We start from the raw sequence: 225,449 nt of genomic DNA on the forward strand, positions 1-225,449 counted from the left end.
CTTCGAAGACGAACTCGGCGACCTGTCCGCCGCGGCGCTGCTCAATATGGACATGACTACCGACTTCACTCGCTTCGAGCAGAAGCTCCGCATTTACCTGAACGCCCACGACGACCATATCGCCGTGCAGAAGATCCGCCGGAACCGTCAGATCACCGCCACCGATCTCGACGAACTCGAACGGATCTTTGTCGAGAGCGGAATCGGCACCAAGGCGGAGATCAGCCGGGCCAAGGAGGACGCCGGCGGCCTCGGACTATTCCTTCGCGCACTCGTCGGCCTCGATCGACATGCCGCAGCCTCGGCGTTCGAAAAGTTCCAGGCGGGCAAGACTTTCACCTCTGCGCAGCTACGCTTCATCAAGGAACTGATCGACTACCTCGCCTACAACGGCACGTTCGACGTAGCCATGCTCTACGACAAAGCGCCGTTCATCACCCTCTCCCCCGGCGGTCCGGAAACTCTCTTCCCCGGCGTCGACGCCGATGCGATCGTCACCACACTGCGGTCCGTCAACGCCACAGCCGTTCCCGCATAGTCCGGCGAAGCGGGAAGGCGCTGAGCCATGAGGACTGTCCTGGGAACGGTGTTTTCGGCCCGACACGCCGGGCTGAAATCCGGCGGGATGGGGACTGTGAGTGATGACATTGGACGCTGTGAGTCCACGCAAGAGCGAGACCAAGATGGGGCGGCAGCTGTCGCCGGAGCAGGCCGCCGCGGCGGCCATGGTGGCCCAGGCGAAGGAGCGTGGGCTGGCGCTGACTGGCCCGGACGGGCTGCTGAAGCTGTTCACAAAGAATGTGCTGGAAACGGCGCTGAACGAAGAAATGACCGAGCATCTCGGACACGAGAAGAACCGGGCTGACTCCGATCGCGGTTCTGCGAATGTGCGCAACGGAACGCGCCCGAAGACGGTGTTGTCCGACGCCGCGGGCGAAGTCCGGATCGATGTTCCCCGAGACCGCGACAGTTCGTTCGAGCCGCAGATCGTCAAGAAACGGCAGCGGCGTTTAAACGATGTCGACGAAATTGTGCTGTCGTTGTATTCGAAGGGCATGACAACAGGCGATATTTCGGCGCATTTCGCTGACATCTATGGCGCATCGGTATCAAAAGAAACAGTATCGAGGATCACCGACAAAGTCATGGCCGAGATGACGGAGTGGTCGAACCGTCCACTGGACCCGATCTATGTCGCGGTCTTCATCGACGCGATCCACGTGAAGGTCCGTGACGGGCAGGTCACCAACCGGCCGGTCTATGCCGCCATCGGCGTCACCGTGGACGGCCACAAGGACGTGCTGGGCCTGTGGATGGGCACAGGCGGTGAGGGCGCGAAGTTCTGGATGAGCGTCCTGGTCGACTTGAAGAACCGAGGAATCGGCGACGTGTTCTTCGTCGTCTGCGACGGCCTGAAAGGGTTGCCGGAGGTTGTGGCAAACGTGTGGCCGCTCGCGATTGTCCAAACCTGCATCATCCACCTGATTCGCAATACGTTCCGGCTCGCGTCCCGGGCTGACTGGGATGCGATGAAGCGGGACATCAAACCCATCTATAAGGCGCCGAATCCCGAGGCTGCAAGCGGAGCTTTGGACGAATTGGAAGTCAAATGGGGTAAGAAGTATTCTGCAGTGATCCGACTGTGGCGTAATGCGTGGACTGAGTTTGTTCCGTTCCTCGACTATGACGTGGAGATCCGGACGGTACTTTGTTCGACGAACGCGATTGAATCACTGAATGCCAGGTATCGGCGGGCAGTGCGGGCGCGAGGGCACTTCCCGACTGAGCAGGCTGCTCTCAAGTGCCTGTATCTTGTGACTCGCAGCCTGGACCCGACAGAGACCGGCCGCACTCGATGGGCGATGCGCTGGAAGCCAGTAATCAACACCTTCTCCATCACATTCAGTGACCGCTGGCCGGCTGCTGAAACCTACTAACCGAACACGCCGAAACACCGTTCGCGAGAAAGACCCGAGCCATGGTCGATAGATGCGCAAGTCAGCGCTCGGTTAGCCATTTCGCCGCCGCGATTCGAAGTGACATTACTCGCCTCGCTGGTCATATTCCATAGAATGCGAGAGGGACGGCGCCGTGATGTCGGTGTGGAGTTCGCGCAGCCGGACGGCGAGGTCGATGGTGGCCGGCGTGGGGGTGGCATCGATCTCGCTGAGGCGTGTTTCGAGCAGGGCGAGGGTGCGGGAAATGGCGTCGTGCCGACCGAGGGTGTGTTCGAGGCGCATGATGTCGCGGTAGAGCAGTTCGTTGTACGGGTCGAACGCCCGCGCGGTCTCCAGCAGATCGAGGGTGGAACTGGGGTCGTCGTGGACGCGGGCGCGGGCAAGCACGGTGATGGCGTCGAGGGCGTCGCGGCGGGTGGCTTCACGGACTGCGAGAAGCCAGTCGGCGTCGAGCCCGTCGGCCAGGGAACCGCCGTAGGCGGCCGCGATCGCCTCGTACGCCGCGATGCGGGCACGGTCGGTGATGGCAGTCCGGCGGCGGGTCATCGCAGCGGAAAACGTCCAGTAGTCGACGTCGACTAACCCCGGGGCGAGCTGGTACCGACCGCGCTCGGCCAGCACGATCTCACTGACAGCCCCGCCGGTGCCACTCTCGACCGCCCGGCGGATCCGCGACACCACCGTGCGCAGCACACTGGCCGGGTCACGAGGGGGATGTTCAGCCCAGAGGGCGTCGACAACTGCGTCGCGCGACACTCCGTCCGGGTGGACGGCCAGGAACACCAGCAACTCGGTCAAGCGGCGGGAAAACCCGCCGGAGATCTCGGTCAGCTGGTCCGGACAAGTGGAATCGGACCGCCAAGTGAGCTTTAGTGCGCCGAACACCGACAGCACGATAGGCGGCGCCACCTACCCATCCTCTGGAGCTGGGGCAAAGCCCCCGAGCTTGGCGGCATCAAACAGCGCGAACTGACCTGAATCATCGACGGCGTCTGCGCTCGGACCGAAGATGATCTCCAGTCCCAGGCCTCCTGGCCTACGCCGAAACCGACGCTCCATCCCTTCCCCTCTTGTGGTGCCCCCGACGGGGTTCGAACCCGCACTGGGTCGATTTTAAGTCGACTGCCTCTGCCAATTGGGCTACGGGGGCACCGCTCAGCCTAGGCGAGCGGCGCCCTTCACCCGTGAGCAGGTCAGGGCTTCGAGAGCCGGTCGAACTCTTCCTTCGGGTTGTTGATCTGCCCGAGCGAGATGACCTCGCGGCGGAAGAGGCCACCGAGCATCCAGTCGAAGAGGATGCGGATCTTGCGGTTCCAGGTCGGCATCGCCTTGAGGTGGTAGGCGCGGTGGAACAGCCAGGCCGGGAAGCCCTTGATCTTGAGGTTCAGCGCGTCGGCGACGCCCTTGTGCAGGCCGAGGCTGGCGACGGCGCCGAGGTTCTTGTGGTAGTAGTCCTTGGCCTTGCCGCCACGGATCACCTTGATGATGTTCTTCGCGAGGACGCGGGCCTGGCGGACGGCGTGCTGCGCGTTCGGCGGGCAGGTGGCCGTGGGGTCCTGCTCGGTGCGCGACAGATCGGGGACGGCGGCGTTGTCGCCGGCGGTCCACACGTCCGGGTGGCCGACCACCTGCAGGCCGGCGGTGGCCTCGATGCGGCCGCGGCGGTCGATCGGGAGGTCCGAGTTGGCGAGCACCGGGTTGGCCTTGACGCCGGCCGTCCAGATGATCGTGTCGCTGTCGAACTCGGTGCCGTCCGAGAGGACGACGTGGCCGTCTTCGAACGACTTCGCCGCTGTTGAGAGGTAGACCTCGATGCCACGCTTCTCGAGCTGCTCGACGGTGTACACCCCGAGCGTCTCGCGAACCTCCGGGAGGATCCGGCCCGCGGCCTCGACGAGCACCCAGCGGATGTCCTCGGGGTTGATGTTCTCGTAGTAGCGCGTGGCGAACCGCGTCATGTCCTCGAGCTCGGCGAGCGCCTCGATACCGGCGAACCCGCCACCGACGACGGTGAAGGTGAGCAAACGCTTGCGCAGCTCGGGATCGAGCGTGCTGGCGGCCTGGTCCAGTTTCGTCATGATGTGGTTGCGCAGGTAGATGGCCTCGCCGATGGTCTTGAAGGCGATGCCCTGCTCGGCCAGGCCCGGGATCGGCAGCAGGCGGGCGACGGCGCCGAGCGCGACCACGAGGATGTCGTAGTTCAGCTGCTCGATGTGGCCGTCGGCGGCCTCGACCGTCACGGTCTTGCGCTCGTTCTCGATCTTGGTGACACGTGCGGTGAGCACGTGGCACCGCCGGAGGACGCGGCGCAGCGGCACGACCACGTGGCGCGGCTCGATGGCGCCGGCCGCGGCCTCGGGCAGGAACGGCGCATAGGTCATATGCGGCTGGGGGTCAACGACGGTCACAGAGGCCTCGTTGGCGCGGAGCATTTTTTGCAGTCCGAACGCCGTGTAGAGACCGACGTACCCACCGCCGAGAACGAGGATCCGTGTCGGTTCCGTCTTCGTAGCCATGCCCATATCTTCCCACCTCTCCCGCCGGATCGCTCGCATACCCCGTGCCGCTGTGACCAGCGTCGCGGCCTCTTCCTGACCGATTCAGTTGAGACCCGCCGAGCGAGCGGCCGCGGTGAGCACTTCACGCAGCATTAACGGCGTCAAGACGCCGGTGCTGACGTTGCGCGGCGAAACGTGGTAGCAGCCGAAGACCCGCAGTTCGGACGTCCCTTCGAGGACCAGTTCGACGCCGTGCCCGAACTTCGGGCGCGGCGACGGCACGGCCCAGCCCGCCGTGGCGAGCACCGGCATCAGCGCCTGCCAGCCGAACCCGCCGAGAACCACGATCGTGCGCAAAGTGGGGCGCAGGAGTTCCAGCTCCCGCGCCAGCCACGGGCGGCAGGTGTCGCGCTCGGCCGGGGTCGGCTTGTTCTCCGGCGGCGCGCAGCGGACGGGTGCGGCCATGCGCGTGCCGCGGAGCTCCAAGCCGTCGCCGATCCGCGTCGACGTCGGCTGTGACGCGAGTCCGACGTCGAAGAGCGCCCGGAAGAGGACGTCACCGGACGGGTCACCGGTGAACATCCGGCCGGTCCGGTTTCCGCCGTGCGCCGAGGGCGCGAGCCCGACGATCGCCATCGCCGCGTCCGCCGGGCCGAAGCCGGGGACTGGACGTCCCCAGTATTTCTGCCCGGCGAACGCGGCGCGCTTGACCTCGGCTACTTCCTCGCGCCAGGCGACGAGCCTCGGGCAGGCACGGCACTCGCTGACCGCGGCGTCGAGTTCGGCGAGCGTCGTGGGGCGTCTTGTGGTCACGGGTCCATTGTGAACTCGGATAGGTTGGGATCATGCCGGACACCAACGCCGACGAGACGGCCGAAGCCGAGTCGAAGCCCGCCCCACCCGCCGATGACCTGGTCACCACGCACCACACCCTGACCGTCAAACGGCGCAAGCTCGCCTACACCGCGCAAACCGGTCGCGTCGTGCTGCGCAAGGAAGTCGTCACCGACGGCAAGTTCGAGGGGCACGTTCCCAAGGCCGAAGTCTTCCTGACGTCGTACACGCTCGACGACGCCGAACCCGGCTCGCGGCCGGTGACGTTCGCGTTCAACGGCGGGCCGGGCTCGTCGAGCATTTGGCTGCACCTCGGCCTGCTCGGGCCGAGGCGCGTGATTTCGGGCGACGTGACCGATCCGGCGCCGCCGCCGTACGAACTCGCGGACAACCCCGAGACGCTGCTGACCCACAGCGACCTCGTCTTCATCGACCCGGTGTCGACCGGCTTCTCGCGGGCGTCGAACGGCGAAAAGGCCAAGGACTTCCACGGTTTCACGCCGGACATCGAGTCCGTCGGCGAGATCATCCGCCTGTGGACCTCACGCAACCAGCGCTGGCTCTCGCCGAAGTTCGTCGCCGGTGAGTCCTACGGCACCACCCGCGCGGCGGCGCTCGCGGCGCATCTGCAGGACAGGCATGGCCTTTACCTGAACGGGATCCTGCTGATCTCGTCGGTACTGGACCTGGGATCGATCGACTTCAACGAAGGCAACGACGAGCCGTACTCCCTGTTCGTCCCGACCTACGCCGCTATCGCGCACTACCACGGCTTCCACGGCGACCGCCCGCTCGACGACGTCCTGGCCGACGCCGAAGACTTCGCCGCACGCGACCTCCCGTGGGCCCTCGCCCGCGGCGCCCGCCTCTCCGCCGCCGACAAGGCCGAAGCCGTCGCCACCCTGGCGTCGCTGACGGGATTGTCGGAGTCCTATGTGGACAAGGTCAACCTGCGCATCGAACACGTCAGGTTCTACACCGAACTGTTGCGCGACAAGGGTTTGACCACCGGACGGATGGACGGCCGCTTCATCACCTGGGAGCCCGACGGCGGCCGCGAGCACATGAGCGACGACGCGTCGATCTCGCGCATCATCGGCGCCTACGCGGCGGGCTTCAACCACTACGTCCGCGCGGAGCTCGAGTACGCCAACGACCTTCCGTACGAAATCCTGTCGATGGAAGTCAACAAAGCCTGGTCGTACTCCGATTTCGAGGGCCGCACAGTGTCCGTTGTGGACTCACTGAGCAGCGCCATGCGGGCGAACCCGCACCTGAAGGTGCACGTCGCCTACGGCCACTACGACGGCGCCACCCCGTACTTCGCCGCCGAACACGTGCTGGCACACCTCAACATCCCGGACGAACTGCGGGAAAACATCGACTCGGCCTACTACCCCGCCGGGCACATGATGTACGTCCACGAGGGCTCACGGGTCCAGCAGAGCAAGGATCTCGCGGCCTTCATCCGCAACTCGTCGAATCGTTAGCCCCTTCGGGCAGCGATTGACTGCCCGAAGGGTCTCGCGTTCGGGAACGACGCGCTCCTCCCCGACCGGTCATCCTGCACGGGGAGGGGCCTGTCTGCCGGTCCCGTCGGGAGGGGAATCACCATGTCAGATCCGTTAACTTCGTGGGTTCGCACCATCGTGCCCGGCCTCTGGTCGGCGCTGATCGCCTGGTTGATCTCACTCGGACTGCCGGATGCGATCACGAGCGCTTTGTCAGGGTTGGGTACCACGGTGATCGTGCCTATCGCGCTGGGCGGGATTTATGCGGCGCTGCGGGGACTGGAGCCGAAGATGCCGCCTTGGCTGACCGTGGTGCTGCTGGGCTCGAACCGGCCGCCAAGCTATGCGGCTTCTGGGGGCGGGGCTCCGGGTGGCTCGGCTCCGGCTGGCGCTCCCACTCCAGCCGCGGCCGCCGAGTCGGCTCCCGTCCGCTAGCTCCAAACGCTATGAACGGACCGTTCCTACGAGAAAACGCTAGGAACGGTCCGTTCATAGCGTCGCTGGGCGGATCTCGTCGGGGGTCGGTCACATGATGACGGAGTGGCACTAAGCAACGTAACCAGAATCGAGCCGTACCTGCGGAAGCACAGCAGGTACGGCGTCATCCGCGCCGAGACGCTCGAGAAACTCGGCGTTCCGCAATCCACGACCTACCGACGATGTCAGCCTGGTGGTCGATGGACACATCTCCTGCCGGGCATCGTTTTGCTGGCCAGGGCGAGCCCGACGGCTCGACAACGCGTGGAAGCCGCGCTCATGCATGCCGACGGTGTGGGCGTGGTGACCGGCTTCGAAGCCGCGCGCCGATATGGAATGAAGGACGTGCCCGCGGGCCAGACCGTGCACATCCTGATACCGGAGGCGCACCGGATCAACTCCGCTGGCTTCGCCGTGATCGAACGCACGATCTTCATGCCCGAAACTCGAGTGATCGACGGTGTCCCGTTGGCGGCACCCGCGAGAGCGATCCTTGACGGAGTTCGCCGCATACGCGAAGCCAGCCCCGTTCGAGGTGTGCTGATCGAGTGCCTGGAAAGCGACTTATGCACTCACGAACAGCTATCTACTGAACTGAATACCGGAAGCCGACGTGGGACGGCTCTGCCAAGAACCATCCTTTACGAGTTGGCCGAGGACATTCGGTCAGTTCCGGAAGCCGAGACGATCTCAATCTGGAAAAGGGCGAGGTTGCCGCTGCCGGAGCGCAACGTCAAGATCTTTGATCGAGAGGGCCATTACATCGCCACGCCTGACACCTGGTGCGACGATGTCGCCATGGCGTGGGAGATCGACTCTTGGGCATACCACTCACGTAAGCACTACTACGCGAAAACTCTTGAACGGAACAACCGGTACGCGTCGGCGGGGATTGTCGTCGTGCAGACCCTGCCCAGCCAGTTGCGCAACGCCCCGGCGTCGGTCATCGCCGAGCTACGCGCCGCTTACGCTGCGGCCAAGAAGCGCGCGCGACCTTCCATAACCGTCTCTAGGCAGGCCACCGCATAGGCGCGCCTCACAGACGCTATGAACGGACCTTTCCTCTCAAAAACTGAAAGGAAAGGTCCGTTCATAGCGCTCTGACGAGCCCGGCCCACCAGAGCCGGGGGCCTGCTTAGCCTCGTACGTAAGGTGCACCGTGGGTAACGGCGGCATAGGCGTCAACGGCGCCGTGGCCGTAGAAGCCGTTGAAGGCCGGGGTGCCCTCGCAGGTGGCGGTGAAGGTCGCGTCGCGGCCTTCGTCGAGGTAGTCCACGGTGCGCGGGGTGGGGCAGGCGATTTCGGAGGCGGTGCCTTCGAGGACTCGCTGGACGGCGTCCGGGTTGAGGCCGAATTCGCCACGTGAGGCCTTGCCGTACTGGGAGACGATCAGTGCGGCGACGCCGGTGGCGTGCGGGCTGGCCATCGAGGTGCCCTGCAGCCACTGGTAGTAGCCGACCCGGCCGTCGGGGGCGGTGGCCTTCTGGACACCGAGGGTGACACCGGCGGGCGTGAGGTTGCCGGCGGCGTCGATGTTGCCTTCGGCGATGCCGACGTTCTTCGGGTAGGTCGAGAGGATTTCGTTCTCCAGGGTGCGGAACCACGGCGTGCCGAAGCCGTCGCGGAAGTAGCCGCCGGGGGCGGAGACGGAGATCTGCTCGGTGCCGTAGTTCGAGTAGTCGGCCTTCGCCTGCGACGGGCCGAAGGAGCCGACGCCGAGGACGTGCGCGCCTTCGACGGGCAGCGAGACGCACGACGAGTTGTCGATCGGGCGCGGGTGCGTCGCGTTGGCCGGGTAGTCCGGGCTGGTGACGTCCTGCTGCGGCGCGCCGAGGTTGTCGTGCTGGTTGCCCAGCGCGGCGACCGAGGTGACGCCCTTGCGGTACGCGTAGTTCAGGGCGCGGTTGACGGCCTCGATGATGGTGCGCTGCTCGGCCTGTTCCGCCGGGGAGTCCGAGGCGTTGGCCTTGCAGTTGTAGAGCCACGGGTCGACGTAGAAGCTCATGTTGACAACGTCGAGGCCCGCGTCACCGGCGTAGGTGAGCGCGTCGACGGTGGGCTGCAGGAAGAAGAAACCCGAGTCCTGGCCGGCGCGGACGTTCACGATGGTCACGTTCGGCGCGACACCGGAGACGCCGAAACCGTTGGCGGCGGCGGCGATGGTCCCGGCGACGTGGGTGCCGTGGCCGTTGTCGTCGTGGTCCGCCGGGTCGACGCAGCCGCGGTACTCACACGGCCCGTCGACGACGGCGCCGGTCTCGTCGGTGACGATGTCGCGGGTGAAGTTGCGGGAGTCGGCGGCGTCGAAGTTCGGCGCGATGTCCGGGTGCGAACCGTCGACGCCGGTGTCGATGATGCCGACCTTGACGCGCTTGTCACCGGGCTGAACGGTCCGGGAAAGGTCCGAGCGCACCGACTTGAGGCCCCAGAGCTGGTCGTCCAGCGGGTCGGTGCCGACAGGCTTCTTCGCGTCGTTCTTCTTGTTCGACGCGGCCGAGCGCTGCGACTCCTTCTCGACGACGTTCGGCTTCGGCGCGGCCTTGTCCTTCGGCGCGGATCCGATCGACTTGGCTTTGGCCGCACCGAAAATCGCGCGGTTGGTGGAGAGCCGCTCGGCGAAGCCGGTGGCGGGGGCCGTGGCGGTGATCAGCCCGACAGCTGCGTTCGACTTGAGGACAGTGCCGCCCGCGGCACGAACCGCCTGCTCAGCGGCGCCGACGCTTTGTCCTTCGGCGGCGAGCACGGTGAATTCGGCCGCGGGGCCTGCCAGTTGCGGTTGTGCCATGGCGGTCGGGGCACCGACGATTCCGCCGATCAGCGGTACCGCCAATGCCACGACGAGCAGTCTTGACTTCTTCACGCGTTTCCTCCTCGGAAGTGTGCATGGAAACGTACATAAGAATCAGCCGAAGCGGAACGGCAATACCGGCAAAGACCCGACTAAAGTCAGGGGACCACAGATCGTTCCTCGGCGAAGTGACAAGCACTGAGGTGCCCGCCCGCCCGGATGGACAGCGACGGCTCCTCCTCGGCGCACACGTCCTGCGCCTTCCAGCACCGCGTCCGGAACCGGCAGCCCGAAGGCGGGTCCACCGGGCTCGGCACGTCCCCTTCCAGGCGGATGACCTGGCGATGTCCGCGCAACGCGGGATCGGCGACGGGTACGGCGGAAAGCAACGCCTGGGTGTACGGGTGCGACGGGTGAGTGTAGATGTCGTCCTCTGTCCCGATTTCGACGATCTTGCCGAGGTACATCACCGCCACCCTGGTGGAAAGATGACGTACCACGGACAGATCGTGTGCGATGAACACATAGGACAGTCCGAACTCGGACTGCAGATCCCCCAGCAGGTTCATCACCTGCGCCTGGATCGAAACGTCCAAAGCGGACACCGGCTCGTCGCAGATGATCACCTTCGGCCGCAGGGCGAGCGCGCGGGCGATCCCGATCCGCTGCCGCTGGCCGCCGGAGAACTGGTGCGGATAGCGGTTGATGTGTTCCGGATTGAGTCCGACGACGTCGAGCAGTTCGCGGACTTTACCCGCCCGCGATCCTTTCGGTGCCACTTCGGAATGTATTTCGAAAGGCTCACCGATAATGTCGCCGACCGTCATCCGCGGATTCAAGGACGTATACGGATCCTGCAAGACGATTTGGATATTGCGCCGCAGCCGTCGCAGTTCCGCGCCGCGCATCTTGAACATGTCGCGGCCTTCGAAGAACGCGGTGCCCGCGGTGGGTTCCTCCAGCCGCATCAGCACCTGCGCCAGCGTCGACTTGCCGCAGCCGGACTCGCCGACCACGCCGAGGGTCTCCCCCGGCATCAGCTCGAACGACACCCCGTCGACGGCCTTGACCTGCCCGACGGTGCGCCGGAACAGGATCCCGCTCAGTACCGGGAAGTACTTGACCAGGCCGTCGACCTGCAAAATGGGCTCAGGCACGGGAAACCACCTCTTCGGCGAAATGGCACGCGCTGGCGCGGCCGAAGCCGATGTTGTGCTGGATGGGCCGCTCGGTCCGGCAGCGGTCCTCGGCGCGTTCGCACCGCGGATGGAACGGGCAGCCCGGCGGGATGTTCAACAGGCTCGGCGGGAGCCCGGTGATGGTCTTCAGCGTCTGGCCCTTCAGGTCGAGGCGCGGGATCGAGTTCATCAGCGCCTCGGTGTACGGATGCCCCGGCGCGCGGAACAGCTCGTTGACGTCGGCCTGCTCGACGATCCGGCCCGCGTACATCACCGCGATCCGGTCGGCCACCTCGGCGACCACGGCGAGGTCGTGCGTAATAAGAATCAAGCCCATGTGCCGCTCCGCCTGGATCTCGGCGAGCAGCTCCATGATCTGCACCTGCACGGTGACGTCGAGCGCGGTGGTCGGCTCGTCCGCGATCAGCAGTTCCGGGTCGAGCGCGAGCGACATCGCGATCATCGCCCGTTGCCGCATCCCGCCGGAGAACTGGTGCGGGTAGTCCTTGATCCGGCTCTTCGCGGCGGGAATGCGCACGAGGTCGAGCAGTTCGATCGCCCGAACCCGCGCCTCCTTCCGGGACATCCCGCGCCGGACGCGCAGCTGTTCCTCGATCTGGAAGCCGACGGTGAACACCGGGTTCAGCGCGGAGAGCGCGTCCTGGAAGATCATCGCGACACCGTCGCCGCGGATCTCCATCCGGCGGTTGGCCGACGCCGTGAGCAGTTCCTCGCCGCGGAAACGGATCGAACCTTCGGTGATCACCGCGGGCGGCATGTCGAGGATGCCCATGATCGTCTGCGCGGTGACACTCTTGCCGGAGCCGGATTCTCCCAGCACGGCAAGGGTTTCCCCGGTGTGCACGCGGTAGCTGACGCCGTTGAGGACGTTCGCCACCCCGTCCGAGGTCCGGAACTCGACGTGCAGGTTTTCGATCTCCAGCAACGCTTCTTTTTCAGGCAGGGTCTGGTCGAGCATCGAGTCACCTTGCCTTGGGGTCGAGGGCTTGCCGCACGGCGTCGCCCAGCATCACGAACGCGAGCACGGTGATCGTCACGAAACCGGCCGGGAACAGCAGCATGTGCGGCACGTTCTGGAAGTAGTCCCTGGCGTCGCTGATCTCCACGCCCCACGAGACGACCGGAGACCGGATGCCGATCCCGAGGTACGCGAGCGTCGCCTCGGCACCGATGGCCGCGCCGAGCGCGATCGTGGCGTAGACCAGCACGGGCGCGATCGTGTTCGGCAGCAGATGCCGGAACACGATCCGGAAAGTACTGGCGCCCAAGCCTCTTGCCGCTTTCACATAGTCCAGCTGCTTCGCCACGAGCGTCGCCGAACGCATGATCCGCATGGCCACCGGCCAGGTCAGCACCGCGATCGAGCCGACGACCTGCGCGATGATCCGGAACTCGCTGGGATTGCTGTCGGGGGCGTTGAACGTGGTCAGGATGACGATCGCGCCCAGCACGAACGGCAGTCCGGCGAAGATGTCGCCGAAGCGCGACAGCAGGCTGTCCACCCAGCGGCCGTAATACCCGGCGATGATGCCGACGAGCGAGCCGATCAGGACGGTCAGCAAGGTCGCGAACAGCCCGACCAGCAGTGACGCCCGGGTGCCGTGGATCGTCCTGGCGTAGACGTCGTAACCCTGGTTGTCGTAGCCGAACCAGGCGTCCGCCGACGGGCCTTCGTTGGCGTGGTTGAGATCGCTGAACCCGGCGGCCCTCGACGAGAACAGGTCCGGCGCGATCGCGATCACCACCACGAGCACGATGATCACGCCAGAGAGAATGAACAGGGGCTTGCGGCGGAGTTCCCGCCACGCGTCGCCCCACAGGCTGCGCGGTTTGTGCGGCCCGTCCGCGGGGTTCTTGGCCTCGCCGGGCTCGCCGACGTGGCTGAGCCCGCCGGCCGCGTTGGGATCAGTCATAGCGAATCCTCGGGTCGAGTACGGCGTACATCAGGTCGACGACGAGGCTCATCAGGAGATAGACGATCACCAGCAGGACGACGATGCCGGTCACGGTGGCACCGTCCTTCTCCTGGATCCCGCGGAAGACGAGCCCGCCGAGGCCGTTGATGTTGAACACGCCCTCGGTGACGATCGCGCCGCCCATCAGGGCGCCGAGGTCCGTGCCGAGAAAGGTGATCACCGGGATGACCGACGCGCGCAGCAGGTGCACGCCGACGACCCGCCGGTTGGGCTGGCCCTTGGCGATGGCCGTGCGCACGAAGTCGGCGCGGCGGTTCTCCGAGATACTCGCGCGGGTGAGCCGGGCGATGTAGGCCATCGACAGGCTGCCGAGCACGAATCCCGGGACGATCAGTTCCCCGACCGTCGCGTCCGCCGAAACACTGGGATTGATGATTCCCCATTGGCCGGCGAGCACGAGCTGCAGCACGATACCGGTGACGAAAACCGGCAGGGAGATCAGGAAAAGGGTGGACACCAGCACGAGGTTGTCCAGAAAGCCCTTACCGCGCAAACCGGTCAGAATACCGGCGCCGATCCCGATGACGGCTTCGATGATGACGGCGATGACCGCGAGCCGGATGGTGATCGGCGCGGCGTCGGCCACCATCTGGCCGATCGAATTCCCGGAAAAGGTCTCGCCGAAATCACCGCTGAAAAGATTGCCGAGATACTTGAAATACTGGACTACCAGCGAATCGTTCAAGTTGTACTTCGCCGTCATCATGTCCACGTACGGCTGTGGGCAGGCACGCTGCCCGCACTTGCCGGCGAACGGATCGCCCGGCAACGCCCAGACCAGGGCGTAGATGAGGAACGTGGACCCGACGAAGACGGGAATCAACTGAAGTAGCCGCCGCAGGATATAGCGACCCATGCGCCTTGACTCCTAGTGGTGGGCAGAATCGGGGCCACCCGCGTGGCGGGCGGCCCCGATCGGCGTCAGTAAGCGGTCCTCACTACTTGAGGACTTCGATCGACGAGTAGTCGGCGTACCGGCCGAAGTCGAGCTTCACGCTCTTCAACTTGTTCGACTTCGCGCCGACACCCTTCTCGTCCCACACCGGGATCTGCGGGAGATCCTTGGCGATGAGATCTTCGACCTGCTGGTACAGCTTGATCGCTTCGTTCTTGTCGGCCAGCGAGTCGGCCTGCTTGAGCAGGCTGTCGACGGCGGGGTTGGAGTAACCGGAGTCGTTCGAGCCCGCGTCGGTTTTGTAGATCGGGTTGAGGAAATTCTCGATCGACGGGTAGTCCGCCGCCCAGTCCGAACGGCCCATGCCGGTCAGCGACTTCGCCGTGACGATGCTGCGATACTGGCCGAAGTTCGTCGACGGCAGGAAGTCACACTCGACGCCGAGCGTGTTCTTGATGCTGTTGCACGCCGCGACCAGCGGCTCCTTGCGGCCACCGTCGGCGTTCGACGAGATGGTGAGCTTGCCGGTGAACCCGGACTTCGCGAAGTAGTCCTTGGCCTTGGCCGCGTCGTACTTGCAGAACTCACCGCAGACGTCCGGGCGGTAGCCCTCGATGCCCGCCGATACCCAGCTGCTGGCGGGTACGTAGGTGTCGTTCATGACCGTCTTGGTGATCTGGTCGCGGTTGATCGACAGCGAGATCGCCTTGCGCAGGTCGAGGTTGTTGTACGCGGGCAGGTAGTACGGCACGGAGATCGTGCTGATGCCGAGCAGATGCCCCTCGACGACCCGGTCCTTGAGGTCGTTCTTGTACTTGCCGCCCGCGGTGGCCGACGGCGGCAGCGCCTCCATGAAGTCGAGCCGGTTGCTCAGCAGGTCCTGGTACGCGGTCTCCTGGCTGGAGTAGATCCGGATGTCCAGGTTCTTGAACTTGACCTTGTCCTCGCCCTGGTAGTCGTCGAAGCGGGTCAGCTTGATGTCGACGTTGGGGGTGCGCGAGACGAACTTCATCGGCCCGTTGCCGATCGGGTTGTCCGCGAAGGCCTTGGGGTCCTTGAAGAAGACGTCGGGCAGCGGCGCGAAGGCCAGGTAGCCGATCTTCGAGAGGAAGACCGAGAACGGCGCCGCCAGCGTCACCTTGAACTCGTAGTCGCCCAGCACCTCCAGCCCGGACATCTTTTCGGCCGTCGGCTGCTTGTCCTTGCCGGGGTTGACCGCGTCGAAGCCTTCGATCTGCGCGAAGAAGTCCGTGTTCAGCTGGCCGTTGGGCGCGTAGGCGGCGTAGTTCCAGGCGTCGACGAAGTTCTTGGCCTTCACTTCGGTGCCGTCGTGGAACTTCCAGCCCTGCTTGAGCTTGACGTCGTAGACCTTGGCGTCGGTCGTCGTGATCGAGTCCGCCACGAGGTTGTACGGCGCACCGGTGTCGGACCGGTACTCGATCAGGCTCGAGAACATCGGCTGCATCGCCTTGCTGCCGCCGAGTTCGTTGGTGTTGGCGGGCAGGAACGTGTTCTGCGGCTCGGTTCCGTACACCGAAACGGTGCCGTCCGGGTCCGTCGCCCCCGTGGCCGCCGTGTTGCCGGAACTCCCTCCGCCGCCGCACGCGGTCAGTAGGAGTGCCGCCGACGTGACCAGTATGGCCGCCGATGCCCAGCGCGATGTCCGCATTTGTCCCCTCCAGCTCAGTTTCAACCGGTGCGCATCGAGGTGACGACGCGCGTCCAGAAGCTGAGATGCACCGTATCCGGGCGGGTGACCCGCGCCCCGAGTCAGAACAATTGCGAATGGATCACAATGCGGGTATTCACGTCGTTGGGGAAGGACTGCCGGACAAAGTCAACCCGCCGAAAGTCGTAACCGATTCAACGAAACCGGCGCAGCGTAGTTTTCACGACGCTGCGAGTGACAGGGCGATTCCGTCGAGGATGTCGTGTTCGCTGACCACCAGTTCGGTCGGACCCCCGCGCGCGGCCAGTTGTTCGGCGAGCGCGCGCACGATCACCGAGCCGCCGCCGATGACGTCGACGCGGCCCGGGTGGATCACCGGGTTCGCCGCGCGGGTGGCGTGGTCGACGCTGAGCAGGTCCACGGTCAGCCGGTCGATGTCCGCCCGCGACAGCTTCGAAAGGTGCGTCCGCTCGGAGTCGTACTCGGTCAGGCCCTGCGCGACGGCCGTCAGCGTGGTGATCGTGCCCGCGACACCGATCCACGTCTTCGCCTTCGAGACGTCGACCTGCTCGAACGCCTCGGTGAGGACCTGGGTGGCCAGCGCGTCGGCGGCGGCGATCTCCTCGGGCGTGGGCGGGTCGGACTTTAGCGCGCGCTCGGTGATCCGGACACAGCCGATGTCGACGGACTTCGCGGCGATGACGTCGGCGCGCTGCCCGTCCCAGTTGCCGAGGACGAGCTCGGTCGAGCCGCCGCCGACGTCGACCACCACGAACGGGCCGTCCTCGGGATCCTGCTCGCCGACGGCGCCGGTGAACGAAAGCCGGGCTTCCTCGTCGCCGGTGATCACCTCGGCCTCGATGCCGAGGACTTCGCGGGTCATCGCGAAAAATTCGTCACGGTTGCTCGCGTCGCGGGTCGCGGAGGTGGCGACCATCCGGATCTTCTCGACGCCCTTGCGCCGTGCGGCGACCGCGTAGTCCACGAGCGCGACACGCGTGCGCTCGATCGCTTCGGGGGCGAGCTTGCCGGTCGAGTCGACGCCCTGGCCGAGCCGCACCACGCGCATTTCGCGGTGCAGGTCACGCAGGTCGAACGTCCCGTCGTGGCGTTCGGTCAGCTCGGCGACGAGCAGGCGGATGGAGTTGGTCCCACAGTCGATCGCTGCTACACGGGGCATGAACCGATCCTAATTCACAACGGCCGACCACCACGCTTTGTGCCGTTATGGCGAAGTCGCCCCAGTAGTCGGTGATAGGTCCGTACTGCTGTTCCCCGAGCTGGGGGTCGGCGGAATACACGTCGGCGACACGCTTGTGGTTGTAGTGGTCGTCGTCGTAGTTGTCGATGTCGGCGTCGGGCACGTGGGCGTCGTCGTCGGCGTCGGAGGAGTCGTCGGTGTCGTAGTAGCAATCGAACTGCCAGTCGAAGTCGAAGGCTTCGAAGTCGGCGACGTGGTCGGCGTCGTCCCGATGGTGGACACCGGCGGGGACGGCGGCACGGGCACCTCGCCCTGGCCCGGCGACACCGTCGCGTTCGGGGCGCCGACCGGGACCTTGCTGTCCGGCGTCGGCAGCACGCCGGAGCGGTACGCCTCCGCCCACAGGATCACCGTGTTCACGTAGGTGTCCGAGTGGTTGTAGCGGAAGATCGCGGTGCGCAACTGGTCCGGGCTCGTGACGTCGAGGCCGCCGGAGCACAGGTAGCGGCCGGTGCCGAGTGCGGCGTCGAAGATGTTGTTGGGGTTGGACTCGCCATCGCCGTTGCCGTCGGAGGCGTAGCCGTTCCAGGTGCCGGGGATGAACTGGGTGGGGCCGACGGCCCTGTCCCACACCGTGTCGCCGTCGTAGCGGCCGTGGTCGGTGTCGGGGATCGCCGCGAACGGGCCGGCGCCGTTGAGCACCGGGCCGAGGATCGGCTCGAGGGTGTTGCCCGCCGCGTCGACGTAACCGCCGCGGGCGTGGTTGGACTCGATGCGCCCGATGCTGGCGATGAGCGCCCAGTCGATATGGCAGCCCGGCTGTTCGCCGGCCAGGATGTCGGCGGCGTTCTTGTACGCGGCCAGCGCTGTCACGGGGATGCCGAGCGGGCCGCTGGGCAGTTCGTAGGCGGGAAGCGGCAACGGCACGGGGGCCTCCGGAAGGCTGCCGTCGACGGAGATCTGTTCGACGACCGGTGCCATCGGGTTGTAGCCGCCTTCGAGCACCACATCACCGGAGTGCACGGTGCTCGCGAGGTTCACCCAGCTCGCCGCGCTGCTGCTGGCGACCACGGCCGGGACCACCGCGAGCACCCCGCCGACGATCGCGAACAGGGAGCGATGGCGCAGTCCTACCCGTCTGGCCGCGCTGATTGCGCCCGGCAGTCGCAAAACGCGCACGCCTCAAGCCTCCCCGTCGGATCAACCCTGCAGGACCCGATGCTCGTCCAACCGGTGTGAAAACTCCGTATTTGTTACCGCCTGTGTAGCGATCGGCGCTTCCCCCACCGATCGGGTGCCACTCGGACAGTCAAGCCCACCACGTCTGTCTTCACTATCCGCTTTTGTATCTTGATCGTTACCGACACGTACTGTAAGCGGCGTCACGGCCGTCTATTGCGCGCAAGTGCCAGTGCAGGTACCGAAGGGCCAGCCCTCGGCTGTCACCAGCTGCAGGGTCTCGTCGCCGAAGGGGTTGGCACCGGGGCCGCAGGCGAGGGTGTGCGCGAGGTGCACATGCAGGCATTTGACCCGGCCGGGCATGCCACCTGCGGTGACCTGGTGGCCGAGCGGCTCGATGGCGTCGCGGGCGGCGAGGTATTCCTCGTGCGTGCGCAGGTACGCCGCCGCCAGTTCCTCGTCGACGGCCAGGCGCTCGGTCATCTCGCGCATGATGCCGGAGGCTTCGAGCTTGCCGACGATCGACGAAAGCCGGGGGCAGGTCAAGTAGTACAGCGTCGGGAACGGCGTCCCGTTCTCCAGCCGCGGGCTCGTCTGCACGACCGACGGGTGACCGCTGGGGCAGCGCGCGGCGACGGCCCGCAACGCGCGGGGCGGCCGGCCGAGCTGCTCCGCGATGACCTCACGATCGGCGTCCGTGACGGGCTCGAGCCGGGGCAACTCAGTGGTACTCACGTCCCCCATCTTCGCAAACCGGGGCGCTTCAGCAGGCGAGTGCCCCCTAGCCGGACACCTGGGCCCAAAGACGTTCGTACCAAGAACCCTCGGGCACGGCCTGCTGGTCGGGCGCGGCGGGCTGGTCCTGCGCCTTGTCCTCGGGCAGCTGCACCATGTACGGCGTCTCGCCGGGCATGACGTACCGCAGACGTTTGCGCGCCTCGGCCTCGACCTGCGCCGGGTCGGCGAGCTCCGCCTTGCGGTGCTCCAACTGGGCGACTTCGTTCGCCAGCTCGGCACGCCGCTTCTCCTGGGTGGAGACCTCGGACCGCTGGCTGAGATAGGTCCGTGCCGGAACGGCGACGGTGAAAGCCAGTGCGCAGACGACGATGGCGACGACCGCGGCCCGCCGGGTGGTGGACATGCCCAGCACCTTGGCGGCACCGGACGCGCGGGTGGCGCTGAAGCCACGGCGAAGCCGGTTCTTCGAGCTCCCCGGCGCGCCGCGGCGGGCACGCTCCGGACGCCGGGCCCGGGTGGAACCGGCTCCGGGCGTGGCGGCCTTCGTCCGGCCACCGCGCCGGTTGCGCGCCCTTCCGCGGTCAGCAGCCATCGTCTTTACATGCCCCTCAGGATTCCGGGGTGAACCTGGGGAAGGCCAGCTCGCCGGCGTAGCGAGCCGCGTCCGCGAGGGTCTCCTCGATCCGCAGCAGCTGGTTGTACTTCGCGACGCGCTCGCCGCGGGCGGGGGCACCGGTCTTGATCTGGCCGACGCCGGTCGCCACCGCGAGGTCCGCGATGAAGGTGTCCTCGGTCTCGCCGGAACGGTGGCTCATCATCGACTTGTAGCCGAACGAAGTCGCCAGCGAGATCGCGTCGAGGGTCTCGGACAGCGTGCCGATCTGGTTGACCTTCACCAGCAGCGCGTTCGCGGCGCGGCGGGTGATGCCCTCTTCGAGCCTGTCCGGGTTGGTGACGAACAGGTCGTCGCCGACGATCTGGACCTTCTCGCCGAGCTCGGCGGTCATCTGGACCCAGCCGTCCCAGTCGTCCTCGTTCAGCGGGTCCTCGATGGAGACCATCGGGTAGTCGCGCACGAGTTCGGTGTAGTAGCCGATGAGCTGCTCGGCGCTCTTCTTGTTCTTTTCGAAGGTGTACGCGCCGTCGGTGTAGAACTCCGACGCGGCGACGTCGAGGGCCAGCGCGACATCGCGGCCCGGCACGTAACCGGCCTTCTCGATGGCGACCAGGATGAGGTCGAGGGCTTCCCGGTTGCTGCCGAGGCTCGGCGCGAAGCCGCCCTCGTCGCCGAGGCCGGTCGACAGGCCGCGGCCCTTCAGGACCGACTTGAGCGAGTGGTAGACCTCGGTGCCCCAGCGCAGGGCCTCGCGGAAGGTCTCGGCGCCGATCGGCGCGATCATGAACTCCTGGATGTCCACGTCGGTGTCCGCGTGCGAACCACCGTTGAGGATGTTCAGCATCGGCACCGGCAGCACGTGGGCGTTCGGGCCGCCCAGGTAGCGGAAGAGCTCCAGCTCGGACGACTCCGCGGCGGCCTTGGCCACGGCGAGGGAGACACCCAGGATCGCGTTCGCGCCCAGGCGGCCCTTGTCCGGCGTGCCGTCGAGGTCGACCAGCTTCTGGTCCACGATCCTCTGGTCCACGGCTTCGACACCGACCAGCTCGGGGCCGATCTCGTCGAGCACCGCGGCGACCGCGCGCTCGACACCCTTGCCGTTGTAGCGGCCGGTGTCACCGTCGCGAAGCTCGACGGCTTCGTGCTCGCCGGTCGACGCGCCCGACGGAACGGCGGCCCGCGCCAATGTTCCGTCGTCCAGGGCCACCTCCACTTCCACCGTCGGGTTGCCACGCGAGTCGAGAATCTCGCGTGCGCCTACCTGCTCGATGACCGCCACGTCCATGCTCCTCAGTGTCTTCGGATAAATAACACGGGCTCGGCTCCGTCGCCCGGCTCAGCCTAGCCGTGCCCGGGGTTCACCCGTTGGAGGCACGCGTAGTGGTCGTGGGTTGATCCGGGTCTTCGAGCCCGGGCCGGATCTCCCGCCAGCCCGACGGCAGCTCGACGGCCTTGGAAACCTGCTGCCAGAACGTCCAGGTGTTGCCGCCGATGTCGGCGACGGTGAACACCCGCGCGCCGTAAGGCTGATCCTGTGGGGTGGAGACGTCCGATCCCTTGCCCAGTGCGGTGCACACGCGCTCGTACTGGGCGTCGACGTCGTCGACGTAGACGATGTTCAACTGGCCGACCGGACCCTCGACGCCCTTGGCCTCCCAGTAGTCCTCACCTGCGCAAGCGAGCTGGATTTCGCCGTCGCCGACCCCCAGGCGCGCCTGGAAGACCAACCCGGCGGAATCGACGAAACGAACCTTCTCGGTGAAGCCGAAAACCCGCACGAGCCAGTCCACCGCTTCGGTGGCGTCGAGGTAGTAAAGGTACGGCGCGAGACCGAGATAGCGGACGCTCATGGCCGAACAGTCTCCCATCTGGTCATTTCTGCAGTCGAGAAGAGACCGCTGAAACGGTAACGTGGAGCGGACCATGATGGACGAGGATCCCGCACCGGGGAGCACCGGCGAAGATCGGTTTCGTGCCTTCCGTCAGGCAGAGGCGCTGGTTCAGCAGCGTCGGCCGCTCGACGCCTTGAAAGCACTGAAACCGCTACTGGAAGAGGAAGCCGACAAACCGAGCGTGCAGCTGCTGGCCGGGCGCGCGTACTTCCACTCGGCCCAGCTGAGACGCGCGGAGAGCGCGTTGACCCGGGTGCTCGAGATGGATCCCACGGACCATTACGCCCGGTTCGTGCTCGGCCGGACGCTGCAACGGCTCGGGCGGCTCGTCGAGGCGCTGACACAGATGCGGATCGCGGCCGCGATGAACCCGATCCCGGAGTACCTGGAAGCGATCGGCGAGGTCCGGGCGCGGATCACCTTGCGGGACTAGGTCGTTTCCTCCGGCTTGCGGTGTTCGTCGGCCACGCCCTCGGCCGCCGCCCGGCGCTCGGAGTCGCGCAGCACTTCGCGGGCCTGCGCCTTGGGATCGGCGCTGGACACGGCCTCCTCCTCGGGAAGCAGCTCGGCCCTGGTCTCGGCGCGCTCGTCGATCCCGGTGCGCCGGTCGAAGCTTTCGGTTCCGCTCATACCCTGCGACGTACCCGGCCGGGCCGGGCGTGAATCACTTCGTCTTCGCCCGCAGATGCGCGCGCTCACCCTGTTTGCCGAAGAGCACCAGCACTTCGACGGGGCTCTCGCCGGTGGAACCGAACCAGTGCGGCACCCGGGTGTCGAACTCGGCCGCTTCGCCGGGCCCCATCGTGAAATCCTGGTCGCCGAGCACCAGCCGCAGCCGCCCGCTCAGCACGTACATCCACTCGTAACCCTCGTGCGTCTTCGGGTTGGGCTCGTTGCGGCGGACGGGCACGATCATCTTGAACGCCTGCGGCTGCCCCGGCTGGTTCGTGAGGGACAACACCGTCATCTCGTTGATCTTGCGTGATTCGACTCGCACCCGCGGATCGCCGACGGCCGGCGCGCCGACGAGGTCGTCCAGCGGTACCTGATACGCCCCGGCCAGGGTGAGCAGCAGTTCGAGGGTGGCGCGGCGCTGACCGGATTCGAGCCGCGAGAGCGTGCTGACGGAAATCCCCGTGGTCTCGGACAACGCGGCCAGCGTCGTCTCACGCTCGCGCCGGAGCTTCTTCAACCTGGGCCCGACGCCGGTCAGCACCTTCTCGATATCCGCCATGACTCCATCTTGCCAAATCGGCAACCCCTATTGCTAGGGAGTCAAGCTGGCGGCGGCGTAGGCGTCGGAGCCACTGAAGACGTCTTGCCCGTACGCGACGGACTGGTTGTAAGTGAGGACCGCCTTCCACCAGCCCTCGGGGGTCGACAGGTCGCCGCCCGCCGAGCAGAGGTAGCGCGCGGCGGTGAACGCGGCGTCGTCGACGTTCTGCGGGTCCGGCTTGCCGCCGTCGCCGCTCGCACGCTCCGCCCAGCGGTTCCACGTCTGCGGCAGGAATTGCATCGGGCCGACAGCGCGGTCCCACGTCGTGTTGCCGTCGAGCTTGCCGCCATCGGTGTCCTTCACAGCCGCGAAGCCGGGCGACCCGTCGAGCACCGGGCCGAGGATCGGCTTGGTCAGAACGCCGTCGGCACCGACGGCCGTGCCGTCGAACTGCCCGTGCGTCGTCTCGACGCGGCCGATCCCGGCGAGGGTGGACCAGGACAGCTGGCAGGCCGGTTTCTGTGCCCGCATCCACATCTCGGCCCTGCCGTACGCGGCGAGCACGCGGGCCGAGACCTTGGTGGTGTTCGACACCTTCGCCGCCCACGCGTCGAGTTCCGCTTGGTCGGACACCTTCGGCCGGTCCGGTGGCGCGACCAGCCCGGTCCGCGGCACGGACGCCCCCGGCTGCGGCTTCTGCTGCACAACGACGAAAGTCTGGTCAGCCTTCGCCGGGATCTTGTCCTCACGCTGAGTGCCGATGGTGAGTGTGAGGATGAGCCCGGTGATGATCAGCCCAGCGGCCATCAGCAGCCTGCCCACATAACGGCGGGGCGGGGGCTCGGGTAGTGGGGACGCTGGCGCGGCGGGCGGCATGGTGACCGGCTGGGTGGGTTCGACCACCCGTTCAGGTTACGTGGCCGGACGAGGGCGGCGGGACGGCAAACCGAAGGCGATGCCGCGCAACTCACAAAATTCGTTATCGACCCGTGCATAAGCCACTGACCTGCGGTTACCCTAACCTAACTTGACTCTTTTGTCGCTTATGCCCGGATCTTCGCTGGTCGGCGCCCTATCGCTGACTGGACATACAGGTGAGCCTTACCTAAAAACATCAGGACGATAGTCCCACGGCGAGGAGTGAGCCAGTGTTTTCCAGTGTGCTCATCGGCCTTCGTGAAGGCCTCGAAGCGGCGCTCGTCGTGAGCATCCTGGTCGCCTTCCTGGTCAAGACCGACCGGCGGCACGCGCTGCGCTGGGTGTGGCCCGGGGTCGGCGCGGCGGTGCTCCTGTCGGTCGCGGTCGGCGCGATCCTCACCTACACCACCGCCCAGCTGAGCTTCCAGCAACAGGAACTGCTCGGTGGCGGCTTGTCGATCCTCGCGGTCGCCTTCGTCACCGCGATGATCTTCTGGATGCGCAAGGCATCCCGCAGCATCGCCGCGGAGCTGCGCGGGAAGATGGACCAAGCGCTGAACGTCGGCCCGCTCGCCGTGCTCCTGCTGTCCTTTCTCGCGGTCGGCCGCGAGGGCCTGGAGACGGCGGTGTTCTTCTACTCCGCCGTGCAGACCGCGCAGGACGGCACCACCGATCCACTGATCGGCTTCGGGATCGGCCTTTCCGTCGCCGTCGTGCTGGCATACCTGCTCTACCGGGGCGCGGTGCGCTTCGACCTCGGCAAGTTCTTCAAGGTCACCGGCGTTCTCCTGGTGTTCGTCGCCGCCGGTGTGCTCGGCTACGGCCTGCACGACCTGCAGGAAGCCGCCTTCCTGCCCGGTGTCACCACCCTCGCGTTCGACGCGTCGGCCGCGCTGCCCGAAACATCCTGGCACGGCGCCCTGCTCAAGGGGATCTTCAACTACTCCCAGCAGACAACCGTGCTGCAGGCGATCGCCTGGGTCGCCTACGTCGTGATCGTGCTCCCGTTGTTCTTACGCCCCACCGTTTCCCGCACAGAAGGCAGCTCGTCGGCGACCGCCGCGGCGAGCGCGAAGGAGTGATCGTGTACCGATTCCGCCGAACCCCGCTGGCCGTCGCAGCCGGTGCGAGCGCTCTCCTGGCGCTCACCGCCTGCGGAAGCGGTACCGGCACGGCCGCCTCCCCCGCCGCCGGTGGTCCGATCAAAGTCGAGGCCACCGACACCGCGTGCACCATCTCGGCGGCCACGGCGAACGCGGGCAACTTGACGTTCGAGATCACCAACAAGGGCGCCAAGGTCACCGAGTTCTACCTCTACGCCGAGGGCGACCGGATCATGGGCGAGGTCGAGAACATCGCGCCCGGCCTGAACCGGCGGCTGATCGTCGAGGTCGCCGACGCCGGCAAGTACCAGGCGACCTGCAAGCCGGGCATGGCCGGGAACGGTATCCGCAGCGACTTCACCATCACCGGTGGCGCGGCGAAGCAGAACAACACGAACGCGCTCAAGGCGGACGCCACCCAGAGCTACGCGAGCTATGTCGCGAACAACTCGGCGGCTTTGGAGGAGCAGACCGGGAAGTTCGTCGACCTGGTCAAGGCCGGGAAGGTCGCCGAAGCCAAGGCCGCGTACGCCTCGACCCGCATCTACTACGAGCGCATCGAGCCGGTGGCCGAGAAGTTCGGCGACCTCGACCCGGCGATCGACTTCCGCGAGGCGGACATCGAAGCGGGCCAGCAATTCACCGGTTTCCACCGGCTGGAGAAGGACCTGTGGGTTTCGGGCCTGCAGGCCGACAGCTCGCAGATCGCCGACAAGCTGCTCACCGACGTCAAGGATCTGGTCGCGAAGTCCAAGACGCTCGACCTGACCGCGCTCGACCTGGCCAACGGCGCCAAGGGCCTCATGGACGAGGTCGCGACCGGCAAGATCACCGGCGAGGAGGAAGCCTTCTCCCACACCGATCTCTGGGACTTCCAGGGCAACCTGGACGGCTCGAAGTCCGCGATCGCTTCCCTGCGCCCGATTCTGCAGGAGGGCGACCCGGCGCTGGTGGCCACCTTGGACAAGGAGTTCGCGAACGTGCAGGCACTGCTGACCAAGCAGGCCGTCGGCGACGGGTTCAAGCTGTACACCGAGCTTTCGCCGGACCAGGTCAAGGAATTCGCGTCCGCGGTGGACGCGCTCAGCGAGCCGCTGAGCAAGGTCGCGGAGGTCGTCGCCAAGTGACTTCGCCCGATCCCGGCCAGGCCGGACAGCCCGCAGTTTCGCGCCGCCGGCTGTTCGGCCTGGCCGGTGCCGGTGTGGCACTGGTCGGCGTCGGCGCGGCCGCCGGCTACGGCGTCGACGAGATCACCGGCAACAGCCCCGCGCAGGCGGCGTCCGGCACGGTCGACTTCCACGGCGAGCACCAGGCCGGGATCGTCACGCCGACCCAGCAGAACCTGCACTTCGCCGCGCTCGACGTCACCACGAAGGACCGCGACAAGCTGGTGAAGCTGTTGCGCACCTGGACCGACGCCGCGCGGCGCATGACTTCGGGTGAGGAAGTCGTGCCCGGCGGCGCCATCGGCGGCGCGCCCGAGGCACCGCCCGGCGACACCGGCGAGGCGCTCGACCTCCCCGCGTCGTCACTGACGCTGACGATCGGCTTCGGCCCTTCGCTGTTCGACGACCGCTTCGGCCTCGCCGCGAAACGCCCGGCCGCGCTCATCGACCTGCCGCTGTTCCCCAAGGACAAACTGGACCCCGCGCGGAGCGGCGGTGACCTCTGCATCCAGGCCTGCGCCGACGACCCGCAGGTCGCCGTGCACGCCGTGCGCAACCTGGTACGACTGGGTTTCGGCGTCACCGAGGTCAGGTGGTCGCAACTCGGCTTCGGCCGCAGCGCGTCGACGACCCGCACGCAACCGACCCCGCGCAACCTCTTCGGCTTCAAGGACGGCACCAACAACATCAAGGCCGAGGACGCCGACTTCCTGCGCGACCAGGTCTGGGTCACCGAGGCCGACGGCCAGCCGTGGCTGGCGGGCGGCTCGTTCCTCGTCGCCAGGCGGATCCGGATGCACATCGAAACCTGGGACCGGGAACCGTTGGAAGGCCAGGAAAACATCGTCGGCCGCACCAAAGGCACCGGCGCCGCCCTGGGCCAAGCCGCCGAATTCGACCCGGTCGACCTGCAGGTCAACGGCGCCGGCGGCGAACCCGTCATCGCCGCCGACAGCCATATCCGCCTGGCCTCACACGAAACCCTGAACGGCGCCCGGATCCTGCGCCGCGGCTACAACTTCGTCGACGGCTCCGACGGCGTCGGCCACCTCGAAGCGGGCCTGTTCTTCCTGGCCTTCAACCGCGACACGCGGAAACAGTACGTGCCCATGCAAAACGCACTGTCCTCAAAGGACTCCATGATGGAGTACGTGCAACACACGGGCTCCGCCCACTTCGCCGTCCCACCCGGCCCCAAACCCGGAACCTCCTGGGGCGACGGCCTTTTCGCCTAAGTCCCCCAAAGCGGCGTTGGGGGCGTTGAGTGCCCCCAACGCCGCTTTGGGGTAACGATCTGGACATCTGGCGGCAGGCCGGGACTTGGCGTGCTCACGTCGTGCGCTGAAAGCGGACCGGGCTTGTGGCCGGCAACGCAAGTCTTGGCTAGTGGTGGTCACGGTCGTGAGTGGCTACGAGTGTTCTAGCACTCGTAGCCACTCACGAGCCACCCCCACAGCCGCACTAAGCCTCGGCCATACCGGCCACGATCGAAGCGCGCGCTGCGCGCCTGGCCGGGAGCGCCGCGGCGAGAACAGCGGCCAAAGCCGCAGCGACCAGCAGCACCAAAACCTGCCCGACCGGCACCGAGAAGACCAGTTCGAACGAGTCCTGCGACATCGCCTTGATCATCAGCCACGCGAACACGCTGCCCATGACCACACCGATGATCGCGCCCATCAGCGCCATCAGGATCGACTCGATCACCAGCATGAACCGCAACTGCCCCTTGGTCAGTCCCAACGCTCGCAGCAGCGCCGACTCCCTCGTGCGTTCCAGGACCGACAGGGTCAGCGTGTTGGCGATGCCGAACAGCGCGATCACCACGGCCAGCCCGATCAGCGCCCAGATCAGCGCCAGGATGCTGTTGACCTGCGAGTTCAGTTCGTCCTTCGCTTCGGCCGCGCCGGTGACCTTGGCGACGGGGACGTCCGCGACCGACTGTTCGACGGCGGTTCGGCCGTCGCCGGCGCTGACGCCGTTGTTCAGCTTCACGAGCACGTTGTCGTAGCCCGCGGTCTCCGGCCACAGCTTCGGGATCACGCTCATATCGGTGTACGCGCTGGTCGAGCCGACCGACTTGAACAGCGCGACAACGGTCAGCTTCTCCGCCGGACCCGCTTTGCCATCCTTCACGTTCGACGCCTTCACGGTGACGTCGCTGCCCAGCCGGAGGTCGCCGCGCTGGGCGACTTCGTCGGAGATCGCGACCGTCCCGGGGCCGACTTCGGCGAGGTCACCGGACACGATGTCCGGCCGGATCAGATCGCCGAGGATGCTCGGCGAAATGCCGCTCAGCATGAAGTTGCTCGCGGGACCGTCACCGGTCAAGACGTACAGCGAGCTTTCCGGCGCGGCTTTGGCCACTTCGGGGCGTGCGCTGATCTTGTCGACGACCGAAACCGGCAACCTGCTGGTGTAGACCGAGGATTCGACGGTGAAGTCGGCCGGGTACTGCTTGTCGATCTCCCGGTTCTGGGTCTCCTTGGCGCTTGTCGCCACGACGGTCACCATCGTCACCACGGCGACGCCGATCATCAGCGCGGCGGTGGTGGCCGCGGTGCGCTTCGGGTTGCGGCGGGCGTTGCCGGAAGCCAGTTTCGCGGGCACGCCGAACATCAGTTCCGGCAACGCGCCGAGCAGCCGGTGGATCGGCCCGACGATGATCGGTCCCAGCGCGACGACGGCGATCAGCAGCACCATCGTCCCGGCGCCGATGGCGAACACCGCGATCTCCGGGCTGTCCCCGGCACTGAAGCCCAGCGCGACGAGCGCGACCCCGATCAGGGTCAGCACGACCACCGCGACGATCCGCTTCTTGCTGGTCCTGGCGACTTCTTCCTGGCTGTCCGGCTGGCTGCGCAGTGCCTCGATCGGCGCGACACGGGTCGCCTTGCGGGCGGGCAGCACGGCCGAGAGCACGGTGACGAGCACGCCGACGGCGAACGAGACGAGCACCGTCGTCAGTGTGACCGGGACGTGGACAGCCGCGCCCTCGCTGCCGAACGTGCTCGATCCGACCGTCGCCTGCAGTGCCGCCGACAGCCCGATCCCGAGCACCAGCCCGATGACCGACGCGACGAACCCGATCACCACGGCTTCGATGAGCACGCCCTGGAAGACCTGTTTCCGTTCCGCGCCGACACAGCGCAGCAACGCGAGCTCACGCGTCCGCTGCGCGATCAGGATGGTGAACGTGTTGTAGATGACCATCGACGCCACCACGAGCGCGATCAGCGCGAACACCAGCATGAACTGCGTGATGGAACTGGCCTGCCGGTTGATGCGCGAGAGCAGGTCCGCGGTGAACGCGGTACCGGTGAGGACCTCGAAGTTCGGTAGCGCGACAGCGGTTTTCACCCGGTCTGCCAGCGCCTGCTGGTCCACGCCGGCCTGCGCGCTGACAACCAGCGCGTCGGCGCCGTAGCCCTCGTCGAACGGCGCGAACCCGGCGGTGTTCACGGCCACCTGCTTACCGCCGAACCCGACGTTGACGCCTTGGTCGTAGATGCCGCTGATGGTCAGCGGAATGGCCTTGTCGTCCTTGTCCAGCACACTGATCTGCTGTCCGACGGCGAGCCTGCCCGACTCCGCGGTCACCTTCTCGACGGCGACTTCGCCGGCACTGGCCGGAAAAACGCCCTGGGTGAGATCGAACGGCACCAGTTTGGGGTCGTCCGGCATGGCGGCGATGGAGCCGTCCTCGGCCTTGCCATTGCTGCCGATGATCGCCGCGGACACCCGATCACGAATACCCGCGGACGCGACACCCGGCACCTGACGGACGGTGGCGAGCGTGTCCTGCGTGATCTTCGCCGCGGAACTCGCGGAAGCACCCGAATAGTCGGGCTGGACGACGACGTCGACGTTGCGGGCTTCCTTGGCGAACCCGTCGTTCAGGCTCGCCGAAAGCGCGTCGCCCATGATCAGCGTGCCGGACACGAAGGCCACACCGAGCACGATGGCGATCGACGACAGCACGAGCCGGGCCAGGCGGGACTTCAACCCCGCCAGGGTGGTGCGCAGCATCAGACCCCCAGGTGGGTGAGGGCGGCGAGCACGGACTCGGCGGTCGGGTCGGCGAGGTCGCCGGCTAGACGGCCGTCGGCGAGCAGGACCACGCGGTCGGCGTATGCGGCGGCGAGCGGGTCGTGCGTCACCATGATGACGGTCTGGCCGAGCTCCTTCACCGACATCCGCAGGAAGTCGAGAACCTCGGCGCCGGACCGGGAATCCAGGTTCCCGGTGGGCTCGTCGGCGAACACGACGTCCGGGCTCGCGACCAGTGCGCGGGCACAGGCGACCCGCTGCTGCTGACCGCCGGAGAGCTCGGACGGCTTGTGCTTGAGCCGATCCTTCAAGCCCAGCACCGAAACGATGCGGTCGAACCACTCCTTGTCCGGCTTGCGACCGGCGAGTTCGAGGCCCAGCAGGATGTTCCCCTCGGCGGACAGCGTCGGCAGCAGGTTGAACGACTGGAAGATGAACCCGACACGGTCGCGGCGCAACCTGGTGAGTTCCTTGTCGCCGAGCTGGGTTATCTCCGTCTGTCCTATTTGGACAATCCCTGAATCGACCGTGTCGAGCCCGGCCAGGCAGTGCATGAGCGTCGACTTCCCCGACCCCGACGGCCCCATGATCGCGGTGAACTCACCGGCGTTGAAGCCGACGCTGACCCCGTCCAAGGCCCGTACGGCGGTGTCCCCCTTGCCGTAGACCTTGACCAGTTCCCGCGCCACGACGGCGGTTCGTGTGTCTACATCGGACACTGTTGCGGACATGCGTTTCTCCCCTTGCGTTTTTCTTTGTCGACGAAAAGAGTTCAGCGGCGATTGCCGCACGCGGCATATACGAGCGTGCCACCGATACCGAGAACCAGCGCGGCGGCGGTGGCGGCCGGAGTGCCCGGCGGCTGCCACAGCCAGCCGGCGACCTGGGACAGCACCTCGGTGTCCATCGGGACACCGAGGGAAAAAGCGAACCAGCCGATGGGAAACGTCCACGCGTACTGGCCGCCGCAGAGGGCGGCGCCCAGCGCGGTGAGCCCGGTCAGCCCGAACGTGTCCCGAAGAACCACCCCGGCGGGTGACAGCGGATCGCCCCAGTTCTGGAGGAAGAGCAGCGCCGAGCCCACGACCACCGCGATCGCCAGCACATGCGCCGCCCGGCGAGGCGGCCACCGGATCGCGGCGATCCGGTCGAGTGCGACGTCCTGCCCGGCCAGTCCGGCGGCGGCGAACGCCGTCCCCGCGACCAGGACCAGCACGGACAGCGCCTGATCGGGCGCACCGTCGAGCGTGGCCAATGCCCAGAATGCCGTGGTGGACAACAGGATCGCGGCCAGCGCGAGCGGAACTCCCCGCGAACGCGCGTAGAGGACGAACCATCTCATCGCGCGACCCCGTTCGTGAGAATCTCCAGCGTGCCGCCACGGCAGGTTTCCGCCGCGACCCGCATGGCCGACAACCGCGCGATCTGCTCCGCCGCGGGCAAAACACGGAACGACTCCCAGGCCGGCCTCGCCAGCGTCTCGAGTTCATTCCGGAAATACGCGCTGCTGCTGCCGGACAACGGCTTCAGCTCACCCGTCAACGCCGCCGCCGACACTGCACTGGCCGCCCGCAAGCTCATATAGTTCTCGTCCATTTCCATGCGGCCGTAACAAGTCGGCGTGCCCACCCCGGCGACGAGGTAGCGGCGAAGCCGGTCCGGATCGGTCGTGGTCCTCTCACCGGACGCCAGGTCGAAGTCGTCGAAGTCGATCTGGACCACGCCCGGCACCACCGGGCGCCTGCCATAAAGCGGTTGCCCGGTCGTCGCCTCCTCGACCGAAGTCGGTGCCCCCGGGACTTTCGCCAGCAGCGCCAGCGCTTCCCGTGCGGGCTGGACCAGCGTTTCCAGGAATTCCTTGTGCACGTTGGTGACGCAGACGCGGGGCGTCCCTTCAGCGCAAACCAGCGCGACCGCGCCCTGGTCGACTTCCTGCACCTGTGCCGCGGTCGCCGGCAACAGTGGCAGCGCCACCGCGGCCCCGACCAGCATGGGGACCACGGCGAGCAGTTTCGTGGCGACACGCGTGGCCGCCAGCAACAGGAATCCCGTCACGGCGATCGCCAGGAACCACAGTCCCTGAGCGAGATTCATGCTCCCGGTGACCGAGGTGAACGCCTCGTCCGGGCCGTCCTGTACCGGCGACAGCCACGCGATCCGGTCCGGCACCGAGCCCGAAAGCGAACTCCCGCCGTCGGGCGAAATCCGCGTGACCATAGCTACGGCCAGCGCCCCAACGGCCAGCAGCGGCGGCGTCAGCACCGAGGGCACCAAGCAGGCGATCCCCATGCCCAGCCAAGCCGCACCTATCAGCGACAGCATGCCCACCAGCAGAACCGGCGTCCAGCCCCAGTGGAAGTAGCTCGCGTTCCCGGCCACCTGCACGGCACCGATCGCGAAGATCACCAGATAACCGACGGCCATGGCGATCGCCATCGCCCCCGCGGTCTGGGCGGTACGACGCCAGCGCGGCCGTGGCGTCGTCGTCAGCAGTTCGGCCATGCCCGACCGGTGGTCACGCAACCCTTGCAGTGCACCGACTCCAACCGCGAACGGCCAGAGCAGCACGAGCGTGTTCCGCTCCCAGCGCGCCAGCCCGGTCCACTCCCGGTTCCACGCCCCGCCGCCTTTCCACCACGGGCCGCTGAACGCGAAGAGCAGCACGGCCGCGATCCCCACGATCAGCACCGCGGCCCACGGCGCGGCGGACCGTCGCAGTTCCGTCCGGATCACCACGAACCCCGATCCGGCTGCTGGCGCGCCAGCAAAGCCGTGTAGCCGCGCTCGATCGGGCTGTCCCCGGCATCACCCGCACCGCCCGCGGCCTCGAGCTCGGCGGGTGTCCCCCGGAACACCAGCTTGCCCTCGCCCATGAGCATGACGTCCGTGCAGGCCACGGCGACGTCCTCGACCAGGTGCGTCGAGACGACCACGCAGGTGTCCGAGCCCAGTTCCCGCAGCAGCTCGCGAAACCGCAAGCGCTGGGCGGGATCCAGCCCGGCCGTCGGTTCGTCGAGCAGCAGGATTTGCGGGTCGTTGACGATCGCCTGCGCGATACCCGCACGCCGGATCATCCCGCCGGACAACGTCTTCATCCGGTCGTCGGCCCGGTCGGCGAGCCCGATCCGCTCGATCGCGCGCTGCACCGCGGCCGGGATGTCCTTTTTGGACACCTCCTTGAGCCACGCCATGTACTCGATGAACTCCCGGACGGTGAACCGCTTGTAGAACCCGAAATCCTGGGGCAGGTAGCCGATCTGCCGGCGTAAGCGGCGCTGCTCGGTGCGTCCCCCGACAGACGCACCGAGCAGCTCCAGCTCACCCCCCGCGGGACGCAGAACCGTGGCCAAAGCCCGGATCAGCGTGGTCTTCCCGGCGCCGTTGGGCCCGAGCAGCCCGTGGACACCGGCGCCCAGTGACAGGTCGACGCCGTCGACGGCCATCCGCCGCCCGGCCTTGACCCGCAGTCCGTCGGCCCGGATCTCCCAGGCGTAGGTCGTCGGCGCGACCTCGGCCGCGTTCACCGCGCGAATCACGTGCTCGTCCCCCTTCACCGATGACTGCCGAGCCGGGTGTAGGCCCCCGAACGGGCCCCCACGGTCACGACACCGAGCACGAAAGCGGCTCCCCACAAGGGCAATCCGGCCGGGTCGAGCACCAGCGGGATCATCGAACCGGCCAGCACCGGCCCGACGACCAGCACCACCCACGCCGACGCCAGCACGATCGCCGCCCGCGAAACCCCGATGACCCCGCCCAGTGCGAGCGTCGCCGAGGTGAACGCCAAGCAGGGCAACAGTGACAGCGCGACCGATGTCTCCGCGGCCCAGCCGACCAGCAGCAGCAACGGGATCACCACCGCCAGCACGGCCATCGTCCGCCGGAGCACGAGGTACAACCCGGCTCTCGGCGTGGCCGAAGTGAGTTCGTAAGCGGGATCCAGCCCGCGCGCCCACGACACGGCCACGCCCAGCAGCGGGGCGACCGGGGCGAGCAACTGGACCAGCGACGGACGGCCCGCTGTCGAGTCCGCCCAGTCGACGAGCAGGGCCAGCCCCATCACCAGCGCGGTCATCCCCAGCCAGGGCACCAAAGTCGGCGACGCCCAGGTCGCCACCCACCGTCGCCGGCGGACCGGCGCCGGAGTGCTGACCGCCAGCGGCTCCAGCTCGGACCAGATCCCGCTGAGCATCGACGTCACATCCGGCGTCTGCTCCGCGACGATCTCGGCGAGCCGGCCACGGCAGACCGGGCAATTCTCGAGATGGGCTTCCAGCGCCCACAGCTCGTCGCCGGGGATCGCGGTGTCGCCACCGACGTACCGGTCGATGAGCTGCGCGGACGCGTGTGTCTCGCTCATGACAGCACCTCCCGCATCGCGATTCGTGCCCGCCTGGCGCGGGTCTTGACTGTTCCTTCCGGCAGGCCGAGCAGGACCGCGGTCTCGCGGACCGACAGGCCGTCGAGCACCATCGACTGCAGTACCTGGCGAAGTTCGGGGGCCAGCTCGCGCAACGCGCTGCCGACCGCGTCCCCGACCGCCCCGGCCAGCGCCTCTTCCTCCGCCGCCGGTGCCACCGTCTCGACGAGCACCGCCGCCGGCAGTTCGGCGTGATGCGCGCGCCTGCGGAAGGCGTCGACGAGCCGCCGGGAGGCGATCGTCCACATCCATCCGACCGCGCTGCCACCCGCCGCCGCGCCCGCGAACGACCCCGCGGCCCGCCACACGGCCAGGTACGTCTCCTGCATGACCTCGGCGACGATCTGCTCGTCCGAGCACCGGCGCCGGAGCCGCACGATCAGCCACGGTGACGTCCGGCGATAGAGCTCGTCGAAGGACGCCCGATCGCCTTTCGCGACCCGGCGGACCAACCGCTCCTCGTCGTCCTCGTTCCCCTTCACACTCCGCAAGACGCCCACCGGCCCGATTCGGTTCTCACCCAGACGTGTCCTATGTCACAAAGGACTGAAGGGGACTTCAGCTGCGCGAAGGCAGCGAAAGTCCCCTTAAGCGGGCGTGACCGGCACGAGGGCCGTGGCGCTAGGGCGTGGGCCAGAATTTTCGCCAGCCGTCGGCCTCGAGCGTGGTCGGCTCGACACCGGCCGCCCTGGCCGCGGCTTCGGCGGCGCGGACGTCCAGGGCGAACTGCTTCGCCAGTGCGCGGAGCTCGCCCTCCGGGTCTGTGCCGGCGCGGCGGGCCATGGCGGCCACCCGGAAGAGCTGTGCGGCGGGCGCGGTGCCGTCGGGGAACAGGTCGAGCGGGACGCCCGCGCGGCCGCTGCGCTGACCGAGCTTCCCGGCCAGTGCCACCGCGGGCTGACCGAGCGCGACGCCGTCCACAATGGACAGACGCCGTTTTTCGGCCTGCTTGAGCTCTTCCCACTTGAGTTCTTGGTGCTCGGCGGTGTGGATCTTGTCCGCGTCGGCGAAGACGTGCGGATGCCGTCCGACGAGCTTGGTGACGAGATCGTTCGCGACATCGTCGATGCCGAACGGGTCCTCGGTGTGCTCGGCGGCGACCCTGGCGTGGAACAGCACCTGGAGCAGCACGTCCCCGAGCTCCTCGCGGAGCGCTTCGCGGTCGCCGTCCTCGATGGCGTCGAGCAGTTCGTAGGTCTCTTCGACCAGGTACTGCCGCAGCGATTCATGGGTCTGCACCGCGTCCCACGGGCATCCGCCGGGCGAGCGCAGGCGATCCATCACCTCGGCGGCCTCGGCCAGCGGGGAGACCGGAGCTTCGAGCACCTGGGCACCCGACGCGATCAGCGCCGCGGTCGTCGGCTCGGCCCGCGAACCCGCGATGAGCACGAAGGACCCGGTGGCCCAATCCGGCACCTGCTCGATCCCGAACGCCGAAGCGTCGACATCGGCGGCCGCGTAAACGGCGTCAGCCGAGCGGATCACGCCCAGGGCGTGCGCGGGGAAGCTTTCCCCGCGCACGAGGACGACGGCAACTGTCACAACTACGACTTTGCCTTACCCGGCGGCAGCGCGATGCCCAGGGTGGTGGCTTCGCTCGGGGCGAGGTTCAGCGCGATCGGGTCCCACACGCCGTAGCGCGGGTTGATCTTGGGCGACGCGGCGGTGATGTCCGGCTGCAGCAGGCGCAGTCCGACCGCGGCCAGCTGGTCCGGCGTCGGCTGGGTGTTCTGCTCGACGGTGATCGGCGGGCCGACGGTGCGGTCGCGCACCACGACGACGACCCAGGTGGCGTCGGTCGGGCTCGGCTGGAACGCGAACACCGAACCGGCCGGGAGGCCGAACAGCGGGCTGGCGGCGTCACCGAGCGACTGCGCCGCCACGAGCTTGATGCCGATGTTCTGCGGCGCGGCCGGCGGCGCCTGGCCCTGCTCCTGCGCCTGCAGTGCCTGGTCACGCGCGTCCTGCTCGAGGGCTTTCTGCGCGGCGGCGGGGTCCGCGGCGAACAGCTTCGCCTTGTCGAACGCCTTCTCACGGACGTTGCCGTCCGTGCCCGAAACCGTGCTGAAGTCGAAGGTGATCGAGATCCGGGTGAGGTACTTCAAGGCGAGCTGCTGCTGGAGCAGCCTGTCGGTGAGCGCCTCACGGTGGTCGCGCGCCCTGGTGACGATCAGGTTGGCGGCCTGCTCCGGCGGCACGGAACCGTCGACGGGCAGCGGCGCGGCGAGCGGGTCCTGCTGCATCGCCTGGGTGAGCGCGGTGTCGTCGAAGGTGAGCCCTTCGCGCTTCGCGACCTTCGTCAGCACGTCGTGCACCACGAGCTGCTGGACGGCTTCGCGGCCGATCAGGTCGAGTTTGTGCTGCTGGGCGAGCTGCCGGGCGAGCGGTTGCTCCTGCACGGCTTTGTCGATCAGCGCCTGCACGGTGTCCACGGAAACCACCTGGTCGCCGATGATCACCGCGGCCCCGACCTGGCCCGGCCCGGAACCACATCCGGCGAGGAGGAAGCAGCTGGTTAGGACGGCAAAAAGCACCCGGGGGCGACCCATGATCCGCATCACAGCCAGTACCCTCTCACAACCCTTCGGCACGACCTAGGCAAACCCCCTGCGTGTGGCGGCCAAAGCGGCATCAAGGGAGCTTTACTACCGCCAAACGGCAGTAAAGCTCCCTTGATGCCGCGCTAGACAGCGGCGGGTTGTTTGGTGAGCTGGACGAGCAGCTTCGCGCACCAGTCGAGCAATTCCTCGTCGCGCAGCGCGGGAGCGCCGATGCGGCCCCCTACCGGGCCTTCGGTCGGCTTCGGCACCGAGACCGTCTTCGTGACTTCCTTGTACGTCGCCTTGGGGTACAAGCGCTTCAGCCGCACGAGCTGCGAATCCGCCAGCGCCAGCGGCGCGAACCGGATGGTGTTGCCCTGGTTGGTCACCTCGGTGACGCCCGCGGCCCGGCAGGTGTGCCGGAAGGTCGCGACCGCGAGCAGCCGCCGAACCGCGGCGGGCGGCTGGCCATAGCGGTCGATCAGTTCTTCCTGCACCGCGACCAGGCCCGCCGCGTCCGGGGCGGCGGCGATCTTGCGGTACGCCTCCAGCCGGAGCCGCTCGCCGGGCACGTAGTCGTGCGGGATGTGCGCGTCCACCGGCAGATCGACGCGGACGTCCGCGAGGTCCTCCTCCTCCACCGACTCCGCGCCCGCGGACCGGCGGAAGACGTCGACGGCCTCGCCGACCAGCCGGATGTACAGATCGAAGCCGACACCGGCGATATGCCCGGACTGCTCCGCGCCCAGGATGTTGCCGGCGCCGCGGATCTCGAGGTCCTTCATCGCGACGGCCATCCCGGCGCCGAGCTCGGTGTTCTGCGCGATCGTCGCGAGCCTGTCGTGCGCGGTCTCGGTCAGCGGCGCTTCCGGCGGATACAGGAAGTAGGAGTACCCGCGCTCACGACCACGGCCGACCCGGCCGCGAAGCTGGTGCAGCTGTGCCAGCCCGAGCAGGTCCCCGCGCTCGACGATCAGCGTGTTCGCGTTCGAGATGTCCAGCCCGGTCTCGATGATCGTGGTGCAGACGAGCACGTCGTACTCGTTCTCCCAGAAACCCTGGATGATCTTCTCCAGTTTTTCCTCGTTCATCTGTCCGTGCGCGGTCACCACGCGCGCCTCGGGCACGAGCTCGCGGATCTTCTTCGCGGCCTTCTCGATCGACGAAACCCGGTTGTGCACATAGAAAACCTGGCCGTCGCGCAGCAACTCACGCCGGATCGCCGCGCCGACCTGCTTGTCGTCGTAGCCGCCGACGTAGGTCAGGATCGGGTGCCGGTCCTCCGGCGGGGTCAGGATCGTGGACATCTCCCGGATCCCGGCGAGCGACATCTCCAGCGTCCGCGGGATCGGTGTCGCCGACATCGTCAGCACGTCGACGTGCACCCGGAGCGCCTTGATGTGCTCCTTGTGCTCGACGCCGAAGCGCTGCTCCTCGTCGACTATCACCAGTCCGAGGTCCTTGTACCGGATTCCGGTCTGCAGCAAGCGATGCGTGCCGATGACGATGTCGATCTCGCCCTCGGCGAGCCCTTCCAGCACACCGTCCACTTCGGACTTCGCGGTGAACCGGGACAGGCCCTTGATGGTCACCGGGAACGCCTGCATCCGCTCGATGAAGGTGCTCAGGTGCTGCTGCGCGAGCAGTGTCGTCGGCACCAGCACGGCGACCTGCTTGCCGTCCTGTACCGCCTTGAACGCCGCACGCACGGCGATTTCCGTTTTGCCGTAACCGACATCACCGCAGATCACGCGGTCCATCGGGACCCCGCGTTCCATGTCCGCCTTGACCTCGTCGATCGCGGCCATCTGGTCGTTGGTCTCGGTGAAGGGGAACGCGTCCTCGAGTTCGCCCTGCCACGGCGTGTCCGGGCCGAAGGCGTGCCCGGGCGCGGACTGGCGCGCGGCATACAGCTGCACCAGCTCCGCGGCGATCTCCTTGACCGCTTTCTTGGCCTTGGCCTTGGTGTTCTTCCAGTCCGAGCCACCGAGCTTGTTCAGCTGGGGCAGCTCGCCGCCGACGTACCGGGAGATCTCGTCGAGCTGGTCCGTCGGCACGAACAGCCTGTCCCCGGGATGTCCGCGCTTGGACGAGCCGTACTCCAGCAGCAGGTACTCGCGGGTCGCGCCCGCGACCGTGCGCTGCACCATCTCGACGAACCGCCCGATGCCGTGCTGCTCGTGGACCACGTAGTCACCGGCCCGCAGCGCCAGCGGGTCGACGGCGTTGCGCCGCCGCGAAGGCATTTTCGCGTTCAAGTCCCTTGTGGACTTCCCGGCGTCGGCACCACGGCCGGTCAGATCGGACTCGCTGAGCACGACCAGCGCGAGGCTCGGCGAGACGAACCCGTCGGAGATCCCGCCGCAGGTCACCGTGACGACCCCGGCGACCGGCGCCGACGTCAGCCCTTGCGAAGCCAGCGTCGCCGGGACCTCGGCGGCCGAGAGCTGTTCGACGGCCCGCGACGCGGTGCCCTGGCCGGCCACGACCAGTACGCCGACGCCGCCGGACGCGGTGTGCGCGCGGAGGTCGGTCATCGCACGTTCGAGCTCACCCCGATAACCCGGCGCGGCCTCCAGCGCGACCGGGTAGACGTCCGGGTCTTCGCTGGTCAGCTGGGTCAGCGTCCACCAGGGGCGCTTGGTCTCGTTCGCGTGCTTGGCCACCTCGGCCAGGTCCCGGTACGCCGACGCGCCGAGGTCGATCGGCGCCTGGCCGCCCCCGGCGGCCGTCGTCCAGGACGCCTCCAGGAACTCCTGCCCGGTCCGGACGAGGTCGTGCGCGCGGGCGCGGACCTTCTCCGGGTCGGCGAGTAGTACATGCGTGCCCTCGGGCATCGCGTCAGTGAGCAGTTCCAGCTCACCAGCGCAGAGCACCGGGATGAGCGCCTCCATGCCCTCGACCGGGATGCCGTCGCCGATCTTGGTGAGCATTTCGGCCAGCTGCGCGTCGGCCGCGTACGTCTCGGCCAGCTCGACGGCCCGCGCCTTGACGTCGGACGTCAGCAGCAGCTCGCGGCACGGCGGCGCGCTGACCGAAGCGATCTCGCCGGGCAGGGAACGCTGGTCGGACACCGCGAACGCGCGGATCTCACTGACCTCGTCGCCCCAGAACTCGATCCGCACGGGATGCTGCGCGGTGGGCCCGAACAGGTCCAGGATGCCGCCGCGCACCGCGAACTCGCCACGCTTCTCCACCATGTCGACGCGGGTGTACGCCAGCTCGACGAGCCTGGAGAGAACGCCGTCGAAGTCCTGTTCCTTGCCGACCTCGAGGTCGATCGGCGCGAGCGCGCCGAGGCCGGGCGCCATCGGCTGGATCAGGCTCCGCACGGTCGACACGACCACGCGGATGCCGCCGTTGCCCGGTCCCGTCAGTTTGTGCAGGATCTCCAGCCGGCGGCCAACGGTGTCCGCGCGCGGGGACAACCGCTCGTGCGGCAGCGTTTCCCACGACGGGAAATCGGCGACCGCGCTCGCGCCGAGCAAACCGGACAGCGCGGCGGTCAGTTCGTCGGATTCGCGACCGGTGGCCGTCACCACGAGCACGGGCTTGTTCGCGCCGCGCTCGGCCGCCAACGCGGCGGCGACGAGCTGACGCGTCGCCACCGGCCCCTGCAGCTCGAGCAAGGGCGCACCGGCGCGCTCGATGACGCCGCGCAGCGAAGGATCGGCCAGCACGTAGTCAAGGAGTCCGGACAGCGGAGCGTCGGTCACCGAAGATTCCCCTAACAAATACAAATACGGACAGACTCCTGCCCGGGACGAGGGACGCAGGAGCTCTCACCTCCAAGCGTACGTCTCACCTACGACAGTCCGCTGGCGCTATCGACAATCATCGCGGCGACCTGAGAAACCTGCCCGGCGAAGACCTCGGGGACCAGCGTCGCCGGGCGGACGAGGACGTGCCGGGCGCCCGCGTCGACGTAGCGGCGCAGCCCGGCCGCCACCTCGGCGCGCGAACCGGTGATGAACACCTGGATCGTCTCGACGAACTCCAGCGGGGCTCCGTAATACGCCAAGCAGTAATCCGCCAAAGCGCGACGGCCGTTCTCGCCGATGAAGACGGTCGCGAACAGCCCGGGTGTGACGGGCTTGTCGGCTTGGCTGTTGGCTTGCACAGTCGCCAGGCCGGTCGCGAAATCGGCGGGATCCGGCGGGTACGGCAGCCAGCCGTCGTACAACCTGCCCGCGCGTTCCAACGCCTTCGGAGTGAACCCGGCCAGCCACACCGGCGGCCCGCCGACGCGGTGGGGCGGCGGCACCGGCAGCGTGTCGTAGTGCAACTCCTTGCCGTGGAAGGACTTTCCCCCGGTCCACAGCGTTCGCCACAACGCGACGATGTCATCCAATCGAGTGTTCCGGCGCTCCCACGGAACTCGCGCCCAGTCGAACTCGACCTCGCTGCGCCCGGGGAACGACCCAGCGGCACGTCAGCTTCATGGAACGCGGGCGCTCGGTACCCGGGCGCGGGATGGTCGTGCGGGTCGCCGAATCGCTCGAACTGCCGTTGCGGGAACGGAACGGGCTGCTGCTCTCGACCGGATACGCGCCCAGCTACCGCGAATCGGCGTTGGACGATCCGGCGCTGCGGCCGGTGCTGGCCGGGTTGCAGGTCCTGCTCGACGGGCACCGGCCGTTCCCCGCGGTGATCGTCGACCGGTACGGCGTGCTCATCGCGAGCAACGACTCACTGTCCGTGCTGACCGACGGCATCGACCCGGCCTTGCTCGAACCGCCGGTCAACGTCCTGCGCCTGGCGCTGCATCCTCGAGGGCTGACGCCAGGCTGTCCGCCTTGCTCGCCGAACTGGAGGGCTACCTGCCGGACCGGAAGCCGTCGCCGACGGCTGATCACCTCGGTTTCGCGGTGCCGCTGCGGCTGTCCTCACCAGGCGGGGAACTGCGGCTGATCACCGCGATCACGACGTTCGCGACCGCGGTGGACGTGACGATCTCCGAGCTGAGACTGGAAACCTTCCTGCCCGCGGACGAGTTCACCGCGGCGGCGTTGGCTCGCTAAGTCCGCGGGAGGCAGGCATGCTGGGTGCCATGCGTGTACGAAAAGCCGGGATCGCGGCGTTCGTCTCCTTGGCCGTTCTCGCGACCGGGTGCATGGCCGACCCGGTCGCGACGCCGGCGACGATCGTGCCCACGGCGCCCGCCACGACAGGCACGGCCGACCCCGCGCTGAAGGTCGACGAAGTCACCGCGGGCCTCGAACACGGCTGGGACATCGGGTTCCTGCCCGACGGGAAACTGCTGGTCACCCAGCGTCCCGGCAAGCTCGCGCTGATCGCGGGGACCTCACCGGGCTCGGCGTCGAAGGAAGTGACCGCGGACTTCTCGGACGTGCTCGTGAACGGCGAAGGCGGCCTGATGGGGCTCGTCGTACATCCCGGCTTCGCCCAGTCGCGCCGGTTCACCACCTGCCAGACGCACAAGGAAGGCGGCAAGGCCGTCGACATCCGGCTCGTGACCTGGACGCTCGCGGCGGACGAAAGCCGCGCGACGCGCGTGGCCGACCTGCTGACCGGGCTGCCCGTCAACCCCAGCGGACGGCATTCCGGCTGCCGTCCGGTGCTCGCCGCGGACGGCGCGCTGCTCGTCGGCACCGGCGACACCGCACGCCCGTCCATCTCGCAGGACCGGCACAGCCTCGGCGGCAAGGTGCTGCGGATCGACCTGCGGACCGGGAAACCGTTGCCGGACAACCCTTTCATCTCCTCGGCCGACCCGAGTGAACAGCGGATCTACACCTACGGCCACCGCAACGTGCAGGGCATCGCACTGCGGCCGGACACCGGGCAGGTCTTCACCGGCGAGCACGGCCCGACCTTCGACGACGAGGTGAACCTGTTGCGGGCGGGCGGAAACTACGGCTGGGACCCGTCGAAGGGCGGCACCGAGACGAGCTACGACGAAGACGTCCCGATGACCGACACCGACCGCTTCCCCGACGCCGTCCGTGCATTGTGGACAACGGGGAAGATCACCGAAGCCATCTGTGGCGCGGATTTCCTGACCGGCAAACAGTGGGGCTCGCTCGAAGGCATGCTCGCCGTGGTCGCGCTGAAGGGGCAGAAGATGTTGCTGCTGCGCATCGACGCCGCCGGGGCACTGCTGGAAGTGCGCCTGCCGCCCGAGTTCGACGACAAGTACGGCAGGCTCCGCGCCGCCCGCAGCGGCCCCGACGGCGCCCTCTACGTCACCACCTCCGACGGCGACAACGACAAGGTCCTCCGCCTCACCGCCGCCTGAGGTCCCGCAAGCACGGGTCAGCGGGCGGGTCAGTGGCCGCCGTAGGCACCGCCGTTGACGTGGATGACCTGGCCGGTGATGTGCCCGGCACCGGCGCTCGCCACGAAGAACACCGTCGCGGCGACGTCGTCGACCGTGCCCGCGCGCTTGTTCAGGGTGCCGTCGATCCGCTCCTGGATCCATTCGGCGCTGACCGTGTTGTGGAAGAACTCGGTGTCCTCCACCATCCCCGGCGCGACGACGTTCGAGGTGATGCCCCGCTTGCCGAAGCCCTGCGCGGCCCAGCTGTTCCAGCCTTCGACCGCGGCTTTCGCGGCGCCATAAGAGTTCGAGCCCTGTTTCGCCGCGACGGACCCGATGCTGATGATCCGGCCGTTGCCGGCCAGCCGCGGCCGTAGTGCCTCGGTGACCAGCACCGTCGTCAGCACATTGGCCTTCAGGTTGGCGTACCAGGCGTCGGCGAGCCCGGACAGATCCCCGGGCGCCGGGGCCTCACGCGTTCGATCCGTGTTCCCACCGGCGTTGTTGACCAGCACGTCCACCCGGCCGGGAAGATCCGCGAGCGCGGCCTGGACTTCCGCGGGATCGCCCGCGTCGAAAGCGACGTACTTCGCGCCGAGCAGCGCCGCCGCTTCGGACAGCACCTTCTCGCGCCGCCCGGTGATCGTCACCCGGTCCCCGGCCTTCAGGAACGCCGCCGCGACGGCGTACCCGATTCCCGTGCCACCACCGGTGACCACAACTTCCCTTGCTTCAGTCATGGTTCGCATCATGCCTGAGATCGCGGCATCGGTCTCGCAATGTGCCGACCAGCGGAAAGCCTTAGCGCAACCGGAGTTTCGGCTTGTGCTCGAGGTTCGACAACCCGTTCCACGCCAGGTTCACCAGATGCGCGGCGACTTCGTCCCGCTTCGGCTTGCGGGCGTCGAGCCACCACTGCCCGGTCAGCGCGACCATGCCGACGAGCGCCTGCGCGTAAAGCGCGGCGAGTTTGTCGTCGTAGCCGCGCGCGGTGAACTGCTGCGCGAGGATGTGCTCGACCTGGCTCGCGATGTCGTTGAGCACGGTGGAAAAGGTGCCTGTCGAGCTCGCGACCGGCGAATCCCGCACCAGGATGCGGAAACCGTCGTGCGAATCCTCGACGTAGCTGAGCAACGCCACGGCGGCCTGTTCCAGCATCACGCGGGGATGCCCACCGTGCAAAGTGGACACCATCCGGTTGAGCAGCTGCTGGGTCTCACGGTCGACGACGACCGCGTAGATCCCTTCCTTACCACCGAAATGTTCGTACACCACGGGCTTGGACACCCCGGCCCGGTGCGCGATCTCTTCGATCGACGCGCCTTCGAACCCTTTTTCCGCGAAGAGCTCCCTGGCGACGGTCAAAAGTTGTTGCCTGCGCTCGGTTCCCGTCATCCGCACGCGGGCCACCGGAGCATTCGGACGCGCTCCGGTGGCCACTTCACGTTTAGCCCGCCGTCTCGCTGCCATATAGGAAGACTAGTCGGGCGCGCAGCGTCTCCGTTGAGGGTGGTGGTGGGCGACGGGTGGGCCTAGTGGGGGGCATTGATCCTATTTCGCGTCAGCCGTCAGTTTGGCCAGCCGCTGCGGGGTGGGCCAGCGGACGCTGTGCACCCACCCGAGCTTTTCGAAGATCCAGATCAGCCTCGCCGAAAGGTCGATCTGCCCGCGCTGGACGCCGTGGCGTGCCGACGTCGGGTCCGCGTGGTGCAGGTTGTGCCACGACTCGCCGAACGAGAAGATCGCCAGCGGCCAGAAGTTCGCGGACTTGTCGCGCGCGGTGAACGGGCGCTCGCCGATCATGTGGCAGATCGAGTTCACCGACCAGGTGACGTGGTGCAGCACGCAGATCCGCACCAGCCCGGCCCAGAAGAACGCGCTGACCGCACCGGCGAACGACCAGGTGATGAGGCCGCCGAGCAACGCGGGCAGCGTCAGGCTCAGCAGGGTCCAGAGCCAGAAGAGGTCGTCGACCTTCTTGATGGCCGGGTCCTTGACGAGGTCCGGGGCGAAGCGCTCGGCGTTGCTCTGGTCGCGCTCGAAGAGCCAGCCCATGTGCGCGTGCCAGAAACCCTTGACGATGGCGACCGGCGTCGTGCCGAAAGCCCACGGGGAGTGCGGGTCGCCGTCGCGGTCGGAGAAGGCGTGGTGGCGCCGGTGGTCGGCGACCCAGGTGATCACCGGGCCCTGCACGGCCATGCTGCCGGCGATGGCCATCGCGACGTGCAGCCAGCGCTTGGCCTTGAACGAGCCGTGCGTGAAGTAGCGGTGGTAGGCGACGGTGATGCCGAGGCCGCTGATGCAGTAGAAAACGACGAAGATGCCGACGTCGACCCAGTTCAGTCCCCAGCCCCACGCGAACGGGACGGCGGCGAGCAGGGCCAGCAGCGGGGCGACGACCCCGAAGTAGACCGAAAGCTGGATCGGGAATCCGCGTCGTCCGCTGATGATGGGCTTCGGCCCCTTCGCGGGCGGGGAATCACCGGAGGGCTGGGAACGGTCAAGGGTGGCCGTCATACACGTCACTTCTTCCTGCGAAGGCCACCAGCCAAGGGTCGCCTTACCTACGGTTACGTAAGTTACGGTACCGGAGGTTTGGCCACTTGGGCAGCGCCAAAAGTGGGTTCCGGCTCACGTGTGGTTCGTAGCCGGTGACCGTCCGGATGTGAGCCGACCCACCCGTGCGCACGTTCTTCAGGTTTGGCTATCCTGGCCAGGAGCGATCCGCCGTAGTGTAATCGGCAGCACTTCAGATTTTGATTCTGACAGTTCAGGTTCGAACCCTGGCGGCGGAGCTTCCTAGTGGCTTTTTGGGTATCTTTACAAGTGCACACAGTGGCTTTTTGAGTATGTTTCAAGTGCACACAGTGGCTTTTCAGTAGGTTTCACCGACGACCGGGGGTGCGTGCCGCTGCAAGACGAGGAGATCGAGTCCGCGAACAACAGGCTGCCGACCATCGTCGAGATGTCGGACGCCTGGGTGTTCGGGCGTTCTCTGGAACTCATCGCAGCGGTACAACGCCTCGACCACGAGAGCCAGTTGGAGATCGTCGCGGACCTCGACGTCCTGCTCGACGAAGCCCAGCGGCGCGGTGCGCCGGTGCTCGTCGCCCAGCTGCAGCGAGCAACCGCACTCAGCAGGCTGGTGACCAGCGGCCTGGCCGCGGAAGCGGAACCCCGGCTCGACGAGATGCTCGCGCACACCCGGCGCCACGGTCTCGCCCTGCTCCGCGCCGACGCGCACGCCCTGCGTGGCCGCCGGCTGATGATCGCCGAGCAGGAAGACGCGGCACTCACCGAGATAGCCAGGGCACTCGCGATCCTCGACGACTCCGCGACACCGGACGTCCAGGTCGGCAGGCGCACCTGGAACGGGATGCAGTCCAGCGCGCTGATGGACTGCTGGATCGTGCTCAACCAGCTCGGGATCTACGAAGCCGCCGAAGAGGTCATCGGCCGCGCGCACCAGGCGATCCGGGACAGCGCGAGTCCGCACCAGATCACCATGCAGCTGATGAACCGCGTCAAGATGCTGGTCGGCTGGGGTCTGCGCCTCGAGCGCGTCGAACGTTATGAAGAGGCGGGCGACAAGTTCCGCACGGCCGCGTCGATGGCCGTCGCCGCGGAAGGCCCGTTCACCGAGTCGCTGTTCCCGCGCAAGGTCGGTGTACCCGCTATCGACCAGCTCGGTGTGCTTGCCGCCGCGCTCGCGCTGGCCGTGCCCGATCAGGAACACATCAGCCGCCTCGAAGGACTGTATCCGGGCCACGCGCACGAGCAGGAAATCATCGCGATCGCACTGGCCCGCTGCCTGGACAAGGTGGGCCGCCGCGCCGACGCGCTGGAAGCACTCACGAAGGCCAGGAAGATGCTCGAGGTCGAGACCTCCGCGCCTTCGATGCGGCTGAACCTCGCCCGCGAGCTCGCCCGGCTGGACAACGTCCCCGACATCGAAACCGGGGTCAGCCAGTCGCTGGTCACCTACGCCACCACACTGGAATCAGAGATGTGGACGCTGCGCGAGTCGCAGATCGCCACGCTGAACGCGCGGCGCGAGCACGAGCGGCTCTCCGCCGAGCACGGCGCGATCACCCAGCAGGCGCTGCAGGATCCGCTGACCGGACTGCCCAACCGGCGCGCACTCGACGAGCGGCTCCGCACGCTGGCGTCGTCGGCCGACGCGCAGCCGCTGGCCGTCGCGCTGGTGGACCTCGACGGGTTCAAGGACGTCAACGACAAGCATTCGCACGCGGAAGGCGACGACGTCCTGCGGGTCGTCGCGAGCACCCTGCGTGACGCGCTGCGCGGCGACGACATCGTGGCCCGCTACGGCGGCGACGAGTTCATCGCGCTCCTGCCGGGCGCGCCCGTCTCCGCGGCGAAGCAGGCTCTAGGGCGAGCCGTCAGCCGTGTGGCCCAGCTGCCGCAGCACCTCTCGCACGGCGTCACGCTGTCCGTCGGGCTCGTCTCACTGCGCCCGCAAGAACGCGCGGAGCAGGTCCTTTCCCGCGCGGACGCGGCCATGTACCAGGCCAAACGCGGGGGCGGAAACCAGGTCGCCTCGGCGAACTCGATGACCGCGGAGGTCCCCGTGCCCTGGTCGCCGGACGGCACATTCACCGACCCGGCGTAGGTCGCCGAAGGCCCCCCGTAGGATCGGAGCCCCAGTTCCGAATCGTTGGGAGAGCCGTGACCGGCCCGCTGAGCACGCTTATCCTCGCTGCGGGTGAAGGCACCCGTATGCGCTCCGCCACCCCGAAGGTGCTGCACCCGATCGCGGGCAGGCCCCTGGTCGAACACGCCGTCCGCGCCGCCGCCGGGCTCGAGCCCGAGCATCTCGTGGTGGTCGTCGGACACGGCCGCGACGCCGTCAACGAACATCTCGAAAGCGTCGGCAAGGCGCTCGGACGGCTGGTCACCACCACCGTCCAGGAACAGCAGAACGGCACCGGGCACGCCGTTTCCTGTGCGCTGTCGACGTTGCCCGCGGGTTTGAGCGGGACAGTGCTGGTCAGCTACGGCGACGTGCCGCTGCTGGACACCGAGACGCTCGCCGCGCTGCTCGCCGGGCACACGGAGGCGGGCAACGCCGTCACCGTGCTGACAGCCGCCGTCGAAGACCCGAGCGGCTACGGCCGCATCGTGCGCGACGACTCCGGAGCGGTCGCCGCCATCGTCGAGCACAAGGACGCGACGCCGGAGCAGCTGGCGATCCGGGAGATCAACTCCGGGGTGTACGCCTTCGACGCCGCCGTCCTCGTCGACGGGCTTTCCCGCCTGTCCACGGACAACGCGCAGGGCGAGCTGTACCTGACAGACGTGCTCGGCATCGCGCGCGGCGACGGCAAGCTCGTCGGCGCGCTCGTCGTCGAGGACCCGTGGCTGACCGAGGGCGTGAACGACCGCGTGCAGCTCTCCGTACTGGGCGCGGAACTGAACAGCCGGATCGTCCGCGGCTGGCAGCGCGCCGGGGTGACGGTCGTCGACCCGGCCACGACCTGGATCGACGCCGGCGTCACTCTGGCGCGTGATGTTCGTCTCGAGCCGGGAGTTCAGCTTCAGGGCGAAACCACCGTCGGCGAGGGTTCGCTGATCGGCCCGGACAGCACGTTGAAGAACGTCCACGTCGGCGCCGATGCCTCGGTGATCCGCACCCACGGCAGCGACGCGGTGCTCGGCGACGGCGTCACCGTCGGCCCGTTCGCCTTCCTCCGTCCTGGCACCAAGCTGGGTGACAAGGGGAAAATCGGCACTTTCGTCGAGACGAAGAACGCCACCATCGGCGCCGGCTCGAAGGTCCCGCACCTGACCTACGTCGGCGACGCGACGATCGGTGAGCAGAGCAACATCGGGGCTTCCAGCGTCTTCGTCAACTACGACGGTGTGACCAAGCACCACACGACGATCGGTTCCCATGTACGCACCGGGTCGGACAACATGTTCGTCGCACCGGTCGATGTCGGCGACGGCGCTTACAGTGGCGCAGGTACCGTGATCAGGCGGAACGTGCCGCCGGGCGCGCTCGCCGTCTCCGGTTCGCCGCAGCGCAACATCGAAGGCTGGGTGTCCAGGCGCAGGCCTGGCACCCCTGCGGCGGACGCGGCCGAGGCCGCTCTCGCCGAGAAGCAGGAAAACCAGAACACCGACGGGGAGTCACCAGCATGAGTCCGAAGTCCGGCACGCCGAAGAAGAATCTGATGCTCTTCTCCGGCCGCGCGCACCGCGAACTCGCCGAGGAGGTCGCCAAGCACCTCAACGTGACGATCACCCCGCAGACCGCGCACGACTTCGCCAACGGCGAGATCTTCGTGCGGTTCGAGGAGTCCGTGCGAGGCACCGACGCTTTCGTGATCCAGAGTCACACCAACCCCATCAACGAATGGGTGATGGAGCAGCTGATCATGGTCGACGCGCTCAAGCGCGCCAGCGCCAAGCGGATCACCGTGGTCATGCCGTTCTACCCGTACGGCCGCCAGGACAAGAAGCACAAGGGCCGCGAGCCGATCTCCGCGCGCTTGATCGCCGACCTGTTCAAGACCGCCGGTGCGGACCGGATCATGACCGTCGATCTGCACACCGCGCAGATCATGGGCTTCTTCGACGGACCCGTAGACCACCTGCTCGCGCAGAATGTGCTCGCCGACCACATCAAGAAGACCTACCCGTCCGACGACATCACCGTCGTCTCGCCGGACTCGGGCCGTGTGCGGCTGGCGGAGAAGTGGGCGCAGCAGCTCGGCGACAAGCCGATCGCGTTCATCCACAAGACGCGCGACCCGGACAAGCCCAACCAGGCCGTCGCGAACCGCGTCGTCGGCCGGGTGCGCGGCCGGCTGTGCGTGCTGATCGACGACATGATCGACACCGGTGGCACGATCGTGAAGGCCACCGAAGCGCTGCTGAACGAAGGCGCCGCGGACGTCGTCATCGCGTCGACCCACGGCATCCTGTCAGACCCGGCGACCGAGCGGCTGTCGAACTGCAAGGCTCGCGAGGTGATCGTCACCAACACGCTGCCGATCCCGCCGGAGAAGCGTTTCCCGGGGCTGACAGTGCTCTCGATCGCTCCGCTGCTGGCGCGTGCGATCCAGGAGGTCTTCGAGGACGGCTCGGTGACGAGCCTCTTCGACGGCAGCGCGTAGCTTCGCAGGATTTGCCTGAGGGGACCTTTCACGCGAAAGGTCCCCCTCAGTTTTTTGCCTACCGCGAAACAGGGTGTTCGGCCACGAGGTGACGTCGTAGCTTCTACCGCCATGGGGAACTTCAAGTTCGGTGTCAGTCTCCGGTCGATCGGCGGCCGGGAAGAGTGGATCGCCAAATGCCGTCAAGCCGAGGAGATCGGCTACGACGTGATCACCGTGCCGGACCATCTGGGCGCCAAGATGTCACCGTTCGCGGCGCTCGCCGTGGCCGCCGCGGTGACCGAACGCGTGCGTGTCGGGCCACTGGTGCTGAACGTGCCGTTCTACAACCCCGCCTTGCTGGCGCGGGACATCGCCAACACCGTCCGGCTGAGCGGTGACCGCTTCGACCTCGGTGTCGGCGCCGGGCACATGAAACGCGAATTCGACGACGCCGGTCTGCCCTTCCACCGCGCCTCCGAGCGAATCGCCTTCACCGCGGCAGCCGTAGCGGAAATACAGCGACGGCTCGACGACGAAGGCGTCAAACAGCCACCGTTGCTGATCGCCGGCAACAGCGACGGCGTCCTCCAACTGGCCGCCGCCCACGCCGACATCGTCGGTTTCGCCGGATTACGGCAAAAACGCGGCGAAGCTCCCGGCACGTTCCAGCTCGACAGCCCGGCCGCCATGGACGAACGCGTGGCCTTCTTCAGGCAACACGCAGGTCAGCGGGCCGCGGATGTCGAATTCAACATGCTCGTGCAACGGGTCCGGATCACCGACGACCGCCGAGCCGCCGCCGCGGAATGGGCCGAGGACCTCGATTCGCCCGATCTCGACATCGACGACCTTCTAGACGCCCCGCAGCTCCTCTTCGGCACCGTCGCGGAAATAGTCGATCAGCTCGAATCGCGCCGAAATCGCTACGGCTTCTCCTACATCACCGTCTTCGAGGCCGAATTGGCGAAATTCGCGCCAATCGTCCAAGCGCTAACGGGTCACTAGGCGAAAACGACGCGTTTCGGCAGCGATATTCCGTAGCCAAACTCCGTAGCTGAAAAACAGCGACGCACCTGACCATCAGCCACCGAGCGCGGAAAACTCCGACTGGATCTTCTGCTTGATCGCGTTGACGTCCAGCGACGCCAGCACGTCACCGACCGCGGTGGGCAAGGACGTCACCCGGTACTGCGCGGTGCGGTTGGGGACGTTGAACTTGACCGCGCACGGGATCGTGCTCGCGGTGTTCGGCGCCGCGTTGACCTCACCGGTGCAGGTCTGACTGCCGAGCTCGTCGGCGCTCACCACCGAGGTCATCACGATGTGAACCGTCGAAGACTTGGTGTCGCCACCGACGACGGCGTTCTCCATGGAAACCGTCGAGGTGCACGACCCGCTGCCGCCATTGCAGTCGAGTTTGTTGTCCGTGATGGTGATACTCGCCTGGGCAACCGAGTCCGCGGGCGTCCCCAATCCGCCCACGGCGGCGTCGAGCTCGTCGCGGAACTTCTTCACCGTGTCCGGCGTGACCGGGTCGACGCGCACCTCGGTGCCCAGCGCCTTGCCCTTGGCGTCCAGCAGCGTCGGCGCGAAACTGACCAGCCGGTGCGGAGCCGCGGTGGTGACCTTGAGCCCGGTGGCGCCCCCGACCTCGAAGACCTCGGTGCCGTCGGCGAGCTTGCTCCGCACGGGTTCGGCCAGCTGGTCGAACCCGGCGAGGGACTTTCGCAGTTTTTCCGCCGCGCCCGACGGCGTCAGCGACGTCGCGGGATCCACGGGCAGGTCGGAAGCCGCCGCCCGCGCCCAGCCCTTGGCATAGCGATCGCCCGCCGTCGACCCGCGGCCCTTCCAGTAGTCGGCGGACGCGGCGACGAACAGCTGCTTGTCGACCTCGACGACCTGAACGGACTGACCGTCGACGGGGATCGTGCCCTGCGCGGTGCCGTCCTTGGTGACCCGAAGCATCAGGTCGGTGCCGTTCAACGTGCTGTGGAAGACGGCGACGGGCTGGTTCTCGAGCGCCTTCAGCGCGGCGTCGACGGCCGTGCGCTGCTCAGTGCGCTTGTCCGCCTTCACCTGGTCAGCGGCGGAGATGCCCGCGTCGCCCGAGAGCGCCCGCTGGCAGCCACCGAGCAACGGCCCGGCAGCCAGCGTCAAAACCGCCAGCCCGATGACCATCCGTGTTCGCATCCCACACCCCATACTGTCTCAACGTCCACCTAACGGGTAGCGATAGTCTGCCGTCACGAGATTTCTCCCCGCACACAGCGTGTGTTATCGATTTTTTATCCCGCTTCGCCACCCGCCGCGACTCCACTCGGGCCGCTTGGTCTACACTCTGCAGGTTGTCTCGGCGAGGCGGGTTTCATCTGCACACACAGGTGCCCGGCGTGATCGACGCGGCGGCTTGAGTAGCCACGCGCCTGAGCACGTCTATGTGGAATTCGCCGCCGCGACCGAGAACCGCACACTGATTCCCCGTAGCAGCATGTTTTCCCCACATGTTCTTAGTCGCAAGGAGTGCAAGACCGTGTCCGAGGTACGTCTGTCCGTCGAACCACGCACCGAGTTCGGCAAGGGCGCCGCGCGTCGCACCCGTCGCGCCGGCAAGATCCCCGCGGTCCTCTACGGTCACGGCACCGACCCGCGCCACCTGTCGCTGCCCGCCCTGGAGTTCGCCCGCGTCGTCCGTGAGAACGGCTCCAACGCCGTCCTCACCCTCGACATCGACAACTCCGCCGAGCTGGCGCTGACCAAGACGATCGTCGTCCACCCGCTGCGCAACTACATCGAGCACGTCGACCTGCTCGTGGTCAAGCGTGGCGAGAAGATCACCGTCGATGTGCCGCTGGTCATCACCGGTGACCCCCGCTCCGGCAGTCTCGTCACCGTCAACATGGACACCGTCCAGATCGAGGTCGATGCGCTGCACATCCCCGAGCAGTTCGAGGTCTCCATCGCGGGTGCCGGTCCCGGCACCATGGTGACCGCGGCCCAGATCGAGCTCCCCAGCGGTGCCGTCCTGGTGACCGACCCGGAGGCGCTCGTCGTCGCCGTGAACGAGTCGCCGAGCGAGTCCGCCATGGAGAGTGACGTCGACGCCGCCGGCGCCGGCGTTGTCGAGGACAAGCCCGAAGCCGAGTAGTTCCGTACTGTGATCGAAGATCTTCCCGGGGCCGGCGAGCAGATTCTGCTCGTCGGCCTCGGCAATCCAGGACCGCAGTACGCGGGAAACCGGCACAACGTCGGCTTCATGGTCCTCGACGAGCTCGCCGGCCGGATCGGCGGCAAGTTCAAGGGCCACAAAAGTGGCGCTGAGCTGCTCGAAGGCCGGTTGGCCGGGCGTCGCGTTATTTTGGCGAAACCGCGTTCGTTCATGAACCTGTCCGGTGGCCCGGTCGTCGGCGCTGCCCGGTTCTACAAGATCCCCGCGGACGGTGTCGTCGTCGTGCACGACGAGCTGGACCTGCCGTTCGGGGCGCTCAAGCTGAAGCTCGGTGGCGGCGACAACGGCCACAACGGGCTCCGCTCGATCACCAAGTCGCTGGGCACCAAGGACTACTACCGGGTGCGGTTCGGCGTCGGCCGCCCACCTGGCCGCCAGGACCCGGCGGACTACGTGCTGAAGGACTTTTCGACCGTCGAACGCAAAGAACTGGCCCTCGAAGTGGACCGCTGCGCCGACGCCGTCGAAGCCTTGATCAATACCGGCCTGGGAGCCGCGCAGAACGCTTTTCACGCTGGATGACCGACTCGTCCATTCGTGAATGCGGTCACATCACCGCTGCGTTACACCGCTCACCCGAAGGCGTTCCTTCACGCACCTAATCGAGTCGACAGCGGGAGGAAAGACTTCCGGAAAGTCGTCCGAACCGTTATCCAGGAATGCGGAGTTCGTTATCCCCGCCGAATCTGGAGACACATTCATGTCGTTCACCACCGAAGATGTCGCAGGCGTCGAATTCGGTACTTCCCCCATCGGCAAGCGCGGCTACGCCAAAAGCGAGGTCGACGAGTTCGTCCGGCGGATCGCGAAGACCTTCGCCGACGAGGACGACCTGACCGCGGCCGAAGTCCACCACGTCATGTTCTCGAAGCCCCTGATCGGCAAGCGGGGCTACGACGAGCGCGAGGTCGACGAGTTCCTGGACGCTGTGGAAAGCGAGCTGGTCAACCGCACCGGCGTCCGTCTGCCCAGGCTGCCGGGCGCCCGCGACGAAGCTCAGGCGACCCAAGAGCGCGCCAAGCCTCAGGCGGCCGCCGCCGAGCATTTCCAGGACAAGTAATGGCCGTGAGCTCGATCGAAGCGCGAACCATCCAGTTCGACCGCGCTCCGATCGGCACCCGGGGTTACTACGAACCCGAGGTCGACGCCTTCGTCGACCGGGTGGCGGCGACCTTGGAAGGCGAGGACACCGTCACCGCCGAAGAGGTCCACGACGTGGCGTTCAGCAAAGCCCCGCTGAGCAAGCGCGGCTACGACCACTCAGCGGTCGACGCCTTCCTGCGGCTGGTCGAAGGCACGCTGGCCAGCAGCTCCACCTACCCCGGCGGATACATCGCGCCGGCGCTCGAGCACACGCACGCTCGCAAACCCCTGTGGCGTCGCGTGAGGGGCTGATCCGGCCCCAGCTTGTGGTCGGCAGATGCCGGTACCTGCTAGCTCAGGTATCGGCATTTGTCGACAAGGGCGTGTACCGTCTCAGCGCCTGCCGCGCGGCGTGGTCGGCCTGCCGCGTCGACTCCGGCAGCCGGAAGGACGGGCACAACGCCAGCACTTGGCGATTGGCGTGCTCCAGGCCGATGCGATGACCGACGGACACGAACACCGGGTTGACGTCGGTCTGAGTACGCAACACCGATCCCACGGTTTCGCCGTTTTCCGTCAACGGCGAAACCGAGCTCCTGGCCGCCGCCGGCTCTAGGTATTTTCCGGCGAAACCGGTTTTTCCCACGCCGATGCTCGGCAGCCCGGTCAGCACCCCGATATGACACGCCAGCCCGAATCGCCGCGGATGAGCGAGACCCTGGCCGTCACAAACCAGCAGGTCGGGAACCCTCGTCATCGACCGGAGCGCGTCCAGCAGCGGCGGTAGCTCGCGAAAGGCGAACAACCCGGGTGCGTAGGGAAACGACACTTCGGAGATGATCGTGCGTTCTTCGATCGTGGCGAAATTTTCGCTATCGATCGTCACCGCCGTCGCGGCGATGCGGTTCGTCGCCTTGTCGTAGGCGACATCCAGCCCAGTGACTGTTTCGACGACCTCGGGACAGCTGTCTTCGAGATCGACCAGGGAACGGAGGCGCAGCTGGATCTCGACAGCCGCGCTCTCCGTTGTCGGCCAATCGTGCAGTTCCGCTATGTCCACGACGGCGCCCGGGCTCAGCTGCTCGCGTTCTTGGAGATCTTGTCGGCGTACTGGGTCGCGGTGGCAGCCCGCTTGACCTTGCCCGACGGCGTCTTCGGCAGACTCCCGGCGGGGAGCACGACCACGGCGAACGGCCGCATGTCCACGGCGTCGCGCACCCGCGCGGCGACCTCTTTGGCGATAATGCGTTCGGCGTCGGCGTCGCCGGCGAGCTTCGACTCCAGCACGACAGCGAACCTTTCGCGACGACTACCGGCGTCGATACGAACGGCCACGGCGTTGCCGGCGCGCACTCCGTCGACGGAAGTCGCGGCGCGCTCGATGTCGGTCGGGTAGATGTTGCGGCCGCCCATGATGATGACGTCCTTCTGCCGCCCGCAGATGACGATCATGCCGTCGGTGAGGTACCCGAGGTCGCCGGTGGAGAGCCACCCTTCGGCGTCCTGGGTGGCGAGCGGGCCGTTCATCGTCAGGTAGCCCGGCGTCACGGCCTCACCGCGTAGCCGGATTTCGCCTACGTGGCGTTCGGCGAGCACGGTGCCCTTGTCATCGACGATTTCGGCTTCGAGTCCGTCGAGCGGTGGGCCCAGAATGGCGAAAGACCGCACGTCGTCGGTGCCGCGGCGTGGATCGTTTTCCGCCACGGGGATGGCCTCGTTGCCGGATTCGAGCGAATCCGCCTCGACGACGTCGAGTGTCAAACCGGTGAACAGCGGTGCGAAGGAAACGGCCAGTGTCGCTTCCGCCATGCCGTAGGCCGGGAAAACACACTCCGCCGGCATCTTGAATCGCGCGCCAGCCTCGGTGAACGTCGCCACCGCCGACTCGTCGACCGGTTCGGCACCGTTCAGCGCGATACGCAGTTTCGACAGGTCGTACGCGTTGTCGTCTTCGACCCGCGCCATCCGGCGGCCGACGATCGCGTAGGCGAAGTTCGGCGCCGCGGTGACGGTGCCGCCGTAGCGGCTGATCAACTCGGGCCAGATCAGCGGCCCGGTCAGGAACTCGACCGGTGTGATCTTGATCAGCTCGACGCCGAAGGTCATCGGCACGGTCAGGAAGCCGACCATTCCCATGTCGTGGAAAGTCGGCAGCCACGACACCATCACGTCCACGTCGAAGTCGAACTTGACGCCGTCGGCCATAGCCTTGATGTTGGAGTACAGGTTGCCGTGGGTGATCTGGACGGCCTTCGGGTCCGCTGTCGAACCACTGGTGAGCTGCAGCAGGGCGAGCGCGTCCTCGGCCACCGACACCGGCTCGCTGAGCGGCTCGGCGTCGAACAGTTCGCTGATCACCTTGAAGCCGATGCCGCGCTGCTCGAGCACGGGCGCCAGCTGATCGAACGGCTCACCCAGCAGGACCAGCTCGGAGCCGATCATGCCGAGGACCTTGACCGTGTCCTCGGCCCACTCGGCCAGGTCCGTGCGCTGCGTCGGCTGGTGCAGCATGGTGACGCTGCCACCGGCGAGCCACACGGCCTGCACGGTCGGCGCGATCAACGCGGGCGCACCGGCGAGCACGGCGACCGCGTTACCGGGCACCAGCCCGCCCTCGACCAGTCCACCGGCGACACGCAACGCCTGTTCGTGAACTTCCGCCCACGTCCGGCGAACCGGCTCTTTGGGCTCTCCGGTGACCATCCCCCGCTGCTGACCCCGCCCCGTCGCCGAAGCGACGAGCGTGTCCACGAACCGACTCATGGAAGTCAGCCTAACTGGTCACTCCGCGAGCTCTGACGTCTCCAGCCACCGCGCCTCGACGTCGTCCTTCTCCACCGCAACGGCTTTGAGGTCCGCGTTGAGGGTCATCAACTTCTGCGGCTCGGTGGCCGCGGCCGCGAGCGCGTCATGAAGCTTCTTTTCCTTGTCGTCGAGGGCCTTCAGCCGACGCTCCAGCTTGGAGAGCTCCTTGCTGGCGGCCCGGCGCTCGGCGGCGCTCACCTTGGCCGCGGAACTGGTGCCCGCGGTGCCGTTCTGCTGACGCTGGTTGCCGAGCTGGTGTCCCTGGCGGCGGGCGAGGTACTCCTCGATACCGCCGGGGAGATGGGTGATCTTGCCATCGCCGAACAGCGCGTACACGTGGTCGCAGACCCGCTCGACCAGGTACCGGTCGTGCGAGACGACCACCATCGTGCCCGGCCACGAGTCGAGGAGGTCCTCGAGCTGCTGCAGGGTGTCGATGTCCAGGTCGTTCGTCGGTTCGTCGAGCAGCAGGACGTTGGGCTCGGCCATCAGCAGCCGGATCAGCTGGAGCCGGCGACGTTCGCCACCGGAGAGGTCCTCGACCGGCGTCCACTGGCGCGCCGCCGGGAAACCGAGCTTCTCGGCGAGTTGCGAAGCGGAAAGCTCCTGCTTGCCGAGCTGGACGCGGCCCGCGATCTGCTCGACGGCTTCGAGCACCCGCAGCTGTCCCGGCAGGTCTTCGAGCTCCTGCGTGAGGTGCGCGAGCGCGACCGTCTTGCCCTGGATCCGCTTGCCCGAAACCATCGAGGTCTCGCCACCGAGTGCCTTGAGCAGCGTCGTCTTACCGGAGCCGTTCACCCCGACCAGGCCGAGCCTGTCGCCGGGACCGATGCGCCAGGTGACGTCGTCCAGCAGCGCCTTGTCGCCCGCGACCAGCGTGATGTCCTCGAGTTCGAGGACAGTCTTGCCCAGCCGGCGGCGCGCGAACGACATCAGCTCGACGGAGTCACGCGGCGGCGGGACGTCCGAGATCAATGCCTCGGCGGCCTCGATCCGGTAGCGCGGCTTGGAAGTGCGGGCCTTGGCGCCGCGTTGCAGCCACGCGAGTTCCTTGCGCGCCAGGTTCTGCCGCTTCTCCTCGACCGTCGCGGACAGCCGTGCGCGCTCAGCCCGGGCGTAGACCCAGTCGGCATAACCGCCTTCGTACTGCTCGACCTGCCCACCGACGACCTCCCAGGTCCGGCCGCAGACGGTGTCGAGGAACCAGCGATCGTGCGTCACGACCACGAGCGCCACGCTGCGGGCGAGCAGGTGATCGGCCAGCCAGCGCACACCTTCGATGTCCAGATGGTTGGTCGGCTCGTCGAGCACGATCAGATCGAGCTCACCGACGAGTGCCGCGGCCAGCGCGATCCGGCGGCGCTCACCACCGGAAAGGTTGGTGGTGGGGGAATCCAGCCCGAGCTCCAGCAGCCCCAGACCCTCCACAATGGACCGGACGCGAGCGTCCGCGGCCCATTCGTGCTCGGCGTCGAATCCTGAGAGCGCGGCCTCGCGGACCGTGCTTCCCGAAGGCAGTTCCGTGCGCTGCGTGACCACGGCCATGCGCAGGCCACCGACCTGGCTCACCCGCCCGGAATCCGGCTCCGCGATACCCGCGAGCACCTCGAGCAAGGTCGTCTTACCGCCACCGTTGAGGCCGACGACACCGATTCGTTCGTTTTCGCCCACGCCGAGCGATACACCGTCGAGCAGCGGCTTCACCCCGTAGGACTTGCTCACCGACTCCAAATTGACCAGGTTGACCATCGGCTAACTGAGCCTTTCCACTACATGAAACCGTTGCGCGACAACGATCGTGTCGTCATCCACGGTGAAACTCCGATCGCGCAACACTGCGCGCATCTTCTCGCTGAGCCAGAACTTCTCGTGCTCGGTCCGCCACTGCGCGAGCGTCTCGAATCCCTCGCCCTCGTCCACGGCATGCTTCAAGTCCACTTCGGACAGTCGAAGCCGCCGGACCTCGGTCGTTTCGATGACGGCCACGCCACGCTCGGCCGAATCGACGACCAGTTCGCGTTCGCCGACCTTCGGCAGCTCTTCGTGGTAGTGCTCGTACTCGGCGAGCAGCCCGCTCGTCGTCGTCTTCTCGCCGGCCAGGATCGCCACGACCAGCCTGTCCCGCAGCGGTCCAGGGAAAGCGAACTCCGCGAGCTTCACGATTTGCTCTCGACAAGCCGGAACCGCCACAAGACGACGATCGAATCGTCGGTGACAGCGAAGTCGGGATCACCGAGCTCTTCGCGGACTTCGGGACTGTTCCAGAACTTTTCGTGCTCGGCCCGCCATCTGGCGACAGTCTTGTAGTCCTCACCCTCGGCGATCGCATGCTCGACGTCCACTTCGGACACCGTCGCCAGCTTCACGTCGGTGACCTCGATGACCGCCACCCCACGCTCGGCGGAGTCGACCACGCTCAGGCGCTCGCCCACCTTCGGCAGTTCCTCGCCTTCGCAGTGCACGGCCAGTGCACTGGTCGACGTCTTGTCGCCGCGGAGGATCGAAGCCACCAGCGCGTCGCGAAGCGGCCCGGGAAAAGCGAACTCGGCGGTTTCCATCAGGCGTGCACCTGCGGCGGAACGGGCCGGGGCGCGTCGTCGCCGCCCCCGATACGCGCGCCGGGGACCGGGCCGTGCGCGACCCGGACGGTCCGGCAGACCCCGGCGCCGGAAAGTTCGGCCGCGACTTCCAGCGCGGACTGGCCATCGGTGCAGAGGAACGCGCAGGTCGGGCCCGAGCCGGAGACGATCCCGGCGAGCGCACCGGCGTTGACGCCCGCGCGCAGCGTGCGCCGCAGGCCCGGTCGCAGCGAAACGGAAGCCGCCTGCAGGTCGTTCCCGAGCAACAGGGCCAGCTGGCGGGGATCACCGGAGGCCAACGCCTCGACGACCGGAGTGTGCGAGCCGACGCGTGGCGGATTTCCGTCCACGCGCAACCTGTCGAGTTCACCGAAGACCCGCGGCGTGGACAAGCCCCGCTGGTCGAACGCGAGCACCCAGTGGAACTGGTGACGGGACAGCACCGGCACGAGTCGCTCACCGCGGCCGGTTCCGAGCGCGGTGCCGCCGTAAAGCGCGAACGGCACATCGCTGCCGAGCCGGGCGGCGATCTCGGCCAGCTCGTCGCGGCCGATGTCGAGCTTCCACAGCGACGCGAGCCCGACGAGCGTCGCGGCCGCGTCGGCGCTTCCGCCCGCCATGCCGCCGGCGACCGGAATGCCTTTGCGCAGCACCACACGGATCTTGTTCTCGGCTTCGGGCTTGCCGACGTGCGCGGCCAGCGCCTCGACGGCACGCCAAGCGAGGTTGTTGGGCCCGGTGGGCACCGTGCCTTCGCCTTCGCCATACACCTCGACACCTGGGTCGTCGGTGACGGCGACGGTCACTTCGTCGGACAGCGAGAGCGCCTGGAAGACCGTGATGAGCTCGTGGAAACCGTCGTCACGCAAGTCGCCCACCGACAGATGCAGATTGATCTTCGAGGGCACCTTGACGGTGACTGGTGGCGGAACGACGGCAAGCACCGGTCCAGCCTACGTGGCGGGTTCGGAGGGCCCCGAACGAGGAGAAGCGAGTTCGAGGGCGACCTCGAGCGCGACCTCACTGCTGGTCTCGGTGCCCGTTTCCTGAAGGAACATCGGGCTGTTCCCGACGAGGATCGCCACCAGCGCCAGCCGGGCGCGCAGCTGCGTCGCCGGGTCGTCCTCGTCGGAGCCGACCAGGTGGAACAGCGCCTTCATCTTGTCCGGGAAACCGCTGTGGACGTCGAGATCCTTCATCGCGTTCTGGTTGGACTGGATGAACGCCATCACCGGGCCGAACTGGCCGCTGACCAGGTCGGCGAAGCGTCGCAGGATGTCGGCGCGAGGCTGGCCCGGCCCCCAAGCGAGCAGCTCGTCGAGTGACTCGCTGAAATCGTCGGTCAGGCTACGGATGATGTCTTCCTTGGTGCGGAAGTGGTAGTACAGCGCGGCTTTCGTCACGTTAAGCCGCTCGGCGATCTCACGCAGCGAGGTCTTCTCGTACCCCTGGTCGATGAAGAGCTCCAGCGCGACCTGCTGGATCCGCTCGCGGGTGTCACTGCGCCGCCCGGCCATTTCCGTCCTTCCTGAGAGCACTTTCAAACTTACTTGACGGCCGACTAGTTACGGTTTACCTTACGGCTAGCCAGTTTGCTTGTCGGCCGACAAGCAATGGTTTCGGCCCGAGTTTACCCATCGCCGGGCATCACACACTTTCACCAGGGGATTTGTCATGTCTTCAGTCATCGAAGCACCAACCGGAGCCCGGAACAGATGGTGGGCGCTGGGGTGCTCGGACTGGCCCAGCTGCTGGTCATCGTCGACACCACCATCGTCAACATCGCCCTGCCCTCAGTGCAGGCCGACCTCGGCATGTCCGACGTCGCACGGCAGTGGACCATCACCGCGTACACGCTGGCCTACGGCGGTTTGCTGCTGCTCTGCGGCCGCTTGGCCGACCGGGTTCGGCCGGAAGAACACCCTGCTCATCGGCATCGCGTGTTTCGCGCTGGCGTCCGCGGTGGGCGGTGCCGCGACCGGCACCGGAATGCTGATCGCCGCCCGCGCGGCGCAAGGTGTCTTCGCGGCGTTGCTCGCACCATCGACGGTATCCCTGCTGACGCTGACCTTCACCGAACCCCGCGAACGCGCGAAGGCGTTCGGCATCTTAAGCGCGATCATGACGGCCGGTGGGGCTGTTGGACTCGTGCTCGGCGGAGTGCTCACCGAATACCTGGACTGGCGCTGGTGCCTGTTCGTCAACCTGCCGATCGCGGTCGTCGCCGGAGTCGCCGGTTGGTTCGTGCTGCCGAACGTGCCCGGACACCACGAAGCGAAGATCGACTGGTTCAGCGGGCTCATCGGCAGCGCCGGGATCGTTTCGCTGGTTTACGGACTCTCGGAAGCCGCGAGCCGTGGCTGGGATTCGCTACCGGTACTGGGTTTCCTCGGTCTCGCGGTGGTACTGCTGGCGACTTTCGCCCTACGACAGGCAAAAGTACCGAATCCACTGCTGCCACTGAGCGTGCTCAAGGACCGCGATCGCACGGGCGCCTATTTTTCGATCGGCGCCGCGTCGTTCGGAATGTTCGGCATGTTCCTGTTCTTGACCTACCAGCTACAGGCGATCATGCATTACGGCGCGCTGGCGACCGGGCTGGCCTTCCTGCCGATCCTGGCCGGGAACCTGCTTTTCGCCACGCAGATCTCTCCGCGACTGCTTCCTCGAACCGGACCGCGGCCGTTGCTCGTGATCGGACTGCTTCTGCTGGCCTCTGGATTGGCTGTGCTCACCCAGCTGACGCCGGACGCGTCTTACGCCGGGCTGATCCTGCCCGCTGAAGTGCTGCTCGGCATGGGCGCTGGGCTGTCGATGCCTACGGTGATGAACCTCGCGACCGGCCGGATAGAACCACGTGACACCGGTGCGGCTTCGGCGTTCATCACGACGTCACAGCAGGTGGGAGCGTCGATCGGGACGGCGTCGCTCAACACCATCGCCGCCAGTGCGACGGCGTCAGCGGCCGGAATCGGCGCGACGGCCGCGACTGTTCACGGTTATGCCGCCGCTGGCGGCTGGGCGGCTGGGTTCGTCGCGGTGGCAGCGGTTGGCGTGGGGGTGTTGGTGCGACGCCGCTAGTCGCGGCGAAGGGCCGCTTCCGCTGGAAAAGGAAGCGGCCCTTCGTCGCGATTTTTCGGCAAAAGCAGCCAGACGACCGTCGCGCTTTTTCGACTACGGCTGCCGTCGCTGTCTTCCGGCAACGGGCTTCCGTAGCTGTTTTTGATCTACGGCCGCCGTCGCTGTTTACCGCCTACGGTCGTCGTCGCGACTTTTTGACTACGGTTGTCGTGGCGGTTTTCTGGCTACCGTCACCGTAGCGATCTTTTGGCTACGGCGGTCGTAGCGATTTTTCGGCTACGCGGCGGCGATGCCCTGCGGGCCGCGGGCGGTGTGGGTGATGTGGCCACCACGCTCGGCGATCCAGGCGAGCGCGGCGTCCGACTGCATGCCACGCAGGCCCAGCCGGAAACGTGCGACCGGAGTGTCGCCGACGCGCGTCACGCCACCACCGATGGTGGCGACCTCGACCTCGAAGCGGCTGGCGGCCTCCGGCAGCAGCGCGCCGATCGAAGCGAAACCGATCAGCACGATGTCGACGGACCGCTCGTAGCGCGCGGACTGCGACCGGGTGGTCTCGATCGCGGGCAGCAACGTCTGGGCGGTCCGCGTCGACGGGTCGGCGACCAGGTCCAGGACCTTGCCCCGTTCGACGAGACTGCCGCCTTCGAGCACGGCGACGTCGTCGCAGATGCGGCGGACGACGGCGGCGTCGGGCGTGGTCAGCAGCACTGTCACGCCCAGCTCGGCGCGAGCGCGGTCGAGCACGGCCAGCACAGCACCGGCTTCTTCCGGCTGGACACCGGCCGTCGGGTCATCGGCGAGGAGAACCGCGGGACCGGCGGCGAGAGCCCTGGCCAGAGCGACGCGGCGACGCTGGCCGACGGTGAGTTCACCCGGCCTGCCACCGGCGCGGGAGGTCAGGCCGACCAAGTCGAGCAGGTTGCCGACGCGGGCGCGGCGCTGCGGGCCGTCCAGGCCGAGCTGCTCGAGCGGCGCGGCGATGTTCCCGGCCACTGTGCGCTCGAGGTGAAGCTCGGGCTTGGCCTCGAGAATGCCCACCTGCCTTCGAACCTCACGAAGACGTCTTCCGTCGAGGGTGCCGGTGTTGAGTCCGTCGAGGCGGACGACCCCGCGGTCCGGACGCTCCTGCAGGCCGATGCACCGGGCGAGCGTCGACTTGCCCGAACCGGTGGGACCCACGACGCCGAACAGGGAGCCGGCATCGATGTCGATGCTCACGTCCCGCAGTGCCATGACCGGATTTCCGTTGGCGGAAAAGGACTTGCTCAGGTTTTCGACAGTGATCACGAATGCTCCAAAAATGGGGCGCAGCTCCATCAGGGCGCGCCGGGCCGTCACCGATTAGCCGTCCAAATTGGACGGAGCGGTTGAAAACGGGGTTAGGGAGTAAGACTCAGGCTGAAGCGTCGGAGCGTCGACATGCACACACGGTGCGGCGACCCTGATCGACGACGCGGCGCCTGGTCAGCATTCGCGAGACGTACACAGCATTCCTCCATCGGTCCTGGCGGTAGCACCTGCCCACGGGGGTGGTTGCTGCGACTTCGGCGAGCCAGGTCTCTCAGTCGCTCGGGATGGCACTATGAGTAAAACCGATCCCACTGGGTGAAAGCAAGCCCGTTGGCGCAGATCACACGTCTGATGGAGTCCAGATAACGAGAACGGACGTTCACATGGCAGGACCTGACGAGCCGGATCAGGCAGGCTGCCCGGCGGCTACCGCTATCCGGACGAAGTCCTTCACGTCCAGCTGCTCACCCCGGGTCTTCGGGTCGATCCCGGCGGCGACGAGCAGTTCGCCCGCGCGTTCGGCCGAACCGGCCCAGGTCGCCAGCGCGGCGCGCAAGGTTTTGCGTCGCTGGGAAAAAGCGGCGTCCACCACGGCGAACAGTGTTTTGCGGTCCACAGTGGACAATTGCTCGCCGCGCTCGAACGACACCAGCGCGGAGTCGACGTTGGGCACCGGCCAGAACACCGCGCGCGGCACCGCCGCGACCTTGCGCGCCCGCCCGTACCAGGCGAGCTTCACACTCGGGACGCCGTAAATCCGGCTGCCGGGCCCCGCGGCCATCCGGTCGGCGACCTCGGTCTGGACCATCACGAGACCCCGCACCAAGCTCGGCAGTTCGGCGAGCAGAGTCAGCACGACCGGGACGGCGACGTTGTACGGCAGGTTGGCGACCATCGTCGTGGGGGCGAACTCGAAGTCCGCCGCCCGCACCCGCAACGCGTCCGCGGTCACGACGGTCAGCCGCTCCGCGAACTCCGGCGCACGCTCGGCGACCGTGATCGGCAGCCGGGTGGCGAGCTTCGGATCGATCTCGACCGCGACCACCCTGGCACCCGTGGCGAGCAGTCCGAGAGTCAACGAACCGAGCCCGGGCCCGACCTCGAGCACGACGTCGTCCGGACCGACACCGGCCAGGTCGACGATGCGGCGCACGGTGTTGGGGTCGTGGACGAAGTTCTGGCCGAGTTTCTTCGTCGGCCGGACGTCCAGCTCGGCGGCCAGCCCGCGAATCTCGGCAGGCCCGAGCAGTTGAGTCACCCGCCCAGACTAGTTGCGCCGCGAAGCGGCTCCGTTGAGGGTGGCGGTGGAAGAGGGGCTGGCCCCCTAGTTGCCGAGATCCGGAACGACTGAAGGGACCTTTCGTACGAATACGAAAGGTCCCTTCAGGGAAAACTTGAGGTGTTAGCCCATCTTGCCGCAGTGCGGCCAGGCGCCGTAGCCGCCGCGGTCGTCGACGACCTTCTGGCCGATGGCGATCTGCTGCTCGCGAGTGGCCTGGCTCGGCAGGGCCGCGTACTGCGAGCCGCCGTAGGCGTTCCAGGTCTGCTTGTCGAACTGGAGGCCACCGTAGTAGCCGTTGCCGGTGTTGATCGCCCAGTTGCCGCCGGACTCGCACTTGGCGATGGCGTCCCACTTGGCGGCGCCACTGACCGGAGGGGCCGCGACGACCTTGGTGCCGACCTTGATGATCTTCGGCTTGGCCTCGGTGAGGACCTCCGAAGACATCTCCTCGCGGCCGGTTTCCTTGTCGTTCTTCTTCGTGACCCGGTAGGTCACCATCTTCTCGCCGGCCGTGCCCGGGTCCTCGACCACGGTCTTGCCCTTTTCGAGCGTCGCGTCGTCGACCTTCTGCTCGGTCGGGGCGATGGCTTCCTTCTGCTTGACGACCGTGACCCCGGTGCGCGCGATGTGCACCTCGGCGCCATCGGTGAGCTTCAGGGCGAGGCCGCCCTCGGCCTTGTCGTCGGGGCCGAGCGTCATGCTCAGCTCGCCGAGGAACTCCTGCGTCGTCACCGCGGTGGTGGTCAACTGACGGGGGTCGTTGCCACCGTCGTAAAGCGTGATGTTCTTGAGGGTCTTGACGTGCACCGTGGCGCCCTCGAGGGGCAGCGCGCCGGTTTCGGGCATCGACGTCCAGGCGCCCTGCTTCATCAGGTCGGCGAGGCCGAGCTGGTGCAGTGCGTCACCGAAGTTCGTCGCACGGACCCAGGACTCGCGCTCGGCGCCGTCCACGACGAGGTTGAGCTGACGGCCCCGCTCGAGGTGGATGACCCCGCCATCGCCGACCTCAGCCTGCGGGGAGGGCGAAAGCGCGTCGTGCGCGCCGACCGAGAGGCCGGCGTCTTCGAGGACTTCGCCGACGGTGCCGCCGTAGCTGTGCACCGTCTGCTGCTGACCGTCGACGTCGACGGTCACGCTCTTGTTCATCGCCAGCGCGGCGGCGCCACCACCGCTGAGGGTGATGAGGACCGCCAGCACGGCGCCCTTGAGGAACCGCTTCTTCCAAGTCTTGGTGGCGGCGATCAGCGGGTCCTGGACTTCCGCCAGCTGCGTGCCGTCCTTGCCGACCCTGTCGGCGGCGAGCTCGTCGGGGATGAACACCGGCGGGAGCATCGTCGTCTCGGCGTTGATCAGCCGGATCAGCTCGTCGACGTCCACGTTCGCTTCGAGCATCATCTCGTCGGCGTCGGGGCCGAGCACCGCGAGCACGTCCTGGTGCGTCACGCGGGGATCCTCGGAGAAGGCCATGTCGCCATCGGCGTCTGGCCAGTCCAGCATCGCCACCGAGCCACGGGCAGGCGTCGAGGGGGCGAAAATGTTCGTAGGAGCGTCGAGACGCGCACCTACGCGTCTATGGCTACCAGTCACAGTGGTCGATCCCTTTCAAGAGGTCGTTGCCTTCATGCCCGGCGCACCTTCTGGTGCGCGCCGAGTCAGCCGGCTCCCACAGTCAGCGCCATCCCAGCGGCTCCAGGTCTGAAACCCCTGGTGCTGCGCCCCGACGCGCACTGACGTGACTGAGGGCGTGTCGCTCGACAACTACAAGTCGTAGCAATCGACCGGCACGATCACGGGACAGTAACGAACACTGGCGGGTTGCGCAAACACCCCCCGGAGTGTCGTGACTTCTGTCACTCATCTGAGTGGACGCATTGACACCCCTAATGTCGCAATGCGTCGAACCCTAAGTAACAGTGGGCAATCGAAAGATTCGGTCGGCATTATTTCTGGCCGCTTCCGCGATCTCGTGGACACCCACGCCACGCAGGGCGGCGAGGTAACGGACGGTGTAGGCGGCGCAGTACGGCTCGTTCGGCTGCCCACGGAACGGGTGGGGGGTCAGAAACGGCGCGTCCGTCTCCACGAGGAACTGCTCCGACGGCACCAGCCGAGCCGCTTCACGCAGCGCGGCGGCGTTCTTGAACGTCACCGGCCCCGCGAAGGAGAGCACGTAGCCGGCGTCCACACACCGTTTGGCGATGGCCGCGTCACCGGAGAAGCAGTGGAAGACCACGTCGTCCGGCGCGCCCTCCTCCTCCAGAAGGCGCAAGACGTCCTCGTGCGCGTCCCGATCGTGGATCATCAGCGCCTTGCCGAGCCGCTTGGCGAGGTCGATATGCCAGCGGAACGCCTCCTGCTGGACGTCGTGCGGCGAGTAGTCCCAGTAGTAGTCGAGACCGGTCTCGCCGACGGCGACGACCCGCGGCGCCGACGCGAGCCGCTCCACTTCGGACTTCTCGGCGTCGCCGAAGTCCTTGGTACGGGTGGGATGCAGGGCGACGGCCCCGAAGACACGACCATCCCAAGTGGACGCCTCGACGACCCACCTGGCGGACGGCAGGTCGTCGGCGACCGTCACCACCCTGGCGACACCGGCGAGCTCAGCCCGGTCGACCATCTCCTTGACGTCCGCGGCCGTGACCGCGCCACAGGCGTCGAGATGGGTGTGCGAGTCGACCACCGACACCGGCAGCCGATCGGGAATCGGTGGTCGCTCGCGCTCTTTCATTTCACCACCGTCTCACTTGACGATCGGTGCCCACTCCGGGCCCGTCTCACCGAGCTCGGGATCGAGCTTGGCGAACAACGGGCTCGGCTTCTGCAACGGACGGCCGACCTCGATCGGCACGGACTTCCACTTGGCCTGTTCGGTCGTGTAATCCCCGGTGAGGATCGGGTTGATCCGGCCCGGGATGTCGAGGTCCTCGACGTCGCGAAGCTCCGGCTGCGCGGCCCAGATGCCCGTGCCACCCAACGCCTCGTGCACCTTCTGCGCCGAATGCGGCAGGAACGGCGTCAGCAGCGTGTTGGCGTCCGAGACGACCTGCAGGGCGGTGTGCAGCACAGTGTCCCGGCGGGCCGGATCGTCCTTGAGCTTCCACGGCTCCTGATCGGACAGGTACCGGTTCGCCGCGGTGACCACGCGCATCGCCTCACTCGACGCCAGCTTGAAGCGTGAGCGCGCCAAGTGCGCACCGGCGGTGTCGAAGGCCTTGAGCGACAGCGCCTTCAGGTCCTCGTCGGCCTGCGTCGGCGATTCCGGCCGCGGGATGGCGCCGACGTTCTTGTGCGCCATCGAGATCGACCGGTTGACCAGGTTGCCCCACTCGTTGGCGAGCTCCGAGTTGGTCCGGCGGATGAACTCGTCCCAGGTGAAGTCGGTGTCCTGCGTCTCCGGACCGGCCGACGCGATGAAGTACCGCAGCGTGTCGGGGCCGAAATCGCGCAGGAAGTCCTCGACGTAGATGACCGTGCCGCGCGAGGTCGAGAACTTCGAGCCGCTCATGGTGAGGAACTCACTGGAGACGATCTCGTCCGGCAGCCCGAGCTTTCCGTACTTACCGACTTCGCCGCCGTGGTCGCCCTCGCCGTTGTGCCCGAGGAGCAGCGCCGGCCAGATCTGGGCGTGGAAGGTGATGTTGTCCTTGCCCATGAAGTAATAGGACCGGGCTTCGGGATTGGTCCACCACTCCTGCCACGCGTCCGGGTTGCCCGAGCGCCGCGCCCACTCGATGCTCGCCGAGAAGTAGCCGATCACCGCGTCGAACCAGACGTAGAACCGCTTCATCGACTGGTCGCGCCAGACGTCGAGCGGGATCTTGACGCCCCAGTCGAGGTCACGCGTGATCGGCCGGGGGCGCATGTCGTTGACGAGGTTCTTGGTGAAGTTGAGGACGTTCGGCCGCCAGTCGGTCTTCGTCCCCAGCCACTTGGCGAGCGAGTTCGAGAACGCGGGCAGGTCGAGGAAGAGATGCTCGGTCTCGATGAACTTCGGCGTCTCGCCGTTGATCTTCGACTTCGGGTTGATCAGCTCCGCGGCGTCGAGCTGGTTGCCGCAGTTGTCGCACTGGTCGCCACGCGCGCCGTCGTAACCGCAGATCGGGCAGGTGCCCTCGATGTAGCGGTCGGGCAGGGTCCGGCCGGTCGACGGGCTCACCGCGCCCTTGGTCGTCCTCGGCACGATGTAGCCGTTGCGGTTCATCGCGAGGAACAACTGCTGGGTGACCTCGGCGTGGTTGCCGGTGGTGGTCCTGGTGAACAGGTCGTAGGTCAGGCCGAGACCGCGGAGGTCCTCGCCGATCTGACGGGTGTACTTGTCGACGGCCTGCTGCGGGGTGAGGCCTTCCTTCTCGGCCTGGACCTGGATCGGCGTGCCGTGTTCGTCCGTGCCGGACACCATGAGCACACGGTTGCCGGCCATTCGCTGGTAGCGCGAGAAGACATCCGACGGGACGCCGAATCCGGATACATGGCCGATATGGCGGGGGCCGTTGGCGTAAGGCCACGCCACCGCTGTCAACACAGGGGTGCTCATGCCTATTTAGCCTACGGATCGTGTCTCGTGCATTGTTACCTAGGGACTGTGAAGAGAACGCTGCGGAGGGATACGGGTGTCGGCGACGCGGCTGTTGGTGCTCGGTGTCGTGCGGATGTACGGCAAGGCGCACGGCTACCAGGTGCGCCGCGAACTGCTGTCCTGGTCGGCCGACAAGTGGGCCAACGTGCAGCCGGGTTCGATCTATCACGCGCTGAAGAAGATGAGCGCCGAGAAGCTGCTGGACCAGGTCGACGTCGAGCCGGGTGACTCCGGTCCGGACCGGGTCGCCTACCGGCTCACCCCCGAGGGCGACGCCGAGTTCGAGCTGCTGCTGACCAAGTCGCTGTCGTCCCCCAGCATCACCGGTTTCGAGATGTCCGCCGCCATCACGTTGATGACGGCGTTGCCGCGGCAGCGGGTCATCGACCTGCTGCAGCACCACCGCGTCAACCTCGAAGGTGACCACCGCAGCACAGCGCTGCTGCTCGAGCAGGGCGCGCAGCATGGCAAGCCTCCTCATGTCACGGCGTTGTACCGCCTCTGGGAGAAGCACATCGAAGCGAGTTCGGCGTGGGTGCAGGACCTGATCGAGCGGCTCGAAGCCGGCGAGTACGTGATGGCCGACGACCCGGAACGCGCGTTCGGCGAGCCGGGCCCTGCCCAGTAATCAAGTTTGACTAGCGGATGCTTCTTGCGGCACAGTGACGCCCGACACCTAGTCAAGTTTGACTAGGTGTCGGTTACGCGAGAGGGGTTCTCATGATCAGGGCACGCGGCCTGACGCGGCGGTTTTCCGCCCGCGGCCGCACGATCGACGCCGTCAAGGGCGTGGACATCGACGTCGGGGCCGGTGAGCTCGTCGGCTTCCTCGGGCCGAACGGCGCGGGCAAGACCACCACACTCCGCATGCTGACCACACTGCTTCGCCCGACCTCCGGCGAAGCGACCGTGGGCGGCTGCGACCTGCTGAAGGACCCACTGGGGGTGCGCAAGCGGATCGGCTACGTCGCCCAAGGTGGCGGCACCGCGCCGGAATGCAAGGTGACCGAAGAGATCGACCTGCAGGGCAGGCTCTACGGGCTCTCCAAAGCGGAGGCGCACCAACGCGGTCTCGTGCTGACCGAACAGCTCGACCTGACCGGTCTCGGCGAGCGGCTCACGAAGACGCTGTCCGGCGGCCAGCGCCGGCGGCTGGACGTCGCGCTCGGGCTCATCCACGACCCGAAGCTGATCTTCCTCGACGAACCCAGCACCGGGCTCGACCCGCAGAGCCGGGCGAACCTGTGGGAGCACATCCGGCGCCTGCACGCCGACCACGGCGTCACGGTTTTCCTGACGACGCACTACCTGGACGAGGCCGACGCGCTCTGCGACCGGATCCTCGTGATCGACAACGGCGAGATCGTCGCGGAAGGCAGTCCCGACTCACTGAAGGCACGCGTCTCCGGCGACGGCGTCAAGATCGGCGTCCCGGCGGAATCGGTGTCGGCCGCGGCCGAGATCGCCGCCAAACTGGCCGGCGCGCACGAGCTCACGACCGTCGAGAACGCCGTCCAGTTCCGCGTCCCGCGTGGTGACACGGCGATGCCCGAACTCCTGCGCGCACTCGACACCGCCGGCATCCCCATGCGGTCGATGCAGGTGACCCGGCCGACCCTCGACGACGTGTTCCTGACCATGACCGGCCGGACTCTGCGCGACGCCGAGCAGGCCACGCCGGCAGCCGAGGAGAGCTCCCATGTTGCGTGACACTTGGTTGATCTTCCGCCGGGATATGGCGCTGTCGCTGCGGAATCCCGCCTGGATCATGATCGGGCTGATGCAGCCGCTGCTGTATCTGTTCCTGTTCGGCCCGATGTTCGCGAAGGTCGCGGAGAGCACTCCCGGCTTCCCGCCCGGCGACGGGTGGATGCTGCTGACCCCGGCGCTCATCGTCCAGCTCGCGTTGTTCGGCAGCTCGTTCGCCGGATTCGGGTTGCTGGCCGACTATCGCGCCGGTGTCGTCGAACGGCTGCGGGTGACGCCAGTGAGCCGCGTCGCACTTCTGCTGGGGAAAGTGTTCGCCAACGCGCTGCAAACTGTCGCTCAGTCGATTCTGATTATCGTTATGGCTTATTTCCTGTTCGACATCGACCCGCCGTTCGGCGGAATCGTACTGACCATGATTATCGTCGCGCTGCTGTCGGTCACGCTGGCTTCGTGCTCGTACGCACTGGCTTTGACGATCAAGAGCGAGGAAGCATTCCCGGCGATTTTGAACGCCGTTCTACTGCCGTTGCTGCTGCTTTCCGGGATTCTGCTGCCGATCACCACCGGCCTCGCGCCGCAATGGCTGTACAACATCGCGCGGTTCAATCCGTTCCGCTACGTGGTCGACGCGAGCCGGTCCGGCTTCCTCGGCGACTTCACCATGGACGCGCTGTTCACCGGCTGTGTCGTGCTCGCCGCCATGACCGCGCTCGCCGTGTGGTGGGGAGCGCGGACCTTCCAACGCGAAAACGCCTGAGACACGCAGCGGTAAAGGGTGCCTTACGGGCTGTGATGGCACGTAAGGTGGCCTTTCACTGCATGCTGGGGAGCACCAAAGGCGGAATATGACGGAACCGGAAAGCGAGCACGGTATAAATCTGTCTCATCGCGAGATCGTCGAGGACTGGAATGCCGTCCGCCGCAGCAATGTGCGCTTCGCCTCCGTCACCATCACCGAGAACACGAACTGGAGTGACCTGAGCGCCGAGCGAACTTTGCAGCACGCCCAGGAAGCGGGACTTCACACCGGAGCGCGCCACTTCGCGCGCCCCGGTGCCGCACATGACCAGGCGGAGCACTTCGTCCGGAACGCCAAGAAACTCGGCGCGTTCTCGCCCGGCTCACTGGCTCCGACCCTCGAAGTCAGTGCCACCAGTGTCGATGACAAGTTCATCAAAGCCTGGATCAAAGCGATGCGGAGCGCGGCCCGCGTAAAACGCGTCATGGTCTACGCGGACTACGACTGCTGGCAGCACCGGCTGCACCCGGACAAGTGGGCGGACACCGACGTCACGCTGTGGCTGGTGCGCCACAACGGCATCCCCGGCAGGCCCGGCTGGTTCCACACGCGGCTCGGGGTGCACCAGCACGGCAACAACGCGACGGTGCCCGGAGTCCGCGGGCCGATCGCGCAGGACGCCGTCGTCTACCCGTTCACGCTGGCGGATCTGCTGATCTGATCGTGCCCGGTGTTGGGTCGATCACCGCCGGCTCGGGGATGTTTGGTCCTGAACCGGACTCCTGCACACAATGACGCCATGCGGTTGGTGCGCAAGGCGCTCGGAACGAACAGGACACCCGATTCGGTGCTGCTGTCGCTCCACACGCGCGCCCGTGAACAGGGACTGGCGCCGCCCGCGGCGTTGACGGGGAACTGGTTTTCCTCGCGGGCCGTGCTCGCACCGACGCTCGACGCGCAGCCCGTGGCCGACGCTTTCGCCGTACTCGCCAAGCAACCGCGGGTGCGCGACGTCGTGCCAGGAGCTGTCGGCGGCGGCTGGTTCGGATATCTGTCGTACGACCTGACGGATCCCTCCGGGCGCGCGGCGACATTGCCCCGAGCGGCGTGGGGCTGGGCGGATCATGTTCTGCGACTGGACGAGCACGGAACCTGGTGGTTCGAAGCGCTGGCACCGGACGGCGCGTCGGACCGGTTCGCCGCGTTCGCCGTCGAGTTCGACGAACTGCTGCGCACGGAGCCGGCGCTTTCGACGTGGACGGCCGCCAGCCTGGACCGCCCTATGCCGGCGGAATACCGGGACGCGGTGAAGGCTTGCGTGCACGCGATCGAAGCGGGCGAACTGTTCCAGGCGAATATCTGCACCCGCTTCACGGGCCGCTTCGACGGCGAGCCGAGCTCGCTGTTCGCCGAAGGTGTGCGCCGGATGCGACCGCGGAAGGCGGCGTTCCTCGCGGGCGAATGGGGCGCGATCGTGTCGATGTCGCCCGAGCTTTTTCTTTCCCGCCAAGGTGATCTTGTGCGGTCCACGCCCATCAAGGGCACTCTGCCCCGGCGGAGCGCGGCCGACGACCACCTCGCCCGGCGGCTGCGCGAGTCGGAAAAGGACGTCGCGGAGAACGTGATGATCACCGATCTGGTGCGCAACGACCTCAGCCGGGTTTGCGAAGTCGGCAGCGTCCGGGTGCCGGAGCTCCTGCGGGTCCGGGAAGCGCCGGGCGTCTGGCATCTCGAGTCCACAGTGGAGGGACGACTATCGCCGAATTTCGACGACACCGACCTGCTGCTCGCGACGTTCCCGCCCGGCTCGGTGACCGGGGCGCCGAAGATCCGTGCACTCGACCTGATCGCCGAACTGGAGCCTGTCGCGCGCGGCGTCTACACCGGTGCGATCGGCTTGGCCTCGCCGATCGCCGGGCTCGAACTGAGTGTCGCCATTCGCACGCTGGAGATCAGCGACGGCATGGTGTCGCTCGGAGTCGGCGGCGGGATCACCGCCGACTCCGACAGCGGCGCCGAGTGGCAGGAATGCCTCCACAAGGCCGCCCCCCTGGAGAACCTTCTCGCCACTCCGCCGTAAGTCCTACTTCGACGGGTCGAGCAGCAGTTTGCCCACGGTGCCGCGCGAACGCAGCGCCTCGTGGGCCGCGCGCGCCTCGGCGAGGCCGTACTCGCCACCGGCGACCGCCCGGATCTTTCCGGCGAGAGCCAGCTCGAACAGCTCGTTCATCCCCTTGCCGAAGACGTTGCCCGGCAGTGTGAACGCATGCGGCAGCCACATTCCGGCGATGGTGGTGCTGTGGCCGAGGAGGTTGCGCAGCTCCGCCGGCTTCGGCTGCTCCCGGCTGGCCATGCCGTAGAAGCCGAGCCTGCCGAACGGCGCCAGCGCGGCGATGCTCTGATCCGTGATCGCGCCACCGGTCATGTCGAGCACGATGTTCACCCGCTTGCCGCCGTTGGCTTCACGCAGCGCGGCGGTCATGTCCTCGGAACGCGAATCGATCGCGATGTCCGCGCCCAGCTCCAAGGCGAGTTCACGCTTGGTCTCGTTGCTGGCGGTGGCGATGACCCGGCCGGCGCCCCAGGCCTTGGCGAGCTGGACGGCGAGCGTGCCGACCCCGCCCGCGGCCGCGTGCACGACAACCGACTCGCCGGACTCGAGGTGGCAGCTTTTGCGCAAAAGCAGCCACGCCGTCATGCCTTGGACGATAAACGACAACGCGGTCAGGTCGTCGACACCGTCGGGCACGTCGAAGGTCGTGGCGAGATTCGCGACAGCGCGCTCCGCGTAACCACCGCCGTCGAGCAACGCGACGACCCGCTTGCCCTCGGGCGTGCGGCCGACGACCTCACCGCCGGGGACCAGCGGGAGCTTGCTCGGCGCGAGGTAGGAGTTCTCGGCCTGGTGGGTGTCGGCGTAGTTGACGCCGACCCGGTCGACCTCGATGAGCACCTGGCCGGGACCGGGCTCGGGGTCGGGCAGCTCGACGAGGTTGAGGACCTCTGGTCCACCGAACTCGGTCACCTGTACAGCGCGCATCTGCAGCCTTCCGTCCTGGGATGAGACATTCTCTCATATGTCTCATCGGCGAGACAGCCCATGATATGTTTCGCCCCATCGAAACCGAACTCACCCGCCTGCTCCGTGCCGACCGCACAGAGCGGCCGGACGCCCTGCACGCCTTTCGTGTCGCCCGTCGCTGGTTTCTCGACGGCCGCCGCGTCGATGTCGGCGAACTCGCGACCGAACTCGAAATCAGCCGGGCGACGCTGTTCCGGTGGGTCGGAAACCGCGACCAGTTGCTCGGCGAGATCCTCTGGTCGATGACCGAGGACGTGTTCAACGCCCGGTCTCGGTCGGCGCAGGGCACCGGCGCCGAGAGGATCGCGGACGTCGTAGGCGAATTCGTGCGAACAGTGAACGACGCCCCGGCCTTTCGCGCGTTCCTGCTCCGCGAGCCGGAACGCGCGTTGCGGATTCTCACCACGAAGGCCAGCGTGATCCAGGGCCGCACGATGTCGAAACTCGAAGAGCTGCTCAACGCCGAGATCGAGGCGGGCGAGCTCAGCCCGCCGCTCCCGGTCCCCGATCTGGCTTACCTGATCGTCCGCATCGCCGAATCGTTCATCTACACCGACGTCATCACCGGTGGCGATCCCGACGCCACGAAAGCTCGCGCCGCGATCGCCACACTCTTGAGCTAGTTGCGGCGAGACAGCAACACGGCGTCGTATAGCTCTTTTTTGGAAACACCGGCGGCCCCGGCGACTTCGGCGGCGGCGGACTTCAGTCGCTCACCTGCGGAAACCCGCTCCTTCACCTCGTCGACCAGCTCCGACACACTGATTCCACGCGGCTCCGCCCCGGCGAGCACAACCGAAATTTCGCCACGAACGCCCTCCGCGGCCCACTCGGCGAGCTCGGACAACGGCCCGCGCCGGATCTCTTCGTAGGTTTTGGTCAATTCTCGGCAAACCGCCGCGCGCCTGTCGCCACCGAGCACCTTCACGGCGTCTTCCAGCGTGCTCGCCAGCCGATGTGGTGACTCGAAAAACACCACGGTCCGCGGCTCGTTCACCAGCTCACCCAGCCACTTCGCCCGCTCACCGGACTTCCGTGGCGCGAATCCGTCAAAACAGAACCGGTCACACGGCAGGCCGGACAGCGCGAGCGCCGTCGTCACCGCGGACGGCCCAGGCAGGCATGTCACCGGCAGGTCTTCTTCGACACAAGCCGCGACCAGCCGGAACCCCGGGTCCGACACACTCGGCATCCCCGCGTCGGTGACGAGCAAAACCGTCAAACCGTCACGAATCGATTCGAGCAGTTTGGGCAAACGCGCTGTTTCCACGTCCTCGTAGAAAGAGACGATTTTGCCGGTCGGCTTCACGTTCAGCGAGCCGGCGAGGGTGAGGAATCGCCGCGTGTCCTCCGCGGCGATGACATCGGCCGTCGAGATGGCGCTGACGAGTCGCGCCGAGGCGTCTCCGACATCGCCCAACGGCGTGGCCGCCAGTACAAGGCGGCCATTCTTCGGCGAATGACCGTCTCCCGAGCTCATCGCGCCAGCCTAGGTCGTGTCCGGAAAGTCTGGTCGATGGGCTCCGTGATCCAGGTGGTTCCTGGCGGTACGGGGACCGCGAGCGAGATTTACAGGACGCGGCCTAGCCTCGGAGGTCTTTCCGGAAAGTCACCAGCCTGGCGGTGAAGCCCATCCTGTCCCGGTAGAACGGCACCGACAGCTCGTTGTTGACCTCGGTTTCGAGCACCATGATCTCCGCACTGGCCGCGAGCGCCCACTTCTGGGCCGCCTCCATCAGCGCGGTCCCGGCACCCGTGCGGCGATATTTTCGCGAAACGGCGAGCGCGGTGACCTCCACTCTGGTCCGGCCGAGATCCTTGTCGAGCTGAAACGACGCACTGGCCGTGGCCTGTTGAAGCCGCGCCAGCAGCAACCCGGTGACCTCACCGTCGAGAGTCGCGACCAGAAACAGTTGCTCATCGCGGCGCGCGGCCACTTCACACGCCGAGTCGAACCAGTCCGCGAGGCCTGTGACAACGGGAATCTGCGCGAGATCGGGGTTGATCCGGGCAAAGTGCTCCCCCGCATCACTCCACACTTCGGCACAGCCCGGGCCGTCACCGACACGCGCACTCCTGACCTGCACGACAGCCATGACGCCCACCCTGGCACAGCTAGCCCGACCGCACCGGAACACCCCGGTGACGGTTCGCGTCGAAATCGCGAATCCGAAGGTGATCTTGCGCGAAGTTCCGCTCTTACGCACTCCGACGACGAATTCACCCACTCGCCCGTAGGATCACCTCCCGTGACCGCACTGCTGACGCGCGCCGACGACGAGAGCGTGCGGCCGGACCCGGTCGAGGCGCTCCGGCCCCCTACCGACCGCGAAGCGACCCTCCTGGGCAAGCCCATGCCGACCGACCGCCTGCGTGGCTGGATAGTCACGCTGGTGATCACGCTCATCGGCGGGATCATCCGGCTGCAGAACCTGGGCTTCCCCACCGACAAGGGCAGCCCGGTCTTCGACGAAAAGCACTACGTCCCGCAGGCGTGGCAGGTTTTGCGCAACGGTGGTTACGAGGACAACTACGGCTACGAGCTGGTCGTCCACCCTCCGCTGGCCAAACAGCTGATCGCCATGGGCGAGTGGATGTTCGGCTACAACGGCTGGGGCTGGCGGTTCAGCGCCGCGATCGCCGGCACGATCATCATCCTGCTCATCATCCGTATCGCCCGTCGCCTGACGCGCTCCACCCTGCTCGGCGCGATCGCCGGGATCCTGGCGATCTGCGACGGCGTTCTGCACCTGTCGTCCCGCATGGGAATGCTCGACATCTTCTTGGCGATCTTTGTCGTCGCCGCGTTCGCCTGCCTGTTGCGCGACCGCGACCAGGTTCGCGAACGGCTCGCGACAGCCGTCCGCGAAAGCTGGGCGGACGAATCTCCCTACGGCCCGCGGCTTGGTTTCCGCTGGTGGCGCTTCGCGGCCGGCGTCATGGTCGGGCTGTCGTTCGCGATCAAGTGGAACGGCCTCTACTACATGGCCGCCTTCGGGCTGCTGTGCGTCGCCTTCGACGTCACCGCGCGCCGCGCGGCCGGCGTGGAACATCCGTGGCTCGGCACCCTGATCCGGGACGTCCTGCCCGCGCTCTGGGCGATCGTCGCGATCCCGATCGTGATCTATCTCAGCAGCTACTGGGCCTGGTTCGCCAGCGAAACCGCGACCGACCGGAACTACGTCGTCATCAAGAACATCGACCCGGGGATGTGGGGTTTCTTCCCCCCGGCGATGCGTTCGCTCGGCGACTACATGATGAACGTGCTGCACTTCCACGAATCACTGGTGACGCCGAAGAACGACCCGCATCCGTGGGAGTCGAAACCGTGGACGTGGCCGATGGGCCTGCGGCCGATGCTCTATTACTACGAGGGCTCCACCACCGGCTGCGGCGAATCGACCTGCGTGAGCGCCACTATGCTGATCGGTACCCCGGCGATGTGGTGGCTGGCGCTGCCGATGCTCGGCTGGGGCCTGTGGCGGTCGATCTTCCGTGCCGACTGGCGCTACGCCGCCGTGCTCGTCGCGTACTTCGCCGGCCTGCTGCCGTGGTTCATGAACATCGACCGGCAGATGTACTTCTTCTACGCCACCCCCATGGCGCCGTTCCTGATCCTCGGGCTGACGCTGGTGCTGGGGCAGATCCTCGGCAGCGCACGTCGTGGTTTCGAGCGAAGAGGCACCGGTCTGCTCGTCGTCGCCTTGTACGTCGGCCTGGTGGTGGCGAACTTCGCGTGGCTGTGGCCGATCCTCAACGGCGATCCGATCACCAACGAGCACTGGCAAGCCGAAATGTGGCTTCCGTCCTGGCGTTAGCCGAAATCCGGCGACGCCCGATCTCCCCGTAGCGAAATTCTGGCCACGGCTCAGGTCCCGTAGCGGAAATCCGTCTACGGGTAGTTCACGACCGGCCGGGTCAGCGGGACTGGCGTGGCACGATTCGGGTAACCGGGCCGTCGGCGGACTTCCCTGCCCGCGCCAGCCAGCCCTCTACCTCGCGACGCACCGCGTTCAGCGTCGGGCGACGGCGTGGTTCCGAATCCAGCGACGCGATCAGGATGCGCGCGTGCGCACTCCGCCGCGGCAGGTACGAAACCGGCTCGGAGCGAGCGGCGGCCATCAGCGCGGCCATCGGCGTCTCACGGGTTCCGCGCGGTGGCTGACCGGACAGCGCGTAGCTGATGGTCGCGGCGAGCTGCCAGGCGTCGGACGCCGGGCTGGCCGGTGCGCCCATCGCCGTCTCCGGCGCGACGAAGTCCGGCGTACCGATCATCATCCCGGTCGCGGTGAGCTTCGAATCGCCTTGACTGCGGGCGATCCCGAAGTCGATCAGATGCGCCAAACCGTTGGGGTCGACGATCACGTTCGACGGCTTGACGTCCCGGTGCAGGACGCCCTTCTCATGGGCCGCCGCGAGCGCACCCGACATGGTGGCCCACAGGCGACCTGCAGCGACGTCGTCGAGCATGCCCTGGTTGTCGACGATTTCCGCCAACGCCTTGCCCTGCAGATATTCCATGACCAGCGCGAGGCCGTCGGGCTCCTCGACCAGGTCGTACACCCGGACACAGTTCGGGTGATTGACCGCGGCGAGCGCCCTCGCCTCACGTTGCATTCGTTCTTCGGTGTCGCGATCCGGCTTGTGCGCGATCTTGAGCGCGACCGTGCGGTTCAGCTGGGTGTCCACGGCCTCCCAGACCGTGCCGAACCCACCGGCCCCGAGCTGCTTGACGCGGCGATAGCGGCTGCTGCCCGCACTTCTCGACCCCGGAGGTGCCGGTATCGGCCCGGGAGCGGCCGCCAGCTGGTTGGCAGGCTCAGCAGCGGGCGCAAGAGACGTCGGCGCGTACTGCTTCGACGGCGGAGGGGGCGGCGGAAGAGGCGGCCGTGGCTTGGGCTGCACCTGGGAAGGCGGCGGGGGCGGCGGCCGGTACGGCTCGGGTTCCGGCTTGTCCGGCCGGTTGATGACCGACCACGGCGGCGGCCCGACCAGGACCACCGGGATGATCCCGAGCACGCTGAACGGCAGGAAGCCGAGCCACAGGTGCACGGCGGTGTTGGCCTCGACCGGCGCCATGCACACGAAGAGCAGGACGAAGGGGATCCAGATGAAACGTGACGGCCACTTCGGGCCCCGGCGGAACGCGGTGCGTGCCTGGATCATCACGAAGAGCAGCGAAGCCGCCGGCAGAACGAGCAGCGCGATCAGGTAGTAGCCGTACTCCAGGCCCTGGCCCGACGGGTAGAACAGCGTCTCGTAGACGTTCTGGCCCTGGCCGAGGTAGTCCGACTGGACGCCGAGGCAGTAGTCCTTGCTGAAGGTCGCGACCTCCGCCGCGGAAAGGCCCGACGACTCACCCGCCTTGACCGCGCGATACGTCTCCGAAACGCCGGTCGTCAGCAGCCACGGGAACACCAGCACGAACAACACGCCGATAAAGCCGAAGATCGTGAGTGTCGTCGCGTCGTAGCGATTGCCGGTGCCCTTGCGAACGATCGCGACGATGACCGATGCCGCGATCGGCGACAGCGCGATCAGTGCACCTGCCGTGCTCGTCGCCAGCACCCAGTCGCCCGGGCAGAAGCCCGGCCCGAACAGAGTGTGCGCGAAGGACAACAGCGAGCTCGCGAATCCGCCCACTCGCCGCTCCCCTCAATCTCGTTGGTGCCGACCGTTTCTTTGCCGGTTCAGCTTATGACGCACGGGAGGGTCGCACGGTTGCCGGGTCAGATGCCCGGCTGCCATACCACCATCTTGAGCCCGTCCGCCCGGACCCGCCACGTCTCTCGACGGAATCGCAGCACGACCAGCGCGAGCAGCCCACTGCTGAGCACCGCCGCGGCTCCCGCGAGCAACGGACTTCCCGCCAGCGCCGCGATCGCCACCGAGACCAATCCACCGACGACCGCGGCCGTGGCGAGCGCCGCCGCCGTGCCCTGCGGGTGCCAGATCCATCGGCTTCCGGAGCGGACCTCATCGAGCAACTCACTCGCGGCACCCACGAGCTGAGGGTCGTCGACACCCAGCTGCCGTTGTGATCAACAACGACGTCACCATCAACGGCAGCCAGAACACCGTCGTGCAAGGCGGCCAGAACCGCGGAGCGATTTCCGCCAGCGCACGGACCGCGGCGGGATCGACGCGAAAGGTGTCCGCGCTCCTCGCCGAGCTGCGCACGAAGGTTGCGGCTACAGACGTCGACAAACGTGCGGTGATCGACGACAACCTCGACGAAGACATCCGGAAGGCACAGGGATCCGGAGATCGCGGACGACGTTCCCGCGGCCGTCACGCTCAGCAGGTGGGAGAAGGTCAAGAGCCTGTGGGGCAGGCTTTCGCAGTTCACCGAGATGGTGACGAAGATCTCCGAGCACGTCCAGCGGATGTTCGGCGGAAACTGAACCGGCGGCCTCGCGAGTCGCGCCCATCCGGGTGATGATGGGGGCGACCGGCTTGATGACGAGGAGGCCCCTCGATGGGCGAGTACGACAAGCAGTTCCGCCGCAGCCTGGACGACCCTGAGGGGTTCTGGCTCGAGGCGGCGGAAGCGATCGACTGGACCCGCGCACCGACGCGTGCGCTGGATTCGGCCGGCGCACCGCTCTATCGCTGGTTTCCCGACGGAGAGCTGAACACGTCGTACAACGCGCTGGACCGCCATGTCGAGGCCGGCAACGGCGAGCGCACCGCGCTGATCTGGGATTCGCCGGTCACGGGCGGCGTCCGCCGCTACACCTACACCGAACTTCGCGATGAAGTCGCCATTTTTGCCGGGGCGCTGGCGTCGCTGGGTGTCGCCAAGGGCGACCGGGTACTCATCTACATGCCGATGGTGCCCGAAGCGGTGATAGCCATGCTCGCGAGTGCGCGGCTCGGCGCGGTGCATTCGGTGGTTTTCGGCGGTTTCGCACCAAAAGAACTCGCGGCCAGGATCTCTGACGCCAAGCCGAAGGTCATCGTCGCCGCGTCCTGCGGGATAGAGCCGACGCGGATCGTCGAATACAAGCCGATCATCGACGCCGCGATCGAGGCAGCGGACCACCGCCCGGACAAGGTCGTCGTCCTGCAGCGGAACGCGGCGCAGGCCGAGCTCGGTGCTGCCGACGTCGACTGGGACGAGCTCGTCAAGGACGCGTCACCCGTCGGGCCGGTGCCCGTCGCGGCGACCGATCCGCTCTACGTGCTCTACACGTCGGGCACCACCGGCAAGCCCAAGGGCGTCGTGCGCGACACCGGTGGTCACGCCGTCGCGCTGGCTTGGTCGATGGGCGCGATCTACGACATCGGCCCAGGCGACGTCTGGTGGACGGCATCCGACGTCGGATGGGTCGTCGGACACTCCTACATCGTCTACGCGCCGTTGCTGGTCGGGGCGACGACTTTGCTCTACGAAGGCAAGCCCGTCGGAACGCCCGACGCCGGCGCGTTTTGGCGCGTTATCGCCGACCATGGCGTGAAAGCCCTGTTCACCGCGCCGACCGCGCTCCGGGCGATCAAGAAAGTCGACCCGGACGCGAGCGAGTTGGCCAACTACGACCTGTCGAAGTTCGGCACGCTGTTCATGGCCGGTGAACGGCTGGACCCGGAAACCTACAGCTGGGCGCACGAAAAACTGGGTACGCCGGTGATCGACCACTGGTGGCAGACCGAGACCGGTTGGCCGATTTCGGCGAATCTCCGCGGCCTGGAGCCGATGCCGGTGAAGCCTGGTTCGTCCACAAAACCGGTGCCCGGCTGGGACGTGCGCGTTTTGGACCAGTCCGGCGAAGAGCTGCCCGCGGGCCAAGAAGGCGCGATTACGCTCAAACTCCCGCTCCCGCCCGGGTCGCTCCCGACGCTGTGGGGCGACGACGACCGGTACGTCGAGGCCTACCTGTCGCGCTATGACGGCTACTACCTGACCGGGGATTCGGGCTATCTCGACGAAGACGGCTATCTGTTCGTGATGGGCCGGACCGACGACGTGATCAACGTGGCTGGCCATCGCCTGTCCACCGGCTCGATCGAGGCTGTGCTGGCCTCGCACCCAGCCGTCGCGGAGTGCGCGGTGATCGGCGTCAAGGATCAGCTGAAGGGACAGCTGCCTCGCGGGCTGGTCGTGCTCAAGTCGGGCGTGACCGTCGACGAGAGAACCCTGCGTGAGGAACTCGTCGCACTGGTCCGGCGAGACATCGGCCCGGTGGCCGCGTTCCGCGACGTGTCCGTCGTGGACGCGCTGCCCAAGACCCGGTCGGGCAAGATCCTGCGCAAGACCATGCGAGGGATCGCGGACGGCCGGGACGAGGCCGTTCCGTCGACCATCGAGGACGCCGGCGTGCTGGACAAGCTGCGCTCGGTCCTGCGGCCGGGAGGCTGACTGGTACGGACCACCATCCGTTCGGACGTTGTGCGCACGACCGCATTGGTCTATACCTTTAAGGACTTCTTCTAGTCCTCATCGGAGGTACTCCCGTGCGGAAGCGCTTGTCCAAAACCGGCATGCTGAGTGCGACTGTGCTGAGTCTCGCGACACTCGGCCTGCCCGCGCTGGCCAACCCAGCGGCGGCCGACACGGCTTCCCATCAGCCGTCAGCGGAACGTTCCGTTACCGACGTGGTGCCCGTGCCTGTCGAAGCCAAGGCGAACGCCAACTCGAACTTCCGGCTCTCGCCGCTCACCGTGATCAGCACGCAGCCAGGGTCGGCCGCTGCGAAACAGGTGGGCGACTACCTGGCGGGCCAGCTCCGCCCGGCGACCGGCTATCCGCTGCCCGTCATCGCGTGGAACAACCTGCCGCTGCCGTCGATCTCCCTCGAACTCCGCGGCGCCGACAAGCGCGTCGGCACTGAGGGCTACCAGCTCGACGTCACCAAGACCGGTGTGAAGATTCGCGCGAACACCGCGGACGGCTTGTTCTCCGGCGTACAGACACTGCGCCAACTGCTTCCGGCATCGATCGACGCCAAGACCGTGCAGCATCAGACGTGGACCATTACCGGCGGCAGCGTCCTCGACTACCCGCGCTTCGGCTACCGCGGCGCGATGCTCGACGTGGCTCGCCACTTCTTCACCCCGGACCAGGTCAAGACCTACATCGACCAGATCGCGCAGTACAAGATCAACACGCTGCACCTGCACCTGGCCGACGACCAAGGCTGGCGGATCGAGATCAAGAGCTGGCCGAAACTGGCGACCTTCGGCGGCAAGACCGCCGTCGGGGGCGGCAAGGGCGGCTACTACACCCAGGAGCAGTACAAGGATCTGGTGAAGTACGCGACCTCGCGGCACATCACGGTCGTCCCCGAGATCGACATGCCGGGGCACACCAACGCCGCGCAGGCGTCCTACGCGGAACTCAACTGCGACGGTGTGGCCGTGCCTGTTCGTACGGACACCGAGGTCGGCTACAGCTCGCTCTGCATCGACAAGCCGATCACGTACACGTTCATCGACGATGTCGTCCGTGAGCTGTCGGCGCTGACACCGGGCAAGTACATCAACATCGGCGGCGACGAAGCCCACGCCACGACTCCGGAGGACTACCAGACCTTCGAACAGAAGGTTTTCCCGATCGTCGCGAAGTACGGCAAACTCGTGACCGGCTGGCACGAGTTCGCCAAGGCGAACCCGCCGACCAGCGCGATCCCGCAGTACTGGGACACGACCGACGCGAGCCCGGACGTGGCCGCCGCGGCGGCGCGTGGCAACAAGATCCTGATGTCGCCGGCCAACAAGGCGTACCTGGACATGAAGTACAACCCAGAGAGCCCGCTCGGGCAGGACTGGGCTGCCCTCATCGAAGTAAAGGACGCCTACGACTGGGATCCGGGCACCTTCATCCAAGGTGTCAGTGAGAGCCAGGTCGCCGGGGTCGAGGCTCCGCTCTGGTCGGAGACCCTGGTGACCAGCGACAACATCGAGTACATGGCCTTCCCGCGGCTTCCCGGGATCGCCGAACTCGGCTGGTCGGCAAAGGCGTCCCACAACTGGGAGACCTACCGGGTGAGGCTCGCCAAGCAGAGCCCGCGATGGTCCGCGCAGGGCATCGATTTCTACCGCTCGCCCCAGGTCGACTGGAAGTAACCAAGCTAGGTCGCGGGCGGTGCGCTAACCGCCGTCGCCCGCGACCTGTTCAGCATGCACTCGCTGAGGGCATGATTTCGAAACGCAGTTGGGCCACCTCGATCCCCGAGTCGAGGTGGCCCAACTGTTTCGCGGGTAGGGGCGTCTTTAGGGGGCAATCTGCGGGTTCCCGCACACTTCACCTGCTATACAGATGTACATGAAGTGATCGTGGACGAAATGAGGCCACCATGGGCTACCGCCGATTCGTCGCGCTGGGCGACAGTTGCACCGAGGGTCTCGACGACCCACATCCCGAAAACGGTCAGTACCGGGGATGGGCGGATTTCGTCGCCGGGCGCCTGGCGCTGGATGAGCCGGATTTCCGCTACGCGAACCTTGGCGTGCGCGGAAAGCGCCTCGACCAGATCACCGCGGAACAGATGTCGGCCGCGGCAAGGCTCGCCCCCGACGTCCTCGCGTTGTTCGGTGGCGGAAACGACGTGATGCACCGGCACTGGAATTCCCCGACTGTCGCCCTCCGAGCAGATGCCGCAATACGCGCCGCCACCTCGATCGCACCGACCGTCGTGGTTTTCACCCTCAGCGACGTCGCGCGCCGCATGCCGCTCGGAGAACGGATGCGCCCCCGGATCGACGCCCTGAACAACGCGATCCGCGAAGCAGCCGTCAGCTACGGCGCACTACTGGTCGACCTCTGGCACGAACAAGCCGTCACAGACTCCCGCTACTTCGGGTCGGACAGGCTGCACCTGTCCGAACTGGGTCACCGCAGACTCGCCGCCTACACACTGGGAAAACTCGGCCTCTCGTTCCCGTCATCCTGGCTCGACCCGCTGCCTGGCGCAGCGGGCTCGCCCAGCTTCAGAAGCAACACAACCTGGCTATGCAAGCAGATCCTTCCCTTCTTCGGCCGCCGGATCCGCTATCGGATCACCGGCACCGAGCCAGGCGACGGACGTCTGCCCCGACGCCCACAGCTGTTGCCGCTATTGGCTGTCGAGCATTGAGCGCTCGGATCGACCAGAGCTCACCCGCGTGAGATCACCTGCGGCAAGCGACGAAGACCTTGCGCGGCAAGTTTCGCGGCTGAAACAGCCACGACCAAAACCGCGACCAATGCAACGAGACTCAAGCCCGTGGGTGCAGATTCGAAGAACAGCAAAGTGACACGATGCAAGGTGAAGGCGAGCACTGCAAGTAACGCGAGAGCCAAGAACCTGGCGGACGATCGCAACGCGGGAACGACCAGATAAGTCATCGCCACCAACACAATCGCCAAACAGCAAAGTCCCGGGTCAGTCCAGGAGGAGCAGCTGATCCGGTGGCGTCAAAACCGCGAGCACCGGAAGCGGATTCGCGACAACCCCGACGCCAACAGCGATCAACCACGGCTGGTGCGAGACCGCTGGGGCGTCCCGGTGAAACGCGACAACCCACAGCAATCCGGCGAGATTTCCCAAAATCGGCAACGGATCCGCCGGACTCACTCCGCCAGGCACCGGAAGCCACGGAATGCTCCCCGCATCCCAGAACTACAACTCGACACTCGCCGTCGCCAGCAACGCGTTCACGAGCAGCCCTACCAGCGCGACGATCCGCACAGCCGCACCCCACGCGAAGTACCTCGCAGACGATGCCCCGCCTCCGAGCCGCAACCGGACTGCCAGCGCAACGACACTGACGACTTCCGCCCAGCTCGGTTTACCGAATTCGGCTACGTACTCGGCGTCTTCGACGGCGTCGGTCGCCATGCTTTCGAGAAACGTCGCGACCATCTCGTCGGCCCATTTTCCCGATAGCCGGCGGGAGCACGCGAAGAAGCGATCTGTGCCGCTGCTCAAGCTCGGTCATCCCACACCCCCATGTCGAGCCGGACGCCAGGTCCGAAGCCGGTCCGACGCCGCACGCGCATTCGCCGTCTGACGCTCGACTTCCGCGGCGAGCGCGATGCCACCGGAGTCGGTCAAGCGGTAGTACCGACGCAAGCGGCCCTGCTCGACCTCCTCCCGGTCCAACTCGACCAAGCCGTCCCCGACCAGCCGGTCCAGGACGCCGTAGAGCGTGCCCACCTTGAGTTGCACCCGCCCTTCGGAGAGCTCGGCGGCCTCACCCAAGATCCCGTAACCATGCCGGGGTGCCCCCACCAACGCCGTCAACGTGAAGAAGGCCTGTTCGGTCATCGTCCGCGAAGCCATGCGCTCAATATATCGGAAGCCGATATATCTTGGTTAACAATCAAGAAGTAGACAGCGTCTACCCAGGTTTGATAGACAGTGTCTACAAGATGAACGAACGGTGAAAGAGACCTGAATGAGCTACCAACGATTCGTCGCCCTCGGCGACAGTTGCACAGAAGGTCTCGACGATCCGCACCCCAGCGGGGGCCAGTACCGCGGCTGGGCAGATTTCGTCGCCGGTCGCCTGGCCCTGGATGACCCCACGTTCCGATACGCCAACCTCGGCGTCCGCGGCCGACGTCTCGACCAGATCGTCGCCGAGCAGATGCCCACCGCGGCCGAACTGAACCCGGATCTCATCGCGCTCTTCGGCGGCGGCAACGACGTGATGTCCCGCGGCTGGAACCCCCGTGCCGTGGCCGGCCGGGTCGAAAACGCCATCCGCATGGCCACAGAACTCGCCCCGACCGTCGTTGTCTTCACCCTCAGCGACATCTCACACCGGATGCCGATGGGCTGGCGAATGCGCCCCCGCCTCGAAGCCCTCAACAACGCCATCCGCGAAGCCGCCATCAGCCACCGGGCGCTTCTCGTGGACCTTTGGCCGGACCAAGCAGCCAAGGACTCCCGCTACTTCGGTTCCGACAGACTCCACCTCTCCGAATCCGGCCACCGCAAGCTGGCCGCACACGTACTCAGCAGCCTCGGTGTGTCCTTCGACCAGTCCTGGCTGCACCCATTGCCCGGCACGCCGAGCCGGGCAGGCTGGCGTGCCGACGCACGATGGCTCTGCCAGGAAGTGCTCCCGGTCGCCGTCACCAGAACACGCAACCGCCTCATCGGACGCTCACCCGGCGACGGCTGCCTCCCGAAGCGCCCCGAACTGCTTCCGGTACGAGTGGACGAAGTTGACGCATGGGCCCGCGGCACCGCCTGATCACCACCGCGACCGCACTGCTCAGCGAAGAGGGCGTGCAAGCGGTGACACTCCGAGGGATCGCCAAAGCCGCGGGTGTCTCGCATGGCGCACCACTGCGCCATTTCACCTGCCGCGCCGAACTACTCTCGGCCGTCGCCACCGTCGGCTTCACCAATTTGCTCGAACGCGGCGAAAACCTGCCTGAATCCACGCCCCGCGACCGACTCGTCGCCGCCTGCCGGGGATACATCGACTTCGCACTGGCCAACCCGGCAATGTTCGAGCTGATGTTCCGGCACGACCTGATCGATCCCCAGAATCCAGGCCTGTCCAGCAAGAGCAGCGCAGTGTTCGAACTGTTCGCCAAGCTGGTCGGCGAAGTCCAAGGCGAAGGCTGGCATCCTGACACGGATTCTCGGCTGATTGCCGCCTCCCTCTGGGCTTCACTACACGGATTGGCCGGGCTTTGGCTGTGGGGTGGACTATCCAGTGCGTCCTTCACACCTACGGTCGACATTCCTCTCGCCGTGACACTGGACGCCTATCTGGGGGCGTGAGTAATGCCGCGCAGCCCTGCACCTCAACCACTGCTGGACTTCCTCTCTGCCCGCCTCGATCTGCGCAGCCAGCCCAATCCGAATCCTCCCTGACGCGGTCTTTTCCGCCGCGAGGCAGCTGAAGAAAATGGTTCCGTCGCCGGCGGCGGTTCAGCCCCAGACTCAACATCGCCTATCAGCAATCCGATCGCGACATCCGCCCGCAACTCGTCCAAAGTCCGCGACCGCATTTCGCCTCGAAACTCACGTGCCAAACGGTCAACACGCTCGAAGGCGGCATTCACCCTTCCCACGGAGGCATTGGTGATCGACAACGAAGCTGTCCCTATCCGGTGGTAGGTCACCGCGATCCGTCGCGACCTGTCTCGCTTGCGTGTACGTCGCTCGGGCCCGCCAGGATCGACCTTTCGTGCCACATACGCCGCAGCCTTCTGCACCTGAGTGGCGTCTTTGCCTGGCAAACGCTTCTCCAGAGCCTCATCCACCTTCCGGGCATCATCGTCCGAAAGGCTCGCCGTCGCGCCACACACCTTCGCCGCCCGCTCCAGGTCCAGTTCCCCGGCCTCCATCAATACCAGCGTCCTGGGCAACCGGGACGTCAACGCCTCGGCGTCGACGATGCTTCTGCGCGCATCGTCCGCCGACAAAGACAGCTCCGCCGCGACTTCACCCACGACCACATCCGAATCTGCTCTTTGCTCACTCAACTCGGCGACAGTCCTCACCAGCAATGCCTGAAGCTTCTCAATCTCAGCCTTCACCTCCCGGATGACTCCCAGCAAGCCTGGCGGCTGAAGATTTTTCAGTAATTTCGGATCCGATCTCAGCTTCCGAAGGTCGACATCTGGCGGGATCCTTGACTTTTTCCCAAGATCCTTCGAATCAACGCCCCCGACAGCCGACTTGCCAACGAATGAACCATTTGAATTAGACACCGGACGACCATAAGGATCACCACCGACAAAAATTGCACAGCTCGCCCGCCACTTGCAAAAATCCTTGCCCTTGGCGAATATTCGCCATTTACCGAAGTAAGCAAATCCAGTCAAGGGTCATTTGCAGCGCAGGCAGATTTCCTCTGATAAATCCGCGCGAACGGTCCTTTCGCACGGTTCCGGCCACTCGAACTTCGCAACGACCGGGCGTGGACGCCAAACCTGGACACGAAGGTTGAATCCGAAGCTCGATGGGAGTCGGCAACTTACGGCAGCCGGACAAGCACTCACAGCCGGACTTCGCCCCGGCGAAGAAGGTGGACCATCAGGCTCCCCACCCAGGTCGGGTCACCCTCTTCGCCGAGGTCCAGGGAATGGGTAACCATTCACCCGGAACGCTAGCCGTCGACGCGTACCAGCGATACCAACCGTAGTGGTAAACCTACGCGGTATGTCGTCCCGAGCTTCTCCAACCAGCGCTGCAGAGGATTGGGATTCACCCGCGACAGCGGTAGCGTCTCAGCGTGTCTGCGATCATCGCGCGGCTCCGCCACACGCTCGACTCGCGGCCGCACTTCACCGACGTTCTCCTGGCCGTGGGCGCGACCGTCCTTCAACTGCTGGGAACGGCGCCTCACAACGGGAACTTCGGTCAGCCGACAGATGCGGCGGCGTACGGGCTCGCCATCCTCGGCGCCGCACCGCTCCTTCTCCGGCGCAGGTTTCCACTCAGCACCCTTACCTTGATCACCTTGTCGATGGGCGCGTTCTATGCCATGGGTTACCGAGGCATTCTCGGGCAGCCCGCCGCACTGATCGCGCTGTACACGGTATGCGTCCGGCATCCGCTTCCGACAGCGCTCACCGCGGCCGGGGCGTCGTTGGTGACCTTCGACATCAGTGTGCTCATCGGACGGTCCGAGTCACCGATCGGCGACATGGTGATCGCGCTTGTCCAAACGACAGCGGCCGTCGTCATCGGACGGTCCGCTGGAAGCCGCTCGCAACGACTCGCCGAAGCGGCGGAGAAAGCCGACCGGATCGAACGAGAGGTCCAACTGGAAGCGGAACAAGCCGTGGCCGAGGAACGGCTGCTGATCGCCCGAGAACTGCACGACGTCGTATCGCATCACCTTTCGGTGATTTCGGTGCAGGCGAACCTTGCCCGCTACGTACTCGACTCCACTCCGGAAACCACCCGCAGCGCGCTGGACACGATCGCCGGTACCACGACCGAAGCTCTCGACGAACTACGCCGGCTGCTGCGTGTGCTCCGCCCGCCCCGTTACGAGCCTGATGAGGAGACCGAACCCGGCGTCTATCGGCCGCAGCCGGGACTATCGGACCTCTCTGCGCTGGCTTCGACGATTCGGGACGCCGGTGTCCCGGTCGAACTGCTTGTTTCCGGCACAGCTCGGCAATTGCCTCCAGGGCAACAGCTTTGCGCGTACCGAGTAGCCCAGGAAGCGCTGACCAACGTGCTCAAGCACGCCGGCACCACGACCGCCGAACTCTGCCTGATCTACCACAAGGAAAACCTCACCTTGCGGGTCACGGATTTCGGCGAACGCGTCACCGCGCCGAATCCGGCTGGCCACGGCCTGATCGGCATGCGCGAACGAGCCGAAATGTACGGTGGCGTGATCGAGATCGGGCGACGGCCGGGAGTGGGGTTCGAAATCATCCTGACACTGCCCTATCCGCATGCCGGACACCTTGTCTCGGCGAACGAGCCGGAAGAGGTCGGGGAGCGAACCGAGTGATCAGCGTATTGGTGGTGGACGACCAGGACCTGGTCCGTGCCGGTTTCGTCGCGTTGCTCGGTTTCGTGCCGGGGATCCACGTCGCCGGTGAGGCCGCGAACGGCGTGGATGCGGTCCAAAAAGCACTCGAACTGCGGCCTGACGTCATCTTGATGGACATCCGGTTGCCGGAATTAGACGGCATCAGGGCGACCGAACGGATTCTGGCCGAGTCCGGACCGGACAAACCGAGCGTGCTGATGCTGACAGTGTTCGATCTCGACGAATACGTCTACACCGCGTTGCGGGCAGGGGCGTCTGGTTTCCTTCTCAAAGACAGCCCGACAGCCATGCTGATCGAAGGCATCCAAGCCGTAGCTCGTGGAGACATGCTGTTCGGTCCGACCATCACGCGTCGGCTCGTCGAGGCGTTCACACACTCACCTCCGGAGCAGGCGGACCCCTCGCCGGAACTGGCCTGCTTGACTGACCGAGAACTCCAGGTGCTCCGGCTGGTCGCGAAAGGGAACGGCAACGCCCACATCGCGACCGAACTCAGAGTCAGCGAAGCGACCGTGAAAACCCACCTGAACCGGGTGATGAGCAAGCTCCGCATCTCCAGCCGGGCACAAGCCGTCGTGATCGCTTATGAAACCGGCTTGGTCCGGCCGCGCGGCTGACAGCAACCCGTGCCGTGAAGCCAGCCTCCCAGCTCAATACGCTTTTCTTCCCACCAATGAGTGCAGTTCACGGCGGCCCCTCCGCTTGAAAGCGACACCCCGACGACCAGATTTTTCCCGACGAACACGCCCCCGATCTACCCTCACCCGAACACGTGTGCGAATAATGTCAGACCCACCGAGTAGGAACAAGGTCACCAAATTCTGGATAGTTAGGGAGACCATGCTCGACCACGACGCTTTGCTGGCGAGAGTGCGCAAGCTGCTCGCGAAAGCCGAAGATCCGGCCGTCACGGAGGCCGAAGCCGAGTCCTACAACACCAAGGCCGCGCAGCTGATCGCCCGTTACGGCATCGACCGGGCGATGCTCGCCGCGGCCGGCACCAGCGCCGACGAGATCACCACGATCAAGATCTCGCTCGACAATCCGTACAGCCGGGACAAGGCGGGGCTGCTGACCAATATCGCGCATCCGCTGCGCTGCCGTGCTCTCCTGCACCGCTGGGGGCAGACGGTGACCGCGGTGACGGTCTTCGGTTTCCGCTCGGATCTCGAGCGGGTCGAGCTGTTGTTCACCAGTCTGTTGCTCCAAGCGACAACGCAGCTGACACGCGTCCGGCCGGTCAACGCCTTCCGGGGTGAGTCGCTCGCCGCGTACCGGAGAACTTGGCTGCACGGATTCGCCGGAGCCGTCCACGTACGGCTCCAAAAGAGCGAAGCAAACGCCACTCAAGAGCACAGTGCCTCCCAGACAGGCGGGCAATCAGCGGAACTGGTTCTCCGCGACAGGAACGCCTTGGTCAAGGACGCTTACGACGACCAGTTCGGCAACCTTCAGACGGCACCGCCACGCCGTCTGTCCGGCAGTGGGTACCTCGACGGTCACGTCGCGGGTGAGCGAGCCAACCTGGGGACCACCGGCCTCCGCGGAGGGCGAGCTGCCATCCCGGCTCGCTGAGCCGGCCAGCGTTTACGCGCACATGAGCCGTCGATTCGTCGCCTGGCGCGGCTTCGAACGGCAGCGAATGCATCGGGCAGGTCAAGACCGCTGCGTTCGGCCAGCACTCCCTTGGCCTGTTCGGTGATCACCCGGCTGGTCACCGGGCCTTGGAGCTGTTCGGCGAGCATGTCGCGGTCACGGATCGGACGTTTCCGCAGCGGTCCGCCAAACCCACAAAGCCGCTCCGAGCGTTTTCTCACGATCCTCTGGAAGGGCGGTTATTTTTCCTCCTTGTCGAACCGCAGACGACGGGTCACGACGTCTCGGGCCACTTCGGCGAGCGACGGTCCGTGGACGAACGCATGGGCACGCAATCTGGCCAAGGCGTTCTCGGCACTGACGTCCAGTTGGGCGATGATCATCCCGATCGCCTGGTACACCTCAGTTCGATACAGCGGCGCACCGGTGAGCCAGTCACGCGGAGCGGCCACCGTTTTCGCCTTGCCCCGGTCCGGTGTCGCGGCTGACAACAGTCCCAGCAACGCCCAGAAAGCCGCATCGGCAACACACAGTGCAGTTCCCATGTCCGAGGTGGGCAAGACGCCGGGTTCGACGTGGTAGAGCGCCAGCACACCGACGCCGGTAGTACCCGCATGCAGCGGGAACACATACATCCCACGGGCGGGGGTTCGGCGGGCGGCCACAGCGAACATCGGCCAGCGGGAGTCGCTGATATCGGCGAGATCGGTGACCTGCACCGGCCGGCACCGGGTGGACGCCTCGACACTCGGCCCTTCGCCGAGCCTGAACTGCAACTCGTCGAGTTCGCCGGCAACGTGATCCGTCGCGAAAACGGGTTCCTGGCGTTCGTCTCCGGCCACGAGCGAAATCGCGGCGCCGGTCACGGGGAGTTCGTCGACGCAAACCGCGATAGATCCGCTGCGGTGCCGCACCACCCTCGCTCACGATGGCGACCAAGGTGTCGGTCAATTCACGGAGGCCGGTCATGGACCACCTCAGGCAGGCTCGCGGACAGCGAGCCGACGGGGACCAGATCGGCCACACCGACCCTTTACGGTCCGGTAGGACAGTCAGGGTACGCGCGATTCGTACACCTGGCGGAGCCTTTCACCACGGCTTGGCCTTGCCAGTCTCAGAACGGTTTCGAGTGACGCAGCGCACGGGTGGAGCCCCGGCAGCGTTGCTAAGTTGGTGCCTGTCAGCCTCGGACCCCGGCATGACGGATCGGTGGCACCTGGCCGCCGCCTGGCTACGAGGGGTTCACCGTGGGTGTCCGGATCAGTTTTCCAGCAGCGGGAAGAGCGACTTCCGGTGCTGGCGCTCATCGATCACCCGGCTTTCTCCCCGCGCTCCGAACCACACGCACTGTCAGGTCCTTACTGCTGCTTCAGATGTCCGCTTGTTCCAATCCTCGGCGGCTGGTCGCCAGCACGACCGGAGCGTCCGTCGTACGCGCGCATTTGGCTGCTCGTGGCAGCTGGGTTGGGTACGAGTAGCTCCCAGTTCGCGATTCCGTCATCCGATCGTCAGGTCGGCTGCCTTGCACGACGGCCTAAGCGATGACACGCTGAAGAATCATCGCGGGCCTTCTCGAGCGGTTCGCTTCGAAAGTTCGCAACGCCCCGGACCCCGGCGAAACTTCCGCACGGGCAGGAGCTCCGGGATGCATTCTTCTAATCGTTCACCACTGCAAGGCGTGGCCACAGCACCTCAACGAGCAGGTAGCGACTTCGCGGAGCTCTGCCGCACGATCACCGGAGCAGGGCTGCTGGACCGCAGGCGTGGCTACTACGTGGCGAAAATCTTGCTAAACCTGCTCGCTCTGGCCGGTACTTGCGTGGCCTTCGTGTACATCGGCAATTCGTGGTGGCAGCTGTTCACCGCCGCGTTCCTGGCGCTCATGTTCACCCAGCTGTCGTTCATCGGCCACGACGCCGGGCACAAGCAGATTTTCCAGACCCGGCGCGCCAACGACCTGGTCGGCTATGCCCACGCCGGGTTGGTCGGAATCAGCTATGGCTGGTGGGTGAACAAGCACAGCAGCCATCACGCCAACCCCAACCACGAGGACAAAGACCCTGATCTCGACATCCCCGCGCTGGCGTTCTCGCTTCGCCAAACCGGTACCAAACAGGGGCTCCTGCGGTGGATGGCCAAGCACCAGGCCTTCCTGTTCTTCCCCCTCCTGCTGCTGGAAGGGATGAACCTCCACTTCGCCAGCGCCGAGGCCGTTTGGCGCAACCAGCTGAAGTCACGCTGGTTGGAAGCCGGCCTGTTCGTAGTGCATGTCGCGGTCTACCTCACCGCGGTCTTCCTCGTTCTATCCCCCGGCACGGCGGTGGTGTTCATCGTTGTCCACCAGGGTCTTTGGGGCGTTTACATGGGTTGTTCCTTCGCGCCGAACCACAAGGGCATGCCTACCCTTTCCGACGGGCACGACCTGGACTTCCTCCGCAAGCAGGTGCTCACGTCTCGCGACGTGCGAGGCGGGCCCTGGGTGGATTTCGCGCTCGGCGGGCTCAACTACCAGATCGAACACCACCTGTTTCCGAGCATGCCGCGGCCGAACCTGCGTCACGCGCAGCAGCTGGTACACACGTTCTGCTCGGAACGTGCAATTACCTACAGTCAATGCAGGCTGTTGAGCTCGTACGCACATGTCCTGCGGCATCTGCACGCTGTCGGAGCGCCGCTCCGTGCGACGACACCTGGTTGACCAGAATTCGGCAACCACTTTTCCCGCCTGGCTCGAAAAATTCCAGGCAAACGCATTTTGGAGATTTTCCGACATGACCCGAAAATACTACGCAAGCGGCCTGTTTTTCGGCCCATGGCGCACCGTTGACCGAGGCCACTGTGCCCCAAACACGACCAGTCCGAGTATCATGGCTAAAACCGAGACCATTTTGCGCGCCGGCATTTTCGCCGGTGCCGAGGTCGCGCGCCCGAGACACGATCCGAGTACAACAAAATATGCTGGAGAGGGCACCATGACCGCCTCCGAACTGCCCACGTCGGCAACGTCCACAGTGGACGTAATAGTCGAAGACGCCGAGCGTTGCTCCACTTGCCGCCACCCGGCGGCGGACCACGACACCCTGAGCGCCCGTTACTGCGCCGCGACGATGTCGGGCGGCCTCACCCGCGGCTGCATCTGCAAATAATCACGCCGCTGTAGCCACCCCATAACGATGCGGAATCACCCTCCCCGTCGGTACGCATCCCGACGCCGGCGGCCGTAACACCAGGTAGCCGAAAAGCGACGTCTGACTGGATTCCAGTTTTCCGGAACGACGGCGGGAGGGGACTTGAGCAGCATCGCGGATCTCGAAAAATGCGCGAGCGGGCACCTTCGCGCATACATGGATCCTGGTGGGGCGTTCGCGTTCAATACCTACGACAGGCTTTACAACTCAACGGGCGTGCTGACACCGTTGGATTGCTTCGCGCCCAACCTGCTGAGCCTGAGCTTGCGGAACATCCACGTGATCCCGCTGTTCCAAGAGGGCAACAGTGCGCCCGCGGCGCTACTCGCCGCGATGCAGCGGGTCCTCGACAAGACGACCCTCGATGGGCCCAGTTTCGTGGATCTGGCCACGTTGGACGAAGAACCGCTACGGCTGATCCGTGACGCGAACTTCTGTACCGACTCGGTGAGGCAGTGGACCGCGGTCACCGTTTCCAAGGTGCTGCACCGCCTGCGCCCTCGCCTGGTCCCCGTCTACGACTCACTGGTCCGCCGCTTCTACGGCGTGTCGAACAACCCGTTCAGCTTCTACCGGACGCTCCATGCCGACATGAGGTCCAACCGTGGCCTCTTGGACGATCTCACCGCAGGCAAGTTCACTCCGGACAATCGCCCGTTATCGGACCTGCGCGCCTTGGACATAGTCATCTGGCACCACCAAAAATACCCGTGTCCGTAGTCAACCGATGAGGTGAAAGACGCCACCCCAACGGAATCACCACATCGAGACAACAAGGCGAACCCGAAGCCTCAACGCGGGGTCGGACACCAACCGCACCGTGGGGGGTCTGGGGCACGGCCCCCAGGAAACAACGCGGAACACAACAAAGGCCCGTGCCCTACCCAGGCACGGGCCTTCAAATATGTGGAGCTGAGGGGAATCGAACCCCTGACCTTCTCGATGCGAACGAGACGCGCTACCAACTGTGCTACAGCCCCTTGTGAAGCTCGCAAAGCATATCAGCCGCTTTGCGGGCGTCCGGAGAGGGGGTTACTCCCCGGACGCCCGGCGGAATGATCGTGTTCCCGGCTCGTCGAGCTCGTGGAACGCCGGGTCCTCGTCGTCCAGATCGACGACCACGGCGTGGCGTCGCAGCCGCGAAGTCGGGGACGGTTTGCGCTCGACGACCTCTCGCCGTGGCGCTGCCGACACGACTTCGACGTCGTCCATGTGATCGTCAACGTCCATCTCGCGGCCCGAAGCGCGACTGCGGGTGGCGTTGTACCGAGCGAGCCTGCGCTGGCGGATTTCTTCCTCGATACGCACCTGGCGCCGCAGGTACGCGAGGTAGCCGACGAGGATGACGTCGGCCGCTCCGTTGCCCCACCACACCAGCGGCATGACGAAGCCGGCTACGGCCGCTGTCGCCACGACGAGCAGCAGCAGGAGCACCACGACCCGCTGACGGAAGGAGTACTTCGCCCGCGCGGCCATCTCCGCCGCTTCGGGGTCGTATCCGCCTCGACCTGGCCGGTACCTGCGGCCCGAATCGGCCCGCGGGCTGACCCGCCGTGAAGGCTGCGGCAACGGGTCTGGCTCGATTTCCTCGTCTTCGAGGTCGTCCTCCAGCTCCAGCTCGCCCTCCAGCTCTGCAAGGTCGTCTTCGACTGATGGCTCCGCATTCTCGAACTGGGCACCGCCGGACATGGAAAACTCCTCCCGCGCCTCATTGCGTGTGCTCCCGCTCCGCACCACCCTGGCCGCCATCGCAGAGTCCGCAGTCCTGGCGACCTGCTGACGCTTACGAGCGACCATGGGCACGAGAACGACGAGCCATGCCGCCGCCAGCGCGACGATGATCAACGAACTGGGCATCTCCCGTCACCTCCCCCGATCCACCTACTGTCGTCACGCTAGTCACAGGAGTAACAGAACGGGCGGAGGCACGCCGACCTAGATCAAGGAATTGGGTCACTGGATTAGGTGAATCCAATGCCATGTGGTAACGCGGCCACGTCGCCTGGTGCGTTGTCAGCGCTCTACGCGCTCCGCCTTGCCAGTGCCGATCAAGCGGGCTACCAGGCCCGTTGGGAACTCTTCGGACGTAGTCGCGAAGCAAAGATGATCACGCCAGCCACCCGCGACATCGAGATAGCGCCTGAACAGGCCCTCTTCGCGAAACCCCGCCTTGGTCAGGACACGGATGCTCGCGGCGTTCTCCGGTCGGACTGTCGCTTCGATCCGGTGCATTCCGGACGAAAGAAACGCGTGGTCCACGACCAGCGCCACCGCGGCCGTCGCGACCCCGCCACCGACGATCTCGGAGGACACCCAATAGCCGACCCAGGCCGAGCGAAGCGACGCCCGAATGATGTTACCCACAGTGATCTGTCCCGCGAACCGTCCGTCGACGGTGATCGTGAATGGCAGGCACTGCCCACGCCTCGCCAAAGAGCGCAGAGCAGCCCATTGAGACGGCCACGACCACATCGCGTTCCGGTCCGTCCAGGATCCCGGCGCCGTCGGCTCCCACTTTTCCAGATGCGCACGGTCACGAACGCGGATGCGGCTCCACTCGCCGCCGTCCCGCAACCGCACCGGGCGCAGCTCGACGATCCCCGCTTCGACACGGATCGGCCCGAGCCGCGCCGGCCAGCCCGGATGACGGCTTTCCACCTGGTAAGGCGCACCCTGCGCCGGATTGCTCATCCTCTTCCCGCTACGCGCGCTGAGCCAGGAACGTCACCTTCACCTGTTCGCCCGCCGACACCTCGGTGAGGTCTTCGTCGACGTTGACCAGGCAGTTCGCCTCGGCCAGGGACGCGAGCAAGTGCGCACCCGACGTGCCCAGTGGCTGGACGAGATACTCGCCGTTGCCTTCGTCGCGCAAAAGCTGGCCACGCAGGAATCCCTTGCGCCCCTTCGTGGAGGTGACAGGCGACAGCAGCCGCGCGCTGACCACCCGGCGATGCGGGTTGCGGGTGCCGCGGGCCGCGCGGATCAGCGGGCGGACCAGTACCTCGAACACCACGAGAGCGCTCATTGGGTTGCCGGGGATCAGGAAGGTCGGCACCGAATCCGGGCCCAGCCTGCCGAACCCCTGGACCGAACCGGGATGCATGGCGATGCGGGTCATGTCGATCCGGCCGAGGTCGGACAGCGCGGCATGCACCTCGTCGCCAGCACCTCCGCCGGCGCCACCGGCGACCACCACGATCTCCGACATCAGCAGCCGTCCTTCGACGACCTCGCGCAAACGCTTCGGGTCACTCGACACGATCCCGACCCGGCTGACCTCAGCTCCGGCATCACGAGCGGCCGCCGCGAGCGCGTACGAGTTCACGTCGTAGACCTGGCCGACGGACGGCGTGCGGTCGATGTCCACCAGTTCGTCACCGACCGAAACAATCGAGACCCGGGGCCGCGGGTAGACCAGCACCTTCGCCCGGCCGACCGCGGCGAGCAGGCCGACCTGCGCGGAACCGATCGTGTCGCCCTTGCGGACGGCGATGTCACCGATCTGCACGTCTTCACCGGCGCGGCGCACATAACCGGCCGAAGGCACCGACCGATGGACGGTCACCTTCGCCTGGTGACCATCGGTGTACGCGGTCGGCACGACGGCGTCGGCAAGGGTCGGGAGCGGCGCGCCGGTGTCGACGCGGACTGCCTGGCCGGGTTGCAGCCGCCGGGGTTGCCTGGATCCGGCGGCGATCTCGCCGACCACCGGTAGCTGTACCGGCTCCTGCCCCGCGGTCTTCACGTCGACGCTCCGGACCGCGTAGCCGTCCACCGCCGCCTGGTCGAATCCGGGCAACGCGTGCTCGGCCACGACTTCCTCGGCGCAGAGCAGTCCCTGCGCTTCGGAGATCGCCACCCGGACCGGCCGTGGCCGGACGGCGGCGTCCAGGGTGAGCGAGATCTGTTCGTCGACGGAACGGAACTCCGCCGTGGACTCGGTCTCGGCTGCGTCGCCGATGGGCTCTGTCATGGCTTGGTGGTTCCGATCCGCTCTGTCAACCAATCCCGCAAGGACGGCCCGTACTCGGGGTGCTCGAGCGCGAAGTCGACCGCGGCGCGGATGTACCCGCCGGGGTTGCCGAGATCGTGTCTGCCGCCGCGGTGCACCACGATGTGGACTGGGTGTCCTTCGGAGATGAGCAGTGCCACGGCGTCAGTCAACTGCAGTTCACCGCCAGATCCGGGAGTGATGCGGCGCAGCGCGTCGAAGATCGCCCGATCGAGCAGATAGCGGCCGGCCGCGGCGTACGTCGACGGGGCATCCTCGGGTGCGGGCTTCTCCACCATGCCGTGCACACGTTTGACATCCGGGTCGTCGGTATCGGACACGTCGAACACGCCGTAAGGCGAAATCTGTGCCTTCGGGATGTCGAACGCGCAGAGCACGCTGCCACCGTGTGCTTCGCGGACTTCGGACATTCGGCTCAGCACGCCGGCGGGGAGTACCAGGTCGTCCGGGAGCAGGACGGCGACGGCTTCGTCTTCGTCGGTCAGGTTCGGTTCCGCCTGCGCCACCGCGTGACCGAGTCCCAGCGCTTCCTTCTGGATCGCGACCTCAACGGCCAGCAGCCCAGGGCCACGGCGGACCTTCTCGAGCAGCTCTGTCTTGCCCTTGCGCTCGAGGGTTTCTTCGAGCTCGGGTTGCGGCTGGAAGTAATTGACCACGGATTCCTTGCCCGGCGAGGTGATGATCACCAGGCGTTCGGCCCCTGCCTGCGCCGCCTCGCTCGCCACCAGCTCGATCCCCGGTGTGTCCACTACCGGAAGCAATTCCTTGGGCACGGCTTTGGTGGTCGGCAGGAACCGGGTGCCCAAGCCTGCGGCCGGCACGATAGCGGTTCGAAACGTCTTCTTGGTTGCGGCGCCCGTCATGGGCGCAAAGCCTAACCTGGTGTGGTGCATGGGTCAGGCAATGAGCTGTCGAGCAAGGCGGAGTGGCGCGCGTGGCTGAGTGCCGAGCGTGCCTCCACAACACCGGAACAGCGGGCCGAGGAGGCGCTGAAGCTGGCTGAAGCGGCTTCAGGGCTACCACGAGGCGTTGTGTGCGGATACGTCCCTTTCGGAGACGAACCAGGTTCTCTCGCCTTGCTCGACGCCCTCCGCGCGCGGGGGTCCCGGGTGCTGCTTCCGGTGATCGCACCCGTGGCGGGACCGCTCGACTGGGCTGAGTACACCGGCCCGGAAACACTGATCCCAGGACGGCTGCGCGGGATACTCGAACCGAGCGGCGCCCGGCTGGGCGTGACCGCGGTGAAGGGTGCCGACCTGGTGTTGCTGCCCGCCCTCGCGGTGGATCATGGTGGTGTGCGGCTGGGCCGCGGTGCGGGCCACTACGATCGGTCGCTGGTCTTCGCTTCGCCGGGCACCGAACTGGTGGCCGTCGTACGAGACTCCGAATTCGTCGACCAGCTCCCCGTCCAATCTCACGACGTCCCGATGACCGGGGCCCTGACCCCAGGCCAGGGCCTGGTTCGCCTGCCGGTGTGAGCAAGCAGGGTTTGCGTTGAGGGAATGCCGTCAAGCACAATTGGGTTAGCACTCTTGAGGCTCGAGTGCCAACGCGCGAAGGAGTAGCTGTGCCCACCTACCAATACGCCTGCAAGGAATGCGATCACCGCTTCGAGGCGGTCCAGTCGTTTTCCGACGCGAGCCTGACCGTGTGCCCGGTGTGCTCAGGTCCGTTGCGCAAGCTTTTCGGTTCGGTGGGCGTGATCTTCAAGGGCAGCGGGTTCTATCGGAACGACGCGCGCTCCGACGCCAAGTCGTCGAGCACGGTCGCCGCCGGCTCCGGTGACACTCCGGCCGCGAGTTCGTCCACGAGCGAGTCGAAGAGCTCGTCCGACACGAAAAAGCCCGAGGCCAAGAAGGCGGAATCGAGCTCCAGCGCTTCGAGCGCAGCCTCTTCGTCCTCCTCGACGAGCACCACCAAGGCTGCCAGTACGGCGTCCTGACAAGCGAGTTATCCACAGTTCCCCAGTTGTCCACAGGCTGGGGAACTGTCGCTTTTGCTGTCGCCCGAGCTTGCCTAACGTCGGTCGGAGTGGGGCCGAAGCGCCCCGCCTGAGCGAAACGTGGGGGACGCGATGGGCATACCGGCATTTTCCTTGTCTTCCTTGCCGGCCGGACGCCGATTCCGTGGCCGGCCGAGCTTCCTGATTCGCCGAGTGCTGGCGATAGCTCTTCTGCTGACCGCCGGCGTGCTGGCTGTACGGCCGGTGAAGGCCGAGAGCAGCCCCAGCGGTCCCGCGGTGGTCTCGGCACGCGATATCGCTGCCGGAAGCGTCCTGAGCCCGGCTGACGTCCGTCTGGTCCAGGTTCCGGACTCGCTGCGCCCGGCGGGAGCGCTGAGCACGCTTGAGGCCACGGAAGGCCGGTTGCTGGCCGGGGCGGCACGCTCAGGCGAGCCGATCACCGACGCGCGACTCGTGAACCCGCCCGCGAATATCCCCGGCTCAGGTGATTCGGGAAAGTCGATCGTCCCGGTCCGGCTCTCCGAATCCGCCGTCGCGAGCTTGCTCCACCCCGGTGAGCGGGTGGATGTCGTGACAGCGTCCAGCGACGGCGGACGACAAGTGCTGGCCAGCATGGCTGTGGTGGTGACTGTCGTCCCTGATGAGACCGGGTCCGGATACGGCACGGCGGCGAAGGACGGCCCGCTGGTACTTCTCGAACTCCCGGCCGACAGCGCGACACAAGTGGCCGCCATGTCGCTGGAGCGGGCGGTGGCCGTTACCCTCCGCTAACCCAGTCCCCTGTTTTCCTGAGGAGTATCGGTGTTCAAGGGTTTCAAGGACTTCCTGTTGCGCGGCAACGTGGTCGAACTCGCTGTCGCCGTGGTCATCGGCGCCGCGTTCACGTCGATCGTCACTGCGTTCACGACCGGCCTGATCAAGCCGCTGATCAACGCCATCGGTGGATCGGACGCCGCGAAGGGGCTGGGATTCAACATCCTCGGCTCCAACGACGCGACGTTCATGGACGTCGGCGGGGTGATCAACGCGGGGATCAACTTCGTGATCGTCGCCGCGATCGTCTACTTCGCCTTCGTCCTGCCGGTGAAGCACATCCAGGAGCGCCGCAAGCGTGGCGAAGAGGCTGGTCCGTCCGAGCCGACCGACGTGGAGCTGCTGATCGAAATCCGTGACCTGCTGAGCCGGCAGAGCACCAAGGACTAGCGGTCGTGGTGGGGCGGCCGGTTCTCCAGGTACCACGAATCGTCGCTCGAAGACGACGTCTGCTGGTCCCGCTCGTCGGCAGTGGTTTCGGGCAAAACGTCGCCGAACACCTCGTCGAACCGGCGCCGGTCCGGTTCGGCCTTACGTTCTTCAGCCATGCCCCATGGTCTCACTAACCGGTTTCGAGATGTCGGCAGAGGGCCGAGTCCTCTGCCGACATCCGGAGCGGCTCATGCCCCTTCGAGGCCGGAAATCTGCTCGATGACGTGAGGCACAAGCGCCGAAAGCGTCGCCATGCCGTCGCGGACGGCCGCGCGGGAACCGGCCAGGTTGACCACCAGCGTGCTGCCGGAGATCCCGACCAGGCCGCGCGAGATGCCCGCGTCCACGGCACCGGCGGCGAGACCGGACGCCCGCAGTGCTTCGCCGATCCCGGGGATCGGCCTGTCGAGCACACCTGTCGTGGCGTCGGGAGTGTTGTCGCGAGGCGACACTCCGGTACCGCCGACGGTGATCACCAGATCCGCGCCACCGATCACCGCGGTGTTGAGTGCGTTGCGGATCGCCGCGGTGTCCGAAGACACCACCACGACGCCGTCCACGATGAAGCCTGCTTCCTCGAGCAGCTCCGTGACCAAAGGCCCAGCGGTGTCGTCGTGCTCACCGTGTGCGACACGGTCGTCCACGATCACCACGAGGGCCCGCCCAAGGCGCTGTGCGCTCCGTTCCATGGCACCCACCGTAGTCGGTTCGTGCCCGGCGCGGATCTTGACTCGGCCGACGAGTTCTGACGATTCCATGACGTGCTGCCGCTACGCCCGGCGAAGGGGTCTTGGCGGGCCTAGCGTCACCTGCGTGCGAGTGCTTGTAACCGGAGGAGCCGGGTTCATCGGTTCCCACATAGCCGACCTGTTGGCCGATTCCGGCGACGAAGTCGTAGTGCTGGACAACCTGTTGTCCAGCGCCCACGGCTCCTCCGTGCCGCCTGACTACACCTCGAGACATCGTTTCCTGCGTGGTGACGTAGCCGATATCGAACTAATCGGTGACCTGCTCCGTGACGTCGACGCGGTTTGCCACCAATCGGCTGTCGTCGGGCACGGCATCGATCCGTCCGACGCGCCGTCGTACGCGCTGCACAACGACTACGCCACCGCGGTGCTGCTGGCGGGAATGCATGCCGCCGGAATCAGGAAACTGGTGATGGCCTCGTCGATGGTCGTCTACGGCGAAGGTCGTTACAAATGCGCCCGGCACGGCGTGGTTCCGCCGGCGCCACGGCGCCAATCCGATTTGGCGGCAAATCGCTACGAGCCGACGTGTGGCGATTGTGGCGAGGAACTCGCGTGGCAGCTCGTTCCCGAAGACGCGCCCCTACAGCCTCGTAGCACTTATGCCGCCACGAAACTCGCCCAAGAACATCTGGCAGGCGCGTGGGCTCGGCAGACCGGTGGCACGGTTTGGGCGATGCGGTACCACAACGTGTACGGGCCGCGGATGCCGCAAAACACGCCGTACGCCGGAGTGGCTTCCCTGTTCCGCTCGTCGCTGCTTCGTGGCGAAGCGCCGACTGTGCTGGAAGACGGTCGGCAGCATCGCGACTTCGTCCACGTCCATGATGTCGCGAGGGCGAACGTCCTCGCCCTGCGCGCACAGGGAACACCAGGCGAACTGACTCCGCTGAACATCTGCTCCGGCCAGCCGCACACGGTCGGCGAACTGGCGGTGGAATTGGCGCGTGCGTGCGACGGACCGGCGCCGCGAATTGTCGGCGGCGCGCGGGCCGCCGACGTTCGTCATGTCGTCGCAGATCCAGCGCGCGCTGAACGTCTGCTCGGCTTCAAAGCGGAGACCGGTTTCGCCGAGGGGATCACCGCTTTCGCCACAGCCAAACTTCGCGCCCCTGTCGACCAGGGAATCTAGACAGCGTTTTCACCACAGGCCTCGGCGATCGCCGCCGTGTCCCAGTAGAACGGGCGGACTTCCGCGATACGCCCTGCCGAATGGTGATCGTCTGCAAGATCGGGAAGTCGAGTTCGAGGCCGGTGGCGCGAGCGCGTACGTGGACCTGGGTCAACAACACGAGCGGACTCTCGGTGGCGAGAAAGGTCTGTTCCTTCATCTCGAAGGATTCCCATGTCCGGCTCATCGCCAGGAAAAACCGCTCCAGACCGCTATGCCGGTGCCATTCACCGCCATATGGCAACGCCTTGGCCTGGTACAAAACGACGTCGGGCGCGAAGAAGGGAGCAATTAGCCCAAATTCGGCTACGCCCGGCCCTCCAGCGGCCAGATACCGCGCCTCTGCGGCGTACATTCCTTCCAGAACAGCCTTCGGTGTTGTCGTCATGACACCACAGCCTGACGATCTTGGACGCGCTCCGCCGGCGATAATCAGACAGCGACCTCGGGAACCGTCAGAGCACGGCGAGCGGGAGCCGGACTTCGAAACGACAGCCGGGGCCGTGGTTGTGCACGCCGATGCGGCCGCTGTGCGCTTCCACCAAGCCCTTGGCGATCGCCAAACCGAGGCCACCGCCGCTGGTGTTGCCGGACCGTTCCGGGGTACGCGCCTGTGTACCACGGAAGGCGACGTCGAAAACTCGCCCGATTTCGTCCTCGGGGATGCCTCCACAGGAGTCGTCCACCGAAATCAATGCGTCACCGTCGGAGATGCCGATCTGTACCGCGACCGTGCCGTCCGGCGGGGTGTGGCGAATCGCGTTGGAAACCAGGTTTCGCATGATTCGCGCCAATTCGGGGTCGCTTCCGGAGACGATCGGCCACGCGTCCGCGTTCGCCAGGACCTTGACGCCTTTCTGTTCCGCGACCGGGGTCTGGGCCGCCAGCGCGTCGCTGACGACGTCACGCAGCGGCACTGCCGACATGGTCAACTGCAGCGCGCCGGCGGTGATACGAGAAAGCTCGAAGAGGTCACCGACCATCGCCGACAGCCGAGTGGTTTCGCCGCTGATCCGCTGGGCGTAGTCGGCGACTTCCTGCCGTTCCGAAACGACGCCATCGGCGAGGGCTTCGGCCATCGCCCGGATGCCCGCGAGCGGGCTCCGCAGGTCGTGGCTGATCCACGCGACGAGTTCACGTCGTGACGCCTCGGCGGCACGTTCACGTTCACGCGCTTCCCGTTCCCAGACACTTCGGCGCCCGATGAACCGTCCGAGGACGAGTGCGGCCGGCACGGTGATCAGCGCGACGAGCACACAGACGAACAGCATCGTCGTGAGCGCGGGGGTGAACATGAATCCGCTGACGCCGAGCACCCCGACCAGCGTCGCGAGCACCGGGATGAGCACGAGCACGGTCATCGTGCTGGCCAGTGAGCCCTTACGCAGCAGGTACAGGGCAGCACCGCCGAGCAGCGCCACCGGCAACGCGAACATCAGCACCACCGGCAGGATGTGCCAGACGTGCGTGAGCATGTCGCCGAACGGTTCACCAGGATCGATCACGACTGCCCCAAGTCATAGCGGTATCCGACGCCCCAGACCGTGGTCACCCGGACGGGCTTCGCGGGGTCGTATTCGATCTTTTCCCGCAACCGTCGCACGTGAACGGTCACGGTGGACTGGTCGCCGAAGTCCCATCCCCACACCTTCTCCAGCAGCTCGGCTCGCGAAAACGCGGTGCCGGGATGCGCGAGGAAGTACGCGAGCAGGTCGAACTCACGGGTGGTCAGCGGAAGTTCGGCGTTGTTCAACGTCGCCTGGCGTGCGCCCATCTGCAGCCGGAGATTGCCGTCGTGCAATTCCGCTGGCGCCGCCTGCTGCCGCGGCATCCGCGCGCGGCGCAGAACGGACGAAACCCGCAGCGTCAGTTCCTTGGGGCTGAACGGTTTGGTGACGTAGTCGTCCGCGCCGAGTTCGAGGCCGGCGATCCGGTTCTCTTCTTCGCCGAGCGCGGTGAGCATCACGATGGGCACCTGGCTGACCTGGCGCAAGCGCTTGCACACTTCGAGGCCGTTGATTCCGGGCATCATCACGTCGAGCACGACGAGATCCGCCGGGTGCAGCGCGAACCGCCGCAGCCCATCGGCACCGTCCCCGGCGACGTCGACGGTGAACCCGGCGACCTCGAGATACCGCCGGACCACGTCACGAACGGTCTCGTCGTCGTCGACCACCAGCACACGGCCTGCTTGCTCGTTCACGTTTCCGTCCCTACCAGATCGTCAGCACAAGATGGTTCACCAAAAGCGCCGTCGCTGCCTGTGCGGCCAGCCACCAACGGCGGCCACCGGCGGGGAGTAGCGACGTCGCCGGAAGCAGCCACACCGCGAACGGTAGCCAAATCCGCTCCACCTCGGCCTTGGACAGTCCGGAAAGGTCCGCGAACACGATGATGAGAAGTGCGGCGAGGACGATCAGGAGCACTGGATCACTCAGCAGGGCACGACGCGGTCTCACCAGGAACGACTCGGCGACCGTTCGCCGAATTCCGGCGATCACGGCCGGTCCGACCGCGATCGCCAAGGCCGCCAAGTCCGCCCACACCCAGTAGGAGTACGGCCGGTCGCTCGCGATTCCTTGGTAATAGCGCTCCACGACCAGGTGGTAGCCGTCAAGCCACCAAAAACCTGATAGTGCGAAAACGCCCACGACGGCCAATGCACCCAGCGCGGCGAGTGCCGCTACTAGCCATTGGCGACCAAGGAGACAAACCGCCAGAACGAGCACGCCAAGTAGTACGAGTCCGTAAGACAGGAAAATGCCGAATCCGAGCAACACGCCTGCCAGTGAGGCGAGCGTTGCCGAAAAACCGCGACGAGCTGTCCGGCCGGCCAGAGCCAGAATCGCGATGGCTGTCGCGGTGACTCCGGCGAACAAGCCGTCAGCGGAGGCTCCGATCCAGATCACCCCCGGCGTCAGCACCGCGAACGGAACTGTCGCGCGGGCCGCGTCAGGGCGGCCCAGCAGGGACAGTGTCGCCGGAACAGCGACGGCGATCAGGCACCCGACCACGACACAAGCCGTCGCTGCCCAAGCTCCACCGCCGAGCCCGATCCGATCGAGCCAGACGAACACGAGAGTGGCGCCTGGCGGATGCCCGGAAACATGGGTCACCCACGAATTCGGCTGGAAATCCAGGATTCGTGAAGAGAATTCACGAAGCATGAGTGGGATATCGGTGATTCCGGGGACTTCGTGCAGGTACTCGTGGTTGGTGGTGAGACGCTCGGTGAAGCCGCGGTTCCAGCCGTCGACCATGGCCAGCGCGAACGTCCAGCACACGGAAGCCACATAGCCCAGAGCCAGCAACCGGCGCCACGGCAACCGCGCGGCGAGCGCTGGGCCCCAGGCGATCACCGCGATAGCGATTACCACAGCGAAGAGCGAACCGGGCCCGATATGCGGAAGCCAATCGCCGAACAGTGGTGGCGCGAACGCGTAAATGACCACTCCGGAACCGGGGCGGTTGAAGTACAGGCCGAGTCCCACCGCCGCACCGACCAGCACCAGTGCCACCGCGACGGCGATGAGATCACCACGATGCTCGCGTAGGCCAGAAGTACGCTCGGAGCTGGGCGGCTCAATGAGCCGGGTACCAGGAATCGACTCGCTCATCACTGGCACCATAACCCCGGTCGACGTCGTCCGACAGCGGGGAAAGCGAGCCGTCAGGACTCGGTAATAACTCGTCCGATGTCAGGATTCGGTAAGCATCACAAGGCTTTCACGCAGTCCATGTTGGACCTAGCGTTCGTTGGCGTGATGGACCATTCCGTAGATGTCGTGCTCCCCTGCCTCGACGAAGCAGGCGCCCTTCCCGGTGTACTCGATTCCTTACCGCCCGGCTACCGCGCGATCGTGGTGGACAACGGCTCCATTGACGGCTCGCCCGAAATCGCCGCTCGACTCGGTGCGAAAGTGCTTCACGAAAGCAGACGCGGTTACGGCGCCGCCGTGCACACCGGCTTGGAAGGGGCGACTACCGACATCGTGTGTTTCTGCGACGCAGACGGCTCGCTTGATCTCGCCGAATTGCCGAAATTAGTCGAAATTCTGCTCACGACCGACGTCGACCTGGTGGTCGGCCGGCGTGTGCCGACGAGCGCCGGAGTTTGGCCTTGGCATGCGAAGGCGGGGAATCTGCTGCTGTCGTCGTTGTTAAGGCGACGTGGTTTGCCGGTTCGCGACATCGCGCCGATGCGGGCTGCCCGCGGTGACGCGCTGCTCGGTCTCGGGATCACCGATCGAGCGTTCGGCTATCCGCTGGAGTTGCTGGTCAAGGCACAACGCGCCGGCTGGCGGGTGCATGAACTCGACGTCGCTTACGGAGAACGTGCCAAAGGTACGAAGTCGAAGGTGTCCGGCTCGGTGCGAGGCACATTGCGCGCGATTCGCGACATGGGCCGGGTGCTGGCGAAATGAATCACGCCTTTTGTCTCCTCGTCGTGGCGAAAGCACCTGTTCCCGGATTCGCGAAAACTCGGCTATGCCCGCCCGCGACCGCACAGCAAGCCGCGGAAATCGCCGCCTCCGCGCTACTCGACACGCTTGAAGCGGTGTTCTCGACTCCTGGTGCGATCCCCTTGGTCGCGATGACCGGTGACCTGTCCGAAGCGGCGAGGAGCGAGGAGATCTTCCGTGCGCTCCGCTCGGCCACGGTTTTCGCCCAGCGTGGCTGGGATTTCGCCACGAGGCTCGCGAACGCCCACGCCGACGCGAACGCACTGCACACCGGTCTGCCGGTCGTGCAGATCGGCATGGACACCCCGCAGGTCACCGCGGAGATCCTCACGGCCGCCGCGGAACCGTTGCTGCACGGCGGCCGCGAAGCCGTGCTCGGTCCCGCCGAGGACGGCGGCTGGTGGGCGCTCGGATTGCGCGATCCGCGCCAGGCGGTGGTGCTCGGCGAAGTCCCGATGTCGCAGGACGACACCGGGGAACGAACAGTGCGGGCGCTGACCGCGAGCGGCCTGAAAGTCGAGCCGATCGTCGCGCTATCCGATGTGGACACGATGTTCGACGCCCAGCGCGTGGCGAAATTACGTCCAAACGGCAGGTTCGCCACGGCTGTCGCCGCGGTGCGTGGCAGGGGCGCCGCGGCATGACCATTTCGCTGAATATCGGCAACGAGTTCGACACCGGCCTGCTCGGTCGACGTTGCTCGCTCGAGCTGGCGAACGGCAAACTTGTCGAATTACCGGTCGACCGCTGGACCGAAGATTCGTGCGACGGCGACGAATTGCTGCTCGCGGCTTGCCAAGGTCCGACGCTGGATATCGGCTGTGGTCCCGGCAGGCTCGCGGCGGCGCTCGGCGAACGCGGAGTCGCTTCTCTCGGCGTCGACAGCTCGAGAACGGCCGTGGACCTCACGCGGCGACGTGGTGCGGTCGCGCTGCACCGCAACGTTTTCGATCGCCTTCCCGGTGAAGGACGCTGGCGGCATGTCCTCCTGGCGGACGGCAACATCGGGATCGGCGGTGATCCCGTAGCGCTTTTACGGCGAATCACCGAACTACTCGGGGCCGGCGGCAGCGCGGTGGTCGAACTCGACCCACCCGGCAGCGGATTGCGTCACGAGCGCGTCCGGCTCCTCTCACACGACGTCGAGGAACAGCCAGAAGGTTCGTGGTTCACCTGGGCCTGGGTCGGGGTGGACGCCATCGCCGATCTCGCGGCTCAAGCAGCGATGTGTGTCGAATGGACGGCGGGCCGGGGACATCGCTGGTTCGCGGAGCTGAGGCGATCATGAAACAACTTCCCATTCCGAAGGAAAGCACCTTCACCAGCGCCGCACATTCGGAGCGGGTGACTTCGCGTATCGGCATGGCGCTCGCCGTCACCTTCACGACCTGCTTCATCACCGGGCTGATCAGTCATCTGATCCAGCACCCGCCGACGTGGTTCTTCTGGCCCAGCCGCCCGGCCGGCTTCTATCGGGTCACGCAAGGCCTGCACGTCATCTCGGGGATCGCGTCGATTCCCTTGCTGCTGGCCAAATTGTGGAGCGTCTTCCCGAAACTCTTCGGCAGGCCACTGGTCCGTTCGCTCCCACACGCGCTGGAGCGGTTGTCCATCCTCGTTCTTTCCGCCTCCGCCTTTTTCGAACTGTCCACCGGGCTGCTGAACATCGCGCAGAACTATCCGTGGAATTTCTACTTTCCAGCGGTGCACTACGCGGTCGCCTGGATCGCCATCGGCTCCATCGCGGTCCATGTCGCGGTCAAGATCCCGGTGCTGAGACGAGCGTTGGCCAAAGCGGGAGACACTGAACCGGAAACTTCCAGCGGTCTGTCCCGGCGGGGTTTCCTGCGCACGACGTGGCTGGCTTCCGGAGTAGCTGTGGTCGCGACAGCGGGAGCGACCGTCCCCTGGCTACGCGATGTTTCCGGGCTGGCGTGGCGAACGGATCGCGGTTCACAGGGCGTTCCCGTCAACCGCACCGCGGCCGGTGCCGGAGTCATCCCGGACGCACAGAGCCCGGACTGGCGCCTCGAAGTGACCACTCCGTCCGGTGGCCGTTCGTTCTCACTCGCCGAGTTGAACGCGTTGCCCCAGACCACGGCCGAGTTGCCGATCGCCTGTGTCGAGGGCTGGAGCCAATCCGCGACCTGGACCGGCGTCTCCTTTCCCGAACTGCTCCGGGCCTCGGGTGCCCAACCGGGTGCGCAGGTCACGGTGACTTCGCTGGAAAAGGTCGGCCTGTACGCCACCAGTGTCCTGCCCGGCGAGCACACCGCAGACGACATCACTCTGCTCGCGTTGAAGCTCAACGGTGAAGTGCTCGACTTGGATCACGGGTTCCCGTGCCGGGTCATCGCGCCGAACCGGCCGGGCGTGTTGCAGACCAAATGGGTCACCAAGCTGGAGGCGGCGTGAGAATCCTGCGCGTGGCACTTTTCCTGCCGGGCATCGCGGCGCTGGTCTGGGGCGTGATGCTGTTCGCGGACTTCGCGTTTCCGCTCCGGCCGGACAGCTTTTTCACCCTCGGCTGGCTGCTGGGAGGTCCGCTGGTGCATGACGGGCTGATCGCGCCGGTGGTCGGGATCGTCGGGCTGCTCCTGACCCGCCTGGCGCCACCCGCGTGGAAAACGCCCGTGGTCATCGGCACAGTGCTCAGCGCGGTTCTCGCGATCCTCTCGATTCCGTTGCTGTGGCGTACCTACGGTGCTCCGCCGCCTCCCGGTCCGCACAAGGACGCGGGCACCGGGCTCCTGGTCTCACTGGCCGTCGTGTGGGCAGCGGTATTGCTCGCGGGTGGCACGCGGTTCGTAGTCAAAAAACAGAAAAACCGCGCGTGACCGGAAGGTGACGCCGGTCACGCGCGGTCTGGTGCCGGCCCGAAAGGGGGAACGAGCCGGAGTTGGTCTCGGCCGCGCAATGCGGCCGAGCGTCTTGGGAAACGATCAGTTCGGCTGAACCGGCTGACCACCGAGGGTGGCCTCGACGACCCTCGAATCACCGAGGGTGAGCATGACCTTCTCGTTCGGCGCCCGGGTGCGGATGGCGGCGACGAGCGCGTCGGCGTTGTCGATCGACCTGTCGTCGATCTTGGTGACGACGTCACCCGACTTCAGGCCGGCTTTCTCCGCCGGGCTGCCCGGCGTGATGTCACCGAGCTGGGCGCCACCGTTGGGAGCGTCCGTGACCTGCGCGCCGATGAACGTCTGCACCGCCTGGCCGGTCTTGATGATGTCGTCCGCGGTGCGGCGGGCCTGGTCGATCGGGATGGCGAAGCCGATACCGACGTTGCCGCCCTGGGACGCCTGCTGTCCTGAACCCGACTGCGGGCTGTAGATCGCCGAGTTGATGCCGATGACCTGACCCGAGGTGTTCGACAGCGGGCCACCGGAGTTGCCCGGGTTGATCGCGGCGTCGGTCTGCACGGCGTCCATCACCGTCGCCTGGTCACCGTTGCTGCCACCGGCCCGGACCGGGCGGTGCAGCGAGCTGACGATGCCCGAAGTCACCGTGCCGGCGAGCTCGAACGGCGAGCCGACGGCCACCACGCCCTGGCCGACCCGCAGGTCGTCGGATCGGCCGAGCTCGACCGGCGTCAAGCCGCTCATGCCGTCGACCTTGACCACCGCGATGTCCGTCGTCGGGTCACGCCCGACGACCTTCGCGGCCGCCTTCTTGCCGTCGTGGAAGACCGCTTGGATCTGGCCGCCGTTCGCGGCCACCTCCACGACGTGGTTGTTGGTCAGGATGTAGCCGTCCTGGCTGAGCACGAACCCGGAACCCTCACCCGCGCTGTTGCCGCCCTGGACCTGTAGCTCGACCACGCTGGGGAGCAGCTTGTTGGCGACCGCCTCGACGGAACCCGCCGGAGCGTTCCCCGTCTGCTGAGCGGGCTTCGGAGCGTCGAGCGCGTTGGCCGAGACGGTGTTGCTGCCGTCGCCACCGGCGACATAGCCGCCGAGGGCACCGGCGCCACCGCCGACGAGCAGTGCCAGCACCGCGACCCCGGCGACGAGCTTGCCGGAACCCGAGCGAGCGGGTTTCTGCTGCTGCGGCGCCACCGGGTACGCCGACGTGCCGCCGTACTGGCCACCGTGTACACCCGGCTGAACCGGCTGGGCGTACGGAGCGCTCGGCTGTTGAGCCTGTGCCGACCAGGGGTTCGGCGTGCCGTAGCCCTGGCCCGCGCCGAGTGGAGTACCCCGTGGCGGCGTGCTCGGCTCGCTTTGTCCCGCCGGCGCGCTGGGCGTGGCCGACCAGACGGGATGCTCACCCGCCGGAGGTCCGGCCGGGGCACCGCTGTTTGCGTGAGCGTTGGGGTCGTTCTCGGTCATGACACCACCATGCGCGTTGCTCCTGAGAGGTTCCTGAACGGAACCTGTGCATCGCAAGTGAGTATGTCGTCGACGCTCTTCAGAACCCCGCTGACGCGCCCTACAAAGCCGCTCTCAGTCGCTCCGCGATCTGCTCGGGGGTGGCGTCGTTGATCCACACGGCCATGCCCGATTCGGAACCGGCCAGGTACTTCAGCTTGTCCTTGGATCGCAGTACGGAGAACAGTTCCAGGTGCAGCCAGCCCAATTCGCGGTCGCGGTTGACCGGCGCCTGGTGCCAGCCGGCGATGTACGGCAACGGCCGCTCGTAAAGCGCGTCGCAGCGTCGCAGCACTTCGAGGTAAACCCCGGCGAAATCGTCGCGCTCGGCCTCGGTCAGCGCCGGGAGATCCGGCACCTGGCGGTGCGGAACCACCTGGACCTGAACCGGCCAGCGCGCGGCGGGCGGCACGAAGGCCGTCCAGTGCTCACTTTCGACGATGACGCGCGTGCCGACCTTGCGTTCCGCGGCGAGCACGTCACCGAGGACCGGACGACCGTGCTCGGTTTGGTAGGCGCGCGCGACCTCGATCATACGTTCCGTTTTGGGCGTGACGAACGGGTAGGCGTAGATCTGGCCGTGCGGGTGATGCAGCGTCACGCCGATTTCTTCGCCTCGGTTTTCGAAGGGGAAGACCTGTTCGACACCGTCCAGTCCGGACAGGAACTCGGTGCGGTCGGCCCACGCGTCCATGACGGTACGCACCTGGGCCGGCGTCAAACCAGCGAACGAACCGTCGTGGTTGCTGGTGAAACAGACGACCTCACAGCGGCCGCGGCCGGGCGCGGTCGGGACGAGCCCCATGCCGTCCAGCGTGGTTTCTTCGCCTGTCGCGCCTTGAGAGAACGAAGGAAAACGGTTCTCGAAGACGACGACCTCGTAGTCGGCCTCCGGGATTTCGCTGGGCTTGCCCGGTTTCGTCGGGCACAGCGGGCAAAGATCGGCGGGCGGCTTGTAGATCCGGGTCTGCCGGTGGGCGGCCATCGCCACCCACTCGCCGGTCAGCGGGTCGCGCCGGATTTCCGAGCTCGCGGCGACCGGATCGAGGTCTCGCGTGTCGACCGCGACCCGTTCCGGAGCGTCAGGACGCTCGTCGAAGTAGATGATCTCCCGGCCGTCGGCCAGGTGCCGCAACGTTCGCCTCACGCCTCTTCCGCCTCAGCTGTCTCGGCGAGGAGAACTTCGCCCGCCTGTTCGGCGAGAATTTCCCTGGCGTGGTCGGGCAGCCCGTCATCGGTGACGACGACGTCGGCCTCGTTCAGGTCGGCGATGGTGGAGATGCCCACCGTCCCCCATTTCGTGTGGTCGGCGAGCACGACCAGCCGACGGCCGGCCTCGACCAGCGCGCGGTCGGTCTCGCTCTCGGTCAGGTTCGGGGTGGTGAAACCGGGGCCGTCGGCCATGCCGTGGACGCCGAGGAAAACGACGTCCAGGTGCAGTGTGCGCAGGCTCGCCACCGCGACCGGCCCGACGAGCGCGTCGGACGGGGTGCGGACACCGCCCGTCAGCACGACGGTGCGTTCCGCCTGGTTGGAGCCGCGAAGGACATCGGCGACCTGGATCGAGTTGGTGACGATGGTGAGCCCGGGCACCGAATCGAGGGCCCTGGCCAGCGTCCAGGTCGTGGTGCCCGCGGAGATGCCGATGGCGGTGCCCGGCCGGACCAGTCCGGCGGCCACGGCCGCGATCGCTTCTTTTTGGACACGTTGACGGCCGGACTTCGCTTCGAAGCCGGGCTCATCAGTACTTTTGCCGACGATGGAGGTCGCGCCGCCGTAGACTTTTTCGACCAATCCACGCCCGGCGAGCACGTCGAGATCGCGGCGGATCGTCATGTCGGACACGCCGAGCCTGCCCACGAGGTCACTGACCCGGACGGCTCCCGTTCGGCGTGCCTCTTCCAGGATCATCGCCTGTCGCTGCCGCGCAAGCACTGTCAACTCCGTCCCGAGATCACCGTCAACCACACAAAATCCTACACGATTAAACATGGAGAACGGCGGCTGAGCGCTCGAATAAGACGATCAAGGGGTCTCGACCAGCCATTCGGCGGTAGCTAGACCCCTTGATCGTCGGAATTTCAGCCAGGAGAACCCGGCAGTCGCAGCGTCAGCAACGCGCCACCTTCCGGAGCGCGTGCGGCGTACACCGCACCGCCGTGCCGCTCGGCGGCGTGTTTGACGATCGCCAAACCGAGCCCGGAACCGGGCAGCGTCCTCGCCTCCGTCGAACGGTAGAAGCGGTCGAACACCTTCGGCAGGTCCTCGTCGGCGATTCCCGGCCCGGCGTCAGCGACCTCCAGCACCGCGGTGCCGTCGCCGAGCGGATACAGCCGTACCTGCACGGCCGTTCCCTCCGGCGAGAACTTCACCGCGTTGTCCAGCAGGTTGAGCACGGCCCGTTCCAGGGAACTGGAATCACCGGTCAACGCCCACGGCTGCAGGTTCACGTCGAACTCGATGTCGCCGGCGCGGCGACGAGCCCTGTCGAGCGCGTGCTCGACGATGTCGATCATCTCGACCCGTTCGAGTTCTCCGCGCGGCTCGTCCTGGCGGGCGAGCTCGACGAGGTCGCCGATCAGCTGGGTCAGCTCGTCGAGCTGACCACGGATATCCGCTTCGATATCGGTTCTGTCCCGTTCGGACAGATCCCGCGACCCGGGTCTGCTCGCCGACAACATCAGCTCGAGGTTGGTCCGCAACGACGTCAACGGTGTGCGCAGCTCATGCCCGGCGTCGGCGACCAGCTGCCGCTGTCTTTCCTGCGATTCGGCGACCGTGCCGAGCATGGTGTTGAAGCTGTGCGTCAAGCGCGCCAGCTCGTCGTCACCGCTGACCGGGATCGGCCGTAAATCACCCGTGCGGGCGACCCTTTCGGTTGCCGAAGTCAGCCTCTCGACCGGCGCGAGCCCCGCTCGTGCGACAGCTGTACCCGCGGCCGCGGCCACGAGAATCCCCGCGCCACCGATCAGGAAGAGCACCACGGCCAGCTGGCTGAGCGTGCGTTTCGTGGGCGCAAGCGATTGCGCGATCACGATCGCCTCACCGTGCGAAACCGGCAGCGCGATGACCCTGGTGTCGGTCTTCGGGTCCGTCCGCAGCGAGCTCGGCGACGAGCCGTCCGCGACCGCCAGCTCGGTCGGCCCCGCGGGCGGGCGGGTGCCTCCGTTGGGCACGAGCAGCTGACCGTCCGCGGCGAGCTGGCCGATCTGCAGATCGGCGCTGACCAGGAAGGCCAGCGGCACGAGCTGGAACTGGGTCTGCACGAGCGGAGTCCCCACCGCGGCTTCGGCGCGGGCGGTGAGGTTGACGTCGATCTGGCTGTACAGATTCTGGTTGACGATCAGGTACGCGCCGAGCGACGCCAGCGCGACGGAAAACGCCACACAGGCGGCCGCGAGCAACGCGACCCGCGAGCGAAGCGAGAAACGCCGCCGGGGGCCGCGGATGTCCCCATCGACGGAATCCGTCACGTTGATGACGGAGATCGGCTGGGTCACGGGGGCGTCAGCCTCAGCACGTAGCCCACCCCACGCACGGTGTGGATCAGCCGGGGCTCGCCGTCCGCCTCGGTCTTTCGGCGCAAATAGCCTACGTAGACCTCCAACGCGTTGCCGGACGTCGGGAAGTCGTAACCCCATACCTCCTCCAGGATCCGCCCGCGGGTGAGCACGTGTTTCGGGTAGGAAAGGAACAATTCGAGCAGGGCGAATTCTGTCCGGGTGAGACTGATCTCGCGCTCGCCCCGCCGCACTTCCCGCGTGCCGGGGTCGAGCGTCAGATCGGCGAACGACAGCATTTCGGCGGGCAGGCCCTGGACGTCCGGGATCGCACGGCGCAACAGCGCGCGCAACCGGGCCAGCAACTCTTCCAGGGCGAATGGCTTCGGCAGGTAGTCGTCGGCGCCGGCGTCCAATCCGGACACTCTGTCCGAGACGGTGTCGCGCGCGGTGAGCACCAGGATCGGCAGGTCGTCGCCCGTGCTCCGCAGCCGGCGGGCCACTTCGAGGCCGTCGAGCCGCGGCATCATCACGTCGAGGACCATCGCGTCGGGCCTGCTCGCGATGATCGCTTCGAGGGCTTGCGCGCCGTCGCTGGCCAGTTCGACCTTGTAACCGTTGAACTCCAACGAGCGACGAAGCGACTCCCGTACTGCTCTGTCGTCGTCGACCACGAGGATGCGCATACCCACAGTCTTACCCAGCGTGCTGAGACCCGCCTAAGAACACACAAAGAATAGACAAAGTTCATTCCGGACAGCGCCGGGATCTAGTCGAGGTCGGGCCCCTTCGCGACCGGCGCGTTCCACTTCCGCCAGATCGCGACCACCCGCACCGCGACGACGACGGTGGCCGCGATCACGATCACCGGCCCGGACGGTAGTCGCAATGCGTGACCGACTCCGACGAGCACGGCACCGGCCAGCGCGGCGACGGCGTAGATCTCCTTGCGCAACACGAGCGGGATCTCCCTGAGCAGCAGATCCCGGACCGCGCCGCCGCCGATCCCGGTGGTCATCCCGATCAAGCAGGCCGCGTAAACCGGAGCACCCGCGTTCAACGCCGTCGTCGTGCCGGACGTGACGAACACCCCGAGACCGAGCGCGTCCGCCAGCAGCACCGCCCGCCGCAACCGCGCGACCTGTGGATGGAACAGGAACACCGCGAGTGCCGTGACCGCGCAAACCGCCAGGTAGGGCCAGGTGCGCAACGTCGTCGGCGGGTGGATGCCGAGCAGGATGTCGCGGATCACGCCACCACCGAGCGCGGTCGTCAAACCGAGCACGATCACCCCGAACACGTCGAGGCGTGCCCGGACGGCGGCCAGCGCGCCTGATCCCGCGAACGCGACAAGGCCGACCATCTCGAGCGCGGTGAGCACGGCTTACTGGTCGAGCAGCCCGCCGCGATAGGCGAGCAGCGCGGCCTGCACCCGGTTCGCGGCACCGATCTTCGAGAGCACGGCCGAGACATAGCCCTTGACCGTCGCCTCCGAAAGGTGCAGCTGACCACCGATTTCGGCGTTCGACAGCCCCTGCCCGATCAACGCCACGACCTCGCGCTCGCGATCGGACAGCGACGCCAGCAGCTTCCTCGCGGGCTGCGCGGCACGCTGTTCGTCACGATGGGTGGCGACCATCCGCGCGGCGACGCTCGGGTCGAGCACGGCACCGCCCTTGGCCAGGTCACGGATGGCCCGGAGCAGGGCAGCCGGTTCGATGTCCTTCAGGAGGAACCCGTTCGCGCCGAGGCGCAGCGCGAGGCTGACGTACTCGTCGATGTCGAACGTGGTCAGCATCGCCACCCTCGGCGGATCCGGCAGGGCCAGGATCGCCCGCAACGCGCGGATGCCGTCATCCGGCGCGCGCATCTTGATATCGAGCAGTGCCACGTCCGGGTGATGCCGGCGGGCGACCTCGACCGCCGATCTACCGTCGCTCGCCTCACCGACGATCTCGATGTCCGGGGCGGCCGACATCATCGCACGCAGGCCCGATCGGACAAGTTCCTCGTCGTCGGCGAACATGAGCTTGATCAACGAAGCCCTCCGGCAGCCGGTGGAGCGGGGTCCCCGCATCCGTTAACGAAGGCTACCTACTGTTGTTCAGATAATCGCAACCAGACGCCGGCGAGTACGCCGATCCTCCACATAGGTCGACCGAACCGCTGCCGCTCCGACCCGCTAAACTGAGCCCGTAGGCACTACGTCGGCTGCCTTGGTAGCTCAGGGGATAGAGCGTTCGCCTCCTAAGCGAAGGGTCGTAGGTTCGAATCCTACCCAGGGCACAGTGTTCAAGAGCGTCATCGACGAAGCCGCCCGGCCGGTACTCGGCCAGGCGGCTTCGTTGGTTTTCAGCTGGTGGCAAGCGCTTGCGCGACCGTGAGACTGTCCTCGTAGACGTGGTACCGAGTGATCAGACCTTCCTCGACGGTCAGCCGCAGCGCACATCGGGCGACATAGGACCGGCAGGTGGCCCGCACGGTCTGCCGGATGTCGGCGATCACCACCGCGGACGTTCCGTCGACGAGGATCTCGGGGGCCACACCTGTGTGCTTGCCGGGCAGGTGGAAGTCACTCAGCATGCGGAAGTGGTCGGCGACGTCTGCGCGAGTGGAGCGACGACGGATCCAGGGCACGGCCGGGTGGCCTTCGTCAGGCCAGTCCAGCCGCCAGTCGACGGTCTCCGCGAACAGCTCGGCGACCCGATTCGGATCGCCCTCACCGAGCCGTCGGAGGAACTCGTGGGCGGTGGTGTGGGTGGCCGACGAGGTCACGGCGAACTGGTAGTCGTGCTGGATGCGCCCGTCGGGCCCGAGTAGCACGAAGATGGAGCCGGTCCAGACGATGTCTCCGCCCACTGCGGGAACCATGACCGTGGTGAACATGATGGCGTTGTGGTGGGCGACGACGTCGCCGCTGGGCTTGACGACGAAAGCTCCGGCTTCTACGAACTCCTCGTATGCCCTCGTGACCCGCGTTTTGAGGGCCGCGCGCCCGCGATACTCCGCCGATTCGATGACTTCGACACCGTCCTCGGCCCACAGTTCCGTGACGGCCTTGTGGCGAATTTCGGGATCGGGCTCGTTCCACACCGCGGTGTAGCGGCCGACGAACTCGGTGATGTCAGGTGCGAACTTCATGATCCCGACGGTAAAGGCGATCCACTGACACCTTCTGTCAGCGAACTGGCTCCCCTAGGGGGAGATACGCGGGCCTTCCCGGATGTCCGGGAGTTGACCAGCTGCCATCGTTTGTCACGCACCGGCGCCGGAGGCGGAGCCGGGCTGGGGTGAATGGGGACGGACGATGGACGCAGCGGTTACCAGGAGAGCTTTCCTTGCGGCACCGGTGTTTCTGCTGATCGGTGTCATCGCGATGAAGTTCGGGTGGAAGGGCAACACCGATCTCGACTGGGGTGTCGCACTGCCACTGTGGACCGGCGCGCACGCGATGTACATCCTGGGCTATCTCTTCTTCGGGATCGTGCTCGCCGATCTGTGGACACGAGCCAGGACAAGCGCCCGCAACGGCGTCGAGCGCAGATCGGCGGATGTGCTCGCGGTCGTGGGGACAGTCGGGCTCATCGCGATGCTCGGGCAGATGGTGATCGATCTGGTGGTCGGGTTCCGGGCGGACAGCCGGGCCGACATGAGCGGGATTTCACGCTCTATCCACGACATTCCGGGGTTCGACACGTTCTTCTACGGCGCGGTGCCGGCATTGCAGCTTACGGCGACAGCGATCCTGATTCTGATGCTCGCCTTCCGGCGCCAAGTTTCGGTATGGCCCGCGGTCGCCTTTCTTGGCGGCAGCCTCTGCATTGCCACTGGTGTCACCGCGCTGATGGTGATCGGCGGCGTGGCATTGTGTGTCGCGCTTCCCGCGTTGGCCACGCGCTCCGTGAGCGGCACGACCTCGTCACGGCACCGCGTGACACAGCCGAGCTGATCTCGATACAGCGGTAAACCCCTGGTCACGACGGTGATCAGGGGTTATCCGGTTGCGCGTGCCTGTGGGATCGACGATCCGGAAGACGACCCGTCTGTCCTGGTGGAACCGTCGGTGGCCGGCGACTGTTCTTCACGCTCGTTCCAGAGCCGAAAGTGGCGAAAAACCGTGTGCATCTCGATGTCCACGCTGACGACATGGACGCGGAGATCGAACGGCTCAGCGGACTCGGAGCAACGGTGTTGACGAAATACGGCGACGGGCACGTGCTCCTCGCCGATCCGGAAGGCAACGAGTTCTGCCTGATGCCCTGAGTTCAGCGCACCGTGAGCGAGGCGGGCACCCGCAGATTCGCCGAAGGTTCGTACTCGACGTCGTCGTGAACTAGTTGTCGCCCGCGGAGGGCTTCGACGACGCCACCCGCGATGGCGAAAGCGTGTTCCGAACCGGGGCACTTCCTCGGCCCGTCGCCGAAAGTCAGCGAACCGGCTAGTTCGAGGGTGACGACCTCACCGGCCACGATGGCGAAATTTCCGACACGAGTGTCGGCGGTCGCCTGGCGGCGGGTGGCTCGTACGGGAGGGTTCAGGCGAAGCGTCTCGGTCAGAATCACCGAAACCGAGGTGGTGGGCTTTTGCTGTTTTGCGGCGATCAGCGCGTTTCCGACCAGACCGGCGGTGGCGTCGCAAGCCTGGACCAGTAGCCCGATTCGGGCCGCGGTGGGTTCGTCGGCGATTCCGCCACACGCTTTCACGAGCCGGGCCACGGCCTGATCGGCCGTAGCGGAAAAATCGCCACGGGGGTGGTAGGCCGCGGCGACGGTGTTCACGTCTTCCGACATCCCTGCCGGTAGCGATAGTGCTTCGGCAAGTAGCTCTACGGGGACCACTCTCGCGATCTTCGCGATCACGTCGATCGGCTCGTAGCCGGATTTCAGCAAAACCGTGGTCTGTTCGAAGGCTCTTTGGCCTAGAGCGGCAGGGTCGACGTCGGCGAGTTCGTCGACGACCAGCGAACGTCGCCGCTCGTGGTCGCCATTGGCGCTGAAGCGCGAGACGGTGCTTCGCAGCCAGACGATCCCACCAGGTGAGCCGTCGTTCGGTACTGGCGGGACGACGAAGGCGGGGTCGGCCAGCACCGCTCGTACTTCGTCGGGTGCGGTGATCACGGCGGGAGTGGTCATGAGGGCACCGTAGAACGAGAACGTTTCGGTGCCGGCCGACACTTTTGCCGAAAAACAGCTACGCGCTCGGCGTCAGGCTCGTGAGTACGGGCGGCGAGTGGCTGTCTCCAAGGTGACCGGCCTCGGTCCCGAACAGCTTTGGGTGTCCGTCACCGCGTGCTCGTACCAGCACGGCGTCATGATCCTGCCGTTCTGCAACGCGTAGGTGACCGGCCCGTCCACTGTGGAGAACCCGGCGGTGTAGAGCGCGCGCCTGCTGCCCATGTTCGTCATCTCGGCGGCGGCTCGGATCCGGGACAGGCCGAGGTGATCGTGGCCGAGAACCAAGCCGGCTCGGAAGAGTTCCACGCCGAGGCCTCTCCCCCGGAACGCCGGGGCGAGCCAGCCGCCGAGTTCAGGCCATCCGCCGGGATCCCGCGTGATGGTGACCATTCCGGCGCATCTGTTCGCCTTGCGGTGGATCGCCACCAGGCAAGCGGAATCCGGCCACTCGCAATCCGGTCCGGTGCCCGGCACGACCGCGAGGAATCGCGCCCGGTCCGTCTTCGGCACGATGGCCTCGGCCGACCAGCCGATCCACCGCTGCGCGGCGAGGTCGCTGGCCGCGGCCTGTGCGGCCGCCATCTCCCATTCGGTCGGCGTGCGGAAGAACAGTCGCTCGGTGGCGACGAAATGTCTGTTCTTGACGCACTTTTCCGCGTTGACCCGGCGACCCCGGCGCATGCCGAGCAGCCCCACACCCAACCTGAGTTCCCTTCGCGATCGGCGGTCCGGCGAGCGTAGCGGTTGTTATTGTGACCCGATGACGGCCGTACCGGAGACAGATGAGCTCGACGAGCCGGTGACCCGTGTCGCCCAGCCTCGTCAACTCATCGTGACCATTTACGGTCTGTACTCACGCAACGAAGGCGGTTGGCTGTCGATCGCCTCGTTGATCTGCCTGCTCGCCGACCTCGGCGTCGACGAGTCCGCGGTGCGGTCGTCGATCTCCCGGCTCAAGCGCCGAGGAATCCTCGAGGCCGTCCGCCGTGGGGGCACGGCCGGCTACGAACTGTCGGAACAGGCATTGGCCATCCTGCGCGAAGGTGACCACCGGATCTTCGAGCGCAAGCAGGCGACGCTGGCGGAAGGCTGGCTGCTGGCCGTGTTTTCGGTGCCCGAGTCCGAACGGCACAAACGCCACGTCCTCCGTTCGCAACTGACGAAACTCGGCTTCGGCACCGCGGCGCCCGGGGTGTGGATCGCACCCGCTCACCTGAGGAAGACGACCGAAGAAGTGTTACGCCGCCTGAAACTGGACGGCTACGCGGATCTTTTCCAAGCCGAGCATCTCGCCTTCGGTTCCGTGGCCGAAAAAGTGCGAGAGTGGTGGGACCTCGACCAGCTCGAAGCCCTCTATGGCGATTTTTTGGAAACACACTCCACGGTGCTCGACCGCTCCCGCCAGGTTCCTGACCAGCGCACGGCGTTCGCCGACTACGTGGGTGTGCTCACCGACTGGCGCCGGTTGCCGTACCTCGACCCTGGCCTGCCGGCCGAACTACTGCCGGAACAGTGGGCAGGAACGCGGGCGGCCGATCTGTTCTTCACCTTGCAGGCTCAGCTGGAGGAACCCGCGCGCGCCCACGTCGCCGCGGCCATCACGCCTTGACCGCGGCGAAACCCTGTACTTCGACCAGCGCCTCGACATCCCAGAGCCGGCTGACACCGATTCCGGCCATCGCCGGGTAGTCGGCGCCTGCCAGCCGTTTCCAGACCGCGCCGATCTCGCGCGCGTGGGCCTTGTAGTCGTTCATGTCCACGATGTAGATGGTGACGCTCACGAGGTCGGCGGGCTCGCCACCGGCGGCGCGCAACGCCGCGAGCAGGTTGCCGAGCGCGCGCTCGAACTGCTCGACGACCCCGTCGCCGACGATCTTGTTGGTGCTGTCCAACGCCGTCTGACCAGCGAGGAACACGATTCGTTCGCCGGAGGTCGATACGGCGTGGGAGAAGCCGGACGGGCGGCCCAGCTCCTCGGGGTTGATCCGCTCGATGGCCATGCGCCGAGAATAACCCATGTATCGCCTTGTTGACGGCCGTACAGGTAACGACATACCCTGAAGGACCTGCACCAGTAAGGGGGCTTCGGCGAATGCGTATCGCGGTGACCGGCGGCGGACCGGCCGGCCTGTACTTCTCGGCGCTGGCCAAACAACTGGACCCGCGGCACGAGATCACCGTGTGGGAGCGCAACTCGCCGGACGACACGTTCGGCTTCGGTGTGGTGTTCTCCGACGAGACACTCGGCGGCATCGAACACGCCGACACCGGGATCTTCGACGCGATGCGGCACGAGTTCGCCCGCTGGGACGACATCGACGTGCACTACCGCGGCACGACGTTCACCTCCGGCGGGCACGGTTTCGCCGCGATGAGCCGGAAACGGCTGCTGAACATCTTGCAGGAGCGTTGCGCCGAACTCGGGGTGGACGTCAGGTTCCGCACCGAGGCGCCGGACGTCGCCGTGCTGTCCGCGGAATACGACCTGGTCATCGCCGCCGATGGCGTCAATTCGCCTACGCGGGCCCGGTTCGCGGACAGCTTCCGGCCGACGCTCGAAACGCGGCGTTGCAAGTACATCTGGCTCGGGACCGACCTCGTCTTCGACGCCTTCAAGTTCCACATCCTCGACACTCCGGCCGGGGTCATGCAGATCCACGGCTATCCCTACAGCGCCGATGCGAGCACGTTCATCCTCGAAGTGCACGAGGACGTCTGGGAGCGAGCCGGTTTCGCCGAAATCGCGCCAAAGTTCCTGGCGCCGGGGCAAAGCGACGAACGATCGATCGAACTGGTCCGCGACCTGTGCGCGGAGGTACTGGGCGAACACCAGGTTTTCGCGAATAATTCGAAATGGACAACCTTCGGCACGGTCCGCTGCGACACCTGGCGTCACGGCAACGTCGTCCTGCTCGGGGACGCGGCGCACACCGCGCACTTCTCGATCGGCTCCGGCACGAAACTCGCCATGGAAGACGCACTCGCGCTGGCGGCTTGCCTGCACGAGCAATCCACTGTGGACCTGGCATTGGCGGCCTACGAAGCGGAACGCCGGCCGGTCGTGACGTCGACCCAGCGCGCCGCGCAGGCGAGTCTGGAATGGTTCGAGAACATCGGCCAGTACACCGACCAGGACCCGCACGAGTTCGCGTTCAACATCGTCACCCGCAGCCGTCGCGTCACCTACGACAACCTGCGGTTGCGTGACCCTGAGTTCGTCGCCGAACTCGACCGCTGGTTCGCGTCGAAACAAGGCACGCCCACCGGCGTCCGGCCGCCGATGTTCCAGCCGTTCAGGATCGGCGAACTCGAACTGGCCAACCGTGTCGTCGTTTCGCCGATGGACATGTACTCGTCTCGCGACGGCGTGCCGACGGACTTCCATCTGGTGCATCTCGGCGGCAAGGCGCTCGGCGGCGCGGGTCTCGTGATGACCGAGATGGTCTGCGTTTCCGACACCGGACGGATCACACCTGGTTGCGGCGGCCTGTACACGTCGGAACAGGAAACCGCGTGGAAGCGCGTGGTGGATTTCGTGCACGAGCACAGTGCCGCGCGAATCGGTGTGCAGCTCGGGCATTCCGGCCGCAAGGGTTCGACGAAACTGATGTGGGACGGCATCGACGAGCCGCTGCCCGAAAACAACTGGGAAGTCTGCGCGCCCTCGGCGATTCCCTATTCGCCGTCGAACCAGACGCCGCGGGAACTCACGATCGACGAGCTCGACGAGATCAAAGCACAGTTCGTCGCCTCGACAGTAGCCGCGGCGAACGCCGGGTTCGACCTGCTCGAACTGCACTGCGCGCACGGCTATTTGCTGTCGTCGTTCCTGTCACCATTGACGAACCAGCGGACCGACATCTTCGGCGGCTCGTTGGAAAACCGGCTCCGATATCCGTTGGAGGTCTTCGGTGCCGTCCGTGCCGCTTGGCCGGCCGAACGACCGATGACCGTGCGGATCTCCGCGACCGACTGGCACGAAGGCGGTATCGACGCGGACGCGTCGGTCGAGATCGCCCGCGCGTTCGCCGAGCTCGGTGTCGACGGTATCGACGTGTCGACCGGGCAGGTCGTCGCCGAGGAACGCCCGGCGTACGGCCGGAGCTACCAGACGCCTTACGCCGACCGGATCCGCAACGAGGTCGGCCGCAAGTACGGCGTGGCCGTCATCGCCGTCGGCGCGATCTCGTCGTACGACGACGTGAACTCGATCATCCTGGCCGGCCGCGCCGATCTGTGCGCGCTGGGCAGAACCCATCTTTACGATCCACAGTGGACACTGCACGCGGCGGCCGAGCAGGGCTACGCGACGCCGTGGCCACGCCAGTTCGAGGCGGGCAACCGCAAGCCACAGGGCGGCCGCACCGACGGTCCGAAACCCCGGCTCGACCTGATCCGGTCCGGCGGCACGGAAACGGCCCACGCCCGGTGGCGCCGAAGGAAGGAAGGATCATGACAGCGTTCGCCCTGACCCCACGGCAACGTGAGTTCACCCAGGAAGTGCGCACGCTCGGCGCCGAACAGCTGCGCCCGCTCGCGGAAAGCGGCACCCCCGGCAGCGTCAACCGCGAGCTCATCAAGACCATGGGCTCACTCGGGCTGCTCGCGAAACTCTTCCCCGGGATCGGCACCCGCGAAGCCGCGGCGATGGACCTCTGCCTGCTCCGCGAATCTCTCGCCACCCAAAGCACCGAAGCCGAGACAGCGCTGGCCCTGCAAGGGCTCGGAACCTACCCAGTGCTCCAGTCCGGCCGAGACGAGATGGTCCAGCGCTGGGTTCCCGCCGTGGCCGCCGGTGACGCTGTCGCCGCCTTCGCCCTCACCGAGCCCGACGCCGGTTCCGACGCCGCGGCCCTTTCACTCTCCGCCGAGCGCGACACCGAAGGCTGGCGGCTGACCGGCGAGAAGATCTGGATCTCCAACGCGCCCGAGGCCGATTTCTACACCGTCTTCGCCAGGACGACGCCGGGTGCGGGCGCGCGCGGAGTCAGCGCCTTCGTCGTGCCCGCCGACCGCACGGGCCTGTCCGGCAAGCATCTCGACATGGTCAGCCCGCATCCCATCGGCAAGCTGACCTTCGACGGCGTGCGCGTGCACGACGACGAACTCCTCGGCAACCTCGACCACGGTTTCCGCGTCGCCATGCGCACCCTGGACCTCTTCCGCCCCAGCGTCGGCGCCTTCGCCGTCGGGATGGCCCAAGCCGCCCTCGACGCCGCCGTGGCCCACGCCGGCACGCGGGTGGCGTTCGGCGGCCCGTTGAAGGATCAGCAGACCGTCTCGCACACCCTCGCCGAGATGGCGACGCGGACCGAAGCCGCGCGCCTGCTGGTCTACGCGGCCGCGTCGGCCTACGACGCCGGGGAAACCCAGCTCGCCGGGAGCGCGGCGATGGCGAAACTGTTCGCCACCGAAGCCGCCCAGTTCGTCGTCGACGCCGCCGTGCAAATCCATGGCGCGCGGGCACTGCAACGCGGCCACCTTCTCGAGCACCTCTACCGCGAAGTACGCGCCCCACGGATCTACGAAGGCGCCTCCGAGATCCAGCGCACGATCATCGCCAGGGAGCTCTACCGCTGAATTCGGTTGCCCACGGAGCAGGTCCAGCGATAGAACACGTCCTGTGATGGACGCGCACACCATTGTGGAGCTGCTGACCCGCCTCAAAGCCGCCGGTGCCGACGTCTGGATCGGCGGCGGCTGGGGCATCGACGCCCTGCTCGGCAGGCAAACCCGGCCGCATCGCGATCTGGACCTCATGCACGACTTCGAATACGAGCACCTCCTTGTCTCGGTATTGAAAGAGAACGGTTACGCCGAAACATTCGACGCGCGTCCCGTGCGCTTTGTCATGACCCACACGTCAGGACTCGAACTGGACCTCCATCCACTCGTATTCGCGGCCGACGGCTCGGCCCGTCAAGCCGCGGACGATCTCGGCGCCACCTTCGACTACCCGCGGGAATGCTTTGTCACCGGACGCGTCCTGCGCACCGTGGTGCCGTGCCTGTCGGCCGCACAGCAGGTCTATTTCCACCGGGGCTACGAACCCCGGGAGCACGACCTGCACGACATGGCCCGGCTCCGCGAGGCTTTCGGCGTCTCCACGCACTTCTAGCGCAAAAATCGGATAAGCGAAAGCCCCAAAGTCGCGACATGTACCTGTCGTACGGTTAAACGCCGCGAGATGGTCATGTCGTGCAGAAAAATCAGGAATTGTCGGATCCTTGTTCTATGGTCCTCCTCGTCGAAGGAATTCCCTTCAAGGAGGCACGAACATGACAGTTATTCCGATTCGCCGCACGAGTGAGCAGTCCGGGCTACCCGTTCCGGCCGGGCGCTGGCACGAGCGCATCTGGGTTTCCGAAAGGCCCATGGAGAATCCGCGCGATTTCTATGAATTCGTTGCCGCACATAAGAAATCGGCCCTGTGGCCGGTGGTGATCCCACCGGACCGGCGGTTCACCACCGGCCGCGGGGACTGGATCGACGACCGCGCACGGCTCCCACCCGCGGGTGGCGAAGTAGGCGAACTGGACGCCGAAGCGGTGCTCGAAGCCTGGTGGCGTGAGCCTTGCTGTGAAGGAACGTGCCTGGAACCGTTCGGTGCCACGTTTCCCGGCCTGACCCGCCGGTCCACCTCACAACGGGATCCGCTTCCCGTCGCGGCTCGGCTCGGCGGACTGATGGCCACGATGGAATCGTGCCGGTTGGGGCTGGTGCCCACCGAGCGATCCGCGGACATCCCCGCGTTGCTGGGCTGGTCCGGGATGCTGGACGCGACCGAAGACGCGGCCGCCCTGTCTTCGGTGCTGCGCAGCTGGGAAGACAGGTTCGGCGCCAGGCTGGTCGGGCTCGGGTTCGAAGAACTGATCCTGTCCGTCGCGGCCCCGCCGACCAAGATCGAGCGGGCGATGAAGATCGCCGCCGAGCACCGCTCGTTCTGCGAGCGCCGGTTCAGCAGCCAGCCGGGGAACCTGCGCGAGTTCGCCCAGAGCCTGATCGACTGCGAGGTCTGGCGGTTCTCATGGCATTGATCCCGCTATCTCCCAGTGCCACAACACTTCTCGCCCTGCCGCGTCCTGTTCCCGGACCAGCATCTCGCCCGCGGACGCCGATTCGAACGCGAAGATGGTTCCTTCACGCCAGGGCAGCGATGACCGCGTTATCCGCCATCGGCCGCCGTCAGGCGTGGCCATCGCGACCTCACAGTCCAGGAGATCTTGCCGAGCCCGCAACGTCGGTTGTGCCGCGAGGACGTCGGCGAGCGAGTCTCCGAGAGGTAGTTCCGTGGTTCTGGAACGGGCGAAACCCAATCGCGCGCCGACACGGACGAGCACACCGCTGCGGCCTTCATCCGGGTCGTTCAGACGAGCTTCGACGATGGGTTCCGCCGCAGCAGTCTCGCGATGCCAGTGTTCGACATACGCCAGATCAAGAGCCTGTTCGACCAGCGTTTCGCCGTCGAAGAACAACCGGCCCAGATCCGGTTCGATCGGATGCAGGTCCATGCTTTTGTGCCACGAGAACACGTCCCCGGCACAGGTCAGCTGACCGGCGAAGGCGAGTTGCCCGGCCATCCACTCGATCTGGTGTGGACGGAGGTCACGTACGTGGGAAACACCGTCGAACACAGGACGACCGGCGGGCTGCCGCAGGTCCACATAGGACTTCGGTCCCTGTAGCCACCGCACCTGGGTGTCGGTGTCCCGACGGCCGTCACTGTGGGCGATCAGGGAACGGTGCCAAAGCCCGGTCAGCTCGGAGACCTGGATTCCGTGGGACATGGTCGCCATTCAACACCCGTCACGATGGCCCCCTGCGCCATCGTGACGGGAATCCCCGGAAGGTGCGGACGCCTTCCGGGGACAGACGACTAACCCCGGACGCGCGCGATCGTGTCGCGGAACCAGAGCCCACTCTGCTTGACCGTGCGTTCCTGCGTCTCGTAGTCGACCCGGACGAGCCCGAAGCGCTTGGCATAGCCGTACGCCCACTCGAAGTTGTCGAGCAGCGACCAAGCGAAGTAGCCACGGACGTCCGCGCCGGCCTGCCGCGCCGCCGCGACAGCGGCGATGTGGGAGGAGAAGTACGCGGCGCGGTCCTGGTCGTCGACGAAGCCGGACGCGTCCGGCACGTCTTCGAACGCCGAACCGTTCTCCGTGATGAACATCGGGAGGTCCGGGTAGTCCTCGCTGAGCCGCGTCAGGAGCTGGGTGAACTTCTCGGGCAGGATCTCCCAGCCCATCGCGGTGGTGGGCTTGCCGAACGGCACGGCGCGGTTCGCCGGGTTGCCGTCGGCGTCCTCGGTGCGGCCGTCCTCCTCGACTCCGGAGTACTGCTGCCCGAAGTAGTAGTTGACGCCGAGGAAGTCCAGCGGCGCGGAGATGATCGCCAGGTCCCCGTCCTGCACCGGGATCCGGACGTTCTGGGCCGCGAGATCGTCGACGACGTCGGCCGGGTACTGCGCCTTCACCAGCGGGTCGAGGTAGATCCGGACGCCGAGGCCGTCGGCGCGGCGGGCGGCGTCACGGTCGACCTCACTGTCGGTGGCCGGATCGGCGGTGCCCATGTTCAGGGTGATGCCGAAGTTGGTCGCCTCGGGTGCGGCTTCGCGCATCCGCTGGGTGGCGAGGCCGTGGCCGAGCAGCAGGTGGTGGACCGCGGCGATGCCGTCACCGAGGTCGCGGCGGCCGGGCGCCATCACGCCGTGCACATATCCGTGCATCGCCGAGCACCACGGCTCGTTGAGCGTGGTCCAGTTCCGCACGCGGTCCTTGAGGCGGTCGAAGACGAGCATCGAGTAGTCGGCGAAGCGGTACGCGGTGTCGCGCGCCGGCCAGCCGCCCGCGTCCTCGAGCTCCTGCGGGAGGTCCCAGTGGTACAGCGTCAGCCACGGGTCGATGCCCTTGCCGAGCAGCTCGTCGACGAGCCTGTCGTAGAAGGCCATGCCGGCCTCGTTGACCGGGCCGCGGCCGTGCGGCTGGATCCGCGGCCAGGCCACGGAGAACCGGTAGGTGTCGACGCCGAGCTGACCGATCAGCTCGACGTCCTCGGGCATGCGGTGGTAATGGTCACAGGCGATGTCACCGTTGTCACCGTTGTCAATCGCCCCGGGAACGCGGCTGAAAGTGTCCCAAATGGACGGCGTGCGGCCGTCTTCGGTGGCCGCGCCTTCGATCTGGTAGGACGCCGTCGCCACTCCCCAGCGGAAGGTGGCGGGCAGCGTGCCGATGAGCGCCGACTGGGCACTGGTCGTGATGGCACTGGTCGTCGTGGCGCTATCGGTCGTTTCCAAAGTGTCTCCTCCAGTAGTGCCTTTGTCGGGCGAAGCCTGTTGAGCGGCTGGCTGTTAAGCGACGGTCTCGCGGGCGGGATGCAGCCAGCACGCCACACTGCGCGCTTGGTCACCGAGCAGGTTCGGCTCCCCGAGTACCGGGATCTTGTCGGCACACGGCTCGAAAGCCTTGGGGCAGCGGGGATGGAAGGAACAACCGGTGGGCATGGAACGCTGGTCCGGCGGCGAGCCCGGGATCCCGGTGAGCTCACGGCGAGGCCCGCGCAGAGCGGGGAACGAATGCAGAAGTCCGTCGCTGTACGGGTGCAGCGAGTCGCGGTAGAGGTCCGCGGCCGGGGCCTCTTCGACGATCCGGCCGCCGTACATGATGGCGATCCGGTCCGAAAACTCCACGAGCAGCGAAAGGTCGTGGGTGATGAACAGAACGGAGAAGCCGAGGCGTTCCCGCAGTTCGATCAGCTGCCCCAGGATCTGACGCTGCATGACGACGTCGAGCGCGGTGGTCGGCTCGTCCATGATGACCACGCGCGGTTCCAGCGCGAGTGCCATCGCGATCATCACGCGCTGGCGCATCCCGCCGGAAAGCTGATGCGGATAGCTTTCCAGCCGGTCGGCGGAAATTCCGACCAGGCTGAGCATCTCCCGTGCGCGGGCCAGCCGTGAAGCGGGGGTGCTCGTGGGCTCGTGGGCCTTGATGACGTCGATGAGCTGCGTGGAGATCTTGTGCACGGGGTTGAGCGAGTTCATCGCACCCTGGAACACAATCGACGTCTCCGCCCAGCGGAACTTGCGGAGTTCCTTGTGGGACAGGGACAACACGTCCACCGGCGGGCCGTCCGCCTGGTGGTAGATGACCTGACCGCCGCTGATCACCCCGGGAGGAGGGAGCAGCCGGGTGAGACCGTAGGCGAGCGTCGACTTCCCGCTGCCGCTCTCCCCGGCGAGGCCGAGGACCTCGCCGCGATGCAGTGTCAGGTTCACGTCTCGCACGGCGTGAACGGCGTGGTCGCCCAGGCCGTAGTCGACGTTGAGTCCCTTGATCTCCAGAACCGGGTCTTTGATCATCGCCCGTCCTCCTTCTGGCTGAGCACTGGCGTGAAGCCCACGCGCATCCGGACCGTGTGACCGTCGAAGGTCTTGATCTTCGTCTTGCCGTTGCCACGCAGGCGGGGGCTGACGAATTCGTCGATCCCGAAGTTGAGCAGGGACAACGCCGTACCGAGGATCGCGATGGCGAGCCCGGCGGGAACGAACCACCACCAGGCGCCCTGGGCGAGTGCCTGCTGGCTCTGCGCCCAGAACAGGATGGTGCCCCAGTTCCAGTTGGAGAAACTCGAAACGCCGACGAACGCCAGCGTGATCTCGGACATGACGGCGAAGATCACCGTCCCGACGAAGCCCGACGCGATGACCGCGCTCAGGTTCGGCAGGATCTCGAACATGATGATCCGCCACGTCGACTCCCCGCTGGCCCGCGAAGCCTCGACGTAGTCGCGGCGCCGCAATGAAAGCGTCTGGGCACGCAGGATGCGCGCGCCCCAGGCCCAGGAGGTCAGGCCGATGATGACGGCGACGACGTAGTCACCGCCACTGGAGACGGCGGAGCCGACGATGATGATCAGCGGAAGGGCGGGAATCACCAGGAAGACGTTGGACAGCGCGGAAAGTCCTTCTCCGGCGAAGCCACTGAGGTAGCCCGAGGTGACTCCGACGAGGATCGCCAGCAGTGTCGCGACCACGCCGGCGGTGAGGCCGACCAGCATGACGCCGCGCGTGCCGACCAGCACCTGGCTGAAGATGTCCTGCCCGAGGTGCGTGGTCCCGAACCAGTGTTTCGAGGAAGGGGATTCGAGCAGGTCGTTGCTGCGGGCCGACGGGTCGAACGGGGCGATCCACTCGCCGATGATCGCGATGAGGATGAAGAACCCCAGCACCGCAATACCGACAGCGGCTTTCCCGTTGGCGATGAAACGAAACCGGCGCCGTTTCCCCGGCGGGCCGACGAGGCTTTCGGCCGTCGGGTCCGCCACGACGGCGAGGTCGGTCGTGGGCACTGTCATCGCTCAGCCCTCCCTGCGGGTACGCGGATCGAGGGCCAGGTACGCGATGTCGGCGAAGAAGTTGGCCACCAGCACCGAAAGGGTGATGATCAGGAAGATTCCCTGCATGAGCGGGTAGTCCTTGGAACCGACCGCTTGGAAGAGCGAGAACCCGACGCCGGGGTAGGAGAACACGATCTCCACCAGCAGCGTGCCACCGACGATGAACCCGAGCGCCAGCGCGAAACCGGACACACTGGGCAGGAGCGCGTTGCGGGCGGCGTAACTGACCATGACACGGCGTTCCGGCAGTCCCTTGGCATGCGCGACGGTGATGTAGTCCTCGGAAGCGACGGTCACCATCATGTTGCGCATGCCCAGGATCCAGCTGCTCATCGAGCTGATGAGGATCGTCAGCGCGGGAAGCAGGCTGTGCTGGATCGCGCTGCCGATGAACTCGCCGTCCCACCCGGGGACCATCCCGGGGTCGTATCCACCGGAGGCCGGGAAGAAGCTGTCCGGGCCGGCGAGCAGGGTGATCGCGATCAGGCCGAGCCAGAAGTACGGCACCGACGAAAGGAAAGTGGTCACCGGCAGGAGGGCGTCGACCCAGGAGCCGCGCCGCCACCCGGCCAGCACGCCGAGCGACGTACCGATCAGGAAGCCGACCACAGTGGTGATCCCGACGAGGATGACCGTCCACGGCAGGCTCTGCCCGATGAGTTCGGAAACCGGGGTCGGGAAGAAGGTGAACGACAGCCCGAGATCGCCCCTGAGCAACTGGGCCCAGTAGTCGAAGTACTGCTCGAAGATGCTGTCGTCCTTGTTGAGTCCGAAAAGGACGTACAACGAAGCGATGGCGTCCGTGCTGAGCTGACCCTGCGCTTTTGCGATGAGCGACTGCACCGGGTCACCCGGGATCAGCCGCGGGATGAAGAAGTTGATCGTGACCGCGGCCCATGCTGTGAAGAGATAGAAACCAAGCCGCTGAAGCAGATACTTCACCGGCTCACCTCGGCGATCTCTTCAGCGATGACCGCGGCTTCGGCGGTGACGTCCGTGTCGTACAGCCAGCACGCGGCCCAATGCCCCGCGCCGTCGCTGACGTCGAACCGCGGCGGGGACTGGGTCTTGCACCGCTCCATCGCGCTGGGACAGCGCGGGTGGAACCGGCACCCCGGCGGTGGATCGATCAGGCTCGGCGGCTCGCCGCCACCCGCGTCCCTCGGGGTGGTGCCGCTCCCGGCCCCGTCCGTGAGGAGACGGTCGGGGTCGGGAGCGGAGTCGATGAGCAGCTGGGTGTACGGATGCGCGGGGCGCTGGGTGACGGTTTCACTGTCGCCGCCCTCCACCATCCGTCCCGCGTACATCACCAGCGTGTCGTCGGCGAAATAGCGGGCCGACGCGATGTCGTGCGTGATGTAGAGAATGGCCAGGTGCAGCCGTTCCTTGAGGTCACGCAACAGGTTCAGCACACCGAGCCGGATGGAGACGTCCAGCATGGACACCGGCTCGTCGGCCAGCAGGGCCTCCGGGTCGGCGCCCAGTGCCCTGGCGATGGCGACGCGCTGGCGCTGTCCACCGGACAGCTCGTGCGGGAACTTGTCGACATACCTGTCCGGCGGGGTGAGCTGGACCCGCTCGAGCAGGCCGTTCAACGCCTGCTCGAGCTCGGCGTCGCCCTTGCCGGCGTTGCCGTGGATCTTCAGTGCCCTGGTGAGGTGGTACCGCACCGTGTGCACCGGGTTCAGCGACGCGAAGGGGTCCTGGAAGATCATCTGGACCTGACGGCAGTAGGCGCGGAACTTGCGCCCGCCCTTCACGGTCACCGACTCACCGTGCAGCCGGATGTCCCCCGCCGTCCGCGGGTAGAGCTGCGCGAGCAACCGCGCGACGGTCGACTTGCCGGAACCCGACTCACCGACCAGCGCGGTCACCCGCCCGCGGCGCAGCGTGAGGCTGACATCGTCAACAGCCTGCACGCTGCGCACCCGGCGAGTCAGCGCCTCCCGGCCCCGTCTGCGGACGGGGCCCTGTCTGATAGGGAAGTGCTTGGTGAGCCCTTCCGCTTCCAGGACCACCGCTGCCTCGTCATCAAGGATCTGATCGGTCACGGTCAGGACGCGGGCTTCAGGTGGAGGACGACGTTGAGCGACTCCCGCTGGCTGGGCTGAAGCGGTGCGTACGGCTCTTCGGCGTTGGGCCAGCCGACCCAGTTCTTGGTGCTGTACTGGCCACCGGTGGTGGCGGCACCGGTCGGGATCATCGGCTGCTGCTCGACCATGATCTTCTGCAGGGTGTTCATCGCCGTGGTGCGGCTGGCGTCGTCGGCGGCGGTGGCGTAGGTGTCCAGCGCCTGGGCGGCGGTGTCGTTCTTGAAGCGGCCGTAGTTGCCGTTGATGCCACCTTGGCCGGTCGGCTTGTACAGCGAGCCGTCCATCATGGACTTGTAGATGTCGTAAGGCGTCGGGCCGTCGTCGGTCCAGTGCATCGCGCCTTCGTAGTCACCGGTGTCGATCGACTTCGTCCACGCGTCCTGGTTCATCTTCTCGACCGTCGAGTCGATGCCGAGGCCGGCCAGGTTGTCCTTGATGATCTCGAGGTCGGTGATGTAGTCGGACCAGCCGGACGGGACGGTCAGCTTGAGCGTGACCGGCTTGCCGTCGGGAGCGACGAGCTTGTCACCGTTGTAGGTGAAGCCGTTGGAGGTCAGCAGTGCCTTGGCTGCGGGGACGTCCGGCGTGACGACCTTGTTCTTGAAGTCGGGCGAGATGAACGAGTCACCGACCGGGGTCGGGATACCCGTGACGCTGTCGACCTTGGGGTAGAAGTAGCCCGCCTCGCCCTGGTTGAAGACGTCGTCGCGGTTGATGACCTTGTTCACGGCCTGGCGCAGCGCCGGGATGTCCCACGGCTTCTTCTCGGTGTTGAACCACAGGCCGTGCACGCCGAGACCGGCCGGGAACCAGAGCTTGTAGTGCTCCGGGTCCTTCGCGGTGTAAACGGTCTTGTAGTTCGGGATGAAGACGAAGCTCCACTCGGCGACACCGCTGGCGAGCGCGGCGGTCTGCGAGTTGTTGTCGTTGTAGGAGGTGTAGCGGATCTCCTTGACCTTCGGGAGTTCCTGCCAGTAGTTGTCGCGCAGCGCGACGGTGATCGTCTGCGGGGTGAACGACTTCAGCGCGTACGGGCCGGTGCCGACGGGGTTCTTCACCGTCTCGGTCGCCGGGTCCTTGATCTGGGACCAGATGTGCTTCGGCACGACGAGCGTGCGCAGCACCTTGACCTGGTTGACGTACTGCGAGCGCTCGAAGCTCAGGTTGAGCACGTTGCCCGCGGTGGTGATGTCCTTGATCGGCAACGCGTCGATGTTGATCGACTTGTTGTCCTTGAGGAGCTGGAACGTGTAGGCCGCGTCCTCAGCCGTCATCGGCTGGCCGTCGGAGAACTTGACGCCGTCGCGGATGGTGAGCGCGAGCTTGGTGTAGTTCTCGCTCCACTCCCACTTGGTCGCCAGCCACGGGGTGGCGGGGTCGGTCGGACGGACCTTGTTCCCCATCACGAGGGGTTCGTAGAGCATCCAGCGGTAGCCGAGCGAGGCCGCCGCGGACGTCTCCAGGAACGGGTTGTTGTTCTCCGACTGCGGCCCGTTCGGCATGCCGACGTTGAGCACGGCCGCCGCGTTCCCGCTGGATGAGGCCTTCGAGCCACTGCCGCAAGCGGCCAGCCCGGCTACCGCCATGAGGCCCACCAGGGCAACGACGATGGAGCGTTTCACTCGCATCGATCCTCCTTTGTCGACCTCTAACGAGAAGAGGCATGAGCGAACTGGTCGCGTGTTACGGCGAGTCAACTGGGTGACGCGACTCACGTCAATCACGCCGATGTAACGAATTTAGCCTAATTTTAAGTCGTGAAGAAACCATCACGACTCAATTGATCGCCCTGGAGACCAGGTCAATCCGCCAGGACGCGGCGAAACCCGAAGTCGAGTGATCATCGGCATGACTGACGGTAACGTGCCGGCTATCACGAGTGAGTAGGGCGACGTCTCGATTGAACCATGATCGGGCGGGCCACAGAGCCGCGCAGTCCGGGGAAGTTGTCCAGACCAGCGCACCGGGTCGCTACCGCGCCGCCCAGACCAGTCCGCGCGCGGTCAGTTCGTGCACGGCGGGTTGCCGCAGGTCTTCGACCCGGTGCCCGATCGCGGAGAAGAAGATCCGCCCCGCACCCCAGCGCCGCGTCCACACGACGGGCATTTCGACGTGCCCGGGCCCGTGCTCGCCCGCGCTCGGGGTGAACGACGTCGTGGCGAGGACGTCGTTCATCGAGTCCGACAGCATCCAGTACTGCTCGGTGTCGACGGTGAAATCGCCCAGCCCGGCCACGATCGGATGCGCCACGCGCCCGGGCTCGATGACGACCTCGTACTCGAGGAACCGGTCCGGATGGAAGAGGAACAGGCCGCCGACCATCCGCAGGTACGCGGAGTTCGCGATGAACGTCCCGACGACACCGCCGTGCCAGCCCGCGAACCCGGTGCCCGCCCGGACCGCGGCCAGCAGCCCGGCGCCCTGCGCGTCGGTCAACTCGCCCTGTGACCAGCATTGGACGATGAGATCGGTCCGTGCGAGGAGTTCCGCGTCAAGGTAGACGTCGAGGTCGTCGGCGACGCTCACGGAGAATCCGGCGTCGACGAGACCGGGGATGAACAACTCGGTGGTTTCGACCGGCGCGTGGCCTTCCCAGCCACCGCGGACGACGAGCGCGGTCCTCATGTGGTGGCCCATTCCCGGCGGCGTCAGCGGCCTGGCAAGTCGTGAAGGTCTCTTAATCCGCGACTTAAGATAAGTCGCAACCGAGGTTGGGTCAATCGGCGTCGGGGGTTCAGCCCGTGGGACGGGTGCCGGTCGCCAGTAGATCGACGATCGGCAGGGTCGCGGCGCCGAGGGCGACCGCTTCCTGACCCAGCTGGCCCAGCTCGATGCTCGTGCGGCCGTACATGTACGAGAGCGCGTGGCGCCGGACGGCGTCGCGGACAGCGGGCAGGATGGCGGCGCCCAGGGTGGCCCCGGCCCAGCCCGAGAGGACCACGCGATCCGGGCTGACCAGGTTGATCAGATTCGCGATGCCGATGCCCAGGTACTCGGCCGTCGTGCCCAGCGCCTCGGCGGCCGCACCCGGCGTGGCGGCGCGCGCCACCAGTTCGCTGAGCTTGGCCTCGGTGCCCGCGGCCTCGAACGGCTCGTTGCCCGGCAGCCCGCGGTAGCGCTCCAGGATCGCCTCGGCTCCGACATACGCCTCGAGACAGCCGCGCGACCCGCAGCGGCACGGGAGGCCGCCGACCTGGATGACGGTGTGGCCCCATTCGCTCGTGGTGCTCGTCGCGCCGCGGTAGGAGTTCGCGCCGGTCGTCATCGCCGCGCCGAGACCGACCCCGAGCAGCGCGATGATCGCCCGCTCCGCGCCGCGTCCAGCCCCGCGCCACATCTCGGCCTGCCCCAGCGTGCGGGCGACATTGTCGACGTAGACCGGCGCCGTGATCCCGGCCCGCAGCATCGCCGTGAACGGGACGGCGGACCAGTCGAGCGTCGGCGCGTGCACGAGCCCGTCGCCCAGGACGGCGCCGGGCACGCCCACCCCGACGCCGAGCAGGCTTTCGGGGGCGATCGCCGCTTTCTTGGCGACCTCTTCGATACCGTCGAACGCCAGCCGGGCCACCAGCCCGGGATCCAGCCGGGTCTCGGCTATCGGGTACGTCGTCGTCGCGATGGTGGACAGCGCGCAGTCGAACAGCCCGACCTGCAGATGGGTCTCGCCGATGTCCACCCCGACGACCTGACCGAAGTCCGGCCGCACCTGCAGCAACGTCCGCGGCCGGCCGCCGTCGGACTCGACCGAACCCGCTTCCATGACCAGACCGTCGTTGACGAGATCGGACACGACGTTACTGACAGTGGCCGAACTCAGCCCGGAGGCATGCATGAGCTCGAGCCGGCTGCCGGGGCCGTGCAGGTACAAGTAGGACAGCAGCGCGGACCTGTTGTGCCGGCGTAGGTCACGCGTCGTCTGCTGCACCGCGCGAGTCACAACTGGTCATTGTGCCAGAGAGTGGCACAATGACCGTTCAGCCAGGCCTTAATTCACTAGTTAATTCATAGCCTCCGCCTAAGTGATCAGGCATGCTGTCTCATATACACCCGCGCCAGTTGGGGGACCTCATGGCAACGAAGCGCACCACCGTCCGTGACCTACGGCGCCACAACCGCTCACTGTTGCTGTCGAAGCTGTACTTCGACGGTCCGCTCAGCCGTCACGAACTCAGCCAGCTCACCGGCCTGAGCGCGGCGACGGTCAGCAACGTGACCGGCGAACTGGCCGAGGAAAAGCTGATCATCGAGGCGGGTCTCGTCGAGTCCGACGGCGGGCGCCCGCGGGTGCTGCTGCGGGTCGATCCGGCGTACGGCCACGTCATCGGGATCGACATCGGCGAAACCGGGGTCAAGGTCGAACTGTTCGACCTCGCGATGACCCGGCTCGCCGCGGTCGACCACGCGCTGGAGTCCTCGCGCCCCGAACCGGCCGGCGTTGTCGCCCAGGTGGTTTCCGGACTGCGCGAGGTGATCGCCAACGCCGGGGTCAAGGACGAAAGCATCATCGGCATCGGCGTCGGGGTGCCGGGCACGGTCGAGCAGGGCGAGACGGTGCTGGTGCACGCGCCGACGGTCGGCTGGGACGCCGTCGCGCTGGAAAGCCTGCTGCGCGCCGAAGGTGTCGACGCTCCCCTGTTCATCGACAACGGCGCGAAAACCCAAGGACAGGCCGAAATGTGGTTCGGCGCCGGGCGCGGGGCGACACACGCGGTGATAGTGCTGATCGGTTCGGGTGTGGGTGCGGCCGTCATCACCGACGGCACCACCTACCGCGGCTCGACGAGCAGCGCGGGCGAATGGGGCCACACCACGATCATGTACGGCGGGATGGCCTGCCGCTGTGGCTCGCACGGCTGCCTCGAGGCGTACGTCGGCGCCGGCGGAATCCTCGAGCGATACCGGAAAGCCCGCGGCGGCCGCGTGATCCCGGGGGCAGACCAGCAGGCGCAGTTGGATTCGCTTGTCACGGCGGCAGCTCGCTCGAAGACGGCCGAGCGCGTCTTGGACGACACCGCGGGCTATCTGGGCGCGGGACTCGCGAACCTGATCAACCTGTTCAACCCCGAGCGCATAGTGGTCGGCGGCTGGGCGGGACTGACCGTCGGCAAGGTGGCGCTCGCACGCATCACCGAAGCCGCGGCGGCACACTCCCTGCGCCATCCGTTCGGGCAGACCTCCATCGAGCTCGGCCAACTGGGCGCGGACGCGGTCGCGATCGGCGCGGCGACCCTGCCGGTGGCAGGACTGCTCGAGCAAGGCTCGGACGCACGCACGAATCCAGCCACAGCACGCAAACGCGCGCCGGCGGGCACCGACGCGGCCTGAGCGCGACGGCCGGGTTCGCCGCCTGGGTCCCAAGTGGATTCAGTGGTTCAGTCCACTGGATCAGTGGTTCAGTCCACCGAACCGGGACCTCCAGGTCGGCCCGTTCGGCGGGTACCCGGAGGAAACACCCCGCCCCCGGTTCCCGTCAAGACCCGACAACCACACGTATGGCCTAAGAAGCTGGGAAAAGCGCAGGTCAGAGCTTGTTCAAGTCTTAGTTTGAGTGCAAAACAATGTTCTCCGCGCGGCTGACTTCCGCGCGAAATTCCACCAGAAGTGTTGCTTCGCCTGGTAAGGGGCATGCATACTTCGTTGCCAGTCACAACAAAACCCCCGATTGCTGTAACCGGCGAACATCACCCGCCTGCGGTCCCCCTCCAGGAGCGGACGCGAAGCGGCTCTTGCCTGCCGATCCTTTCTCACCGTCTCCATGGCGTCTTCGTGCTGCCCGCGAAACGCCTGGTTCCCCGCTCGAGAGGTGACAATGATGTCGAAAAGACTTTCGTCGAGGCGATCCCGCATCGGCGCAGTACTGGCCGCCGCGACCCTGATCGTGCTCGGCGCCACCGGCCCGACGACCAACGCCGCGGCCGAACCCAGCGCCAGCGCGGCGGACTTCTCGGTCGCCGCCGCCACCTTCACCGAAGACTTCAACGGCCCGGCCGGTAGCGGCGTCGACGGGAGCAAGTGGAATCTCGAAGGTGGCGACAACGTCAACAACCACGAACGTCAGTGGTACACCACCAACACCAACAACGCCGCCCTCGACGGCCAGGGCAACCTGGTCATCACCGCCAAGAAGGAAAACCCCGGCAACTACAACTGCTGGTACGGCCGGTGTGAGTACACCTCGGCGCGGCTGACGACGAACAACAAGTTCACCCAGGCCTACGGCCACTACGAAGCCCGGATGAAGCTCCCCCGCGGACAGGGCATGTGGCCGGCGTTCTGGATGCTGGGCACCGACATCGGCAGCGTCGGCTGGCCCAATAGCGGCGAGATCGACATCATGGAGAACGTCGGTTTCGAGCCGAACACCGTGCACGGCACGCTGCACGGCCCCGGCTACTCGGGCGCGGAAGGCATCGGCGCCGGCTACAGCGGCCCGAACTTCTCCGACGCGTTCCACACCTACGCCATCGACTGGTCGCCCAACAAGATCACCTGGTCCGTGGACGGGAACCTCTACCAGACGCGGACTCCGGCCGATCTCGGCGGCGACCGCTGGGTATTCGACCACAACTTCTATCTCCTGCTGAACCTGGCCGTCGGCGGCTACTGGCCCGGTGACCCGAACAGCAGCACCACCTTCCCGCAGCAGCTCGTCGTCGACTACGTCCACGTCACCAACACCGCCGGTGGCGGTGGCGGGGGTCAGATCACCGGTATCGGCGGCAAGTGCCTCGACGTCGCGGGCGCCAGCAGCGCCAACGGGACACCCATCCAGATCACCGACTGCAACGGCAACGCCGCGCAGAACTGGACCGTCGGCACCGACGGTTCGATCCGCGCCCTCGGCAAGTGCCTGGACGTCACGGCGGCTTCGACCGCGGACGGCGCGCCCATCCAGCTCTACGACTGCAACGGCACCGGCGCGCAGAGATGGGCCGTCAGCGGCGCGAAGGACATCGTGAACATCGCCGCGAACAAGTGTCTCGACGCCGTTGGCAACAGTTCCGCCAACGGAACCCGCGTGCAGATCTGGACCTGCGGTGGCGGCGCCAACCAAAAGTGGAACACGCCTTAAGCCTGATCCGGTTCGCTAGGAGACACCTGCTATGCGACGAATTCTCGGAATCCTCGCCGGATCCCTGCTGGTAGCGCTTAACTTCCTGGTCGCCCCGGCGACGGCCAGTTCCGGTCAAGCCGCGGCCACCGCTCCCGCAGCGGTGGCCGCGGCCCCGACGGCGAGTCAGCTGCTCGCCAAAGTGACCAACTGCCAGCAGATCTCGAACGGCAAGTACGCCACCGACGAAGGTGGCGCCGCGACGATCCCGGTCTGCCAGGCCAACGGTGCGGTGTTCTTCACGGCCGATATGGACATCGACTGTGACGGTGTCCGCACGACGCAGTGCAACGAGAACACGGATTGCTGTTTCTACAACGACACCGCGTTCCACACGTCGACCGATCAGCCGTTGAACGCGGCGCAGTTGCCGTTCGTCGTCATGCCCCAGCCGACGGCGACCTGGGACTACCGGCAGGTCGGCATCCAAGGTGGCGGCGTGGTCGCCGTCATCTACAACAACAAAGTCGAATACGCGGTGGTCGGCGACACCGGGCCGACGAGCATCATCGGTGAGGCCTCCTACGCCACCGCGGTGAACCTCGGCATCAACCCGGACCCGAGCAACGGTGGCACCGAAGGACCCGTCACCTACATCGCGTTCCCGAACTCGCGGGTCAACCCCATCGAGAACCACGCCAACGCCCTGTCGCTGGGTGAACAGCTCGCGAGCCAGTTCGTCGGCACCGCCCCGCCCACCGGCGGCGGCGCCAGCGGCACCATCACCGGGCTGGGTGGCAAATGCGCCGACGTCGCGGCGGCGAGCAGTGCCAACGGAACCGCAGTACAGCTCTACGACTGCAACGGCACCACGGCCCAGAACTGGACCGTCGGCACCGACGGCACGGTGACGGCGCTGGGCAAGTGCTTGAACATCGTGAACTCGGGCACCGCCAACGGCGCGAAGGCGGAACTGTTCGACTGCAACGGTTCCGCCGCGCAGAAGTGGACCACCAACGCGTCACGGAACCTCGTCAACACCGGTTCCGGCAAGTGTCTCGATGTCACCGACAACAACTCCGCCAACGCCACCCGGTTGCAGATCTGGACCTGTGGCACCGGCGCGAACCAGAAATGGATGGTGCCCACAGCATGAAGAAACGTCGCTTTCTTCCCTTCGTCGGCGCGGCGCTGATAGCCGCCGCCGGCTTGGCCATTCCCAGCTCAGCGCTCGCCGCCGGTGAAGCGGTCAACATCTGGCTGACCACGACGAACGACGCCAGGGGTGTCAACGTCACGCGTGGCCTGCAGCAGCAGACTCCGGTGAATTTCACCGCGGGTACCGGCTCCGGCGGGCAGACCATCAACGTCAACGAAAACACCACGTACCAGCAGTTCGAAGGCGGCGGTGCGTCCTTCACCGACACCGCGGCGTGGCTGATGAACTCCAGCGGCGCGCTGACGCAGGCCACCCGTGACGACGCCATGCGCAAGTTGTTCGACCCGGTCAACGGGATCGGGCTGAGCTTCATCCGCAACCCGATGGCGTCTTCGGACCTGGCGCGCTTCAGCTACTCCTTCGACGACATGCCCGCCGGGCAGACCGACCCGAACCTGACCCGGTTCTCCATCGCGCACGACATGGAAGCCGTGCTGCCGTTGACCAAGCAGGCGAAGCAACTCAACCCGGCCATCAAGGTCATGGCGTCGCCGTGGAGTGCCCCGCCCTGGATGAAGGACAACGCCAGCTTCAATCTCGGCTGGCTCCAGGCCCAGTACTACCAGGCCTACGCGCAGTACTTCGTCAAGTACATCCAGGCCTATGCCGCGCAAGGGGTCCCGGTCAACTACGTGTCGGTCCAGAACGAACCGACGTGTTGCAGCAGCTACCCGTCGATGAACTGGAACTCCAACGGGCTGGCCACCTTCACCAAGAACAACCTGCTGCCGTCCCTCCGGAACGCCGGTCTGTCCACAAAGGTCCTCGCGCTGGACTGGAACTGGGACACGTACAACGCATACGCCGCGGAGACGATGAACGACGCCGCCATCCGCAACGACCCGAATTTCGGCGGCATGGCGTGGCACGGCTACGGCGGCGACGTCGCCCAGCAGACCACCGTGCACAACCAGTACCCGGGAGTGAACGCCTACAGCACGGAGCATTCCGGCGGCACCTGGGTTTCCAACCAGCAGAACGAAGACATGTCGAACATCGTCGACTACACCCGTAACTGGAGCAAGAGCTTCGTCAAGTGGAGCCTCGCGGTGGACCAGAACATGGGGCCGCACAACGGTGGTTGCGGGACCTGCACCGGGTTCATCACCGTCCACAACGGAGACGCCCAGCACGGGCGGGTCGACTACACCGTCGAGTACTACACGATGGGCCACCTGACGAAGTTCGTTAAGCCCGGCGCTTTCCGCATCGACTCGAACGACAACTCCGCGGTGCGCAACGTCGCGTGGAAGAACCCGGACGGCTCCAAGGCGCTCATCGCCAACAACACCTCCGGCACCAACCAGAGCGTGCGGGTCAACTGGGGCAACCAGTCCTTCACCTACAACCTGCCTGCCAAGACGTCGGCGACGTTCACCTGGAACGGCACCCAGGGCGCCGGTGGCGGCAGCCAGATCACCGGGCTCGGCGGCAAGTGCATGGACGTCGCGAGCGCCAGCAGCGCCAACGGCACCGCGGTCCAGCTCTACGACTGCAACGGTTCCGCCGCGCAGCAGTGGTCCCGCGGCACCGACGGCACCCTGCGTGCGCTCGGGAAGTGCTTGGACGTAACGGGTGCCTCGACGGCGGACGGGGCACCGCTGCAAATTTGGGACTGTGTGGGCGGGCCGAACCAGCAATGGTCGACCAACGCCTCACGGAACCTCGTGAACACCGGATCGGGCAAATGCGCCGACGCCACCGGCAACAGCTCGGCCAACGGGACCAGAGTGCAGATCTGGACCTGCGCCGCGACCCCGAACCAACAATGGACCGTCCCCGCCTGACTGATCGGAACTTCCTGATGCGTAAGAGATCCTTGGCTCTACTGACCGGCGCGCTCAGCGTGCTGGCCATGGTTTCCTTGCCCAGCGCGGCGGGCGCGGCCACCGGCCAGCTCACCGGGCTCGGCGGCAAATGCGTCGATGTCAACGCGGCGAACACTACCAACGGCACCGCGATCCAGCTCTACGACTGCAACGGTTCGAGCGCCCAGCAGTGGACGACCGGTACCGACGGTTCGCTCCAGGCGCTCGGCAAGTGTCTCGACGTCACCAGCGCCGGGACGGCCAACGGCACCCTGACCCAGCTGTGGGACTGCAACGGTTCCGCCGCGCAGAAGTGGACCGTCAACGGTTCGCGGAACCTGGTGAACACCGGCTCGGGCAAGTGCCTCGACGCCACCAACAACAGCTCGGCCAACGGCACGCGCCTGCAGATCTGGACCTGCGCCGCGACGCCGAACCAGCAGTGGACCGTGCCGAACGGCGGCACCACGCCGCCGGATCCCGGTGTCGGCTCGATGGCCGTCGCGCCGTACATCTACAACGGCTGGGGCAACCCGCCGAGCCCGACGGCGATCATGTCCGCCACCGGCGTCAAGTGGTTCACCATGGCGTTCATCCTCAGCAACGGTTACTGCAACCCGCAGTGGGACGGCGGCCGCGCGCTGAACAACGCCACCGACCAGGGCACCGTCAACGCCGTGCGCGGCGCGGGCGGCGACATCATCCCGTCGTTCGGCGGGTACAGCGGCAACAAGCTCGAGTCCTCGTGTTCGAGCGCCGGTGAGCTGGCGGCGGCGTACCAGAAGGTCATCAACGCCTTCGGTCTCAAGGCGATCGACATCGACATCGAAGCCGACGCCTACAGCAACCCGACCGTGCAGCAGCGCACCGTCGACGCGCTGAAGACCGTGCGGGCCAACAACCCGGGCATCAAGCTCTTCGTCACCTTCGGCACGGGCCAGTCCGGTCCGGACAACAGCCTGGTGAACCGGGCCGCGCAGTCGGGCCTGACCGTCGACGGCTGGACCATCATGCCGTTCGACTTCGGTGGCGCCGGCCAGAACATGGGCACGCTCACCCTCCGGGCCGCCGAAGGCCTGAAGAACACGCTCAAGGCCGCCTACGGCTACAGCGATGACGCCGCCTATCGGCACAGCGGGATCTCGTCGATGAACGGCATCACCGATGTGCAGGAAACGGTGACACTGGCCGACTTCAACACGATCCTGGCCTACGCCAACCAGCACCACCTGGCGCGGCTGACGTTCTGGTCGACCAACCGGGACCGCCCATGCCCCGGTGCCTACCCGAACAACGACACCTGCTCCGGTGTCTCCCAGCAACCGTGGGACTTCACCCGAATCTTCGCCCGCTACGCCGGCTAAACCGCTACCGCTAAAAGGCCACCATGGGGAACTCCAACTCCCTCATGGTGGCCTTTTAGCACGTTGTAAGCACGGCTAAGTCTCGAGCTACCGCAGTAATCCCGTTGGGCGGCAGGCGAAAAACCACAACGCGCGCCAACCTCGGGTGCCCACCCATCGCCATCTGTCGACAGATGGCGGTGTCTCGCACGCAAGAGAAGTCAGCCGGAAACCTCGGCGGCGGCCCGTTCGGCATAAGCCTCGACGAGCTGCCGCTCGGCATCATCCAGGTACACCGCCAAAAGCGCCTCGGCCCCGACACCGTCCCCGGCCGCGATCCGCTCGAGAATCTCGTGGTTCCGCACCAGATACCGCTCATGGAACCGCCGCGGATCGGCCATCACGTGAAAGACCAGCCGAAGCTCGGCAAAGATCCCCTGCATCAGCTCGTCGATCCGCGCACTGCCGCTCAACGCGGCCAACGCCTGATGGAACCGGATATTCGCGGTCCCCAGCTCCTGCCATTGCTCGAGCTGCTCCGCCTGATCGCCATCGGCCACAGCCTTGGCCACCCGGGCAAACCCAGCGGGCGGCGTAGTCACCGAACGCACGGCCGAGCACTCGACGACCTTGCGAACCCGGTAGAGATCAACAACGTCCTCCACCGTCAGGACCCGGACGAACACCCCGCGGTTCAGCTCGTGCACCAGCAGCCGCTCGTGGGTCAGCAGCCGGAACGCCTCGCGCAGCGTGTTCCGCGAGACCCCCAGCGCGTTCCCGATGTCGTGCTCCGACAGCCGCACCCCGGGCCGGAAATAGCCCTCTGACACACGGGTTCGCAAGATATCCGCGACGCGCTCAGCGGTGCTGGTCCGGCCGAGAAGACCCCGGTCGGCCTCAAGCCCTTGAGCGCTGTCATCCGCAGTGATCACCGTCTCAGCGTACCCGCGCGCTGAGGTAACAATAAAATCAGGCTCTTGTGGAATTGTTCAACAATCGCGTAGCTTGTGAGCCACACCACTCACCCCATCTGCGAGGTGCCCATGAACGCGATAGCCCCGGCCGGCGAAGACACCCGGCCCTTCGCCTGGTTCCGCACCCTCGGTCCCCGTGGCCGCAAAGCCTTCGGTGGCGCGTTCGGCGGTTACGGCCTGGACTCGTACGACTTCCAGGTCCTGCCGCTCGGACTCGGCGCGATCATCGCCTACTTCGGCATCTCCAAAGGGGAAGCCGGCCTGCTGACCACCGTCACGCTGGTGGTTTCCGCGCTCGGCGGCGCGCTCGCCGGGATCATGGCCGACCGCATCGGCCGCGTCCGGACGCTGCAGATCACCGTGGCCACCTACACCGTGTTCACCGTGCTCTGCGGGTTCGCGCCGAACTTCGAGACGCTGCTGGTCTTCCGCGCGCTGCAGGGCCTCGGCTTCGGCGGTGAGTGGGCGGCGGGCGCGATCCTGGTCGCCGAGTACTGCAGCCCGCGGTACCGCGGCCGCACGGTCGCCTTCGTGCAGAGCGCGTGGGCGGTGGGCTGGGGTCTGTCGGTGGTCGTCTACACGGTCGTCTTCAGTCTGGTCGACCCGGATCTCGCCTGGCGCCTGCTGTTCTGGACCGGCGTGATCCCGGCGCTGCTGGTGATGTGGATCCGGCGGCACGTACAGGACGCCGACGTCGCCACCGAGCGCCGCAAGACGTCCCAGCGTGGCTCGTTCAAGGCCATCTTCCGCGGCGACCTGCTCCGCACGACCTTCTTCGCGGCGCTGCTCGCGACCGGGGTCCAAGGCGGTTACTACACGCTGGCGACCTGGCTGCCGACGTACCTGAAGAGCTCTCGCGGGCTGACGGTCGTCGGCACGGGCGGGTATCTCGCGTTCCTCATCACCGGCGCGTTCATCGGGTACGTCTGCGGCGGCTATCTCACCGACACCCTGGGCCGCAAGAAGACCTTCCTACTGTTCTCCGTGCTGTCCGCCGGGCTGATCGTGGCGTACACGCAGATCCCGACCGGCGCGAACGGCCTGGTCCTCGTGCTCGGGTTCCCGCTCGGCTTCTCGATGTCGGCGATCTTCAGCGGCTTCGGCGCCTTCCTGGCCGAGCTGTACCCGACGGATCTGCGCGGCACGGGCCAGGGTTTCACGTACAACTTCGGCCGGGCGGTCGGCGCGGTGTTCCCGACCGTGGTGGGCTTCCTGGGGGTCGGCGGAGCGATGGTGTTCGGCGCGCTCGGCTACGGAGTCGCCGCGCTCGCGCTGTTGGGCCTCCCTGAAACGCGTGGCCGGGAACTAGTCTGAGGACGGAGAGAGAAATGACGACTTTCGATGATCCCGCCACGCTGACCCCGGCCGCCGCCCGCAAGCTGTTCCGGGACGGCGCCGCACACCCGACGACCGGCTGGGCCACCGGGTTCACCCAGACGAACCTCATCGCGGTCCCGGCCGATTGGGCCTACGACGTGCTGTTGTTCTGCCAGCGAAACCCGCGGCCCTGCCCGGTGCTCGACGTCAGTGATCCGGGCGACCCGACGACGATCCTGGCGGCCGGAGCGGACCTGCGGTGCGATCTGCCGCGGTACCGCGTCTGGGAGAACGGCAAGCTCGCCGGTGAAGCCACGGACGTCACCGGACGCTGGCGCACCGACATGGTGGCGTTCTCGATCGGGTGCAGTTTCACCTTCGAGACCGCCTTGGTGGCCGCGGGGATCCCGCTGCGGCACGTCGACCAGGGCCGCAACGTCGCGATGTATGTGACGGACAGGCAGTGCCGGCCGGCGGGCCGGCTGCACGGGCCGATGGTCGTCTCGATGCGGCAGATCCCGGCGGACAGGGTCGCCGACGCGGTGGCGATCAGCGGCGCGATGCCCGCTGTCCACGGCGCCCCGGTGCACATCGGGGATCCGGGGGAACTGGGCATCAAGGACCTCGACGCGCCCGACTTCGGCGATTCGGTGGACGCGGAATCCGGTGACGTACCGATGTTCTGGGCCTGCGGAGTCACCCCGCAGGCCGCGCTGATGGCGTCCGCGCCGCCGTTCGCGATCACCCACGCGCCGGGGTACATGTTCGTGTCAGACAAGCGAGATTCCGAGTACAGGGTGGGTTGAGCATGACGATCATCGATCTCAACAGCGATCTCGGCGAGGGTTTCGGTGCCTGGAAGATGGGCGACGACGACGCACTCCTCGAAATCGTGTCCAGCGCGAACATCGCCTGCGGGTTCCACGCCGGTGATCCGGGCATCATGCGCCGGGTGACCGAGCGGGCTGTCGAACGCGGCGTGGCCATCGGGGCGCATGTGGCGTACCGGGACCTCGCCGGGTTCGGCAGACGGGCGATCGACATGGCGCCGGACGAGTTGAGCGATGAGGTGCTCTACCAGATCGGGGCGCTCGACGCGTTCGCGAAGGCCGCGGGCGGGCAGGTGCGTTATGTGAAGCCACATGGCGCGCTGTACAACACCGCCGCGGACGACGAAGAGCAGGCGTGGGCGGTGCTCGACGGTATCCGGCGGTACGACCCGAGCCTGGCGATCCTGTGCCCGCCCGACTCGGAGATGTCACGGCAGGCGGAGAACTTCGGCGTCCGCGCGTACGCCGAAGCCTTCGCCGACCGCGCCTACACCGCGAAAGGAACCCTGGTTTCCCGGAAGCTGCCCGGCGCGGTGCTGCACGACGCCGACGCCGTCGCGACGAGAGCTGTCGAGATCGCGAAGACGGGCAAGGTGATCGCGGCCGACGGCCGTGAGCTGACCATCCCGGCGCGTTCCCTGTGCGTCCACGGCGACACCCCCGGCGCGGTCGAGCTGGCCCACCGGATCGCGAAGGAACTCGTCTCGGCCGGCGTCAAAATCAAGTCCTTTGTGGACGCTGATCGGTGATCCGGGTACTGCCGTACGGCGACCAGGCCGCACTGGTCGACCTGGACCGTCCCGAACAGGTCCTCGGCCTGCACGCCGCGCTCGACGACGAGCCGCCGTGCGGGACCGTGGAGATGGTGCCCGCGGCGCGGACCCTGCTCGTGCGGTTCGACGCTGGCCGCACCAGTTTCGAGCGGATCAGCGCCGAGATCGCCCGGCATTCGGTGGCGGACGGTGCGCACCGATCGGGGCCGGAAGTCGAAGTGCCGGTGCGGTACGACGGCGCCGATCTCGCCGAAGTGGCAACGGAAACCGGCCTGAGCGAAGCCGAAGTGGTCCGGCGGCACCAGGCCTCGACGTACACCGTGGCGTTCTGCGGTTTCGCACCCGGCTTCGGCTATCTCACCGGCCTCGACCCGAGGTTGCACGTGCCTCGCAAGACCACTCCGCGGACGCGGGTCCCGGCCGGTTCGGTCGCGATCGCCGGGGAGTACGCCGCCGTCTACCCGCGGGAATCGCCCGGCGGCTGGCGGTTGCTCGGCCGCACCGACCTGCCGGTGTGGGACGTCGACCGCGATCCGCCGAACCTGCTGGTGCCGGGCACCCGGGTCCGGTTCGTCGAGACATTCGAGAAATTTGAGCCATGAGCACCAAGATCGAGGTCGTGGCGCCGGGGCCGTTCGCGACCGTCCAGGATCTCGGGCGGCCCGGGTTGGCGAGCCTCGGGGTCGGCCGGTCCGGCGCCGCGGACCGGTCGAGTTTGCGGCTGGGCAACAGGCTGGCCGGAAATCCGGAAGGCAACGCGGCGATCGAGGCGACGCTCGGCGGGCTCGTGATCCGGTTCTCCGAGCCCGCGCTGATCGCGGTGACCGGCGCTGTCTGCGAAATCCGTGTCGGCGGGCGGGCCGCCGGGATGTTCGCGCCGATCCAGGTCCGGTCCGGTGAGGAAGTCAAGCTTTCCGTTCCTTCGCAAGGACTTCGGACCTATCTGGCGGTACGCGGCGGTATCGACGTCACGCCGGTGCTGCACGCCCGCGCGACGGACACCCTCGCGAAACTGGGACCGCCCGCGCTCTCCGCCGGGATGACGTTGCCGATCGGGGCTCGGGTGGCCGGGTATCCGGTCGTCGATTTGGCTCCGCAGAAGGCTTTCCCCGAGGAGCTCGTACTGCGGGTGACACCCGGCCCGCGGCTGGACTGGTTCGTACCGGGCACGATGACCACCCTGACCACCACATCGTATGAGGTCACGGCGAACGCCGACCGAGTCGGCCTGCGGCTTTCCGGGCCGGAGTTGACCCGGTGCCAGGACGGCGAACTCGCGCCGGAAGCCTGTGTCCCCGGGGCGTTACAGGTGCCACCTTCGGGAGTGCCGATCCTGTTCCTCGTCGATCATCCGGTGACCGGTGGTTATCCCGTGGTAGCCGTGGTCGACGACGCGGGAATCGACCTGGCCGCCCAGGCGCGGCCGGGCCGGCGCATCCGGTTCACGCGGTAATCCGATATTCGCCGTGTCGCGACACGGCTATCCTGGACCTATGTCGACAGCTCCGCGATTTAGCCGCCCCCGGCTGGTTACGCCAGTCACCGGGGCGAGTCGACGCGCGCTGCACTAGCCGCATCGGGCCACGGCGACGGCCATCCGGGGGTGACTCCCACCGTCTGCCGATCGGAGCCTGCCATGTCCTTACTCAGTACAAAAGAACTCACCGAAGCACTGACCCTTCGCGACCTCAGCGCGGGACCGCACGCCTTGGGACTCATCGTCACGGCAATCACCGATGCCATGCGAAACGCCTACCCCGCAACAGAAGTACGCGAGATACGCGCGCATCCGCTGGTACCGGTGGAAGACAACTACGAGAAACTCGGCTATCCGCCCGACGCCGTCACCCGCGACGCCCGGTACACCCGCTACGCCAGCGAAACCACCATGCTGCGCAGCCACACCACGGCGATGATCCCGCCCGCCCTCCGCGCCCTCCCCCGGAATCCGGACGTGGTGCTGCTCTGTCCCGGCCTGGTCTACCGGCGTGACGTCGTCGACCGGATCCACACCGGCACCCCGCACCAGCTGGACCTGTGGCGCATCACCACCGGCCCGGTGACCTCCGCCGACCTGGACGACCTGATCGCCACCGTCGTCGACGCCGCCCTGCCCGGCGCGGAATACCGCACGGTGCCGGCGTCGCATCCCTACACCGACGCCGGACGGCAGGTGGACGTCCTGGTCGACGGCGAGTGGCTCGAAGTCGCGGAATGCGGCTTGGCCGCGCGGCCCGTGCTGGCCGGGGCCGGGCTGAGCGACGACGTCCACGGCTTGGCGATGGGGCTAGGGCTCGATCGCCTTGTCATGCTGCGCAAGGGAATCGGCGATATCCGGCTCCTCTCGGCGACCGATCCGCGGATCGCGAGCCAGCTGCTGGACCTCACCGAGTACCGGTCCGTGTCGCGGCATCCGCCGATCTCCCGTGACGTCTCGGTGGCCGTCGAAGCCGACGCCGACGCGGAAATCCTCGGCGGGATCGTGCGTGACGCGATCGGGTCCGCGGTCGACGCCGTCGAGGAGATCCTTGTGCTCAGCGAAACATCGCTCGAAGCCCTGCCACCGGCGGCGGTCGCGCGGCTCGGCATCAAGCCGGGCCAGAAGAACGTGCTCCTGCGGGTCGTCCTGCGCCACCCCTCCCGCACGCTCTCCGATCAGGAGGCGAACGCCCTGCGGGATCAGATCTACGCGGCGTTGACGAGCTAGTCGAGACCGGAGACCCGGAGAGTGATGTTGAGCCGGCCCGAGGGGAGGCCGATCTCCGGGTTTCCGGTCTCGGGACGGGTTTTGGTGACGCCATGGAAGGCGAGTCGCGAAGGACCGCCGAAAACGAACAAATCGCCCGAACAAAGTTCGACGTCGGTCCACGGCTTGCCCCGGTTTTCGGTGTTCCCGAACCGGAAAACGCAGGAGTTCCCGAGGCTCAGCGAAACCACCGGTTCCGGGCTGCGCTCTTCGCGATCCTGGTGCAGCCCCATTTTCGCCGTCTCGTCGTAGTAATTGACGAGCGCGACGTCCGGCCGGTACTCGGCGGCCGGGTCGCCGTAAGCCTCGGCCACGGCACGCTGCCCGAGGTCGGCCAGCCAGTCCGGGAACGGGGTGACGGGGGTGCCGTCGGCGAGGGTGCGGGAGTAGCGGTACGGCACCCAATTCCAGCCGAGGCACACCATCCGCACCGACATCACGCCACCGTTCGGCAGCCGCGCCGCACCGAATCCAGCGCTCGGCGTTGCCCAGCTTCGGCAAGCGGTGACGAGTTCACGCTGCCTCTCGACGTCGAGCCAGTCGGGAAGATGTACCGCGCCGGGAGCGATTTCCGCGCGGGGACGGGGAATCAGCGAGTCCATACCTGCCTGGCGGGTCGCACTTCCCGCTCGTCACCGGGCTCCTCGGCTTCGCGCGGGGATTCGGCCGGGGTACGGGGACTCTCGACGATGTGGTGCCCGCGAAAGGTCACCTCGCCAGTTCGGAACAAACTGAGCAAACGTTTCAAAAACATTTCTCGGCTTGACACCCCCGCTCCACCACCCTTGTCGCAGAATACAACAGCGGAAGTTATTCACCTGGCGGGAACTCGACCACGGTCACCCCGGCCTGCGCCGGTACCGGATCGTTCATCGCCACCAGCGCCGCCGGGACGTCGTCGAGCCCGATGCGCTTGCCGACCAACTGATCGAGGTCGATCAAGGCTTCGGTGACCACCCGGAGCATTTCGGGGTACTCGTGGGCCTGCAGCCCGTGTGTGCCGAGGATCTGCAGTTCGCCGCCGATGACCCGGTGCATCGGGATGGGCGGGACGCCCTGCGACGGCGGCATGAGCCCGACCTGGACGTGCCGCCCGCGCTTGCGCAGGCTGCCGATCGACGCCGCGCAGGTCCCGGGCGTGCCGACACAATCCAGCGAGACGTGCGCGCCACCGCCGGTCAGTTCGCGCACCTTCTCCGCGATCGCCTCCGGACCGTCGAACGCGCCCGCGTCGACGCTGATAGCCGCACCCAACCGCTCGGCGAGTGCCCTGGCGTCCGCCGACAAGTCGACGGCGACCACCCTCGCGCCGGCGGCGACGGCCAGCAGCACCGAGGAGATCCCGGCACCACCGCAGCCGTAGACCGCGACCCACTCGCCGGCCCGCACCGCGCCTTGACGCAGGACCGCGCGGAACGCGGTGCCGAACCGGCAGCCGAGCGCGGCCGCCTCGGCCGAACTCAGCGACTCCGGCAACGCGACGAGGTTCACTTCGGCGAAACCGATCGCGACCCGCTCGGCGAACGAACCCCAGTGCGTCGCGCCGGGCTGGAACTCGTGATCGCAGATCTGCTGGTTCCCGCTCGCGCACTGCGCGCACGATCCGCACGCGCAGACGAACGGGACGGTCACGCGCGCGCCGATCTCCCAGCCGCGCACCCCTTCGCCGAGCTGGACGATCCGTCCGGCCAGCTCGTGCCCGGCGACATGCGGCAGGGTCACCGCGGAGTCGTGCCCCTGCCACGAGTGCCAGTCACTGCGGCAGACGCCGGTGGCCTCCACCTCGATGACAACCCCGCCCGGTGCCGCCACGGGATCGGGGACCTCCCGAACCTCGGGCAGCACACCGAACTCGTCGAACACCACCGCGCGCACAGGCCTACTCCCGCCGTCCTGGCTGCTTGAGACAGTTCAAGCAGACGGCATGACCTTCCCATCCGTGCGCGCGTGCGCGGCGCAGGCCCCCCGGCCGCGCGAGCGCGGCGGCCCGAGCAGATTGGTGAGGGAACCCGACGGGACTTCCAGCACTTCTTCGATATGGCACAGGGCAAGCAGTGATTCGGGTCGTTCAGGACGGCAGCGGCCGGACTGCCAATGACTCAACGTCGCCAGGCTGATGGAAACGCCGCGCCCGCGAAGGCGGTAGCGAATCCGTTCCAGGCCGAGCCCGCGCGCCCGGATGGCCGCGCGCAGTGCCGCCGCGAAAGGTCCTGTCGCGAGCAGCAGCTCGACTTCCCGGCCGGCGGCCGCTCGTTGCACGGTGTGTGTTTTCTCCAGCGTCATGTCTGCTCCGCATCACCGGATAAGACGTGCCAGCGTATGCGCCTCGACACCCGATGAAAAGAGCCTTACGGGCACTTCTGGGAGACCATTCTGTCCCTTGACGAAACGTGAAATCCGTTCCATAAAGGCCGAATTCCGGCAGTCGCCGGGAATCCCCAACCACCGTCACCAGCAGCGAAGCGGACGCACCCCTTCCGGAACGCGCGTTCCGGGCCTGTTTTCGCAGCGGCACAAGCCTTCAATGACCCCGGAGACAATTTCCCCACCGGGGTGAAACTTCCACAATGGACTTTTCCTTGGAGCTGAACCAACTGGCGAGTTATGATATCTGATACACACTCCGCGCATTGTTCACCCGCGCGCCTTGCACGTCGTTTAACACGGGGAAAACGTTTACCACTAGTACGAACGTACCTATAAAAAGAAGCTTGTTACGGCTAACGGAGTATCCGTTAGACCGTCGAGCGCAATCCCGCGACGAGAACACGCAAACCTTGGACGACGCCCCTTCAGGCTGCGGCACGGGTCGTGAGTGTTTACGCGGGTTAGAACACTTGTTGCCGCTCACGACCCCCACCTGACCAGCGGGATCGCTGCTCAAGGTCACCCGCACGGGTGTCACCCTTACGTGGTCCGACGAGCTAGTGGACGGCGACGGAAAGGGCCTGCGCGATTTCCTTGCCGATCGCGTGGGTCGCCGCGTCCGGCGGTGAGCCGACCTTCACCACCATGGGGCCGCCGAACGGCTGGCGCTCGACGACCTCGATCCGCTTGCCGAGGCCGATCGCGTGCTCGGTGAGATACCGGAGCAGCTCGGGGTCGGTGTCCCAGACCCGCACGATCTCGCCGACCGCGCCGGGTTCCAGCTCGTCGAGGATGCGCATTGGCAGCTCTTCGACGCTGCCGTCCGCCGCCGGGATGGGGTCGCCGTGCGGATCGCGCACGGGGTTGCCGAGCTTGAGGGCGATCCGCTCGACGAGCCTGTCCGAAATGGCGTGCTCGAGCGCGTCCGCTTCGGCGTGCACCTCGTCCCAGGTGTAGCCGAGTTCGGAAACCAGGTAAGTCTCGATCAGCCGGTGCCGCCGCAGCACCGACCGCGCCAGCAACCTGCCGTCACCGGTCAGCTCGATCCCGCGGTACGGCACATGCGCGACCAGGCCGAGCTGTGAGAGCTTGGTGACCATGCCCGACGCCGAAGAAGGGCTCACCTCCAGCCGGGTGGCCAGCGAGGTGTTCGTGACCGACTCACCGCGCTCCACCAGGCCATAGATCACCCGGACGTAGTCCTCGATGGAGGACGAGCGGCGATTCGAGCTTTCGGGCATGGTCCATACGATACGGGCGCACACCTCTCAGGGGCGCCAGCGGTAGCGCACCCACTCCGGAACGGGCTCGGCGCCGAGCTGCCGGTAGAAGGCGTCCGCTTTCTCGTTGCCCTCCTGCATATCCCACTCGACCCGCCCGCTGGTGCGGGTTCGCAACGCGTTCAGCAGTTCGCCGCCGAGGCCGTGGCGCCGGTGCTGCGGCCGGATGAAGAGGTCGTCGAGCCAGATGCCCGGCCGGGCTTCCCAGGTGGAGAAGTTCCACGAGCAGAACGCGAATCCGGCGACTTCGCCCGGCGCGTCGGGGGACTCGGCGATCAGGACCCACGCCTTGGGTTCCGGCCCGAACAGATGCTTGGTCATCTCCACGCGGTCGAGCTTCAGCGTGGTGTTTCCTTCGTAGACAGCGTGTTCCTCGATCAGCGCGCAGATCTCTTCCGCGTCGGCGACCTCGGCGTCCCGTACCGGCATCAGTCGGAGTCCTCTTCTCGTCGATCACAGTTGCCCGGCCACTCTAACCAGCAGCGCACGGGACTTACCGGGACCGAGGGCGAGCCCGCGGAGCTCGTCGAACACCCAGTTGTACCTGGCCAGATCCGGCGCGGCGTCGAGATACAGCGCGCCGCGGCCGCTTTCGAGGTACGCCGTGTTCATGCCGGGACAGGCCTCGAACCGGAGCAGGGAGAACGCCGACGTCATCGCCGGATGCGCCCCGGCGCTGAACGGCAGGATCCGCACGGTGATGTTCGGCAGCCGGGACAGCTTCACCAGATGCTCGAGCTGGGCGCGCATGACCTCGGGGCCGCCGACGATCCGGTGCAGCACGGCCTCGTTGAGAATCACTTGCAAGCTCAAGGGATTGACGCAGGTCAGCCGCTTCTGACGCTGCAGGCGCACGCCGATCATCGCGGCGAGTTCGTCCTCATCGGACTCCGGGCGGCCGGCGGTGGCTATCGCCCGCGCGTACTCGGCCGTCTGCAACAGCCCGGCCACCAGCTCCACCGCATACGACCGCACCTCGTCCGCCGCGCTTTCGTAGCCGAGGTAGAGCTTGAACCAGTCCGGGATGTGCTTCGCCCGCGACGCGAACCACTCCGGCTGCCCGGCTTCCACGGCGAGCGCCGCCAACGCCGTCCGCTCGACGGAATCCGCGCCGTACAACGTGGTGAGCGCCTTGACGTAGAGCGGGCGGACGAGCTGCCTGCCGGTCTCGATCTTGGACATCGTGGCCGGGGAGACCTCGATCTCCAGCGCCGCCGCCTTGGCCTCGATACCGGCCCGTTCGCGCAGGCTGCGCAACCGCTGACCGAGCTGCCACCGGCGGACGGTGGACGTCTGACCTGACACGGGCTTCCTCCAGGGACCATGAGCAAAGGTGGCTAGTGGTAATAGCCACTTTACCCCGCGGCCCGACACCGGCCCGCCTGCCTTGAGTGACGGATTGAGCGAAAATGTCCCAAAGCGCTCCAACAGCGGAAACAGATGCGGTACCGTCGCCGTGGGTGATTTTCAGGGGCGAGGGGACGACCACATGGGTACCGCGGGCGACGACTACCTGCGCGGCATGCTCAGCAATTCCGTATCGGCACCGGCGATGGTGTCGCGAGCCGGCGACGCTCCTCCCCCGGCTGGTGACGGCACCTGGGGTGGCTACCTGTTCGACGAAGACACCCTGAGGGCCAAGATCATCGAATGGGAAGACCTCAAAGTCGCTATTACGCGTGATCGAATGCATCTCATAGATGCCCGCGAGGCACTCGACGCGCCGTCCAAGGACCAGCCCGCGCGCGAGCAGGCGAAAGCGACGGAGTTTTCGATCACGGCGGCGATCGTGCACAACGAGGCAATGCTGGGATACGTCGAGAACTACGTCCATGGCCTGGAAAAGGCGCTGGTGAAGTACGGGACTCGCGAACGCCTTGTCACCGACACGCTCAACAGCGGCAGTCCCCAGGGAGGTCAGTGAAATGGGTTCCGAAGAGTGCATGAGCGGGAAGGCGATCTACCAGAACTTCATCGACGGCCTCGGCACACGCCCGCTGATGGAATCCCAGCAGAGCATCGGCATGGTCTCGCAGGTCTACGACGAAAGGGTGAGCCAGATCAAGAAGCTGGCCACCTCGATGGAAGAAGGCTGGGCCGGAAAAGCGGCCGGCGCGGCGCAACGTGGTGCCGGGCCGCTCGCGGAGGCACACGCCAGAGCGTCCGTCGAGATGCATACGGCGAAGGAACTGCTCAGCCGGCAGTCGGAGAGTTTCGGCGTCGCGCGGGTGAATGTCGTCGATGTGCCCGACGTGCCGAAAGAACCGTCGCTGTTCAAGAAGGTCGTGACGCTCGGCTCGGCTCAGAACGGTTACGAGGACAAGGTCGAAGCGAGCAACGCGGCGAACCAGCGCAACATCGCCGTCATGCGGGATTGGGCGGACGCCTCCAGCACCAATGGCGCGATGATGCCGACGGACTACGGGGACATCCCCACCGACAAGGTGAAGTTCGACGTCAAGGAAGAGTCCGTCGGCCCATGGAAACCCGTCTGGCCCGAGAGGGAGTGGCCGCCGAAGCCCGTCGAACACAAAGGCGGTGACGACGGCAAGAAGGTCGGCAACGGTGACGACAAGAAGGTCGGCACGGACGACGACAAGCTCAGGTCCGACGAAAAGATCGTGCGGCCTCCGGCGGAGGACCGGCCCATCGGTATCCCCGAGCGGCCCCCGCCCCCGCTCAACGACGACTGGCGGAACACCTTCCCGGAGCAGATCGACAAGCCCGACATTCTCAGACCGCCCGTCAGCGACGGCAAGGACGAGCTGACCAGGCCCGAGGACTTCACCCCGGAGAAGCCGGGCGACCGTCCTGGCTGGAACTTGCCTGGCGGACCAGGCGGCACCGGCGGTACTGGCGGTACCAGTGGCACCGGCCAGGGTTCTTCGAGTGGCACGGGTTTCGGCCCGTTCGGCGGGCTGGGCGGTTCCGGTTCGAGCTCCGGTTCGGGCTCGGGCAGCGGACGGTTCGGCAGCGGCAGCGGCACCGGCAGCGCCAGTGGCTTGGGCGGCGAGAAGTCGCTCGGCGGCCGCGGCGCGGGTTCGGCGTCGGGCGCGGCCGAGGCGATGGGCCGCGGCGGCGCGGCGGGTGCCAAGGGCATCGGCGGCGGTGCGGCCGGACGTCCGGGCGGCGCGGGCGGAACGCCCGGCATGGGCGCGGGCCAGCGCGGCCAGGGCGACGAAGACGAGGAACACCAGCGGAAGTACATCGTCGACGACGACGAGGCGTTCCAGCTGACCGACGACGGTGAGCGGCTGACGGATCCACGCACCGGCATGCCGTTGACGCCGCCGGTCATCGGCGAATAGAACCGGGGAGAGAACAGCGAATGTGGTTCACCGAGCCCGAACGCTTCAACGCCGACGAGCTCGCGGCGCTGGTCACCCACACGACCGGCGGCGACCTGCACATCGCACTGGCGCCGCAGGCCGTGTGGCGGCCTGCGGCGGACCAGGCGGAGCTCGATCGGACCGTCGCCGAGCTGCATGCCCGGTACGCCGCCGAACCGGCGGACCGCGAGGAACCCGATTTCGCGACCATCGCCGAGCTGCTGAGCAAACCCCCGGAAGCGCGCTACGGCTGGATCACCGACAAACGCAACGACACCTCTCTTAGCGTGCTGGTGGCGGGGACTTCGTGGTTCGGCCTGATCGCCGTCCGCGACGGTGACGACATCTGGGTCCGGACGTTCCAGCCGGACAGGCTCAGCGCCGTACTGGCCGGGGTTCTCCCCCACGACACCGAAAAGCCCGCCGCGTCACCGATCGTGGTGCTCCGCAGCGAAATGCTCGACGCGGAGAAGCTGGCGTACGACACCGTCCCGAGGTCGGAAGTGCGGCGGGCACAACGGTTCGCCGAACTGACGCCGCAACTCAGCGCGGAGTTCAACGCCGAAACGCGCGACTCCAGTGGCCGTCGCCAGCGCGGTCCCATACCGCTGCGCGTCTACGACACCGAAGACGGCCGCTGGGCCCTGCGCATCAAGCCGCACTACACCGACGAGCGCATGGAACTGTGGCCGGTGGGACAGGCGGAGTTCGCCGACCTGATGGACGAACTGCGCCGCGAAATCACCGCCCAAGCCTGGTAACGCTGCCCAGCCACGCAGTTCTTCAGTCCGTAAACCCAGCCACCACCAGCCCCACCCCCAAAACCCAGCCACGCGGGTCCTTAGTCCGTAAAGCCGGTCACCACGACTCACGTCCGCCCAACGGGCGGGAGTCTTCACCGCGCGCGCTCGCCGAAGGCCAGGTTTGCGGGAGCAGGGCGCCCCCGGGCAAGTCGCAAGCGACCTGCCCATGCCACGCCCTGGTCACGCAAACCTGATCGCGCGCCTGCCAATAAACACAGGCTTTTCTACCGCACGCACCACAAAACCCAACCACCAGCTTTGAGCCATACAAGCCAGAGCCCAACCACCACTAAGCCGTCCCCACCCAGGCTGGGGAAAGTGTCGACACATTCCCCAGGAGTAGGCCGAGCCCGGTCAGGCTTGGTAGAGCAACTCCCCGCCGACGGCGGTGCCAAGTACGCGGATGTCGTCGAAGCTCGCTTCGTCGGTCGGATCCGCTGACAGGGCCACGAAATCGGCGAGTTTCCCCGGTTCCAAGGTGCCAACGTCGTGCTCGCGGAACGCCGCATAAGCCGAGCCGTGGGTGTACGCCCGCAGCGCCTGGGCCGGGGTCAGCCGTTCGTCCGGGCCGAGCAGCTCGCCTGAAGAAGTCCGGCGCCGGACCATGTCGGCGATGCCCAGCAGCGGAGCGCCGTTCACGACCGGGCGGTCCGAGCTGCCGGGCAGCACACAACCGGCGTCGAGCACGCTGCGCAGCCGATAACACCAGGCTTCGCGCTCCGGCCCGAGCGCGGCGCGCATCCCGTCGCCGATCTCGTTGACGAACCGGCCCTGCGGTGACGGAATCAGGCCCAGTGAAGCGATCCTGGTGAGTTCGGCCGGCGAAACGACCGCGCAGTGTTCGATCCGGTGCCGGTGGTCGGCGCGCGGGAATTTCGCCAGCGCGGCGCCGTAAGCGTCCAGCACCACGGAAATCGCGCGGTCGCCGATGGCGTGGGTCGCGATCTGCCAGCCCGCCGCGTGGGCGCGCAGGATCGTGCGAGCGAGTTCGTCCTCCGGCACCTGGAAGTAGCCGCGGTTGTCCGGCTCCCCCGCGAACGGCTCGTGCATCGCACAGGTCCGGCCGATGAGCGAGCCGTCGGCGAACAGCTTCAGCGGGCCGATCCGCAGCCATTCGTCGCCGAAACCGCTGCGCAGCCCCAGATCCAGGCCGAAGTCGACGTCGTCGGACGCCGCGTGCTCGACGTCGTGCAGCACGCTCGCGGCCACCATTACGGTACTGCGCACCCGAAGCACACCTCGGTCCCGCGCGAGCTGGTACGCGGCGAGTTCCACCGGCGTCTGCCCCACCAGGCCGCCGCCGATCCCGGCTTCCTGCACGCTGGTGATGCCCTCGGCCAGGTAATGCGCACCGGCGCGGTCGAGGCCGCGGACCACGGTGTCGATCGGGGTCGGATAGACGAGCGGGTTCAGCAGGAGCTGCGCCTGTTCGCGCAGCAGCCCGGTCGGCGAGCCGTCGGCGTCCTCGACGACATCGCCGCCGACGGGCACGTTCGCCAGGTCGAGTTTCCCCAGAACGAGTGAATTCACCACGTTCATATGCCCGGAGGTGTGCTTGACGCGCACGTGGTGTTTCGGCGCGGCGCGGTCGAGGCCGTGCCGCGTTGGATGACCGCCGACCAGTTTGTTCTGGTCGTAACCACTGCCGACGATCCAGCTGCCCGCGGGCTGTTCCCGCGCACGGGCAGCGATGGCGTCGTAGACCTCGTCGACGCTCTTGCAGTCACTGAGCGGCACGTCGTCGAGGCCGATACCGAACCAGGCCATGTGGTTGTGCGCGTCGTGGAAGCCCGGCGCGACGAAGGCGCCGCCGAGATCGACCCGCTTCGACGTCGACAGCTCCCGGGCGTCTTCACCGAGGGCGACGATCCGCCCGTGCAGCACGGCAAGCGCGTTCGTCTGGCCTAAACCGGTGATGACCTGCGCGTTCTCGTAGACCGCATCCACTCGCATACTCGCCGACCCTATCGATCGATCGATCGGTCGTCTAGGCTCCGGAGCCATGAGCACTGTCGAGTTCGCCTACGACGACGGCGTCGCCCTGATCTGGCTGAACCGCCCCGAGCGGCTGAACGCGGTCGTCCCCGCGCTCGTCGACGACCTCCTGGAAGCGCTTGAGGCGGCGGCCAACTCCGGCGCGCGAGCCGTGGTGCTCGCCGGGCGCGGACGGGCGTTCTGCGCCGGTCACGACCTCAAGGAGCCCATCCCCGACGGCGATTCGCGCGCCAGGCTCGACCGGCTCCAGGACGTCACCCGCCGCCTGCGGACGCTGCCGCAGCCGGTGATCGCCGCCGTCCACGGCTACGCGATCGGTGCCGGAGCCGAGTTCGCGCTGGGCTGCGACTTGATCCTGGCCGCGGAGGACGCCGTGTTCGCGTTCCCCGAGGTGTCGCTCGGGCTCAGCGTCACCGGCGCCGCGTCCCGGCTGCTGCCGATGCTGGTCGGGCCGCTCAAGGCGAAGGAACTCCTGCTGCTGGGCGAACGGGTCGACGGCAAGGCCGCGCACGGCATCGGCCTGGTCAACGCGGCCGTGCCAGCCGACGAGCTGATGGACCGGGCCATCGCCTGGGCCACCAAGATCGCCGGACACCCCGCCGAGGCCGCGACGATGGCCAAGCGCGCACTCGACTCCGGGCTCGACGGCACGCTGGAAGGCGCACTGGAACTCGAGGTCAGCCACGCTCTGATCACCGAGCATTCGGCCGCGGTCAAGGCGTCCACCGAAGCGTTCCGGAGCCGGGCATGACCCTGGTCGACCTGGTCACCGAGGCCGCGGCACGCTGGCCCGCCAAGACGGCGTGGATCTTCGACGCCACCGGCGAGCGGTTCACTTTCGCCGACGTCGAGGCGCGCAGCAGCCAGATCGCGGTGGCGTTGCGCGAACTCGGTGTCGAGCCGGGCGACCGGGTCGCGGTGATGCTGCGCAACCAGCCCGAGTTCCCGCTGGTCTGGCTCGCGCTGGCCAAACTGGGCGCGATACTGGTGCCGGTCAACACCGGCTACCGCGAGTTCGACGGCGCGCATGTGCTCACCCATTCCGGCGCGCGGTTCGCCGTCGCCGCGGACGAATTCCTGGAGCTGCTCACCAAAATCACGCCGGCGACACAGCTCGAGCGGGTACTGCCCGTCGGTGAGCTCACCGCGAGCCTGCGCGAAACCACCGAGACGTTTTCGACCGAGCCCGAGCGGCCGGTCAACATCCAGTACACCTCCGGCACCACCGGCGCACCGAAGGGCTGTGTACTCCCGAACCGGTACTGGACCACGCTGGCCGTCGGGCTCGCCACGGACTTCCCCTCGATCGCCGACGACGACATCATGCTGACCGCACAGCCTTTCCACTACATCGATCCACAGTGGAACGTCGCGTTAGGACTGGCTTCCGGCGCGACACTGGTGGTGCTGGACAGATTCCATCCGTCGACGTTCTGGTCGAAGATCCGCGAGTACGACGTCACCTGGTTCTACTGCCTCGGCCTGATGCCGGCATTGCTGCTACGGCAGCCGGAATCCCCCGAGGACAAGCAACACAAGCTGCGCGCGATCTGCGCGTCGGCGATCCCCCGCGACCTGCACGCCGAACTCGAAGCGCGCTGGGGTGTCCCGTGGTTCGAAGCCTTCGGCATGACCGAGACCGGCGGCGACATCCGGATGTCCGAAGAGGACCACGACGCCCTTGTCGGCACCGGCTGTCTCGGCAGGCCGTCACGCGACCGTGAAGTGATGATCGCCGACGAGGTCGGAAACCCAGTTCCCCGCGGCGAAACCGGTGAACTGCTGATCCGCGGGATCGGGCTCATGCACGGTTACCACGAAGACCCCGAAGCAACGGCGAAAGCGTTCACCGGGGGCTGGTTCCACACCGGTGACCTGGCGAGCATGGACGCCGAAGGCCGCGTGTACTACGTGGGCCGTACCAAGGACATGATCCGGCGCAGCGGCGAGAACGTCTCCGCGGACGAGGTCGAGCGCGCGCTGATGCTGCACCCGGACATCCGGCTGGCGGCGGTCATCGCGGTGCCCGACGACCTCCGCGGCGAGGAGATCAAGGCATACGTCGTACTCGGCGGCACGGTGTTCGACGGCACCGGCTCATCGCCCGAGGAGTTGGCCGAGTTCTGCACGCGGAAACTGGCCTATTTCAAGGTTCCGCGCTACTGGGCGGTGGTGGAGTCACTCCCGATGACCCCGTCCGAGCGCGTCGCCAAGGGCGAACTGCGCAAGGCCGCCGACCCACTCGCGGGCACCTACGACAGAACGGTCAAGTCGTGGTTGTAGACAGCCGGGACAGGGTGCGCGCGGCGGCGGTGAAGCTGTTCGCGGACAAGGGTTTCCACGGCACCGGGATCCGGGATCTGGCGCAGGCGGCCAAGCTTTCGTCCGCGAGCCTCTACCACTACATGGGTACCAAGGAAGAACTCCTCGCCGACATCATGCGCGAGTCGCTGGAACGCCTGCTGGCGGCGGCCGCGCTGGCCACCGAAGGCGTCGAGGATCCGCGGCTGCGGCTGGGCAAACTGGTCGCGCTGCACGTGATCACCCACGCTTCACAGCCGAGCGAAACCCGGGTGGTGGACAACGAGGTGCACGCGCTGTCCCCCGCGGCGAAGAGGACGATCGTCGGATTGCGTGATTCCTACGAACTACTTTGGTCCGAAGTCATCGACGCCGGAATCGCCGCGGGGGTGTTCCACACCGGGCAACCCGCGGTCACCAGACTCGCCCTGCTGGAGATGTGCAGCGGTGTCGCCAGGTGGTATTCGCCACGTGGCACTCTGACACTTGACCAGCTCGCGGCCCATTACGCGGAGCTGGTCATGCGGGCGCTCGGCTGCCTCGACGTCGGCGAACAACCCGATTTGAAGCACTGCCGAACGCTGGTTTCGCAGGTTTGGAGTGTAAGGATCTAGGGGGGTCAAGGCGTGTACGCCTTGCCCCAGCGGCATTACTGGGGGACGCTCGAAGGGTGACTGAGCAAACGATCCAACTGGAACTGGATGACTCGGGTCTCTCACCAGGCCTGCCGGTACCGACAAATCCTCGGGATCAGGTACAAGATGTGCCCTATCGCCCGGTGGAATTCCGCGATGACGACCTCCCGACGGCCCTCGAACGGGCGTCCTCCTGGCTGAGGCAAGCACAGGAGTGGCTGGGCGAACCGCTGGACGTCCTCTCCATCCATCTGGATTACGACGACCGCAAGGGTTCCCCGTACTACGACGTCAAGTTGCTGTGCAACGAGGAAGACCTGGCCGGCGTCCCCATCGCCATGCGCGCCAAATCCGAGGAATAGGCCCCGTAAGTGCCACCATGGCCACCTTGGTCACGACCAAGGTGGCCATGGTGGAACGTCAGCCGAGCGAGCCGCCGACCTTCACGTGCCCCTTGAGCAGGTTGCGCGCGATGGTCCGGCGCTGGATCTCGTCGGTGCCCTCGTAGATCCGGAGCAGTCGCAGTTCGCGGTACCAGCGTTCGATCGGCAGCTCACGGGTGTACCCCATGCCGCCGTGGATCTGCAGGATCCGGTCGACGATCTCGTTGGCCTTCACGCCGCCGTACAGCTTCGCGACGGACTGCGCGTGCCGTGAGTCCATACCGGCGTCGACCTGCCATGCCGCGTGCAGGACGAGCCAGCGCAACGCCTCCAGCTCGACGCCGGAGTCGGCGATCATCCACTGGATGGCCTGGCGCTCGGCGATGAGCTGCCCGAACGTCGACCGCGTGTTGGCGTGGTCGATGCCCATCTGGATCAGCCGTTCGCACGAGCCGATCGCGCGGGCGGGCAGCAGGTAGCGGCCGCGGCCGATCCACTGCATGGCCAGGTCGAAGCCGTGGCCGAGCTCGCCGAGGATCTGCGTCTCCGGCACGCGGACGTCCTCGAAGATCAGGGCCGCCGGGCCCCATTCGCCCATGGTGTCGATGTACTCCGAGCGCCAGCCCATGTCGCGGTCGACGAGGAAGCACGTGACGCCGCCGTTCGCGCCCTTCGCCGGGTCGGTGATCGCGAAGACCATGGCGAAGTCGGCTTCGTTCCCGCCGGTGATGAAGGTCTTCTCGCCGTTGATGATCCAGTCGGTGCCGTCCTTGCGGGCGGACGTCCTGATCGCCTTGGCGTCCGATCCGGCGCCCGGCTCGGTGATCGCGAAGCACGACTTGCGCTCGCCGGAGATCGTCGGCAGGAGGTAGCGCTCCTGCTGCTCCGGGTTGGCGTGGAACAGGATGTTGTCGGCCGCGCCGCCGAAGCGGAACTGCACGAACGTGCGGCCCAGCTCGGCCTCCAGCAGGGCGGTCATCACCGCGGACAGGCCCATGCCGCCGTGCGACTCCGGCGTCTGGACGCCCCAGAAACCGGACTCCTTGGCCTTGAGCTGCAGCTCGGTCAGCTCGTCGGAGGTGATGCCCGGCTTGCCCTCACGCTCGCGGCGCAGGACCTCCTGCTCGCGGGGGATCAGTTCTTTCTGCACGAAAGTGCGGACCCAGTCGCGCACTTCGCGTTCTTCGGTGCTGAGGGTGAAATCCATGGTCGGCGGCTCCTAGAGGCTCGCTAAGCGCTTGCTTACCTGACATTAACACCCAGATGTGCCCGTCCGCTGTCGCATGTTCTGAATTGGACACGGTAGGTTTCCTCCCGCCAGTACCGGTGTCGAGGAGGACCCATGACCGTCGAGCCACCCGTCCAGCGGCGGGATCGCACGCAGTACCTGTACATCGCGGTGATCGCCGCGGTGATTCTCGGTATCGCCGTCGGCTTGGTCTTCCCGCAGTTCGGCAAGGAACTCAAGCCGCTGGGCACCGGGTTCGTGAACCTGATCAAGATGATGATCTCGCCGATCATCTTCTGCACGATCGTGCTCGGCGTCGGCTCGGTCGCCAAGGCCGCGAAGGTCGGCAAGGTCGGCGGGCTCGCGATCGGGTACTTCCTGATCATGTCGACAGTGGCGCTCGCCGTCGGCCTGGTCGTCGGCAACATCCTCAAGCCGGGCACCGGCCTGCACATCACGGCGTCGATCGCCAAGCAGGGCCAGTCGCAGGTCATCGAGAGCCAGAGCACGACCGAGTTCCTGATCGGCATCATCCCGACGACGCTGGTTTCGGCGTTCACCTCGGGCCAGATCCTGCAGACGCTGCTGGTCGCGCTGCTCGCCGGGTTCGCGCTGCAGAAGCTCGGCACCAAGGGCGAGCCGATCCGCCGCGGTGTGGAGAACATCCAGCGCTGGATCTTCCGCATCCTCGCGATGATCATGTGGGCTGCCCCGGTTGGTGCGTTCGGCGCCATGGCCGCGGTCGTCGGCGGGTCCGGCTGGGCCGCGCTCAAGGGTCTGCTGATCATCATGGTGGGCTTCTACATAACCTGCCTGCTGTTCGTCTTCGTCATCCTCGGCGGGCTGATGTGGCTGGTCACGAAGCTCAGCGTGTTCAAGCTGTTCCGCTACCTCGGCCGCGAGTTCCTGCTGATCCTGTCGACGTCGTCCTCCGAGTCGGCGCTGCCGCGGCTGATCGCGAAGATGGAGCACCTCGGCGTCAGCAAGCCCGTCGTCGGCATCACCGTGCCGACCGGCTACTCGTTCAACCTCGACGGCACCGCGATCTACCTGACCATGGCCTCGCTGTTCATCGCCGACGCGCTCGACAAGCCGCTGTCGATCGGTGAGCAGATCTCGTTGCTGGTCTTCATGATCATCGCCTCGAAGGGTGCCGCCGGGGTCACCGGCGCCGGCCTCGCCACCCTCGCCGGCGGCCTGTCGGCACACCGGCCGGAGCTCGTCGACGGCGTCGGCTTCATCGTCGGCATCGACCGGTTCATGTCCGAGGCCCGCGCGCTCACCAACTTCGCAGGCAACTCGATCGCGACCGTGCTCGTCGGCACCTGGACGAACGAGATCGACCGCGAGCAGGTCGACCGCGTGCTGGCCGGGGAAGACCCGTTCGACGAAGCCACCCTGCTGGACGACCACGCCGCCAAGCCGGAAGCCGAGCCAGCCACGTGATCGAGTGCACGGTGTGGTGGTCCAGCCCGCTGCCGAATGAGCCGAAGTACCTCGAGCTGCTGGATTCGCTGGAGAAAGGCCGGCATGAGGCCTACCGGCAGGAGATCGACCAGCGCCGGTTCCTGACCGGCCGGGTGCTGGCCAAAACCGTGGCCGCCGAGCACCTCGGCACCACCGCGGACAAGATCACCTTCGACGCGACCTGCGACGACTGCGGGAAACCGCACGGCGTCCCCCGCGTACCGGGCGCGGCGCTGGCGCTGTCCATCTCGCACTCCGGCGAGATGATCGGCGTCGGTGTCACCGCCGGCACCAAGCTCGGCCTCGACGTCGAAACGGCGACGCGGCGGGCCGACGACTCACTGATCGAGTACGCGCTGAACCCGGCTGAGATGGCCGGTCTGGCCGGGCTCGGCGCCGAAGCCCGCGCGACGGCGTTCTTCACCTACTGGACGCGCAAGGAAGCCCTGATGAAGGCGACCGGGCGCGGCCTGAAGATCCCGCTGAAGGCCATCACGCTGTCGAAGTACGACGAACAGGCGGCGCTGCTCAACTCCGAGGACCCGGCGCTCGACCCGGCCGGAACGCGCCTCGAAGACCTCAAGGCGGGCGAAGGCTACCGGGCCGCTGTCGCGTTCCTGACCAGCGACGACGTCTCCGTCACCGAACGCTGGTGGACGCCGTGAAGCCGGTGAAAGGCACGTTCGGCACGCTGGACACGACGAAGGCCCCCTTCATCGCCGCGCACGCGGTGAGGGGCTACCTCGGCAGGTCCAAGCCCATCGCGCGAAGCAGGGTCTGGAACTTGGCGGACGTCTCGTCGAGTTCCGCCTGGGGATCCGACTCGGGCACGATGCCGCCCCCGGCGTAGAGCCGCATGGAGGTGTCGGCGACTTCGGCACAGCGGATCGCGACGGCCCATTCACCGTCGCCGTCCGCGTCGACCCAGCCGACAGCGCCCGCGTAGTACCCGCGATCGAACGGTTCCAGCTCGCTGACCAGCGCTCGGGCTTCGTCCGTCGGCGTGCCGCAGATGGCGGGCGTTGGGTGCAGCGCGGCGGCGAGTCGCAGCGCGGTGATGTCCCGGTCGATCAGCTCACCGGTGATGGTGGTCCCGAGATGCCACACCGCCGGCGTCGACACCAGGTCCGGCTCGTCCGGCACGTCCAGCGACCGGCAGAACGGCCGCAGTGTCTCGACCAGCGCCTCGGTGACGGCGGCGTGCTCGATGTGGTCCTTCTTCGACCTCAGCAGCGCCTCGCCGTTCGCCCGGTCGGCGACCGGGTCCGCCGACCGCGGCATGGTGCCCGCGTGCGGATGGGAGATCACCTGCAGACCGCGTCGCGCCAGCAGCAGCTCGGGGGTCGCGCCGACGATCGTGCGGGAGTCCGGCAACGCGGCGGCATAGGTGTAGTCGCGAGGGTTGTCCTTGGCCAGGTTGCGGACGATCTGCTCGGGACGCACGGCGTCCGCGAAGTCGACATCGAGAGCACGGGCCAGAACGACCTTGCGCATCCGGCGGTCCGCGAGCGCGGCCACGGCGTCGGCGACGGCGAGGAGATGGCGCTCCGGCGACGGCACGGAACGGGTGGAAAGCGGTGCGGCGAGCACCTCTCGGGGCATGGCCTCGAGCACGGGACCCGTGCGGTGCAGGATCCGCGGAATGATCAGGTGCCCCGGCGTACGCGTGCCAGGGCTGGTATCGAACGGGAGCACTCCGACAGCCACCGGAACGGCGGATCCCGCGAGCGCTTTCGTCACGGATTCGGCCAACCGCACCGGATCCAGCTCCGTCAGCGCCTCGGAAACACCTTGACCGAGAATGGTGTGCTTGGCGTTGGCGAAGAAGAAATCACCCCGCGTGTACGCACCGGCTACCTGCGACCCCGTAAACGAATTCACTCTTACAGCGTCCCAGGCCGGGCGGGCTGCGGGTGGGAAGTGTCGCCAGCGCAACACCTTTCCCACCCGCAGAACGCTCTGAGCTGCACAGCGTCTTACTTAAATGCGGTCCTACTTGAGCGCGTCGATCAGCGCTTCGCGCTGGCGCTCGCCGAGACCGGCTGCGCGCCGGTCCGGGTCGATGCCGGCCTGCTCGAGCAGGGCCGCGACCTTGACCGCGCCAAGACCCGGTACCGCCTTGAGGAGCTGCGTGACCTTGGTCTTGCCAATGGTCTTGTTTTCCTTGGCCTTCAAGAGCACCTTGTCGATGCTCTCCTGGCCGGACTTGATCGAGGCAAGCAGCTCGGAGCGGGCCTTACGAGCCAGGGCCGCCTTGGCCAAGGCGTCGGCGCGCTGCTCCGGAGTCAACGTGGGCAGAGCCAACGTATTAGTCCTTTCCATCTCGAGTTCCGCTTATCGCGGGGACGACTTCAGTTATCCAGACGCTTGCACCCGCAAGCGCTGGCCAAGCCGTCTCTTACCACGGCCCCAGTAAACGCCACCCAAGTCAGGGGCGTGAAACCGACACGCACTTCCTACCCGTGTACCCACTTCCGGGGCAACCCGTCCTCGCCAGCCTTGGGCCAGCGAAAACGGGCTTTTCGGCGCCGTCGGCAAGGGGGTTCCGAGGCCTTTGGGAGCGCTCCGAAACAGCGTTCCGGAATGCCTTCGGAGAAGGTTTCCCGACACCGCCAGGAAGGCCGTCCAGTCCACTGTGGATGATCCACCGGCAAGCACGGGAAACGCTTATTCCGGCCGGTGTTCCAAGCGCGGAATTACCGTCGAATTCTCTTCGCTGACAACAAAATCCGAATTTTCGGCAATGGTCACCGAGGGTGATCCGGGGCACGCGGAGGTTCGCTCGCCGACCGCGGCCGGGCGATCTCCGGAGCGCTCCCAGCAGCCCCTGGAGGTCCCCCACCTGGGGGTCTGTCCGGACACGCGTCCCATCAGCACGTGAGCGCCCTTGTCGATCTTGAAAAACGGCCCTCCCAGAGCGATGAAACGCGCGCCATCAGACACCCGTTAGTAGGACATTGATCAAGGTCACACCGGGGAGGTTGAACGCCGTCCAATCCAACTTGGACACCCTGGACAGCCCACGCGGCCGTCCCTCCGGCGCCGAAACGTGACGAAACGGATGTCCTCCGGGCACATGCCCGGTTCAGCCGATCGGCATTAGAGTCGCGGTTAACCGGAGTTCACTGCCGAACAAACCCGCAGGAGTCACCCATGTTGAGCACGATGCAGGACGGGCAGCTGTCGTTGGCGACACTGCTTCGCCACGGCACCACGGTGCACTCGCAGAGTGAAGTAATCACCTGGACCGGTTCAGAGAGCCGCCGCGAAACCTATGGCGAACTGGGTAAGCACGCCGCGAAGCTGGCGAACGCGCTCCGCGGCCTGGGTATCACAGGAGACCAGCGTGTCGGCACGTTCATGTGGAACAACGCCGAGCACCTGGCCGCTTACCTCGCCATCCCCTCGATGGGCGCCGTACTGCACACACTGAACATCCGGCTGTTCCCCGAGCAGCTGGTGTTCGTCGCCAACCACGCCGAGGACCAGGTGGTCATCGTCGACGGCTCGCTGGTGCCGCTGCTCGCCAAGCAGCTCCCGGAGATGAAGACCGTCCGGCACGTGATCGTCGCCAACGGCGACGCGTCGACGTTGCAGGCTCCCGAAGGCATCACCGTCCACTCCTACGCCGAACTGCTCGCGGCGCAGTCCGACGAGTTCGACTGGCCCGAGATCGACGAGCGTTCCGCCGCCGCGATGTGCTACACCTCCGGCACCACGGGTGACCCCAAGGGCGTCGCCTACTCGCACCGCTCGATCTGGCTGCACTCCATGCAGGTCTGCATGAGCGACAGCATGCGGCTGGCCCAGGGCGACAAGACCCTCGCGATCGTGCCGATGTTCCACGCCATGTCGTGGGGCCTGCCGTACGCGGCGCTGATGGTCGGCGCGTCGCTGGTCATGCCGGACAGGTTCCTGCAGCCGGGACCGGTCGCGCAGATCCTCGCCGCCGAAAAGCCCAACTTCGCCGCCGCCGTCCCGACCGTGTGGCAGGGCCTGCTGCAGCAACTCGAGGTCAACCCGCAGGACATCTCCCACCTCAAGGAGGTCGTCATCGGTGGCTCGGCGGTGCCGCCGTCGATGATGCACACCTTCGAGGAGAAGCACAGCGTTTCCGTAGTGCACGCCTGGGGCATGACCGAGACCTCGCCACTCGGCAGCGTCGCACGGCCGCCCGCCGGGGTGACCGGCGACGAGGCCTGGAAGTACCGCTACACCCAGGGACGCTTCCCCGCTTCCGTCACCGCGCGCCTGGTCGGCGACTCCGGCGACGTCCTGCCTTGGGACGGCGAGAGCGTCGGCGAGCTCGAGGTCAAGGGGCCGTGGATCGCGGGCGCGTACTACGGCGGCGACGATATCGACCCGGACAAGTTCCACGACGGCTGGTTACGCACGGGTGACGTCGGCAAGATCACCCACGACGGGTTCCTGACCCTGACCGACCGCGCCAAGGACGTCATCAAGTCCGGTGGCGAGTGGATTTCTTCGGTGGACCTGGAGAACCAGGTCATGGGTCACCCCGCGGTCGCCGAGGCCGCCGTCGTCGGCATCCCCGACGAGAAGTGGGACGAGCGCCCGCTGGTCGCCGTCGTGGTGAAGGAAGGCCAGAGCGTCACGGCCGAGGAACTGCGCGACTACCTGAGCGACAAGGTCGCCAAGTGGCAGCTGCCGGAAAACTGGACATTCGTGGCCGAAGTGCCGAAAACCAGTGTCGGCAAGTTCGACAAGAAGCGTCTCCGCGCGTTCCACTCCGAGGGAAAGCTCGACATCTCTCAGTTGTAACCCGCACCGTCGCCCACCACCACCCTCAACGGAAGTGCTACGCACTGCTGGGTGAATTCAAACTTTTCGGCGAGTCTTAACTGCTCTGAAGGTCACCATGAGGGAATCTAACGCCCGCATGGTGACCTTCAGAGGCATTTTCGTCGGAAAGGTGGAGGGCGGGGATGGAGCGCAGTCGGCGCGGGTTTTTGTCGTTGGCAAGCATGGCCGCGATCGGGGCAGCGGCTTCAGCCTGCGGGTCCAATACCGGGCGACAAGGGGTAGCACCGCCGTCGACAGCCTCTTCCGCGCCGACGGCACCGCCGAAACCCAAGCTCTCGCAGTGGTACCACGCCTATGGCGAGGACGGCGTCCAGGACGCGGTGAAACGGTTCGCCGCGGGCTACGACAAAGCCAAGATCTCCGTTCAGTGGAACCCCGGCGACTACGACTCGAAAATCGTCACCGCGCTGCAGAACAGTGCGGTGCCGGACCTTTTCGAGGCCCAGGTGAAAATCGACTGGGTCCGGCAGAACCAGGTCGTCCCGCTGGACGACATCATCGCGCCGGTCAAAGGTGATTTCAGCCCGTCGGTACTCGCCGCGCAGACCGTCGAGGGCAAGGCCTACGGCATCCCGCAGGCGACCGACACGCAGGTGTTGTTCTACCGCAAGAGTTTGCTGGCGGCGGCCGGCGTCCAGCCGCCGCAGACCGTCGACGAACTCATCGACGCGGCGGCCAAGCTGACCAAGGACAACGTCAAAGGCCTGTTCGCCGGCAACGACGGTGGTGTCGGCGTGCTCACCGGGCCGCTGCTGTGGTCGGCGGGGCTCGACTATCTCGGCAAGGACAACCGCACGGTCGGCTTCGACGATCCCCGCGCGGCGACGGCGTTCGGCAAACTGCGCACGCTCAACACGAACAACTCTCTCCTGCTCGGCGCGCCGACGGACTGGTCCGATCCCGCCGCGTTCATCGACGGCCTCGCCGCGATGCAGTGGACGGGGCTGTGGAACATGCCGAAGATCCAAGACGCACTCAAGGACGACTTCGGCGTGCTGGCGTTCCCGAAGCTCGACGGCAGCGGCGCACCCTCGGTGCCGGTCGGGGCGTACGGCGCGATGGTCAACGCCAGGAGCCCGAATGTGGCCGCGGCCAAGGATTTCGTCAAGTGGCTGTGGATCGACCAGACCGCCGACCAACTCGAATTCGCGACGAAGTACGGCTTCCACGTCCCGGCCCGCACGAGCCTCATCGACCGCGCGGAGAACCTGAAACTGGGGCCCGCTTCCGACGTCGCCCGGTTCGTCAAGGAGAACAGCCATCTCGTCGGCGGTCCGGTGTGGACAGCGCAGTCGAACACCGCGCTCGCCGACGCCGTCGCCAAGATCGCGAAGGAAGGCGCGGACCCAGCGGACGAAACACGCAAAGCCGTCGATACCGCCAAAGCCGAGTTGAAGCGCCTGTTCGGCTGATGAAGGGCCGTAACGCCCGCGCCTTCTGGCTGTTCGTCGGCCCTTTCCTGATCGGCCTGGCGATTTTCGCGTACCTGCCGATCGGGTGGAGCGCGTACCTCAGCTTCTTCGACGCGCGCAACACCGTCAGCCCGACGACTTTCGTGGGGCTGGACAACTACGTCGCCATGCTGGGAAACGAAGCTTTCCTTTCCAGCCTGGGCACTTTCAGCGTGTTCGCGGTGCTGATCGTGCCGGTGACGTTCGTGCTCTCGCTGGCGTTGGCGCTCGCGGTGAACCGGCTCGAAGTCGCGCGGGCGTTCTTCCGCTCGGTGTTCTTCCTGCCGTTCGCGTGCTCCTACGTCGTGGCTTCACTGGTGTGGAAGACGTCGCTGTTCTCGGGCGTGCGGTACGGCTTGGTGAACTCGGTGCTCGGCGTGTTCGGCGTCGACCCGGTCGCGTGGACGGGCACGGTGAACCCGCCGCTGTACTGGGTCGTACTGGTGACGGCCCGGCTGTGGCTGCAACTCGGGTTCTACATGATCCTGTTCATCGCCGCGCTGCAACGGATTCCGGAGCATTTGTACGAAGCCGCGTGGCTCGACGGCGCGAAGCCGGGCTGGCAGACGTTGCGGTACATCACTTTGCCGCAGCTGCGGGCCACGGCCGTCGCGGTGCTGCTGCTGAATCTGATCAACGCCTATCAGGCTTTCGACGAGTTCTACAACATCATGGGTGACTCTCGCGGCTATCCGCCGTTCGCCCGTCCGCCACTGGTTTATCTGTACTACACCTCGCTCGGCTCGGGCGGCCAAGATCTCGGCCGGGGCAGCGCGGGCGCGGTCATTCTCGCGCTGCTGATCACTTTGGTGACCTTGTTGCAGGGCAAGATCTTCCGGTTCACGCGGGTGGGATCGTGAAATTCCTGCGCTGGGCCGCGCTGATCATCGCGGCGGTGTTGTTCGTGCTGCCGTTCTATCTGCTGCTGCGCAACGGTTTGTCGACCCGCACGGAAATCACCGCGCCGAACTGGACCTTCTTTCCGTCGGAACTGCATTGGGAAAACCTCACCCAGCTGTTTGACAGCACCGAAGTCCCCTTCGCACGCAGTCTGCTCAACTCGACCGTGGTGGCGACGCTGCAAACGCTCGGGCAGTTGCTGCTGTGCTCGCTCGCCGGATACGGGCTGGCGCGGATTCCTTACCGGCACTCGAACAAGGTGCTCTACGCGGTGATCGCGACGCTCATGATCCCGACTTCGGTGACTTTCGTGCCGAGTTTCGTGGTCGTGTCGAGCCTCGGGTGGATTTCGGATCTGCGCGGCCTGATCATCCCCGGGCTGTTCAGCGCGTTTACCGTTTTCCTGTTCCGGCAGTACTTTCTGGACTTCCCGCTGGAACTGGAGGAAGCGGGCCGGATGGACGGCCTGAGCCGGTGGGGTGTGTTCTGGCGGATCGTCGTGCCGAACTCGCCCGGCTTCTTCGCCGCGCTCGCGGTGATCAACTTCATCGGCGCGTGGAACGCGTTCCTGTGGCCGCTGATCATCGCGCAGGACCCGTCTTCGTGGACCGTGCAGGTCGCGCTGTCCGGGCTGCTGACGTCGCAGAACCCCAAGACGAACCTGCTGTTCCTCGCCGCGGCCGTGTCGATCCTGCCGATCGTGATCCTCTTCGTCGCCCTGCAGCGCTACCTGGTCAAAGGCGTCACCCACACCGGCCTGAACGGCTGAAGTCTCGCGCGAGAGAGACCGCCATCTGTCGACAGATGGCGCGCCGTGAGCTACGACGACCGGTCCCCGCAAGCGCTTGCGTCGCTGTACCGGGAGCTGTCCTACAACGACATCCACGTCGACCTCGGCCGTCAAGGCTCGGGTCCCGACCAGAACACCGAGCTGGTTCTCCCACACCCGCTCAGGTAGCACGGCAAGATGGCCCGGTGAAAGAAAAGTCCCGTGCCTTGACGCCGGTGGCCATCTGGACCGGCGCGGCCCTCGTGCTACTGGTCGCGTCCGGTTCGGTGTGGTTGCTGCTGGCCAACTTCGGTTCCGGCAGCAGCCAGGACAACTCGCGGCTGGACGCGATCCGGACCGCCGCGAGCATCGTCGTCGGCACGGGCGGGGCGGCCGCACTGCTGCTCGCCGCGCGCCGCCAGCGGTCCGCCGAGCTCGACCTGGAGCAGAAGGAACGGGGCGCGGCGGACACCCGGCACGACATGGCCGAGCGCAGGATCACCGAGTTGTACACGAAATCCGCGGAGCAACTCGGCTCCGACAAGGCACCTGTGCGCCTCGCGGGCCTCTACGCGCTGGAACGCCTGGCGCAGGACGCCCCCAACCAGCGCCAGACCGTCGTCAACGTGTTCTGCGCCTACCTCCGGATGCCCGAACCGATCGACGGCCAGACGAACGAGGAAGCCATGAAAACCGAGGAATACCAGGTACGCATGGCCGCGCAGCGCATCCTCATCGCGCATCTCGACACCGCTGACGACACCAAGTTCTGGCCGGACACCGATCTCGACTTCACCGGCGCGACCCTGCGCGACTGGCATCTGAACGCGCGCACGGTCCGCCGGATGATCTGTACCCGCACCAAGTTCGTCGGCCCGGCGAGGTTCCAGGGCACGCGGTTCACCGGAACCGCCGGGTTCTACTACGCGAGCTTCGGCACACACGCCTTCTTCCAGGGGGCCAAGTTCGAAGAAGGCGCGCGCTTCGGCGGCACCGAGTTCGCCTGCTGTGCCCAGTTCGAGGACGCCACCGTCCGCACGGACGTCGAGGCCCGCCGCATCTGGCCCGGTGGCTGGGTCCTCGAACCGGCCGTCGACGGCTGGGCGACACTTGTGCCGAATCCTTACCTCCGACGTAATCGCGAAGCCCCGCGACTTCGGGCAAGCTCACGAGCATGACCGATACCGCGGGCACCGCGCTCTTCCACCAGACGATGCCGTTCACCGTCCAGCTCGGCATCGAGGTCCTCGAACACTCCGCCGACGTCGTCCGCAGCCGGCTCGCCTGGGCGGAAAACCTGTGCACGCTCGGTGGAGTGCTGCACGGTGGCGCCCTGATGTCGCTGGCCGACGCGAACGGCGCGGTGTGCGCGTTCCTCAACCTGCCCGAGGGCGGCCAGGGCACCACGACGATCGAGTCGAAGACGAATTTCCTCCGCGCGATCCGTGACGGGCACGCCGTGGCCACGTCGCGTCCCCTGCACGCGGGACGCCGCGTGATCGTCGTCGAGACCGAGATCCACGACGACGCGGGCAAGCTCGTCGCCAAGGTGACCCAGAGCCAAGCCGTCCTATAACGAATGCGGCGGGCCTTATTTACCTGAAGGCCCAAGTAGGCGAAAATCCCTGACACCCCAGGGACGGAGTACCCCCATGCGTGCAGGGATTTCCATAACGCTGTGTACGGTCGCGCTCATGACCGTCGTGAGCACGCAGGTGGCGGAAGCGCAGCCGATCCCGAGAGCGGACGAATCGGTCGACTACCACGAATGGGGCGGGCCACGCGATTTCCGTGACGGCGATTTCGACGGCCTGACAACGGATCGTGGCGCGCTGCGCATGGGCAGGCCGATCGGCAGCGTCGAGCACAGCGAGCCATCGCTCGGCACGACCCGCACCTATGAATACGGTCAGTGGACGTCGCCGTCGTACCGCCACGGTTTCGACGCGACGCAGCTCATCGCCTCGTGGAACGCCACCACCCCGGCCAAGACCTGGCTGCAGGTCGAGGTGAAGGTCCAGACCACCACCGGCGACGAGACCGGTTGGTACTCGATGGGCCGGTGGGCCACCGGCGACGCCGACATCAAGCGCACCAGCGTCGACGGCCAGAGCGACGCGAACGCCGCTGTCGACGTCGACACGCTGGCCACGAAGGCCGGGATCGCACTCCGCTCGTACCAGCTGCGCGTGATCCTCTACCGCGAGGCGGGCACGCACGCGACGCCGGAGCTGACCTCGGTCGGCGCGATGACGTCGCAGGTGCCGGACCGGTTCGAGGTGCAGCCGACGAAGCCTTCGCACGCGGCCGGGATCGAGCTGCCCGTGCCGCCGTACGCGCAGAACCTCCACAAGGGCGACTTCCCGGAGTACGGCGGTGGCGGCGAGAACTGGTGCAGCCCGACGTCGACCGAGATGGTCGCGGAGTACTGGGGCAAGCACCCGAAGAAGTCCGACATGTCGTGGATCCCGGACGGTTACGTCGATCCGACAGTCGCCTACGCGGCCCGGCACACCTTCGACTACGCCTACGACGGCACCGGCAACTGGCCGTTCAACACCGCTTACGCCGCGAGCCTCGGCCTGCGCGGGCACGTCACGCGGCTGCACTCGCTCAACGAGCTCGAAGGCTACATCGCCCGTGGCATCCCGGTGATCACGTCGCAGTCGTTCCTCGCCGAGGAACTCGACGGCGCGGGCTACGGCACGGCCGGGCATCTCATGGTCATCATCGGCTTCACCAAAGAGGGTGACGTCATCGCCAACGACCCGGCGTCGAGCAGCAACGAAGCGGTGCGCAACGTCTACAAGCGCGACCAGTTCGAGAAGATCTGGCAGCGGACCAAGCGCTACACCGCGAGCGGTTCGGTGGCGGGCGGCCCGGGCGGCATCGTCTACATCATCACGCCGTAGCGGCCAGGAAGGTGATCGGGAGCGAACGCGGGCCGGGCGTGCCCGTCGTGAGCTCCCGGCATCTTTCCCGCAGTAAACCGGTGGCGATCCGTGCCTCCGTCAGCGCGAGCGGCAGCCCGAGGCCGACGGGGTCCGCGGGCCGGACCAGGTCGGTACCGAGCACGCCGGCCCGGATCAGGCCGGCCGTCACCGGATAGTCCACCAGCAACAGCCAGGCCAGCGATGCCAGTTCGACGTCGGAAAGCCGCTCCGGGCCGCCTTCGTCGCGGCACAGCCTGCCCAGCAGATCCGTGGTCGCGATGATCCCCGGGTGGGTGGTTTTGTGGTTGACGAGATCACTCAGGTAGCCGAGGCCGTCGTCCTGCTGCCCCGGTTCGTCCACCCAGTACCGCAGGTTTTCGCGGTCGCTTTCGGGCACGCCGAGCAGCTCCATGCGGATCGTCAGCGGCAGCGGGACGGCGAAATCCTCCATCAGTTCGGCCTGGCCACGCGCCACGAACCGGCTGATCAACCGGTTCGCCAGCTGCCCGACACTCGGCCGCAGCACCTCGAGCCGCTCCTGGCCGAACTCGCGGCTCACCACCTGGTGGAGCCGGCCGTGCCCGGTCTGGTCTCGGAGCAACGCGTTGAGCGTGTTCGGTCTCTCCATACCCCGAACACGTGTCGTCCGGGCGGGCGGTTCACCTCACACTCGGCGCACTCATGCACGTCTCGCCATGTCCGCGTGATCCATGGCAAGCTGCGGTTGGGTGTTATTTGATCCTGTTCCTTGTGATGTTGCCGGGCCGGAAGGTGGTCGTAGATGCCGTACGAAGTGCAGGGTGTCGTTTCCCTCGCGAAAGGCGAGCCGGTCTCGCTGGAGACCGTGCTGGTCCCGGATCCCGGGCCCGGCGAGGCCGTGGTCTCGGTCAAGGCGTGCGGGGTCTGCCACACCGACCTGCACTACAAGCTGGGCGGCATCAACGACGAGTTCCCGTTCCTGCTCGGCCACGAGGCCGCGGGTTACGTGGACAAGGTCGGCGAAGGTGTCACGGACATCTCGCCCGGTGACTACGTCATCCTCAACTGGCGCGCGGTCTGCGGGATCTGCCGCGCCTGTAAGCGTGGCAAGCCCTGGTACTGCTTCTCGACGCACAACGCGTCGCAGCCGATGACGCTCGCCGACGGCACCAAGCTCAGCCCCGCCCTGGGCATCGGCGCGTTCCTCGAGAAGACGCTCGTCCACAGTGGACAGTGCACGAAGGTGAACCCCGAGATCGAACCGGCCGTCGCCGGGCTGCTCGGCTGCGGTGTGATGGCCGGCCTCGGCGCGGCCATCAACACCGGCGCGGTGACCAGGGGCGACTCGGTCGCGGTCATCGGCTGCGGCGGCGTCGGTGACGCGGCCATCGCCGGGGCGAACCTCGCGGGCGCCACCACGATCATCGCCGTCGACCAGGACGACCGGAAACTCGAGTGGGCCAAGGGTTTCGGCGCCACGCACACGCTGAACACCAAGGGCAAGAGCGAGGACGAGGTCGTCGAGGCCATCCAGACGCTGACGAACTCCTTCGGCGCCGACGTCGTGATCGACGCGGTCGGCCGCCCGGAGACCTGGCGCTCGGCGTTCTACGCGCGCGATCTCGCGGGCACCGTGGTGCTCGTCGGCGTGCCGACCCCGGACATGCGCCTGAACGACATGCCGCTGATCGACTTCTTCTCGCGCGGCGGCCAGCTGAAGTCGTCCTGGTACGGCGACTGCCTGCCGTCCCGCGACTTCCCCGTGCTCGTCGACCTCTACCTGAAGGGCCGGCTGCCGCTGGACAAGTTCGTCACCGAGAAGATCGCGGCCGACGGCGTCGAAGGAGCCTTCGACCGGATGCACCACGGGGACGTCCTGCGCAGCGTCGTGGTCTTCTGAGTTCCCTCTTCAAAGACGACGAGTACCCGGCCGATCCCTACCCGGGGACACGGCCGGACTGCTCGTTCGTCCATCTCGACGGTGCCGGGTATCCGCTGGAGACCGCGCCGGAGGGCTGGCGGGACAGGCAGCCCGTGCTGTCCTACGGCTCGAACGCGTGCCCGTCGAAGATCACCTGGTTGCGTGAAGAATTCGGGCTGACCGGGCCGGTCGTGGTGGTGAAGGTCGAGTGCGCGGGCCTGGCCGCGATGTGGGCGACCGGCCTGCGCCACCGCGACGGCCAGCGCCCGGCCACCCTCGGCGCGGCGCCGGGCGTGGTCGAGCAGCACGCCGTCTGGTTCGCCACGCCGGGCCAGCTCTCGGCGTTGGACATCTGCGAAGGCCGCGGCGGCCGCTACGAGCTCGTCCGGCTGAACAGCGGCACCATCACCATGGAGGACGGCACCGTGCTCGACGAAGTCCTCGCGTACACCGGCTGTGCCGACATCCGGCTGCCGCTGCTCGTCGATGGCAAGCCAATACGGGTCGCCGAGATGCCACAGCAAGAGGCCTCCGCGCTCGTCGGTGTCGCCGCCGAGTCCCACGGCCTCGACGTCACCGTGCTGCCGCATCCGGATGGACTCACCTTTCCGTAGTGAATTCCCGCGGAAAGGGAACGAAAGGGACATCTCCCGTGTCATAGTGGCGCCGAGTCGGTACCGAGGGCAGGGGGCGACGTCTTGAGCAGCTACGAAACGCAGATCGGGGAGCTTCGCAAAGCCGGTGACGCGGCGAAGTCCGCCGGCGGTCAGGTCGCGAAGGTCGACCTCGCCGACGCCGTCGCGGACGCCGGGACGGCGATGCCCGGCGGACAGGTGGTCGGCTCGTTCACCAGGCTGGGCAACGCCTGGCGCGGTGACCTGGCCGGCTGGGTCTCGCAGGCCGAGGGCTACGCCGACTCGCTGACCACGGCCGCCGACAGGTACGCCGCCAACGAGCAGGCGGCGGCCGCGGACTTCCGGGTCGGCGCGAAGTAATGCCCACCTACGGCCAGGTGCGACTGTGGCGGCCCGAACCGCTCGACGCGGCCGAACAACGGCTCAAGGGCTGTAGCGAGAAGCTGCTCGGCCTGTCGGACGAGTTCGTCGACATGGGCACGCCCGCCGGCTGGATCGGGATCTCCGCCGAAGCGGCGACGACCAAGCGTGGCCAGGTCAGTGACCGGATGGAACGGATCGTCGCCGGCGTCAGCGCCGCACGCACCGGGCTGATGCAGGGCGCCGACGCGCTGACCGGCCTCAAACAGGGCGTCGAAGAAGCCGACGCACTGGCGAGGGCCCGCGAGTTCAGCATCGGCGACGACGGCTCGGTGACCGATATTTCGGCGAAGCGCAGCGTCCCGGCCGACCAGGTCGACGACGTCGCCCGCGAACGGGAACGCACCAGGAACGAGCTCGTCGACCGCGTCGAGCAGATCCTGCGGCGCGCCAACGACATCGACGCCGACCTCAACGCCTTGCTCGGCCGCGTGATGAACGGCGAGATCGACGACGGCGGCGCCACCGACCTGGCGAGCGCGGCCAAGAACGGTGCGGGCAAAGGCGGTCTGTCCGTACTGGAGCCACCGGGCGGCGCCGGAACGCCCGGCGACAACGCGGGCTGGTGGGACTCGCTCAGCGATGCCGAGCAGCGGCAGATCATCGCCCAGCACCCCGACTGGATCGGCAACCGCGACGGTGTCCCGTTCGGTGCCCGCGACGAAGCGAACCGGCAGCTGCTGCAGACGGAGAAGACCAAGCTCCAGGACGAAGCGCGCAGGCTGCAAGCCGACCTCGACGACAACTGGTTCGGCGGCACCTTCACCAACGCCGACGCGCGGCTCGACGAGGTCAAGGCGAAACTGGAGTCCATCAAGGCCATCGAAGAGACGTTGGCGCAGCCTGGTGAACGGCAGTTGCTGATGCTGGACATGACCGACGAACGCGCCGAAGCCGCTGTCGCCAATGGCAATGTCGACACCGCAGCCCATGTTTCAGTGTTCACACCCGGGCTGACCTCCACGGTCAACGGAAGCTTGGGCGACTACGACCACAACATGTACGACCTCAAGAACCGCACGGAAGACCTGCAAGACCGCTACGGCAACGGCGAATCCGTGGCCACTGTGACCTGGATTGGTTACCAGGCACCACAGTTGACTGTCGGTGGCGTCCTGTTCGACGAGAACTCCGTGGTCGACGACCACTCAGCCCAGCAGGGTGCGAACAAGCTCGCACCTTTCCTGAACGGCATCGATGCGGCTCGTGACACCGATCCGCACCTGACCGCGCTCGGCCATTCATACGGCTCCACCACCACAGGTTTGGCGCTGCAGCAAAACACAGGTGTGGACGATGCCGTGCTCTTCGGCTCACCGGGCCTTGGTACCAGCAATATCGACGATCTAAAGGTCCCCGGTGGCCACACGTACTACATCGAAGGCCGCAACGACCCCGTCGGCGACCTCGGCTATTTCGGCATCGACCCAAGCCATATGGACGGTGTGGAACATCTTTCCGCGAAGGAGACATCCCTGCCCGGAGGTGGGAAAATGACCGAATCCGCCGGGCACAGCTACTACCTCGATGACAACAGCACGAGCCAGTACAACATGAGCGTGATCACCGGCGGCATGGCCGACCATCGCATCCGAGACGACGGCAAGGGGTTCGGCGACGTGCTGTCCTGGCCGGTACCGGGAACCTACTGATGAAACGACGATTCACGATCCCGGCGGCGTTATGCGCTTTGACGCTGCTGCTCGGTGGCTGCACCAGTGAGGACCCCAAGGGAGATGCTGTGAACAACCAGTTCGCCGAGCTGATGAAGCGGCCCGATATCGAACAGGTCGAGGCCGAGTACCAGAACATGCTCGCTTCGATCCGGGAAAAGCTCGTCAACGAGATCGGTATCGCACCGTGGATTCCGAAGGACAGCCAGCCGAGTGCCTCCGCCTGCGGCGGAGAATTCACCGAGATCACCACCGAAGGTCAGCGGCGCAACTACAGCTCCGGCCGGTCGCCGGGGAACCTGCCTGATGGTCAATGGTCCCGCGCGGTCGCGCTGGTAGGCGAAACAGCTGGTCAACATGGGTTTGGCGCACCGGAAATCATCGTGGACCGGCCCGGCGACCATGAGGCAGTCTACAAGAGCACCACAGGCGCCGAACTCATCTTTGGCACCGGCACCAATACGACTCTGAGCGTGACAACCGGGTGTCACCTCACGGCTGAAGCCCACAAGCGTGGGACCCCGGCCGCCAAGGAACCGTTGTACTAGCCACCGATGAGCTTGCCCGGGTTCAGGATCCCAGTCGGGTCGACGGCGTTTTTCGCCGCCCGCAGGATGTCCAGGCCGATCTCGCCGATCTCCGCACCGAGGTAGGGCGCGTGGTCAATCCCGACGGCGTGGTGGTGGGAGATCGTGCCGAGTCCGGTGATCGCCTCGCTTGCGGCCTTCTTAGCGCGCTCCCACTGCCCGACTGGATCGGTGGCGTCGCGGGCGGTGATGACGGTGAAATACAGTGAGGCGCCCGTTTCATAGGCGTGCGAAACGTGGCACATCACGATCGGCGCGCCCAGCGAAGCGGTGAGCGCGGCGCGGACGTCGTCGTGCAGTTGGCTGAGTTTCGACCAGTGCGCGGCGGTTTCGAGGGTTTCCACGCAGACGCCGTTATCGAGCAGCGCGTCACGCTGGCGCGGCCCGGAAAACCTGCCGTGCAGCCAGGTTTCTCCCAGCGCCTTGCCGATCCGGACCGCTCCGGAGGACTTCAGGACGGCCATGACGGCCCGGCGGCGAGCCGAGAAGTCCTTTGTGGTGACGCCTTCCCAGCCCAGGATCAGCTGACAGGGTTCGGCGATCCCACGGGCCCGGACGTACCGCTTGAGGACCGTGGTCTTCCAGCCGGTGTTCAGTGCCAGCGAAACCTCGGTTTCGTCCACATCGGACAGCCGGGTGACATCGGCGAGCACGCCGTGCTGTGCGAGTTCCCGCACGACGGCCGAGCCGCTGTCCCAGCCGTCGAGCACGTAACCCTCGTACCGGTGGACTTTCGGCGCCGGCCGCACCCGGAGCGCGACCTCGGTGATCACGCCGAGCGTGCCTTCACTGCCGACAGCGAGCTGGCGCAGATCGGGTCCGGCCGCCGACGCGGGTGCCACCCCGAGCCGCCATTCGCCACGCGGAGTGGCCAGCCGGACACCCGAAACCATGTCCTCGAATCGGCCGTAGCCCGCCGAAGCCTGCCCGGCGGACCGGGTCGCGGCGAATCCGCCGATGGTCGCACGTTCGAACGACTGCGGCACATGCCCGAGTGTCAGCCCATGCTCCGCGAGCAGCCGCTCGGCTTCGGGCCCGCGCACCCCCGCCTGCAGCACCGCGATCCGCGAGACCTGGTCGACCGACACGAGTTTGTCGAGCCGTACGAGGTCGAGCGCGATCACGGCGGACTTGTCACCCCGCACCGCGTTCACCCCGCCGACCACGGAAGTCCCGCCACCGAAGGGAACCACGCCGACGTCGTGCCGCACACAGATATCGATTACCCGCTGGACCTGGTCCGGGTCTTCGGGCAGCACGACCGCGTCCGGCACCTCCGGCGTGCCGACACCGCGGCGGCGCAAAAGGTCCAGATAGGACAGGCCGCCCGCCCGGCCGAGCCGGTCTTCCGCTGTGAGCAACACGTAATTTTTGCCAACCAACGCCACAAACTCATCTCGAACCGTTTCCCCGAGCGCGGACGCGGGTACCGTCGGTTCGGGGACCACCGTGTTCGCGGTGAGCGTGCCAATCCTCTTGGTGAGCCAGCGCAGGGCGCTGACCGGCAGGTGAGCGGCGTCGCCGCCGTCAGCGGTCCAGAACTGGCGAATGCGGTGGTCAATAAGGTCATTCACCGGTACAGTGTGACACATGTCCACCAAACGTCACACATCGAGCGCGCTGGCGGACACCCGCACCAGGCAAGCCGCCGCCCGGGTCGCCGACGACGTGCTCCTCGACGCCGCCCGGCTCTGTGTCCTCGCCGTCGGCGTACGCCGCACCACCCTCGCCGAAATCGCCCGCACCGCGAGCGTCAGCCGGATGACGCTGTACCGCCGGTTCCCGGACGTGCGCAGTGTCCTCACCGCACTCATGACCCGCGAATTCGGCGGCCTGATGCGGGAAGCGAGCGCGGAGGGCATGGTCATGCCCACGGCCCGCGACCGCCTGGTGATCAGCACGTCGGCCGCGGTCGGCGCGCTGTCCGCCAACGAACTCTTCCGCACGCTGCTCGATGTCGACCCGGAACTCGTCCTGCCGTACATCGTGAAACGGCTCGGCGCCACGCAGCGGCTGGCCGAAAGTGTCATCCTCGCGCTGCTCGCCGCGGGCCACGCCGACGGTTCGATCCGGACGGCCGAGCCCGCCGCGCAGGCCCGGTCGATCCTGCTCGTGGCACAGTCGTTCGCGTTCTCACTGCGGTCCGCGACAGCCGATGTCGACGAAGCCACTCTGCTCGACGAATTCCGGCACGTGCTCGACGCGACGTTGCGGCCATGATCCGCGGTTCACTCAACGCGAAGCGCCGCGAACGGGAACTCGAAGAACTGGCCGGTGGCCTGCGAGTCGACATCGCCGTGGTCGGCGGCGGGGTGACGGGGGCCGGGATCGCGCTCGACGCGGCGTCGCGCGGGCTTTCGGTCGCGCTGGTCGAAGCGCACGACCTCGCCTTCGGCACCTCCCGCTGGTCGAGCAAGCTGGTGCACGGCGGCCTGCGCTACCTCGCGAAGGGCGAGTTCGCGCTGGCGCGGGAGAGCGCCGTCGAACGCGGGATCCTGATGACCCGGACAGCGCCGCATCTCACGCGGGCGATGCCGCAGCTGTTTCCGTTGTACACCAGCACTTCGCACGCCCGGCAGGCCCTCGTCACCGCCGGGCTGCAGGCGGGAGACGCACTGCGCCGAGCTGCCCGGACGCCGTCTTCGGTCCTGCCGCGGCCACGCACGATCCCGGCGGCCGAAGCGCTCGCCCTCGCCCCTGGGCTCGATCGCACCAACCTGCGCGGCGCGTTGCTCGCGTACGACGGCGCGCTGACCGACGACGCCCGGCTCGTCGTCGGGCTCGCCAGGACGGCGTCGGCGTTCGGTGCGCGCATCCTGACCAAATTGCGCGCGGTCGAGATCACGGCCGACAAAGTCCGGTGCCAGGACAAGATTTCCGGGCAGAGCTTGGAAATCTCGGCACGGCAGGTGATCAACGCGGCCGGGGTGTGGGCCGGCGAGCTCGTGCCTTCGGTGAAACTGCGCCCTTCGCTCGGTTCCCATCTGGTGCTCTCCGCCGAGGCGGCCATGATCGGGGCCACGTCGGTGAATGTGACCGTACCCGGCGAGAGCAACCGATTCGTCCTCCTCTTGCCGCAGCCGGACGGCCGGGTGTATCTCGGCCTCACCGACGAGCCACTCGGCGGCGCGATCCCGGACGTGCCGGTGGTTCCGGAGTCCGATGTGGACTTCCTGCTGAAGGTGGCTTCTTCCGCGCTGGCAAGGAACCTCACTCGCGAGGACGTCATCGGCTCGTACGCCGGACTGAGGCCGCTGATCGAGCGGCCCGGCCGCAGCGCGGACCTTTCCCGCAACCACGCCGTGCTGACCGACCCGAACGGCGTGATCACGATTGTCGGCGGCAAGCTCACCACGTACCGGAAGATGGCCGCGGACGCCGTCGACGCGGCGATGAAGGCCACGCGGCTCCACGCCGGGCCGGCGTGCACCGACCGTCTTCCCTTGCTGGGAGCGGCACAGCGCACCAAGTTGTCCACTGTGGACGCTCCCGCTCGCTTGGTCGGCAAGTACGGCACCGAAGCGCCCCGGATCGCCGCACTCGGCGAAGTGGACCGCGCACTCGGCGAACGACTGTGCGCGAACACCGAAATCACCGCGGCCGAGGTCGTCTGGGCCGTACGCCACGAAGGCGCCCTCGACGTCGAGGACGTCCTCGAACGCCGGACCCGCCTCGCGTTGGTCCCCGCCGACGCCGCTGCCGCGTCCTCCCTCGTCCACGAACTCGTCGACAAGTCCATCACCGGCCTCGCCTGACCCATCCCCGGGAATGTGCCGACATATTCCCCGGGGATGTTGCCTGGATTGACGGAGTGTTGGGTTTTCGCAACAATGTGTCATGAGCCCGGTGCGACGAGGCAAAAAGCTGCCGATCTACAACCGGCTCCAGGTGCTCAGGGCGGAGCGCGGGCTGAGCCGGGCCGCGCTCGCCGAGGCCGTCGAGGTGAATCCCCAGACGATCGGTGCACTGGAGCGCGGCGACCACTATCCGAGCCTCGACCTGGCGTTCCGCCTCTGCGGGGTGTTCGGCCTGCCGGTCGAGGCGGTGTTCGGCCGGGAGCCGTTCGCACCGCTGTCCACCCAAGTTTACCGCGAGGGTGGAAAATGATCGCGATCGCGGCTTCATCGACAGGGGGACCGAAGTTGACTGACCCGGCACTGGAGATCGACAGCGTTTCCAAGCGCTACGGCGACATCGTCGCGCTCGACTCGGTCACCTTCGACGTGCGCGCCGGTGAACTGTTCGGGTTCGTCGGCAGCAACGGTGCCGGCAAGACGACGACCATGCGCATCGCGCTCGGTGTGCTGGCGGCCGACTCGGGCGAAGTGCGGTTCGACGGCAAGCCGATCACCCACCAGACTCGTACCCATATCGGCTATATGCCCGAAGAGCGCGGCCTGTACCCGAAGATGAAGGTACTCGACCAGCTCGTCTACCTCGCCGAACTCCACGGGCTCACGAGCGACGAAGCCCACCAGAGCGCGGAAAACTGGATCGGCAGGCTCGGACTCAAGGAGCGGCGGACCGAAGAGGTCCAGAAACTGAGCCTCGGGAACCAGCAGCGCGTCCAGCTCGCCGCCGCGCTGGTGCACGATCCGAACGTGCTGGTACTCGACGAGCCGTTCTCCGGACTCGACCCGATCGCGGTCGACGTCATGACGGAAGTGTTGCGGGAGAAGGCGTCCACCGGCGTACCCGTGATCTTCTCGAGCCACCAGCTGGACTTGGTCGAGCGGCTGTGTGACCGCGTCGGCATCATCCGGAGTGGACGGATGGTCGCCTGCGGCAGCGTGGCCGAACTGACGGCCGACGCCGGAAGCCTCCTGGTCGTCACCGCACCACACGCCCCTGGTGGCTGGGCGTCGAACCTGCCCGGTGTGCGGATCGTGTCCGAGCGTGACGCGACGGTGGTGCTGGAGCTGAGTCCTGGCACCGACGACCAGGCCGTGCTCACCGCCGCGTTGAACACCGGGCCGGTGACGGAGTTCAGCCGACGCCGTCGCTCGCTCACCGACCTGTTCCGTGACGCCGTCAACGCACCAGAGAGGGCTCCGGCATGACCACGCCCAGCTATCGCGACCGCACGGTCAAGCCGTTCACCGCGGTCCGTCTGGTGGCCAAGCGCGAGCTCAACACCCGCCTGCGCACGAAGTCGTTCCTCATCGGGACGGCCGTGATCCTGGTGGTGTTCGCCGGGTACTTCCTGTTGCAGGCCACGCTGCTCGGTGACGCCGGGCGCAGCAAGATCGGGCTCACCGGGCAGGCCACCGGGATCTCGGACCAGCTGAAAACCGTTTCGCAGCAGCTCGGCAAGGACGTCGAGACGGTCACGATCACCAGTCCCGAAGAGGGCCGGGCTCAGGTCGAAAGCGGTGACCTCGACGCGTTGCTCTCCGGCAACGTCTCCGATCTGCAGGTGCTCGTGAAGTCCGATTTGGACAAGCAGCTGCACGCGGCCCTGAATTCGATTGCCCAGCAACAGGTCCTGAACGCGACCCTGCTCGAAGCCGGTCTCGACGCGCCGCAGGTGCTGAACACGATCAACAGCGCGACGGTGAAGGTCACCTCGATCACCCCGGAGGATCCCGAAAAGAACCAGCGCCTGATCATCGGCGTGGTGATGGTGTTCCTGCTGTACATGAGCATCACCACCTACGGAACCCTTGTCGCGCAAGGCGTTGTCGAGGAGAAGTCAAGCCGGGTCGTCGAAATTCTGCTGTCGACGCTGCGGCCGTGGCAGCTGATGCTGGGCAAGGTGATCGGGCTCGGGCTGACCGGGTTGATCCAGCTGCTCATCCTCGCGGGCGCCGGACTCGCGATGGCCACCGCGACCGGGAGCCTGACCGTGTCCGGGGTCGCCGTGAGCACCGTGCTCTGGGGGCTGCTCTGGTACATCCTCGGTTTCTTCTTGTACGCGACCATTTTCGCCGGCGCCGGGTCGCTGGTTTCGCGTCAGGAAGACACCCAGTCGGTCCTGACGCCGGTGACGATGGTGCTCGTGATCGGGTTCATCGTCGGCGTCAACCTGCTGTTGCAGAGCCCGGACGGCCAGGCGACCACCGTGCTTTCCTTGATCCCGCTGCTGTCCCCGGTGCTGATGCCCGGCCGGATCGCCGCCGGGCTGGCGCCAGGCTGGCAGATCGCACTGTCCATTGTGCTCACGCTGGCCACCGTCGCGCTGTTCACCTGGCTCGGCGGCCGGATCTACCAGAACGCGGTGCTGCGCACGGGAAGCCGCGTCAAGCTCAAGGATGCCCTGCGCAACTCGTAGACTCCGCAGCCTTGATCTCGCAAAAACCACCATGGCCACCTTGGTTGCGTTGAGGCCCCTCGCCAACGTGGCGACGGAACCTAAGAACACAGTGACCAAGGTGGCCATGGTGGCACTTCAGGCTGAAGCGAGAGGGGTCAGCGCTCGCCGATACCGACGTAGTCCCTTGCCTTCTCACCGGTGTAGATCTGGCGCGGGCGGCCGATCTTGGTGGCCGGGTCCTGGATCATCTCGCGCCAGTGCGCGATCCAGCCGGGGAGACGGCCCAGCGCGAACAGCACGGTGAAGTACTTGGTCGGGAAGCCGAGCGCCCGGTAGATGAGACCGGTGTAGAAGTCCACGTTCGGGTACAGCTTGCGCTCGACGAAGTAGTCGTCGGAGAGAGCCGTCTCTTCGAGCTTCTTCGCGATGTCGAGCAGCTGGTCGCCGCCGGCGAGCTTGCCGAGGATCTCGTCGGCGGTGTTCTTGATGATCTTCGCGCGCGGGTCGTAGTTCTTGTAGACCCGGTGCCCGAAGCCCATCAGCTTCACGCCTTTTTCCTTGTTCTTCACGCGGTTGACGAAGTTCTGCACGTCGCCGCCGTCGTTCTTGATGTCCTCGAGCATGTCGAGGACCGCCGCGTTCGCGCCGCCGTGCAGCGGTCCGAAGAGCGCGTTGATCCCGGCCGACACACTGGCGAACAGGTTCGCCTCGGACGAGCCGACGAGCCGCACCGTCGAGGTGGAGCAGTTCTGCTCGTGGTCGGCGTGCAGGATGAACAGCAGGTCGAGGGCCTTGGCTACCTCGGGATCGACGTCGTACGGCTCCGCGGGCAGGCCGAAGGTCATGCGGAGGAAGTTCTCCACCAGGCCCATCGAGTTGTCCGGGTAGAGGAACGGCTGGCCGATCGACTTCTTGTAGGCGTACGCCGCGAGCGTCGGCACCTTGGCCAGCAGGCGGATCGTCGACAGCTCGACGTTCGGTTCGTCGAACGGGTTGAGCGAGTCCTGGTAGAACGTCGACAGCGCGGAGACCGCGCTGGACAGGACCGGCATCGGGTGCGCGTCACGCGGGAAACCGCCGAAGAACGCCTTCAGGTCCTCGTGCAGCAGGGTGTGGCGCTGGATCTTGCCGGTGAAGTCCTCGAGCTGGGTCGGCGTCGGGAGCTCGCCGTAGATCAGCAGGTACGAGACCTCGATGAAGGTCGACTTCTGGGCGAGCTGCTCGATGGGATAACCGCGGTAGCGCAGGATCCCCTCATCACCGTCGATATAGGTGATGGCCGAGGACGCGGCGCCGGTGTTGACGAACCCCGGATCCAGGGTGATGTAGCCCGTCGAGGCCAACAGCTTTCCGAGTTCGATCCCCGGCGCCCCTTCAACCGGGTGGACCACCTTGAGCTCGTGCTCGCCAGTCGGCAGGCGTAGCGAGACTGTTTCGCCGCCGGACGTCGCGTCGGACATGGATGTCCCTCTCACGTTTGCACGGGCCGGCGGCGCCTGTAGGTTCCACAGGCAGCCATATGTTCAGGCGAGGAGGCCATAAGCCTCGCTGCACACCGCCCCGCTGGGGTATGAATTCTACCCACCACGCTAGTCGAGAATAGGGTGTCGGCGCAGCCGTGGGGTTGTTCATAGGCGGTGCTTTGGGACCAGGTTCACACGGTGGATGCCATATCTTGCGCCGTCGGTGGCTCCGCGCCGCTCCTGGAGACGGTGATCGCCGCGGCCTTGGCCGCGAAGGTGAGCGCCTCGGTCCATTCGGATTCACCCAACGTGGTGAGATCGCGCACGTCCCGCTGGTACAGCCAGGCCAGCAACGCGCCCTGGACGGTGTCCCCCGCGCCGATCGTGTCGACGACGTCGGCCTTCGCGGACGGCACCTGGGCGAGTTCACCGGCCGCGGTGATGACGGCGATGCCTTCGGCGCCGCGGGTCAGCACCACCGCGTCCACACCGGACGCCACCCAGGACTTCGCGGCGTGCACCGCGTCGGCGCCTTCGGCCAGCCACTCGGCGTCGTCGTCGGAAAGCTTGAGAAGCCGGACATGCGGCAGCCAAGAGACGAACCGGGCGCGGTACGCCGCCGGGTCGTCGATGAGCGCGGCCCGGATGTTCGGGTCCAGCGCGGTCAGCACGCCACGCGCGGACTCCCGGCGCAGTATCGCTTCGTAAGCACTGACCCCCGGCTCCAGCACCATGCCGAGCGTGCCGAGGCACAGCATCTTGACGTCTTCGGGCAGCGGGCCGGGATCGGCGACGAGCCTGTCCGCGGTGCCCTCGGTGTAGAAGGTGTAGTGCGCGGCGCCCTTTTCGTCGAGCGCGACGACGGCCAGCGTCGTCGGTTCGTCCCCGCGCTGCAGCAGACCAGTGTCCACACCGGACGCGTGCAGCCGCGTGACGAGCGCCTCGCCGAAGCGGTCGTTCGAGACACGCGAAAGGAAACCCGACGGAACGCCGAGCCGCCCGGCGGCGAGCGCGACGTTGTACGGACCACCGCCCAGCCGCGGCAGCAGCGCCCGCAATCCACCGTCCACAGTGGAATCAAGGGGTTCACCAGGGACCATGTCGACCAGCGCTTCTCCACCCACCACAATCACGGGCGTGATGCTACAGCCAGACCCCCCAGAAGCAGGTCGGAAAGGGCGGTGAAAGCGTCGGCATCGGACACCCCGGTCCGCGAGCCGATCACGCCGGTCTGGATGCCTTCGATCAGTAGCCCGGCCATCTCGGCGATCAGGCTCGCGTGGACGTCGCGGAAAACGCCGTCGCGCACACCCTTGGCGATGAACGTCCGGATCCGCCCGGCGGCCGCGCGGCTGTTGAGCTCGTAGGTCGCCCGCGCCGGGGCGAACGCGGCGATGTCGGACATGAACGCCGCCGAGGCCCGGTTCAGGTACTCGGAGATCCCGGCCAGGTACTCCCCGATGATCTCGCGCGCGTCCTCGATGCCGCCGATGCGTTCTTCGAGCAGCTCGGCCGCGCCGCGGAAGAAGTGCCCGACGACCTTGACCGCGAGCTGCTCCTTGCTCGGCGCGAGCGCGTAGAGCGTGGACTTCGAGCAGCGCATCCGCCCGGCCAGCTCGTCCAGCGTGAACTGGGCGAACCCTTCGGCGAGGAAAAGTTCTTCCAGCTCGGCGAGCAACGCGCGCTGCCGGGCCGTGGGTTGCCGTCGCGGCGCCGGGGCACGCAGGGGAGCCCGCGACGGGGCGGCATCGACATTCGCCATCCGTTCACCGTATTCCGTCCGGGAAGCCGTGACGCGCGCCATAGCCCCGGTTCAGCCAATACGGTACTGTTAACGGGCCCACAGTACTGTTTTCGGTACACCTGCGCTTCGGGAGACCCCCATGCCGGCCGAACGACTGCTTCCCACCACCGAAGCCAAAGACCTCGTCGCGCTCGCCACCGAGCTGGCTCGTGAAGAACTCGCGCCGCTGGCGAGCAAGTACGAAGAGGCCTCACAGTTCCCTCGCGAACAGTTCCGGCTGCTCGGGAAGACCGGCTTGCTGGGGCTGCCGTACTCGGAGCGCTGGGGCGGCGGCGAAGTGCCGTACGAGGTGTACCTGCAGGTACTGGAGGAGATCGCGGCCGCGTGGATGTCGGTCGGCGTCGGCCTGTCGGTGCACACGATGTCCTGCTACGCCCTGGCCCACTGCGGCACGGACGACCAGCGTGACAAGTGGCTGCCCGAAATGCTCGACGGCGACCTGCTCGGCGCCTACGCGCTTTCGGAAACCCACGCCGGTTCGGACGCCGCCGCGCTGTCCACCAAGGCCAAGCTCGACGGCGACCAGTACGTCGTCAACGGCACCAAGGCATGGATCACGCACGCCGGCGAGGCCGATTTCTACACGACGATGGTGCGCACGAGCGACACCGGCAGCGCAGGCATCTCCTGCCTGCTCATCGACGGCGCGACACCCGGCCTGGCCGCCGCGAAACCCGAACGCAAAATGGGCCTGACCGGGTCGACCACCGCACAGCTGATGTTCGACGGTGCCCGCGTCGATGCGGACAGGCTGATCGGCGGCGAGGGCGAAGGCCTGAAGATCGCGCTGTCGTCGCTGAGCTCGGGACGGCTCGGCATCGCGGCCTGCGCTGTCGGGCTCGCGCAAGCGGCACTGGACGAAGCCGTCGCGTATGCCAAGGGGCGCACTCAGTTCGGGAAGCCGATCATCGAGTTCCAGGGGCTGGAGTTCCTGCTTGCCGACATGGCGGCGACCGTGGAGTCGTCGCGCGCGATGTATCTGGACGCCGCTCGGCGCCGCGACCGTGGCATGCCGTTCCAGCGGCAGGCGTCGATCGCGAAACTCGTCGCGACCGACGGGGCTATGCGCGTGACGACCGACGCGGTGCAGGTGCTCGGTGGGGCTGGGTATACGAAGGACTTCCCGGTGGAACGGTATATGCGGGAGGCGAAGGTGCCGCAGATCTTCGAGGGGACCAACCAGATCCAGCGCATGGTCATCGCCCGAGAGCTCCGCGCTTCGTGACTTTGGGTGGGGCTTGCACGGCTGGTTGTGGGTGGGTACGTCACCACTCGACGTGGCTGTCCCCGGCTTAAAGAACTGAAGGGACCTTTCGTACGAAAGGTCCCTTCAGTCAACTTCGGTGGAGCGGGGGCTCAGCGTTCTTGGTAGCGGCGTTCGGCGACCACGCCGACACCCTTGCTGTCGTCGAAGTGGTAGACGTCCTTGCCGCGCACGAAGACCCGCATCGCGCGGTTCATCACGTCGAGCGGGTCGCCCGACCAGATCACGACATCGGCGTCCAGGCCGGGCTTGAGCGCGCCGACCTTGTCGTCGAGGGCAAGCATCGCGGCCGGGTTGACGGTGAGCGCGCGCAGGGCGACATCCGGGTCCAGGCCGTCCTTGACGGCCAGTGCCGCCTGGTAGACCAGGAAGTTGATCGGGATCACCGGGTGGTCGGTGGTGATGGCGATCGTGACCCCGGCGCGCGCCAGGATGCCCGCGGACCGCAGGGTGCGGTTGCGGAGCTCGACCTTCGAGCGGGTGGTGAACAGCGGGCCGAGGATGATCGGGATGTCGCGCTCGGCGAGCAGGTCGGCGATGAGGTGGCCCTCGGTGCCGTGGTTGATGACCAGCTTGTAGCCGAACTCGTCCGCGAGCCGGATGGCGGTCACCATGTCGTCGGCGCGGTGGACGTGCTGATCCCAGAACAGCTCGCCGTCGAGCACCTTGGCCAAGGTCTCCTTGGACAGGTCGACGTCGAACGGCTTGCCCTCGGTCCGCGCGTGCTCGCGCTGCGCGGCGTAGTTCTTGGCGCCGGTGAAGGCGTCGCGGATGATCGACGCGACACCGAGCCTGGTCGACGGCGTCTTGCCCTTGTCGCCATAGACGCGCTTCGGGTTCTCGCCGAGTGCGCTCTTGACGCTGACGTCCTCGGCGAAGACGAGGTCGAACGCCGTGCGCCCCCACGTCTTGACGCCGATCGTCTGGCCACCGATCGGGTTGCCGGAACCCGGCTTGATCACCACGCTGGTGACCCCGCCCGCCAGCGCGTCGTCGAAACCGGTCTCGAACGGGTCGATGCCGTCGATAGCGCGGAACCGCGCGCCGTTCGGGTCGGTCATCTCGTTCGTGTCGTTGCCCGACCAGCCTTCGCCCTCTTCGTGCACCCCGAGGTGCGCGTGGGCGTCGATGAACCCGGGCAAGACCCACGAGCCGGACGCGTCGATCAGTTCGGCGTCCTCTGGCACGTCCACATTCGCGTCCTTGCCGACCGCGACGATCTTTCCGTCTTCGATCAGGACCGTTCCGCCGTCGATCGGGTCACCATCGACGGGGACCACATAGCCACCAACAATCGCCTTAACCATAGTTCGACACGCTAACGAACTGCCCCGCCACAGTGGACACGGGCCTTTTCGAAATGCACGAGCTCGTAGTCGCCCTCAGGTGAACGGTGGGTTTCGCGGTAGCCGAGCCGCGGATACATCCTCAGTGGACCCGCGCTGTGCTCACCGGTGAACAGCCGCAGCACCGTCACCCCGCGCGGCAGACGCTCCTCGGCCGCGATCAGCAACGCACTGCCGAGCCCCTGGTTCTGCTGATCAGGGGCGACGACGAGCCTGCCGACCTCGCCGACGGCGCCGGCCACCCTGATCCGCACGGCCGCCACGAGACGGCCCGTGTCGCGGAAACCCCACGCCAGACAGGCGGGGTCCCGCAACACGAGGTGCACCTCGTCGAACGTCTCCAGCAACGGCGGCAGGTCGAGCGTGTGGTGCGCCCGCGCTTCCGGTACGTACGCGGCGCGCTGCAGGGTCAGCAACTCGCCCGCGTCGGGCAGTCCGAGTCGCGTCGGTTCCATCGTTCTCCTCGCAAAGATCCATGACCGGTGGCGCTTGTGGCCACCGGCCATCAAGGAGACGCCCGGAAGGCTCCCCTTAGCAAGGAAATTACGATTCGTACCAACTTGGAATACGGACCTTCGTCGCAGATCGCGTTCGAGTGTTCATGGAACGCGCTTGAGTGCGCACAGACTGCACTCAAGCGAGACGGATGCCCCAGCTGCCGATCCAGGCTTCGCCGGGCGGGATCTCGATCAGGTCGGTGCCGGTGTTGAGGGCGTCGGCGGGGCAGGTCATCGGCTCGATGGCGATGGCGCGGCCGCGGCCGACGAGGTCGCCGGGGGTGAATACCTGGACCCAGCCGAAGTCGGGGCCGGTCCAGATATCGAGTTGCTTCTCGCCGTGGGTGAGCAGATGGTGGTGACGGCCGTCTTCGGCGGCGGTCAGGCTGCCGAAAGCGGTGTCGAGGTCGACGCCGGCCAGTAGCTTTCCGGTGCGGAAGTCGTACTCCGTGTCCTCGACGTCCTGCTCGTCGGCGTACGGCATCTGGGCTTCGCCGACGTACGGCCGGACACGGCTCGCCGGGAGCGTCAGGGTCAGCTCGTCGGTCGGCACGTCACCGATGCGGAAGTACGGATGTGTCCCGACGCCGACGCCGATCGTCGTCTCGCCGTCGTTGCGCAGCTCGTGGGTCACCTTCAGCTCGCGCGGCGCGATCTCGTAGGTGATCACGGCGTGCAGCGGCACCGGCCAGCCCGGCTCGTCGGCGATGTCGACGGCGAGGGTGATCGACGACTCGGCGTGCTCCAGCAACTGCCACTCCTTGTGGCGCGTGAGCCCGTGGATGGCGTTGCCGCGGGCCGCTTCGGTGATCTCGAGCTGCTGCTTCTCGCCCTCGTAGACCCACTGGCCCGCCTTCGTGCGGTTCGGCCAGGGCAGCAGCACCTGCCCGGCGCCCATCGGCGGCTTCGCGTCGGCGTCGAACTCCTCGACGTAGGGCACCCCGCCGATCTCGAAGGCCCGCAGGCCCGCGCCGATTTCGGTGACGACCGCGCGGGCGGCGCCTCGGGTGATCTCGAACTGCTCTCCGGTGGGATTCGCCATGCGCGTGAATCTACCGGTGAACTCCGGCCTCGCGAGCGGACCGGCTCGGCGTCGAGTTTTATTGATGGGTCGTGAGTGTTTACAAGTGTTATTGATGGGCAAGGTCAAAGGTGGTGTCGCTCGGATGCGAAGTGTCGCACTTTGGTGGGAAAGTGCCCCTCGACTGGTCGTGGAGGTCGTGAGTGGCAACAAGTGTTAGAACACTCTTTGCCACTCACGACCCACCCGCCCAAGCCGAACCCGGCCACCCAGCCCAGTCCGCCAAGCCACGTGGCCTTGCCATCGACAACTAGACCGGTCGTCATAGTTTGGGCTACGGTGACCGTCATGGTCCGCCGCACCGACACCCGCCAGCGCATACTGGACACCGCCGCCGAGCTCTTCCACACGCAGGGCTATCACGCGACCGGCCTGAACCAGCTGACCAGCGTCGGCAGTGCCCCCAAGGGCTCGCTCTACTTCCATTTCCCGGGCGGCAAAGAGCAGCTCGCCGCGGAAGCGATCGCCGTCTCCAGCGCGCAGTTGTGCGAGGTGCTCAAGAAACTCGTCGTCCAGGCACCGGACGCGGCCACCGGTATCGAATCCGTCGTGAACGCGCTCGCCCAGTCCCTGCTCGACTCGGACTTCCAACGCGGATGTCCACTTGCGACAGTCGCACTCGACGTCGCGTCCGAGAGTGAACTCATCCGTCAGTCCTGTGTGGATGGTTACGGCTCGTGGCATGATGCGCTCGCGGATTACCTTATACAGCAAGGACTTTCCGCCGAGAGAGCGGCAGATCTGACGACGGTCGTGCTCGCCTCGATCGAGGGTGGGCTACTGCTGGCGAAGACAAAAAGAGACATCGCGCCACTGCGTGCGATCGCGGTCCACTTACGCGGCACCATCGAAAGGGAGGTCGGCTGATGCGGGTCCATCATCTGAACTGCGGCACCATGCGCCCATTGGGCGGCAGGCTGGTCGACGGGCGCGGCGGGTTCCTGCACCGCGCCGAACTGGTCTGCCACTGCCTGCTGCTCGAAACCACCGACGGGCTCGTGCTCGTCGAGACCGGCATGGGTTCCCCCGCGGTCCGGCGTCCGGACGAGTGGCTGGGGCGCGGGTTCGTGCGCGCCACCAAGCCCGTGCTCGACGACGAACTGTCGGCAGTCAGCCAGATCAAGAAACTCGGCTTCGCCGTCGAGGACGTCAAGCACATCGTGCTGACCCATCTCGACCTCGACCACGCGGGCGGGCTCGTCGACTTCCCCCACGCGAAAGTCCATGTGTACGCCGAAGAACTGCGCGCGTTCGAGCATCCTCGCGACGACGCCGAGCGCACCCGCTATCGCACGGTCCAGTTCGCGCACAAGCCGAAGTGGAGCAGCTACGGCGATTTCGGCGAGAGCTGGTTCGGCTTCGACGCCGTCCGCGAGCTCGACGGCTTACCTTCGGAGATCCTGCTGATCCCGCTCGGCGGGCACACCCGCGGCCATGCCGGGATCGCGGTGGACACCGGCGACGGCTGGCTGCTGCACGCCGGCGACTCGTACTTCTTCCACGGCGAACTCGACCCCGTCAAACCGCACTGCCCGCCGGGCCTGGCGTGGTTCGAAGGCAAGGCACAGACCGAAAAGCAGCCGCGGCTGGACAACCAGCGCAGGCTGCGCGAGCTCGTCCAAGACCACGCCGGTGAGGTGAAAGTCTTCTCCTCACACGACGCCGTCGAGTTCCGGAAGCTGGCTACTGCGCGTCGACAGCCTGCTTGACCAGCGGCGCCATCATTTCCTGGGTCATCTTGTCCGGGCCGACGTAGCTGACCAAGGTGGGCACGCCGCCGACGATCTTCGCCGCGGCGAGCGTGGCCGTCGTGCCGGGTTCGGTGTAGTACACCGCGCCCTCGCCGACGCCGGGAACCTCGACGGCACCGGCCTTCTTGGTCTTGATCGAGGCGATCATCTCGGCCGGCGTGACCTTGTTGCCCTCGTAGCGGGTCGCCGCGAGCGCGCCGACCTCCTTGCCGCCGCCCGAGAACACGCAGGTCTTGGACTGTCCCTTGTTGACCGGGTCGGTCTGCGAGGGACCGGGCTTGCTGGTCACCCCTTCGACCGAGATGGCCTTGCCCACGGCCTCACCGCTGAGCAGCGAACACGGTTCCTTGACCTCGGCCATGGGAGCGCTCAACGAAGCCGGAGCCGGTGTGGAGGACGGCGCCGGCGCGGCGGCGGGCTTCTCGTCGGAGCACCCAGCAGCCAGGAAGGCCAGCGCCGCAATTGCGACAATTCCCCGTTTCGTACGCATCCATCCACAGTAACGCCGTCGGTCAGGCACTGTCGGTCAGCACTGTCGGTCAGGACGAGATCGGCGCTCGGTAGCGCCAGAACGCGGGCAGCAGCGCGACCGCGAGCACGACGAACACGATCACCAGGAACCCGCCGCCCGCCGCCGAAGCCGCGGTACCGACCCCCGCCGCCGTCCAGCCGTGGGTGACGTCGGCGATCCGTGGTCCACCCGCGACGACCACGGTGAACACGCCCTGCAGCCGTCCGCGCATCTCGTCGGTGGTCGCGCTCTGCAGGATCGAGCTGCGGAACACCATGCTCACGAAGTCGGCCGCACCGGCGAGCGCCATGAACACCACGGCGAGCCACAGCGACTGCGACAGCCCGAACCCGATGATCGCCACGCCCCAGGCGACCACGGCGATCGTCACCGCGACGCCGTGCCTGCTGATCCGCGAGAGCCAGCCCGACGCGATACCGCACAGCAGCGCGCCGATCGGGATCGCGGCGAACAGCCAGCCCAGCGCCGGTCCACCGCCCGGTGGATCGCCGAAGGTCCGTTCGGCCATCTCCGGGAAAAGCGCGCGCGGCATGCCGAAGACCATCGCGATGATGTCGACCAGGAAGGAGGCGAGCAGGATCTTCTGCGTCGCGAGGTAGCGGAAGCCGTCGATGACGTCGCGGAGCCCGGCGCGCCGCACCGGCCCGTTGAGCGGGGGCAGCGGCGGGAGTTTCCAGACCGCCCACAGCGTCACCGTCAGCACGACGGTGTCGACGAGGTACAAAGTGGACAGACCGACGACCGGCATCAGCGCGCCGGCCGCCATCGGCCCGAGCACGGCACCGAACTGCATGACCGTGGCGCCGAGCGAGATCGCCGCCGGGAGCAGTTCGACCGGCACCAGCCGAGCGATCACCGCACTGCGCGTCGGCATGTTGACCGCGAAGAACGCCTGGTTGACGCCGAGCAGCAGCAGCACGAGCCACACGGAGTTCAAGCCGAGGAACGCCTGCAACCAGAGCGCCGCCGAGGTCACCGCGACCCCGGTATTCGTCACCAGCAACAGCTTGCGCCGGTCCACGGTGTCCGCGATCGCGCCGCCCCACAGGCCGAACACGAGCAGCGGCACCAGCGCCACGGCCCCGGTCAGCCCGACGAAACCGGACGAGCCGGTGATGTCGAAGACCTGCTTGGGCACGGCCACCGCGGTCAGCTGGCTGCCGACGGCGGTGATCGCAGTGGACACCCACAACCGCCGGTAAGCCGGGAGCTTCAGCGGGCGGGTGTCGACCACAATGGAGCCGAGAACCTTGCGCGCGCTCTTACGCGGTGCCGTCCCCGGCTCAGTACTCACAACCCAATACCTTAGCGGCGCTAACTATCGCCCGTCGCGTGACTTTCCTCCCGCTACCGGACACGGAAAAGGCCCCTCGCGCGGACACGAGGGGCCTTTTCCGACAAATACGTCAGGGCGCGACGCGGTCGATGTGCCAGCCGTCGTCGGTGCGCACGTAGCAGAGCCTGTCGTGCATGCGGTCCTGCCTGCCCTGCCAGAACTCGACGAGGTCGGGCCGGATCCGCCAGCCGCCCCAGTGCGGGGGTACCGGGATCTTCTCGACGTCGGCGAACCGGCGCTCGATGCCGTGGAGAGCGGTTTCCAGCGACCGGCGGCCGTCGACGACCCGCGACTGCGGCGACGCCCACGCGCCCAGCTGGGAACCACGCGGCCGTGACGCCCAGTAGGCGGCTGTCTCCTTCGAGTTGACCTTCTCCACCTCACCGCGGACGGTCACCTGGCGGTGCAGCGGATACCACGGGAACGTGGCGGACGCGTAACGCGTCGCCGTCAGGTCGTGGCTTTTGCTCGAGGTGTAGTTCGTGTAGAAGACGACCCCGCGTTCGTCCAGCCCCTTGCACAGCACCGTCCGCGACGAGGGTCGCCCGTTGGCGTCGGCCGTCGCGAGAACCATCGCGTTCGGCTCGGGGAAGTTGGCCGCGACGGCTTGGTTCAGCCAGCCCTGCAACTGCTCGGTCCAGGTGGCCGCCAGCGCTGACTCGTCGAACGAATCGCTGTCGTAGGCCACCCGCATTCCCGGCAGCTGGACAGCCACGTCCGTGTTGTCGATCTCCAGACTCATCGCCAAACCTCCGCACCCGGTGGGGCATCTCGTGTTCACGGCTATGAGCCGACCGTATTGCCTGGCAGGCGGTGTGGGAACCCACTGAACGGTGACTCCTGCCACCCCTTTTGGCCACTGAGACGTTTCCGCAGCGCAACCAGCTGTAACACCACAGTTACCGGCGAAACCTCGATCGATAAAGTCCGGCCCTACCGTCACCCTGCTCCCGCGCCGACCACCACCCGCCCCGGAGGCAGCACGTGACGGAAATGCTGGAAAACGTCGAAAGCTCCCCGAAACGCACCTACGCACCCCTCGCGGCGAACGAAAACCGTGAGGACTATTCGCTGCGGTTCGCCGCCCATTCCTTCCGCCGCTGGTCCCCGTTCGTGGTCGCGACCACGGCACTGGGCGGCATCGCCTATCTCGCCGACTTCGCCATCGGCGCGAGCATCGTGTTGTCCTACGGTTTCACCTCGGGGGTGCTGGCGATCCTCGCCGCCGCCTTCATCATCTTCGTGACGGGCGTGCCCATCGCGTCGGCGTGCGCGAAGTACGGCGTCGACATGGACCTGCTCACCCGCGGTGCCGGCTTCGGTTACTTCGGGTCCACGTTGACCTCGCTGGTGTACGCCAGTTTCACGGTCATCTTCTTCTCGCTCGAAGGCTCGATCATGGGCCAGGCGTTCAAGCTCGCCTTGGGCATTCCGCTGCCGATCGGCTATCTGCTCTCGACGTTGATCGTGCTGCCGTTCGCGCTGTACGGCATGGGCGCGGTCGCGAAGATGCAGACGTGGACGCAGCCGCTGTGGATCGCGGGCCTGATCCTGCCGTTCGTCGTGGTCGCGATCCGCGAGCCGGGCAAGATCGGCGAGTTCGCCTCCTTCGGCGGCACCGAAGGCGCGGGGTCCGGGTTCTCCGCGATCGGGTTCGGCCTCGGCATGGGGGTCGCGCTGTCGCTGATCGGGCAGATCGGCGAGCAGGCGGACTACCTGCGGTTCATGCCGGAGAAAACGGCGTCGAACAAGCGGTCCTGGTGGGGCGCGGTGCTCGCGGCCGGTCCCGGCTGGGTGATTCTCGGTGCGCTCAAGCAGATCGGTGGCGGTTTGCTGGCGTTCCTGGCGCTCGGCGTCATCGGCAAGGCCGAGGCGCTGGAGCCGATCGCGCCGTATCTCGAAGCGGTGAAACCCGCGCTCGGGCCGGTCGCGCTGACCTTCGCGGCGCTGTTCGTGGTGGTCTCGCAGATCAAGATCAACACGACGAACGCGTACTCCGGCTCGCTGTCGTTCGCGAACTTCTTCTCCCGCGTGCTGCACAAGCATCCGGGCCGGGTCTGGTACGTCCTGGTCAACTGCGGGATAGCGCTGGCGCTGATGGAGTTCGGCGCTTTCGGGTTCCTCAACAAGATCCTGGGCTTCTACTCCAACGTCGCCATCGCGTGGATCGGCGCGGTGACCGCGGACCTCGTCATCGCGAAACCGCTGGGACTTTCCCCGCGCTACATCGAGTTCAAACGGGCTTACCTGCACAAGATCAACCCGGTCGGGTTCGGCTCGATGGTGGTCGCCTCGGCGGTGTCGATCACGGCGTACTTCGGCGCCTTCGGCTCGTTCCTGGCGGCGTTCAGCCCGCTGCTGGCGCTGCTGATCGCGATCGTCGGCGTGCCGCTGCTGGCCGTACTCACCAAGGGCAAGTACTACCTCGCGCGGCCGAACACCGTCAGCGGGCCGGACGCCGACGCGCCCGACCTGCAGGCCACGCAGAAGTGCCTGGTCTGCGGCGACGACTACGAGCTGCCGGACGTCGCCGACTGCGCGAAACAGGGCGGCGCGATCTGCTCACTGTGCTGCACGCTCGACAGCACCTGCCACGACCTGTGCCAGGAACCGGGCAAGTCGCCGGTGATGCTGCCGATGCCTACCGCACGGGCTTCCGAGTGATGCCCGCGAGCATCAGGCCGCGGAGTTCCTCGGCCACCTGATCGGCCGGGAGTGGCGGGTCGTGTGCCTGCCACTCCCGGAGCAGGCCCGTCGCCGCGCCGACGAGCGCGATCGACGTCAACCGGAAGTTCCTTCGCGGGGCGAGTCCGGCTTGGGCGGCGTGCTCGGCTTCCGCCTCGATGAAGGCCGCCCACTGGTCGACCCATTCCTGGTGCTGCGCCTCGAGTTCCGCGCTCACGCCGACGGCTTCGACGTAGTTCAGCCGCGGCAGCCGCGGGTCGGAGGTGACACTCGCGACGAACGCGTCGAGCAGCTGGAAGATCCGCGTCACCGGCTCGGCGTCGGCCAGCTTTTCCACAACGGCGACGACGTGGTCCATGGCGAGGGTGTTGATGCGCGCGTGCAGGTTGAGCAGCACCTGCTCCTTGCCCGCGAACTCCTCGTAGAAGTTGCGCGTCGACACGCCCGCCAGCGCGCAGAGCTCGGTGATCTTCGATTGCTGGTAGCCGCGTGAGGTGAAGAGTTCCAGCGCTGCGGTGAGCAGCTTTTCGCGGCGTTCCGCCCGGCGCTGCTCGGGTGGGACACCGCCGTAACCGCGGGCCACCGTGCCTCCTCCGGGTCAATTTCGTCGCTGAAGATTGCCAGATGCTAGCAACTGCGCCTACATTGCGAAAATCTGAATTACCACTCTAGCCCGGAGGCAACGATGCTTCGCCGAGTGTTAATCCCCGTGCTGGCCGCGGTGACGATGGCCGCGATGGCACCCGCGGCCATCGCCGATCCCGCGCCACCGTCCCCCGCCGTCGACCCGTTCTACACCGCTCCGACCTCACTGGCTGGCGCGCCGGGCGACGTCATCCGACAGCGTGACGTGCAGCTTTACGCCGAGCCGTTCCGCGTCTTCCCGGCGCCGGTCAAGGCCTGGCAGGTCGTCTACCGCTCGACGTCGGCCACCGGCACGCCGAACGCCGTGTCCGGCACCGTGATCGTGCCGCCGATCCCGTGGACCGGGGCGGGTTCGCGGCCGATCGTCGCCTACGCGATGGGCACGCAAGGCCTCGCCGACAACTGCGCGCCGTCGTACCACCTGCGCAACGGCGACGAGGTCGAGATCGCGTTCATCGTGCAGGCGCTGCTCAAGGGCTGGGCGGTCGCGGTGACCGACTACGAAGGCCTCGGCATGCCCGGCACGCACACCTACGCCGTCGGCCAGTCCTCCGGCCGCGCCCTGCTCGACGTCGCCCGCGCGGCGGCCCGGGTCCCCGAAGCCGGGCTCAGCGCGTCGGCGCCGGTGGGGGCGTTCGGCTACTCGCAGGGCGGCCAAGCCGCGGCCGCCGCGGGCGAACTGCAGGCGACCTACGCGCCCGACGTCAAGCTGGCCGGCGTGTCCGAGGGGGGCGTGCCGTCCGACCTGAACGTCGTGGCGAAGAGCAACGACGGCGGGATCGGCTTCGGTCTCGTCGTCGGCGCGGCCACCGGGCTGGCGACGGCGTATCCGGAACTGCCGTTCACGGACATCCTCACGGCTCGCGGCAAGCAACTCGTCGAGACGGCGAAGAACTCCTGCGTGGTGGGATTGGCGGCTTCCGCGCCCTTCGGCCGTCTCAAGGCTTTGACGACGAACCCGGACGTGCTCAACGACCCGCGCTGGAAGGCGCGGCTCGCGGAGAACCAGCTGGGCAACGTCAAGCCCGCGGCGCCGATCTACCTGTACCACGGGACCGTGGACGAGCTGATCCCTTACTCCGGTGCGGTGGCGTTGAAGAACCGGTACTGCGCGGTGGGTGCGAACATCCAGTGGCAGCCGGTGCCGCTGGCCGGGCACATCGTCGGTGTGTCCGTGTGGGGCACGACCGCCCTGAACTGGCTGGGCGACCGCATGGCCGGAAAACCCGCCACCCCGACCTGCTGAGCACCCATCCAACGTGACCTGCCCCGGGGAGCCACGCGCAGCTGAGTGGGTGGCTCGTGAGTGGCTACGAGTGTTCTAACACTCGTAGCCACTCACGAGGGGTGCTGGGTCGGGAGGCACGGCCAACGGTGGTCACCTTCAGAGGTACGGCCAGAGGTGGTTGGCCTCAGGCCTGTACGGCTCAAAGCTGGTGGTTTCGTGCAGAGGTACGGCTAGAAGCCTGTGTTTATTGGCAGGCGCGGTGAAGACTCCCGCCCGTTGGGCGGACGCGAGTCGCTGTGACTGAGTCTCAAGATCTAAAAGCCCGCGTGGCTGAGTTTACGGAGTCCAGGTTGGAGTGGGCTTCGACGGCGTCGTGGGCGAGGGCGGTGGTGAGGGTGCCACCTCCGGCGAGAGGGGTTCGGGACCACCAGTCGCCGCTGGCGGCTTCGGCCTTGACGGAGTCGTCGATGACAAGCTCGGTAGCGAGGACGCGGCGACCGGCCAGGTGGGCGACGCTGGCATCCAGCGCAGGGTCACCGATCTCCAAAGTCTGCCGTAGCAACGGAATCCCGCCGCGCACCACGTGCTGCGACGTCGTCATCCGCCCGGGACGCTCACCGGTCCGGCCGAGGACGAGAACCTCGCGTGTCCGCAGCTTCGCGTCGGGGGCTAGTGATGCGTACAGTTCCGCGAAGTGCCGGGCCCGCGCGGTGACGACGACCGGCTCCGGCAGGTACTCCAGTTCCCCGCCCGCCCCGATCTTGATGTCCACAATGGACAGACTGCGCTCGCCGTGCTGGCCTGGCAACACGATCGTCGCCGCGACGCCGGAAAGCCGCACGCGGGCGCCGGGGCCGATGCGCACGGTCAGCCGGAGTTCGTCCCCGCCGAGCGGCGAGGTCGCCGAGTTCACCAGGTGCACGATCGCCACGGAACCCCCGCGCCGCTTGGGAAACAGCGTCAGCGGCGCCATCGAGCGGAGCTCGCTCAGCGTCGTGTGCCCGGTGTCGTCGCACTCGGCGACCAGGAGCGCGTGTGCCTTCACAGCAGCGAGCGCACCCACTTCGCCACGTCCGGCGCGTCGGGCGTGGCGACCAGCGACTGGTTGATCACCGGCAGCTCGCCCCGCATGCGGTGCGCGTCGGAGGTCATCACGTCCATGTCCGCGCCGACGAGATGGGCGAGGTCGACCTTGTTGATCACCAGCAGATCCGCGGTGGTCACCCCCGGCCCGCCCTTGCGTGGCACCTTGTCGCCACCGGCGACGTCGACCACGAACACCTGACTGTCCGCGAGTCCCCGGCTGAACACGGCCGTGAGGTTGTCACCGCCGCTTTCGATGATCACCAGTTCCAGCCCGGGGAACTTCTCCTCGAGCCGCTCGACGGCGTCGAGGTTCGCGGTGATGTCGTCGCGGATCGCGGTGTGCGGGCAGGCACCGGTCTGCACGGCCTCGATGCGTTCGACATCGAGCACTCCGGCCTTGCGCAGGAAATCCGCGTCTTCGGTGGTGTAGATGTCGTTGGTCACCACGGCGAGGTCGATCTCGTCGCCCAGCGCCCGGCACAACGCGGCGACCAGCGCGGTCTTACCGCTGCCGACCGGCCCACCGATACCGATCCGATAGGCACGCCCAGCCGTCGACGCCGGGGCGTACGGATCGGGCTCAGCGGCGGTGGGATCGAAGTTGACTGGATGCACATGGCCGTGACCATGTCCGTGACCGTGTTCTTCAACTGGCAAAGAGACGCACCTCTTCCTTGTGATGCCGTGAGTGTGCCTCAGCGAGCAGATCCAATGCGGGCGAACCCGGCGCGGGCAACGCGGCCGGATCGTCCCCGGCGACAGCGGCGGCGCGCTCAGCCACCGCCCGCAGTTCTCCGGAAAGCCGGGCGACAACACCGTTGACAGCGAACGGGTCCAGCCCCAGCAGCCGGACCGCCGCACTAGCCGGACCGCTGACGGCCAGGTACGCCACCGCCGCAGCGGCATCAAGCGGAGACCCGCCCGCGACCCCGACCAACGCCCCCAGCATCACCGGATGATGCGGCCGCGGTGTCACCGCCAACAACCCGTCCAGCACCGGCGAAGGCCACGCGATCCGACCGGCCCGCGCTGTCCCGCGCCCCTGCGCGCGAGACGCTTCCCGCTGCGCCAACGAAGGCGTACGGGCATCCAGCTCGACGTCGAGCACCCGCCAGTGTCCCTTGTGGACACCTCGAGCCGCGGCATGCGCCGAGGCCGCCGCGAAAACCGCCGCCAACTCGCCTGCTGTCCGAAGTCGCCCGCTCAAGAACCCAGGCAAGTCACGCTCATGCCGGATCAGCTTGCGCGCGACGACCTCTTCAAGCCCACCGGAGTGCACATGCCCGCCCCCGGGGAACCGGGAGTCGGCCAGAATCAACGCGGACAAGTCCATCAAAACAGGAAATACCTTTGCGCCATCGGCAGTTCGCTCACCGGCTGCGGTTCGATCAGGTCGCCGTCGACGTGCACCGCGAAGCTGTCCGGATCGACCTGGACGTCCGGCAGCGCGTTGTTGAGGATCATGTCGGCCTTGGTCCGCTGCCGCATGTTCGACACCGGCACCAGGTCACGTGCGACACCGAGCCGTTCCTTCAGCCCGGCGTCGATCGCCTCCGGCGCGACGAAGAACAGGCTGCTCGCCGACGCCACCGCGGGCGCCGCACCGAACATCGGCCGCGCCAGCACCGGCTGCGGGGTCGGGATCGACGCGTTGGCGTCGCCCATCGCCGCATACGCGGAGAACCCGCCCTTGAGTACGACATGCGGCCGCACCCCGAAGAACTTGGGCTCCCACAACACAAGATCCGCGAGCTTGCCGACCTCCACCGAGCCGATCTCGCGCTCCATCCCGTGCGCGATGGCCGGGTTGATCGTGTATTTGGCGATATAGCGACGAGCGCGCAGGTTGTCCGCGCGGCCGTCGCCGGGAAGCGCGCCGCGACGGCGTTTCATCACATGCGCTGTCTGCCAGGTCCGGATGATGACCTCGCCGATGCGGCCCATCGCCTGCGAGTCCGAGCTGATCATCGAGATCGCGCCGATGTCGTGCAGGATGTCCTCGGCCGCGATCGTCGTCGGCCGGATACGGCTTTCCGCGAACGCGAGGTCCTCTGGCACCGACGGGTTCAGGTGGTGGCAGACGATGAGCATGTCGAGGTGCTCGTCGAGGGTGTTCGCGGTGTGCGGACGGGTCGGATTGGTCGACGACGGCAGCACGTTCGGCTGCCCGACGACCTTGATGATGTCCGGCGCGTGCCCGCCGCCCGCGCCTTCGGTGTGGTACGCGTTGATCGAGCGCCCGCGAATCGCGTCCACAGTGGACTCGAGGAATCCGGCTTCGTTGAGCGTGTCGGTGTGGATCGCCACCTGGACACCGGATTCGTCGGCCACCGTGAGGCAGGCGTCGATCGCGGCGGGCGTCGAGCCCCAGTCCTCATGCAGTTTGAACCCGCCGGCTCCGGCGACGAGCTGTTCGCGCAGTGCGTCCGAGCGGACAGTGTTCCCCTTGCCCAGCAACAGGATGTTGATCGGCTGGTCGTCCATCGCCTGCAACATGCGGCCGATGTTCCAGGCACCGGGCGTGACCGTGGTGGCCTTGCTGCCGTCGGTCGGGCCGGTGCCGCCGCCGACCAACGTCGTCAGCCCAGAGGCCAGTGCCGTGTCGATGAGCTCAGGGCAGATGAAGTGGACGTGACAGTCGACGCCGCCCGCGGTGAGGATCTTCCCGTTGCCCGAAAGGATTTCCGTGGACGGCCCGATGACCAGCGCCGGATGCACACCGTCCATGGTGTCCGGGTTGCCCGCCTTGCCGATGCCGACGATCCGGCCGTCTCGGACACCGACGTCGGCCTTGACGATGCCCCAGTGGTCGAGGATCACCGCACCGGTGATGACGAGGTCCGGCGCGCCTTCCGCACGGGTCGCCATGCCCTGGCCCATCGACTCGCGGATCACCTTGCCGCCGCCGAACAGCACCTCGTCACCGGAACCGGCGCCCATGCTGCGGTCTTCGGTGACTTCGATCAGCAGATCGGTGTCGGCCAGCCGGATCCGGTCGCCGACCGTCGGCCCGAACAGCTCGATGTAGCGCTGACGGTCGATCGACGTCATGAGTTCTCCATCCTGAGCCCCGGCACAACGCGGTTACCGGCCAGCGGGACAAGATCGACTTCGCGTTCGACCCCGGGTTCGAAGCGGATCGACGTCCCGGCGGGCACGTCCAGCCGGTGCCCGCTCGCCGCGTCGCGGTCGAATTCCAGCCCCGGGTTGACCGCGGCGAAGTGGTAGTGCGAACCGACCTGGATCGGGCGATCGCCGAGATTGCGCACCAGCAGCCGCGTGCGCGGGCGGCCGGGGTTGAGCTCCACCGGTGCGTCGTCGGCCGGGATGATTTCGCCCGGATGCACCCCGCCACCCCCGGGAATGGGGTCGTGCACGGTGACGAGTTTCGTCCCGTCGGGGAAGGTGGCCTCGACCTGAACGGAATCGATCATTTCGGGGATGCCTTCGAGCACCTGCGCACGAGAAAGCACGCTACGGCCGCTCGAAACGAGTTCACTGACCGTCTTGCCGTCGCGTGCGCCTTCGAGTACGTGCTCGGTGATGAGCGCGACGGCCTCCGGATAGTTCAGGCGCACTCCACGCTCCAGCCGGCGCCGCGCGACGTCGGCGGCCACGTGGATGAGCAGTTTGTCCCGCTCCTGTGGGCTCAGATGCATGGGAAAGGTCTATCACCGTCGCGGCCGCCTCGCCCCATCTGGAAACACAGGATTTACGTGCAGGACACCCTCTCAACTGAATCGTTCTCGTAATCGTGACCGAAAGCACCACATCTTTCGATTGCTACTGCGCAGTTGGGGGAGCAAGGTGTGTCCAACCGTGCGATGAGGCGCGCTTTGGCTGGGCCTGTCCGCGCGTGAGGAATTTGTTCGGGGAACGCGCATCGAAAGGGTCTACGCATAGTGACTACGTCAGCTCCCGTATCGACCAGTCCGGGTAAGAAAGACGAGCCTGACGACGGATTCCGCCCGGGGCTCGAAGGCGTCATCGCCTTCCGCACCGAGATCGCCGAGCCCGACCGCGACGGCGGCGCGTTGCGGTATCGCGGGGTCAACATCGAGGATCTCGCGGGCAAGGTGACCTTCGGCGACGTCTGGGGCCTGCTCGTCGACGGCCGGTTCGGGCACGGTCTCCCGCCCGCCGAGCCCTTCCCGCTGCCGGTGCACACCGGCGACGTCCGTGTCGACGTCCAGGCCGCGCTCGCCATGCTCGCCCCGATCTGGGGCTACCGCCCGTTGCTCGACGTCAGCGACGCCGAAGCCCGCGACCAGCTCGCGCGCGCCTCGGTCATGGCGCTTTCGTACGTGGCGCAGTCGGCGCGCGGTATCGGCCAGCCCGCCGTGCCGCAGTCGCGGGTCGACGAAGCCGCGTCGATCACCGAGCGGTTCATGGTCCGCTGGCGCGGCGAGCCGGACCCGGCCCACGTCAAGGCCGTCGACGCCTACTGGGTTTCCGCCGCGGAACACGGTCTCAACGCTTCGACGTTCACCGCCCGGGTCATCGCCTCCACCGGCGCCGACGTCGCCGCCGCGATGTCCGGTGCCATCGGCGCGATGTCCGGCCCCCTGCACGGTGGCGCGCCGGCGCGGGTGCTGCCGATGATCGCCGAGGTCGAGAAGACCGGTGACGCGCGTGGTCTGGTCAAGGGCATCCTCGACCGCAAGGAACGGCTGATGGGCTTCGGTCACCGCGTGTACCGCGCGGAGGACCCGCGGGCGCGCGTGCTTCGCCGGACCTGCAAGGAACTCGGCGCGAAGCGCTACGAGATCGCTGCGGAGCTCGAGCAGGCCGCGCTGACCGAGCTGCGCGAGCGCCGCCCGGATCACCCGATCGAGACCAACGTCGAGTTCTGGGCCGCGGTGATCCTCGACTTCGCCGAGGTGCCGCCGCACATGATGCCCGCGATGTTCAGCTCCGCCCGCACGGCCGGCTGGGCCGCGCACATCCTCGAGCAGAAGCGGACCGGACGTCTCGTGCGCCCGTCGGCGAAATACGTCGGCCCTGGGCCGCGGAAGCCGGAAGAGGTGGAGGGCTGGGACCTGATTTAAGGGTCCGACCCAGCGTGGCTCGTGAGTGGCTACGAGTGTTCTAAGAGCCTGTTTTTGATCCCGACAGTGGGCATGGGTCGGGCCTCTGCTAATGATCTAGACACCACATCATGATCACGACCAGCAGAGGCCCGATCTTCTTTGTACCGTGTCACCGATCAGCCCACGTCAGCGGGCTGTCGCACCCGTCGCTACCCCTCCGACACCACCAATGCCGAGTGGGCGTTGCTGCAGCCGTTGCTCCCCACACCGGCCTCCGAGACCGCCGCGGGTGGCCGACCGGAGAAACACCACCGCCGCGCGATCATGGACGCACTGCGCTACGTCACCGACAACGGCATCAAATGGCGAGCATTGCCGTCGGATTTCCCGCCCTGGCAAACAGTGCACGGGTTCTTCACCCGCTGGGGCAAAGCCGGCGTGTTCGACAAGATCCGTGATCGGCTACGCGAGAAAATCCGGGTCACAGCAGGACGGAACCCAGCACCGTCCGCGGCGGTGATCGACTCCCAATCAGTCAAAGCCGCCGAAACCGTCAGCCGCCCCTCACGAGGCTATGACGGCGGAAAGAAAATCGACGGCCGCAAACGCCACATCGCCACCGACTCCCAAGGCCTGCTGCTGGTCGTGCTGGTCACCGCAGCCAACAACCAGGACCGCACCGCCGCGAGACTGCTACTAGCGGCGCTGCACGCGGTCCAACACGGCGTCACCTGGGTCTGGGCCGACGGCGGCTACACCAGCAAAGCACTAGTTGACTGGGCCAAAGAAACCCTGCGCCTGACCCTCCACATCGTCAAAAAGATCGCCGGGCAGACATCCTTCGTCATCCTGCCCCGCCGCTGGGTCGTCGAACGCACTTTCTCCTGGATCACCCAAGCCCGACGCAACGTCCGCGACTACGAACGCCTCACCGACCACTCCGCGGCATTCATCAACCTATCCACGATCACTATGATGACCAGGCGCCTGACCCGCGAAAAGCAGGCCAGGACCACCTAGCCAGGTTCCAAAACAGGCACTTAGAACACTTGTAGCCACTCACGAGCCACCCGCCCAAGCCGTGCCCGCAGGCTCATGCCGGGCCGTGGCGGACACCATCGCCACCAACTGGTCCACCAGCCACCCGTCGAGCTCCTCACGCGGCACGGAGCGTTCCTGAAGCCAGCTCAGCAACGTGCCCTCGACGACGGCCGTCCAGCAGCGCAAAGTGAGCAGCAGCAACGGAGACGGCTCGCTGACGCCGGTCGCCTCCAGGATCAGCTCGACCGCGCGGTCGCGGACCTGGTCGACGACGGCGTCCGTTTCGGAGGTCGCGATCACCGATCCCCCGCGCAGCAACGCGATGTACCCGGCCTGGTATTCGTCGGCCACCGCGATCAGCCCGCGCACCACGCCGCGAAGGCGCTCCAGCGGTGTGCCCTCCTGCATCTGCGCGAGGCCGTCGATCAAGCCGTCGGTGACCGTCTTCAGCGCGGCCACCTGCAGCTCGCGGATACCCGAGAAGTACCGGTAGAACAACGGCCGCGAGACGTCGGCGCGCGCCACGATGTCGTCCACCGTCACGAGTTCGGGCGCCCGGCTGCCGAACAGTTCGAGCGCCGCGGCGATCAGGTTTTCCCGCCGGGCCTGGGGTGACATCCGGCGTGGTCTACGGGGTCCGCTCAAGGGGTGACGTCCATTTTGGCCGCCTGGCGCAGCAAACCGGGTGTCAGGCGCGAAAGCACGTACGCCACCTTGGCTTCCGGTGTCGACGGCACGACCGCGCTATCGCGTTCCACCGCGCGCAGGATATCGCGTGCCACACCGTCGGGGCCGAACCCGCGCTTGGCATACAGGCTCGTCGACGCCTTCTGCCGGCGTCCCTGCTCCTGCTCGTCGACACCGACGAACTTCGTCGTACTGGTGATGTTCGTGTGCACGATCCCGGGACAGATCGCCGTGACACCGATCTGGTCCGCCGCGAGCTCCGCGCGCAGGCTCACGCTGAGCGTCAGCACCGCGCCTTTCGTGGTGGCGTAAGCGGAAAGGATCTTCGACGGCAGGAAAGCCGCCGCCGAAGCGAGATTCACGATCTGCCCGCCTTCGGACCGCTCGATCATCTGACCGGCGAACGCGCGGCACCCGTGGATCACGCCCCACAGGTTGACGTCGATGACACGTTCCCAGTCGGCGACCGAAGTATCGAGGAACGACCCGGACATGCCGATCCCGGCGTTGTTCACGACGATGTCCGGCACGCCGAATTCGTCGCGCACCTGCTTGGCGAACTGGCCGACGGCGTCACCATCAGAAGAGTCCACTGTGTACTCACCGGCGCTGACACCCTTGGCGCGCACCAGTTTCGCCGTCTCGGCGGCGGCGCCGGAGTTGATGTCGGTGAGCACGACGTCCGCGCCTTCGTCGGCGAACGCCAACGCCGTCGCCCGGCCGATCCCGCTCCCGGCACCGGTGATGACCACGAGCTTGTGCGCGAAACGTCCCTTGCCGGGAACGACTCGCGCCCGCTTCAGCACGCGCGATTCCTCGCCGCCTTCGACGTGGTCGATCAGCTCGGCGGCGGCTTCGGCGATCACGCGGGGCTTGCTGCGCACGATCCAGTGGGTACCAACAAGCTTGCGTACGCGCAGATCCGGCGCCCAGCGCTCGACCTCGGTCTGCAACGGCGTGCTGACGAACGCGTCGCCGTTGGGCGCGAGCACCTGCACCGGGATGTCGGCGGCCCGGGGCGCCGGACGGGATAGGCGCGTCATCATGTTGGCGCGGTACAGGTTCAGCCCAAGCACGCCGTCGGCGGTCTCGGAAACACCGCCCGCGGGATCGAGCCTCTTCATCAGCGAACGCATGATTCCGGTGCGCCACAACAGTTCCGGGATCAGCGGGAGCTGGAAGAACAGGATGTAGCCGGAGTGCGCGAACTGCGTCAGCGCGTTCTTCAGCCGGCGCGGGCTCGGCCGCAGGTTCGCGCGGAACCAAGCGCCCGCGTGGTCCAGGCTCGGGCCGGAGATCGAGGTGAACGATGCGAGGCGGCCGCGCAGCTCGTCGCCGGTCACCGCGTGCCAGGCCTGGATGGAGCCCCAGTCGTGCGCCAGCAGGTGGACCTTGCCTTCGGGGTTGACCTCGTCGATGACCGTGCGCAGGTCTCGGGCCAACTGGTCCAACTTGTAGGACGCGCGACCTCGCGGCTTGTCGGACTCGCCCGAGCCGCGCACGTCGTACACCACGCAGCGGAACCGTCCCGAGAGCTCGGCGACCACGCCGTCCCACATCGAACCGTTGTCCGGATAGCCGTGGACCAGCACAACGGTCGGCGCGTCGTCCGGACCGGTCACCCGGACCGAGAGGCGTACACCGTCACTGGCCGTCACCCTCTTATGAGACATGTAGTCATGTTAGACACTCTGTCAACAAGATCGGTGGTTCCACGGGAAACCTGCACGTCGAGACACCCGTGTCCACCGAACGGTGGACAGCCGGGTTCAACTTGCCGGACGTCCCGCGGACCCCCTCCCGCGCAGCACGATCAGGACATGACCAAAGCGGTGCAAGTGCGCGGACTGCGCAAGGAGTACCCGGGGCACGTCGCCGTCGACGGCCTCGACCTGGAGATCGAACGTGGGGAGGTGTTCGCCCTGCTCGGCCCGAACGGCGCCGGCAAGACGACCACCGTCGAAATCCTTGAGGGACACCGAAACCGGACAGCGGGCGAGGCGCTCGTACTCGGCGAGGACCCCGGAACCGCCGGGCGAAAATGGCGCTCACGCCTGGGCATCGTGCTCCAGACGGCCAGCGACGCGGCCGAACTGACCGTCGCGGAGACCGTGCGGCACTTCGCGAAGTTCTACGCCGACCCGCTCGACCCGATGGAGGTCGTCGAGAAGGTCGGGTTGACCGAGAAGGCCGGGACACGCGTGAAGTCGTTGTCCGGCGGGCAAAGGCGTCGGGTCGACGTCGCGCTGGGCATCATCGGACGGCCCGAGCTCGTGTTCCTCGACGAGCCGACCACCGGCTTCGATCCCGAGGCGCGACGCCAGTTCTGGGGCCTCATCAAGGATCTGACCACCGAGGGCACGACGATCCTGCTGACCACGCACTACCTCGACGAAGCCGAAGCGCTCGCCGACCGCGTGGCCGTGATCGCCCGTGGCCGGGTCGTCGCCGAAGGCACACCGCAGACCCTCGGCGGCCGCGCCGGCGCTGAAGCGACCGTCCGCTGGGAGGACGAGCGCGGCGAGCACGTCGAACGGACGAACTTCCCCACCAAAGTCATCCACGAGCTCTCTGCTGGGGGGAGGGAGCTCGCCGGACTCACCGTCACCAGGCCGACCCTGGAAGACGTCTACCTCGACCTGATCGGAGAGCGGAAATGACCACCATGGTCCTGCCGAACACCCTGGCCATGGGGCTCACCCGGGGCGGCACCGAGCTACGCCAGTTCTTCCGGCACCGCGAACAGGTGGTGTTCACCTTCGCCCTGCCGACCATCCTGATGATCCTGCTCGGCTCGATGATCAGCGGTGGCGACTTCGGGCCGGGCATGTCCTCCGGGCAGATGCTCGCCGCGGGCATGATCGGGTCGGGCATCGTGTCGACGTCGTTCAACAGCATGGGAATCGGGCTTTCGGCCCACCGCGAGGACGGCACGCTCAAACGCCTGCGCGGCACGCCGATGCCCGCGACCTCGTACTTCATCGGCAAGATCATCCTGGTCGCGGTCACCAGCGTCGCCGAAGTCGTGCTGATGCTGGCCGTCGCGATGGCGCTGTTCGATCTGAAGCTCCCAAGCGAACCGGCGAAATGGCTCACGCTGCTCTGGGTGTTCGCCCTCGGTGTCATCAGCTGCGCGCTGCTCGGGATCGTCATCAGCTCGGTCGTGCGATCGGCGAACGGCGCGGTGGCGCTGATCAACCTGGTCTACATCTCCCTGCAGTTCATCTCCGGGGTGTTCGTCACGCCGATCAGCAACCTGCCGAAGGTCATGGTCGACATCGCGTCGTTCTTCCCGGTGAAGTGGATCTGCCAAGGCTTCCGCTCGGTGTTCCTGCCGGAGCAGGCCGCGGCCTTCGAACTGGCCGGGACCTGGGAACTCGGGACGGTCGCGCTGGTGCTCGGTGCGTGGTGCGTGGTGGGATTGGTGCTGTGCAAGCTGACGTTCCGCTGGACGAACACCGAAAAATGAGCGACGCCTGGGATCGCTGGTACTGGCTGTGGGACGTCTACTTCGCGATCACCTTCGGGATCACCCTGTTCCTGGTCGTGACCACCGACGGCACGGCGACGGCTCTGAAGGTGACCAGCACGCTCGCGCTGTGCGGTATCGCGATCACCTACCTGGCGACCGGGCGGCGGCTCATCGGGCCCGGCGACGTGGGCGACTCGGCGGTGACCTTCGCCGTACTGGTGGCGATGTTGTTCCTGGTGGCGATGTTCACCTGCACTTCGGCGAGTTTCATCCTGTTCGCGGTGTGCCCGCTGATGTACATGTCGCTGTCGACCTGGGTCGCCTCGGTGATCACCACGGTGGGCGTCGTGCTGGTCCCCGTTTCGGTGATCGTCCGGTTCGGTTTCGACGAACCGAGTCTCAGCACACTGCTGCCGATCACCGCCCTGCTGGTCGTCTTCGGACTGCTGGTGGGACGGTGGACGTCGCGCATCATCGAGCAGAGCCGGGAACGTGCCGAGCTGATCGAAAAACTCGAGGCGAGCCAGGCGGAAGTGGCCCGGCTTTCCCACGAGGCCGGGACTTCCGCCGAACGCGAGCGGCTGGCGCGGGAAATCCATGACACGCTGGCACAAGGATTCACCAGCATCGTGGCACTGACGCAGGCGATCGAGTCCGAATTGGACACCGACGTGGTCGCCGCCCGGCGCCATCTCGACCTCGCGGCCCGCACCGCGCGGGAAAACCTGACGGAGGCGAGGGCGATGGTGGCCGCACTGACGCCGTCGGCGTTGACAGCGGGTTCACTGGAAGACGCGGTGCGTCGGCAGGCCGAGCGGCTCGGCGAGGAATCGCCGGTCACCGTGTCGTTCGAGGTCGACGGCCCGCTGCCGATACTGGCGACGGCCGCCGAAGTGGTCCTGCTGCGGGCCACGCAGGAAGCGCTGACCAACGTGCGGAAGCACGCGGAGGCGTCACGGGTCCAAGTGCGACTGTCCGTTGTGGACAGATCCGTGCGGCTGAGCGTGACCGACGACGGCGTCGGGTTCGACCCGGAGACGCCTGCCGAAGGGTTCGGTCTGCGTGGGATGCGGGCGAGGGCCGAGCAGGTGGGCGGGACGGTCAAGGTCCATAGTGGACGAACCGAGGGAACGACCGTGGAACTGGAGGTGCCCGCGTGATCACCATCATGCTGGTCGACGACCATCCGGTGGTGCGCGAGGGCCTGCGCGGCATGCTGGAAGCCGAAGCCGATCTGAGCGTCATCGGCGAAGCCGGTTCCGGCGACGAAGCCGTCGCGCTGGCGAGGGTCAAGCAGCCCGACGTCATCCTGATGGATCTGCGGATGCCCGGACTCGACGGCGTCGGCGCGACCCGGAAGATCCTCGCGGAAACGCCTGGTCGGCGGGTCGTGGTGCTGACGACGTACGAGACGGACGCGGACATCCTGCGCGCGGTCGAGGCCGGAGCCTCGGGCTACCTGCTGAAGGACGCGTCGCGGGCCGAGCTGGCCGGGGCGATCCGGGCGGCGTCGCGCGGGGAGACCGTGCTGGCGCCGTCGGTGGCGGGCAAGCTCGTCAACCGGGTCCGGAATCCGGTGACCCAGGTGCTTTCCGCGCGGGAGGTCGAGGTGCTGCGGCTGGTCGCGACGGGCGGTACCAACGGCGACATCGGTCGCGCGCTGCACATCAGCGAGGCGACGGTGAAGACCCATCTGCTGCGGGTGTTCAACAAGCTCGGCGTGTCGGACCGGACCGCCGCGGTGACCACGGCCATGTCCCGCCACCTCCTCGAATGACCTCGCGGGCGGAAGAGGCACAATGCCGGGATGCTGCCTACGACTGATCTCGCCCTCCTCCGCCGCCTAGCGCACGAGCAGGCGTCGACCCGGGCGCCGTCCGTGGTCGCCGCCGTCGTCCGTGACGGCGAGCTCGCCTGGTGGGGCGGGCGCGGGTTCGTCGACGGCGACCGGCCGGACAACGACACGCAGTACCGCCTCGGCTCGATCACGAAGTCGATCGTCGCGGTGAACGTCATGCGGCTGCGTGACGAGGGCAAGCTGGAGCTGAACGACCCGCTCGAAAAGCACGTCCAGGGCACGAGTTTCGGCTCGGCGACGATCGCGCAGCTGCTGTCCCACACCTCCGGGCTGACCTCGGAATCGCCGGGTTCGTGGTGGGAGCGCAGCCCCGGCGCCGACTGGGCGGCACTCGACAAGAGCCTCGCGACGAACGCGATCAGGAACCGTCCCGGCAGCCGGTTCCACTACTCGAACGTGGGCTACGGCGTGCTCGGTGAGCTCGTCGCGCGGTATCGCGGCGCGAGCTGCCTCGACTCCGTGCACGCCGAAATCCTGAAGCCGCTGGGTATGTCGCGCACCACGCCGGATGCGCAGGCGCCGCACTCCACCGGTTACGCCGTGCATCCCTTCGCCGACGTGCTACTCCCCGAGCCGTCGCCGGACGCCGGCGCCATGGCCCCCGCGGGCCAGCTCTGGTCCACCGTCAACGATCTCGCGCGCTGGACGGCGTTCGTCGGCGGGCAGACCGGTGACGTGCTCAGCCCGGACACCGTCGCGGAGATGCGCGAGATGGTCACCGTCGACGACGGCGACGCCTGGAACATCGGCTACGGCCTCGGCCTGCAACTCGTGCGCCACCAGGGCCGCCGGTTCGCCGGGCACACCGGCTCGATGCCAGGGTTCGTCGCCTGCAGCCTGATCGACCCCGCCACCCAGACGGGTGCGCTGGTGCTGGCCAACACCACGGCCGGCGTCGCCGTCGTGCAGGTGGCCATCGACCTCATCACGATCGCCGAAGAGCACGAACCCGCGCTGCCGGAGGACTGGCGTCCGTCCACAGTGGACCCGGCGCTCCTGTCGTTGACCGGGCTCTGGCACTGGGGCCCGACGCCGTACCACCTGCGACTGCTCCCCGAAGGTTCGTTCCTGCTGTCCCCGGTCGACGCCTCCGGCCGCGCGTCCCGCTTCCGGCCTGACGGCGAAGACGTCTGGATCGGCCTCGACGGCTACTACGCGGGCGAGACGCTGCGCGTCGGACGGGCGTCGGACGGCACGCCGAACCACCTCGACCTGGCGACCTTCATCTTCACCCGCACGCCGTACGACCCGGCGGCCCCGATCCCCGGCGGTGTCGACGAAAACGGCTGGACCGCCTGAGCAGCGAGCGCAGCCGGGTAGGTGGCTCGTGAGTGGCTACGAGGGTTAGAACACTCGTAGCCACTCACGAGCTAGGACTGTGGGTAAGGGGCGACGCGGATCGTGGAGGCGACAGCGGCGATGAACCGGTTGCCGATCCGCTTGCCCTCGCCCCAGTCGAACAGCCCGAACTTCATGTTGCTGTTCACCGTCACCATCGTCCCCTGCGGGCCGGGGCTCAACTGGACGACGACGTTCTGTCCCCAGGTGAGCAGCGACATCGATGTACTGAAGGAAACGGTGCCCTGCTGCGAGTTGTAGAACGGCGTCTTCCCGGTGACCGCGGCGGGCAGCGCCTGCCAGATGGCCTCCGGTGGCGCCGGGAACAGTGCCTGAACGGTTGTCATGGTTGAGGAACGTACCCGGCGGAGAAGTCCGCCTTGGCGGAGATCGGGCCTTCACGGAGGCCGACAGCGGCTTCGCCGAGCCTGGGTTCGCCGTAGACCAGGACGGTCCGGGTGGCCAGCACGGCCGTCCGGCAGTACCGCCCAGCCGTTGACGTGCTCCGGCCGGTCGAGGTCCCGCCACTCCTCGACTTCGTCCACGGCAGCCGGGACAGCGGTCAGCGGCCCGCGTTCAGCAGATGCGCCCAGCGGCGACGGCGCCCCAAAGCCACGCCGATGGTTTCGGACTCCGACCAGGCGAGCTGGTGGATCACGACATTCAGCCCGAACAGCACGAACCAGCCCCATCGCGGGCGCGGACGTTCGCTAACCGGTCCGAAATCGGTCGGAAAGGGGGCCGTGGGCGATCCGTGCTCACTCATCGATCCCACCTATCGGACACTCGGCCACCGCCGTTACCGGCCGGAATGGAACCTGGGACACTGCCTGTATGAGCGACGCAGCCGAGTTGACCATCCCCGCTGAACTGAAGCCCGCCGACGGCCGTTTCGGCTGCGGACCGTCCAAGGTCCGCGACGAGCAGCTCGCCAACCTGGCGAAAGAGGGTGCCAAGTACCTCGGCACCTCCCACCGCCAGAAGCCGGTGAAGTCGCTCGTGGGCCGGGTCCGCGCGGGTCTGTCCGAGCTTTTCTCGCTCCCCGACGGCTACGAGGTCATCCTCGGAAACGGCGGGACGACCGCATTCTGGGACGCCGCCGCGTTCGGTCTCGTCCGTGAGCGGTCGCAGCACTTCACCTACGGCGAGTTCTCCTCGAAATTCGCCTCGGTCACCAAGGGCGCGCCGTTCCTGGGCGACCCGACAGTCGTGAAGGCCGACGCGGGCAGCGCGCCGGAGATCGTCTTCGAGCCGGGCGTGGACCTCGTCGGCTGGGCGCACAACGAGACGTCGACCGGTGTCATGGTGCCGGTCAGCCGTCCCGCGGGCAGCGAAGGCGCCCTCGTCGCGATCGACGCGACGTCCGGTGCCGGTGGCCTGCCGGTCAACGCCGAGGACTTCGACGTCTACTACTTCGCGCCGCAGAAGTCGTTCGCCTCCGACGGTGGCCTGTGGCTGGCGCTGGTGTCGCCCGCGGCCGTCGAGCGCATCGGCGAGATCGGCGCGAGCGACCGCTGGATCCCCGAGTTCCTCTCGCTGACCACCGCGCTGGACAACTCGCGCAAGGACCAGACGTACAACACACCTGCCGTCGCGACGCTGTTCCTGCTCGCCGACCAGATCGAGTGGATGCTCGGCAACGGCGGCCTCGAGTGGACCACCGCGCGCACGCTGGAGTCCTCGACCCGGCTGTACCAGTGGGCCGAGAAGACCAGCTACACCACGCCGTTCGTCACCGATCCGTCGCTGCGCTCGCAGGTCGTCGGCACGGTCGACTTCGCCGACGAGATCGACGCGGCCGCGGTCGCGAAGGTGCTGCGGGCGAACGGGATCGTCGACACCGAGCCGTACCGGAAGCTCGGCAAGAACCAGCTTCGTGTCGGCATGTTCCCGGCCATCGACCCGGATGACATCACGAAGCTGACCCAGAGCATCGAGTTCGTGGTCGACAAACTCAGCTGAAGCAAGCGCGGCCGAGTAGGTGGGTCGTGAGTGCGTAACAGTGTTAGAACACTGTTACGCACT

The 225,449-nt window shown here is 66.9% G+C and carries 224 protein-coding genes, 4 tRNA genes, 1 pseudogene and 1 riboswitch; of the genes and pseudogenes, 108 read left to right on the top strand and 121 right to left on the bottom strand.

Going from position 1 to position 225,449, the window contains the following annotated elements; genetic code table 11:
- Nucleotides 1–538: type I restriction-modification enzyme R subunit C-terminal domain-containing protein (locus VGP60_RS09940; RefSeq protein WP_327547627.1), on the top strand; the 538-nt coding region annotated here is incomplete at its 5' end.
- 145 nt (nt 539–683) lie between these two features.
- Entirely contained in the window at nt 684–1,937 is a 1,254-nt protein-coding gene (locus VGP60_RS09945; RefSeq protein ID WP_327547827.1) for an IS256 family transposase, read from the top strand.
- A 105-nt stretch (nt 1,938–2,042) separates the two neighbouring features.
- On the opposite strand, the gene VGP60_RS09950 is transcribed toward VGP60_RS09945, so the two are convergent.
- The 4 genes from VGP60_RS09950 to VGP60_RS09965 all read right to left on the bottom strand — a co-directional run bounded on the left by VGP60_RS09950 (nt 2,043) and on the right by VGP60_RS09965 (nt 5,269).
- On the bottom strand, nt 2,043–2,867 hold the full coding sequence (locus tag VGP60_RS09950) for an AfsR/SARP family transcriptional regulator (RefSeq protein WP_327547628.1): 825 nt from the start codon (nt 2,865–2,867) through the stop codon (nt 2,043–2,045).
- Nucleotides 2,868–3,031: 164 nt separating this feature from the next.
- Nucleotides 3,032–3,108: transfer RNA gene (locus tag VGP60_RS09955), tRNA-Leu, on the bottom strand.
- Nucleotides 3,109–3,151: 43 nt separating this feature from the next.
- Nucleotides 3,152–4,474: an NAD(P)/FAD-dependent oxidoreductase gene (locus tag VGP60_RS09960; protein WP_327547629.1), complete on the bottom strand. Its 1,323-nt coding sequence runs from the start codon at nt 4,472–4,474 to the stop codon at nt 3,152–3,154.
- Nucleotides 4,475–4,558: 84 nt separating this feature from the next.
- Nucleotides 4,559–5,269, bottom strand: coding sequence for a uracil-DNA glycosylase (locus VGP60_RS09965; RefSeq protein WP_327547630.1), 711 nt, complete (start codon nt 5,267–5,269; stop codon nt 4,559–4,561).
- Between the two features lie 32 nt (nt 5,270–5,301).
- On the opposite strand from VGP60_RS09965, the gene VGP60_RS09970 reads away from it, so the two are divergent.
- From VGP60_RS09970 to VGP60_RS09980, 3 genes are all read left to right on the top strand, one after another.
- Entirely contained in the window at nt 5,302–6,780 is a 1,479-nt protein-coding gene (locus tag VGP60_RS09970) for a S10 family peptidase (protein WP_327547631.1), read from the top strand.
- Nucleotides 6,781–6,903: 123 nt separating this feature from the next.
- Nucleotides 6,904–7,236, top strand: a complete 333-nt coding sequence (locus tag VGP60_RS09975; protein ID WP_327547632.1) for a hypothetical protein — start codon at nt 6,904–6,906, stop codon at nt 7,234–7,236.
- A gap of 105 nt (nt 7,237–7,341) precedes the next feature.
- A complete protein-coding gene (locus VGP60_RS09980) occupies nt 7,342–8,307 on the top strand; it encodes a hypothetical protein (RefSeq protein WP_327547633.1) in 966 nt (321 codons plus the stop codon).
- A gap of 106 nt (nt 8,308–8,413) precedes the next feature.
- Here VGP60_RS09980 and VGP60_RS09985 read toward each other — a convergent pair whose 3' ends face one another.
- From VGP60_RS09985 to VGP60_RS10040, 12 genes are all read right to left on the bottom strand, one after another.
- Nucleotides 8,414–10,063, bottom strand: coding sequence for a S8 family serine peptidase (locus tag VGP60_RS09985; protein WP_327547828.1), 1,650 nt, complete (start codon nt 10,061–10,063; stop codon nt 8,414–8,416).
- Nucleotides 10,064–10,224: 161 nt separating this feature from the next.
- Nucleotides 10,225–11,223, bottom strand: coding sequence for a dipeptide ABC transporter ATP-binding protein (locus VGP60_RS09990; protein WP_327547634.1), 999 nt, complete (start codon nt 11,221–11,223; stop codon nt 10,225–10,227).
- On the bottom strand, nt 11,216–12,223 hold the full coding sequence (locus VGP60_RS09995) for an ABC transporter ATP-binding protein (RefSeq protein ID WP_327547635.1): 1,008 nt from the start codon (nt 12,221–12,223) through the stop codon (nt 11,216–11,218). Before VGP60_RS09995 ends, VGP60_RS09990 begins: the two co-directional genes overlap by 8 nt.
- Before the next feature lie 4 nt (nt 12,224–12,227).
- Entirely contained in the window at nt 12,228–13,178 is a 951-nt protein-coding gene (locus tag VGP60_RS10000; protein WP_327547636.1) for an ABC transporter permease, read from the bottom strand.
- Nucleotides 13,171–14,097: an ABC transporter permease gene (locus tag VGP60_RS10005; RefSeq protein ID WP_327547637.1), complete on the bottom strand. Its 927-nt coding sequence runs from the start codon at nt 14,095–14,097 to the stop codon at nt 13,171–13,173. Before VGP60_RS10005 ends, VGP60_RS10000 begins: the two co-directional genes overlap by 8 nt.
- Before the next feature lie 82 nt (nt 14,098–14,179).
- Complete coding sequence (locus VGP60_RS10010) at nt 14,180–15,805, bottom strand: ABC transporter substrate-binding protein (RefSeq protein WP_327547638.1); 1,626 nt, start codon at nt 15,803–15,805, stop codon at nt 14,180–14,182.
- A gap of 220 nt (nt 15,806–16,025) precedes the next feature.
- Complete coding sequence (locus VGP60_RS10015; protein WP_327547639.1) at nt 16,026–16,985, bottom strand: Ppx/GppA phosphatase family protein; 960 nt, start codon at nt 16,983–16,985, stop codon at nt 16,026–16,028.
- 45 nt (nt 16,986–17,030) lie between these two features.
- Nucleotides 17,031–18,185, bottom strand: a complete 1,155-nt coding sequence (locus VGP60_RS10020) for a lytic transglycosylase domain-containing protein (protein WP_327547640.1) — start codon at nt 18,183–18,185, stop codon at nt 17,031–17,033.
- Between the two features lie 213 nt (nt 18,186–18,398).
- Nucleotides 18,399–18,929, bottom strand: a complete 531-nt coding sequence (locus tag VGP60_RS10025; RefSeq protein WP_414640315.1) for a DUF501 domain-containing protein — start codon at nt 18,927–18,929, stop codon at nt 18,399–18,401.
- Between the two features lie 37 nt (nt 18,930–18,966).
- Complete coding sequence (locus VGP60_RS10030; protein WP_327547642.1) at nt 18,967–19,515, bottom strand: septum formation initiator family protein; 549 nt, start codon at nt 19,513–19,515, stop codon at nt 18,967–18,969.
- Nucleotides 19,516–19,531: 16 nt separating this feature from the next.
- A complete protein-coding gene (gene eno, locus VGP60_RS10035) occupies nt 19,532–20,818 on the bottom strand; it encodes a phosphopyruvate hydratase (protein WP_327547829.1) in 1,287 nt (428 codons plus the stop codon).
- 79 nt (nt 20,819–20,897) lie between these two features.
- Nucleotides 20,898–21,389: a VOC family protein gene (locus VGP60_RS10040; protein WP_327547643.1), complete on the bottom strand. Its 492-nt coding sequence runs from the start codon at nt 21,387–21,389 to the stop codon at nt 20,898–20,900.
- Between the two features lie 73 nt (nt 21,390–21,462).
- Between VGP60_RS10040 and VGP60_RS10045 the strand changes: the two genes are divergently transcribed.
- Complete coding sequence (locus tag VGP60_RS10045) at nt 21,463–21,864, top strand: tetratricopeptide repeat protein (protein ID WP_327547644.1); 402 nt, start codon at nt 21,463–21,465, stop codon at nt 21,862–21,864.
- On the opposite strand, the gene VGP60_RS10050 is transcribed toward VGP60_RS10045, so the two are convergent.
- The 3 genes from VGP60_RS10050 to VGP60_RS10060 are packed head-to-tail and all read right to left on the bottom strand — an operon-like array spanning nt 21,861 to nt 23,550.
- A complete protein-coding gene (locus tag VGP60_RS10050) occupies nt 21,861–22,061 on the bottom strand; it encodes a hypothetical protein (protein WP_327547645.1) in 201 nt (66 codons plus the stop codon). The genes VGP60_RS10045 and VGP60_RS10050 overlap by 4 nt on opposite strands.
- A 34-nt stretch (nt 22,062–22,095) precedes the next feature.
- A complete protein-coding gene (locus tag VGP60_RS10055; protein ID WP_327547646.1) occupies nt 22,096–22,665 on the bottom strand; it encodes an XRE family transcriptional regulator in 570 nt (189 codons plus the stop codon).
- A gap of 33 nt (nt 22,666–22,698) precedes the next feature.
- Nucleotides 22,699–23,550 (bottom strand): murein transglycosylase, encoded by an 852-nt coding sequence (locus tag VGP60_RS10060; RefSeq protein WP_414640316.1) that lies wholly within the window; start codon nt 23,548–23,550, stop codon nt 22,699–22,701.
- A 245-nt stretch (nt 23,551–23,795) separates the two neighbouring features.
- Here VGP60_RS10060 and efeU point away from each other — a divergent pair, with 245 nt between their 5' ends.
- From efeU to efeB, 3 genes are read left to right on the top strand one after another with little or no spacing between them, the layout of a single operon-like run.
- Nucleotides 23,796–24,647 carry an iron uptake transporter permease EfeU gene (gene efeU, locus VGP60_RS10065; RefSeq protein ID WP_327547647.1) on the top strand — a complete coding sequence of 284 codons (852 nt, stop codon included), beginning with the start codon at nt 23,796–23,798 and terminating at the stop codon, nt 24,645–24,647.
- Nucleotides 24,648–24,649: 2 nt separating this feature from the next.
- Nucleotides 24,650–25,795 (top strand): iron uptake system protein EfeO, encoded by a 1,146-nt coding sequence (efeO, locus tag VGP60_RS10070; RefSeq protein ID WP_327547648.1) that lies wholly within the window; start codon nt 24,650–24,652, stop codon nt 25,793–25,795.
- Nucleotides 25,792–27,069 carry an iron uptake transporter deferrochelatase/peroxidase subunit gene (efeB, locus tag VGP60_RS10075; protein WP_327547649.1) on the top strand — a complete coding sequence of 426 codons (1,278 nt, stop codon included), beginning with the start codon at nt 25,792–25,794 and terminating at the stop codon, nt 27,067–27,069. The genes efeO and efeB overlap by 4 nt, the downstream gene beginning before the upstream one ends.
- Before the next feature lie 226 nt (nt 27,070–27,295).
- Here efeB and VGP60_RS10080 read toward each other — a convergent pair whose 3' ends face one another.
- From VGP60_RS10080 to VGP60_RS10130, 11 genes are all read right to left on the bottom strand, one after another.
- Nucleotides 27,296–29,860: an ABC transporter permease gene (locus VGP60_RS10080; protein WP_327547650.1), complete on the bottom strand. Its 2,565-nt coding sequence runs from the start codon at nt 29,858–29,860 to the stop codon at nt 27,296–27,298.
- Entirely contained in the window at nt 29,860–30,612 is a 753-nt protein-coding gene (locus VGP60_RS10085) for an ABC transporter ATP-binding protein (protein WP_327547651.1), read from the bottom strand. The genes VGP60_RS10080 and VGP60_RS10085 overlap by 1 nt, the downstream gene beginning before the upstream one ends.
- A gap of 41 nt (nt 30,613–30,653) precedes the next feature.
- Nucleotides 30,654–31,223: a hypothetical protein gene (locus VGP60_RS10090; RefSeq protein WP_327547652.1), complete on the bottom strand. Its 570-nt coding sequence runs from the start codon at nt 31,221–31,223 to the stop codon at nt 30,654–30,656.
- Nucleotides 31,220–32,617 carry a hypothetical protein gene (locus tag VGP60_RS10095; protein WP_327547653.1) on the bottom strand — a complete coding sequence of 466 codons (1,398 nt, stop codon included), beginning with the start codon at nt 32,615–32,617 and terminating at the stop codon, nt 31,220–31,222. The genes VGP60_RS10090 and VGP60_RS10095 overlap by 4 nt, the downstream gene beginning before the upstream one ends.
- On the bottom strand, nt 32,611–33,414 hold the full coding sequence (locus VGP60_RS10100) for an ABC transporter ATP-binding protein (protein WP_327547831.1): 804 nt from the start codon (nt 33,412–33,414) through the stop codon (nt 32,611–32,613). The genes VGP60_RS10095 and VGP60_RS10100 overlap by 7 nt, the downstream gene beginning before the upstream one ends.
- A 17-nt stretch (nt 33,415–33,431) precedes the next feature.
- Entirely contained in the window at nt 33,432–34,241 is an 810-nt protein-coding gene (locus tag VGP60_RS10105) for a zf-HC2 domain-containing protein (RefSeq protein WP_327547654.1), read from the bottom strand.
- Nucleotides 34,238–34,783: an RNA polymerase sigma factor gene (locus VGP60_RS10110; protein WP_327547832.1), complete on the bottom strand. Its 546-nt coding sequence runs from the start codon at nt 34,781–34,783 to the stop codon at nt 34,238–34,240. Before VGP60_RS10110 ends, VGP60_RS10105 begins: the two co-directional genes overlap by 4 nt.
- A gap of 139 nt (nt 34,784–34,922) precedes the next feature.
- Entirely contained in the window at nt 34,923–35,843 is a 921-nt protein-coding gene (locus tag VGP60_RS10115) for a MazG family protein (protein WP_327547655.1), read from the bottom strand.
- Nucleotides 35,844–35,845: 2 nt separating this feature from the next.
- The gene (locus VGP60_RS10120; protein ID WP_327547656.1) at nt 35,846–36,850 is read right to left on the bottom strand and encodes a SurA N-terminal domain-containing protein; all 1,005 of its coding nucleotides are present in this window, start codon (nt 36,848–36,850) and stop codon (nt 35,846–35,848) included.
- A 134-nt stretch (nt 36,851–36,984) separates the two neighbouring features.
- The gene (gene mfd, locus VGP60_RS10125; protein ID WP_327547833.1) at nt 36,985–40,542 is read right to left on the bottom strand and encodes a transcription-repair coupling factor; all 3,558 of its coding nucleotides are present in this window, start codon (nt 40,540–40,542) and stop codon (nt 36,985–36,987) included.
- A gap of 104 nt (nt 40,543–40,646) precedes the next feature.
- Complete coding sequence (locus VGP60_RS10130) at nt 40,647–41,192, bottom strand: LLM class flavin-dependent oxidoreductase (RefSeq protein ID WP_414640317.1); 546 nt, start codon at nt 41,190–41,192, stop codon at nt 40,647–40,649.
- Here VGP60_RS10130 and VGP60_RS10135 point away from each other — a divergent pair.
- Together VGP60_RS10135 and VGP60_RS10140 are read left to right on the top strand one after the other, a co-directional pair.
- Nucleotides 41,192–41,862 (top strand): annotated as a pseudogene (locus VGP60_RS10135) (transcriptional regulator). The gene VGP60_RS10130 and the pseudogene VGP60_RS10135 overlap by 1 nt on opposite strands.
- A 29-nt stretch (nt 41,863–41,891) precedes the next feature.
- Nucleotides 41,892–43,100, top strand: a complete 1,209-nt coding sequence (locus tag VGP60_RS10140; protein WP_327547657.1) for a PQQ-dependent sugar dehydrogenase — start codon at nt 41,892–41,894, stop codon at nt 43,098–43,100.
- A gap of 29 nt (nt 43,101–43,129) precedes the next feature.
- Here VGP60_RS10140 and VGP60_RS10145 read toward each other — a convergent pair whose 3' ends face one another.
- The 3 genes from VGP60_RS10145 to VGP60_RS10155 all read right to left on the bottom strand — a co-directional run bounded on the left by VGP60_RS10145 (nt 43,130) and on the right by VGP60_RS10155 (nt 45,638).
- Entirely contained in the window at nt 43,130–43,861 is a 732-nt protein-coding gene (locus VGP60_RS10145) for an SDR family NAD(P)-dependent oxidoreductase (RefSeq protein ID WP_327547658.1), read from the bottom strand.
- 61 nt (nt 43,862–43,922) lie between these two features.
- Nucleotides 43,923–44,516, bottom strand: a complete 594-nt coding sequence (locus VGP60_RS10150) for a TetR/AcrR family transcriptional regulator (RefSeq protein ID WP_327547834.1) — start codon at nt 44,514–44,516, stop codon at nt 43,923–43,925.
- A 156-nt stretch (nt 44,517–44,672) separates the two neighbouring features.
- A complete protein-coding gene (locus VGP60_RS10155; RefSeq protein ID WP_327547659.1) occupies nt 44,673–45,638 on the bottom strand; it encodes an acyl-CoA desaturase in 966 nt (321 codons plus the stop codon).
- A 206-nt stretch (nt 45,639–45,844) separates the two neighbouring features.
- On the opposite strand from VGP60_RS10155, the gene VGP60_RS10160 reads away from it, so the two are divergent.
- The 5 genes from VGP60_RS10160 (at nt 45,845) to VGP60_RS10180 (ending at nt 51,250) form a co-directional block, all read left to right on the top strand.
- Nucleotides 45,845–45,916: transfer RNA gene (locus tag VGP60_RS10160), tRNA-Gln, on the top strand.
- 170 nt (nt 45,917–46,086) lie between these two features.
- Nucleotides 46,087–47,754: a GGDEF domain-containing protein gene (locus VGP60_RS10165; RefSeq protein ID WP_327547835.1), complete on the top strand. Its 1,668-nt coding sequence runs from the start codon at nt 46,087–46,089 to the stop codon at nt 47,752–47,754.
- A 56-nt stretch (nt 47,755–47,810) separates the two neighbouring features.
- Nucleotides 47,811–49,286 carry a bifunctional UDP-N-acetylglucosamine diphosphorylase/glucosamine-1-phosphate N-acetyltransferase GlmU gene (gene glmU / locus VGP60_RS10170; protein WP_327547660.1) on the top strand — a complete coding sequence of 492 codons (1,476 nt, stop codon included), beginning with the start codon at nt 47,811–47,813 and terminating at the stop codon, nt 49,284–49,286.
- Nucleotides 49,283–50,263 (top strand): ribose-phosphate diphosphokinase, encoded by a 981-nt coding sequence (locus VGP60_RS10175; RefSeq protein ID WP_327547661.1) that lies wholly within the window; start codon nt 49,283–49,285, stop codon nt 50,261–50,263. The genes glmU and VGP60_RS10175 overlap by 4 nt, the downstream gene beginning before the upstream one ends.
- 111 nt (nt 50,264–50,374) lie before the next feature.
- Nucleotides 50,375–51,250: a TIGR03621 family F420-dependent LLM class oxidoreductase gene (locus tag VGP60_RS10180; RefSeq protein WP_327547662.1), complete on the top strand. Its 876-nt coding sequence runs from the start codon at nt 50,375–50,377 to the stop codon at nt 51,248–51,250.
- Nucleotides 51,251–51,325: 75 nt separating this feature from the next.
- On the opposite strand, the gene VGP60_RS10185 is transcribed toward VGP60_RS10180, so the two are convergent.
- Nucleotides 51,326–52,435, bottom strand: coding sequence for a hypothetical protein (locus VGP60_RS10185; RefSeq protein WP_327547663.1), 1,110 nt, complete (start codon nt 52,433–52,435; stop codon nt 51,326–51,328).
- A 340-nt stretch (nt 52,436–52,775) separates the two neighbouring features.
- Here VGP60_RS10185 and VGP60_RS10190 point away from each other — a divergent pair, with 340 nt between their 5' ends.
- The 4 genes from VGP60_RS10190 (at nt 52,776) to VGP60_RS10205 (ending at nt 54,866) form a co-directional block, all read left to right on the top strand.
- On the top strand, nt 52,776–53,390 hold the full coding sequence (locus VGP60_RS10190; protein WP_327547664.1) for a 50S ribosomal protein L25/general stress protein Ctc: 615 nt from the start codon (nt 52,776–52,778) through the stop codon (nt 53,388–53,390).
- A gap of 9 nt (nt 53,391–53,399) precedes the next feature.
- Entirely contained in the window at nt 53,400–53,993 is a 594-nt protein-coding gene (gene pth, locus VGP60_RS10195) for an aminoacyl-tRNA hydrolase (RefSeq protein ID WP_327547665.1), read from the top strand.
- A gap of 178 nt (nt 53,994–54,171) precedes the next feature.
- Nucleotides 54,172–54,531, top strand: a complete 360-nt coding sequence (locus VGP60_RS10200; protein WP_327547666.1) for a DivIVA domain-containing protein — start codon at nt 54,172–54,174, stop codon at nt 54,529–54,531.
- The gene (locus VGP60_RS10205; RefSeq protein WP_327547667.1) at nt 54,531–54,866 is read left to right on the top strand and encodes a DivIVA domain-containing protein; all 336 of its coding nucleotides are present in this window, start codon (nt 54,531–54,533) and stop codon (nt 54,864–54,866) included. The genes VGP60_RS10200 and VGP60_RS10205 overlap by 1 nt, the downstream gene beginning before the upstream one ends.
- Before the next feature lie 43 nt (nt 54,867–54,909).
- Here VGP60_RS10205 and VGP60_RS10210 read toward each other — a convergent pair whose 3' ends face one another.
- From VGP60_RS10210 to VGP60_RS10240, 7 genes are read right to left on the bottom strand one after another with little or no spacing between them, the layout of a single operon-like run.
- Nucleotides 54,910–55,614 (bottom strand): endonuclease V, encoded by a 705-nt coding sequence (locus tag VGP60_RS10210; protein ID WP_327547668.1) that lies wholly within the window; start codon nt 55,612–55,614, stop codon nt 54,910–54,912.
- Nucleotides 55,615–55,628: 14 nt separating this feature from the next.
- Complete coding sequence (locus VGP60_RS10215) at nt 55,629–57,317, bottom strand: fatty acyl-AMP ligase (RefSeq protein WP_327547669.1); 1,689 nt, start codon at nt 57,315–57,317, stop codon at nt 55,629–55,631.
- A gap of 18 nt (nt 57,318–57,335) precedes the next feature.
- On the bottom strand, nt 57,336–59,108 hold the full coding sequence (locus VGP60_RS10220; protein ID WP_327547670.1) for an ABC-F family ATP-binding cassette domain-containing protein: 1,773 nt from the start codon (nt 59,106–59,108) through the stop codon (nt 57,336–57,338).
- Nucleotides 59,109–59,111: 3 nt separating this feature from the next.
- Nucleotides 59,112–59,519, bottom strand: a complete 408-nt coding sequence (locus tag VGP60_RS10225; protein ID WP_327547671.1) for an ASCH domain-containing protein — start codon at nt 59,517–59,519, stop codon at nt 59,112–59,114.
- On the bottom strand, nt 59,516–59,917 hold the full coding sequence (locus VGP60_RS10230) for an ASCH domain-containing protein (protein WP_327547672.1): 402 nt from the start codon (nt 59,915–59,917) through the stop codon (nt 59,516–59,518). Before VGP60_RS10230 ends, VGP60_RS10225 begins: the two co-directional genes overlap by 4 nt.
- Nucleotides 59,917–60,882, bottom strand: coding sequence for a 4-(cytidine 5'-diphospho)-2-C-methyl-D-erythritol kinase (locus VGP60_RS10235; protein ID WP_327547673.1), 966 nt, complete (start codon nt 60,880–60,882; stop codon nt 59,917–59,919). The genes VGP60_RS10230 and VGP60_RS10235 overlap by 1 nt, the downstream gene beginning before the upstream one ends.
- A gap of 9 nt (nt 60,883–60,891) precedes the next feature.
- Nucleotides 60,892–61,455, bottom strand: coding sequence for a TetR/AcrR family transcriptional regulator (locus VGP60_RS10240; RefSeq protein WP_327547674.1), 564 nt, complete (start codon nt 61,453–61,455; stop codon nt 60,892–60,894).
- 157 nt (nt 61,456–61,612) lie between these two features.
- Between VGP60_RS10240 and VGP60_RS10245 the strand changes: the two genes are divergently transcribed.
- The gene (locus tag VGP60_RS10245; protein WP_327547675.1) at nt 61,613–63,019 is read left to right on the top strand and encodes an MFS transporter; all 1,407 of its coding nucleotides are present in this window, start codon (nt 61,613–61,615) and stop codon (nt 63,017–63,019) included.
- A 276-nt stretch (nt 63,020–63,295) separates the two neighbouring features.
- On the opposite strand, the gene VGP60_RS10250 is transcribed toward VGP60_RS10245, so the two are convergent.
- The 5 genes from VGP60_RS10250 to metG all read right to left on the bottom strand — a co-directional run bounded on the left by VGP60_RS10250 (nt 63,296) and on the right by metG (nt 70,128).
- Entirely contained in the window at nt 63,296–64,309 is a 1,014-nt protein-coding gene (locus tag VGP60_RS10250; RefSeq protein ID WP_327547676.1) for a methionine ABC transporter ATP-binding protein, read from the bottom strand.
- Nucleotides 64,310–64,514: 205 nt separating this feature from the next.
- Nucleotides 64,515–64,603: riboswitch (SAM riboswitch) on the bottom strand.
- Nucleotides 64,604–64,718: 115 nt separating this feature from the next.
- Nucleotides 64,719–65,570 carry a 16S rRNA (adenine(1518)-N(6)/adenine(1519)-N(6))-dimethyltransferase RsmA gene (gene rsmA / locus VGP60_RS10255; protein ID WP_327547677.1) on the bottom strand — a complete coding sequence of 284 codons (852 nt, stop codon included), beginning with the start codon at nt 65,568–65,570 and terminating at the stop codon, nt 64,719–64,721.
- Between the two features lie 144 nt (nt 65,571–65,714).
- Nucleotides 65,715–67,091 carry a transglycosylase family protein gene (locus tag VGP60_RS10260; RefSeq protein ID WP_327547678.1) on the bottom strand — a complete coding sequence of 459 codons (1,377 nt, stop codon included), beginning with the start codon at nt 67,089–67,091 and terminating at the stop codon, nt 65,715–65,717.
- 406 nt (nt 67,092–67,497) lie between these two features.
- Nucleotides 67,498–68,322 carry a TatD family hydrolase gene (locus VGP60_RS10265; protein WP_327547679.1) on the bottom strand — a complete coding sequence of 275 codons (825 nt, stop codon included), beginning with the start codon at nt 68,320–68,322 and terminating at the stop codon, nt 67,498–67,500.
- Between the two features lie 12 nt (nt 68,323–68,334).
- Entirely contained in the window at nt 68,335–70,128 is a 1,794-nt protein-coding gene (metG, locus tag VGP60_RS10270) for a methionine--tRNA ligase (protein ID WP_327547680.1), read from the bottom strand.
- Nucleotides 70,129–70,204: 76 nt separating this feature from the next.
- Between metG and VGP60_RS10275 the strand changes: the two genes are divergently transcribed.
- The 5 genes from VGP60_RS10275 (at nt 70,205) to VGP60_RS10295 (ending at nt 74,699) form a co-directional block, all read left to right on the top strand.
- Entirely contained in the window at nt 70,205–70,798 is a 594-nt protein-coding gene (locus tag VGP60_RS10275; RefSeq protein ID WP_327547681.1) for a PadR family transcriptional regulator, read from the top strand.
- Nucleotides 70,799–70,890: 92 nt separating this feature from the next.
- Complete coding sequence (locus VGP60_RS10280; protein ID WP_327547682.1) at nt 70,891–71,880, top strand: ATP-binding cassette domain-containing protein; 990 nt, start codon at nt 70,891–70,893, stop codon at nt 71,878–71,880.
- The gene (locus tag VGP60_RS10285; protein ID WP_327547683.1) at nt 71,870–72,637 is read left to right on the top strand and encodes an ABC transporter permease; all 768 of its coding nucleotides are present in this window, start codon (nt 71,870–71,872) and stop codon (nt 72,635–72,637) included. Before VGP60_RS10280 ends, VGP60_RS10285 begins: the two co-directional genes overlap by 11 nt.
- Before the next feature lie 88 nt (nt 72,638–72,725).
- Entirely contained in the window at nt 72,726–73,340 is a 615-nt protein-coding gene (locus VGP60_RS10290) for a glycoside hydrolase family 25 protein (protein WP_327547684.1), read from the top strand.
- A 78-nt stretch (nt 73,341–73,418) separates the two neighbouring features.
- Complete coding sequence (locus VGP60_RS10295) at nt 73,419–74,699, top strand: aminodeoxychorismate synthase component I (RefSeq protein ID WP_327547685.1); 1,281 nt, start codon at nt 73,419–73,421, stop codon at nt 74,697–74,699.
- A 3-nt stretch (nt 74,700–74,702) separates the two neighbouring features.
- Here VGP60_RS10295 and VGP60_RS10300 read toward each other — a convergent pair whose 3' ends face one another.
- Entirely contained in the window at nt 74,703–75,659 is a 957-nt protein-coding gene (locus VGP60_RS10300; protein WP_327547686.1) for an NADPH:quinone oxidoreductase family protein, read from the bottom strand.
- Between the two features lie 65 nt (nt 75,660–75,724).
- Between VGP60_RS10300 and VGP60_RS10305 the strand changes: the two genes are divergently transcribed.
- On the top strand, nt 75,725–76,324 hold the full coding sequence (locus VGP60_RS10305) for a QsdR family transcriptional regulator (RefSeq protein WP_327547687.1): 600 nt from the start codon (nt 75,725–75,727) through the stop codon (nt 76,322–76,324).
- Here VGP60_RS10305 and rsmI read toward each other — a convergent pair.
- Together rsmI and VGP60_RS10315 are read right to left on the bottom strand one after the other, a co-directional pair.
- A complete protein-coding gene (gene rsmI / locus VGP60_RS10310; RefSeq protein ID WP_327547688.1) occupies nt 76,321–77,181 on the bottom strand; it encodes a 16S rRNA (cytidine(1402)-2'-O)-methyltransferase in 861 nt (286 codons plus the stop codon). The genes VGP60_RS10305 and rsmI overlap by 4 nt on opposite strands.
- A gap of 103 nt (nt 77,182–77,284) precedes the next feature.
- Nucleotides 77,285–77,797, bottom strand: coding sequence for a GNAT family N-acetyltransferase (locus VGP60_RS10315; protein WP_327547689.1), 513 nt, complete (start codon nt 77,795–77,797; stop codon nt 77,285–77,287).
- Nucleotides 77,798–77,950: 153 nt separating this feature from the next.
- Here VGP60_RS10315 and VGP60_RS10320 point away from each other — a divergent pair, with 153 nt between their 5' ends.
- Nucleotides 77,951–79,519, top strand: coding sequence for a dolichyl-phosphate-mannose--protein mannosyltransferase (locus tag VGP60_RS10320; RefSeq protein ID WP_327547690.1), 1,569 nt, complete (start codon nt 77,951–77,953; stop codon nt 79,517–79,519).
- A 100-nt stretch (nt 79,520–79,619) separates the two neighbouring features.
- Here the strand turns inward: VGP60_RS10320 and VGP60_RS10325 are convergent, their stop codons facing one another.
- Both VGP60_RS10325 and VGP60_RS10330 read right to left on the bottom strand, forming a co-directional pair.
- Nucleotides 79,620–81,344: a serine/threonine-protein kinase gene (locus VGP60_RS10325; protein ID WP_327547691.1), complete on the bottom strand. Its 1,725-nt coding sequence runs from the start codon at nt 81,342–81,344 to the stop codon at nt 79,620–79,622.
- Between the two features lie 86 nt (nt 81,345–81,430).
- Complete coding sequence (locus VGP60_RS10330) at nt 81,431–81,706, bottom strand: hypothetical protein (protein WP_327547692.1); 276 nt, start codon at nt 81,704–81,706, stop codon at nt 81,431–81,433.
- Nucleotides 81,707–82,179: 473 nt separating this feature from the next.
- Between VGP60_RS10330 and VGP60_RS10335 the strand changes: the two genes are divergently transcribed.
- From VGP60_RS10335 to VGP60_RS10345, 3 genes are all read left to right on the top strand, one after another.
- Nucleotides 82,180–84,060 carry a propionyl-CoA synthetase gene (locus VGP60_RS10335; protein WP_327547693.1) on the top strand — a complete coding sequence of 627 codons (1,881 nt, stop codon included), beginning with the start codon at nt 82,180–82,182 and terminating at the stop codon, nt 84,058–84,060.
- A gap of 122 nt (nt 84,061–84,182) precedes the next feature.
- On the top strand, nt 84,183–85,766 hold the full coding sequence (locus tag VGP60_RS10340; RefSeq protein ID WP_327547836.1) for a beta-N-acetylhexosaminidase: 1,584 nt from the start codon (nt 84,183–84,185) through the stop codon (nt 85,764–85,766).
- A 230-nt stretch (nt 85,767–85,996) separates the two neighbouring features.
- Entirely contained in the window at nt 85,997–86,776 is a 780-nt protein-coding gene (locus VGP60_RS10345) for an SGNH/GDSL hydrolase family protein (protein ID WP_327547694.1), read from the top strand.
- 20 nt (nt 86,777–86,796) lie between these two features.
- Here the strand turns inward: VGP60_RS10345 and VGP60_RS10350 are convergent, their stop codons facing one another.
- The 3 genes from VGP60_RS10350 to VGP60_RS10360 all read right to left on the bottom strand — a co-directional run bounded on the left by VGP60_RS10350 (nt 86,797) and on the right by VGP60_RS10360 (nt 87,964).
- Entirely contained in the window at nt 86,797–87,048 is a 252-nt protein-coding gene (locus VGP60_RS10350; protein ID WP_327547695.1) for a hypothetical protein, read from the bottom strand.
- A 253-nt stretch (nt 87,049–87,301) separates the two neighbouring features.
- Nucleotides 87,302–87,610, bottom strand: coding sequence for a hypothetical protein (locus tag VGP60_RS10355; RefSeq protein ID WP_327547696.1), 309 nt, complete (start codon nt 87,608–87,610; stop codon nt 87,302–87,304).
- A gap of 6 nt (nt 87,611–87,616) precedes the next feature.
- The gene (locus VGP60_RS10360) at nt 87,617–87,964 is read right to left on the bottom strand and encodes a PadR family transcriptional regulator (RefSeq protein WP_327547697.1); all 348 of its coding nucleotides are present in this window, start codon (nt 87,962–87,964) and stop codon (nt 87,617–87,619) included.
- 115 nt (nt 87,965–88,079) lie between these two features.
- Between VGP60_RS10360 and VGP60_RS10365 the strand changes: the two genes are divergently transcribed.
- Nucleotides 88,080–88,883 carry an SGNH/GDSL hydrolase family protein gene (locus VGP60_RS10365; protein WP_327547698.1) on the top strand — a complete coding sequence of 268 codons (804 nt, stop codon included), beginning with the start codon at nt 88,080–88,082 and terminating at the stop codon, nt 88,881–88,883.
- The gene (locus tag VGP60_RS10370; RefSeq protein ID WP_327547699.1) at nt 88,862–89,422 is read left to right on the top strand and encodes a TetR/AcrR family transcriptional regulator; all 561 of its coding nucleotides are present in this window, start codon (nt 88,862–88,864) and stop codon (nt 89,420–89,422) included. The genes VGP60_RS10365 and VGP60_RS10370 overlap by 22 nt, the downstream gene beginning before the upstream one ends.
- A 23-nt stretch (nt 89,423–89,445) precedes the next feature.
- On the opposite strand, the gene VGP60_RS10375 is transcribed toward VGP60_RS10370, so the two are convergent.
- Nucleotides 89,446–90,471, bottom strand: coding sequence for a DUF222 domain-containing protein (locus VGP60_RS10375; RefSeq protein ID WP_327547700.1), 1,026 nt, complete (start codon nt 90,469–90,471; stop codon nt 89,446–89,448).
- Nucleotides 90,472–90,881: 410 nt separating this feature from the next.
- Here VGP60_RS10375 and VGP60_RS10380 point away from each other — a divergent pair, with 410 nt between their 5' ends.
- The 3 genes from VGP60_RS10380 (at nt 90,882) to VGP60_RS10390 (ending at nt 93,737) form a co-directional block, all read left to right on the top strand.
- A complete protein-coding gene (locus VGP60_RS10380) occupies nt 90,882–92,120 on the top strand; it encodes a sensor histidine kinase (RefSeq protein ID WP_327547701.1) in 1,239 nt (412 codons plus the stop codon).
- Nucleotides 92,117–92,779, top strand: a complete 663-nt coding sequence (locus VGP60_RS10385; RefSeq protein ID WP_327547702.1) for a response regulator transcription factor — start codon at nt 92,117–92,119, stop codon at nt 92,777–92,779. Before VGP60_RS10380 ends, VGP60_RS10385 begins: the two co-directional genes overlap by 4 nt.
- A gap of 223 nt (nt 92,780–93,002) precedes the next feature.
- Nucleotides 93,003–93,737 (top strand): DUF2786 domain-containing protein, encoded by a 735-nt coding sequence (locus tag VGP60_RS10390; RefSeq protein ID WP_327547703.1) that lies wholly within the window; start codon nt 93,003–93,005, stop codon nt 93,735–93,737.
- On the opposite strand, the gene VGP60_RS41675 is transcribed toward VGP60_RS10390, so the two are convergent.
- Together VGP60_RS41675 and VGP60_RS10395 are read right to left on the bottom strand one after the other, a co-directional pair.
- Nucleotides 93,662–93,907, bottom strand: coding sequence for an ANTAR domain-containing protein (locus VGP60_RS41675; protein WP_414640320.1), 246 nt, complete (start codon nt 93,905–93,907; stop codon nt 93,662–93,664). The two genes, VGP60_RS10390 and VGP60_RS41675, sit on opposite strands and share 76 nt — an antisense overlap.
- A gap of 90 nt (nt 93,908–93,997) precedes the next feature.
- Nucleotides 93,998–94,675, bottom strand: a complete 678-nt coding sequence (locus tag VGP60_RS10395) for a GAF and ANTAR domain-containing protein (RefSeq protein WP_327547704.1) — start codon at nt 94,673–94,675, stop codon at nt 93,998–94,000.
- A 728-nt stretch (nt 94,676–95,403) separates the two neighbouring features.
- Between VGP60_RS10395 and VGP60_RS10400 the strand changes: the two genes are divergently transcribed.
- From VGP60_RS10400 to VGP60_RS10410, 3 genes are all read left to right on the top strand, one after another.
- Nucleotides 95,404–96,456 carry a fatty acid desaturase family protein gene (locus VGP60_RS10400; protein WP_414640321.1) on the top strand — a complete coding sequence of 351 codons (1,053 nt, stop codon included), beginning with the start codon at nt 95,404–95,406 and terminating at the stop codon, nt 96,454–96,456.
- A 274-nt stretch (nt 96,457–96,730) separates the two neighbouring features.
- Complete coding sequence (locus VGP60_RS10405; protein WP_327547706.1) at nt 96,731–96,904, top strand: RGCVC family protein; 174 nt, start codon at nt 96,731–96,733, stop codon at nt 96,902–96,904.
- Nucleotides 96,905–97,048: 144 nt separating this feature from the next.
- Nucleotides 97,049–97,666 carry a DUF6308 family protein gene (locus tag VGP60_RS10410; RefSeq protein WP_327547707.1) on the top strand — a complete coding sequence of 206 codons (618 nt, stop codon included), beginning with the start codon at nt 97,049–97,051 and terminating at the stop codon, nt 97,664–97,666.
- A gap of 187 nt (nt 97,667–97,853) precedes the next feature.
- Here VGP60_RS10410 and VGP60_RS10415 read toward each other — a convergent pair.
- The 5 genes from VGP60_RS10415 to VGP60_RS10435 form a co-directional block, all read right to left on the bottom strand.
- Nucleotides 97,854–97,926 (bottom strand) — tRNA-Ala (locus VGP60_RS10415).
- A 52-nt stretch (nt 97,927–97,978) separates the two neighbouring features.
- On the bottom strand, nt 97,979–98,803 hold the full coding sequence (glpR, locus tag VGP60_RS10420) for a gephyrin-like molybdotransferase receptor GlpR (RefSeq protein WP_327547708.1): 825 nt from the start codon (nt 98,801–98,803) through the stop codon (nt 97,979–97,981).
- A 156-nt stretch (nt 98,804–98,959) separates the two neighbouring features.
- Nucleotides 98,960–99,637: a GNAT family protein gene (locus VGP60_RS10425; protein ID WP_327547709.1), complete on the bottom strand. Its 678-nt coding sequence runs from the start codon at nt 99,635–99,637 to the stop codon at nt 98,960–98,962.
- 10 nt (nt 99,638–99,647) lie between these two features.
- On the bottom strand, nt 99,648–100,919 hold the full coding sequence (glp, locus tag VGP60_RS10430) for a gephyrin-like molybdotransferase Glp (protein ID WP_327547710.1): 1,272 nt from the start codon (nt 100,917–100,919) through the stop codon (nt 99,648–99,650).
- Nucleotides 100,916–101,821: a UTP--glucose-1-phosphate uridylyltransferase gene (locus tag VGP60_RS10435; protein WP_327547711.1), complete on the bottom strand. Its 906-nt coding sequence runs from the start codon at nt 101,819–101,821 to the stop codon at nt 100,916–100,918. Before VGP60_RS10435 ends, glp begins: the two co-directional genes overlap by 4 nt.
- A gap of 24 nt (nt 101,822–101,845) precedes the next feature.
- On the opposite strand from VGP60_RS10435, the gene VGP60_RS10440 reads away from it, so the two are divergent.
- The 4 genes from VGP60_RS10440 to mscL all read left to right on the top strand — a co-directional run bounded on the left by VGP60_RS10440 (nt 101,846) and on the right by mscL (nt 104,124).
- Nucleotides 101,846–102,436 (top strand): 5-formyltetrahydrofolate cyclo-ligase, encoded by a 591-nt coding sequence (locus tag VGP60_RS10440; protein ID WP_327547712.1) that lies wholly within the window; start codon nt 101,846–101,848, stop codon nt 102,434–102,436.
- Nucleotides 102,437–102,525: 89 nt separating this feature from the next.
- Entirely contained in the window at nt 102,526–102,900 is a 375-nt protein-coding gene (locus tag VGP60_RS10445) for an FmdB family zinc ribbon protein (RefSeq protein WP_327547713.1), read from the top strand.
- A 153-nt stretch (nt 102,901–103,053) separates the two neighbouring features.
- A complete protein-coding gene (locus VGP60_RS10450; RefSeq protein WP_327547714.1) occupies nt 103,054–103,692 on the top strand; it encodes an SAF domain-containing protein in 639 nt (212 codons plus the stop codon).
- 30 nt (nt 103,693–103,722) lie between these two features.
- A complete protein-coding gene (gene mscL, locus VGP60_RS10455; RefSeq protein WP_327547715.1) occupies nt 103,723–104,124 on the top strand; it encodes a large conductance mechanosensitive channel protein MscL in 402 nt (133 codons plus the stop codon).
- Here mscL and VGP60_RS10460 read toward each other — a convergent pair.
- Complete coding sequence (locus VGP60_RS10460) at nt 104,121–104,282, bottom strand: hypothetical protein (RefSeq protein ID WP_327547716.1); 162 nt, start codon at nt 104,280–104,282, stop codon at nt 104,121–104,123. The genes mscL and VGP60_RS10460 overlap by 4 nt on opposite strands.
- Before the next feature lie 72 nt (nt 104,283–104,354).
- Nucleotides 104,355–104,855: a molybdenum cofactor synthesis domain-containing protein gene (locus tag VGP60_RS10465; protein WP_327547717.1), complete on the bottom strand. Its 501-nt coding sequence runs from the start codon at nt 104,853–104,855 to the stop codon at nt 104,355–104,357.
- Nucleotides 104,856–104,979: 124 nt separating this feature from the next.
- Between VGP60_RS10465 and VGP60_RS10470 the strand changes: the two genes are divergently transcribed.
- Nucleotides 104,980–106,047: an NAD-dependent epimerase/dehydratase family protein gene (locus VGP60_RS10470; RefSeq protein WP_327547718.1), complete on the top strand. Its 1,068-nt coding sequence runs from the start codon at nt 104,980–104,982 to the stop codon at nt 106,045–106,047.
- Here the strand turns inward: VGP60_RS10470 and VGP60_RS10475 are convergent.
- The 4 genes from VGP60_RS10475 to VGP60_RS10490 form a co-directional block, all read right to left on the bottom strand.
- Nucleotides 105,995–106,474 carry a nuclear transport factor 2 family protein gene (locus VGP60_RS10475; protein ID WP_327547719.1) on the bottom strand — a complete coding sequence of 160 codons (480 nt, stop codon included), beginning with the start codon at nt 106,472–106,474 and terminating at the stop codon, nt 105,995–105,997. The genes VGP60_RS10470 and VGP60_RS10475 overlap by 53 nt on opposite strands.
- A 67-nt stretch (nt 106,475–106,541) precedes the next feature.
- Entirely contained in the window at nt 106,542–107,591 is a 1,050-nt protein-coding gene (locus VGP60_RS10480) for a HAMP domain-containing sensor histidine kinase (RefSeq protein WP_327547720.1), read from the bottom strand.
- The gene (locus tag VGP60_RS10485) at nt 107,588–108,289 is read right to left on the bottom strand and encodes a response regulator transcription factor (RefSeq protein WP_327547721.1); all 702 of its coding nucleotides are present in this window, start codon (nt 108,287–108,289) and stop codon (nt 107,588–107,590) included. Before VGP60_RS10485 ends, VGP60_RS10480 begins: the two co-directional genes overlap by 4 nt.
- 10 nt (nt 108,290–108,299) lie before the next feature.
- On the bottom strand, nt 108,300–109,703 hold the full coding sequence (locus VGP60_RS10490) for a hypothetical protein (RefSeq protein WP_327547722.1): 1,404 nt from the start codon (nt 109,701–109,703) through the stop codon (nt 108,300–108,302).
- Nucleotides 109,704–109,850: 147 nt separating this feature from the next.
- Here VGP60_RS10490 and VGP60_RS10495 point away from each other — a divergent pair, with 147 nt between their 5' ends.
- From VGP60_RS10495 to VGP60_RS10515, 5 genes are read left to right on the top strand one after another with little or no spacing between them, the layout of a single operon-like run.
- Nucleotides 109,851–110,510, top strand: a complete 660-nt coding sequence (locus VGP60_RS10495; RefSeq protein WP_327547837.1) for a glycosyltransferase family 2 protein — start codon at nt 109,851–109,853, stop codon at nt 110,508–110,510.
- Complete coding sequence (locus VGP60_RS10500; protein ID WP_327547723.1) at nt 110,507–111,193, top strand: TIGR04282 family arsenosugar biosynthesis glycosyltransferase; 687 nt, start codon at nt 110,507–110,509, stop codon at nt 111,191–111,193. Before VGP60_RS10495 ends, VGP60_RS10500 begins: the two co-directional genes overlap by 4 nt.
- Nucleotides 111,190–111,837, top strand: coding sequence for a class I SAM-dependent methyltransferase (locus VGP60_RS10505; protein WP_327547724.1), 648 nt, complete (start codon nt 111,190–111,192; stop codon nt 111,835–111,837). The genes VGP60_RS10500 and VGP60_RS10505 overlap by 4 nt, the downstream gene beginning before the upstream one ends.
- Nucleotides 111,834–112,964, top strand: coding sequence for a molybdopterin-dependent oxidoreductase (locus tag VGP60_RS10510; RefSeq protein WP_327547725.1), 1,131 nt, complete (start codon nt 111,834–111,836; stop codon nt 112,962–112,964). Before VGP60_RS10505 ends, VGP60_RS10510 begins: the two co-directional genes overlap by 4 nt.
- Nucleotides 112,961–113,386: a hypothetical protein gene (locus VGP60_RS10515; protein ID WP_327547726.1), complete on the top strand. Its 426-nt coding sequence runs from the start codon at nt 112,961–112,963 to the stop codon at nt 113,384–113,386. Before VGP60_RS10510 ends, VGP60_RS10515 begins: the two co-directional genes overlap by 4 nt.
- A gap of 105 nt (nt 113,387–113,491) precedes the next feature.
- On the opposite strand, the gene VGP60_RS10520 is transcribed toward VGP60_RS10515, so the two are convergent.
- The 7 genes from VGP60_RS10520 to VGP60_RS10550 all read right to left on the bottom strand — a co-directional run bounded on the left by VGP60_RS10520 (nt 113,492) and on the right by VGP60_RS10550 (nt 120,457).
- Nucleotides 113,492–114,880, bottom strand: coding sequence for a S1C family serine protease (locus VGP60_RS10520; RefSeq protein WP_327547727.1), 1,389 nt, complete (start codon nt 114,878–114,880; stop codon nt 113,492–113,494).
- Nucleotides 114,881–114,980: 100 nt separating this feature from the next.
- A complete protein-coding gene (galT, locus tag VGP60_RS10525) occupies nt 114,981–116,066 on the bottom strand; it encodes a galactose-1-phosphate uridylyltransferase (RefSeq protein WP_327547728.1) in 1,086 nt (361 codons plus the stop codon).
- A complete protein-coding gene (locus VGP60_RS10530; protein WP_327547838.1) occupies nt 116,063–116,854 on the bottom strand; it encodes a DeoR/GlpR family DNA-binding transcription regulator in 792 nt (263 codons plus the stop codon). Before VGP60_RS10530 ends, galT begins: the two co-directional genes overlap by 4 nt.
- Nucleotides 116,855–117,000: 146 nt before the next feature.
- Nucleotides 117,001–118,419 (bottom strand): HAMP domain-containing sensor histidine kinase, encoded by a 1,419-nt coding sequence (locus VGP60_RS10535; RefSeq protein WP_327547729.1) that lies wholly within the window; start codon nt 118,417–118,419, stop codon nt 117,001–117,003.
- A complete protein-coding gene (locus VGP60_RS10540) occupies nt 118,416–119,105 on the bottom strand; it encodes a response regulator transcription factor (RefSeq protein ID WP_327547730.1) in 690 nt (229 codons plus the stop codon). Before VGP60_RS10540 ends, VGP60_RS10535 begins: the two co-directional genes overlap by 4 nt.
- Before the next feature lie 83 nt (nt 119,106–119,188).
- The gene (locus VGP60_RS10545; RefSeq protein ID WP_327547839.1) at nt 119,189–119,782 is read right to left on the bottom strand and encodes a trimeric intracellular cation channel family protein; all 594 of its coding nucleotides are present in this window, start codon (nt 119,780–119,782) and stop codon (nt 119,189–119,191) included.
- Nucleotides 119,783–119,803: 21 nt separating this feature from the next.
- Nucleotides 119,804–120,457, bottom strand: coding sequence for a response regulator transcription factor (locus VGP60_RS10550; RefSeq protein ID WP_327547840.1), 654 nt, complete (start codon nt 120,455–120,457; stop codon nt 119,804–119,806).
- Nucleotides 120,458–120,632: 175 nt separating this feature from the next.
- Here VGP60_RS10550 and VGP60_RS10555 point away from each other — a divergent pair.
- Nucleotides 120,633–120,705: transfer RNA gene (locus VGP60_RS10555), tRNA-Arg, on the top strand.
- Nucleotides 120,706–120,771: 66 nt separating this feature from the next.
- Here the strand turns inward: VGP60_RS10555 and VGP60_RS10560 are convergent.
- Nucleotides 120,772–121,560 (bottom strand): nuclear transport factor 2 family protein, encoded by a 789-nt coding sequence (locus VGP60_RS10560; RefSeq protein WP_327547731.1) that lies wholly within the window; start codon nt 121,558–121,560, stop codon nt 120,772–120,774.
- 166 nt (nt 121,561–121,726) lie between these two features.
- Here VGP60_RS10560 and VGP60_RS10565 point away from each other — a divergent pair, with 166 nt between their 5' ends.
- Both VGP60_RS10565 and VGP60_RS10570 read left to right on the top strand, forming a co-directional pair.
- Nucleotides 121,727–122,368 carry a hypothetical protein gene (locus VGP60_RS10565; protein WP_327547732.1) on the top strand — a complete coding sequence of 214 codons (642 nt, stop codon included), beginning with the start codon at nt 121,727–121,729 and terminating at the stop codon, nt 122,366–122,368.
- A 155-nt stretch (nt 122,369–122,523) separates the two neighbouring features.
- Complete coding sequence (locus VGP60_RS10570) at nt 122,524–122,682, top strand: VOC family protein (RefSeq protein WP_327547733.1); 159 nt, start codon at nt 122,524–122,526, stop codon at nt 122,680–122,682.
- A 2-nt stretch (nt 122,683–122,684) separates the two neighbouring features.
- On the opposite strand, the gene VGP60_RS10575 is transcribed toward VGP60_RS10570, so the two are convergent.
- Nucleotides 122,685–123,551 carry a hypothetical protein gene (locus VGP60_RS10575; protein WP_327547734.1) on the bottom strand — a complete coding sequence of 289 codons (867 nt, stop codon included), beginning with the start codon at nt 123,549–123,551 and terminating at the stop codon, nt 122,685–122,687.
- Nucleotides 123,552–123,623: 72 nt separating this feature from the next.
- The gene (locus tag VGP60_RS10580) at nt 123,624–124,289 is read right to left on the bottom strand and encodes a GNAT family N-acetyltransferase (RefSeq protein WP_327547841.1); all 666 of its coding nucleotides are present in this window, start codon (nt 124,287–124,289) and stop codon (nt 123,624–123,626) included.
- A 64-nt stretch (nt 124,290–124,353) separates the two neighbouring features.
- Between VGP60_RS10580 and VGP60_RS10585 the strand changes: the two genes are divergently transcribed.
- The gene (locus VGP60_RS10585; protein WP_327547735.1) at nt 124,354–125,202 is read left to right on the top strand and encodes a PaaX family transcriptional regulator C-terminal domain-containing protein; all 849 of its coding nucleotides are present in this window, start codon (nt 124,354–124,356) and stop codon (nt 125,200–125,202) included.
- Here VGP60_RS10585 and VGP60_RS10590 read toward each other — a convergent pair.
- Nucleotides 125,192–125,593: a RidA family protein gene (locus VGP60_RS10590; protein ID WP_327547736.1), complete on the bottom strand. Its 402-nt coding sequence runs from the start codon at nt 125,591–125,593 to the stop codon at nt 125,192–125,194. The two genes, VGP60_RS10585 and VGP60_RS10590, sit on opposite strands and share 11 nt — an antisense overlap.
- A 92-nt stretch (nt 125,594–125,685) precedes the next feature.
- Here VGP60_RS10590 and VGP60_RS10595 point away from each other — a divergent pair, with 92 nt between their 5' ends.
- The 4 genes from VGP60_RS10595 (at nt 125,686) to VGP60_RS10610 (ending at nt 130,630) form a co-directional block, all read left to right on the top strand.
- Nucleotides 125,686–128,049, top strand: coding sequence for a bifunctional salicylyl-CoA 5-hydroxylase/oxidoreductase (locus VGP60_RS10595; protein ID WP_327547737.1), 2,364 nt, complete (start codon nt 125,686–125,688; stop codon nt 128,047–128,049).
- Nucleotides 128,046–129,173, top strand: coding sequence for an acyl-CoA dehydrogenase family protein (locus VGP60_RS10600; protein ID WP_327547738.1), 1,128 nt, complete (start codon nt 128,046–128,048; stop codon nt 129,171–129,173). The genes VGP60_RS10595 and VGP60_RS10600 overlap by 4 nt, the downstream gene beginning before the upstream one ends.
- A 46-nt stretch (nt 129,174–129,219) precedes the next feature.
- Nucleotides 129,220–129,711: a nucleotidyltransferase domain-containing protein gene (locus VGP60_RS10605; protein ID WP_327547842.1), complete on the top strand. Its 492-nt coding sequence runs from the start codon at nt 129,220–129,222 to the stop codon at nt 129,709–129,711.
- A gap of 160 nt (nt 129,712–129,871) precedes the next feature.
- Nucleotides 129,872–130,630: a DUF4253 domain-containing protein gene (locus VGP60_RS10610; RefSeq protein WP_327547739.1), complete on the top strand. Its 759-nt coding sequence runs from the start codon at nt 129,872–129,874 to the stop codon at nt 130,628–130,630.
- On the opposite strand, the gene VGP60_RS10615 is transcribed toward VGP60_RS10610, so the two are convergent.
- From VGP60_RS10615 to VGP60_RS10655, 9 genes are all read right to left on the bottom strand, one after another.
- Nucleotides 130,619–131,380, bottom strand: coding sequence for a hypothetical protein (locus VGP60_RS10615; protein WP_327547740.1), 762 nt, complete (start codon nt 131,378–131,380; stop codon nt 130,619–130,621). The two genes, VGP60_RS10610 and VGP60_RS10615, sit on opposite strands and share 12 nt — an antisense overlap.
- A gap of 89 nt (nt 131,381–131,469) precedes the next feature.
- The gene (locus tag VGP60_RS10620; RefSeq protein WP_327547741.1) at nt 131,470–132,891 is read right to left on the bottom strand and encodes a GH1 family beta-glucosidase; all 1,422 of its coding nucleotides are present in this window, start codon (nt 132,889–132,891) and stop codon (nt 131,470–131,472) included.
- Nucleotides 132,892–132,945: 54 nt separating this feature from the next.
- Nucleotides 132,946–133,956, bottom strand: a complete 1,011-nt coding sequence (locus VGP60_RS10625; protein WP_327547742.1) for an ABC transporter ATP-binding protein — start codon at nt 133,954–133,956, stop codon at nt 132,946–132,948.
- Complete coding sequence (locus VGP60_RS10630; RefSeq protein WP_327547743.1) at nt 133,953–134,951, bottom strand: ABC transporter permease; 999 nt, start codon at nt 134,949–134,951, stop codon at nt 133,953–133,955. Before VGP60_RS10630 ends, VGP60_RS10625 begins: the two co-directional genes overlap by 4 nt.
- A gap of 3 nt (nt 134,952–134,954) precedes the next feature.
- Complete coding sequence (locus tag VGP60_RS10635) at nt 134,955–135,935, bottom strand: ABC transporter permease (protein ID WP_327547744.1); 981 nt, start codon at nt 135,933–135,935, stop codon at nt 134,955–134,957.
- Nucleotides 135,932–137,011, bottom strand: coding sequence for an ABC transporter ATP-binding protein (locus VGP60_RS10640; RefSeq protein ID WP_414640322.1), 1,080 nt, complete (start codon nt 137,009–137,011; stop codon nt 135,932–135,934). The genes VGP60_RS10635 and VGP60_RS10640 overlap by 4 nt, the downstream gene beginning before the upstream one ends.
- 35 nt (nt 137,012–137,046) lie before the next feature.
- Entirely contained in the window at nt 137,047–138,714 is a 1,668-nt protein-coding gene (locus VGP60_RS10645) for an ABC transporter substrate-binding protein (RefSeq protein WP_327547746.1), read from the bottom strand.
- A gap of 343 nt (nt 138,715–139,057) precedes the next feature.
- The gene (locus tag VGP60_RS10650) at nt 139,058–139,711 is read right to left on the bottom strand and encodes a ThuA domain-containing protein (RefSeq protein WP_327547747.1); all 654 of its coding nucleotides are present in this window, start codon (nt 139,709–139,711) and stop codon (nt 139,058–139,060) included.
- A gap of 109 nt (nt 139,712–139,820) precedes the next feature.
- Nucleotides 139,821–141,023, bottom strand: a complete 1,203-nt coding sequence (locus tag VGP60_RS10655; RefSeq protein WP_327547748.1) for an ROK family protein — start codon at nt 141,021–141,023, stop codon at nt 139,821–139,823.
- A 131-nt stretch (nt 141,024–141,154) separates the two neighbouring features.
- Between VGP60_RS10655 and VGP60_RS10660 the strand changes: the two genes are divergently transcribed.
- The 5 genes from VGP60_RS10660 (at nt 141,155) to VGP60_RS10680 (ending at nt 148,528) form a co-directional block, all read left to right on the top strand.
- Nucleotides 141,155–142,411 carry an ROK family transcriptional regulator gene (locus tag VGP60_RS10660; RefSeq protein ID WP_327547749.1) on the top strand — a complete coding sequence of 419 codons (1,257 nt, stop codon included), beginning with the start codon at nt 141,155–141,157 and terminating at the stop codon, nt 142,409–142,411.
- Between the two features lie 484 nt (nt 142,412–142,895).
- Nucleotides 142,896–144,158 (top strand): ricin-type beta-trefoil lectin domain protein, encoded by a 1,263-nt coding sequence (locus VGP60_RS10665; protein WP_327547750.1) that lies wholly within the window; start codon nt 142,896–142,898, stop codon nt 144,156–144,158.
- A 31-nt stretch (nt 144,159–144,189) separates the two neighbouring features.
- The gene (locus VGP60_RS10670; protein WP_327547751.1) at nt 144,190–145,293 is read left to right on the top strand and encodes a ricin-type beta-trefoil lectin domain protein; all 1,104 of its coding nucleotides are present in this window, start codon (nt 144,190–144,192) and stop codon (nt 145,291–145,293) included.
- Nucleotides 145,290–147,143, top strand: a complete 1,854-nt coding sequence (locus tag VGP60_RS10675; RefSeq protein ID WP_327547752.1) for a ricin-type beta-trefoil lectin domain protein — start codon at nt 145,290–145,292, stop codon at nt 147,141–147,143. The genes VGP60_RS10670 and VGP60_RS10675 overlap by 4 nt, the downstream gene beginning before the upstream one ends.
- A gap of 17 nt (nt 147,144–147,160) precedes the next feature.
- Nucleotides 147,161–148,528 carry a ricin-type beta-trefoil lectin domain protein gene (locus VGP60_RS10680; RefSeq protein WP_327547753.1) on the top strand — a complete coding sequence of 456 codons (1,368 nt, stop codon included), beginning with the start codon at nt 147,161–147,163 and terminating at the stop codon, nt 148,526–148,528.
- 200 nt (nt 148,529–148,728) lie between these two features.
- Here VGP60_RS10680 and VGP60_RS10685 read toward each other — a convergent pair whose 3' ends face one another.
- Entirely contained in the window at nt 148,729–149,439 is a 711-nt protein-coding gene (locus VGP60_RS10685) for a GntR family transcriptional regulator (protein WP_327547754.1), read from the bottom strand.
- A 111-nt stretch (nt 149,440–149,550) separates the two neighbouring features.
- Here VGP60_RS10685 and VGP60_RS10690 point away from each other — a divergent pair, with 111 nt between their 5' ends.
- From VGP60_RS10690 to VGP60_RS10715, 6 genes are all read left to right on the top strand, one after another.
- Nucleotides 149,551–150,795 carry an MFS transporter gene (locus tag VGP60_RS10690; protein WP_327547755.1) on the top strand — a complete coding sequence of 415 codons (1,245 nt, stop codon included), beginning with the start codon at nt 149,551–149,553 and terminating at the stop codon, nt 150,793–150,795.
- A 14-nt stretch (nt 150,796–150,809) separates the two neighbouring features.
- A complete protein-coding gene (locus VGP60_RS10695) occupies nt 150,810–151,604 on the top strand; it encodes a putative hydro-lyase (protein WP_327547756.1) in 795 nt (264 codons plus the stop codon).
- Between the two features lie 11 nt (nt 151,605–151,615).
- On the top strand, nt 151,616–152,377 hold the full coding sequence (locus VGP60_RS10700; protein ID WP_327547843.1) for a 5-oxoprolinase subunit PxpA: 762 nt from the start codon (nt 151,616–151,618) through the stop codon (nt 152,375–152,377).
- Nucleotides 152,377–153,003: an allophanate hydrolase subunit 1 gene (locus VGP60_RS10705; protein ID WP_327547844.1), complete on the top strand. Its 627-nt coding sequence runs from the start codon at nt 152,377–152,379 to the stop codon at nt 153,001–153,003. Before VGP60_RS10700 ends, VGP60_RS10705 begins: the two co-directional genes overlap by 1 nt.
- On the top strand, nt 153,000–153,854 hold the full coding sequence (locus VGP60_RS10710) for a biotin-dependent carboxyltransferase family protein (RefSeq protein ID WP_327547757.1): 855 nt from the start codon (nt 153,000–153,002) through the stop codon (nt 153,852–153,854). The genes VGP60_RS10705 and VGP60_RS10710 overlap by 4 nt, the downstream gene beginning before the upstream one ends.
- Before the next feature lie 183 nt (nt 153,855–154,037).
- Nucleotides 154,038–155,108: a hypothetical protein gene (locus tag VGP60_RS10715; protein ID WP_327547758.1), complete on the top strand. Its 1,071-nt coding sequence runs from the start codon at nt 154,038–154,040 to the stop codon at nt 155,106–155,108.
- Here VGP60_RS10715 and VGP60_RS10720 read toward each other — a convergent pair.
- The 6 genes from VGP60_RS10720 to VGP60_RS10745 form a co-directional block, all read right to left on the bottom strand.
- Nucleotides 155,105–155,749: an alpha-ketoglutarate-dependent dioxygenase AlkB gene (locus VGP60_RS10720; RefSeq protein ID WP_327547759.1), complete on the bottom strand. Its 645-nt coding sequence runs from the start codon at nt 155,747–155,749 to the stop codon at nt 155,105–155,107. The genes VGP60_RS10715 and VGP60_RS10720 overlap by 4 nt on opposite strands.
- A 208-nt stretch (nt 155,750–155,957) precedes the next feature.
- The gene (locus VGP60_RS10725; RefSeq protein ID WP_327547760.1) at nt 155,958–157,022 is read right to left on the bottom strand and encodes a zinc-binding dehydrogenase; all 1,065 of its coding nucleotides are present in this window, start codon (nt 157,020–157,022) and stop codon (nt 155,958–155,960) included.
- 36 nt (nt 157,023–157,058) lie between these two features.
- Entirely contained in the window at nt 157,059–157,430 is a 372-nt protein-coding gene (locus VGP60_RS10730) for a transcriptional regulator (RefSeq protein ID WP_327547761.1), read from the bottom strand.
- Between the two features lie 641 nt (nt 157,431–158,071).
- Entirely contained in the window at nt 158,072–158,755 is a 684-nt protein-coding gene (locus VGP60_RS10735; protein WP_327547762.1) for a metal-dependent transcriptional regulator, read from the bottom strand.
- 27 nt (nt 158,756–158,782) lie between these two features.
- Complete coding sequence (locus VGP60_RS10740) at nt 158,783–159,223, bottom strand: GNAT family N-acetyltransferase (RefSeq protein ID WP_327547763.1); 441 nt, start codon at nt 159,221–159,223, stop codon at nt 158,783–158,785.
- Nucleotides 159,224–159,247: 24 nt separating this feature from the next.
- Complete coding sequence (locus VGP60_RS10745) at nt 159,248–160,099, bottom strand: helix-turn-helix transcriptional regulator (protein WP_327547764.1); 852 nt, start codon at nt 160,097–160,099, stop codon at nt 159,248–159,250.
- A gap of 184 nt (nt 160,100–160,283) precedes the next feature.
- On the opposite strand from VGP60_RS10745, the gene VGP60_RS10750 reads away from it, so the two are divergent.
- The 3 genes from VGP60_RS10750 to VGP60_RS10760 are packed head-to-tail and all read left to right on the top strand — an operon-like array spanning nt 160,284 to nt 162,884.
- Nucleotides 160,284–160,718, top strand: coding sequence for a hypothetical protein (locus tag VGP60_RS10750; protein WP_327547765.1), 435 nt, complete (start codon nt 160,284–160,286; stop codon nt 160,716–160,718).
- A gap of 1 nt (nt 160,719) precedes the next feature.
- Nucleotides 160,720–162,102 (top strand): hypothetical protein, encoded by a 1,383-nt coding sequence (locus tag VGP60_RS10755; RefSeq protein ID WP_327547766.1) that lies wholly within the window; start codon nt 160,720–160,722, stop codon nt 162,100–162,102.
- Between the two features lie 20 nt (nt 162,103–162,122).
- A complete protein-coding gene (locus VGP60_RS10760; protein ID WP_327547767.1) occupies nt 162,123–162,884 on the top strand; it encodes an ESX secretion-associated protein EspG in 762 nt (253 codons plus the stop codon).
- Between the two features lie 396 nt (nt 162,885–163,280).
- Here the strand turns inward: VGP60_RS10760 and VGP60_RS10765 are convergent, their stop codons facing one another.
- Entirely contained in the window at nt 163,281–164,879 is a 1,599-nt protein-coding gene (locus VGP60_RS10765) for an amidohydrolase (RefSeq protein WP_327547768.1), read from the bottom strand.
- A gap of 49 nt (nt 164,880–164,928) precedes the next feature.
- Here VGP60_RS10765 and VGP60_RS10770 point away from each other — a divergent pair, with 49 nt between their 5' ends.
- Genes VGP60_RS10770 through VGP60_RS10785 form a run of 4 tightly spaced genes read left to right on the top strand, consistent with a single transcriptional unit; the run spans nt 164,929 to nt 168,219 of the window.
- On the top strand, nt 164,929–165,672 hold the full coding sequence (locus VGP60_RS10770) for an enoyl-CoA hydratase/isomerase family protein (RefSeq protein WP_327547769.1): 744 nt from the start codon (nt 164,929–164,931) through the stop codon (nt 165,670–165,672).
- Entirely contained in the window at nt 165,669–167,204 is a 1,536-nt protein-coding gene (locus tag VGP60_RS10775) for an ATP-dependent acyl-CoA ligase (RefSeq protein ID WP_327547770.1), read from the top strand. Before VGP60_RS10770 ends, VGP60_RS10775 begins: the two co-directional genes overlap by 4 nt.
- Nucleotides 167,195–167,836: a TetR/AcrR family transcriptional regulator gene (locus VGP60_RS10780; protein ID WP_327547771.1), complete on the top strand. Its 642-nt coding sequence runs from the start codon at nt 167,195–167,197 to the stop codon at nt 167,834–167,836. Before VGP60_RS10775 ends, VGP60_RS10780 begins: the two co-directional genes overlap by 10 nt.
- A 56-nt stretch (nt 167,837–167,892) precedes the next feature.
- The gene (locus VGP60_RS10785) at nt 167,893–168,219 is read left to right on the top strand and encodes a hypothetical protein (protein WP_327547772.1); all 327 of its coding nucleotides are present in this window, start codon (nt 167,893–167,895) and stop codon (nt 168,217–168,219) included.
- Nucleotides 168,220–168,277: 58 nt separating this feature from the next.
- On the opposite strand, the gene VGP60_RS10790 is transcribed toward VGP60_RS10785, so the two are convergent.
- Entirely contained in the window at nt 168,278–169,447 is a 1,170-nt protein-coding gene (locus VGP60_RS10790; RefSeq protein WP_327547773.1) for an acyl-CoA dehydrogenase family protein, read from the bottom strand.
- Nucleotides 169,448–169,582: 135 nt separating this feature from the next.
- Here VGP60_RS10790 and VGP60_RS10795 point away from each other — a divergent pair, with 135 nt between their 5' ends.
- Nucleotides 169,583–170,914 carry a cation:dicarboxylate symporter family transporter gene (locus VGP60_RS10795; protein WP_327547774.1) on the top strand — a complete coding sequence of 444 codons (1,332 nt, stop codon included), beginning with the start codon at nt 169,583–169,585 and terminating at the stop codon, nt 170,912–170,914.
- Nucleotides 170,911–171,600, top strand: a complete 690-nt coding sequence (locus VGP60_RS10800; RefSeq protein WP_327547775.1) for a 4'-phosphopantetheinyl transferase family protein — start codon at nt 170,911–170,913, stop codon at nt 171,598–171,600. Before VGP60_RS10795 ends, VGP60_RS10800 begins: the two co-directional genes overlap by 4 nt.
- Before the next feature lie 73 nt (nt 171,601–171,673).
- Here VGP60_RS10800 and VGP60_RS10805 read toward each other — a convergent pair whose 3' ends face one another.
- Nucleotides 171,674–172,816 (bottom strand): isochorismate synthase, encoded by a 1,143-nt coding sequence (locus tag VGP60_RS10805; protein ID WP_327547776.1) that lies wholly within the window; start codon nt 172,814–172,816, stop codon nt 171,674–171,676.
- 111 nt (nt 172,817–172,927) lie between these two features.
- Nucleotides 172,928–173,239 carry an integration host factor, actinobacterial type gene (mihF, locus tag VGP60_RS10810; RefSeq protein WP_327547845.1) on the bottom strand — a complete coding sequence of 104 codons (312 nt, stop codon included), beginning with the start codon at nt 173,237–173,239 and terminating at the stop codon, nt 172,928–172,930.
- 849 nt (nt 173,240–174,088) lie between these two features.
- On the opposite strand from mihF, the gene VGP60_RS10815 reads away from it, so the two are divergent.
- From VGP60_RS10815 to VGP60_RS10850, 8 genes are all read left to right on the top strand, one after another.
- On the top strand, nt 174,089–175,717 hold the full coding sequence (locus VGP60_RS10815; RefSeq protein ID WP_327547777.1) for a long-chain fatty acid--CoA ligase: 1,629 nt from the start codon (nt 174,089–174,091) through the stop codon (nt 175,715–175,717).
- A 164-nt stretch (nt 175,718–175,881) separates the two neighbouring features.
- On the top strand, nt 175,882–177,171 hold the full coding sequence (locus tag VGP60_RS10820; protein WP_327547778.1) for a sugar ABC transporter substrate-binding protein: 1,290 nt from the start codon (nt 175,882–175,884) through the stop codon (nt 177,169–177,171).
- Nucleotides 177,171–178,070, top strand: coding sequence for a sugar ABC transporter permease (locus tag VGP60_RS10825; protein WP_327547779.1), 900 nt, complete (start codon nt 177,171–177,173; stop codon nt 178,068–178,070). The genes VGP60_RS10820 and VGP60_RS10825 overlap by 1 nt, the downstream gene beginning before the upstream one ends.
- 26 nt (nt 178,071–178,096) lie before the next feature.
- Nucleotides 178,097–178,879: a carbohydrate ABC transporter permease gene (locus tag VGP60_RS10830; protein ID WP_414640323.1), complete on the top strand. Its 783-nt coding sequence runs from the start codon at nt 178,097–178,099 to the stop codon at nt 178,877–178,879.
- 45 nt (nt 178,880–178,924) lie between these two features.
- On the top strand, nt 178,925–179,068 hold the full coding sequence (locus VGP60_RS10835) for a hypothetical protein (protein ID WP_327547848.1): 144 nt from the start codon (nt 178,925–178,927) through the stop codon (nt 179,066–179,068).
- A 17-nt stretch (nt 179,069–179,085) separates the two neighbouring features.
- Nucleotides 179,086–180,057, top strand: coding sequence for a pentapeptide repeat-containing protein (locus VGP60_RS10840; RefSeq protein ID WP_327547780.1), 972 nt, complete (start codon nt 179,086–179,088; stop codon nt 180,055–180,057).
- Complete coding sequence (locus VGP60_RS10845; RefSeq protein ID WP_327547781.1) at nt 180,054–180,455, top strand: PaaI family thioesterase; 402 nt, start codon at nt 180,054–180,056, stop codon at nt 180,453–180,455. Before VGP60_RS10840 ends, VGP60_RS10845 begins: the two co-directional genes overlap by 4 nt.
- A 118-nt stretch (nt 180,456–180,573) precedes the next feature.
- The gene (locus VGP60_RS10850) at nt 180,574–181,791 is read left to right on the top strand and encodes a peptidase C39 family protein (protein ID WP_414640318.1); all 1,218 of its coding nucleotides are present in this window, start codon (nt 180,574–180,576) and stop codon (nt 181,789–181,791) included.
- On the opposite strand, the gene VGP60_RS10855 is transcribed toward VGP60_RS10850, so the two are convergent.
- Nucleotides 181,781–182,440, bottom strand: coding sequence for a hypothetical protein (locus tag VGP60_RS10855; RefSeq protein WP_327547783.1), 660 nt, complete (start codon nt 182,438–182,440; stop codon nt 181,781–181,783). The genes VGP60_RS10850 and VGP60_RS10855 overlap by 11 nt on opposite strands.
- A gap of 153 nt (nt 182,441–182,593) precedes the next feature.
- Here VGP60_RS10855 and VGP60_RS10860 point away from each other — a divergent pair, with 153 nt between their 5' ends.
- The 5 genes from VGP60_RS10860 to VGP60_RS10880 all read left to right on the top strand — a co-directional run bounded on the left by VGP60_RS10860 (nt 182,594) and on the right by VGP60_RS10880 (nt 186,988).
- Nucleotides 182,594–183,691 (top strand): S-(hydroxymethyl)mycothiol dehydrogenase, encoded by a 1,098-nt coding sequence (locus VGP60_RS10860; protein WP_327547784.1) that lies wholly within the window; start codon nt 182,594–182,596, stop codon nt 183,689–183,691.
- Nucleotides 183,692–183,825: 134 nt separating this feature from the next.
- Nucleotides 183,826–184,326 (top strand): gamma-glutamylcyclotransferase, encoded by a 501-nt coding sequence (locus VGP60_RS10865; protein WP_327547785.1) that lies wholly within the window; start codon nt 183,826–183,828, stop codon nt 184,324–184,326.
- A gap of 84 nt (nt 184,327–184,410) precedes the next feature.
- On the top strand, nt 184,411–184,707 hold the full coding sequence (locus tag VGP60_RS10870) for a hypothetical protein (protein ID WP_327547786.1): 297 nt from the start codon (nt 184,411–184,413) through the stop codon (nt 184,705–184,707).
- Nucleotides 184,707–186,419: an alpha/beta hydrolase gene (locus VGP60_RS10875; protein ID WP_327547787.1), complete on the top strand. Its 1,713-nt coding sequence runs from the start codon at nt 184,707–184,709 to the stop codon at nt 186,417–186,419. The genes VGP60_RS10870 and VGP60_RS10875 overlap by 1 nt, the downstream gene beginning before the upstream one ends.
- Nucleotides 186,419–186,988 carry an LppA family lipoprotein gene (locus VGP60_RS10880; RefSeq protein WP_327547788.1) on the top strand — a complete coding sequence of 190 codons (570 nt, stop codon included), beginning with the start codon at nt 186,419–186,421 and terminating at the stop codon, nt 186,986–186,988. Before VGP60_RS10875 ends, VGP60_RS10880 begins: the two co-directional genes overlap by 1 nt.
- Here the strand turns inward: VGP60_RS10880 and VGP60_RS10885 are convergent.
- The gene (locus VGP60_RS10885; protein ID WP_327547789.1) at nt 186,985–188,601 is read right to left on the bottom strand and encodes an FAD-binding oxidoreductase; all 1,617 of its coding nucleotides are present in this window, start codon (nt 188,599–188,601) and stop codon (nt 186,985–186,987) included. The genes VGP60_RS10880 and VGP60_RS10885 overlap by 4 nt on opposite strands.
- A gap of 16 nt (nt 188,602–188,617) precedes the next feature.
- On the opposite strand from VGP60_RS10885, the gene VGP60_RS10890 reads away from it, so the two are divergent.
- The 5 genes from VGP60_RS10890 (at nt 188,618) to VGP60_RS10910 (ending at nt 193,298) form a co-directional block, all read left to right on the top strand.
- On the top strand, nt 188,618–189,247 hold the full coding sequence (locus tag VGP60_RS10890; protein ID WP_327547790.1) for a TetR/AcrR family transcriptional regulator: 630 nt from the start codon (nt 188,618–188,620) through the stop codon (nt 189,245–189,247).
- Nucleotides 189,244–190,782 carry a glycerol-3-phosphate dehydrogenase/oxidase gene (locus tag VGP60_RS10895; RefSeq protein ID WP_327547791.1) on the top strand — a complete coding sequence of 513 codons (1,539 nt, stop codon included), beginning with the start codon at nt 189,244–189,246 and terminating at the stop codon, nt 190,780–190,782. The genes VGP60_RS10890 and VGP60_RS10895 overlap by 4 nt, the downstream gene beginning before the upstream one ends.
- An 82-nt stretch (nt 190,783–190,864) precedes the next feature.
- Nucleotides 190,865–191,134, top strand: a complete 270-nt coding sequence (locus VGP60_RS10900; protein WP_327547792.1) for a helix-turn-helix transcriptional regulator — start codon at nt 190,865–190,867, stop codon at nt 191,132–191,134.
- A gap of 35 nt (nt 191,135–191,169) precedes the next feature.
- On the top strand, nt 191,170–192,087 hold the full coding sequence (locus VGP60_RS10905; protein ID WP_327547793.1) for an ATP-binding cassette domain-containing protein: 918 nt from the start codon (nt 191,170–191,172) through the stop codon (nt 192,085–192,087).
- Complete coding sequence (locus VGP60_RS10910) at nt 192,084–193,298, top strand: ABC transporter permease (RefSeq protein ID WP_327547794.1); 1,215 nt, start codon at nt 192,084–192,086, stop codon at nt 193,296–193,298. The genes VGP60_RS10905 and VGP60_RS10910 overlap by 4 nt, the downstream gene beginning before the upstream one ends.
- A gap of 137 nt (nt 193,299–193,435) precedes the next feature.
- On the opposite strand, the gene VGP60_RS10915 is transcribed toward VGP60_RS10910, so the two are convergent.
- The 3 genes from VGP60_RS10915 to VGP60_RS10925 form a co-directional block, all read right to left on the bottom strand.
- Nucleotides 193,436–194,740, bottom strand: coding sequence for a citrate synthase (locus tag VGP60_RS10915; RefSeq protein ID WP_327547795.1), 1,305 nt, complete (start codon nt 194,738–194,740; stop codon nt 193,436–193,438).
- Nucleotides 194,741–194,934: 194 nt separating this feature from the next.
- Nucleotides 194,935–195,876, bottom strand: coding sequence for a carbohydrate kinase (locus VGP60_RS10920; protein ID WP_327547796.1), 942 nt, complete (start codon nt 195,874–195,876; stop codon nt 194,935–194,937).
- Nucleotides 195,873–196,505, bottom strand: a complete 633-nt coding sequence (locus VGP60_RS10925) for a TetR/AcrR family transcriptional regulator (RefSeq protein ID WP_327547797.1) — start codon at nt 196,503–196,505, stop codon at nt 195,873–195,875. The genes VGP60_RS10920 and VGP60_RS10925 overlap by 4 nt, the downstream gene beginning before the upstream one ends.
- A gap of 121 nt (nt 196,506–196,626) precedes the next feature.
- On the opposite strand from VGP60_RS10925, the gene VGP60_RS10930 reads away from it, so the two are divergent.
- Complete coding sequence (locus tag VGP60_RS10930) at nt 196,627–197,772, top strand: acyl-CoA dehydrogenase family protein (RefSeq protein ID WP_327547798.1); 1,146 nt, start codon at nt 196,627–196,629, stop codon at nt 197,770–197,772.
- A 131-nt stretch (nt 197,773–197,903) separates the two neighbouring features.
- On the opposite strand, the gene VGP60_RS10935 is transcribed toward VGP60_RS10930, so the two are convergent.
- The 3 genes from VGP60_RS10935 to VGP60_RS10945 all read right to left on the bottom strand — a co-directional run bounded on the left by VGP60_RS10935 (nt 197,904) and on the right by VGP60_RS10945 (nt 200,696).
- Nucleotides 197,904–199,118 carry an amidohydrolase gene (locus tag VGP60_RS10935; RefSeq protein WP_327547799.1) on the bottom strand — a complete coding sequence of 405 codons (1,215 nt, stop codon included), beginning with the start codon at nt 199,116–199,118 and terminating at the stop codon, nt 197,904–197,906.
- Between the two features lie 11 nt (nt 199,119–199,129).
- Nucleotides 199,130–199,612 carry a GNAT family N-acetyltransferase gene (locus VGP60_RS10940; RefSeq protein ID WP_327547800.1) on the bottom strand — a complete coding sequence of 161 codons (483 nt, stop codon included), beginning with the start codon at nt 199,610–199,612 and terminating at the stop codon, nt 199,130–199,132.
- Between the two features lie 178 nt (nt 199,613–199,790).
- Entirely contained in the window at nt 199,791–200,696 is a 906-nt protein-coding gene (locus VGP60_RS10945; RefSeq protein WP_327547801.1) for an aldose 1-epimerase family protein, read from the bottom strand.
- Nucleotides 200,697–201,023: 327 nt separating this feature from the next.
- On the opposite strand from VGP60_RS10945, the gene VGP60_RS10950 reads away from it, so the two are divergent.
- Complete coding sequence (locus VGP60_RS10950) at nt 201,024–201,602, top strand: TetR/AcrR family transcriptional regulator (protein WP_327547802.1); 579 nt, start codon at nt 201,024–201,026, stop codon at nt 201,600–201,602.
- Nucleotides 201,602–202,444 (top strand): MBL fold metallo-hydrolase, encoded by an 843-nt coding sequence (locus VGP60_RS10955; protein WP_327547803.1) that lies wholly within the window; start codon nt 201,602–201,604, stop codon nt 202,442–202,444. The genes VGP60_RS10950 and VGP60_RS10955 overlap by 1 nt, the downstream gene beginning before the upstream one ends.
- Here the strand turns inward: VGP60_RS10955 and VGP60_RS10960 are convergent.
- The 3 genes from VGP60_RS10960 to pdxH form a co-directional block, all read right to left on the bottom strand.
- Nucleotides 202,419–202,976: a DUF3558 domain-containing protein gene (locus VGP60_RS10960; RefSeq protein ID WP_327547804.1), complete on the bottom strand. Its 558-nt coding sequence runs from the start codon at nt 202,974–202,976 to the stop codon at nt 202,419–202,421. The genes VGP60_RS10955 and VGP60_RS10960 overlap by 26 nt on opposite strands.
- 49 nt (nt 202,977–203,025) lie before the next feature.
- Nucleotides 203,026–204,312, bottom strand: coding sequence for an MFS transporter (locus VGP60_RS10965; RefSeq protein WP_327547805.1), 1,287 nt, complete (start codon nt 204,310–204,312; stop codon nt 203,026–203,028).
- A gap of 112 nt (nt 204,313–204,424) precedes the next feature.
- Complete coding sequence (gene pdxH / locus VGP60_RS10970; RefSeq protein WP_327547806.1) at nt 204,425–205,096, bottom strand: pyridoxamine 5'-phosphate oxidase; 672 nt, start codon at nt 205,094–205,096, stop codon at nt 204,425–204,427.
- Between the two features lie 251 nt (nt 205,097–205,347).
- On the opposite strand from pdxH, the gene VGP60_RS10975 reads away from it, so the two are divergent.
- Nucleotides 205,348–207,018, top strand: coding sequence for a purine-cytosine permease family protein (locus VGP60_RS10975; protein WP_414640324.1), 1,671 nt, complete (start codon nt 205,348–205,350; stop codon nt 207,016–207,018).
- On the opposite strand, the gene VGP60_RS10980 is transcribed toward VGP60_RS10975, so the two are convergent.
- Nucleotides 206,996–207,622 (bottom strand): TetR/AcrR family transcriptional regulator, encoded by a 627-nt coding sequence (locus VGP60_RS10980; RefSeq protein WP_327547808.1) that lies wholly within the window; start codon nt 207,620–207,622, stop codon nt 206,996–206,998. The genes VGP60_RS10975 and VGP60_RS10980 overlap by 23 nt on opposite strands.
- 102 nt (nt 207,623–207,724) lie before the next feature.
- Here VGP60_RS10980 and VGP60_RS10985 point away from each other — a divergent pair, with 102 nt between their 5' ends.
- A complete protein-coding gene (locus VGP60_RS10985; RefSeq protein ID WP_414640319.1) occupies nt 207,725–208,930 on the top strand; it encodes a lipase family protein in 1,206 nt (401 codons plus the stop codon).
- 289 nt (nt 208,931–209,219) lie between these two features.
- Here VGP60_RS10985 and VGP60_RS10990 read toward each other — a convergent pair whose 3' ends face one another.
- From VGP60_RS10990 to VGP60_RS11010, 5 genes are read right to left on the bottom strand one after another with little or no spacing between them, the layout of a single operon-like run.
- Nucleotides 209,220–209,957, bottom strand: coding sequence for an urease accessory protein UreD (locus VGP60_RS10990; RefSeq protein WP_327547810.1), 738 nt, complete (start codon nt 209,955–209,957; stop codon nt 209,220–209,222).
- Nucleotides 209,954–210,613: an urease accessory protein UreG gene (ureG, locus tag VGP60_RS10995; RefSeq protein WP_327547811.1), complete on the bottom strand. Its 660-nt coding sequence runs from the start codon at nt 210,611–210,613 to the stop codon at nt 209,954–209,956. Before ureG ends, VGP60_RS10990 begins: the two co-directional genes overlap by 4 nt.
- A 31-nt stretch (nt 210,614–210,644) precedes the next feature.
- On the bottom strand, nt 210,645–211,331 hold the full coding sequence (locus VGP60_RS11000) for an urease accessory protein UreF (protein ID WP_327547812.1): 687 nt from the start codon (nt 211,329–211,331) through the stop codon (nt 210,645–210,647).
- Nucleotides 211,331–213,049, bottom strand: a complete 1,719-nt coding sequence (locus tag VGP60_RS11005; protein ID WP_327547813.1) for an urease subunit alpha — start codon at nt 213,047–213,049, stop codon at nt 211,331–211,333. The genes VGP60_RS11000 and VGP60_RS11005 overlap by 1 nt, the downstream gene beginning before the upstream one ends.
- Nucleotides 213,046–213,657: an urease subunit gamma gene (locus VGP60_RS11010; RefSeq protein ID WP_327547814.1), complete on the bottom strand. Its 612-nt coding sequence runs from the start codon at nt 213,655–213,657 to the stop codon at nt 213,046–213,048. Before VGP60_RS11010 ends, VGP60_RS11005 begins: the two co-directional genes overlap by 4 nt.
- 243 nt (nt 213,658–213,900) lie before the next feature.
- Between VGP60_RS11010 and VGP60_RS11015 the strand changes: the two genes are divergently transcribed.
- Both VGP60_RS11015 and VGP60_RS11020 read left to right on the top strand, forming a co-directional pair.
- The gene (locus VGP60_RS11015) at nt 213,901–215,046 is read left to right on the top strand and encodes a citrate synthase 2 (RefSeq protein ID WP_327547815.1); all 1,146 of its coding nucleotides are present in this window, start codon (nt 213,901–213,903) and stop codon (nt 215,044–215,046) included.
- 141 nt (nt 215,047–215,187) lie between these two features.
- The gene (locus tag VGP60_RS11020) at nt 215,188–216,048 is read left to right on the top strand and encodes an IS5 family transposase (RefSeq protein ID WP_327547816.1); all 861 of its coding nucleotides are present in this window, start codon (nt 215,188–215,190) and stop codon (nt 216,046–216,048) included.
- A gap of 39 nt (nt 216,049–216,087) precedes the next feature.
- Here VGP60_RS11020 and VGP60_RS11025 read toward each other — a convergent pair whose 3' ends face one another.
- Nucleotides 216,088–216,687, bottom strand: coding sequence for a TetR/AcrR family transcriptional regulator (locus VGP60_RS11025; protein WP_327547817.1), 600 nt, complete (start codon nt 216,685–216,687; stop codon nt 216,088–216,090).
- Between the two features lie 23 nt (nt 216,688–216,710).
- Nucleotides 216,711–218,414: an SDR family oxidoreductase gene (locus VGP60_RS11030; RefSeq protein WP_327547847.1), complete on the bottom strand. Its 1,704-nt coding sequence runs from the start codon at nt 218,412–218,414 to the stop codon at nt 216,711–216,713.
- Nucleotides 218,415–218,576: 162 nt separating this feature from the next.
- Here VGP60_RS11030 and VGP60_RS11035 point away from each other — a divergent pair, with 162 nt between their 5' ends.
- The 5 genes from VGP60_RS11035 to VGP60_RS11055 are packed head-to-tail and all read left to right on the top strand — an operon-like array spanning nt 218,577 to nt 223,385.
- Complete coding sequence (locus tag VGP60_RS11035) at nt 218,577–219,416, top strand: ABC transporter ATP-binding protein (protein ID WP_327547818.1); 840 nt, start codon at nt 218,577–218,579, stop codon at nt 219,414–219,416.
- Nucleotides 219,413–220,225 carry an ABC transporter permease gene (locus VGP60_RS11040; RefSeq protein ID WP_327547819.1) on the top strand — a complete coding sequence of 271 codons (813 nt, stop codon included), beginning with the start codon at nt 219,413–219,415 and terminating at the stop codon, nt 220,223–220,225. Before VGP60_RS11035 ends, VGP60_RS11040 begins: the two co-directional genes overlap by 4 nt.
- Nucleotides 220,222–221,388, top strand: a complete 1,167-nt coding sequence (locus tag VGP60_RS11045; protein WP_327547820.1) for a sensor histidine kinase — start codon at nt 220,222–220,224, stop codon at nt 221,386–221,388. Before VGP60_RS11040 ends, VGP60_RS11045 begins: the two co-directional genes overlap by 4 nt.
- Nucleotides 221,385–222,005 (top strand): response regulator transcription factor, encoded by a 621-nt coding sequence (locus tag VGP60_RS11050; RefSeq protein WP_327547821.1) that lies wholly within the window; start codon nt 221,385–221,387, stop codon nt 222,003–222,005. Before VGP60_RS11045 ends, VGP60_RS11050 begins: the two co-directional genes overlap by 4 nt.
- A gap of 30 nt (nt 222,006–222,035) precedes the next feature.
- Nucleotides 222,036–223,385 carry a serine hydrolase domain-containing protein gene (locus VGP60_RS11055; RefSeq protein ID WP_327547822.1) on the top strand — a complete coding sequence of 450 codons (1,350 nt, stop codon included), beginning with the start codon at nt 222,036–222,038 and terminating at the stop codon, nt 223,383–223,385.
- A 71-nt stretch (nt 223,386–223,456) separates the two neighbouring features.
- Here the strand turns inward: VGP60_RS11055 and VGP60_RS11060 are convergent, their stop codons facing one another.
- The 3 genes from VGP60_RS11060 to VGP60_RS11070 all read right to left on the bottom strand — a co-directional run bounded on the left by VGP60_RS11060 (nt 223,457) and on the right by VGP60_RS11070 (nt 224,190).
- Nucleotides 223,457–223,771, bottom strand: coding sequence for a hypothetical protein (locus VGP60_RS11060; RefSeq protein ID WP_327547823.1), 315 nt, complete (start codon nt 223,769–223,771; stop codon nt 223,457–223,459).
- Nucleotides 223,768–223,893 carry a hypothetical protein gene (locus tag VGP60_RS11065; protein WP_327547824.1) on the bottom strand — a complete coding sequence of 42 codons (126 nt, stop codon included), beginning with the start codon at nt 223,891–223,893 and terminating at the stop codon, nt 223,768–223,770. The genes VGP60_RS11060 and VGP60_RS11065 overlap by 4 nt, the downstream gene beginning before the upstream one ends.
- A 93-nt stretch (nt 223,894–223,986) precedes the next feature.
- Complete coding sequence (locus VGP60_RS11070) at nt 223,987–224,190, bottom strand: hypothetical protein (protein ID WP_327547825.1); 204 nt, start codon at nt 224,188–224,190, stop codon at nt 223,987–223,989.
- 68 nt (nt 224,191–224,258) lie between these two features.
- Here VGP60_RS11070 and serC point away from each other — a divergent pair, with 68 nt between their 5' ends.
- Nucleotides 224,259–225,386 carry a phosphoserine transaminase gene (serC, locus tag VGP60_RS11075; protein WP_327547826.1) on the top strand — a complete coding sequence of 376 codons (1,128 nt, stop codon included), beginning with the start codon at nt 224,259–224,261 and terminating at the stop codon, nt 225,384–225,386.
- Nucleotides 225,387–225,449: the final 63 nt, after the last annotated feature.

Source organism: Amycolatopsis sp. (assembly GCF_036008905.1).
Classification (GTDB): Bacteria; Actinomycetota; Actinomycetes; order Mycobacteriales; family Pseudonocardiaceae; genus Amycolatopsis.

Coding starts and splice junctions, on each gene's coding strand:
- VGP60_RS09945 (WP_327547827.1), top strand. CDS start 684: ATGGGGCGGCAGCTGTCGCCGGAGCAGGCCGCCGCGGCGGCCATGGTG.
- VGP60_RS09960 (WP_327547629.1), bottom strand. CDS start 4,474: ATGGCTACGAAGACGGAACCGACACGGATCCTCGTTCTCGGCGGTGGG.
- VGP60_RS09970 (WP_327547631.1), top strand. CDS start 5,302: ATGCCGGACACCAACGCCGACGAGACGGCCGAAGCCGAGTCGAAGCCC.
- VGP60_RS09975 (WP_327547632.1), top strand. CDS start 6,904: ATGTCAGATCCGTTAACTTCGTGGGTTCGCACCATCGTGCCCGGCCTC.
- VGP60_RS09985 (WP_327547828.1), bottom strand. CDS start 10,063: ATGGCACAACCGCAACTGGCAGGCCCCGCGGCCGAATTCACCGTGCTC.
- VGP60_RS09995 (WP_327547635.1), bottom strand. CDS start 12,223: ATGCTCGACCAGACCCTGCCTGAAAAAGAAGCGTTGCTGGAGATCGAA.
- VGP60_RS10000 (WP_327547636.1), bottom strand. CDS start 13,178: ATGACTGATCCCAACGCGGCCGGCGGGCTCAGCCACGTCGGCGAGCCC.
- VGP60_RS10005 (WP_327547637.1), bottom strand. CDS start 14,097: ATGGGTCGCTATATCCTGCGGCGGCTACTTCAGTTGATTCCCGTCTTC.
- VGP60_RS10010 (WP_327547638.1), bottom strand. CDS start 15,805: ATGCGGACATCGCGCTGGGCATCGGCGGCCATACTGGTCACGTCGGCG.
- VGP60_RS10015 (WP_327547639.1), bottom strand. CDS start 16,985: ATGCCCCGTGTAGCAGCGATCGACTGTGGGACCAACTCCATCCGCCTG.
- VGP60_RS10025 (WP_414640315.1), bottom strand. CDS start 18,929: ATGGGGGACGTGAGTACCACTGAGTTGCCCCGGCTCGAGCCCGTCACG.
- VGP60_RS10030 (WP_327547642.1), bottom strand. CDS start 19,515: ATGGCTGCTGACCGCGGAAGGGCGCGCAACCGGCGCGGTGGCCGGACG.
- VGP60_RS10040 (WP_327547643.1), bottom strand. CDS start 21,389: ATGAGCGTCCGCTATCTCGGTCTCGCGCCGTACCTTTACTACCTCGAC.
- VGP60_RS10045 (WP_327547644.1), top strand. CDS start 21,463: ATGATGGACGAGGATCCCGCACCGGGGAGCACCGGCGAAGATCGGTTT.
- VGP60_RS10050 (WP_327547645.1), bottom strand. CDS start 22,061: ATGAGCGGAACCGAAAGCTTCGACCGGCGCACCGGGATCGACGAGCGC.
- VGP60_RS10055 (WP_327547646.1), bottom strand. CDS start 22,665: ATGGCGGATATCGAGAAGGTGCTGACCGGCGTCGGGCCCAGGTTGAAG.
- VGP60_RS10080 (WP_327547650.1), bottom strand. CDS start 29,860: ATGCTGCGCACCACCCTGGCGGGGTTGAAGTCCCGCCTGGCCCGGCTC.
- VGP60_RS10085 (WP_327547651.1), bottom strand. CDS start 30,612: ATGTCCGCAACAGTGTCCGATGTAGACACACGAACCGCCGTCGTGGCG.
- VGP60_RS10090 (WP_327547652.1), bottom strand. CDS start 31,223: ATGAGATGGTTCGTCCTCTACGCGCGTTCGCGGGGAGTTCCGCTCGCG.
- VGP60_RS10105 (WP_327547654.1), bottom strand. CDS start 34,241: ATGAGCGAGACACACGCGTCCGCGCAGCTCATCGACCGGTACGTCGGT.
- VGP60_RS10120 (WP_327547656.1), bottom strand. CDS start 36,850: ATGGGTCGCCCCCGGGTGCTTTTTGCCGTCCTAACCAGCTGCTTCCTC.
- VGP60_RS10140 (WP_327547657.1), top strand. CDS start 41,892: ATGCGTGTACGAAAAGCCGGGATCGCGGCGTTCGTCTCCTTGGCCGTT.
- VGP60_RS10145 (WP_327547658.1), bottom strand. CDS start 43,861: ATGACTGAAGCAAGGGAAGTTGTGGTCACCGGTGGTGGCACGGGAATC.
- VGP60_RS10150 (WP_327547834.1), bottom strand. CDS start 44,516: ATGACGGGAACCGAGCGCAGGCAACAACTTTTGACCGTCGCCAGGGAG.
- VGP60_RS10155 (WP_327547659.1), bottom strand. CDS start 45,638: ATGACGGCCACCCTTGACCGTTCCCAGCCCTCCGGTGATTCCCCGCCC.
- VGP60_RS10165 (WP_327547835.1), top strand. CDS start 46,087: ATGTCGGACGCCTGGGTGTTCGGGCGTTCTCTGGAACTCATCGCAGCG.
- VGP60_RS10175 (WP_327547661.1), top strand. CDS start 49,283: ATGAGTCCGAAGTCCGGCACGCCGAAGAAGAATCTGATGCTCTTCTCC.
- VGP60_RS10180 (WP_327547662.1), top strand. CDS start 50,375: ATGGGGAACTTCAAGTTCGGTGTCAGTCTCCGGTCGATCGGCGGCCGG.
- VGP60_RS10185 (WP_327547663.1), bottom strand. CDS start 52,435: ATGCGAACACGGATGGTCATCGGGCTGGCGGTTTTGACGCTGGCTGCC.
- VGP60_RS10200 (WP_327547666.1), top strand. CDS start 54,172: ATGTCGTTCACCACCGAAGATGTCGCAGGCGTCGAATTCGGTACTTCC.
- VGP60_RS10205 (WP_327547667.1), top strand. CDS start 54,531: ATGGCCGTGAGCTCGATCGAAGCGCGAACCATCCAGTTCGACCGCGCT.
- VGP60_RS10215 (WP_327547669.1), bottom strand. CDS start 57,317: ATGAGTCGGTTCGTGGACACGCTCGTCGCTTCGGCGACGGGGCGGGGT.
- VGP60_RS10220 (WP_327547670.1), bottom strand. CDS start 59,108: ATGGTCAACCTGGTCAATTTGGAGTCGGTGAGCAAGTCCTACGGGGTG.
- VGP60_RS10230 (WP_327547672.1), bottom strand. CDS start 59,917: ATGGAAACCGCCGAGTTCGCTTTTCCCGGGCCGCTTCGCGACGCGCTG.
- VGP60_RS10240 (WP_327547674.1), bottom strand. CDS start 61,455: ATGGCCGGGCGGCGCAGTGACACCCGCGAGCGGATCCAGCAGGTCGCG.
- VGP60_RS10245 (WP_327547675.1), top strand. CDS start 61,613: ATGTCTTCAGTCATCGAAGCACCAACCGGAGCCCGGAACAGATGGTGG.
- VGP60_RS10260 (WP_327547678.1), bottom strand. CDS start 67,091: ATGCTGGACTGGCCAGACGCCGATGGCGACATGGCCTTCTCCGAGGAT.
- VGP60_RS10265 (WP_327547679.1), bottom strand. CDS start 68,322: ATGAAAGAGCGCGAGCGACCACCGATTCCCGATCGGCTGCCGGTGTCG.
- metG (WP_327547680.1), bottom strand. CDS start 70,128: ATGAGCACCCCTGTGTTGACAGCGGTGGCGTGGCCTTACGCCAACGGC.
- VGP60_RS10280 (WP_327547682.1), top strand. CDS start 70,891: ATGATCAGGGCACGCGGCCTGACGCGGCGGTTTTCCGCCCGCGGCCGC.
- VGP60_RS10285 (WP_327547683.1), top strand. CDS start 71,870: ATGTTGCGTGACACTTGGTTGATCTTCCGCCGGGATATGGCGCTGTCG.
- VGP60_RS10290 (WP_327547684.1), top strand. CDS start 72,726: ATGACGGAACCGGAAAGCGAGCACGGTATAAATCTGTCTCATCGCGAG.
- VGP60_RS10295 (WP_327547685.1), top strand. CDS start 73,419: ATGCGGTTGGTGCGCAAGGCGCTCGGAACGAACAGGACACCCGATTCG.
- VGP60_RS10300 (WP_327547686.1), bottom strand. CDS start 75,659: ATGCGCGCTGTACAGGTGACCGAGTTCGGTGGACCAGAGGTCCTCAAC.
- VGP60_RS10305 (WP_327547687.1), top strand. CDS start 75,725: ATGTTTCGCCCCATCGAAACCGAACTCACCCGCCTGCTCCGTGCCGAC.
- rsmI (WP_327547688.1), bottom strand. CDS start 77,181: ATGAGCTCGGGAGACGGTCATTCGCCGAAGAATGGCCGCCTTGTACTG.
- VGP60_RS10315 (WP_327547689.1), bottom strand. CDS start 77,797: ATGGCTGTCGTGCAGGTCAGGAGTGCGCGTGTCGGTGACGGCCCGGGC.
- VGP60_RS10335 (WP_327547693.1), top strand. CDS start 82,180: ATGGGCGAGTACGACAAGCAGTTCCGCCGCAGCCTGGACGACCCTGAG.
- VGP60_RS10340 (WP_327547836.1), top strand. CDS start 84,183: ATGCTGAGTGCGACTGTGCTGAGTCTCGCGACACTCGGCCTGCCCGCG.
- VGP60_RS10345 (WP_327547694.1), top strand. CDS start 85,997: ATGGGCTACCGCCGATTCGTCGCGCTGGGCGACAGTTGCACCGAGGGT.
- VGP60_RS10360 (WP_327547697.1), bottom strand. CDS start 87,964: ATGGCTTCGCGGACGATGACCGAACAGGCCTTCTTCACGTTGACGGCG.
- VGP60_RS10365 (WP_327547698.1), top strand. CDS start 88,080: ATGAGCTACCAACGATTCGTCGCCCTCGGCGACAGTTGCACAGAAGGT.
- VGP60_RS10370 (WP_327547699.1), top strand. CDS start 88,862: ATGGGCCCGCGGCACCGCCTGATCACCACCGCGACCGCACTGCTCAGC.
- VGP60_RS10390 (WP_327547703.1), top strand. CDS start 93,003: ATGCTCGACCACGACGCTTTGCTGGCGAGAGTGCGCAAGCTGCTCGCG.
- VGP60_RS41675 (WP_414640320.1), bottom strand. CDS start 93,907: ATGCTCGCCGAACAGCTCCAAGGCCCGGTGACCAGCCGGGTGATCACC.
- VGP60_RS10400 (WP_414640321.1), top strand. CDS start 95,404: ATGCATTCTTCTAATCGTTCACCACTGCAAGGCGTGGCCACAGCACCT.
- VGP60_RS10405 (WP_327547706.1), top strand. CDS start 96,731: ATGACCGCCTCCGAACTGCCCACGTCGGCAACGTCCACAGTGGACGTA.
- glpR (WP_327547708.1), bottom strand. CDS start 98,803: ATGCCCAGTTCGTTGATCATCGTCGCGCTGGCGGCGGCATGGCTCGTC.
- VGP60_RS10425 (WP_327547709.1), bottom strand. CDS start 99,637: ATGAGCAATCCGGCGCAGGGTGCGCCTTACCAGGTGGAAAGCCGTCAT.
- glp (WP_327547710.1), bottom strand. CDS start 100,919: ATGACAGAGCCCATCGGCGACGCAGCCGAGACCGAGTCCACGGCGGAG.
- VGP60_RS10435 (WP_327547711.1), bottom strand. CDS start 101,821: ATGACGGGCGCCGCAACCAAGAAGACGTTTCGAACCGCTATCGTGCCG.
- VGP60_RS10460 (WP_327547716.1), bottom strand. CDS start 104,282: ATGGCTGAAGAACGTAAGGCCGAACCGGACCGGCGCCGGTTCGACGAG.
- VGP60_RS10465 (WP_327547717.1), bottom strand. CDS start 104,855: ATGGAACGGAGCGCACAGCGCCTTGGGCGGGCCCTCGTGGTGATCGTG.
- VGP60_RS10475 (WP_327547719.1), bottom strand. CDS start 106,474: ATGACGACAACACCGAAGGCTGTTCTGGAAGGAATGTACGCCGCAGAG.
- VGP60_RS10490 (WP_327547722.1), bottom strand. CDS start 109,703: ATGAGCGAGTCGATTCCTGGTACCCGGCTCATTGAGCCGCCCAGCTCC.
- VGP60_RS10495 (WP_327547837.1), top strand. CDS start 109,851: ATGGACCATTCCGTAGATGTCGTGCTCCCCTGCCTCGACGAAGCAGGC.
- VGP60_RS10500 (WP_327547723.1), top strand. CDS start 110,507: ATGAATCACGCCTTTTGTCTCCTCGTCGTGGCGAAAGCACCTGTTCCC.
- VGP60_RS10505 (WP_327547724.1), top strand. CDS start 111,190: ATGACCATTTCGCTGAATATCGGCAACGAGTTCGACACCGGCCTGCTC.
- VGP60_RS10510 (WP_327547725.1), top strand. CDS start 111,834: ATGAAACAACTTCCCATTCCGAAGGAAAGCACCTTCACCAGCGCCGCA.
- VGP60_RS10520 (WP_327547727.1), bottom strand. CDS start 114,880: ATGACCGAGAACGACCCCAACGCTCACGCAAACAGCGGTGCCCCGGCC.
- VGP60_RS10540 (WP_327547730.1), bottom strand. CDS start 119,105: ATGCGCATCCTCGTGGTCGACGACGACAGAGCAGTACGGGAGTCGCTT.
- VGP60_RS10545 (WP_327547839.1), bottom strand. CDS start 119,782: ATGGTCGGCCTTGTCGCGTTCGCGGGATCAGGCGCGCTGGCCGCCGTC.
- VGP60_RS10560 (WP_327547731.1), bottom strand. CDS start 121,560: ATGAAGTTCGCACCTGACATCACCGAGTTCGTCGGCCGCTACACCGCG.
- VGP60_RS10565 (WP_327547732.1), top strand. CDS start 121,727: ATGGACGCAGCGGTTACCAGGAGAGCTTTCCTTGCGGCACCGGTGTTT.
- VGP60_RS10575 (WP_327547734.1), bottom strand. CDS start 123,551: ATGACCACTCCCGCCGTGATCACCGCACCCGACGAAGTACGAGCGGTG.
- VGP60_RS10585 (WP_327547735.1), top strand. CDS start 124,354: ATGACGGCCGTACCGGAGACAGATGAGCTCGACGAGCCGGTGACCCGT.
- VGP60_RS10590 (WP_327547736.1), bottom strand. CDS start 125,593: ATGGCCATCGAGCGGATCAACCCCGAGGAGCTGGGCCGCCCGTCCGGC.
- VGP60_RS10595 (WP_327547737.1), top strand. CDS start 125,686: ATGCGTATCGCGGTGACCGGCGGCGGACCGGCCGGCCTGTACTTCTCG.
- VGP60_RS10600 (WP_327547738.1), top strand. CDS start 128,046: ATGACAGCGTTCGCCCTGACCCCACGGCAACGTGAGTTCACCCAGGAA.
- VGP60_RS10605 (WP_327547842.1), top strand. CDS start 129,220: ATGGACGCGCACACCATTGTGGAGCTGCTGACCCGCCTCAAAGCCGCC.
- VGP60_RS10610 (WP_327547739.1), top strand. CDS start 129,872: ATGACAGTTATTCCGATTCGCCGCACGAGTGAGCAGTCCGGGCTACCC.
- VGP60_RS10615 (WP_327547740.1), bottom strand. CDS start 131,380: ATGTCCCACGGAATCCAGGTCTCCGAGCTGACCGGGCTTTGGCACCGT.
- VGP60_RS10625 (WP_327547742.1), bottom strand. CDS start 133,956: ATGATCAAAGACCCGGTTCTGGAGATCAAGGGACTCAACGTCGACTAC.
- VGP60_RS10630 (WP_327547743.1), bottom strand. CDS start 134,951: ATGACAGTGCCCACGACCGACCTCGCCGTCGTGGCGGACCCGACGGCC.
- VGP60_RS10645 (WP_327547746.1), bottom strand. CDS start 138,714: ATGCGAGTGAAACGCTCCATCGTCGTTGCCCTGGTGGGCCTCATGGCG.
- VGP60_RS10650 (WP_327547747.1), bottom strand. CDS start 139,711: ATGAGGACCGCGCTCGTCGTCCGCGGTGGCTGGGAAGGCCACGCGCCG.
- VGP60_RS10660 (WP_327547749.1), top strand. CDS start 141,155: ATGGCAACGAAGCGCACCACCGTCCGTGACCTACGGCGCCACAACCGC.
- VGP60_RS10665 (WP_327547750.1), top strand. CDS start 142,896: ATGATGTCGAAAAGACTTTCGTCGAGGCGATCCCGCATCGGCGCAGTA.
- VGP60_RS10670 (WP_327547751.1), top strand. CDS start 144,190: ATGCGACGAATTCTCGGAATCCTCGCCGGATCCCTGCTGGTAGCGCTT.
- VGP60_RS10675 (WP_327547752.1), top strand. CDS start 145,290: ATGAAGAAACGTCGCTTTCTTCCCTTCGTCGGCGCGGCGCTGATAGCC.
- VGP60_RS10680 (WP_327547753.1), top strand. CDS start 147,161: ATGCGTAAGAGATCCTTGGCTCTACTGACCGGCGCGCTCAGCGTGCTG.
- VGP60_RS10690 (WP_327547755.1), top strand. CDS start 149,551: ATGAACGCGATAGCCCCGGCCGGCGAAGACACCCGGCCCTTCGCCTGG.
- VGP60_RS10695 (WP_327547756.1), top strand. CDS start 150,810: ATGACGACTTTCGATGATCCCGCCACGCTGACCCCGGCCGCCGCCCGC.
- VGP60_RS10710 (WP_327547757.1), top strand. CDS start 153,000: ATGAGCACCAAGATCGAGGTCGTGGCGCCGGGGCCGTTCGCGACCGTC.
- VGP60_RS10715 (WP_327547758.1), top strand. CDS start 154,038: ATGTCCTTACTCAGTACAAAAGAACTCACCGAAGCACTGACCCTTCGC.
- VGP60_RS10720 (WP_327547759.1), bottom strand. CDS start 155,749: ATGGACTCGCTGATTCCCCGTCCCCGCGCGGAAATCGCTCCCGGCGCG.
- VGP60_RS10730 (WP_327547761.1), bottom strand. CDS start 157,430: ATGACGCTGGAGAAAACACACACCGTGCAACGAGCGGCCGCCGGCCGG.
- VGP60_RS10735 (WP_327547762.1), bottom strand. CDS start 158,755: ATGCCCGAAAGCTCGAATCGCCGCTCGTCCTCCATCGAGGACTACGTC.
- VGP60_RS10740 (WP_327547763.1), bottom strand. CDS start 159,223: ATGCCGGTACGGGACGCCGAGGTCGCCGACGCGGAAGAGATCTGCGCG.
- VGP60_RS10750 (WP_327547765.1), top strand. CDS start 160,284: ATGGGTACCGCGGGCGACGACTACCTGCGCGGCATGCTCAGCAATTCC.
- VGP60_RS10755 (WP_327547766.1), top strand. CDS start 160,720: ATGGGTTCCGAAGAGTGCATGAGCGGGAAGGCGATCTACCAGAACTTC.
- VGP60_RS10760 (WP_327547767.1), top strand. CDS start 162,123: ATGTGGTTCACCGAGCCCGAACGCTTCAACGCCGACGAGCTCGCGGCG.
- VGP60_RS10765 (WP_327547768.1), bottom strand. CDS start 164,879: ATGCGAGTGGATGCGGTCTACGAGAACGCGCAGGTCATCACCGGTTTA.
- VGP60_RS10770 (WP_327547769.1), top strand. CDS start 164,929: ATGAGCACTGTCGAGTTCGCCTACGACGACGGCGTCGCCCTGATCTGG.
- VGP60_RS10775 (WP_327547770.1), top strand. CDS start 165,669: ATGACCCTGGTCGACCTGGTCACCGAGGCCGCGGCACGCTGGCCCGCC.
- VGP60_RS10790 (WP_327547773.1), bottom strand. CDS start 169,447: ATGGATTTCACCCTCAGCACCGAAGAACGCGAAGTGCGCGACTGGGTC.
- VGP60_RS10795 (WP_327547774.1), top strand. CDS start 169,583: ATGACCGTCGAGCCACCCGTCCAGCGGCGGGATCGCACGCAGTACCTG.
- VGP60_RS10815 (WP_327547777.1), top strand. CDS start 174,089: ATGTTGAGCACGATGCAGGACGGGCAGCTGTCGTTGGCGACACTGCTT.
- VGP60_RS10820 (WP_327547778.1), top strand. CDS start 175,882: ATGGAGCGCAGTCGGCGCGGGTTTTTGTCGTTGGCAAGCATGGCCGCG.
- VGP60_RS10825 (WP_327547779.1), top strand. CDS start 177,171: ATGAAGGGCCGTAACGCCCGCGCCTTCTGGCTGTTCGTCGGCCCTTTC.
- VGP60_RS10845 (WP_327547781.1), top strand. CDS start 180,054: ATGACCGATACCGCGGGCACCGCGCTCTTCCACCAGACGATGCCGTTC.
- VGP60_RS10850 (WP_414640318.1), top strand. CDS start 180,574: ATGACCGTCGTGAGCACGCAGGTGGCGGAAGCGCAGCCGATCCCGAGA.
- VGP60_RS10855 (WP_327547783.1), bottom strand. CDS start 182,440: ATGGAGAGACCGAACACGCTCAACGCGTTGCTCCGAGACCAGACCGGG.
- VGP60_RS10860 (WP_327547784.1), top strand. CDS start 182,594: ATGCCGTACGAAGTGCAGGGTGTCGTTTCCCTCGCGAAAGGCGAGCCG.
- VGP60_RS10875 (WP_327547787.1), top strand. CDS start 184,707: ATGCCCACCTACGGCCAGGTGCGACTGTGGCGGCCCGAACCGCTCGAC.
- VGP60_RS10880 (WP_327547788.1), top strand. CDS start 186,419: ATGAAACGACGATTCACGATCCCGGCGGCGTTATGCGCTTTGACGCTG.
- VGP60_RS10890 (WP_327547790.1), top strand. CDS start 188,618: ATGTCCACCAAACGTCACACATCGAGCGCGCTGGCGGACACCCGCACC.
- VGP60_RS10895 (WP_327547791.1), top strand. CDS start 189,244: ATGATCCGCGGTTCACTCAACGCGAAGCGCCGCGAACGGGAACTCGAA.
- VGP60_RS10900 (WP_327547792.1), top strand. CDS start 190,865: ATGAGCCCGGTGCGACGAGGCAAAAAGCTGCCGATCTACAACCGGCTC.
- VGP60_RS10910 (WP_327547794.1), top strand. CDS start 192,084: ATGACCACGCCCAGCTATCGCGACCGCACGGTCAAGCCGTTCACCGCG.
- VGP60_RS10915 (WP_327547795.1), bottom strand. CDS start 194,740: ATGTCCGACGCGACGTCCGGCGGCGAAACAGTCTCGCTACGCCTGCCG.
- VGP60_RS10925 (WP_327547797.1), bottom strand. CDS start 196,505: ATGGCGAATGTCGATGCCGCCCCGTCGCGGGCTCCCCTGCGTGCCCCG.
- VGP60_RS10930 (WP_327547798.1), top strand. CDS start 196,627: ATGCCGGCCGAACGACTGCTTCCCACCACCGAAGCCAAAGACCTCGTC.
- VGP60_RS10935 (WP_327547799.1), bottom strand. CDS start 199,118: ATGGTTAAGGCGATTGTTGGTGGCTATGTGGTCCCCGTCGATGGTGAC.
- VGP60_RS10940 (WP_327547800.1), bottom strand. CDS start 199,612: ATGGAACCGACGCGACTCGGACTGCCCGACGCGGGCGAGTTGCTGACC.
- VGP60_RS10945 (WP_327547801.1), bottom strand. CDS start 200,696: ATGGCGAATCCCACCGGAGAGCAGTTCGAGATCACCCGAGGCGCCGCC.
- VGP60_RS10950 (WP_327547802.1), top strand. CDS start 201,024: ATGGTCCGCCGCACCGACACCCGCCAGCGCATACTGGACACCGCCGCC.
- VGP60_RS10955 (WP_327547803.1), top strand. CDS start 201,602: ATGCGGGTCCATCATCTGAACTGCGGCACCATGCGCCCATTGGGCGGC.
- VGP60_RS10960 (WP_327547804.1), bottom strand. CDS start 202,976: ATGCGTACGAAACGGGGAATTGTCGCAATTGCGGCGCTGGCCTTCCTG.
- pdxH (WP_327547806.1), bottom strand. CDS start 205,096: ATGAGTCTGGAGATCGACAACACGGACGTGGCTGTCCAGCTGCCGGGA.
- VGP60_RS10975 (WP_414640324.1), top strand. CDS start 205,348: ATGCTGGAAAACGTCGAAAGCTCCCCGAAACGCACCTACGCACCCCTC.
- VGP60_RS10985 (WP_414640319.1), top strand. CDS start 207,725: ATGCTTCGCCGAGTGTTAATCCCCGTGCTGGCCGCGGTGACGATGGCC.
- VGP60_RS11000 (WP_327547812.1), bottom strand. CDS start 211,331: ATGGACTTGTCCGCGTTGATTCTGGCCGACTCCCGGTTCCCCGGGGGC.
- VGP60_RS11005 (WP_327547813.1), bottom strand. CDS start 213,049: ATGACGTCGATCGACCGTCAGCGCTACATCGAGCTGTTCGGGCCGACG.
- VGP60_RS11010 (WP_327547814.1), bottom strand. CDS start 213,657: ATGCATCTGAGCCCACAGGAGCGGGACAAACTGCTCATCCACGTGGCC.
- VGP60_RS11025 (WP_327547817.1), bottom strand. CDS start 216,687: ATGTCACCCCAGGCCCGGCGGGAAAACCTGATCGCCGCGGCGCTCGAA.
- VGP60_RS11035 (WP_327547818.1), top strand. CDS start 218,577: ATGACCAAAGCGGTGCAAGTGCGCGGACTGCGCAAGGAGTACCCGGGG.
- VGP60_RS11040 (WP_327547819.1), top strand. CDS start 219,413: ATGACCACCATGGTCCTGCCGAACACCCTGGCCATGGGGCTCACCCGG.
- VGP60_RS11045 (WP_327547820.1), top strand. CDS start 220,222: ATGAGCGACGCCTGGGATCGCTGGTACTGGCTGTGGGACGTCTACTTC.
- VGP60_RS11055 (WP_327547822.1), top strand. CDS start 222,036: ATGCTGCCTACGACTGATCTCGCCCTCCTCCGCCGCCTAGCGCACGAG.
- VGP60_RS11060 (WP_327547823.1), bottom strand. CDS start 223,771: ATGACAACCGTTCAGGCACTGTTCCCGGCGCCACCGGAGGCCATCTGG.
- VGP60_RS11070 (WP_327547825.1), bottom strand. CDS start 224,190: ATGAGTGAGCACGGATCGCCCACGGCCCCCTTTCCGACCGATTTCGGA.
- serC (WP_327547826.1), top strand. CDS start 224,259: ATGAGCGACGCAGCCGAGTTGACCATCCCCGCTGAACTGAAGCCCGCC.